196 protein-coding genes and 1 tRNA gene (2 of these 197 only partly in view) are annotated in these 230686 nt (G+C 58.9%); 122 read left to right on the forward strand and 75 right to left on the reverse strand.

Annotated features, from left to right (window positions below; translation table 11 throughout):
* Positions 1 to 205 carry the final stretch of a DUF6301 family protein gene (locus BKA12_RS01170; protein ID WP_183640051.1) on the forward strand. It extends 275 nt beyond the left edge of the window, so only the last 205 of its 480 coding nucleotides appear in the window; its start codon lies off the left edge, out of view; it ends in the stop codon at positions 203 to 205.
* A gap of 9 nt (positions 206 to 214) precedes the next feature.
* Entirely contained in the window at positions 215 to 781 is a 567-nt protein-coding gene (locus tag BKA12_RS12665; protein WP_420826500.1) for a TY-Chap domain-containing protein, read from the forward strand.
* 32 nt (positions 782 to 813) lie between these two features.
* On the opposite strand, the gene arfB is transcribed toward BKA12_RS12665, so the two are convergent.
* Complete coding sequence (gene arfB, locus BKA12_RS01180; protein WP_183640055.1) at positions 814 to 1254, reverse strand: alternative ribosome rescue aminoacyl-tRNA hydrolase ArfB; 441 nt, start codon at positions 1252 to 1254, stop codon at positions 814 to 816.
* Positions 1255 to 1336: 82 nt separating this feature from the next.
* On the opposite strand from arfB, the gene BKA12_RS12670 reads away from it, so the two are divergent.
* The 4 genes from BKA12_RS12670 to BKA12_RS01200 all read left to right on the forward strand — a co-directional run bounded on the left by BKA12_RS12670 (position 1337) and on the right by BKA12_RS01200 (position 3126).
* Complete coding sequence (locus BKA12_RS12670) at positions 1337 to 1495, forward strand: aldo/keto reductase (protein ID WP_420826501.1); 159 nt, start codon at positions 1337 to 1339, stop codon at positions 1493 to 1495.
* A 337-nt stretch (positions 1496 to 1832) separates the two neighbouring features.
* Positions 1833 to 1946: a hypothetical protein gene (locus BKA12_RS01190; RefSeq protein WP_183640057.1), complete on the forward strand. Its 114-nt coding sequence runs from the start codon at positions 1833 to 1835 to the stop codon at positions 1944 to 1946.
* 1 nt (position 1947) lies between these two features.
* Positions 1948 to 2484: a P-loop nucleotide/nucleoside kinase family protein gene (locus BKA12_RS01195; RefSeq protein WP_183640059.1), complete on the forward strand. Its 537-nt coding sequence runs from the start codon at positions 1948 to 1950 to the stop codon at positions 2482 to 2484.
* 63 nt (positions 2485 to 2547) lie between these two features.
* On the forward strand, positions 2548 to 3126 hold the full coding sequence (locus BKA12_RS01200) for a dihydrofolate reductase family protein (protein ID WP_183640061.1): 579 nt from the start codon (positions 2548 to 2550) through the stop codon (positions 3124 to 3126).
* Here the strand turns inward: BKA12_RS01200 and BKA12_RS01205 are convergent.
* Both BKA12_RS01205 and BKA12_RS01210 read right to left on the reverse strand, forming a co-directional pair.
* Entirely contained in the window at positions 3096 to 3485 is a 390-nt protein-coding gene (locus BKA12_RS01205; protein ID WP_183640063.1) for a barstar family protein, read from the reverse strand. The genes BKA12_RS01200 and BKA12_RS01205 overlap by 31 nt on opposite strands.
* A gap of 135 nt (positions 3486 to 3620) precedes the next feature.
* Positions 3621 to 4364 (reverse strand): hypothetical protein, encoded by a 744-nt coding sequence (locus tag BKA12_RS01210; protein ID WP_183640065.1) that lies wholly within the window; start codon positions 4362 to 4364, stop codon positions 3621 to 3623.
* 660 nt (positions 4365 to 5024) lie between these two features.
* Between BKA12_RS01210 and BKA12_RS01215 the strand changes: the two genes are divergently transcribed.
* From BKA12_RS01215 to BKA12_RS01225, 3 genes are all read left to right on the forward strand, one after another.
* Positions 5025 to 6830, forward strand: a complete 1806-nt coding sequence (locus BKA12_RS01215; RefSeq protein WP_183640067.1) for an ABC transporter family substrate-binding protein — start codon at positions 5025 to 5027, stop codon at positions 6828 to 6830.
* A 115-nt stretch (positions 6831 to 6945) separates the two neighbouring features.
* Positions 6946 to 8490, forward strand: coding sequence for an ABC transporter permease (locus tag BKA12_RS01220; RefSeq protein ID WP_183640069.1), 1545 nt, complete (start codon positions 6946 to 6948; stop codon positions 8488 to 8490).
* Positions 8487 to 9704, forward strand: coding sequence for an ABC transporter permease (locus tag BKA12_RS01225; RefSeq protein WP_183640071.1), 1218 nt, complete (start codon positions 8487 to 8489; stop codon positions 9702 to 9704). Before BKA12_RS01220 ends, BKA12_RS01225 begins: the two co-directional genes overlap by 4 nt.
* A 14-nt stretch (positions 9705 to 9718) precedes the next feature.
* Here the strand turns inward: BKA12_RS01225 and BKA12_RS01230 are convergent, their stop codons facing one another.
* The gene (locus tag BKA12_RS01230; protein WP_183640073.1) at positions 9719 to 10354 is read right to left on the reverse strand and encodes a PH domain-containing protein; all 636 of its coding nucleotides are present in this window, start codon (positions 10352 to 10354) and stop codon (positions 9719 to 9721) included.
* 83 nt (positions 10355 to 10437) lie between these two features.
* Here BKA12_RS01230 and BKA12_RS01235 point away from each other — a divergent pair, with 83 nt between their 5' ends.
* The 3 genes from BKA12_RS01235 to BKA12_RS01245 all read left to right on the forward strand — a co-directional run bounded on the left by BKA12_RS01235 (position 10438) and on the right by BKA12_RS01245 (position 14884).
* Positions 10438 to 12288, forward strand: coding sequence for an ABC transporter ATP-binding protein (locus tag BKA12_RS01235; RefSeq protein ID WP_183640074.1), 1851 nt, complete (start codon positions 10438 to 10440; stop codon positions 12286 to 12288).
* A gap of 214 nt (positions 12289 to 12502) precedes the next feature.
* On the forward strand, positions 12503 to 14425 hold the full coding sequence (gene typA / locus BKA12_RS01240) for a translational GTPase TypA (RefSeq protein ID WP_183640076.1): 1923 nt from the start codon (positions 12503 to 12505) through the stop codon (positions 14423 to 14425).
* Positions 14426 to 14455: 30 nt separating this feature from the next.
* Positions 14456 to 14884: a hypothetical protein gene (locus BKA12_RS01245; protein WP_183640078.1), complete on the forward strand. Its 429-nt coding sequence runs from the start codon at positions 14456 to 14458 to the stop codon at positions 14882 to 14884.
* On the opposite strand, the gene BKA12_RS01250 is transcribed toward BKA12_RS01245, so the two are convergent.
* Positions 14881 to 15375 carry an ArsR/SmtB family transcription factor gene (locus tag BKA12_RS01250; RefSeq protein WP_183640081.1) on the reverse strand — a complete coding sequence of 165 codons (495 nt, stop codon included), beginning with the start codon at positions 15373 to 15375 and terminating at the stop codon, positions 14881 to 14883. The genes BKA12_RS01245 and BKA12_RS01250 overlap by 4 nt on opposite strands.
* A gap of 50 nt (positions 15376 to 15425) precedes the next feature.
* The gene (locus tag BKA12_RS01255) at positions 15426 to 15695 is read right to left on the reverse strand and encodes an acetyltransferase (protein ID WP_338087384.1); all 270 of its coding nucleotides are present in this window, start codon (positions 15693 to 15695) and stop codon (positions 15426 to 15428) included.
* Positions 15696 to 15773: 78 nt separating this feature from the next.
* On the opposite strand from BKA12_RS01255, the gene fdxA reads away from it, so the two are divergent.
* The 3 genes from fdxA to BKA12_RS01270 all read left to right on the forward strand — a co-directional run bounded on the left by fdxA (position 15774) and on the right by BKA12_RS01270 (position 18565).
* On the forward strand, positions 15774 to 16094 hold the full coding sequence (fdxA, locus tag BKA12_RS01260) for a ferredoxin (protein WP_183640083.1): 321 nt from the start codon (positions 15774 to 15776) through the stop codon (positions 16092 to 16094).
* Entirely contained in the window at positions 16094 to 17203 is a 1110-nt protein-coding gene (gene dapC, locus BKA12_RS01265; RefSeq protein ID WP_183640085.1) for a succinyldiaminopimelate transaminase, read from the forward strand. The genes fdxA and dapC overlap by 1 nt, the downstream gene beginning before the upstream one ends.
* 81 nt (positions 17204 to 17284) lie before the next feature.
* Positions 17285 to 18565: a citrate synthase gene (locus BKA12_RS01270; RefSeq protein ID WP_183640087.1), complete on the forward strand. Its 1281-nt coding sequence runs from the start codon at positions 17285 to 17287 to the stop codon at positions 18563 to 18565.
* A gap of 333 nt (positions 18566 to 18898) precedes the next feature.
* Here BKA12_RS01270 and BKA12_RS01275 read toward each other — a convergent pair whose 3' ends face one another.
* Both BKA12_RS01275 and dapD read right to left on the reverse strand, forming a co-directional pair.
* Positions 18899 to 19750, reverse strand: a complete 852-nt coding sequence (locus tag BKA12_RS01275; RefSeq protein WP_183640089.1) for a hypothetical protein — start codon at positions 19748 to 19750, stop codon at positions 18899 to 18901.
* A 100-nt stretch (positions 19751 to 19850) separates the two neighbouring features.
* On the reverse strand, positions 19851 to 20810 hold the full coding sequence (dapD, locus tag BKA12_RS01280) for a 2,3,4,5-tetrahydropyridine-2,6-dicarboxylate N-succinyltransferase (protein WP_183640091.1): 960 nt from the start codon (positions 20808 to 20810) through the stop codon (positions 19851 to 19853).
* 59 nt (positions 20811 to 20869) lie between these two features.
* On the opposite strand from dapD, the gene dapE reads away from it, so the two are divergent.
* Positions 20870 to 21991, forward strand: coding sequence for a succinyl-diaminopimelate desuccinylase (gene dapE, locus BKA12_RS01285; protein ID WP_338087385.1), 1122 nt, complete (start codon positions 20870 to 20872; stop codon positions 21989 to 21991).
* A 4-nt stretch (positions 21992 to 21995) separates the two neighbouring features.
* On the opposite strand, the gene BKA12_RS01290 is transcribed toward dapE, so the two are convergent.
* The 4 genes from BKA12_RS01290 to BKA12_RS01305 form a co-directional block, all read right to left on the reverse strand.
* The gene (locus BKA12_RS01290; protein WP_183640093.1) at positions 21996 to 22847 is read right to left on the reverse strand and encodes an amino acid ABC transporter permease; all 852 of its coding nucleotides are present in this window, start codon (positions 22845 to 22847) and stop codon (positions 21996 to 21998) included.
* Entirely contained in the window at positions 22844 to 23518 is a 675-nt protein-coding gene (locus tag BKA12_RS01295; RefSeq protein WP_183640095.1) for an amino acid ABC transporter permease, read from the reverse strand. The genes BKA12_RS01290 and BKA12_RS01295 overlap by 4 nt, the downstream gene beginning before the upstream one ends.
* 133 nt (positions 23519 to 23651) lie before the next feature.
* The gene (locus tag BKA12_RS01300; protein WP_183640097.1) at positions 23652 to 24479 is read right to left on the reverse strand and encodes a glutamate ABC transporter substrate-binding protein; all 828 of its coding nucleotides are present in this window, start codon (positions 24477 to 24479) and stop codon (positions 23652 to 23654) included.
* Between the two features lie 58 nt (positions 24480 to 24537).
* Complete coding sequence (locus tag BKA12_RS01305) at positions 24538 to 25257, reverse strand: amino acid ABC transporter ATP-binding protein (protein WP_183644362.1); 720 nt, start codon at positions 25255 to 25257, stop codon at positions 24538 to 24540.
* A 293-nt stretch (positions 25258 to 25550) separates the two neighbouring features.
* Between BKA12_RS01305 and BKA12_RS01310 the strand changes: the two genes are divergently transcribed.
* The 3 genes from BKA12_RS01310 to BKA12_RS01320 all read left to right on the forward strand — a co-directional run bounded on the left by BKA12_RS01310 (position 25551) and on the right by BKA12_RS01320 (position 27066).
* The gene (locus BKA12_RS01310; protein WP_183640099.1) at positions 25551 to 26414 is read left to right on the forward strand and encodes an LOG family protein; all 864 of its coding nucleotides are present in this window, start codon (positions 25551 to 25553) and stop codon (positions 26412 to 26414) included.
* Positions 26415 to 26416: 2 nt separating this feature from the next.
* Positions 26417 to 26788 (forward strand): DivIVA domain-containing protein, encoded by a 372-nt coding sequence (locus BKA12_RS01315; RefSeq protein WP_183640101.1) that lies wholly within the window; start codon positions 26417 to 26419, stop codon positions 26786 to 26788.
* 110 nt (positions 26789 to 26898) lie between these two features.
* Entirely contained in the window at positions 26899 to 27066 is a 168-nt protein-coding gene (locus BKA12_RS01320; RefSeq protein WP_183640103.1) for a DUF3117 domain-containing protein, read from the forward strand.
* A gap of 67 nt (positions 27067 to 27133) precedes the next feature.
* On the opposite strand, the gene BKA12_RS01325 is transcribed toward BKA12_RS01320, so the two are convergent.
* Positions 27134 to 27769: an O-methyltransferase gene (locus tag BKA12_RS01325; protein ID WP_183640105.1), complete on the reverse strand. Its 636-nt coding sequence runs from the start codon at positions 27767 to 27769 to the stop codon at positions 27134 to 27136.
* An 84-nt stretch (positions 27770 to 27853) separates the two neighbouring features.
* Here BKA12_RS01325 and sigE point away from each other — a divergent pair, with 84 nt between their 5' ends.
* The 3 genes from sigE to BKA12_RS01340 are packed head-to-tail and all read left to right on the forward strand — an operon-like array spanning position 27854 to position 29885.
* Positions 27854 to 28510, forward strand: coding sequence for an RNA polymerase sigma factor SigE (sigE, locus tag BKA12_RS01330; RefSeq protein WP_420826517.1), 657 nt, complete (start codon positions 27854 to 27856; stop codon positions 28508 to 28510).
* Positions 28507 to 29442 carry an anti-sigma factor family protein gene (locus BKA12_RS01335; RefSeq protein ID WP_183640107.1) on the forward strand — a complete coding sequence of 312 codons (936 nt, stop codon included), beginning with the start codon at positions 28507 to 28509 and terminating at the stop codon, positions 29440 to 29442. Before sigE ends, BKA12_RS01335 begins: the two co-directional genes overlap by 4 nt.
* Positions 29443 to 29480: 38 nt before the next feature.
* A complete protein-coding gene (locus BKA12_RS01340) occupies positions 29481 to 29885 on the forward strand; it encodes a sec-independent translocase (RefSeq protein WP_183640108.1) in 405 nt (134 codons plus the stop codon).
* A gap of 34 nt (positions 29886 to 29919) precedes the next feature.
* Here BKA12_RS01340 and BKA12_RS01345 read toward each other — a convergent pair whose 3' ends face one another.
* Genes BKA12_RS01345 through BKA12_RS01355 form a run of 3 tightly spaced genes read right to left on the reverse strand, consistent with a single transcriptional unit; the run spans position 29920 to position 33074 of the window.
* A complete protein-coding gene (locus tag BKA12_RS01345) occupies positions 29920 to 31029 on the reverse strand; it encodes an Mrp/NBP35 family ATP-binding protein (RefSeq protein WP_338087387.1) in 1110 nt (369 codons plus the stop codon).
* Between the two features lies 1 nt (position 31030).
* Positions 31031 to 31693, reverse strand: coding sequence for a DUF1003 domain-containing protein (locus tag BKA12_RS01350; protein ID WP_246361732.1), 663 nt, complete (start codon positions 31691 to 31693; stop codon positions 31031 to 31033).
* A 46-nt stretch (positions 31694 to 31739) separates the two neighbouring features.
* Positions 31740 to 33074, reverse strand: a complete 1335-nt coding sequence (locus BKA12_RS01355) for a magnesium transporter MgtE N-terminal domain-containing protein (protein WP_183640112.1) — start codon at positions 33072 to 33074, stop codon at positions 31740 to 31742.
* A gap of 75 nt (positions 33075 to 33149) precedes the next feature.
* On the opposite strand from BKA12_RS01355, the gene BKA12_RS01360 reads away from it, so the two are divergent.
* Entirely contained in the window at positions 33150 to 34049 is a 900-nt protein-coding gene (locus tag BKA12_RS01360) for a YflT domain-containing protein (RefSeq protein ID WP_183640114.1), read from the forward strand.
* A gap of 112 nt (positions 34050 to 34161) precedes the next feature.
* On the opposite strand, the gene BKA12_RS01365 is transcribed toward BKA12_RS01360, so the two are convergent.
* The gene (locus tag BKA12_RS01365) at positions 34162 to 35730 is read right to left on the reverse strand and encodes an aminopeptidase P family protein (RefSeq protein ID WP_183640116.1); all 1569 of its coding nucleotides are present in this window, start codon (positions 35728 to 35730) and stop codon (positions 34162 to 34164) included.
* 98 nt (positions 35731 to 35828) lie between these two features.
* On the opposite strand from BKA12_RS01365, the gene BKA12_RS01370 reads away from it, so the two are divergent.
* Positions 35829 to 36680, forward strand: coding sequence for a PHP domain-containing protein (locus BKA12_RS01370; protein ID WP_183640117.1), 852 nt, complete (start codon positions 35829 to 35831; stop codon positions 36678 to 36680).
* Here the strand turns inward: BKA12_RS01370 and BKA12_RS01375 are convergent.
* From BKA12_RS01375 to BKA12_RS01385, 3 genes are all read right to left on the reverse strand, one after another.
* Positions 36639 to 37637, reverse strand: coding sequence for a DNA-methyltransferase (locus BKA12_RS01375; RefSeq protein WP_183640119.1), 999 nt, complete (start codon positions 37635 to 37637; stop codon positions 36639 to 36641). The genes BKA12_RS01370 and BKA12_RS01375 overlap by 42 nt on opposite strands.
* Before the next feature lie 11 nt (positions 37638 to 37648).
* Complete coding sequence (locus BKA12_RS01380; protein WP_246361734.1) at positions 37649 to 39397, reverse strand: DEAD/DEAH box helicase; 1749 nt, start codon at positions 39395 to 39397, stop codon at positions 37649 to 37651.
* A 281-nt stretch (positions 39398 to 39678) separates the two neighbouring features.
* On the reverse strand, positions 39679 to 41223 hold the full coding sequence (locus BKA12_RS01385; protein WP_183640123.1) for an RNB domain-containing ribonuclease: 1545 nt from the start codon (positions 41221 to 41223) through the stop codon (positions 39679 to 39681).
* A 45-nt stretch (positions 41224 to 41268) separates the two neighbouring features.
* On the opposite strand from BKA12_RS01385, the gene BKA12_RS01390 reads away from it, so the two are divergent.
* Entirely contained in the window at positions 41269 to 41625 is a 357-nt protein-coding gene (locus tag BKA12_RS01390; RefSeq protein WP_183640125.1) for a 4a-hydroxytetrahydrobiopterin dehydratase, read from the forward strand.
* A gap of 7 nt (positions 41626 to 41632) precedes the next feature.
* Here the strand turns inward: BKA12_RS01390 and BKA12_RS01395 are convergent, their stop codons facing one another.
* Entirely contained in the window at positions 41633 to 41854 is a 222-nt protein-coding gene (locus BKA12_RS01395) for a DUF3107 domain-containing protein (RefSeq protein ID WP_183640126.1), read from the reverse strand.
* A 51-nt stretch (positions 41855 to 41905) separates the two neighbouring features.
* The gene (locus tag BKA12_RS01400; protein ID WP_246361581.1) at positions 41906 to 42550 is read right to left on the reverse strand and encodes a TetR/AcrR family transcriptional regulator; all 645 of its coding nucleotides are present in this window, start codon (positions 42548 to 42550) and stop codon (positions 41906 to 41908) included.
* Positions 42551 to 42685: 135 nt separating this feature from the next.
* Between BKA12_RS01400 and moeB the strand changes: the two genes are divergently transcribed.
* Positions 42686 to 43855, forward strand: a complete 1170-nt coding sequence (gene moeB, locus BKA12_RS01405; protein WP_183640129.1) for a molybdopterin-synthase adenylyltransferase MoeB — start codon at positions 42686 to 42688, stop codon at positions 43853 to 43855.
* Here moeB and BKA12_RS01410 read toward each other — a convergent pair.
* Positions 43852 to 45174: a glutamyl-tRNA reductase gene (locus BKA12_RS01410; RefSeq protein WP_183640131.1), complete on the reverse strand. Its 1323-nt coding sequence runs from the start codon at positions 45172 to 45174 to the stop codon at positions 43852 to 43854. The two genes, moeB and BKA12_RS01410, sit on opposite strands and share 4 nt — an antisense overlap.
* A gap of 140 nt (positions 45175 to 45314) precedes the next feature.
* Here BKA12_RS01410 and hemE point away from each other — a divergent pair, with 140 nt between their 5' ends.
* The 8 genes from hemE (at position 45315) to hemL (ending at position 54178) form a co-directional block, all read left to right on the forward strand.
* Entirely contained in the window at positions 45315 to 46385 is a 1071-nt protein-coding gene (gene hemE / locus BKA12_RS01415) for a uroporphyrinogen decarboxylase (RefSeq protein WP_183640133.1), read from the forward strand.
* Between the two features lies 1 nt (position 46386).
* On the forward strand, positions 46387 to 47802 hold the full coding sequence (hemG, locus tag BKA12_RS01420; protein ID WP_338087388.1) for a protoporphyrinogen oxidase: 1416 nt from the start codon (positions 46387 to 46389) through the stop codon (positions 47800 to 47802).
* Positions 47803 to 47859: 57 nt separating this feature from the next.
* Positions 47860 to 48639 carry a hydrogen peroxide-dependent heme synthase gene (gene hemQ / locus BKA12_RS01425; RefSeq protein WP_420826502.1) on the forward strand — a complete coding sequence of 260 codons (780 nt, stop codon included), beginning with the start codon at positions 47860 to 47862 and terminating at the stop codon, positions 48637 to 48639.
* Between the two features lie 93 nt (positions 48640 to 48732).
* Positions 48733 to 49932 carry a ferrochelatase gene (locus BKA12_RS01430; protein ID WP_183640136.1) on the forward strand — a complete coding sequence of 400 codons (1200 nt, stop codon included), beginning with the start codon at positions 48733 to 48735 and terminating at the stop codon, positions 49930 to 49932.
* A 23-nt stretch (positions 49933 to 49955) separates the two neighbouring features.
* Positions 49956 to 50969, forward strand: a complete 1014-nt coding sequence (gene hemC, locus BKA12_RS01435; RefSeq protein WP_183644371.1) for a hydroxymethylbilane synthase — start codon at positions 49956 to 49958, stop codon at positions 50967 to 50969.
* Between the two features lie 58 nt (positions 50970 to 51027).
* Entirely contained in the window at positions 51028 to 51864 is an 837-nt protein-coding gene (locus tag BKA12_RS01440) for a uroporphyrinogen-III synthase (RefSeq protein WP_183640138.1), read from the forward strand.
* Positions 51865 to 51880: 16 nt separating this feature from the next.
* Entirely contained in the window at positions 51881 to 52864 is a 984-nt protein-coding gene (gene hemB, locus BKA12_RS01445) for a porphobilinogen synthase (RefSeq protein WP_183640139.1), read from the forward strand.
* Positions 52865 to 54178 (forward strand): glutamate-1-semialdehyde 2,1-aminomutase, encoded by a 1314-nt coding sequence (gene hemL / locus BKA12_RS01450; RefSeq protein ID WP_183640141.1) that lies wholly within the window; start codon positions 52865 to 52867, stop codon positions 54176 to 54178.
* Between the two features lie 98 nt (positions 54179 to 54276).
* Here hemL and BKA12_RS01455 read toward each other — a convergent pair whose 3' ends face one another.
* From BKA12_RS01455 to BKA12_RS01470, 4 genes are all read right to left on the reverse strand, one after another.
* Entirely contained in the window at positions 54277 to 55125 is an 849-nt protein-coding gene (locus BKA12_RS01455) for a MetQ/NlpA family ABC transporter substrate-binding protein (RefSeq protein ID WP_183640143.1), read from the reverse strand.
* A gap of 61 nt (positions 55126 to 55186) precedes the next feature.
* Positions 55187 to 55867, reverse strand: coding sequence for a methionine ABC transporter permease (locus BKA12_RS01460; protein WP_183640144.1), 681 nt, complete (start codon positions 55865 to 55867; stop codon positions 55187 to 55189).
* A gap of 1 nt (position 55868) precedes the next feature.
* The gene (locus BKA12_RS01465) at positions 55869 to 56852 is read right to left on the reverse strand and encodes a methionine ABC transporter ATP-binding protein (protein WP_183640146.1); all 984 of its coding nucleotides are present in this window, start codon (positions 56850 to 56852) and stop codon (positions 55869 to 55871) included.
* Between the two features lie 251 nt (positions 56853 to 57103).
* Positions 57104 to 57793, reverse strand: coding sequence for a 3'-5' exonuclease (locus BKA12_RS01470; RefSeq protein ID WP_183640148.1), 690 nt, complete (start codon positions 57791 to 57793; stop codon positions 57104 to 57106).
* 128 nt (positions 57794 to 57921) lie between these two features.
* On the opposite strand from BKA12_RS01470, the gene BKA12_RS01475 reads away from it, so the two are divergent.
* From BKA12_RS01475 to BKA12_RS01485, 3 genes are all read left to right on the forward strand, one after another.
* Entirely contained in the window at positions 57922 to 58266 is a 345-nt protein-coding gene (locus tag BKA12_RS01475) for an MGMT family protein (RefSeq protein ID WP_183640149.1), read from the forward strand.
* 62 nt (positions 58267 to 58328) lie between these two features.
* Positions 58329 to 61547, forward strand: a complete 3219-nt coding sequence (locus BKA12_RS01480; RefSeq protein ID WP_183640151.1) for an ATP-dependent helicase — start codon at positions 58329 to 58331, stop codon at positions 61545 to 61547.
* On the forward strand, positions 61544 to 64951 hold the full coding sequence (locus BKA12_RS01485; protein ID WP_183640152.1) for an ATP-dependent helicase: 3408 nt from the start codon (positions 61544 to 61546) through the stop codon (positions 64949 to 64951). The genes BKA12_RS01480 and BKA12_RS01485 overlap by 4 nt, the downstream gene beginning before the upstream one ends.
* 16 nt (positions 64952 to 64967) lie before the next feature.
* Here the strand turns inward: BKA12_RS01485 and BKA12_RS01490 are convergent, their stop codons facing one another.
* Positions 64968 to 66254 carry a phosphotransferase gene (locus tag BKA12_RS01490; protein WP_183640154.1) on the reverse strand — a complete coding sequence of 429 codons (1287 nt, stop codon included), beginning with the start codon at positions 66252 to 66254 and terminating at the stop codon, positions 64968 to 64970.
* A gap of 121 nt (positions 66255 to 66375) precedes the next feature.
* Between BKA12_RS01490 and nudC the strand changes: the two genes are divergently transcribed.
* Both nudC and BKA12_RS01500 read left to right on the forward strand, forming a co-directional pair.
* Positions 66376 to 67356, forward strand: coding sequence for an NAD(+) diphosphatase (gene nudC / locus BKA12_RS01495; RefSeq protein ID WP_183640156.1), 981 nt, complete (start codon positions 66376 to 66378; stop codon positions 67354 to 67356).
* A 36-nt stretch (positions 67357 to 67392) separates the two neighbouring features.
* Entirely contained in the window at positions 67393 to 69531 is a 2139-nt protein-coding gene (locus BKA12_RS01500; protein WP_338087389.1) for an ATP-dependent DNA helicase UvrD2, read from the forward strand.
* Between the two features lie 21 nt (positions 69532 to 69552).
* On the opposite strand, the gene BKA12_RS01505 is transcribed toward BKA12_RS01500, so the two are convergent.
* Positions 69553 to 70587: a ThiF family adenylyltransferase gene (locus tag BKA12_RS01505; protein WP_183640157.1), complete on the reverse strand. Its 1035-nt coding sequence runs from the start codon at positions 70585 to 70587 to the stop codon at positions 69553 to 69555.
* A 93-nt stretch (positions 70588 to 70680) separates the two neighbouring features.
* Between BKA12_RS01505 and BKA12_RS01510 the strand changes: the two genes are divergently transcribed.
* Positions 70681 to 71418 (forward strand): M48 metallopeptidase family protein, encoded by a 738-nt coding sequence (locus BKA12_RS01510; protein ID WP_221228033.1) that lies wholly within the window; start codon positions 70681 to 70683, stop codon positions 71416 to 71418.
* A gap of 16 nt (positions 71419 to 71434) precedes the next feature.
* Here BKA12_RS01510 and BKA12_RS01515 read toward each other — a convergent pair whose 3' ends face one another.
* A complete protein-coding gene (locus BKA12_RS01515) occupies positions 71435 to 72901 on the reverse strand; it encodes a zinc-dependent metalloprotease (RefSeq protein WP_183640159.1) in 1467 nt (488 codons plus the stop codon).
* 63 nt (positions 72902 to 72964) lie between these two features.
* Between BKA12_RS01515 and BKA12_RS01520 the strand changes: the two genes are divergently transcribed.
* From BKA12_RS01520 to BKA12_RS01530, 3 genes are all read left to right on the forward strand, one after another.
* Positions 72965 to 74092, forward strand: coding sequence for a YlbL family protein (locus BKA12_RS01520; RefSeq protein WP_183640160.1), 1128 nt, complete (start codon positions 72965 to 72967; stop codon positions 74090 to 74092).
* Positions 74093 to 74402: 310 nt separating this feature from the next.
* Complete coding sequence (locus BKA12_RS01525; RefSeq protein ID WP_183644380.1) at positions 74403 to 77381, forward strand: UPF0182 family membrane protein; 2979 nt, start codon at positions 74403 to 74405, stop codon at positions 77379 to 77381.
* A 180-nt stretch (positions 77382 to 77561) separates the two neighbouring features.
* Positions 77562 to 77635: transfer RNA gene (locus BKA12_RS01530), tRNA-Met, on the forward strand.
* 122 nt (positions 77636 to 77757) lie between these two features.
* On the opposite strand, the gene BKA12_RS01535 is transcribed toward BKA12_RS01530, so the two are convergent.
* The 3 genes from BKA12_RS01535 to BKA12_RS01545 all read right to left on the reverse strand — a co-directional run bounded on the left by BKA12_RS01535 (position 77758) and on the right by BKA12_RS01545 (position 82123).
* Entirely contained in the window at positions 77758 to 78936 is a 1179-nt protein-coding gene (locus tag BKA12_RS01535; RefSeq protein WP_183639794.1) for an IS1249 family transposase, read from the reverse strand.
* Between the two features lie 190 nt (positions 78937 to 79126).
* Complete coding sequence (locus tag BKA12_RS01540) at positions 79127 to 79936, reverse strand: PspA/IM30 family protein (protein ID WP_183640162.1); 810 nt, start codon at positions 79934 to 79936, stop codon at positions 79127 to 79129.
* A gap of 84 nt (positions 79937 to 80020) precedes the next feature.
* Positions 80021 to 82123 (reverse strand): TPM domain-containing protein, encoded by a 2103-nt coding sequence (locus tag BKA12_RS01545; RefSeq protein ID WP_183640164.1) that lies wholly within the window; start codon positions 82121 to 82123, stop codon positions 80021 to 80023.
* A 242-nt stretch (positions 82124 to 82365) separates the two neighbouring features.
* On the opposite strand from BKA12_RS01545, the gene BKA12_RS01550 reads away from it, so the two are divergent.
* The 4 genes from BKA12_RS01550 to BKA12_RS01565 all read left to right on the forward strand — a co-directional run bounded on the left by BKA12_RS01550 (position 82366) and on the right by BKA12_RS01565 (position 86784).
* Positions 82366 to 84120, forward strand: coding sequence for a S1C family serine protease (locus tag BKA12_RS01550; protein ID WP_183640165.1), 1755 nt, complete (start codon positions 82366 to 82368; stop codon positions 84118 to 84120).
* 134 nt (positions 84121 to 84254) lie between these two features.
* Positions 84255 to 85037, forward strand: coding sequence for an electron transfer flavoprotein subunit beta/FixA family protein (locus tag BKA12_RS01555; protein WP_183644383.1), 783 nt, complete (start codon positions 84255 to 84257; stop codon positions 85035 to 85037).
* A 14-nt stretch (positions 85038 to 85051) separates the two neighbouring features.
* Complete coding sequence (locus BKA12_RS01560; protein ID WP_183640167.1) at positions 85052 to 86002, forward strand: electron transfer flavoprotein subunit alpha/FixB family protein; 951 nt, start codon at positions 85052 to 85054, stop codon at positions 86000 to 86002.
* Complete coding sequence (locus BKA12_RS01565) at positions 86002 to 86784, forward strand: PIG-L deacetylase family protein (protein WP_338087390.1); 783 nt, start codon at positions 86002 to 86004, stop codon at positions 86782 to 86784. Before BKA12_RS01560 ends, BKA12_RS01565 begins: the two co-directional genes overlap by 1 nt.
* Positions 86785 to 86841: 57 nt before the next feature.
* Here BKA12_RS01565 and BKA12_RS01570 read toward each other — a convergent pair whose 3' ends face one another.
* From BKA12_RS01570 to BKA12_RS01580, 3 genes are all read right to left on the reverse strand, one after another.
* Positions 86842 to 87426 (reverse strand): anti-sigma factor, encoded by a 585-nt coding sequence (locus BKA12_RS01570; RefSeq protein ID WP_183640168.1) that lies wholly within the window; start codon positions 87424 to 87426, stop codon positions 86842 to 86844.
* Between the two features lie 91 nt (positions 87427 to 87517).
* Complete coding sequence (locus BKA12_RS01575) at positions 87518 to 87982, reverse strand: TrmH family RNA methyltransferase (protein ID WP_183640170.1); 465 nt, start codon at positions 87980 to 87982, stop codon at positions 87518 to 87520.
* Positions 87983 to 87991: 9 nt separating this feature from the next.
* Positions 87992 to 88966, reverse strand: a complete 975-nt coding sequence (locus tag BKA12_RS01580) for a J domain-containing protein (RefSeq protein WP_183640172.1) — start codon at positions 88964 to 88966, stop codon at positions 87992 to 87994.
* Positions 88967 to 89064: 98 nt separating this feature from the next.
* Here BKA12_RS01580 and BKA12_RS01585 point away from each other — a divergent pair, with 98 nt between their 5' ends.
* Complete coding sequence (locus BKA12_RS01585) at positions 89065 to 90021, forward strand: diacylglycerol/lipid kinase family protein (RefSeq protein ID WP_183640173.1); 957 nt, start codon at positions 89065 to 89067, stop codon at positions 90019 to 90021.
* A gap of 59 nt (positions 90022 to 90080) precedes the next feature.
* Here the strand turns inward: BKA12_RS01585 and BKA12_RS01590 are convergent, their stop codons facing one another.
* Both BKA12_RS01590 and folP read right to left on the reverse strand, forming a co-directional pair.
* Positions 90081 to 90836, reverse strand: a complete 756-nt coding sequence (locus BKA12_RS01590; protein WP_183640175.1) for a dihydrofolate reductase family protein — start codon at positions 90834 to 90836, stop codon at positions 90081 to 90083.
* Positions 90837 to 90892: 56 nt separating this feature from the next.
* Positions 90893 to 91855, reverse strand: coding sequence for a dihydropteroate synthase (folP, locus tag BKA12_RS01595; protein WP_183640177.1), 963 nt, complete (start codon positions 91853 to 91855; stop codon positions 90893 to 90895).
* A 73-nt stretch (positions 91856 to 91928) separates the two neighbouring features.
* Between folP and BKA12_RS01600 the strand changes: the two genes are divergently transcribed.
* From BKA12_RS01600 to BKA12_RS01615, 4 genes are all read left to right on the forward strand, one after another.
* Positions 91929 to 93143, forward strand: a complete 1215-nt coding sequence (locus BKA12_RS01600; RefSeq protein WP_420826503.1) for a cysteine desulfurase family protein — start codon at positions 91929 to 91931, stop codon at positions 93141 to 93143.
* A gap of 73 nt (positions 93144 to 93216) precedes the next feature.
* Positions 93217 to 94338, forward strand: a complete 1122-nt coding sequence (gene mnmA / locus BKA12_RS01605) for a tRNA 2-thiouridine(34) synthase MnmA (RefSeq protein WP_183640178.1) — start codon at positions 93217 to 93219, stop codon at positions 94336 to 94338.
* Positions 94339 to 94419: 81 nt separating this feature from the next.
* The gene (locus tag BKA12_RS01610; protein ID WP_183640180.1) at positions 94420 to 94809 is read left to right on the forward strand and encodes a chorismate mutase; all 390 of its coding nucleotides are present in this window, start codon (positions 94420 to 94422) and stop codon (positions 94807 to 94809) included.
* Positions 94796 to 95869: a uroporphyrinogen decarboxylase/cobalamine-independent methonine synthase family protein gene (locus BKA12_RS01615; RefSeq protein ID WP_183640182.1), complete on the forward strand. Its 1074-nt coding sequence runs from the start codon at positions 94796 to 94798 to the stop codon at positions 95867 to 95869. The genes BKA12_RS01610 and BKA12_RS01615 overlap by 14 nt, the downstream gene beginning before the upstream one ends.
* Here the strand turns inward: BKA12_RS01615 and BKA12_RS01620 are convergent.
* On the reverse strand, positions 95848 to 97095 hold the full coding sequence (locus tag BKA12_RS01620) for a DUF7847 domain-containing protein (RefSeq protein ID WP_183640183.1): 1248 nt from the start codon (positions 97093 to 97095) through the stop codon (positions 95848 to 95850). The two genes, BKA12_RS01615 and BKA12_RS01620, sit on opposite strands and share 22 nt — an antisense overlap.
* Before the next feature lie 143 nt (positions 97096 to 97238).
* Here BKA12_RS01620 and mtrA point away from each other — a divergent pair, with 143 nt between their 5' ends.
* From mtrA to secA, 7 genes are all read left to right on the forward strand, one after another.
* Positions 97239 to 97916: an MtrAB system response regulator MtrA gene (gene mtrA, locus BKA12_RS01625; RefSeq protein ID WP_183640185.1), complete on the forward strand. Its 678-nt coding sequence runs from the start codon at positions 97239 to 97241 to the stop codon at positions 97914 to 97916.
* A 230-nt stretch (positions 97917 to 98146) separates the two neighbouring features.
* Positions 98147 to 99835 (forward strand): MtrAB system histidine kinase MtrB, encoded by a 1689-nt coding sequence (gene mtrB / locus BKA12_RS01630; protein WP_246361584.1) that lies wholly within the window; start codon positions 98147 to 98149, stop codon positions 99833 to 99835.
* On the forward strand, positions 99825 to 101525 hold the full coding sequence (locus tag BKA12_RS01635) for an LpqB family beta-propeller domain-containing protein (protein WP_183640188.1): 1701 nt from the start codon (positions 99825 to 99827) through the stop codon (positions 101523 to 101525). Before mtrB ends, BKA12_RS01635 begins: the two co-directional genes overlap by 11 nt.
* Before the next feature lie 100 nt (positions 101526 to 101625).
* Positions 101626 to 102435, forward strand: a complete 810-nt coding sequence (locus BKA12_RS01640; RefSeq protein ID WP_183640190.1) for a ComF family protein — start codon at positions 101626 to 101628, stop codon at positions 102433 to 102435.
* A 191-nt stretch (positions 102436 to 102626) separates the two neighbouring features.
* Complete coding sequence (gene hpf / locus BKA12_RS01645) at positions 102627 to 103316, forward strand: ribosome hibernation-promoting factor, HPF/YfiA family (protein ID WP_183644391.1); 690 nt, start codon at positions 102627 to 102629, stop codon at positions 103314 to 103316.
* 3 nt (positions 103317 to 103319) lie between these two features.
* Entirely contained in the window at positions 103320 to 104561 is a 1242-nt protein-coding gene (locus BKA12_RS01650) for a winged helix-turn-helix domain-containing protein (RefSeq protein ID WP_221228034.1), read from the forward strand.
* 85 nt (positions 104562 to 104646) lie between these two features.
* Positions 104647 to 107385: a preprotein translocase subunit SecA gene (gene secA, locus BKA12_RS01655; RefSeq protein ID WP_183640192.1), complete on the forward strand. Its 2739-nt coding sequence runs from the start codon at positions 104647 to 104649 to the stop codon at positions 107383 to 107385.
* Between the two features lie 54 nt (positions 107386 to 107439).
* On the opposite strand, the gene BKA12_RS01660 is transcribed toward secA, so the two are convergent.
* Together BKA12_RS01660 and BKA12_RS01665 are read right to left on the reverse strand one after the other, a co-directional pair.
* Positions 107440 to 108045 carry an Rv3235 family protein gene (locus tag BKA12_RS01660; RefSeq protein WP_183640193.1) on the reverse strand — a complete coding sequence of 202 codons (606 nt, stop codon included), beginning with the start codon at positions 108043 to 108045 and terminating at the stop codon, positions 107440 to 107442.
* A 28-nt stretch (positions 108046 to 108073) separates the two neighbouring features.
* Complete coding sequence (locus tag BKA12_RS01665; protein ID WP_183640195.1) at positions 108074 to 108898, reverse strand: LysM peptidoglycan-binding domain-containing protein; 825 nt, start codon at positions 108896 to 108898, stop codon at positions 108074 to 108076.
* Positions 108899 to 109038: 140 nt separating this feature from the next.
* Between BKA12_RS01665 and BKA12_RS01670 the strand changes: the two genes are divergently transcribed.
* The 5 genes from BKA12_RS01670 to BKA12_RS01690 all read left to right on the forward strand — a co-directional run bounded on the left by BKA12_RS01670 (position 109039) and on the right by BKA12_RS01690 (position 118107).
* A complete protein-coding gene (locus tag BKA12_RS01670; RefSeq protein ID WP_183640197.1) occupies positions 109039 to 109611 on the forward strand; it encodes a hypothetical protein in 573 nt (190 codons plus the stop codon).
* A gap of 137 nt (positions 109612 to 109748) precedes the next feature.
* Positions 109749 to 110399 (forward strand): CpaB family protein, encoded by a 651-nt coding sequence (locus BKA12_RS01675; RefSeq protein WP_183640199.1) that lies wholly within the window; start codon positions 109749 to 109751, stop codon positions 110397 to 110399.
* Positions 110396 to 111688 (forward strand): CpaE/TadZ family protein, encoded by a 1293-nt coding sequence (locus tag BKA12_RS01680; protein ID WP_183640200.1) that lies wholly within the window; start codon positions 110396 to 110398, stop codon positions 111686 to 111688. The genes BKA12_RS01675 and BKA12_RS01680 overlap by 4 nt, the downstream gene beginning before the upstream one ends.
* A 105-nt stretch (positions 111689 to 111793) precedes the next feature.
* Positions 111794 to 116626 carry an NAD-glutamate dehydrogenase domain-containing protein gene (locus BKA12_RS01685; protein WP_183640202.1) on the forward strand — a complete coding sequence of 1611 codons (4833 nt, stop codon included), beginning with the start codon at positions 111794 to 111796 and terminating at the stop codon, positions 116624 to 116626.
* A gap of 11 nt (positions 116627 to 116637) precedes the next feature.
* Positions 116638 to 118107, forward strand: coding sequence for a sensor histidine kinase (locus BKA12_RS01690; RefSeq protein ID WP_183640204.1), 1470 nt, complete (start codon positions 116638 to 116640; stop codon positions 118105 to 118107).
* 142 nt (positions 118108 to 118249) lie between these two features.
* Here the strand turns inward: BKA12_RS01690 and BKA12_RS01695 are convergent, their stop codons facing one another.
* Positions 118250 to 119491, reverse strand: a complete 1242-nt coding sequence (locus BKA12_RS01695) for a lytic transglycosylase domain-containing protein (RefSeq protein ID WP_183640205.1) — start codon at positions 119489 to 119491, stop codon at positions 118250 to 118252.
* A gap of 200 nt (positions 119492 to 119691) precedes the next feature.
* Here BKA12_RS01695 and BKA12_RS01700 point away from each other — a divergent pair, with 200 nt between their 5' ends.
* Positions 119692 to 120045: an Rv2175c family DNA-binding protein gene (locus tag BKA12_RS01700; RefSeq protein WP_183640207.1), complete on the forward strand. Its 354-nt coding sequence runs from the start codon at positions 119692 to 119694 to the stop codon at positions 120043 to 120045.
* Here the strand turns inward: BKA12_RS01700 and BKA12_RS01705 are convergent, their stop codons facing one another.
* Positions 120046 to 121119 (reverse strand): polyprenyl synthetase family protein, encoded by a 1074-nt coding sequence (locus BKA12_RS01705; RefSeq protein ID WP_183640208.1) that lies wholly within the window; start codon positions 121117 to 121119, stop codon positions 120046 to 120048.
* A gap of 102 nt (positions 121120 to 121221) precedes the next feature.
* Here BKA12_RS01705 and dinB point away from each other — a divergent pair, with 102 nt between their 5' ends.
* On the forward strand, positions 121222 to 122457 hold the full coding sequence (dinB, locus tag BKA12_RS01710) for a DNA polymerase IV (protein ID WP_246361585.1): 1236 nt from the start codon (positions 121222 to 121224) through the stop codon (positions 122455 to 122457).
* Between the two features lie 176 nt (positions 122458 to 122633).
* On the forward strand, positions 122634 to 123014 hold the full coding sequence (locus BKA12_RS01715) for a DUF3040 domain-containing protein (RefSeq protein WP_183640210.1): 381 nt from the start codon (positions 122634 to 122636) through the stop codon (positions 123012 to 123014).
* Positions 123015 to 123161: 147 nt separating this feature from the next.
* Here the strand turns inward: BKA12_RS01715 and BKA12_RS01720 are convergent, their stop codons facing one another.
* Positions 123162 to 124322 carry an IS1249 family transposase gene (locus BKA12_RS01720; RefSeq protein WP_183639812.1) on the reverse strand — a complete coding sequence of 387 codons (1161 nt, stop codon included), beginning with the start codon at positions 124320 to 124322 and terminating at the stop codon, positions 123162 to 123164.
* Between the two features lie 410 nt (positions 124323 to 124732).
* Here BKA12_RS01720 and mraZ point away from each other — a divergent pair, with 410 nt between their 5' ends.
* The 23 genes from mraZ (at position 124733) to nrdR (ending at position 151916) form a co-directional block, all read left to right on the forward strand.
* Positions 124733 to 125164 carry a division/cell wall cluster transcriptional repressor MraZ gene (gene mraZ, locus BKA12_RS01725; protein WP_183640212.1) on the forward strand — a complete coding sequence of 144 codons (432 nt, stop codon included), beginning with the start codon at positions 124733 to 124735 and terminating at the stop codon, positions 125162 to 125164.
* Between the two features lie 298 nt (positions 125165 to 125462).
* Entirely contained in the window at positions 125463 to 126449 is a 987-nt protein-coding gene (gene rsmH / locus BKA12_RS01730) for a 16S rRNA (cytosine(1402)-N(4))-methyltransferase RsmH (protein WP_183644400.1), read from the forward strand.
* Positions 126446 to 127258 (forward strand): cell division protein FtsL, encoded by an 813-nt coding sequence (ftsL, locus tag BKA12_RS01735; RefSeq protein ID WP_183640213.1) that lies wholly within the window; start codon positions 126446 to 126448, stop codon positions 127256 to 127258. The genes rsmH and ftsL overlap by 4 nt, the downstream gene beginning before the upstream one ends.
* An 83-nt stretch (positions 127259 to 127341) precedes the next feature.
* Positions 127342 to 129180, forward strand: coding sequence for a peptidoglycan D,D-transpeptidase FtsI family protein (locus BKA12_RS01740; protein ID WP_183640215.1), 1839 nt, complete (start codon positions 127342 to 127344; stop codon positions 129178 to 129180).
* Positions 129174 to 130838 (forward strand): UDP-N-acetylmuramoyl-L-alanyl-D-glutamate--2,6-diaminopimelate ligase, encoded by a 1665-nt coding sequence (locus tag BKA12_RS01745; protein ID WP_183640216.1) that lies wholly within the window; start codon positions 129174 to 129176, stop codon positions 130836 to 130838. The genes BKA12_RS01740 and BKA12_RS01745 overlap by 7 nt, the downstream gene beginning before the upstream one ends.
* A 13-nt stretch (positions 130839 to 130851) precedes the next feature.
* Positions 130852 to 132324, forward strand: a complete 1473-nt coding sequence (locus BKA12_RS01750) for a UDP-N-acetylmuramoyl-tripeptide--D-alanyl-D-alanine ligase (RefSeq protein WP_183640218.1) — start codon at positions 130852 to 130854, stop codon at positions 132322 to 132324.
* Positions 132321 to 133430: a phospho-N-acetylmuramoyl-pentapeptide-transferase gene (gene mraY, locus BKA12_RS01755; protein ID WP_183640220.1), complete on the forward strand. Its 1110-nt coding sequence runs from the start codon at positions 132321 to 132323 to the stop codon at positions 133428 to 133430. The genes BKA12_RS01750 and mraY overlap by 4 nt, the downstream gene beginning before the upstream one ends.
* On the forward strand, positions 133412 to 134932 hold the full coding sequence (gene murD, locus BKA12_RS01760; RefSeq protein WP_183640221.1) for a UDP-N-acetylmuramoyl-L-alanine--D-glutamate ligase: 1521 nt from the start codon (positions 133412 to 133414) through the stop codon (positions 134930 to 134932). The genes mraY and murD overlap by 19 nt, the downstream gene beginning before the upstream one ends.
* A 39-nt stretch (positions 134933 to 134971) precedes the next feature.
* Entirely contained in the window at positions 134972 to 136264 is a 1293-nt protein-coding gene (ftsW, locus tag BKA12_RS01765; protein WP_183640223.1) for a putative lipid II flippase FtsW, read from the forward strand.
* 21 nt (positions 136265 to 136285) lie between these two features.
* Positions 136286 to 137440 carry an undecaprenyldiphospho-muramoylpentapeptide beta-N-acetylglucosaminyltransferase gene (gene murG / locus BKA12_RS01770; RefSeq protein WP_183640225.1) on the forward strand — a complete coding sequence of 385 codons (1155 nt, stop codon included), beginning with the start codon at positions 136286 to 136288 and terminating at the stop codon, positions 137438 to 137440.
* A complete protein-coding gene (gene murC, locus BKA12_RS01775) occupies positions 137440 to 138828 on the forward strand; it encodes a UDP-N-acetylmuramate--L-alanine ligase (protein ID WP_183640227.1) in 1389 nt (462 codons plus the stop codon). Before murG ends, murC begins: the two co-directional genes overlap by 1 nt.
* Positions 138821 to 139597, forward strand: coding sequence for a cell division protein FtsQ/DivIB (locus tag BKA12_RS01780; protein WP_183640228.1), 777 nt, complete (start codon positions 138821 to 138823; stop codon positions 139595 to 139597). The genes murC and BKA12_RS01780 overlap by 8 nt, the downstream gene beginning before the upstream one ends.
* A 230-nt stretch (positions 139598 to 139827) precedes the next feature.
* The gene (ftsZ, locus tag BKA12_RS01785; protein ID WP_183640229.1) at positions 139828 to 141225 is read left to right on the forward strand and encodes a cell division protein FtsZ; all 1398 of its coding nucleotides are present in this window, start codon (positions 139828 to 139830) and stop codon (positions 141223 to 141225) included.
* Between the two features lie 40 nt (positions 141226 to 141265).
* On the forward strand, positions 141266 to 141985 hold the full coding sequence (locus BKA12_RS01790) for a purine nucleoside phosphorylase YfiH/LACC1 family protein (protein WP_183640230.1): 720 nt from the start codon (positions 141266 to 141268) through the stop codon (positions 141983 to 141985).
* On the forward strand, positions 141982 to 142758 hold the full coding sequence (locus BKA12_RS01795) for a YggS family pyridoxal phosphate-dependent enzyme (protein WP_183640231.1): 777 nt from the start codon (positions 141982 to 141984) through the stop codon (positions 142756 to 142758). Before BKA12_RS01790 ends, BKA12_RS01795 begins: the two co-directional genes overlap by 4 nt.
* A gap of 80 nt (positions 142759 to 142838) precedes the next feature.
* Positions 142839 to 143414: a cell division protein SepF gene (locus tag BKA12_RS01800; protein WP_183640233.1), complete on the forward strand. Its 576-nt coding sequence runs from the start codon at positions 142839 to 142841 to the stop codon at positions 143412 to 143414.
* An 18-nt stretch (positions 143415 to 143432) separates the two neighbouring features.
* Positions 143433 to 143732, forward strand: coding sequence for a YggT family protein (locus BKA12_RS01805; protein WP_183640234.1), 300 nt, complete (start codon positions 143433 to 143435; stop codon positions 143730 to 143732).
* Positions 143733 to 143951: 219 nt separating this feature from the next.
* On the forward strand, positions 143952 to 144743 hold the full coding sequence (locus tag BKA12_RS01810; protein WP_183640236.1) for a DivIVA domain-containing protein: 792 nt from the start codon (positions 143952 to 143954) through the stop codon (positions 144741 to 144743).
* 97 nt (positions 144744 to 144840) lie between these two features.
* Positions 144841 to 145434 carry a signal peptidase II gene (lspA, locus tag BKA12_RS01815; protein WP_183640238.1) on the forward strand — a complete coding sequence of 198 codons (594 nt, stop codon included), beginning with the start codon at positions 144841 to 144843 and terminating at the stop codon, positions 145432 to 145434.
* Between the two features lie 12 nt (positions 145435 to 145446).
* Complete coding sequence (locus BKA12_RS01820; RefSeq protein WP_183644403.1) at positions 145447 to 146373, forward strand: RluA family pseudouridine synthase; 927 nt, start codon at positions 145447 to 145449, stop codon at positions 146371 to 146373.
* 110 nt (positions 146374 to 146483) lie between these two features.
* Positions 146484 to 150014 carry a DNA polymerase III subunit alpha gene (gene dnaE / locus BKA12_RS01825; protein WP_221228134.1) on the forward strand — a complete coding sequence of 1177 codons (3531 nt, stop codon included), beginning with the start codon at positions 146484 to 146486 and terminating at the stop codon, positions 150012 to 150014.
* Positions 150015 to 150114: 100 nt separating this feature from the next.
* Entirely contained in the window at positions 150115 to 151473 is a 1359-nt protein-coding gene (gene hisD, locus BKA12_RS01830; RefSeq protein WP_183640241.1) for a histidinol dehydrogenase, read from the forward strand.
* A complete protein-coding gene (gene nrdR / locus BKA12_RS01835) occupies positions 151473 to 151916 on the forward strand; it encodes a transcriptional regulator NrdR (protein WP_183640243.1) in 444 nt (147 codons plus the stop codon). Before hisD ends, nrdR begins: the two co-directional genes overlap by 1 nt.
* Before the next feature lie 110 nt (positions 151917 to 152026).
* On the opposite strand, the gene ppgK is transcribed toward nrdR, so the two are convergent.
* Together ppgK and map are read right to left on the reverse strand one after the other, a co-directional pair.
* Positions 152027 to 152833: a polyphosphate--glucose phosphotransferase gene (gene ppgK / locus BKA12_RS01840; RefSeq protein ID WP_183640244.1), complete on the reverse strand. Its 807-nt coding sequence runs from the start codon at positions 152831 to 152833 to the stop codon at positions 152027 to 152029.
* 35 nt (positions 152834 to 152868) lie between these two features.
* Entirely contained in the window at positions 152869 to 153741 is an 873-nt protein-coding gene (map, locus tag BKA12_RS01845) for a type I methionyl aminopeptidase (RefSeq protein ID WP_183640246.1), read from the reverse strand.
* 78 nt (positions 153742 to 153819) lie between these two features.
* On the opposite strand from map, the gene BKA12_RS01850 reads away from it, so the two are divergent.
* Positions 153820 to 154035, forward strand: a complete 216-nt coding sequence (locus tag BKA12_RS01850; protein WP_183640247.1) for an SPOR domain-containing protein — start codon at positions 153820 to 153822, stop codon at positions 154033 to 154035.
* A gap of 9 nt (positions 154036 to 154044) precedes the next feature.
* Here the strand turns inward: BKA12_RS01850 and panB are convergent, their stop codons facing one another.
* Positions 154045 to 154887 (reverse strand): 3-methyl-2-oxobutanoate hydroxymethyltransferase, encoded by an 843-nt coding sequence (gene panB, locus BKA12_RS01855; RefSeq protein ID WP_183640249.1) that lies wholly within the window; start codon positions 154885 to 154887, stop codon positions 154045 to 154047.
* Between the two features lie 167 nt (positions 154888 to 155054).
* Here panB and glnA (BKA12_RS01860) point away from each other — a divergent pair, with 167 nt between their 5' ends.
* Genes glnA (BKA12_RS01860) through BKA12_RS01870 form a run of 3 tightly spaced genes read left to right on the forward strand, consistent with a single transcriptional unit; the run spans position 155055 to position 159825 of the window.
* The gene (gene glnA, locus BKA12_RS01860; protein WP_183640250.1) at positions 155055 to 156395 is read left to right on the forward strand and encodes a type I glutamate--ammonia ligase; all 1341 of its coding nucleotides are present in this window, start codon (positions 155055 to 155057) and stop codon (positions 156393 to 156395) included.
* Between the two features lie 3 nt (positions 156396 to 156398).
* Positions 156399 to 159443: a bifunctional [glutamine synthetase] adenylyltransferase/[glutamine synthetase]-adenylyl-L-tyrosine phosphorylase gene (locus BKA12_RS01865; RefSeq protein ID WP_183640252.1), complete on the forward strand. Its 3045-nt coding sequence runs from the start codon at positions 156399 to 156401 to the stop codon at positions 159441 to 159443.
* A gap of 34 nt (positions 159444 to 159477) precedes the next feature.
* Entirely contained in the window at positions 159478 to 159825 is a 348-nt protein-coding gene (locus BKA12_RS01870) for a cupin domain-containing protein (RefSeq protein WP_183640253.1), read from the forward strand.
* 170 nt (positions 159826 to 159995) lie between these two features.
* Here the strand turns inward: BKA12_RS01870 and glnA (BKA12_RS01875) are convergent, their stop codons facing one another.
* Positions 159996 to 161420, reverse strand: a complete 1425-nt coding sequence (gene glnA, locus BKA12_RS01875; RefSeq protein ID WP_183640255.1) for a type I glutamate--ammonia ligase — start codon at positions 161418 to 161420, stop codon at positions 159996 to 159998.
* 165 nt (positions 161421 to 161585) lie between these two features.
* Here glnA (BKA12_RS01875) and BKA12_RS01880 point away from each other — a divergent pair, with 165 nt between their 5' ends.
* Positions 161586 to 162062 (forward strand): RDD family protein, encoded by a 477-nt coding sequence (locus BKA12_RS01880; RefSeq protein WP_183640257.1) that lies wholly within the window; start codon positions 161586 to 161588, stop codon positions 162060 to 162062.
* A gap of 119 nt (positions 162063 to 162181) precedes the next feature.
* Here the strand turns inward: BKA12_RS01880 and BKA12_RS01885 are convergent, their stop codons facing one another.
* The 3 genes from BKA12_RS01885 to lipB all read right to left on the reverse strand — a co-directional run bounded on the left by BKA12_RS01885 (position 162182) and on the right by lipB (position 164745).
* Entirely contained in the window at positions 162182 to 162940 is a 759-nt protein-coding gene (locus BKA12_RS01885; RefSeq protein ID WP_183640258.1) for a DUF4191 domain-containing protein, read from the reverse strand.
* 105 nt (positions 162941 to 163045) lie between these two features.
* Positions 163046 to 164050: a lipoyl synthase gene (gene lipA, locus BKA12_RS01890; RefSeq protein WP_183640260.1), complete on the reverse strand. Its 1005-nt coding sequence runs from the start codon at positions 164048 to 164050 to the stop codon at positions 163046 to 163048.
* Positions 164047 to 164745, reverse strand: coding sequence for a lipoyl(octanoyl) transferase LipB (lipB, locus tag BKA12_RS01895; RefSeq protein WP_183640261.1), 699 nt, complete (start codon positions 164743 to 164745; stop codon positions 164047 to 164049). Before lipB ends, lipA begins: the two co-directional genes overlap by 4 nt.
* A 115-nt stretch (positions 164746 to 164860) precedes the next feature.
* On the opposite strand from lipB, the gene BKA12_RS01900 reads away from it, so the two are divergent.
* Positions 164861 to 166375 carry a serine/threonine protein kinase gene (locus BKA12_RS01900; protein WP_183640262.1) on the forward strand — a complete coding sequence of 505 codons (1515 nt, stop codon included), beginning with the start codon at positions 164861 to 164863 and terminating at the stop codon, positions 166373 to 166375.
* A 43-nt stretch (positions 166376 to 166418) separates the two neighbouring features.
* Positions 166419 to 170081 carry a S41 family peptidase gene (locus tag BKA12_RS01905; RefSeq protein ID WP_183640263.1) on the forward strand — a complete coding sequence of 1221 codons (3663 nt, stop codon included), beginning with the start codon at positions 166419 to 166421 and terminating at the stop codon, positions 170079 to 170081.
* A gap of 17 nt (positions 170082 to 170098) precedes the next feature.
* Here BKA12_RS01905 and BKA12_RS01910 read toward each other — a convergent pair whose 3' ends face one another.
* The 5 genes from BKA12_RS01910 to BKA12_RS01930 all read right to left on the reverse strand — a co-directional run bounded on the left by BKA12_RS01910 (position 170099) and on the right by BKA12_RS01930 (position 176320).
* A complete protein-coding gene (locus BKA12_RS01910; RefSeq protein WP_183640264.1) occupies positions 170099 to 170542 on the reverse strand; it encodes an OsmC family peroxiredoxin in 444 nt (147 codons plus the stop codon).
* A 126-nt stretch (positions 170543 to 170668) separates the two neighbouring features.
* A complete protein-coding gene (locus tag BKA12_RS01915) occupies positions 170669 to 171019 on the reverse strand; it encodes a hypothetical protein (protein ID WP_183640265.1) in 351 nt (116 codons plus the stop codon).
* A gap of 163 nt (positions 171020 to 171182) precedes the next feature.
* A complete protein-coding gene (sucB, locus tag BKA12_RS01920) occupies positions 171183 to 173054 on the reverse strand; it encodes a 2-oxoglutarate dehydrogenase, E2 component, dihydrolipoamide succinyltransferase (protein WP_183640266.1) in 1872 nt (623 codons plus the stop codon).
* A gap of 132 nt (positions 173055 to 173186) precedes the next feature.
* The gene (gene lpdA / locus BKA12_RS01925) at positions 173187 to 174566 is read right to left on the reverse strand and encodes a dihydrolipoyl dehydrogenase (protein WP_183640267.1); all 1380 of its coding nucleotides are present in this window, start codon (positions 174564 to 174566) and stop codon (positions 173187 to 173189) included.
* Positions 174567 to 174793: 227 nt separating this feature from the next.
* Positions 174794 to 176320: a leucyl aminopeptidase gene (locus BKA12_RS01930; RefSeq protein ID WP_183640268.1), complete on the reverse strand. Its 1527-nt coding sequence runs from the start codon at positions 176318 to 176320 to the stop codon at positions 174794 to 174796.
* A gap of 277 nt (positions 176321 to 176597) precedes the next feature.
* Here BKA12_RS01930 and BKA12_RS01935 point away from each other — a divergent pair, with 277 nt between their 5' ends.
* The 4 genes from BKA12_RS01935 to BKA12_RS01950 all read left to right on the forward strand — a co-directional run bounded on the left by BKA12_RS01935 (position 176598) and on the right by BKA12_RS01950 (position 181922).
* Positions 176598 to 177539: a proteasome assembly chaperone family protein gene (locus tag BKA12_RS01935; RefSeq protein ID WP_183640270.1), complete on the forward strand. Its 942-nt coding sequence runs from the start codon at positions 176598 to 176600 to the stop codon at positions 177537 to 177539.
* Between the two features lie 60 nt (positions 177540 to 177599).
* A complete protein-coding gene (locus BKA12_RS01940) occupies positions 177600 to 178973 on the forward strand; it encodes an MFS transporter (RefSeq protein ID WP_183640272.1) in 1374 nt (457 codons plus the stop codon).
* Between the two features lie 107 nt (positions 178974 to 179080).
* Positions 179081 to 180205, forward strand: coding sequence for a DUF4192 family protein (locus BKA12_RS01945; RefSeq protein WP_183640273.1), 1125 nt, complete (start codon positions 179081 to 179083; stop codon positions 180203 to 180205).
* A gap of 259 nt (positions 180206 to 180464) precedes the next feature.
* A complete protein-coding gene (locus BKA12_RS01950) occupies positions 180465 to 181922 on the forward strand; it encodes an RNA polymerase sigma factor (RefSeq protein WP_183640275.1) in 1458 nt (485 codons plus the stop codon).
* A 243-nt stretch (positions 181923 to 182165) separates the two neighbouring features.
* Here BKA12_RS01950 and BKA12_RS01955 read toward each other — a convergent pair whose 3' ends face one another.
* Entirely contained in the window at positions 182166 to 182390 is a 225-nt protein-coding gene (locus BKA12_RS01955) for a DUF7455 domain-containing protein (protein ID WP_183640277.1), read from the reverse strand.
* Positions 182391 to 182684: 294 nt separating this feature from the next.
* Between BKA12_RS01955 and BKA12_RS01960 the strand changes: the two genes are divergently transcribed.
* Entirely contained in the window at positions 182685 to 184781 is a 2097-nt protein-coding gene (locus tag BKA12_RS01960; RefSeq protein ID WP_183640279.1) for a DNA gyrase subunit B, read from the forward strand.
* A 19-nt stretch (positions 184782 to 184800) separates the two neighbouring features.
* Here BKA12_RS01960 and BKA12_RS01965 read toward each other — a convergent pair whose 3' ends face one another.
* Both BKA12_RS01965 and BKA12_RS01970 read right to left on the reverse strand, forming a co-directional pair.
* Positions 184801 to 185661 (reverse strand): M56 family metallopeptidase, encoded by an 861-nt coding sequence (locus BKA12_RS01965; RefSeq protein ID WP_183640280.1) that lies wholly within the window; start codon positions 185659 to 185661, stop codon positions 184801 to 184803.
* Between the two features lie 11 nt (positions 185662 to 185672).
* Entirely contained in the window at positions 185673 to 186044 is a 372-nt protein-coding gene (locus BKA12_RS01970) for a BlaI/MecI/CopY family transcriptional regulator (protein WP_183640282.1), read from the reverse strand.
* 194 nt (positions 186045 to 186238) lie between these two features.
* Here BKA12_RS01970 and BKA12_RS01975 point away from each other — a divergent pair, with 194 nt between their 5' ends.
* The 3 genes from BKA12_RS01975 to cydC are packed head-to-tail and all read left to right on the forward strand — an operon-like array spanning position 186239 to position 192458.
* A complete protein-coding gene (locus tag BKA12_RS01975; RefSeq protein ID WP_183640283.1) occupies positions 186239 to 187831 on the forward strand; it encodes a cytochrome ubiquinol oxidase subunit I in 1593 nt (530 codons plus the stop codon).
* 48 nt (positions 187832 to 187879) lie between these two features.
* A complete protein-coding gene (cydB, locus tag BKA12_RS01980; protein WP_183640284.1) occupies positions 187880 to 188923 on the forward strand; it encodes a cytochrome d ubiquinol oxidase subunit II in 1044 nt (347 codons plus the stop codon).
* A gap of 10 nt (positions 188924 to 188933) precedes the next feature.
* Positions 188934 to 192458 (forward strand): thiol reductant ABC exporter subunit CydC, encoded by a 3525-nt coding sequence (gene cydC / locus BKA12_RS01985; protein ID WP_183640285.1) that lies wholly within the window; start codon positions 188934 to 188936, stop codon positions 192456 to 192458.
* On the opposite strand, the gene BKA12_RS01990 is transcribed toward cydC, so the two are convergent.
* Positions 192451 to 193941: a TIGR01777 family oxidoreductase gene (locus BKA12_RS01990; RefSeq protein WP_183640286.1), complete on the reverse strand. Its 1491-nt coding sequence runs from the start codon at positions 193939 to 193941 to the stop codon at positions 192451 to 192453. The two genes, cydC and BKA12_RS01990, sit on opposite strands and share 8 nt — an antisense overlap.
* A 67-nt stretch (positions 193942 to 194008) precedes the next feature.
* Positions 194009 to 196696, reverse strand: coding sequence for a DNA gyrase/topoisomerase IV subunit A (locus tag BKA12_RS01995; RefSeq protein WP_183640287.1), 2688 nt, complete (start codon positions 196694 to 196696; stop codon positions 194009 to 194011).
* A 62-nt stretch (positions 196697 to 196758) separates the two neighbouring features.
* On the opposite strand from BKA12_RS01995, the gene BKA12_RS02000 reads away from it, so the two are divergent.
* From BKA12_RS02000 to BKA12_RS02010, 3 genes are read left to right on the forward strand one after another with little or no spacing between them, the layout of a single operon-like run.
* The gene (locus tag BKA12_RS02000) at positions 196759 to 199431 is read left to right on the forward strand and encodes a bifunctional acetate--CoA ligase family protein/GNAT family N-acetyltransferase (RefSeq protein ID WP_183640288.1); all 2673 of its coding nucleotides are present in this window, start codon (positions 196759 to 196761) and stop codon (positions 199429 to 199431) included.
* Between the two features lie 26 nt (positions 199432 to 199457).
* Positions 199458 to 200078: a DUF5998 family protein gene (locus tag BKA12_RS02005; protein WP_183640289.1), complete on the forward strand. Its 621-nt coding sequence runs from the start codon at positions 199458 to 199460 to the stop codon at positions 200076 to 200078.
* Between the two features lie 3 nt (positions 200079 to 200081).
* Positions 200082 to 201287 (forward strand): alkaline phosphatase family protein, encoded by a 1206-nt coding sequence (locus tag BKA12_RS02010; RefSeq protein ID WP_183640290.1) that lies wholly within the window; start codon positions 200082 to 200084, stop codon positions 201285 to 201287.
* 51 nt (positions 201288 to 201338) lie between these two features.
* Here BKA12_RS02010 and sepH read toward each other — a convergent pair whose 3' ends face one another.
* The gene (gene sepH, locus BKA12_RS02015) at positions 201339 to 202502 is read right to left on the reverse strand and encodes a septation protein SepH (RefSeq protein WP_183640292.1); all 1164 of its coding nucleotides are present in this window, start codon (positions 202500 to 202502) and stop codon (positions 201339 to 201341) included.
* Between the two features lie 251 nt (positions 202503 to 202753).
* On the opposite strand from sepH, the gene BKA12_RS02020 reads away from it, so the two are divergent.
* Complete coding sequence (locus BKA12_RS02020) at positions 202754 to 203053, forward strand: DUF4193 domain-containing protein (RefSeq protein WP_183640294.1); 300 nt, start codon at positions 202754 to 202756, stop codon at positions 203051 to 203053.
* Between the two features lie 114 nt (positions 203054 to 203167).
* On the opposite strand, the gene BKA12_RS02025 is transcribed toward BKA12_RS02020, so the two are convergent.
* On the reverse strand, positions 203168 to 203671 hold the full coding sequence (locus BKA12_RS02025) for a DUF3093 domain-containing protein (protein ID WP_183640295.1): 504 nt from the start codon (positions 203669 to 203671) through the stop codon (positions 203168 to 203170).
* A gap of 157 nt (positions 203672 to 203828) precedes the next feature.
* On the opposite strand from BKA12_RS02025, the gene dut reads away from it, so the two are divergent.
* The 4 genes from dut to BKA12_RS02045 are packed head-to-tail and all read left to right on the forward strand — an operon-like array spanning position 203829 to position 206107.
* On the forward strand, positions 203829 to 204299 hold the full coding sequence (gene dut / locus BKA12_RS02030; RefSeq protein WP_183640297.1) for a dUTP diphosphatase: 471 nt from the start codon (positions 203829 to 203831) through the stop codon (positions 204297 to 204299).
* 16 nt (positions 204300 to 204315) lie between these two features.
* Positions 204316 to 205044 (forward strand): DUF3710 domain-containing protein, encoded by a 729-nt coding sequence (locus BKA12_RS02035; RefSeq protein ID WP_183640299.1) that lies wholly within the window; start codon positions 204316 to 204318, stop codon positions 205042 to 205044.
* 19 nt (positions 205045 to 205063) lie between these two features.
* Positions 205064 to 205399 (forward strand): hypothetical protein, encoded by a 336-nt coding sequence (locus BKA12_RS02040; RefSeq protein ID WP_183640301.1) that lies wholly within the window; start codon positions 205064 to 205066, stop codon positions 205397 to 205399.
* A gap of 3 nt (positions 205400 to 205402) precedes the next feature.
* Positions 205403 to 206107: a DUF3159 domain-containing protein gene (locus BKA12_RS02045; RefSeq protein WP_183640302.1), complete on the forward strand. Its 705-nt coding sequence runs from the start codon at positions 205403 to 205405 to the stop codon at positions 206105 to 206107.
* Positions 206108 to 206147: 40 nt separating this feature from the next.
* On the opposite strand, the gene BKA12_RS02050 is transcribed toward BKA12_RS02045, so the two are convergent.
* Both BKA12_RS02050 and BKA12_RS02055 read right to left on the reverse strand, forming a co-directional pair.
* Positions 206148 to 206813: an FAD-dependent oxidoreductase gene (locus BKA12_RS02050; RefSeq protein ID WP_183640304.1), complete on the reverse strand. Its 666-nt coding sequence runs from the start codon at positions 206811 to 206813 to the stop codon at positions 206148 to 206150.
* Positions 206810 to 207493, reverse strand: a complete 684-nt coding sequence (locus BKA12_RS02055) for a potassium channel family protein (protein WP_183640306.1) — start codon at positions 207491 to 207493, stop codon at positions 206810 to 206812. Before BKA12_RS02055 ends, BKA12_RS02050 begins: the two co-directional genes overlap by 4 nt.
* Positions 207494 to 207591: 98 nt before the next feature.
* On the opposite strand from BKA12_RS02055, the gene BKA12_RS02060 reads away from it, so the two are divergent.
* From BKA12_RS02060 to BKA12_RS02075, 4 genes are all read left to right on the forward strand, one after another.
* Complete coding sequence (locus BKA12_RS02060; protein WP_183640307.1) at positions 207592 to 209637, forward strand: amino acid permease; 2046 nt, start codon at positions 207592 to 207594, stop codon at positions 209635 to 209637.
* Positions 209627 to 210988, forward strand: coding sequence for a class I SAM-dependent RNA methyltransferase (locus BKA12_RS02065; protein ID WP_183640308.1), 1362 nt, complete (start codon positions 209627 to 209629; stop codon positions 210986 to 210988). Before BKA12_RS02060 ends, BKA12_RS02065 begins: the two co-directional genes overlap by 11 nt.
* Before the next feature lie 171 nt (positions 210989 to 211159).
* On the forward strand, positions 211160 to 213865 hold the full coding sequence (acnA, locus tag BKA12_RS02070) for an aconitate hydratase AcnA (protein WP_183640310.1): 2706 nt from the start codon (positions 211160 to 211162) through the stop codon (positions 213863 to 213865).
* 359 nt (positions 213866 to 214224) lie between these two features.
* The gene (locus tag BKA12_RS02075) at positions 214225 to 214632 is read left to right on the forward strand and encodes a DUF6804 family protein (protein ID WP_183640312.1); all 408 of its coding nucleotides are present in this window, start codon (positions 214225 to 214227) and stop codon (positions 214630 to 214632) included.
* Positions 214633 to 214840: 208 nt separating this feature from the next.
* On the opposite strand, the gene BKA12_RS02080 is transcribed toward BKA12_RS02075, so the two are convergent.
* Genes BKA12_RS02080 through BKA12_RS02095 form a run of 4 tightly spaced genes read right to left on the reverse strand, consistent with a single transcriptional unit; the run spans position 214841 to position 219041 of the window.
* Positions 214841 to 216157, reverse strand: a complete 1317-nt coding sequence (locus tag BKA12_RS02080) for an MFS transporter (protein ID WP_183640313.1) — start codon at positions 216155 to 216157, stop codon at positions 214841 to 214843.
* Positions 216158 to 216162: 5 nt separating this feature from the next.
* Positions 216163 to 217311, reverse strand: coding sequence for a galactonate dehydratase (gene dgoD, locus BKA12_RS02085; protein ID WP_183640315.1), 1149 nt, complete (start codon positions 217309 to 217311; stop codon positions 216163 to 216165).
* Positions 217312 to 217359: 48 nt separating this feature from the next.
* Entirely contained in the window at positions 217360 to 217974 is a 615-nt protein-coding gene (locus BKA12_RS02090) for a 2-dehydro-3-deoxy-6-phosphogalactonate aldolase (protein ID WP_183640316.1), read from the reverse strand.
* On the reverse strand, positions 217971 to 219041 hold the full coding sequence (locus tag BKA12_RS02095; protein ID WP_183640317.1) for a 2-dehydro-3-deoxygalactonokinase: 1071 nt from the start codon (positions 219039 to 219041) through the stop codon (positions 217971 to 217973). The genes BKA12_RS02090 and BKA12_RS02095 overlap by 4 nt, the downstream gene beginning before the upstream one ends.
* An 86-nt stretch (positions 219042 to 219127) precedes the next feature.
* Between BKA12_RS02095 and BKA12_RS02100 the strand changes: the two genes are divergently transcribed.
* The 5 genes from BKA12_RS02100 (at position 219128) to BKA12_RS02120 (ending at position 224459) form a co-directional block, all read left to right on the forward strand.
* Entirely contained in the window at positions 219128 to 219922 is a 795-nt protein-coding gene (locus BKA12_RS02100; protein WP_183640318.1) for an IclR family transcriptional regulator, read from the forward strand.
* Positions 219923 to 220132: 210 nt separating this feature from the next.
* Positions 220133 to 222163, forward strand: a complete 2031-nt coding sequence (dxs, locus tag BKA12_RS02105; RefSeq protein ID WP_183640319.1) for a 1-deoxy-D-xylulose-5-phosphate synthase — start codon at positions 220133 to 220135, stop codon at positions 222161 to 222163.
* A 77-nt stretch (positions 222164 to 222240) separates the two neighbouring features.
* The gene (locus BKA12_RS02110; protein ID WP_183640320.1) at positions 222241 to 222777 is read left to right on the forward strand and encodes a DUF402 domain-containing protein; all 537 of its coding nucleotides are present in this window, start codon (positions 222241 to 222243) and stop codon (positions 222775 to 222777) included.
* Positions 222777 to 223394, forward strand: a complete 618-nt coding sequence (locus BKA12_RS02115) for a hypothetical protein (RefSeq protein ID WP_338087395.1) — start codon at positions 222777 to 222779, stop codon at positions 223392 to 223394. The genes BKA12_RS02110 and BKA12_RS02115 overlap by 1 nt, the downstream gene beginning before the upstream one ends.
* A 90-nt stretch (positions 223395 to 223484) precedes the next feature.
* The gene (locus BKA12_RS02120) at positions 223485 to 224459 is read left to right on the forward strand and encodes an aldo/keto reductase (protein ID WP_183640321.1); all 975 of its coding nucleotides are present in this window, start codon (positions 223485 to 223487) and stop codon (positions 224457 to 224459) included.
* A 38-nt stretch (positions 224460 to 224497) separates the two neighbouring features.
* Here BKA12_RS02120 and BKA12_RS12470 read toward each other — a convergent pair whose 3' ends face one another.
* The 6 genes from BKA12_RS12470 to BKA12_RS02150 all read right to left on the reverse strand — a co-directional run.
* Positions 224498 to 224998, reverse strand: a complete 501-nt coding sequence (locus BKA12_RS12470; protein WP_183640323.1) for a Rieske 2Fe-2S domain-containing protein — start codon at positions 224996 to 224998, stop codon at positions 224498 to 224500.
* 74 nt (positions 224999 to 225072) lie between these two features.
* A complete protein-coding gene (locus BKA12_RS02130; RefSeq protein ID WP_183640324.1) occupies positions 225073 to 227205 on the reverse strand; it encodes a 3-hydroxyacyl-CoA dehydrogenase NAD-binding domain-containing protein in 2133 nt (710 codons plus the stop codon).
* A gap of 71 nt (positions 227206 to 227276) precedes the next feature.
* Entirely contained in the window at positions 227277 to 228554 is a 1278-nt protein-coding gene (locus BKA12_RS02135) for an HRDC domain-containing protein (protein ID WP_183640325.1), read from the reverse strand.
* Positions 228555 to 228557: 3 nt separating this feature from the next.
* The gene (locus tag BKA12_RS02140) at positions 228558 to 229184 is read right to left on the reverse strand and encodes a DUF3000 domain-containing protein (protein ID WP_183640326.1); all 627 of its coding nucleotides are present in this window, start codon (positions 229182 to 229184) and stop codon (positions 228558 to 228560) included.
* A 38-nt stretch (positions 229185 to 229222) separates the two neighbouring features.
* Complete coding sequence (locus BKA12_RS02145) at positions 229223 to 230320, reverse strand: threonine aldolase family protein (protein WP_183640327.1); 1098 nt, start codon at positions 230318 to 230320, stop codon at positions 229223 to 229225.
* A 38-nt stretch (positions 230321 to 230358) separates the two neighbouring features.
* Positions 230359 to 230686: the 3' end of a DUF6421 family protein gene (locus tag BKA12_RS02150; RefSeq protein WP_183640328.1), read on the reverse strand. The gene runs 1067 nt beyond the window's last position; only the last 328 of its 1395 coding nucleotides appear in the window; its start codon lies beyond the right edge, outside the window; it ends in the stop codon at positions 230359 to 230361.

A 230686-nucleotide genomic window follows, 5' to 3' on the forward strand; every position in this document is an offset into this window, starting at 1 on the left:
CCAGCTGAAGGATGTTTTCGCTGAATTCGTGTCCGCAGGACGGGCCACCTGGGGTCCTGCGGCGTTGGTGAAAGATCCATCGCCGGGTGTTCGCTGGGACTTTGGCGACCACGGCGGAATCCGTATTGAACGGCGCAGAACCGTTTCCGCCGTCTACATGACACCCGAAGAAGTGGCCACGCTCAAGAATCTCAACGATTGGTAAAGCTCAAAAATGAACTGGCTGAAAAGATCCACAAGAAGAGAACCGTCAACTGAGTGGGCAGAATTTACCACTCGACTCACGCGAACCATCCGTGATCTTGATGATCGAGTGTTCCTGATTATTTCGGATGAAGCCTCCGGAGCATACGTCCAATTCGCTGCTGATATGGAGAGAGTCTCCGCAGAGTGTGTCGACAACCAGAGCGGGGCCTTGAAGACAAAGATAGACCAAGCTGGCGAAGTCCGTCTCCTGGAACTTGGCTGGAGCATGTATTCGGTCTCAGAACCCAACTGGAAGACGTCGCTTGGCCTCCCCGCGACGACGGCCCAGGCAAGACATATTGCAAACATGTGCGTGGCGGCCCTGCGCGAAATTTTCAACGTATCGTCTCCGGACCAGCTCGCCTACGCAGCGTGGCGCGATCCAGAACCAGCTTGGCCCGACTGGATGTATGAGGAGCTAGAGACCGCCGGGGATGACGATGACGAGTACGGCGAAAAGCCCTCTCCACCGGATCCAGGCGAGAACCCGTTGCTTCTTCCGCAGCTTGGTCTCAAAGCTGAAGAGCCAGCCTAAACTCCGCATTACTTAGGTCAAGACTAGGCGGACTAATCGGAGGCCGGGCGTTGGCGGTTGCGCTTAGTTTCTGAGCGCAACCGTTTCGCTTGAAGACGACGACGCCGCGAACCTTGCGTGGGCTTGCTTGGTCGCCGAATAATCGGGGGAGCAACCGCCTCGCGTAACATCGCAATGAGTCGTTCTCGCGCGGCCGTGCGATTGAACCGTTGAGAGCGATGCTCAGAAGCCCTAATAGTGATGACCGTGCCAGAGATTCTCTCGGCGAGCTGAGCGATAATTTGCGAACGCTGGGACTCGTTCAGCGCCGTCGTACTGGCTAAATCAAAACTGAGCTGAACCCGCGTGTCCGCTGTATTGACGCCTTGCCCGCCTGGACCGGAGGACCTCGAGAACTGCTCAACGAGTTCTCCAGACGGAATTCGGAGCCCCTCGGGCGCCCCGGGTGCCGGCGGCACATACAAATCCTTCACCAGACCATTGTGTCCCACGGTTACTGGCAGCGTCGAGGACGACACCAAGCGCGCTTTCGAGCGGTCACTGAAGCGGTTGGGAATGGACTACGTCGATTTGTATTTGATTCACCAGCCGTACGGTGACTACTACAGCGAGTGGCGAGCGACGCAGGAAATTAGCAAGGTCGGGCAAGCTCGTGCTATTGGCGTTTCCAACTTCTATCCGGACCGACTCGTGGACCTTATTGACCACAATTAGATTTTCCCGGCCGTCAACCAGATCGAGACTCACCTGTTCTTCCAGCGTGCTACGGATCATGCCCTCAAGCGTGAGTACGGTGTTCAGATCGAGTCTTGGGGACCGTTCGCTGAAGGACGGAACAACCTCTTTACTGATCCCGTGCTGAGCAAGATCGGTGAAGCTCACGGCAAGCCAGTTCTTTGATCACCGCGATCCTGCAAGGGTCAGCCGTCTGGGCGGACACCGGGACAGCTAGGCCGCTCCGGTATAGTGAAAATGACCGTTCGGGCGCGCTTGGGGCTGTCCAAGATTCGTTCGCTGACGCTTACCATAGCAACCCGCTGGAGGCTTCTTCATGTCTGATCAACTACGCGCATGCCCAGAGTGTGGAAGCGACCTCACCTACGAAGTTGGCGCTAGCTTGACATGCCCTATGTGCGGTCACGAGTGGTCCACTAAGGTCGGCTAATTTGCCTGCCCATCCTCGTTTAGTAGTGATTGCCGGTCTTCCCGGAGTGGGTAAGACCAGCGTGGCTGCGTTTTTGGCGACTCTCGTGGATGCCGTGCACCTCTCCATCGATGCCGTTGAGGAGTCACTCCTTGCGAGCGGATTCGCTCGAGGGTGGCAAACAGGGGTTGCCGCCTACGAAGCTGGACGCGCCATGGCGGAATTGAATCTGCATCTCGGCCGCGTCGTTGTCGTAGACGCTGTCAATGACAGCGAAGAAGCCCGCGAAACCTGGCGCCGCGCTGCCGTGGATACAGGTGCTTCCTTGGAATTTGTGCATTTGATACTTGCCGACGTGTCCGATCACCAGCGCCGCCTTGAGGGCCGAGACCGTGGGTTCGCCCATGTCACCGAACCGCTCTGGAGCGACGTTCAGAGGCGCCGCCACGAGTATGCGCCGTGGACGGATCCCGTTCTCGAAATTGATACGTCGAATCATTCTGCGGATCAGGTTGCAGCTCTCGTGGAAGAACGTTTGGCGCTGCGCTCGATCTCTTAGATCTCTTAGATCTCGCAGTGAAAATCTCTTGTAGTGCGATCCGTGCGGGCCTAGCCTTGGGGGATGGGCACACTCTGCTACACCACTAGCGTTTCGCTCGACGGCTACATTGCCGATGCAACAGGAGACTTCCAATGGGGTGCCCCCAACGAAGAGGTGTTTCAGTTTCACCTTGATCGGCTGGCCCGGCTCTCGGCAGAGGTGTTGGGGCGGAACACCTACGAACTCATGAAGTACTGGGATGAAGAGCCCGAAGGTGAAGACTGGGGCGAGCAGGAACGCGAATTTGCTCGCCGGTGGGGGCAGGTCAAACTCTTTGTAGCCTCATCCTCGATGACGGAGGCCGAAGTCACCTCGCCGAATGCCACGTTGTGTGGCCGTCTCACGTTGGACCGATTGCAAGAGATCGTGCGAGAGGCTCCCAACGAGGTAGACATCTTCGGTCCCACCGTGGCTCAAGAGGCCATCCTGGCGAACATCGTTGATGAATTCGAATTCTTTGTAGTCCCGAAGGTTGTTGGTGGGGGATTGAGGGCTCTTCCTGAAGGGGCCAATCTCGATCTGAAGCTCGTGGATCAACAAGCCTTTTCAAACGGGACAGTTTGCTTGCGTTACGCCAAGACAAGCTTGATGTGGGGATGATCAGCAAAGATCTCCAAGATGATCTCGAAGTAGGTCTTTCCCACTCCGTTCTTCAGGTCTGAGATCTGTTGGTTGATGAAGTTCTGGTTGAACGTTCCCGGCTGGTTGACTTTTTCTCGCAGCCACTCCAAGGTGGTTTTGTATCCAAGCGCTTCTCGACTCAACTCATGATCAATCCATTGGAACTCGACTGTCGAAGTGGCGGCTCCACGCGGTGAGAACTCGTACAGTGCATCGTTCAGGGCATCCAGACTTGGCGCGAGCAGGAACGTCTTGTCTCGATCCATGAGGATGTTCAACTGGTCGTAGAAGTCGGGTATCTGACGGATGAGGGATCCATCGAGGAGAAGCGTTTTCACTGTATCTGATCTGTCTTTTGTGGGTTATAGGCAGCTATGAGGAGCGTGTCGAAGTGAGCTTAACTCTTCCTCGTTAAAAGGTTCAGGTCCCGACCAATGGTCAGGACCTGAACTGTCTAGCGTAAAGCTAAAAGACTACTCGGAAGCGGATGCTGATGCAGGTGCCGAAGTAGCTGGTGCGGATGAAGCAGGAGCCTGCGCTACCTTGGTCTCAGTTGCTGGAGCGGATGTCGCAGGAGCCTGAGTCTTGGCAGTCTGAGTAGTCGGCGCCTGAGTCTTCGCAGCTTCTTTAGTCGGAGCTACGGAGGATTCCGTTGTGGCCTGTTTCGCGGCGGTGGTTGGAGCTGCGCCAGCTTTGTAAGCGCCGGGAGGGCACAACGGAGCCGGGTTGCAGCAAGTGTCCATGGAGTTGTAAGTAAGCTTGGCCGTGAAAGTATCGCCAAAGCCCACCACGGTGTAGTTCATGGTGAAGGACGTGTTGCCGGAATCATGGCCACTTCCGCGGATCAAGAATGTGGTCGTACCGCCATTAGGAACCGTGAACGTTGTAGATTTGCCGCTCCAGTCGGTGCTAGTGATTGGCATCACCTGAACATTGGTAAGAACCTGAGCGGCGGACAAGAACGACGTAATGGTGTAGGTAAGAGACGCGCCGGTATTGTTCGTCACGCTGAACTGGCCGTAGAAGCCCTTTGTGATGGTGCCGGAGTTACCGCCAGTCTTGCAGCTCTTGCCAGCCACAGAGACAGGTGGTGGTGGCTCGTGGTGCGAAGCGGCTGCAAATGGCGCGGCAGTTGCAACTGCAACCACGGGTGCTGCCCAGGCGACGCCTTTAGTGATGGAGCGGCGCGAGACGCCGCGTGAATTCTGTTCGGTCATTGTTTCCCCCAAATTGGTAACGGGCCAATCATTTTTTTGACCATGCTTTGGGATTCGAACGTCATCCGAGTCGTCGTGTGTGTTGCGACGGTGAGAGCTATTGGGTGCCCCAGAGTGCCGTTAACATGAAACCTTGGACAAGCTTCGACCGCGTATGCATGATCAGAGCTAAGAATAACATGTTGAACAACTCGAAGCACTAAATTCCATGAAAAAGCTAGTCAAGATCCTGTTGTCTCAGTTCACACCCGTGTTCGGGTTGAAATAAAAAAGTCTAAGAGGTTGAAGTCAGCAATTTCGAAGGCCGATGTCACGCGCCAGCGTGCCACGCCGAGCGATTGAAAAAGTTAAAAATTTTTTTGTGAACGCGCGTGACATTGGGGATGCACTGATTGGGAAATGCCACTCTGAAAGAAATCCTTGATTTCTCGCGGCATATGGGCATCTGAGTGATTACCGTGCGGTAGTGTGACGAGTGTCATCAATTATTAAGAGTGTGTAACAAGTGGGTATGAAACACACTTTTGACATTGCGCGATCTCAGAAAGCGTCTAAAGTTTTTGGAATGTGAGGCGCACCACTCAGTTTGGTAGCTCAGTGCGAGACACAATCCTCGAGTTGCTTCACAAACTCGTTTATCTCTCTCTACAAGGAGGCGGAATGCGTATCTCACGTATTTCCAAAGCTGTAGCCGTCGGCGCAGCAGCGGCCCTTGCCCTTAGCGCTTGCGCTGCAAACACGGGCTCCAGCACCACTTCAGCATCGGGCTCGGGAAGCGCCAGCGCTTCGCAGTCTGCAGCGACCGGTGGCGAAGTTCGCGTTGTTGAGGTGAACGGCTTCAGCTCGTTTAACCCAAACAGTGCCAAGGGCAACGTCGACATCAACTCGAAGATCGCGTACACCACGCAGTCCGGCTTCAACTACATTGACAACAACTTCAACGTGGTCAAGAACGACAAGTTCGGAACCTACGAGAAGGTTTCTGACGATCCGTTGACCATTAAGTACACCATCAATGAGGGTGTTAAGTGGTCCGACGGCAAGCAGATCGACGCCAATGACTTGATGCTCACCTGGGCTATCACTTCCGGTTACTTCGACGACGCTACGTTGGATGAAGAAGGCGCTGTCTCGAAGGGCACCCAGTACTTCCAGTACGCAGGTTCCACCGAGGGTCTGAACAACACCAAGGTGCCAGAAATTGGCGCTGACGGACGTTCCATCACCTTGACCTACGATCAGCCATACGCTGACTGGGAAATCGCTATCTCCACCCCGCTTTCGCCGGCTCACGTAGTTGCCGAAAAGGCTGGCATGAAGGTCGAAGACCTTACCAAGCTTTTCCAGACCCTTCCTAAGGGCGACGCCGCCAAGCCTGCAGCAGTCAACGCGCAGTTGAAGAAGGCTGCCGACTTCTGGAACACCGGATTCGACACCACCACGTTGCCAAAGGACAAGTCGCTGTACTTGTCTTCCGGCCCATTCATCGTTGACAGCATTGAAGCTGAAAAGTCCATGACTTTGAAGCGCAACCCAGACTACAACTGGGGACCAATGCCACAGGTTGACTCGATCGTGGTTCGCTACATCGGTGATGCTCAGGCACAGGTTGCTGCACTTAAGAATGGCGAAGTGGACATCATTGCTCCACAGGCTTCCGCTGACACCCTGGAGCAGCTGACCGCTCTTGGCGATGCAGTTAAGGTCGACACCTTCGACCAGCTATCCTACGACCACTTGGACTTGAACTTCAACGGACCATTCAAGGACGCCAACGTCCGCGAAGCGTTCATGAAGACGGTTCCACGTCAGCAAATCGTGGATTCCATCATCAAGAAGCTCAAGCCAGAGGCAAAGCCGCTCGACTCGCAGCTCTTCGTTCCTGCTAACGCAGCATACGAAGAGTCCGTCAAGAACAACGGCTCTTCCGCTTACAGTGCAGTAGACGTTGAAGGCGCTAAGAAGCTCCTCAACGGGGCGACTCCAACGGTTCGCATCATGTACAACAAGGACAATCCGAACCGCGTTGATGCCTACACCTTGATCGCTAAGTCGGCGACCGAGGCGGGCTTCAAGGTTGTTGACGGTGGCCTTGCAGGCAACGCATGGGGCTCCGCTCTTGGCGGCGGCACCTACGATGCAACGATCTTCGGATGGATCTCCTCCGGAATCGGTGTCTCGGGCGTTCCTCAGATCTTCGGTTCGGGATCATCCTCGAACTTCAACAAGTTCAGCTCTCCAGAAGCTGACAAGTTGATCGCGGATCTCATCAAGACCACGGACAAGGCTGAGCAGGACAAGCTTCAGGTCCAGATCGACAAGCTCATCTGGGACTCCAAGTACGGACTTCCGCTCTTCCAGTCGGTTGGTGTTGACGCTTACTCGTCCAACATCGACGGTGTGAAGCCAATGCCGAACCAGACCGGTGTTTGGTGGAACTTCTGGGAGTGGTCCGTTAAGGGCTAGTCATCACATGTTGACGTCTTAACGCGTCTCGAGAAGTGCCGGGACCTCACCGGGTCCCGGCACTTCTTCGTTCTCATTTCCTCAACTGCAATCCAGTCAAAGGTTCCTGACTCACATGTTGACTTACATTGTCCGGCGTCTTATAGCCGCCGTTCTGATCTTGCTTGGTGCATCGTTCATCGTGTACCAGTTGACCGCCATGTCGGGCGATCCTCTCGCCGACCTGCGCGAGAGCAACAACCCCAACAAAGAAGCGCTCATGGCAGCGCGTTCGCAACTGCTTGACCTCGGCACTCCAGCCCCTATTCGCTACTTTAAGTGGATCGGCGGCGCGGCGCAGTGCCTCATTCCCTTCGCCGGTAAGTGCGATCTCGGATTCAACTTGGTTGGCGCGCCCGTCACAGAGTCCCTGGGCCGCGCTATGGGTCAGACCATTCTCTTGGTGACCGCGGCAACTTTTCTCGCCATCTTCATTGGTATCGCGCTCGGTATCCTCTCCGCGCTTCGCCAGTACTCCGCTCTTGATTACAGCGTGACGTTTATGGCGTTCCTCTTCTTCTCATTGCCCATCTTCTGGCTTGCAGTCTTGCTCAAGGAATACGGAGCAATCGGGTTCAATAACTTCCTTAAAGATCCGGTCTTCTCACCTATGGCCATAATGATCACCGCCATTTTTATGGGTCTGGTTGTGATGCTGTTCATGCGGGGTACCTGGATCAAGCGCTCAATTGGCTTCACTATCGGTGCGGCCGTCACCGCCGGCTTGATGATTGCTCTGTCTGCCGTTGGTTGGTTCCGAACACCAGGTCTTGGGCCGATTCTCATTCTCTTGTTTGGCGTCGGCGCGGCATACCTCGTGACCCAGTTGGTCGCTGGTATCCGCAATAAGCGGGCGCTCTACTCCGCCCTCATCATGGTGGCGGTTGGCATCGTTTCCTACTACGTCCTGAACCCTCTCTTCCAGAACATGAACTGGTGGGGCATTGTTCTGGGCGCTATCGCCTGCATCGTTATCGGTTGCGTGGTTGGCTACTTCATGGGCGGTTATGACCGTGGCCAGTCGATGCGCGCCGCGAGCTTGACGGCTCTGCTAGTTGGCGGACTCGTGGTGCTGGACCGCTTCATGATCGAGTGGCCAAACTACTTCAACAACTCCCGCGTTCGCGGACGCCCGATTGCAACAATTGGATCGAACACTCCGAACCTTCAGGGTGACTGGTGGATTCAGACAACGGACACCTTCACCCACTTGTTGCTGCCAACGATCGCATTGATGCTCGTTTCCTTGGCTGGTTACTCGCGATACTCGCGCGCGTCGATGTTGGAAATCATGCAACAAGACTACATTCGTACCGCACGTGCCAAGGGTCTGCCAGAGCGCACCGTCGTGATGCGCCATGCTTTCCGTAACGCACTGATCCCTCTCGCCACGCTGGTCGCATTCGACATCGGCGGTTTGATCGGCGGTGCGGTGGTGACCGAGCGAGTCTTTGCCTTCACCGGTATGGGTGATCTGTTTGTGAGATCCCTGGTGCCGATTCCTGACCCGAACCCCGTCATGGGAACGTTCTTGGTCATCGGCATCGTCGCATTGGTATTCAACCTCGTTGCGGACCTTGTGTACTCGGTTCTCGACCCACGCGTAAGGGTGAAAGCATGACAACCACTCCTCGAGCTATTGATGAACGCGCTCAAGTCGGTGGCGAAACCAAGGGCTTGTCCCAGGGCGCTATTGTTCGCAAGCGCTTCTTTGGAAACACCGCAGCTGTGGTCTCCATATATGTCCTAGTGGCGATCGTGATCCTGGCGTTCTCCTCCATCGGTTTCCTGGGCATTCCTGGATGGTGGAAGTACAGCTACACGGACTTCCAAGGCACCGTGAACAACGGTGCACCCACCATCACGGGACCGTTCTCTTGGGGCGAGCACCCCTTCGGTCAGGACCGTATTGGTCGCGACTACTTCGCTATGACCATGCGTGGCGCGCAGCTGTCCATCATCATCATGTTGGTCATCGGCATCGTGGGTGGATTGATCGGCGTTGTCGTCGGCTCTGTCTCCGGCTACTTCCGTGGCTGGGTCGAATCCGTACTGATGCGTCTTGTTGACATCGTCATCATCATTCCGTTGATCATCCTCGCTGCTGTTTTGGGCCGCGTGGCTGGTGGAACGTTCCAGGGCACCGCTGCTGTGGTTGCGCTGGGTGTGTTCGTTGGTTTGGCGATCTGGACGGGTCTTGCTCGTCTGGTGCGCGGTGAATTCTTGTCACTTCGTGAACGTGAGTTCGTCGACGCCGCCCGCATCGCTGGCGCATCGAATGCTCGCATCATCTTCAAGCACATCTTGCCGAACGCCGTGGGCGTCATCATTGTGAACGTCACGCTCTTGATGTCCAGCGCCATCCTCTTGGAAACGGCACTGTCCTTCTTGGGCCTCGGCGTGAAGGCTCCTGACGTTTCGTTGGGATCCTTAATCTCGGAGAACCAGCAGGCCTTCACCACGCGTCCTTGGCTGTTCTGGTTCCCAGGTCTTTTCATTGTGGTGATCTGCTTGTGCATCAACTTCATTGGTGATGGCTTGCGTGACGCTTTTGACCCACGTCAGAAGAAGTTCAGCGCTAAGCGCGCCAAGGAACGCGTTGCAGCTGCAACGGCGGGCGCTGGCGATGCATCCGTGACCGCTCCGGCTTCTGCCGAGAACGCAGAAAAGGGATACTCACCTACCGCTTCCACCGTGATTGAGGACATGGGTACCAGTCCGACGACGCAGCTCGGCTCAGGCCCAGCCGTTTCCGGACCGGGGGCCGCACTTGAGGCGGACGGCGGACCTGACCGGCCAGACGACGAGCAGCCCGGCGGAAAACACCGCGCCTAGCTCACCAGAAATAATTACGGAAAAAGGTAACCGGCAACGACAGTTGCGGCGATCAAGACGAGGAGGGTAGCGACATGCAGAACATTGACACGACGAGTGACCACAGCGGTCTCCGTCTTATCGATGTCCAGCAGGCCGCGCTCGGCCTTGTCGGCCAGTCGGGCGCGAATTTGGTTCGCGACCAGGCCGGAATCTGTGGACGTCTGGTCGCCCGGACGCATGGTCGTGAACTTGGACTTGTCCTTACCTTCCGCCCGCTTGTACTCACGCTCGGTGCGGCTGGTTTCTCTCAAGGAACTGGTTGCACCGGGCGCTGGGGCAGCCCACGCTCCGTATTTCTGGGTTGGCGTTTGAACCGTCAACGAGTACTTCGTCTCCACATTGATAATGGCGTCCCACGGGATGTTCACGTCGGTGAAGGGATTGACGAATGCTACGGCGTCGTCCGTGAGAACAACTTTCGGATGCACCCACAACACGTATGCCAAGAACGCACCCGTGAGCCACAAAAGCACTCCAAACCAGTGCACGCCACCGACTACCGAAGCCACCACTCCAATCGCGCACAAGATGATTGCCACGATGGCAAGAATCCGCGCATTGCGGGGGCGAAAGGTGAAGTCCGGAAAACGGTTTGCGTTCGAAGCCATGCGCACCATGCTGACAAGGAATCGGCAAATGCGCGAATTAACAACTCTTTACCTCTACCGTCTCGCGAAGGACGATCAGACTCATGACTGAAAACAACGAAGCCGAATACACGGACAAGCCAACGCTTGAGCCGGCCGCCACGAAGGGCCCGGTGCTTGAAGTCACCAATCTTTCGGTGGACTTCGGCGTGGACCGTGAATGGGTCCCGGCTGCAATGGACGTGAGCTTCCATGTCAACGCCGGCGAAGTGCTCGCGCTCGTGGGCGAATCCGGATCCGGTAAGTCCGTGTCCACCATGGCAACCTTGGGCTTGCTCCCTTCCAACGCTCGAACCACCGGTTCGGTCAAGGTGAACGGACGCGAAGTCCTCAACGCTTCTCCTGCCAAGCTGCGCCAGATCCGCGGTCAGGAAGTGGCCGTGATCTTCCAGGAGCCTATGACGGCACTGAACCCGGTCTACACGGTGGGCTTCCAAATCGTTGAGACCTTGCGCTTGCACACCGAAATGAATCCGAAGCAGGCCGAAGCGCGTGCTCTCGAGATGCTTGAACTGGTGGAACTTCCGGACCCGGCGAAGGCCTTCCGTTCGTACCCTCACCAGCTCTCCGGCGGCCAGCGCCAGCGTGCCATGATCGCTCAGTCGCTCTCGACGGACCCTCGACTGCTGATTGCTGACGAGCCCACCACCGCACTTGACGTGACGGTTCAGGCAGAAATCTTGGACCTCATGCGCAACCTGCGCAACAAGCTCGACGCCGCCATCGTGCTGATTACACACGACATGGGCGTGGTGGCTGACTTGTCTGACCGAATCGCGGTCATGCGCCACGGACGCATCGTGGAAACCGGAACTTCTGCGGAGATCTTCGGCAACCCGAAGCACCCTTACACGCAGGACTTGTTGGCCGCTGTGCCGAAGCTTGGTCAGGGTAGCGAGCAGGACTCCACCGTAGACATCGTGGCAGCCGTTGCGGCAGCAACGAACGTTGAGCTGGACGAGAGCGCTAGCCCCGAAGAGTTCGCACGCCGCGAAGCTAGGGTCAAGGCGGAAGCTGAAGCAGCAATTGTTGCCGCGAATCAGCACCGTTTGTCTCACCGCCCAGTAGTTCTTGAGCTCAAGGACGTTGCCATCGAGTACCCGAAGCAGGGCCGTGTCCCCGCTTTCCGTGCCGTGGAAAACGCAGACCTCATTGTTCACCAAGGCGAGGTTGTTGGCCTCGTGGGTGAGTCCGGTTCCGGAAAGACCACGATTGGACGCGCTGCCGTGGGACTACTTCCGGTAGCTGAAGGCTCCTTGACGGTGAACGGCCGCGAGATTCGTGGCATGAAGTCCACCTCGAAAGAAATGCACCTCGTGCGTCGCGACGTCGGCATGGTGTTCCAGGATCCTTCGAGCTCCTTGAACCCACGCCTGCCGATCGGTGAATCCATTGGTGAGCCGATGTTCCTTGCTGGCATCGCGAAGGGCGCCGAACTTCAGAAGCGTATTGAGCGCTTGCTGGATCAGGTAGAACTTCCGCGTGCCTACCGCAACCGTTACCCACACGAGCTCTCCGGCGGTCAGAAGCAGCGCGTGGGTATTGCCCGCGCGTTGTCGCTCGAGCCAAAGCTCATGGTGGCGGATGAGCCGACCTCCGCATTGGACGTTTCCGTGCAGGCAAAAGTGCTGGAACTCTTCCAGGACTTGCAGCGCGAAATGGGCTTTGCATGCTTGTTCGTTACTCATGACCTCGCCGTGGTTGACGTGCTCGCCTCGCACATTGTGGTCATGCGTCACGGCAAGATCGTGGAGCAGGGCTCTCGCGATGCCATCTTGCGCAACCCACAGGATGCCTACACGCAGCGCCTCATGGCTGCAGTGCCCGTTCCGGATCCAGAAATCCAGCGTCAGCGCCGCGAATTGCGTGAAAAGCTGGAGAGCCAAGCCTCCTAATTTCCTGCTTGACCACTACGACGCCGCAGCTTCAGTTCTCGAATTCAGCTGCGGCGTCGTGCTGTCTTAATTGGGCGATCCCACGGTAATTCTGGACGGCTATTCCGCAGGGGATTCGGGTGTGGTAGGAGGAAGTGTCTCCGGGGGTTTAGAATTATTTGTTGGGCCGTCATTTGGGGCGGTGTCCGTTCCCCATCGAATTGAGTCTTTACGCATGTCTGATTTCTCCTCAGAAGCAAATACCGCAGTACGCGATGATTTGCGCAATGTCGCTATCGTCGCGCACGTTGACCACGGCAAAACCACCCTTGTGGACGCCATGCTTGGGCAGACTGGTGCTTTCTCTGATCACGGAGAAAAAGAAGAACGCGTCATGGACTCCGGTGAGTTGGAACGCGAAAAGGGCATCACCATCCTTGCGAAGAACACCACCGTGTTCTACTCCGGCCCTTCGGCTGAAGGCAAAGACATCACCATCAACGTGATCGACACCCCGGGCCACGCCGACTTCGGTGGCGAAGTGGAACGCGGTCTGTCCATGGTTGACGGCGTTGTTCTCCTCGTCGACTCCTCTGAAGGCCCATTGCCTCAGACCCGTTTCGTGTTGCGCAAGGCTCTTGCCGCGAAGCTCCCCGTGATCTTGGTTGTTAACAAGACCGACCGTCCCGACGCACGTATCGATGGCGTTGTCTCCGATTCCATGGACTTGCTCCTGGGCCTTGCTTCTGACTTGGCTGACGAAGTTCCAGATCTTGACCTCGACTCCGTGCTTGACGTCCCAGTTGTTTACGCTTCCGGTAAGGCCGGCCGTGCTTCCCTCGAGAAGCCAGCTGACGGAACCTTGCCGAAGGATGAAGACCTCGAGCCATTGTTCGCGGCCATCATGAAGCACATCCCAGCGCCTAAGTACAACCCTGAAGAAGTTCTCCAGGCACACGTCACCAACCTTGACGCTTCGCCATTCCTGGGCCGTTTGGCTCTCTTGCGTATCTTCAACGGCACCCTGAAGAAGGGCCAGCAGGTTGCTTGGGCCCGCCAGGACGGCAACATGAAGACCGTGAAGATCACCGAACTTCTTGCAACCCGTGGTCTTGACCGTGTTCCAGCCGAATCCGCTGGCCCCGGCGAAATCGTTGCTGTTGCTGGTATCGAAGACATCATGATTGGTGAAACCCTCACCGACATCGACAACCCGAAGCCACTTCCGCTGATCACCGTGGATGATCCTGCGATCTCCATGACCATCGGTATCAACACCTCTCCTTTGGCCGGCCGCGTCAAGGGCGCCAAGGTCACCGCTCGCCAAGTCAAGGACCGTTTGGACCGCGAGCTCGTGGGTAACGTGTCCCTCAAGGTTCTTCCAACCGAGCGTCCGGACGCTTGGGAAGTTCAGGGCCGTGGCGAATTGGCACTGGCCATCCTCGTGGAGCAGATGCGCCGCGAAAACTTTGAACTCACCGTGGGTAAGCCACAGGTTGTGACCAAGGTGATTGACGGCAAGGTCAACGAGCCAATGGAACACATGACCATTGACGTTCCTGAAGAGTTCTTGGGCGCTGTCACGCAGCTCATGGCCGCTCGTAAGGGCCGCATGACCTCCATGACCAACCACGGCACCGGCTGGGTCCGTATGGAATTCACCGTTCCTGCTCGTGGCTTGATCGGCTTCCGTACCAAGTTCTTGACGGAAACCCGCGGCGCTGGCATCGCATCGTCCTACTCCGGTGGCTACGAGCCATGGACCGGTGACATCGAATACCGCATCAACGGTTCTTTGATCGCTGACCGCGCCGGTGTGGCAACGCCGTTCGCCATGATCAACTTGCAGGAACGTGGCACGTTCTTCGTGGAGCCAACCTCTGAGGTGTACGAAGGCATGATCGTTGGCGAGAACTCTCGCGCGGATGACATGGACGTCAACATCACCAAGGAAAAGAAGCTCACCAACATGCGCTCTTCCACGGCTGATAACTTCGAAGGCTTGACGCCTCCTCGTAAGCTCACGCTGGAAGAGTCCCTCGAATTCGCTCGCGAAGACGAGTGCGTTGAGGTTACTCCGGAAGCTATCCGCATCCGTAAGGTCATCTTGGACGCTAACGGACGCAGCAAGGCTGCTCGTCAGCGCGCCCGTAACTAATTACGGACACCACTGACTACGCTGGTGTCTATGTCTTCTAAGCCGTCAACCGCCTTCGCCACAATCCTTTATTCGATTGTGTGCGGGGCGGTTGCCGCTTTAATTGGCACTATTTTGCACGCGCAGATTCTCTACGTGGGCGATTTTCCCATCACGTGGGGCACTGTTGTCTCCCTTGTAGCCGCAGGCATGCTGTTTACCTACGTGGGCCTCAAGAGCGGCCGCATTTGGGGCGCAGCCTTGACGGGCATCGTGACGTATGTGCTGGTGGCGTGGTCCGCTATGGACCCGAATAACCGGTTCATTGTCCCGACGGAATACATCAACAACTTCCCAGGCCCAGCTGTCGCTGGCGTCATCTGGATGTACGGCGTGGCCGTAGCTACTTTTGTTGCCCTCTTCGTGACGGCTCGAAAGTTGAAGAAAGAAAGCGCTGTGGCTGCCGGCGCAAACGCCTAGTTGGCGGTCTGGTCCACGTGGTGGGCCACAAACAAGGACGTGGCCAAGCCGTCCACTTCTGACGGACGCAAAGCGTATTCCGTCACCAAGTCAGACATGCGCTTGATGAACTCTTTCTGATTCTCTTCGCTGAGCTTCAGTCCCACGCGCATAACCTGAATTTCATCCGGAGACAGGCCATCAATTTCCTGCAAGAACGTCTCCACGAGAACGGGGGATGCGTCCGGAATTCGCGTGCCCCACGACTTCTTGGTGGCACGGTAGGGGACTTCCTTAGCGCCACGTTTGCCGCGACGTTCTTCTTCGGCCTCAATGAAACCATTGGCAAGAAGCGTCCGCACGTGATGCAGCGAGGTCGCTGGATTGATCCCCAAAAGGTCCGCGATCTCTTTGTTCGTGCGCGCTTTGTGCAAGCAGAGCCGCAGAATCCTGAGTCGAACAGGAGAGCTGAGAGCTCGGGCTCGTGCTTGGACTTCTTCGTCTGATGCCATGCACTCAATCATAGAGCAAAGCCAATCACTTCGCCCCAATCACTGAATCGTTACTTCTCCGCGCGAATTCGGCGTGGCGGTGGGGGAGGGACGGGTTTTGCCAATCGCACGGCGGAGAGCGGGACCGTGACGAGTCCCGAGCGGGTGGAGATCGAGACGAACTCGGACGTCAATTCCGTAATCGACCCCAGGGCATCCGTCAGTGAATGACCTTGGTGAGCTGCGGCGTCGTCCTCGGTTAATGCGTAACGCACCACCCAACGTTGGCCCGCGGCACCGTGCTGCAGGAGGCGGGAAGCGGCGGGAGTCGGCGAAGTCACCCGCCTAGCTTACTCACGAGGCCTCGATGAGGACTAAGATGGCTAGAAGTATTTGGCATTCAGAAAGGTTTGTGAACCGTGACGTACATCATCGCTCAGCCGTGTGTTGACGTAAAGGACAAGGCGTGTATTGATGAATGTCCCGTTGACTGTATCTATGAAGGCGAGCGTTCGCTCTACATTCACCCTGACGAGTGCGTAGACTGCGGCGCTTGCGAGCCCGTATGCCCCGTTGAGGCTATTTACTACGAGGACGACGTTCCAGAGCAGTGGGCTGATTACTACAAGGCCAACGTCGAGTTCTTCGACGAGATCGGTTCGCCCGGCGGAGCCGCTAAGCTGGGCAACACCGGTAAGGACCACGCGCTCATTGCCGCACTACCTCCGCAGAACGCCTAATGCTGACGCTGCCGGATTACCCCTGGGACACCCTTGCGCCTTACCGAAAGCTCGCTGCGGAGCACCCGGATGGCGTGGTTGATTTGTCAATCGGCACGCCGGTTGACCCCACCCCTGAGGTGATTCAGGAAGCATTGCGCGCCGCGTCTGACGCGCACGGCTACCCGGGAACTCACGGTACGCCGGAGCTACGGGAAGCTATTGCGCAGTGGTATGTACGACGCCGCCGCACCACAGATCTGCAACCTCAGGACATTCTGCCCACCATTGGTTCGAAAGAGCTCGTGGCATGGTTGCCGCTTTTCTTGGGCCTCAAGCCGGGCGACATCATGGTTCGTCCTTTAGTGGCGTATCCGACGTACGACATCGGCGCCCTGCTCGTGGGAGCCGAGTCCATCGCGGCTGATTCCCTCGAAGACCTCACCGCTGAGCAGCGCTCGCGCGTGAAGCTGGTATGGACCAATTCACCGGGTAACCCCACCGGAAAGGTCATGGACGTAGCTGCGATGCGTGCCCTCGTTGATGATGCTCGTTCACTTGGCGCCGTGGTGGCAGGGGACGAATGCTACGCGGAACTGGGCTGGGGCGATTGGGAAGAGCATGTTCCCGGAATCTTGGAACCGGAAGTTTCCGGGGGAGACCTCACGAACTTGTTGTCCGTATACTCCCTTTCTAAGCAGTCCAACTTGGCCGGCTACCGCGCATCCTTCGTGGCGGGTGCACCGAATTTGATGCCTGCTCTTATCAATTCGCGCAAGCACACCGGCATGATCATGCCGTACCCCGTGCAAGAAGCGCTGCGCGTGGCCATCGCAGATGATGCCCATGTGCATGCTCAAAAGGATCTCTACCGAGCAAGGCGCGAAGCGCTGAAACCAGCGCTGGAAGCCTTCGGTTTCGACGTTCACTTCTCCAATGCCGGACTGTACTTGTGGTGCACGGCCGGCAAGGACTCCTGGACCAGCATTCAAGATTTGGCTGAACTGGGAATCATTGCGGGACCTGGCGTCTTTTACGGAGAGGCGGGTGAAGGTTTTGTCCGCGTTTCATTGACTGCGAGTGACGAAAGAATAGCGTCCGCTGTGTCTCGTCTGACGAAACGTAATTAGTGGCAGAGACCACGCTCGCGGTAGGTTAGCAGGGAATAGCTTAAGGTTCGCCTTCCCTGATTTTTGCATGAAGGAGCTTGAATGACTGAGAACACTGCGCGACTCCAGTTCGCCGACAAGAGTGTTGACCTGAGTGTTGTAAACGCTGTCGAAGGAAACGACGGCTTTGCAATTGCTCCTTTGTTGAAGGAAACCGGGAACGTCACCTACGACCCCGGATACATGAACACTGCAGGCGTGAAGTCTGCCATCACCTACATCGACGGTGACCAGGGCATCCTGCGCTATCGCGGTTATCCGATCGAACAGCTTGCTGAGAAGTCCAGCTTCATTGAGGTCTCCTACCTGTTGATCTACGGCGAGTTGCCAACCGCAACGCAGCTCGAAGAGTTCGACACCAAGATTCGTCGTCACACCCTGCTGCACGAAGAGCTCAAGGGCTTCTTCGACGGCTTCCCACGCGACGCACACCCCATGCCAGTGCTGTCCTCTGCAGTGTCTGCATTGTCTACCTGGTACCAGGACTCGTTGAACCCGTTCGACCCAGAGCAGGTTGAACTCTCCACGATCCGTTTGCTCTCCAAGGTTCCTGTGATCGCGGCTTACGCTCACAAGAAGTCCATTGGTCAGGCTCTCCTGTACCCGGACAACTCCATGAACCTCGTGGAGAACTTCATGCGCTTGTGCTTCGGCCTTGCCGCGGAGCCATACGAGTTGGACCCAGAAATGGTCAAGATCCTTGACTTGCTCTTCGTTCTGCACGCTGACCACGAGCAGAACTGCTCCACCTCCACGGTGCGCTTGGTGGGCTCTTCTGACGCCAACCTCTTCGCTTCTGTTTCCGCAGGCGTCAACGCATTGTTCGGCCCAGCACACGGCGGCGCTAACGAAGCCGTTCTCAAGATGCTTCGCCAGATCCAGGCTGAGGGTATTTCCCCTGAGAAGTACATGGAGAAGGTTAAGAATAAGGAAGACGGCGTCCGCCTCATGGGCTTCGGACACCGCGTCTACAAGAACTACGACCCACGTGCCAAGATCATCAAGAAGGCCGCCGAGAGCGTCCTCGCGAAGTCTGCCGGTGGAGACGAGCTCCTCGAGATCGCCATGCGTCTTGAAGAGAAGGCGTTGGCGGATGATTACTTCATTCAGCGCAAGCTCTACCCGAACGTGGACTTCTACACGGGCATCATCTACAAGGCCATGGGCTTCCCAGAGAAGATGTTCACGGTCCTCTTCGCGATCGGCCGTCTGCCAGGCTGGATCGCTCAGTGGCGCGAAATGATGGAAGACCCAGAGCGTAAGATCGGCCGTCCGCGCCAGATCTACACGGGTTCTTCGCAGCGCGAATACCCACAGTCCTAGGCTGGACTAGCACCTCGTCCGTTGACGAGGTTGTGTGTTGGGGGTGGTGTGGTTCCCGGAAGAAATCGGGAACCACACCACCCCTTTTCACGTTCTGAGCTGTCCCAGCCTTCACGCCACGTCGATGTGAGGCCACTTCTCCACCGCCACGCCTATGTGAGGCCACTTCACCACCGCCACGCCAGTGTGAGTTCATTTTGAGACAACTTTTCGCGGTTTTCTTGTAGAAATCCGTCCACGCATCGAGGGGAATTGAAGGGTGGTTGTCGAGAAACGGCCTCACATGAGGTGCGGGCGGCTCGTGGGCCGTGGACATGGATCGGCGGAGGAGTCCTAACCGTCGCCGTTAGAGCGGGCGAGGGTAATGACCACGACGCCGTTGTCTGTGTTGGCATTGCGCCATCCTTGCGCGCGGCGATCCCATTGCAGGCCAGCATTGGAGACCGTGATGGTGGAATCGGCTTTGGCGTTGGCGACGGCCCATTGCGCTACGGACCAGCCAAGGTTGTTGGACGCTCTCACGTGGACTTCGTTTCCGAGCGCCTCAGCGTTGATGTTCTGCGAGCCATATTGCTCTTCCAAGTTCTTGATGACCTTTTGAGGATCTCCAGCGGTCTCTGTGCGCTTGAGAATGCAATTGAGAGCTGCGGGGGAGTTGCCCGTCAATGCAGAAGCGTACGCGCGGCCCTCTGGCTCGTGATCAGCGTAGGCGCGTGGATAGGCAGAGCGCTGAACCTTTTGCGCTGCTTCGGTCACGTCCATGGACTTGTAGTCGAACTTTTCGAGTTCTTGATAGAACCGGTTGGCGGCGTAGACGGGGTTCATGATTTGGGCTTCAGTACCCCACCCTTGGGAAGGTCGTTGCTGGAAGAGACCGCGAGAGTCCGGGCCGGCGTCGTCGCCGTAGTCGATATTGCGCAGCTTAGATTCCTGGACGGCCGTAGCGATGCCGATGGTGGCTGCGCGAGCCTGGAGGCCGCGGTCAATGGAGACAGCAGCGATGAGGGCGGCGTTGGATGACTGCTCAGGATCCAGGCGGTGTTCGTCTGGGCCAATGGCAACGGTGCATCGTTCCATCAGCAAGGTCTGTTGCTGTTCGAGGAAAGAGGAAGCGGCCCAGATTCCTCCCGCGATGATTCCTGCTGACAGCACGATGGCAGTCGCGGCTCGAGTTCTACGTTTCATAAGTGGCAGTCAAAGTAGCTTTCAAAACGGAGTCGGGGAGCGCCGTCGTACTCAAGAAAAGTACGGGACGCACCCCCACAGCGTATTCGGTTTGAGCGAATTAGTTGGCGTGCAAAGCCGAGTTCAACTCGACTTCCTGACCCTCGCGCGGGAGAGCCTCGATGGCGCCAGTGGTGGAATTGCGGCGGAACAAGAGGTTGGAGACGCCGGAGAGCTCGGCAGCCTTGACCGTCTTGCCCTGAACGGTGACGCGCGAACCTGCGGTCACGTAGAGGCCAGCCTCGACGACGCAATCGTTGCCGATGGAGATGCCAACGCCGGAGTTTGCGCCGAGCAACACGCGCTCGCCAATGATGATCTTTTCCTTGCCGCCACCGGAGAGGGTGCCCATGATGGATGCGCCGCCGCCAATGTCGGAGCCGTCGCCCACCACTACGGAAGCCGAAATGCGGCCCTCAACCATGGAGGTGCCCAAGGTACCCGCGTTGAAGTTCACGAAGCCTTCGTGCATGACCGTGGTGCCCTCGGCGAGGTGAGCGCCCAAGCGAACGCGGTCAGCGTCGCCGATGCGGACGCCAGAAGGGATCACGTAGTCCACCATGCGTGGGAACTTATCCACGCCGTACACGGTCAGCGTGCCGCGGCGCTTGAGGCGCAGACGCGTCATCTCGAAGTCCTGTACCGAGCATGGGCCAGCGCTGGTCCACACCACGTTGGTGAGGAGGCCGAAGATGCCGTCCAGGTTGATGGTGTTTGGATGAACCAAACGGTGGGAGAGTGCGTGGAGGCGCAACCAGGCGTCGGCGGTGTCGGCCGGGGCTACGTTGCCATCGACCTCCAACTTGATGACTTCTTGGCGCGTGCCGCGGTCTGGATCTTCGTCAGCGTTCGCACGCAATTCGCTCTCGAGGTTCTCAGCCTCTTCGAGTCCACCGAGCACCGGCGCTGGGAACCAGACGTCCAGTACAGAACCGTCTGCCGCGTAGGTGGCGAGGCCGTAGCCGGAAATGATCTTGAGCTCGTTCGTGGACACAGCGGAAGCAAGAGGCGTTGTAGTCATGGCTCTATTCTAAGTGAGCCACCTCTAAGCTAGAGATCTAGCCACCCTCGGAGGAACGTGTGAATAGCCACCCCAACAACGCTGCGCCGCTGTCTTTGGACCTCACTCAGGACGTTGCAGACCTCACCGCGCAGCTCATGGATATCGAATCAGTGAGCGGAAACGAGCGGGCGATCGCCGACGCAGTGGAAGCCAGTTTGCGAGCCTTGCCGCACCTTGAAGTAGTTCGAGACGGCGACACCGTCATGGCCCGAACCCAGCTGAATCGCGGTGAACGCGTCATTTTGGCGGGTCACCTGGACACCGTGCCTTTGCCAGAGCCTGCCCCCGAAGGTGCCGAGCCTCGTCGTGGCACCGTGCCCTCTCAGTGGGTAGGGGAGACGCTCTACGGTCGCGGCGCCACGGACATGAAGGGTGGCGTGGCAGTGCAGCTCGCCATCGCTGCGAGCATCACTGAACCTGTTCGGGACATTACGTTTATTTTTTACGATCATGAAGAAGTTGAAGCGTCGCTGTCCGGCTTGGGCCGTGTCGCGAAGAGCCTGCCGGAATGGCTCAAAGCGGATTTCGCGGTGCTTCTGGAACCAACCAACGGCGACGTCGAGGGCGGCTGCAACGGCACCACTCGTTTTGTCGCCCGCACCCACGGCCTACGCGCTCACTCGGCACGCGCCTGGCGCGGCAAGAACGCCATCCACGGTGCCGCTGAGATCCTCACTCGCTTGGCCGAGCACGAGCCGCTCACACGCACCGTTGAGGGCTTGGAGTTCCGTGAGTCCTTGAACGCCGTCCGCATCTCCGGCGGCGTGGCCGGCAACGTCATTCCAGACGCGTGCGAGATCGAGATTAACTACCGCTTCGCTCCATCGTTGACAGTGGACGACGCCGAAGCTTACGTTCGCGAGCTATTGTCCGGTTTCGATGTGGTGCGGACAGATGCGGCGCCGGGTGCGCGGCCAGGTTTGGACCGGCCGGCTGCGGCTGCGTTCGTGGCGGCGGTAGGGTCCGAGCCAAAGCCGAAGTACGGCTGGACGGACGTGGCACGCTTTTCCGAGCTGGGAATCCCGGCCGTGAACTTTGGGCCGGGCGATTCTTTGCTGGCTCACACTGACGATGAAAACGTCAAAGCCGCGGACATTCGGAAATGTCTCGCGGCTTTGACTCGTTGGTTGTCTAGCTAGGTTCTTACGCCTCGGCGTTGATGGCGGCCTTCGGGTTTCGTACCCGTTGGCCGCGCGAGGACAGGCTCTTGGAGACCCACTCAGCAAGCTTCGTAATGGAGAAGTTGAGGAGAATGAAGATCAGAGCCACAATCACGAGCGCCTGAAGAATGTTGCCATTCGGGGAAGCGTACGTGCGGCCGAAGAACAGCAACTCGTTGAAGCTGATCATGTAGCCGAGTGCGGAGTCCTTCAAGATCACCACGAACTGGCCAATCAAGGCTGGCAACATGGCGATGAGCGCTTGAGGGATTTCCACGAGGCGCAGCGACTGTCCGTTGGTCATACCGATGGCCGTTGCAGCTTCGCGCTGACCCTTAGGAAGACCGTAGACGCCCGAACGCACCAGCTCAGCCACCACAGCACCGTTGTAGAGCACCAAGGCGGCGACTACAGCGATCAGGGTGGAGTTCTGGGTGATGCCCAGAACTCGAGCAATGAAGATGTTGAAGAAGACGATCATCAACAGCACTGGAACGGCGCGGAAGAACTCAACGACGATCGAGGACAGCCAACGGACCACCTTGTTCTCTGACAGTCGGCCCACACCAAAGACGAGGCCGAAGATCAGCGAGCCGACAATGCCGAGGAACGCTGCCAAGAGCGTGTTCCGCAGACCTGGCAACAAGTAATCCATCCAGGTGCGTGCCTGTAAGAAGTCGTCCCACTGGCTCCAGGACATCTGTCCCTTAGCCGCCAGACCAATGACAATCCAGGCTATGAAGCCAGCGACAATCAAGAAGCCGATCACGTTGATCAGCACAATGTTGCGCTGACCCTTCGGGCCGGGGGTGTCGAATAGAACTGATGCGCTCATCGTGCCACCTTCAACTTCTTAGAGAGCCACGTTGTGAGTAGGCCAATCGGGATCACCAAGATGACGAAGCCAAGGGCGAAGGTCAAGAAGATGGGGATCACGACGTCGGCGCGGAACTCAATCATGGTCTTCATGACGGACGACGCTTCCGTAGCCACCGAGCCAGCAGCAGCAACCGTCGAGTTCTTGAGCAAAGCGATCAACGTGTTGCCCAGAGGAACAATTGCGCCGCGGAACGCCTGCGGGAGGATGACAAGCCGTGCCGAAGGCAAGAAGCTCAGTCCAATTGCACGGGCGGCCTCAGCCTGGCCCAACGGGACGGTGTTCACGCCGGAACGAATTGCCTCACACACGAACGCCGCGTGATAGACGGAGAGTCCGACGATCGCCATGCGGAAGAAGTTCTCTTGGAAACTGCCCAGCTGGACACCCAACTGGCCAATCAGCGCGAGCACACCAAACAGGATGATGATGGTCAGAGGCGTGTTTCGAATGATGTTGACGTACGCGGCGCCAATCCACTGGAAACTAGGAATAGGGGAAATGCGCATCATCGCAACGATGGTGCCGATGATGAGGGAGCCGATAGCGGCCCAGAAGGTCAACTGAATGTTTACCCAGAACGCTGCCGGAATGTTGTATTCCGTGAAGATGGAAAGGTAACTGTCCATCACTCTCCTTGGTGCGTCAGTCGGTGAAAATGCTGTGGGGGCAACCGTCGAGTTGGACGGCCACCCCCAACAGCTTGGACTTGGTGTCGGTGACGAATGGCGAGAACCTTATGAGGACCTCACCACGTCAACGTCACTTGGCGCAGGCATCCTGTGCTGGAGGATTGTCCTTGGAAGGGGTGTAGCCCGTTCCGGCAGTGTTAGCTTCGAGAGCCTTCTTCCATTCACCGGAGTCGATCATCTTCTTGATCGCGGTGTTGATGGCTGCACACTTGTCAGAATCCTTGTTGAGACCAACGCCGTACTTCTCGGTGGAGAATGGCTGGCCAACAACCTTGAACTTGCCCTTGTAGGCTTCCTGAGCGGCGAGGCCGGCCAAGATGATGTCATCCGTGGTCACGGCGTCAATGGAGCCGCCAGCCATGGTGGTGACACACTCGGCGTAGCCCGGAAGTTCCTGAAGGTTTACCTTTGCGGCGTAGTTGTCCTTAACCTTCTGAGCCGAGGTGGAGCCGGTTACGGAGCAGAGGTTCTTGCCGTTAAGGGCTTCAGGGCCCGAGATGTCAGAGTCTGACTTGACCAACAAGTCCTGGCCAGCTACGAAGTACGGTCCGGCGAATGCCACCGATTCCTTGCGCTTGTCAGTGATCGAGTAGGTCGCAAAGATCATGTCCACTTGCTTGTTCTGAAGCATGTTCTCGCGGTTGGCAGAAGGAGCAGAAACCCACTCGATCTTGTCCTCGGCGTAGCCGAGTTCCTTGGCAACGTAACGAGCTACGTCAACGTCGAAGCCCTTGTAGTTCTCGCCGTCCTTGAAACCGAGGCCTGGCTGATCAAACTTGATACCAATCTTGATCTTGTCACTCGAGCCATTTGCGCCCGTGCTTCCGCCGCCGCAAGCGGTGAGGGTGAGTGCGCCAACGGCTGCCATTGCGGCTACTGCTAGTCCAGTGCGTCGCATGTTGTTCTCCTTATGTTGTGCATGAGAGATGGTGCTGAGTGGGAAATGTAATAGAGGGTTAGTGCTTGATGAGCTTGCCGAGGAAATCCTTGGCACGGTCGGACTGTGGATTCGTAAAGAACTGTTCCGGCGTCGCCTGCTCCACAATCTGTCCGTCAGCCATGAAGATGACTCGGTCAGCTGCTCGGCGAGCGAAGCCCATCTCGTGGGTCACCACGATCATGGTCATGCCCTCTTTGGCAAGAGCGATCATGGTGTCCAAGACTTCTTGGATCATTTCGGGGTCCAAAGCGGAAGTCGGCTCGTCAAAAAGCATGACCTTTGGACGCATGGCCAACGCGCGGGCGATTGCCACACGCTGCTGCTGACCACCGGACAACTGGGCCGGGAGCTTGTCCTTCTGGTTTGCTACGCCAACGCGCTCGAGCAATTGAAGAGCGAGCTTGTCTGCTTCGCCCTTTTTCATGCCCTTGACCTTGATTGGACCCAAAGTCACATTCTCAAGAATGGATTTGTGGGCGAACAAGTTAAAGGACTGGAATACCATTCCCACGTCCGCGCGGAGGTTTGCGAGCTGCTTTCCTTCTTCAGGAAGCTTGACTCCGTCGATCAAAATCTCGCCAGAATCAATGGTCTCGAGGCGGTTGATAGTGCGGCAAAGCGTGGACTTTCCGGAGCCCGAAGGGCCCAAGACCACCACTACTTCACCGCGCTTGACCTCAAGGTTGATGTTTTGGAGAACGTGCAACGGCCCATAGTGCTTGTTGACGTCTCGCATCTGAACAACAGGTTGGCCAGCAGAGGCTGGAGAGCTTTGTGCCGCATCCGGTACCAGAACGTGGTCCGTACCAGCACTTTCGTCGGCGGGGTCGAGTTCTTGGGTCATGGCCAGAACACTACTGCATGTAATGCCCATCACGGGGAATTTTATGAGAATTAACCCCCAATTTAATCAAAACGAAATCTTCGGCACGTGAATCACGAATAGCTCAATGGATAGGCAGTTCGTATTAGTGGTCAATCGTGCCGGCGCTCAAGGGGCGCGCGGTGGTCATCACGTAAAGTGAAACCATGAGCGCTGGAAACTATGATCCGAAGTTTTTTGACAAGATGCCTCACAGTGCGCGCCACAAAGGATCGGTCACACTTCGGCGGAATCAAGCGAAAATTCGGCAGGCTGACAACTACTTGTTGGATACCAAGACGCCGCTAGATTTCACCCACACCGACCCATGGCGCGTCTTGCGCATCCAGAGTGAATTTGTAGAAGGCTTCGGCTCTCTTTCGGAGCTCGGCCCTGCCATCTCCATTTTTGGTTCGGCGAGGACCAAGCGCGGATCGAAGTATTACGTGGCAGCCGAGGAAATTGCGCGGCGCCTGGTGGGCGAAGGGCTATCAGTGATTACCGGTGGCGGTCCGGGAATCATGGAGGCCGGCAACAAGGGTGCTGTTGAAGCTGAGGGTGTCTCTGTAGGTCTGGGTATTGAACTGCCTTTCGAATCCAGCATGAACGAGTACGTGGATCTGGGTATCAACTTCCGCTACTTCTTTGCACGCAAGACCATGTTCGTGAAGTACTCGCAAGGCTTTGTGGTGATGCCGGGTGGATACGGCACGCTTGACGAGCTTTTCGAAGCCGTGACGCTTGTGCAGACCGAAAAGATCACCAACTTCCCCATTGTGCTTTACGGCGTGGAGTACTGGACACCGTTGCTCGAGTGGATTCGCACCAGGGTCCTGGAAGAAGGGATGATCTCGGAAGCGGACGTCAACCTCTTGCGCGTGACTGACGATCCCGCCGAAGCTGTTGAATGGGTAATTCAGGGCTACAAAGGTCTTGTTGGTCCAGAAGACGTTAAGCGCCCAAACGGACTCCATCCGGCCAAGCTTTATTCAAGCCGAACTGGCGCTGACGGCGACAAAGAAAAGATCTAACGATGCAAACAGTTCTCATTGTTCTCGCCGTACTAATCCTCGGTGTGGCCGCATTCTTCGCCGTGTCCTCGACTCGCCGCACGCGTGAGCGCACAGGAGCCATTGCTCGAGTCATTGATTCACCAGATGGGCAAACGCTGTTGGTGGGCCTGCATGAGCCCACTCCGATCTTGCCGCCCACGCTGTTGCCGGAGCATCCTCGTGCCGAGGACTTGAAGAATCTCAAACTGCCAGTAGGCCTTCGTGGTTACCGTGCAGACCATGTCGATACGGTGATTGACACCCTGTCGCAAGAAATTGAGCGACTTCATAGCCTCCTCGAAGATGCCGACCAGCAGCGTGTGATTAGCGCCACGAGCGATTCACAGGGATAATATGAAACGTAACTTGCGGATTTCGGCGTCTCTTTAGGGCGTAGGTTTCCGGCACTCGTGACAAAAAGTGGGCCCGACGTCATTATCGGCCCAGGAGGCAAGGAGTAGCTATGGCTGCAATGAAACCACGCACTGGCGATGGTCCAATGGAAGTCACCAAGGAGGGGCGCAGCCTCATCATGCGTGTGCCGATTGACGGCGGCGGCCGCTTGGTCCTCGAGCTCAACGCCGAGGAAGCTACCAACCTCAAGGAATGCCTGCTCAACGTTACTGAGTAACTTCAGCGGCGGCGTCGTACTTCAGCAATATCGCTAAAGTACGGCGCTACTTTCTTTTAAGCCCTGATTAAGCGCGCTTTGCGCCAATGAGTACGCCAGTGCCGGTCGGGACCGTCGACGTCACGAAATCGTCGCGATCACGCACGTAGCGCGTGGCCTGGCGGGTTGCCGTGGTGGATGTCTGGCGGATCGCTGGCTGTGGGACGCGGTCGTTATCGAGGGCGTCGTTTAAGATGAGTGTTCCGCCGCGGCGCAAGAGGCGGCACGCGTGCTCAACGTAGGCGAGCGAGTTCGCCTTGTCCGCGTCGATCAGCACCAAGTCATAGGCGTTATCAGTCAAGCGGTTCAAGACATCCTGTGCCTTGCCCGTGATGATGCGCGTGCGGTTCGGGCGGAATCCACCGTCCGCGAGCGTTTCGCGAGCCGCGCCGAGGTGCTCAATGTCCACATCGATCGTGGTGAGGATCGCGTCTTGGGGGAGTCCGCGCAAAAGGGCAAGCGTCGAAATGCCAGCGCCCGTGCCGACTTCCACCGCGTTACGGGCGCCGGAAACGGCGGCTACGGACGTAATCAACGCAGCAGTTCCGGGGGACACGGCGGCAACGCCCAACTCGTGAGCGCGCTCGCGAGCCCGAACCAAGACCTCATCCTCGAGTGGGAGGGCTTCGGTATAGGACCAGCTACTAAATTTTTCGGCGCTCATGTGGGCAATAGTTCCTTAAACGGCTCATAGGTTAATTGCGAGCTTATCCAGCTCTCGTACAGAATCCTTACAGAGTTGCACGGAATAATTGACTGCGTGAAAGCCCCCGTTGCCACCCAGAACCCTCCCGCCGCAGATGCAGCGGACATTCCCAGCTGGGAGGAAATCGTTGCAGAATATTCTGCCCAAGTCTACCGACTTGCGTTCCGATTGACGGGCAACCGCCAAGATGCCGAAGATCTCACTCAAGAGACCTTCTTCCGAGTCTTCCGCTCGCTCCATGCGTATGAGCCGGGAACGCTTGGTGGATGGTTGCACCGCATCACCACCAATCTTTTCTTGGATCAAACCCGCCGCAAGCAGCGCATTCGATTTGATGCCTTCGTTGACGGCAGTGAAGAGCGCGTTCCTGCCACCAATCCAGGCCCAGAGCGTGCTTTCGAAGAGATGAACCTCGATCTCGACGTGCAGAAGGCACTCGACGAACTGCCGGCTGAATTTCGTGCGGCAGTAGTGCTGTGCGACCTCGAAGGCCTGCCTTACAACGAAGTAGCCCGCATCTTGGACGTCAAACTCGGCACGGTGCGCTCGCGCATTCACCGTGGCCGCACCATGCTGCGCGCCAAACTGGCACACCGAGATCCCGCTTCTGTTCGTGCGACGAATGGCGTCACGAACGCCATTTCAGGATTGGTTCGCCGCACGTCGGCGATCCATTCGCCGGGGGTTACGGAAGTTTGACCGTCTTCGACCGCTACCGGCGGTGGATCGATGATTATGTGGACGGCGAACTAGATGCGGAACGCGCCGGTAATTTCACACGCCATCTTGAGTCCTGCGCCGAGTGCAAGCGCGAAGTCGCGCAAAAGCGGCAGCTCAAGCAGCTGCTGAAGCGCCAGCACGGTGATGCCTCAGTTCCGCAGTCGCTCCAGTCCAAACTGCTCTCCGCCAAAGTGGTAGCGCCGGAGTATCACTACGACGTGCCTGAGGAGCCGGCCCGCTCGCGAGCCTTCACCCCCATGATGGCGTGCATGACGGCCCTCGTGCTGCTCACGGGCGCGCTGTTTGCTGCGTGGAGCGTTGGCGGCAGTGCTGCCAACGCGAAGACAGAATTCCCGCAGCTCGCGAATTCGTGGAGCGAGACTCCGCAGCCGCTGTCAGCGACGGACGTCGCTGGGCTGCGCCGTGACGGTTGGAACCTCGCGAGCCTCGATTTTCTGGGTCTTCATTTTGATAAGGCTCAGGCCCGCAAGGCCAACGGCGTTTACGAAGTCACGATGAACTTCGTGAAAGAGGCAAGCGCCACGCGTCCCGCGGTGACGGTGAGCGTGGTGGAGCAACGAAGCCACGAGACGTCGTTGGAATCTGCGTCATTGCAAGCAGCGGAGCGGCCGGGTTCCCGCATGGCTAGCGCCGACAAGGACCCCAATCCGCATCGGATTGTCCGCAACCTTCAGGTATCCGCGGCTCAGTACACCGTGGACATCGAAACCGGGACACAAACAGCTAATAACGCCGTGACGCCTGTCAGCAATGACGTCGCCACACTGGCTGGACAAGTGCTCGATCGTTTGAAGACTACGGACCAAGGCCGGCTCCAGTTTGTAGAGCGTCAGACGGATCCGTGGAATCGCTTGGTGGACGGTCTGGGTCGCCTCGTGGGCGTTTCATAAGGTCAAAAATTGGGTCTGAGAACTAGTAGGCTTGAGTAGTGCTTGGAATTAATGGTGGCGAGTTTGTAGTCCTTGCCATTCTTGCTGTGCTCATTTTGGGTCCTGAAAAGTTGCCTGAGTATGCGCAGCAGCTTGGCCGTTTGGTGCGCGAATTGCGCCGCATGGCCACGGGCGCGAAGGAGCAGTTGCGCGAAGAAGTGGGCGATGAGATCGCTGACCTCGATTGGCGGAAGCTCGATCCCCGCCAATATGACCCTCGCAAAATCATCCGCGATGCGCTTCTTGATGACTTCGACGACGCCATCAATGCCGCGAAGGAGCCGCTGCCGGATCGCTCGCAGCGCGCTATTTCTGCCGGGGATTCTCCCAAGTACGACGCCGCAGCTCCAGTTGCGCAGTTAGCTGCCGGTGAGCGCGCGCCTTACGACTCAGAAGCTACCTAGAGGCGACTTAGCAGCTAGCTAACTTCAACGCGGCTCAGAGCGGCTGTACGCCGAGGCGCCGACCTGACAATCCGCGCGGGGCAACCGCAATCTTCTGCGAAATAGCCATCAAAGCCTGAGCTGCAGGGGATCCCGGATCGCCGATGACAACGGGCGTGCCTTCGTCTCCACCAGCGCGCAGGGCTGACTCCAAGGGGATGCTTCCCAATAGTTCGACGTTCAGTGCGTCGGCAACTTTCTGGCCACCGCCTTCGCCGAAGGGGGAGACGCGAGAGCCGTCCGGAAGCTCCATCCAGCTCATGTTTTCCACGACGCCGATGACCTTCTGTCCCGTCTGAGACGTCACTTCACCAGCGCGTTGGGCGACGTCTGCCGCGGCTGACTGCGGAGTGGTGACCACCAAGAGCTCGGAACCGGGCAAGAGCTGGGACGCCGAAATAGCGATGTCTCCAGTGCCTGGTGGGAGGTCGAGCAACAGGAAGTCCAAGTCGCCGAAGTGCACGTCAGTCAGGAACTGCTCGAGCGCACGGTGAAGCATGGGGCCGCGCCACATGATGGGCCGCGCTTCATCCAGGAACATGCCGATGGAGATGACCTTCACGCCAAAAGCCACCGGTGGCATGATGAGCTCGCCCACGCGAGTGGGCTTAGCCTGACCCAGCCCCATGAGGGCAGGCACAGAGAAGCCGTAGACATCGGCATCCACCACACCCACCTTCAAACCTTGGGCAGCCAGTGCCGTGGCGAGGTTGACGGTGACCGTGGACTTTCCTACGCCGCCCTTGCCTGAAGCCACGCCAATCACGCGAGTGAGCGACTGCGGATCCGCAAAGGGGATAGTGCGCCGTTTCAGGGAACTGATGAGCTCAGCGCGCTGTTCCGGCGACATGACGCCCACCTCGACGTCGACTCCGGTTACACCCGGAACGGCGCTAACGGCATTGGTCACGTCCCGCTCGATCGTGGTGCTCAAAGGGCATCCCACGATCGTGAGCAGGATCGAAACAGTGATGTGTCCCGGACGTTCCCCGGACTGGTCTTCCGTGATGGAAGGAACCATTCCGAGGTCCGTGATGGGCCGGCGAATCTCTGGGTCCTGAACGGTTGCAAGGGCCGCTTGAACGGCGCGTTCCAGCTCTGTCACGCTAGACAGTGTCTCCTTTTGGCTTACTCACAGAATCTTGCTGAACCGCAGGTGCCTCGTCGACCGAAGCGGAACCCGACTTTTCCTCCGTGACGGAAGCAGCGTCGTCGTCCTCTTGATCCTTCTTTTTGGGCTTGATCTGCTTGATCGTGGTGGTCTGCGGATCGCGGTCCTTCTTCTTGGACTTGCTGCGCAGGCGGATCTCTTCACCGTCGCTGGTCTCAATGAGTTCTTCGAGGACGCTACGGAGCTCCGAACGCACGTAGTCACGAGTCGCGACATCACGCAATGCGATGCGCAAGGCTGCGAGCTCGCGAGTCAAGTACTCGGTGTCAGACAGGTTGCGCTCTGCACGCTGGCGATCCTCCGCCACGGAGACGCGGTCGCGGTCATCCTGACGGTTTTGCGCCAACAACAACAGGGGCGCGGCGTAGGAAGCCTGCAACGACAACATGAGGGTCAGGGCGGTGAAGCCCAATGCTGCCGAGTCGAAACGAACCGGCTCCGGGGCTATCGTGTTCCACAGAATCCAGACGATGCAGAAGATGGTCATCCAGACCAAGAAGGACGGCGTGCCCATGAAGCGCGCGAATTTCTCTGTAGCGCTGCCAAAGGCATCCGGGTTCGGCGAGAACCGTGGAAGGAAACGTTCCTTCGCCTGCATCGGGGTATCGAGCCCCTTGGAATCTACGGGAATGATCGGTGTGCGCTCAGCCACGGCGTGCGCCTCCCTTCTTAGCATTGAGCGGATTCAAGCGGGGCAGTGACGTGACCTTCTTTTTGGGAGCGATTACGTTGTCATCCTCGTCCTTGCTGCGCCAGTCTTCGGGGAGAAGATGGTCCAGCACGTCATCGACGGTGACGGCGCCAACGAGGCGGCCGTCCTGGCTTACCACGGGAGCCGAGGTGAGGTTATAGGTAGCCAGCATGCGCGCTACTTCGCTGACGTCTGCTTGGTCGCTGATCGGCTCCAAGTCCTTGTCGACGATCTTGCCCAGGGCCTCTGGAGGCGGCCAGCGCAAGAGAGCTTGCATATGGACGACGCCGAGGTATTTGCCGGTGGGAGTTTCCAACGGCGGACGGCATACGAAGACAGATGAAGCGAGCGCAGGGCTGAGCTCTTCGCGACGGACATAGGCGAGAGCTTCGGCGACCGTTGCTTCCGGGGGCAAGATGATGGGCACTGGCGTCATCATGGAGCCAGCAGTGTTCTCTTCATACTCGAGAAGACGGCGGACGTCCTCGGCTTCCTCAGGCTCCATCAACTCAAGAAGTGCTTCCTGTTGATGTTCCGGGAGCTCTGCGAGGAGGTCGGCGGCGTCATCCGGGTCCATCTCTTCGAGGACGTCGGCAGCACGCTCAATCTCGAGGGACTCAAGAATCTGGACCTGCTCTTCATCAGGGAGCTCCTGAAGAATGTCAGCCAAGCGATCATCTTGAAGCTCTTGGGCAACCTCAACGCGTCGCTTGTCGCTCATCTCGTGGAGAGCGTCAGCGAAGTCTGCGGGCTTCATTTCTTCGTGAGCTTCAATGAAGTTGGAAGCACCCTGCGGGCTCGTCTGGCCGAGAGTCAGGATCTCTTCCCAACCCACCAGCAGGCGTTCACCGCGACGCAAGGCGCGGAAACCAAAGGACGCCGCTTCGCCGCGACGCACGTAGTAATCGGATAACGCCCAGTCGCCGCTCCGCTGGCGCTCGAGGCCGATGTCTTCAACAGTTCCCGTGCCGGAGCCGTCGCGGAAAGTGACCTTACGGTCAAAGAGTTCGGCAGCAACTAGTGTCTCCACGCCACGCTGTTGGAAGCGACGGAGATTCACCAGACCAGAACAAATGATTTGGCTTGAGTCAATGGACTGCACGCGAGTCATAGGTACGAAGACTCGCTTCTTACCTGGGACCTCAACCACAAGACCAACGCACTGCGAAGGTTTATTCAGGCCACGATCAACAACGACCGCGTCTCGCATGCGGCCCAGTCGATCTCCCAGGGGATCAAACACGTCGAGGCCAAGAAGGCGCGCGACGAAGACTTTGGGCATATTCATATGTCTAGCCTAGTTCGCGGTTCACCAGTGGCGATAAATGCCACGCATTCTAGTGAATGAGGGCACAATAAGAACATGTCGACACCATATGGCGCACCAGTATCCGCTCAGCTCGATTCCCTCTTGCCTAAGGGTGATCTCTTGGGCCGGTTCGATTCGTACCTTGATGCCCAGAAGCTAGTGGACTATCTAGCGGACAACAACTTTCCTGTGTCCAACGTCTCGATCGTGGGTAACGATTTGAAGATGGTGGAACGAGTCACCGCCAAGTTGTCTTACCCCAAGGTGGCACTCTCTGGTGCCGCTCAAGGTGCTCTCTTCGGCGCCTTTGTGGGCTTGATCCTGTCCCTCTTTGGGACCGGCGACATGATGCAGGTGCTCACTTCCGTAGTGCTCGGCATGGCCATCTGGATGATCTTCGGTGTCATCACGTATTCGATGCGCCGCGGAAAGCGTGACTTCGCCTCCTCGCAGCAAGTGTTGGCCACGTCGTACGACGTCGTCGTAGCGTTTGAACAAGCCCAAGCCGCACGAGCGCTCGCCGCGAAACTGCCGATGCGTGGAAACTTCGCTTCTCAAGGTAGCTACGCCACCCAGCAACAGACGCAGCAGGCAGCGACGGCAGGCCAGCAGCTGGGCCAGCCCACGGCTCAGTACGGAAGTAACTTCGGAACTCAGCAGGGCACCCCGCAAAATGCCCAGCAAGGAAACGTTGGAGCCTCTCAGCAATCGGGCACAGAAGATGCTCCGCTGAGCTCTAGCTACAACGACCTTCCCGACGGCCGCCCTCAGTATGGTGTTCGCATCGATAATCGGTCGGCGCCACGCACCCCTGCCGTGCCAGCTGAGCCAGCTGCTCCCGAGACAGGTGCTGAAACGGTCGAGTCAGGCAAGCATGTAGACGCAGAACCTTCTGCATCGGCGGAACCACAGCGCGATGAATCGAACGAAAACCGCGATTCTGATCAGCGCTAAAGCAATCCACTTTCGGTGGTTTGAGGGATAGAAGTTCTGTCCTTGCACTACCAATGTAGAGCGGCGCCTTTCCCTTGCGGGAGAGGCGCCGTTTTCGTGAGTGCGTGAGGGCTTAGGCCTTGGTAAGGCGAGCCATCAACTCCTCAATCTCATCCGGGCGACGTGGCAGGTTGGCGGAGAGGTTGACATTGCCGTCTTCGGTGATGAGTACGTCATCTTCAATGCGCACGCCGATTCCACGGTATTCCTCAGGCACGGCGAGGTCGTCGGCCTTGAAGTACAGACCAGGCTCAATGGTGAAGACCATGCCTGGCTCGATGACACCGTCGAGGTACAGCTCCTTCTTGGCCTGAGCGCAGTCGTGCACGTCGAGGCCCAAGTGGTGGCTGGTGCCGTGAGGCATCCAGCGGCGGTGGTGCTGGCCTTCTTCAGACAGAGCAACGTCGAGGGACACAGGAAGCAAGCCCCACTTGTCCAAGTTCTCAGCCAAGACCTTGATAGCGGCAGCATGCACGTCGCGGAACTTAGCGCCAGGCTTGGCTACCTCAAATGCGGCATCCGCAGCGTCCAACACTGCCTGGTACACGCGGCGTTGCACCTCAGAGTACTCACCGTTGACCGGCAACGTGCGGGTGACGTCCGCCGTGTAGAGCGAATCCACTTCCACACCGGCGTCCACGAGGATCAGGTCGCCCGTATTCACCTGGCCGTTGTTGCGGATCCAGTGGAGAACGGTGGCGTTGTTTCCCGAGGCGGCGATGGTGTCGTAGCCGAGGTCGTTGCCTTCCTCGCGAGCGGTAGCGAAGAACGTGGTCTCAACTACGCGTTCGCCACGCTTGTGGTCTACGGCGCGGGGGAGTGACTGAATGACGGAATGGAATCCGTTGATGGTGGCATCGACGGCGGCGCGCATTTGCTCAATTTCCCACTCATCCTTGATGAGTCGAAGCTCGGAGACTGCCTCAGCCAATTCGGCGTCGTAGCCGTCAGATTCTTCCAAGTCCACATTGGTGTTGACGCGCGAAGTGTCCACGAGAGCATCGCAATTCAAGTCAACGTCGCGCATCAAACGGATGCGCTTGCCGCCGAACTCCTTGGGGCCCGCGTTGATGGTGATGGCGTCTTCAAGGTGCTGATCCATGTGCGCGGTGGGCAAGCCCAAACGTGCTTCGAATTCCTCGAGAGTGGGGCGACGGCCAATCCAGAATTCGCCCGTGCGCGCGTTGGAGTAGAACTCTTCGCTGTCACGGCCGGCCATGGGGCGGAAGTACAAGGTAGCGATGTGGTTGCTACCGTTGTCGCCCGTTCCAGATGCCACGGGATCCAACACCAAGACGGCGTCCGGCTCGTGGTCCAGGCCAAGGCCCGTGAGGTGCGCAAACGCAGAATGCGGGCGGAAACGGTAGTCCGTGTCGTTCGAACGAACCTTCAAGGGACCGGCCGGAATTACCAGACGGTCATCGGGGAACTTCTTCGACAGCGCGGCGCGGCGTTGGGCAGCAAACGGTGCTGAAGCATCGAGTCCGGCAACTTCGTCAGTTGAAGGCGCCCACTGGGAAGCCATGAATTCTTTGAACGCTTCCGAGGATGGTCGCTGGCTGCGATTTTCTACTCGTTCGGCCAGTGGCTGAGGTTCTTCAGCGGACGCATTAGGGGAGGTCAAATCAGCAGCATTGTTCATCCTGCAAGTCTGTCAAAAAGTTGCCAGCTCGGCCAACCGGCGGCTATGAGCACGTGCGCCGATCCATGTCGCGTCAGCGGACTCGGTAATGTGGGTACATGCTGATTGACCTGCACACTCACTCTTATGTTTCGGATGGCACGGAATCCCCGGGCGATCTGGTGCGCGCTGCAGCTCAGCAAGGACTCTCGGTGGTCGCGCTGACGGATCACGATCAGACTTCCGGGTGGGAAGAAGCCGCACAGACGGCGCTGGAAACGGGAATTGGCTTGGTGCCGGGCATGGAAATCTCCTGCCGCACTGACAACCACATCAGCGTTCACTTGCTCGCCTACCTGCATGATCCGCTGAACGAGGACCTGCTCGCCGAGATCAACCGCGCTCGCAGTTCTCGCGTCACCCGCGCACAACGCATGGTGGAGCTCTTGTCCGAAGACTTCCCAATCACGTGGGATACGGTGCAAGAACAGACTCACGAAGACGCGACCATTGGCCGCCCACACATCGCGGACGCGCTGGTAGCAGCAGGTGTTGTGGGGGATCGCAGCGAAGCGTTCGCCCGCATCTTGGTTCCGGGTTCGCGGTACTACGTGGGTCACTATGCGGTGGATCCCGTAGAGGCTGTTGAATTGGTCAAGCGAGCAAACGGTGTCCCAGTTTTCGCGCACCCGCTCGCCTCAGCGCGCGGACGCGTGGTGGCAGAAAACGTCTTTCACGACATGATCGATGCCGGACTGGCTGGCGTGGAAGTCTTCCATCGCGATAATCCTGAGCACGCGCGCACCCAGCTCCTCAAACTTGCGACGCAAGAAGACCTGATCGTCACCGGTTCAAGCGATTACCACGGCACCGGCAAACCCAACCGCCTTGCGGAAAACACCACCGCAAGAGATCAATTGGAGCGCATCCTAGAGCTCGGTACTGGAAGCCACAGCGTCGGCATCAGCTGACACAGCTTCAACATCGGACGCAACATCGTAGCTGTCAGCAGGCGAGTCCAACAGTTCCGCGACGGCGGCACGCAAGCCAGCGTCGTCGTACTCTGAGGCAACCATGACCGAAGCGGATGGAATGCGCGAGGTCATGACGGAAACCGCCGCGGGATTCTGATCCAGCAGCGCGAAACTGCGCCCCAATTCGGCGGCGGCCGCGCCCGTGGTCCCGGAGCCGGCGAAGAAATCCAGCACTAGATCGCCTGGTCGCGATGACGCGGCGATGATGCGGCGCAGCACGCCCAGCGGTTTCTGGGTGGGGTATCCGGTCTTTTCCTTGCCGGTGGGGGAGACGATCGTGTGCCACCAGACGTCCGTGGGGAGCTTGCCCAGCGCAGCCTTTTCGGGCGTGACGAGGCCGGGAGCCATGTACGGCTCGCGATCCACAGCGCTCGCGTCGAAGTGATAGTTCTTTGGATCCTTGACGTACACCAGGATCGTGTCGTGCTTCGTAGGCCAGCGAGACTTCGACCGTGCGCCGTAGTCATAGGCCCAAATAATCTCGTTGAGGAAGCACTCGCGCCCAAAAATCATGTCCAGCATGACCTTGACGTAGTGCGCCTCGCGGTAGTCCAAATGCACGTAGAGCGTGCCGGTGGGCGCGAGTAGGCGCCAAGCCTCGCGCATGCGCGGCTCGAGGAACTCCCAATAATCGGCGAAAGAGTCATCGTAGCGATGCAGCGCGCCGAGGACGGTGGCATATTCCTTGCCTTTGAAGCCGCGGCGATCGCCTTCGCCTGGCTTGGTGCGCACTGTTTTGACCTCTTGCCGAACTTGCGCTCGGCCCGTATTAAACGGCGGATCCACGTAAATAACTTGGGCTACTTCGTCCGGGAAGAGAGGCAAAACGTCCGCGTTATCACCGTGGATAATCAGCTGGACGGGCGTCCCCTCAGTGGGGGACGCCAGATCCATGTGTGGCATAACTACTCGTTGCTGCCCTGATTTTCGGAGTGCTGCGAGCCTTCGCCTTCGCCAACTACGCGGCGCGTGCGACGGCGGCGGGGCGCCTTGTGCTCGTCCTGTGGGCGGTCCGCGCGGCCGTGGCTGTGGCCGTGCTTGCCTTCGCCGTCTTCGCGAGACGCAGTGGTTGCCGCGGTGCCGTCAGTATTCTTGACAGTACGACGACGCCGGCGCGCGCGAGTGCCTTCGTCTACGGTTTCATCCGCTGACGTTGCGCTGGAATTTTCGGTGCTGTTTTCGCCACGGTTTCCGCCGCGCTCGCCTGAACGGCTGGAGCCGCCGCGAGTTCCGCCGGAGCGCGAACCACCGGAACGGGAACCGCCACTGCGGCCGCCGGAGGTGCGGGAGCCAGCGCCTCGTCCGCCATCGCGGGAGGCTGGACGATCCTTCTTGGCGTCAAGGGTTTCGAGCTCTTCAGCTTCGAGTCCTTCGCGCACGCGCTTGTGGCGTGGCAAGCGGCCCTTGGTGCCAGCAGGAATGTTGAGCTCTTCAAAGAAGTGCGCAGACGAAGAGTAGGTCTCAGCTGGGTTCGCGTAGTCCAGGCCAAGAGCCTTGTTGATGAGACCCCAGCGAGGAATGTCTTCCCAATCCACGAAAGTCACGGCGGTGCCCAAGTTGCCGGCACGGCCCGTACGTCCCACGCGGTGGAGGTAGGTCTTTTCATCTTCAGGGCACTGGAAGTTGATCACGTGGGTCACGTCATCGACATCGATACCGCGAGCGGCCACGTCCGTAGCCACGAGGACATCGACCTTGCCGTTGCGGAAGGCACGAAGAGCCTGTTCGCGGGCGCCCTGGCCGAGGTCGCCGTGGATGGCGCCTGCAGCGAAGCCGCGGTCAATGAGTTCTTCGGTGACCTTCGCAGCGCTGCGCTTGGTCTTGGTGAAGATGATGGTGCGTCCGCGGCCTTCAGCCTGAAGGATGCGAGCCACCATTTCTTCCTTGTCCAACTGGTGAACGCGGTAAACGAGCTGGCGGATGCTCTTCTTGGTGATGGACTCATCGAAAGGATCCGAAGCGCGAATGTGCATGGGGCGCGTCATGTAGCGACGGGCCATGGCGATGACCGGGCCAGGCATGGTTGCAGAGAACAGCATGGTCTGGCGGATCGCCGTGGTGCTCGCGAGGATCTTCTCAACGTCCGGCAAGAAGCCGAGGTCCAACATTTCGTCAGCCTCGTCAAGGATCACGATGTTAACGTTCTTCAGGCTCAAGTACTTCTGGCGCTGAAGGTCCATCAAACGGCCGGGCGTGCCAACCACGATCTCCACACCGCGCTTGAGTTCCTCGATCTGGGAATCGTACGAACGGCCGCCGTAAATCACGGCGACGCGAGCGTTGCGGAACTTCGAAGCGGTGTTCAAGTCAGCACCGACCTGAACAGCGAGTTCGCGCGTAGGAACCACGATCAGGGCCTGTGGGGCGCCTGGATCGGGAAGCTTGTCATAGCCCTCATCATCCGGGCCAACAACCAACTGGAGAGCCGGGATGCCGAAGCCGAGGGTCTTACCGGTACCCGTCTTGGCCTGACCGATGATGTCATTGCCGCCCAAAGCGACAGGCAACGTCATGGCCTGAATAGGGAAGGGGTGCAAGATGCCGTCAGCGGCGAGGGAATCGACGATGTCCTGACGAACGCCGTAATCGGCAAAAGTCTTCTCTTCGATGGCCTCTCGCGTGGCCTCAACTTCGATGTCACCTGCAACTGGCAAGTTTTCGAGGGATTCGTCCTCGATCAATTCTGGATTGTTTAAATCATTATTCACGTGCAATATTCACATTCGTTCGTGCGCCTCAACCCGTGGGGTGAGTGAATTAGCCGCGCCCAGTGGGGCGGTTCTACTCACAGGGGAGCGCTGTCCAGCGGAGCCGATCGCGGGCTAACGTGCAAAGAGACTGAGCATCTTCGCGGACAGGTTCGCTGGGTGATCCTGTCAAGGAAAAATTGAAAGATACGACCGGGCATCCTTAACTACAAAGGTCAGTCTACCGTCTAGGACGCAGAATGCTCGTTTCCCGCTACTTTCTCGCCCGAGTTCTCGCCAGTGTTATCACCCGTGGTTTCGGGTGAGTTGCTACCAGCCACTTCGAAACTGACTTTGGATGCCTCGATATCGGCTTCCTTGAGTACCACGCGAACGTGTTCGCCAGCAGCTACGTTTCCTTCATACTTTGCCGTGACGGGCGGGTTGGTGAGCTGAACCGTGCCATACGGCTTGCGTCCGCTCTGTTGCGCCTTTTCGAGGTGCTGCGCAGTAGGGGCTTCAATGCTTACGCCCTCGAACACCTCGCCTACATGGCTTGCGAGAATGGCTGCTTCAATCGTGTCTAGAGCAGCGCGTTCTGTCTTGGACGCGAGCTGGCCGGCAGCCTGCATCAAATCGGGAAGCTCGGGGAGAGCTGCGCGCAGAGTGTCGGGAATCGGCCGGCCGTTGACCAGACAATCGCACAGTTCCAAGACGAAACGGTCGATCAAGCGGCGCAGGGGAGCGGTAGTGTGCGCATAGGGCGCTGCGATGGCGGACTGCGCCGGTTCCTCCGGTGCTTCTCCATCGAACGCCGTGTAGCCGGCGCCGCGGAACAGGCTTGACGCTTGATGCATGAGGGCCAGCTGCTTGGGATCGCTGAGGTCCAAGGATCGCAAGAACTCGCCGTACTTCACATCCTGTGACCACGGTGCCCCCAGAGCTTTCGCTTGAGCGCGGAATTTCGCGATGCTTGGCTCATCCGGAGCAGGCATAGTGCGCAAGATGCCCACCTTGTGCTCCAGCATGATCTCTGCAGCGGCCATGCCGGTCATGAGCGAAATCTGGGCGTTCCAATCCTCAACAGGCAGCGGTGCGCGCTGAACCAGCTTGAAGTGCTCGCCGTCTGCTTCAACTTCCTGCTCAGGGATGCGCAAGCTCGCGCCGCCGCGGGCACGTTCCAAGGCAATGCGCTTCTCGCCGACTTCGCGCAAGAGCTGCAAAGACTCGGACGCCGTGCCGGCGTCGAGGTCCTTCTGTACGCCGTCGTAGGAGAGCTTTGCGCGGCTCTTGACCTGCGCACGACCCAAGCTGACCGACGTGACGTTAGCTGCGTCGTCGAGCTCAAAATTCCAGATGTAAGCGCTGCGCAATTGATCGGGAAGCAAGCTACCAGCGTCTTCGCTAATGACTTCAGGATGCAGCGGGATCCGGCCTTGCGGGAGGTAGATGGTCATGCCGCGTTTGCGCGTTTCAGCGTCCAGGGCGCCGCCGTGTTGGACAAAGGAGGGTACGTCAGCGATCGCGTAGAAGACGCGATAACCGGAGCCTTCACGTTGGATGAAGACCGCCTGATCCAGATCAGTAGAAGAGGCAGGATCAATGGTCACGAAATCGATGTCAGTGCGATCTTCCTCCGGCAGATCATGCTGCGTAACGGCGGCTTGCGCCTCCGCCAGCACGTCCGCAGGGAACTCGGTGGGTAGCTCAAACTTCTGCACAAGTGCCGCGAGGGCAGCCTCGAGGCGTGTGCTGTGAGCGCTACTGCTGAGGTCAATATGCTGATGCACCATGTGGCTACCCTACCCAGTGGTATGGGTCACCCGTACGCTGAAGGCATGAGCGAGTCTGAACAAAAGCTAGAAATTCTGTCCGGCGAAGCCCTCCGCGCCGCGCTTGCCGAGCTACCGGATTGGCGTGAAAGAGACTCTCATGTGGTCTCGGCATTCAAGTTCAAGAAGTCCGCGACGGCCGTGGAGTTTATGGGCAAAGCGGGTGCTGCCGCGGAATCCGCACAGCACCACCCGGATCTAGAGTGGCGATGGAACACCGTGTTCCTGGCGATCTCTACGCACTCTGAAGGCACGAAAGTGACCCGAAAAGACACCGATTTAGCAGAAAAGCTCTCCGTAGCAGCTGCTGAGTTGGGCGGAACCGCCGAACCAGAGCGCTACGGAGAGCAATTCAAAAAGTAAGAACTCGTTACTGAGCGAAGCCCACGCGACGCTGCTGCTCTGCGCCAACTTCTACGTAGCCGATGCGAGCGCCAGGAATCATGATGACTCGACCGTTGCTGTCTTCGAGGCGAAGCTCCGTGCCCTCGTTCGTGGCGCGGGAAGCGGCGTCGATAATGTCTTCCGCAGACTGGTTAGATTCCAGCACGATTTCGCGGTTGACATGCTGAATTCCGATGCGAATTTCCATGACTACTCCTAGAGCAAAAAGACCAACAGGGGGTTGTGTACTTACGCTACGTTATTCGGCGGGCTGTTCTTGATCCACGCGACCAATTCCGCGCCAAGCTAAACGAGAGACCAAGTAGATTGCCTCTTCCAAATCCACGGACGTGGACTGATCCAGCCAGGCTCGAGCGGCGACCTGCGACATGCCAATGAGTGCGTTGCCCAGAAGAATGGACTGCGCTTCAGGAAGGCTGGTCTGCTCGTTCACTACCTTGGAAACGGCCTGGGCAAAAGTGTCGTTGAACTTCTCTAGGCGCTCGGCCACGTCCGGATCGCGAGCCACATCAGACTCAAACACCAAACGGTGCGCCTTTGAATCAGAAGCGACGAACTCGAAGTACGCGCGGATGGTGGCGCCCACGCGCTCTTTGTTGTTGTCCGTGGAGCTGATGGCCGTGAGCAATTGCTCAAGCAGAGATTCAAGGTGGGTATCAAGGATCGCGAGGTACAGATCCCGCTTGCCGGGGAAGTGCTGGTACAGCACCGGCTTGGATACTTGAGCGAGTTCGGCGATCTCATCCATGGATGCGCCGTGGTAGCCGTTGTCTACAAAAACATGATGAGCGGCGCTCAACAACTGGCGTCGACGTTCATCACGAGGCATGCGAACGGTGCGACTAGTTGGACCTACATCAGAAGGCACAGTGCACCTCTCCATTGGACTACAAAACCTACCCAGCATCGTATCCCGATCCACCCACTCTTGGCGTTACCCGAGAAGCACTCAAGCCCATAAATTGCCGTCGATTGCGCGCCAGATATTTGGCGAATCGGGAGGGCTAAGCTGGACACCATGACTGGATTTTCACCGCTCGTGTCACCCGCCGCAGACCTGAGTCAGGCTGAGATTGAACGGTATTCGCGGCAGATCATCCTGCCCGGAGTGGGCCTCGAGGGCCAAAAGCGCCTGAAGAACGCGAGGGTGCTCATCGTGGGCGCTGGCGGCTTGGGTGCGCCGACCATCATGTATCTTGCGGCAGCGGGCGTAGGAACATTGGGAATCATTGACGATGACACCGTGGATTCTTCGAACCTGCAACGCCAAGTCATTCACCGCGAAGATGCTGTGGGCACGTTGAAGGTGGAATCGGCTGAGAGCTTCGTCGCCGGACTGAACCCGCACGTGAAGACGGTGACGCACGCAGTACGGCTCGATGCCTCCAATATTTTGGAGATTTTCCGGGGCTACGACGTCGTGCTGGATGGCACGGACAATTTCGCCACCAGATATTTAGTGAACGACGCCGCCGCGATCGTTGGGATTCCCCTCATCTGGGGATCTATTCTCCGGTTCGACGGCCAAGTGTCGGTCTTCTGGAACGGAGTGGGGCCAACGTATCGGGACTTGTATCCCGAAGCGCCGCCAGCTGGATTGGTGCCGTCCTGTGCAGAGGCCGGAGTGTTTGGCGTGCTGTGTGCCCAAATCGGGAGTGTCATGGCGTCAGAAGCCATCAAGCTCATTACGGGTATTGGCAAGCCGCTGATTGGTCGTGTGCTCATTCTGGATGCTCTCGAGACATCGTGGACTGAGGTCACGCTCGAAAAAGATCCTGAAACTGTTCAGCCCGCAGAGCTGCTGGAGGACTACCCGGCCTTCTGTGGGATGCCGGCCAAGGGCGAAGAACACGTGACTGTGTCCGAAATTGATGTTCACGAACTCAAAGAGCTCCTCAAAGCGAGAGAAGCGAACAACGAACACTTTGAGCTCATCGACGTACGAGAAGTCGGAGAGGCAGGTATCGCACGCATTCCCGGAGCCACACTCATTCCGCGAGCCGACATCTTGTCAGGGGACGTGACGTTGCCTCAAGACAAGCGAATCATCCTGCACTGCAAGTCAGGCGGACGTTCAGCTGAGGTGGGGCGTTACCTTCTCGCCAACGGCTACGAGAATATCCAGCACGTGCGCGGGGGAGTGAACGCGTGGATCGACTCCGGCCAGCCTGGCGGATCGAAGTATTAGCCGAGGAGTCGGTGATCCACGGGGCACTCGGCTCCTGTGGAAGATGATGCAGGCGATGACGCAACAGAAGACTTGTCTTCCACGGTGATGCCGTACAGCGTCTCGATGGCCTGCGCATATTCATCCGCACGGCCCTGAGCTGCCAGCTCGCGTCCACGAACAGTCGGCACGTGCAATAGCTGCTTGACCATGCGGCGCATCGCGAACTCAACTTCTTCAGCAGCAGCAGTACAACCGTGCTGCGCGCGCACCTTGTTGAGCTCTTCTTCGAGCACGCTCATGGTGTGCTTGCGAAGGGCCACAATGGCAGAGTCTGCGGAGCGCTCGCGAAGGCTCACGGCGAATTCTTGCGTTGCCTCATCCACAATTTGGCGAGCAGAGCGGACAGCGTCAGCCGTCTCAGCAGGAGCGGCCATGCGGACGGACTCGAGGGAAATCAAGTGAACGCCATCGAGAGCGTCGATGTTTGGATCAAAGTCGTGAGACAAGGCCAAGTCCACCACCACGAGTGGGTGGGTGCGTTCATTATTGGCCAGATCGGCGCCGGAAATCTGCTGACCGCCGCCGGAGCAACCCACCAACACATCCGCGTTCAAAAGTGCCGGGCCCAAAGACATAGCGTCCAACGCCACGCCTCCACGGGTTTCCACGAAGGTTTCCGCGCGGCCGGTCTGGGAGAAAACAGAGATGTTCGTGACACCAAGCTCTTTGAGCAGCGCCATCGTTGCGCCGGCGTAAGCACCGGTGCCGAAGACCACTACGTTCTTTTCGCGCCACTCGCGCTCGTCGAGATCGGCAGCCAAATCCAGAGCCACGGACACAACGGACAGTCCGCGAGAACCAAGAGACGTCTTCGTTCCCACGTCCTTAGCGGTGCGGGAGGCCGTCTGGAACAAACGAATGAGCGAACCGGAAGCCGTGCCGCCTGCTTGCGCTTCGATCAGCGCGCGGCGCACTTGGCCCGCAATTTCGCGTTCACCAATGACCGCAGAATCGAGTCCGGCACCCACGGAGAAAAGGTGAGCTACGGCGTCGTCGTTCACCTTTGTCTGGAGTGCGGAAGTGACTTCGGAAATGTCCAAACCGGTCGCGGAAGCAACGTGAGAAACCACGGCGTCACGCGCGATGTGAACGTCTTGATGGGATTCCGCCTCAACGTAAATTTCGTAGCGGTTGCAGGTGGAGAGCACTACAGCACCCTTGACCGGGACCTCATCTTCGAGGACACGAGAAGCGACCTGGGACGCGCCCTCGCTTAAGCGGGCGACCGTTTCCAGGTCCAAATTTGAGTGTGAGGCAACAAGTGAAAGTAAAACCACAGTGCTTCCAGAATAGCCCTCAAGGGGGCTTCAAAAGCATTAGGGATGCCTTAGTGACACGTTCGTGAACAATCCCACAGGTTTGCGGCTAATAGATGAACGGATTATTGAACTGAGGTTAAATTGGTGAGAATTGAAGTATGAGTCTTTCTGCAAACCACCCGTTGGTTGATGGTCGCACCGCTAATTCGCCGCTAGTGACAGCCCTGCGAGGTGGAAAACCGTCGCGCCGCCCGGTCTGGTTTATGCGTCAGGCTGGCCGATCCTTGCCGGAATACCGCAAGGTGCGCGAGGGAATCACCATGCTGGATTCGTGCTTGAAGCCGGAGCTCGCTTCCGAGATTACGCTGCAGCCGGTCCGTCGCCACGACGTTGACGCTGGCATCTTCTTCTCTGACATTGTCATTCCGCTCAAGCTCGCGGGCGTTGACGTGGAGATCGTTCCCGGCGTGGGGCCAGTGCTGGGCTCGCCGGTGCGCACCGCCGCGGACGTCGCCAAGCTGCCGACCCTGACGGATGAGGCTCTTGATCCCATCCGCGAGGCCGTTGCGCTCACGGTTGCGGAATTGGGTACGACGCCGCTGATCGGCTTCGCAGGGGCACCGTTCACCTTGGCTGCCTACATGGTTGAGGGAAAGCCGTCGCGCGATCATTTGGGCCCTCGCACCATGATGCATGCGGACCCAGAGACTTGGGCAGCTCTCGCGGAATGGACCGCGGATGCTTCTGGCAAGTTCCTCCGTGCACAGCTTGAAGCCGGCGCTTCCGCCGCTCAGCTCTTTGATTCATGGGCAGGCTCTTTGGGCCTCGCCGACTACACGAAGTTCGCCGCTCCGGCCTCGAAGCGTGCGCTCGATCATGTGCGCGATCTCGGTGCGCCCCTGATCCACTTCGGCACGGGCACCTCTGAACTGTTGGTTGCCATGCGCGATGTCGGCGTTGACGTGGTGGGCGTTGATTACCGCTTGCCCCTCGACGAAGCCAACCGTCGCCTCGGTGGAAACGTTCCGCTGCAAGGAAACATCGACCCAGCGCTGCTTTCTGCACCGTGGGAGGTCCTCGAAGCCCACGTGCGCGATGTGCTTGCCGCAGGCGAATCTGCACCGGCTCACGTGGTCAACCTGGGCCATGGCGTCCCGCCGGAGACGGATCCAGAAGTGCTCACCCGACTGGTGGAACTCATTCACTCGGAGCCGGTCGCTGGAGCATAAGGTGACTCAAGTTCTCCCTACCGCAATCGTCATTGGCGGCGGAATCGCAGGTCTGGTGGCCGCGCGTGAACTCGCGATTTCCGGTTTCGGCGTCACGGTCCTTGAAGCGGCCGATCACTTCGGCGGCAGCGTGTATTCGCACGAGCTGGCCGGACTGACGCTCGACGCCGGAGCCGAGTCCTTCGCGACGCGTTCCACCGCTGTCGCCGATCTCCTCAAAGATTTGGGCATCGAGCAGAGCATCGTGCCGCCGTTGCCCGGCGGCTCGTACCTCTACACCACGAATGCCCACGGCGAACCGGAAGCGTTCCCGTCGCCGCAATCCGGAATTATGGGGATTCCCGGCGATCCGCAAGCCGAGGACGTCGTCGTCGTCATTGGTGAAGAAGCGGCCCGCGAGGCCGCCCGCGATCTCGATACCCCGGTGGATCCAGCGCTGCTCGAAGGACCGATCAGCTTTGGTGATTTGGTGCGAGCGCGCCTGGGCGAGACGATGCTGGAACGGCTTGTCACCCCTGTGGTTGCAGGTGTGCTTTCGGCGCATCCGGACGTTCTCGATGCGGATGCGGTCTCTCCTGGACTGCGCAAAGCCATGGCACGCGAGGGTTCTCTGTCGCGCGCTGCGGCGTCATTGCGCAAGGCGGCTCCGGCAGGTTCTGCGGTCGCTGGTATTCACGGTGGCATGCGCATGCTGCCGGAAATCTTGGTGTCTGATCTGCGCGATCGCGGCGCCGAGTTGTTGCTCTCCGCGCCGGTGCAGTCCGTGACTCGTGGCGATGATGGTTCGTGGCGGATTGAAACTGCCGAGGATTCCTTTGCTACCGAAAAGCTAGTGGTAGCAACGGACGGTACGACGGCGGCCGGGTTGCTTTCGGCTGAATTTGCGGCTGCTGAGGCGGTGGTCCCGCAAGAGACGGGCGCTCCGATCGCGCTTGTCACGCTCATGGTGGACGCTCCTGAATTGGATAGTCATCCTCGTGGAACGGGATTGCTGGTGGCACCTGGAACGAAGGGTGTGACCGCAAAGGCTCTGACGCATGCGAGTGCCAAGTGGAAGTGGCTGGCTGAAGCGGCCGGTCCGGGAACGCACGTGGTGCGTTTGTCCTACGGGCGTTTGGATGATGCTGTCCCAGCAAACTTTGAGGATGAACGACTCATTGAAACCGGCATCAAGGATGCGAGTATTCTACTTGGTGTAGAACTTGCGTCCGCTGATGTGGTTGACGCCGATGTGGTGCGGTTTACCGGGGGATTGCCGTTCGCTACTCCGGGGCACCGTGCTGCAATGCAGGATCTGCGTGCGGCCGTCGAAGGCAACAACGAAGGCCTGCAATTGGTAGGCGCGTGGCTGGCTGGAACCGGTTTGGCGGCGGTAGTGGCGGACACTCGAGGACGAGTTTCCGTGAACTCTCGCTGAACTTTCAGCATCTGACCGCGCACTCGCGATCGATACACCAGAATTGAGAGTACTGACATGGGTACCAAGAAAGAGGAAGAACAGATGAGCGATCAGGACCAGCGTCCCGCAGCGAGCACGGGGTCCGACTACCGCCCAGAGCACTCCAGCCCAGTGATGGGCGAGCGGGCGCGTGAGAATGACACGTTCTACTACACGTTGTGGACTGTCTTCCGTCGTGGCGAGACCGATGGGGACCGTTCCGAAGGCGTCGATGCTTTCGACACCTTGGTCAATGAACTCAAGAAGCAGGACGTGATTGTTCGCGGCGCGTACGATGTATCCGCGATGCGTGAAGACGCTGACGTCATGGTGTGGCTGCACGGAGCATCGTTTGAAAGCCTGCAGTCTGCTGTCCGCCAGATTCGCCGCTCCTACTTGTTCGACGGCACGGAAATTTCGTGGTCTTCCTTCGGTGTGCACCGCGAGGCCGAGTTCGCTAAGGATCACAGCCCGGCATTTGCTCGTGGCTTGGAGCCTCTCGAATGGCTTTGCGTGTACCCGTTCGTGCGCTCGCACGACTGGTACCTCTTGGATCCGAAGGAACGCGGCAAGATGCTGCGCGATCACGGCATCTTAGGCCGCGACTTCCCCATGGTCCAGGCCAATACCGTGGCAGCCTTCGCTTTGGGCGACTACGAGTGGATGATTGCTCTGGAAGCTCCGGATGTCATTGACCTCGTGGATATGATGCGTCACTTGCGTTACACGGACGCTCGCAACCACGTCCGTGAAGAAACCCCGTTCTACACGGGTAAGCGAATCTCTACTGCAGAGATCGCAGAAGTTTTGCGCTAATTAACCATTCGGCGGCTCGTCCCATGCGTGGGATAAGCCCCGTTTGCAGATGGCTGGACGAACGAATTTCAAGTAGATCTGGAGAGCACTCAAATGAGCACTGCTGAAGTTAACGAACGAGGAGTCATGTCTCCTAAGCCGTACGACGCGATCCTGTTGGCATCCTTTGGCGGCCCCGAGGGCCAGGACGACGTCATCCCGTTTTTGCGTAACGTGACCAGAGGCCGCGGCATCCCGGACGAGCGTCTTGAGGAAGTCGCCACGCACTACCGTGCCAACGGAGGCGTGAGCCCCATCAACGCGCAGAACCGTGCTCTCAAGGCAGCGCTCGAAGCAGAGCTTGCTGTCCAGAGCATCGACATTCCCGTGTACTGGGGCAACCGCAACTGGGATCCGTTCATCCAGTCAACTCTTGAAGAGATGTATGAAAAGGGACATCGCCGTGTCCTCATGCTCTCCACGAGCGCTTACTCCGGCTACTCCAGCTGCCGCCAGTACCGTGAGGACGCTGGCGTTGCCCTTCGTGCTTCCGGCCTTGAAGGCAAGCTCGAAGTGGACAAAGTTCGCCAGTACTTCAACACACCCGGCTTCATCGAGCCTTCTGTCGACGGTCTGAAGGCTGCGATCGCCGATGTCCGTCAGCAACTTGCCGAAACCGGTAACCCAGATGGCCGCATCACCGTAGTCTTCGCGACGCACTCGATTCCTACCTCTGACGCCGAAGCCGCTGGACCCAAGGACAAGTCTTACCTTGACGGTGTCTTCCCAGTCAGCGAGTGGAAGGCAACAGACCTCTACAGCGCTCAGCACTTGGCTGTCGCTGAAGAAATCATGTCTCGCGTTCCGGAAGCCGCAGGCCTCGAGCACACGCTCGTGTTCCAGTCCCGCTCCGGCGCGCCACATGTTCCATGGCTTGAGCCGGACATCAACGATGCCTTCGAGGAATACAAGAAGGACGGCGTGGCAGGAGTGATCGTCATGCCGATCGGCTTTGTTTCGGATCACATGGAAGTGGTCTGGGACTTGGACACTGAGGCCAAGGACACGGCTGCTGAGCTGGGACTCGCATTCCACCGCGCACCGACCGCTGGCACCCACCCGGCCTTCGTCTCCGGACTTGTAGAACTGATCAAGGAACGCCTCGGTACCTCCACCGAACGCGTTGCCGCCACCACGTGTGGCGCTTGGTTCGACGTCTGCCGTCCAGAGTGCTGCGTCAAGGTCATGCGCGACGGCACCACGAAGCCAACCATCGCTGCCGTGGACGCCGAAGTGAAGGCGCCTGCGCTGTGACCACATCTTCAACCGACCCCGGCATGCCACGTACCCAGTTCAGGGTAGGCACGCGAGGTTCCGCGCTCGCAGTCACGCAGTCCACGGCCACGGCCGAGCTCATCTCGGGCGCAAGTAGTCTGGGCTTTGAGCTGGTGCAAGTCAAGACCGAAGGTGACATCGTCATCGGTCCGCTGGCCCAGCTGGGCGGCACCGGCGTCTTCGCGGCGGCTCTCCGTGTGTCCTTGCTCGAGGGCAAGTGCGACCTCGCCGTCCACTCCCTCAAGGACTTGCCCACGGCACAGCCCGAGGGCTTGGTCATCGCGACGGTTCCGGCTCGCGCCGACGTGCGCGACGCCTTGTGCGCTCGCGACGGACTCACGCTCGATAACCTCCCCACCAACGCCAAGGTCGGCACGGGTTCGCCTCGTCGCGCGGCGCAGTTGTTGGTGGCTCGGCCAGATCTGCAGATCGTGGATATTCGCGGCAACGTTCCGACGCGCCTCGCTCGCGTCTTCGGTGAGGACCAGAGCCTAGTCGACGTCGGTGTCGGCGGAGAGCTCCGCTCCGACCTGGACGCTGTGGTGTTGGCAACCGCTGGCCTAGAACGCTTGGGACTCGAACGCTTCATCACCGAGCGCCTCGATCCATCGATCGTCTTGCCTGCACCGGGTCAGGGGGCCCTCGCGATCGAGTGCTGCCCCGAGACGGCCATGAGCGGAGACACGCTCAGCGGCGCGCTCTCGACCGTCGAAGACCAAGCCGCCCGCTGGGAAGTCACCGCCGAACGTGCCCTCTTGGGTTACCTCGAGGCAGGTTGCGCAGCCCCCATCGGTGCACTCGGCCGATTCAGCCTCGGTTCGGAGGAAAGCTCAGTCTCCGTGGCCGGCGTCCTCACACTTGAAGCTGTTGCCTGCGCGCCGGACGGGTCCAAGATGATGCGCCGTCGTACTCAGAAAACCGTCACCTCGCTCGCCGACGCACGGGCGCTCGGCGTGGCACTCGCGGAAGAGTTGCTGGCCAACGGGGCCGCGGAACTCGCCGGACTGAAGAAGTAGGCCGGCTCAGGACATGCGCGTTGCGGTATTGCGAAGTGTGGACCGAGCGGGTGCCTTCGTGACGGAAATTCGGAACGCGGGCCACACGCCCGTGGTCTGCCCACTGATTGATTTCGAATTTCCGGCCAGCACGACGGCGATCGACGGCTCACTTTCGCGATGGCTTGCGGGAGAGTTTGATGCGGCGATCTTCACGTCCATCACCACGGTCCGCGCGCTCAAGCAACGAGCCTTTGCTCTTGATGGCCTCGATTCGTCGGGGGAGAGCAGCTTGTGGAAGCGGCCAGCGGGGCAGCTCGTGGCTGTGGGTGATCCCACGCGTCGGGCGCTTGAGGCCGAAGGTTTTACGGTGGACCGGATGCCCGCCGAAGAGCAATCAGCGCAAGGAATTCTGGCGCTCTTGGCGCAAGAACCGTTGCGCTCTGCAGATGGATCCGCGGCTCGCGTGTTCTTGCCGCACGCCAACTTGGCCGATCCGGCTCTCGAGCGTGGACTGCAAGAACTTGGCTATGAGGTGGAAGCAGTTGACGCCTATCTGACCGTGGACGCGCCAGCAGATCATGCCCGCCGCGTCACAGCGCCACTGAAGGTAGCGAGTGCCGGGGCGGGCGGCGTCGTACTGGAGGAAAGTACTCAGCTGGAACCGCAAGAATTAGCGCAACTGGCACGCGAGGGAGGCCTCGATGCGGTGTTGCTGACGTCGCCGTCCATCGCGCGAAAGTTCGCGGAGCTGGTGGGGGAGATTCCTGCTTCGATGCAACTCGTGGCGATCGGTAAGAGTACCGGTGCCGAAATTGAGCGGCTAGGCCTACGGCTGGCTGGCATTGCGGAACGGCCGGACGCCGCGTCCATGATGGCCGCGCTGACCAAAGATTTGAAGACCAAGAATTCGTGAACTGAAAGGGATCATCATGAATTTTCCTGCGGTACGCCCGCGTCGCTTGCGTGCGACCCCGGCCATGCGCCGACTCGTGGCCGAAGTGAAGATGCAGCCACAAGAGCTGATTCTGCCTGCGTTCATTCGCGAAGGCATTACCGAGCCGAACCCGATCACCTCCATGCCGGGCGTCGTCCAGCACACTGAGGACACGCTGCGCCGTGCGGCCGTGGAAGCTGTCGAGAATGGACTCGGCGGCATCATGCTGTTCGGTATTCCCACCGAGCGTGACGCTCGCGGAACCGCGGGCATCGATCCAAACGGCATTTTGAACCGTGGCATAAAGGCTGTGCGTGAAGAGGTCGGCGATGACCTGGTCATCATGTCTGACGTTTGCCTCGACGAGTTCACCGATCACGGACACTGCGGCGTACTGGCCGCTGACGGTTCCGTGGATAACGACGCCACCCTGGAAATCTATGGCGAAATGGCCGTCGTGCAGGCCCAGGCCGGCGCTCACGTGCTGGGCCCGTCCGGAATGATGGACGGCCAGATCGCCGTCATGCGTCAGGCCTTGGACGAGGCAGGACTGCAGAACACCACGATTCTTGCCTACGCCGCGAAGTACGCGTCCGCGTTCTACGGACCGTTCCGCGAGGCCGTGGATTCGCAGCTCCAGGGCGACCGCCGCACCTACCAGATGGATCCGTCCAACCGCCGGGAAGCCATCCGCGAAGTCGAGCTGGACCTTGCTGAAGGAGCGGACATGGTGATGGTGAAGCCGGCCATGAGCTACTTGGACATCCTCTCCGATGTGGCCGAGATGTCTCCGGTTCCTGTCTCCGCTTACCAAATCTCTGGCGAATACGCGATGATCGAGGCTGCCTCGGCGAACGGCTGGATTGATCGCCGTGCCTCCATCATGGAATCCGTGCTCAGCATCCGCCGGGCTGGAGCCGATACTGTTTTGACATACTGGGCGAACGAAGTCGCTCAATGGCTACGTGAAGGACGATAAATGACGAAGTCTTCTGAATACTTCGAGACCGCGCTCCACCTCATGCCAGGCGGCGTGAATTCGCCCGTCCGCGCTTTCGGCTCCGTGGGCGGTGTGCCGCCGTTCATGTACTCCGCACGCGGCCCGTACCTCACGGACGTTGACGGCAAAGAGTACGTAGATCTCGTGTGCTCGTGGGGTCCTGCGCTGTTGGGCCACTCGCATCCTGAGGTCATCGCTGCGGTTCAGGAAGCTGTGTCTCGCGGCCTGTCCTTCGGCGCCTCGACGCCGGATGAGTCTCGTTTGGCCGAGCACATCATGAAGCGCGTTCCCGGCGTGGAGCGCGTGCGCATGGTGTCTACCGGCACCGAGGCCACCATGACGGCCGTGCGCTTGGCACGTGGCTACACGGGCCGCGATCTCATCATCAAGTTCGCTGGCTGCTACCACGGTCACTTGGACGCGTTGTTGGCTCAGGCCGGTTCCGGCGTTGCGACGTTGGCCTTGCCGGGATCTGCCGGTGTCACGGCAGCGACGGCCGCTGAGACCTTGGTGCTCCCATACAACGACCTCGAGGCTGTCCGCGCGGCATTCGCCGAGCACGGTGACCGCATCGCCGCCGTTATTACCGAGGCCGCTCCGGCCAACATGGGCGTGGTGACTCCGGGCGATGGCTTCAACGCTGGTCTGGCTCGCATCACGTCTGAAAATGGCGCCCTGCTCATCGTCGACGAAGTCTTGACGGGCTTCCGTACTGGTCCTTCCGGTTACTGGGGCCTCACGGGTGCAGCCGAGGGCTGGACGCCTGACCTCTTCACTTTCGGCAAGGTTATTGGTGGCGGCATGCCTGCCGCTGCCGTGGGTGGCCGCGCCGAGGTCATGGACAAGCTCGCACCGGTGGGCCCGGTTTACCAGGCTGGCACGTTGTCCGGTAACCCTGTGGCGATGGCTGCTGGCGTTGCCACCATGACCCTCGCCGATGACCGCGTGTACCAGACGGTGGACGCTCGCTCCTTGCAGCTCTCCACCGCTTTGTCCGAGGCCCTGAACGCCGCTGGTGTGGATCACTCCATCCAGCACGCCGGCAACTTGTTCTCGGTAGCGTTCGGTACCTCCGAGAGCGGAGTGCACAACTACGCCGACGCGTTGGCCCAAGAGGGCTTCCGCTACGCGCCGTTCTTCCACTCCATGCTGGATTCGGGCGTCTACTTGCCACCAAGCGTGTTCGAGGCATGGTTCTTGTCTTCCGCGCACGACGACGCCGCGATGGATCGCATTATCAGCGCACTTCCCGCAGCTGCAGAAGCAGCTGCTCGTGCCACTCCGGCTGCGTAACGTCTGAGGGTTGTGCCTTCCTACAACCCTCAGAAGTACGAGAAGGGCCCCGAGCGATGCGCTCGGGGCCCTTCTCTATGTGGTGCGTTATGCACCGATTAGGAAGCTGGAATAACGTCGCCGGATGGCCACGTGTCTTCGATGTACTTCTTGACCTCGTCAGAGTGCAAGAGCTCGTCGAGCTTCTTTACACCTTCAGACTGTTCACCGGTGCGCCAAGCCAGGAAGTTGGCGTATGGGTTGTTCTCGGTGGACTCAACGATCAGCGCGTCCTTCGTGGACATGCCGGCCTGAAGGATGTAGTTGCCGTTGATGATGGCAAGGTCGATCTTTGGATCCTTAGCGACCTGAACCAAGATTTCTGGCTGGTTCTCTTCGAACTTGAGCTTCTTAGGGTTCTGAGCGTCCGTCAAGGTCAGGGCTGCGGAGTCATCTGCGATGTCCTTGAGCAAGCCAGCAGCTTCGAGCATCTTCAATGCGCGTGGCTGGTTACCTGGGTCATTGGTGATGCCGATGGTTGCGCCATCAGGAATCTCTTCGACCGTCTTGTACTTCTCGGAGAAGCCTGCGTAAGGCTCGATGTGAACGCCGGTGCCGTGCTCAAACTTGTAGCCCTTGGTCTTCACCTGATCGTTGAAGAACGGCTCGTGCATGAAGTAGTTGGCGTCAACGCTGCCTTCGCTCAAGGCGATGTTTGGCGTCTGGTAGTCATCAAATTCCTTGATGTCCAAGTCGATGCCAGCTTCCTTAGCAAGGTTCTGGTCTACGAATTCGAGGATCTTGGCGTGTGGAACTGGGTTTGCTCCAACCTTGACTACCGTGACTCCGCCAGAGCTTGCCGAACCGGCTGCCGTGGAGGAGTTTGAAGGGGTGCCGGAAGCGCCGCAAGCGGTCAAAGAGACAGCTGCCGCGATCGAGGCGAGGGACAAAATGAGCTTGTTGCGCATTGAGCTTCCTTTGTGATGAGAGATAAATAAATTAGTGATGTGTGTGATGCGAGAAAAGTGTTTAGCGGTGATCCACGGCGCGAGCGATGCGGTCGCCGATGATCTGAATCAGCTGTACCAAGACCACCATGATTACGATTGTCACGATCATGACGGTGGTGTCGAAGCGCTGGTAACCGTAGTTGTAGGCGAGACGGCCGAGACCGCCACCACCGATGAGGCCAGCCATCGCTGAGTAACCAACAAGCATGACCAGCGTGGTGGTGATGCCGGAGATGATTCCGGGTAAGGACTCGGGAAGCAGAACCTTCTTGATGATCTGCATTCGAGTTGAACCCATGACCTGTGCGGCGTCGATCTTTCCTGCGTTGACTTCGCGCAGAGCGACCTCAACCAAACGGGAGAAGAACGGAACCGTTGCAATCGTCAAGGACACCGTGGCCGCAATAGGACCAATGGCCGTTCCCACCAATAGCTGGGTGAACGGAATCAAGGCCACCATGAGGATTGCGTAGGGGATCGATCGCGTGATGTTCACGATGATGTTGGACAGAATCGCGTGAAGCCACGGTACGGGAGCAAGCCCGCCGGGACGAGACGTGAAGAGCAGGATGCCAAGAGGCAGACCAATAAGGATCGTCAAAACACCCGAGATGGAAATCATCTGCAAGGTTTCGCCGAGTGCAGGTAAGAGAGCCCGCGAAATTCCAGGATTAGCAAAGAATGCGTTCAACCAGTCCACGTTAGGCCCCCTTCACGGTTGCTTTGATGCCACGATCTGACAGGAATTGCACTACGGCATCGACATCCGCGGACGGATCAAGCTGCAGTCGCAAGTGAGCGAAGCGCGAGCTTCCTAGCTCCTCGATGGAGCCTGCCAGCACGTTGACGTCAATATCGAACGTGCGGGTGATGGCCGAGATGACCGGCGTGTAGGCCTGATCACCCGAGTACAAGAGTTCAACGATGGGTCCATCGGCGATGCTGGTTGCGGCACCCGGCAACGGAAGCACAGCCTCAGAGAGACGGCCGGACGCTGCAACGACCTCAGAGAGGTTGCCGCTTTCCACGATCTTGCCGCCTTCGAGCAAGGAGACGGAATCGCAAATGCGCTTCACAACGTGCATCTCGTGGGTAATGATCAGCACCGTGATGTTCAAGCGATCGCGCAAGGAACGGATCAGGTCAAGAATTTCTTCGGTGGTGCGGGGGTCCAACGCGGATGTTGGTTCGTCGCACAGCAGCACATCGGGGTCTGCGGCCAAGGCGCGGGCGATGCCCACGCGCTGACGCTGACCACCGGAAAGCTGAGAAGGGTAGGCCTTCGCGAAGTCCGCAAGTCCGGTCAAGCGCAAGAGGTCTTGGACCTTCTTTTCTCGAACGTCCTTCGGGGTTCCCGTCAGCTCAAGAGGGAACGCAACGTTCTCTTCCGTGGTGCGGGAGTCCATGAGGTTGGCGTGCTGGAACACCATGCCGATACGACGGCGAGCGGTCAGCAAGTCCTTATCACTCACGTTGGTGAGGTCTTTGCCGTTGATCGCAACAGTGCCAGACGTTGGCCTGTCTAGAAGCGTCAAGCATCGCACCAGCGTGGACTTGCCAGCGCCGGAGTGGCCGATGATGCCGTGAATGTTGCCCTGAGGAACGTCCAAAGAGACGCCGTCGAGCGCAACAACATCACGGCTACCTTGGCGGTAGACCTTGCGGAGATCGGTAATGGAGATCAAGTAAGCCTCTCGAAAAACTGCTGATCCGGAGAATGTCAGTAGAAACTACGGACGTTCCATTACAGCACCTTCGAACAAAACTTAACCAATCGATCGAAATTGCCCCACAAAGTTCGCAACATCCCTATCAATAGGCTTTTTATCAAATATTGATGAGGAGTCGGCTGGCGATTGTCGAACAATCGCGAGTTCAAGGTCTCCGCGAAGTCAAGCTCTTCTTACCCAGTGTTACGGCAATCACGCTGGAATGTTTAACTTTCTTGTTTGACCGGCCAATCGCCTTCGACGACAGCCGAGGGATCGCGGCGTCGCAAGTAGTCCTGGAAGCTAGCGGCTTGGGTAGCCGCCCACTCGATCTGGTTGGAGTGCAACAAGAGTGGATCGATCTGCAACTGAGACGCGTACTTCTCCGCGAGGCGGTCGGCAACAGCGATGGTCGCGGCGGCATCCGCCACGGAGGTATGGGCGTTGATGAGCGGCACTTGGTAGAACTCACACATGGCTACGAGCGTGCGCTTACCGCGACGGTACTTATCCACTTGCTTATCAATGATGTAGGGATCGATGACCGGACGTGGATCGATCTGATCGATGCCATAGCGCTTGGCTTCTTCGCGGAGCACAGTGAAGTCGTAAGCGGCGTTGAAGACCATCACTGGCATGGTCTGGAAAAGCGCGTCCAAGAACACGGAGATCTCTGCGACGGCCGTCGCTGGATCCATGCCATCGCGCTCGGCCACCTCGGTGGTGATGCCGTGAATATCGCTGGCTTCCTCCGGAATGCGAACGCCAGGATTGACCAGCCATTCGCGGTGCTGCAAGATCTCAGCCTTCGCGTTCACTACCAGAATCGAGGCCGTGACAATGCGAGCGGTGCGTGGGTCCCGCCCGGTAGTTTCGAGGTCAAATGCTGCACGGGGAAGTTCATGCCAGTTAGTCATGCCTACAAGCTATCGAAGCATGCTCAAATTTCCGAAAGCATCGGGCATTTTGTGGATAACGCAACAGCCGATTAAAGCGATCCGCAACGGAGGCACTGAGTGGAGCGGCGGCGTCGTACTCTCTAAGAATGCAAGAAAACTACCGTGACGCGGTGTACGCGCTGGTGCGGCTCATTCCGCCCGGAACCGTGCTCGCATACGGCGATATCGCGGAAATTCTGAGCGAATGGCCAAATTACCGCGGTGGTCCACGGCAAGTCGCCAAAATCATGGCAACGAGCGACGGACAGCTGCCGTGGTGGCGCGTGGTGCGCGCGAACGGCACTCTTCCGCCGGATCTTGCAGAACAAGCGCTGCCGCATTGGGAAGCAGAGCAAACGCCTGTGCGTGACGAAGGAGTCCGCATGAAAGTGGCTCGCTGGGCGCCTGATGATGCGGACTTTGAAAACATCGAACGCACCTTGATGTCCTAAGTGTCGGGAGGTGCTGATTGAATGATGATCAGGTTTAGTGGTCTACGTCGGGGGAGTGAAGCATGAGTCAATCTGCGCACCGTTTGGTGCTGGGAGCGCCCGGATCCGGGAAGACGACGACGCTGCTTCAGTTAGCAGGGGAGCGCTTCAGCGAGGGGATGGATCCGTCGCGACTGCTGATTTTGACGCCGTCTCGCGTTTCCGCCGGCGCGTTGCGTGACGCTTTGAGCGCGAGCGGCGGCGCTCGCTTTGCGGAGACCCCTGTGCGTTCGTGGCAGTCCTACTCCTTCGACGTAATCCGACGCGAGCGAAACTTCTTTGACGAGAACCGCTTTGGATCCCGCGAGCGATTGCTGACCGGCGCCGAGCAGGACCGGCTGATCGGGCAAATCTTGGAAGGCCACGCGCGCGGATTGGGCCGTGACCCGAAGTGGTCAGAGGACCTGGCCGTTGCCGTGCAGACGCGAGGGTTCCGCTCGGAACTGCGCGAAGTCTTTGACCGACTCTCCGAACGCGGGCTCTCGCCCGAGGCCCTCGTCAAGATGGGCAAAGCAGCCGGCCGGCCTGACTGGGTTTCGACATCATCCGTGTATCAGGAGTACCTGGAGCTACTGGGCCTTTCCAATGAGAATGCCTATGACCCCGCTGAGCTGATTTCTGCCGCGGCATACATATTGCTGGCGCGGCCCGAGTTCTTGGCCGAGGAACAGAACCGTTTGGAGTTCATCTTGGTGGATGATGCTCAAGAAATGACGCCTTCGCAGTGGCAACTGCTGGCAGCTTTGGCGGGCAGTGATTCGGGACCGCGCGTGGTGATGTTCGCTAGCCCGGAGTCTGCCGTCCAGGGATTCCGTGGTGCTCGCCCGGATATGTTGTCTCGGTTTGAGACGATCTTTAGTGGTACTTCTCGTGGTGCGGTGACCGAGGAACTTTCTGGCTCGTACCGTCTTCCGCAGTTTATTGCCGAGGCGTGGGAGCGGATGTCTCAGTCCATTCCCGTGGCGGTCGGCGGTAAGGGCCGTGTGGCTGTGCGGGACGGGCAAGAGCCTGGGATCGCCAAGGTCGCGCTCGTGGACACGCCGCTGCACGAAGAGCGACTGGTGGCGAACCGGTTGTTGGAAGCCTTCGTGGATGAAGGGCTCTCGTGGGACCGCATGGTGGTGATCGCTCGCCACGGCCAGCGTTTGCGCTCGCTCTCTCGGCATTTGAGTATCCAAGGAATCCCCGTGGCCGTCCCGCCATCTGAGGTTCCACTGAAAGAAGCACCTGCTGTGCGGCCGCTTCTGGATCTGATGCTGCTGGCGCCTACCGCGTTGCTTTCCATGGATGACACTGAGATGGACGTGGTGCGTCGTCAAGGTCTTGAAGACCGCGTGGCTCTGATCAGCTCTCTGCTGTCCTCCCGCTACGGCGAGGCAACCGTCATGGACGTGCGGCGTATTCGCCGCGGACTGCTGACCCGTGAGCGTAGTGCCAACGGATTGCGCGGTTCTACTGAACTTTTGGCGGACTACTTCGAGGAGCAAGTCTTCGGAGACTCCGGTGACGAAGAGCTGTGGAAACTCGCGGGCCGTAGCTCGCGTGGCATCCTTCGCGTACTCAGTATGGCGCGCTCGGGACAAGCAGAAGCCGCCAAGCCGGGTGCCACTCCGCAGACGGTGCTGTGGGCCATTTGGGAAGCAGCTCGAGTAGCCGACGAATGGCAAGATCGGGTTCTCGCCGGCGAAGGTAATGGTGTCTCCGCTGAAGATATTGACCGGGCGAACGCTGACCTCGACGCCGTCATGTCCTTGATGCAAGCGGCCGAACGCTTCAGTTCGCAGAACCCGGGCGCGAGCGCCCGCCAGTTTGCTGAGTTCTTGCTAGAGCAGGAGGTCCCCATGGACACCTTGGCGCGGCCTTCGCACGTTGCTACGGGCGTTGAAATTTTGACCCCAGCCAATGCTGCTGGTCGCGAGTGGGATCTTGTCATTGTGGTGGGGCTGCAAGAGGGAATGTGGCCGAATACGCGTTTGCGCGGTGCCCTTCTTGGAGCGGACGCTATTGCCGACATTGCCGATTACGGCATCGAGGTCTTGCAGCAACGAAACTACGCGACGCTCCTCAACGCCGTCCGGGCTGACGAGCTGCGGCTATTCTCCGTGGCCTGCTCACGCGCACGCAAAGAATTGCTGTGCATCGGTGTGAGCAGCGAGGAAGCGGCGCCTTCCAGCTTTTTGGAATACGTGGATCCGTGGACAGACCCCGAGACAGCCCGGCCCATCACTGCGGTCAGGCGCGCAAAGACGTTGCCAGCGCTTGTTGGGTATCTGCGTCGCACGGCCGAAGAATCCTTGGCGAATGGGGGCGGAGATGATCCCTACGTTCGCGACCTTGCTTTGTTGCTTGCTCTGCTGTCCGTGGCTTCGCCGGCTGTGCGCGGTGCTCACCCAGACGAATGGTGGGGACTCTTGCCGCTGTCCACGGAGGAGAACGTGACTCCTATGGATCATCCGGTCACCGTCTCTCCATCCCGCGTAGAAGCGGCGCTCAAGAGCCCGTTTGCATGGTTCGTCTCGGCTTCCGGCGGCGACGAAGTGCGTGAGTTTGAAGCTGCAGCGATCGGAACCTTGGTGCACAAGATCGCCGAGGCCAACCCCACGGCGCCTCGCGACGTGTTGCTCGAGGAGCTGGACAAGCAGTGGCCAAGTCTGGGCCTCGACGACTCGTGGATTTCTCATGGCCTACGCGTTCGTGCCGAAGGCATGGTTGATCTCTTGGCACAGTACTTCTCCATCACCATTCGAGAAGGCCGGACTGTGACGAAGCAGGAACTGGGGTTCAACGTGGCCCTAGAAAGTGAAAACCACCCGAGGTCGGCTCATATTGTTGGGTCGATTGACCGAGTGGAAGTGGACCAAGACGGCAAGCCACTCATCGTGGACATCAAAACTGGAAAGCAGGCGTTGTCCGCAGAAGAGGCCTCTCAGAACCCGCAAATGGCGACCTACCAGGCAGCCATCGTGGCCGGTGCGGTTCCGGAAGTCGGGTTGGAAACTGCGGGGGCGCAATTGGTTTATGTGGGTGTGGCCAACAAGAAACCCACTATGCGCAAACAAGATGGCTTGCGGCCCGATGACACGTGGGCCAACGAACTTGTGCTGACCGCAGCGGACATCATGGGCGCCGCCCACTTTGAATCGAGGCATGGAGACGGCGAATTTGGAAAGTGTCCAGTGGGGCTCATGTGTCCGCTCTGCGCTAGTGGAAGGCAAGTGACGCAACCGTGGATGAGGCAATGAACGCAAAGTACTCACCGCGTGATCTAGCAGCGGTGCTGAACCAGTTCCGTGGCAAGGACATGTTCCCGACGGCGGATCAAGAGCGCATTATTGAAGCGCCGCTCACCCCGCTCTTGGTTGTCGCTGGCGCGGGATCGGGTAAGACAGCCACGATGGCCGACCGCGTGGTGTGGCTTGTAGCCAACGGCTTTGCCAAGCCGGAAGAAGTCTTGGGCGTCACGTTCACCCGAAAAGCTGCGGGGGAGTTGACCGCACGAATCAACGCGCAGCTCGAGATGCTGCGCCGTGGCGGGATCGGAGATGAGACCGAGGCCGTTGTTCCTCCAACCATCTCTACCTACCACTCCTATGCCAACGAACTGGTGAAGGATTACGGGCTGCGCCTTGGCGTCGAGCCAGATGCGCGACTGCTCGGCGAAGCAGAGGCCTGGCAGATCGCACACCGTATTGTGCGCAACTACTCGGGGGATCCCACGTCGCTCAACGGAGTGGCAGCCAGCACCATCACGAAAGCAGTTCTCACCTTTTCCGGTGAAATGGCTGAACACCGCATTTCTCTGGAACAGGCCTCGGGCTACTTGCGCGAACTCCGCGAAAAGTTGGAAGAGTTGCCTACTGGGCGACGCGGCGGGGCACAGACGCTCGACGACAAGAAGCTCCTGACGATGTTGCGGCATCGCGAGCTCGTCACGTCGTTCGTAGGTGAGTATCAGCGTTACAAGCACGAGCACGAACTGCTGGACTACGGCGACCTCATTGCTATCGCAGCTGAAATTGCCGAAAAGGTCCCGGTGGCCCGTGCCACGGAACGCGAACGTTTCAAAGTGGTGTTGTTGGACGAATTCCAAGACACCTCGCACGCTCAAATGGTGCTGTTCTCCAAGATCTTCGGCGACGGCCATCCCGTCACGGCTGTGGGTGACCCCAACCAGTCCATTTATGGTTTCCGCGGTGCATCAGCGGGTCAGCTCAACGAGTTCCCTCATCAATTCCCCATCGTGGAAGCAGATGGAAACCGGCGCCTCGCGGATGTTGCGTACCTGACCACGGCCTGGCGTAACTCGAAAATCGTTTTGGGCAGCGCCAACAAGGTGGCTGCACCGTTGCTCATCGCTTCCGAGCAGAATGAGCGTGGTGTGCCATTGAAGCGTCTCACCGAGAGCCCTATGGCAACCAACGGTCGCGTGCACTTGGCGTTTGTAGAGTCTGAAGCAAAAGAAGCCGCGCTGATCGCAGAAGCTCTGGACTCGGAAATTCGCCCAGGGCTGGACGGCAAAGAACCTCTCAAATCCGCCGCCGTGCTGAGCCGTACACGAGCTGGTTTCACTGCAATCGCGCAAGCGTTGGAAGAGCGCGGGCTGCCGTATGAGATCACCGGACTCGGTGGACTTTTGGACGCGCCTGAAGTTGGTGTCATTGTGAGCACGTTGCACGTGATTTCCAATCCACACCGACCAGATCACCTATGGCGACTGCTCGCGGGAGCACGCTGGCGGCTTGGGGCTGCGGACCTTATGGCGCTTTCAGAGTGGTCCAAAGAGCTAGAACGACGACGCACCCCGGCTCGCAAGCAAAGCGCTGATCCAGATGAACCGCCGTTCGCCACAGAACTCTTGGAGTCCGCAACCCTTATCGAAGCGATCGAGGAGCTTCCTCCCGTTGACTGGGCGGCATACCGAAGCGGCCGACAGCTGAGCGAAGCCGCTCGGGAACGTCTGACCCGGCTCTCGACCGAGCTAAAGGCTCTCCGGCAGCACGCGCATGATGATTTGGGAGACCTCGTTCGGCTCATCGAACGCACCACTCAGCTGGACATCGAACTCGATGCTCGGCCGTGGGTTGACCATCATTCGGGACGCAAACAACTCGACGTCTTTTTCGATGTGGTCGACGACTTCGTGCGGTCTGCAGAACGGCCACGTCTTCAGGAGTTCCTCGACTGGCTGGATGCTGCCGCGGACCACGAAGACGGTCTCGAGCTTGCACCGGACGAACCCAAGCCGGGCACTATTCAAATCCTGACCGTTCACGCCTCCAAGGGTCTGGAATGGGACATCGTCGCAGTGCCATCCATGACGGAGAAGAAATTCCCGTCCATGTCGAAGTCCTCCCGCTGGACCTCGGGTTCGTCGGCGTTGCCGTGGGAGCTTCGCGGCGATCGTCATTCACTTCCGCAGTGGCGCACCGATGGCGAGACACTCAAAGAAGTAGTGGACGCCGAAAAGGAATATGCCGACGACGAGAAGCACCACAGGGAGAACGAAGAGCGTCGCCTGGCGTACGTCGCGCTCACGCGAGCGAAGGACTTCTTGCTCTGCACCACGGCGGCCTACTACGGCTCAGCGGTCAAACCTCAAGCTCCTTCTCCATTCATCTTGGACGTTAAGGAATTGTCTGAATCTTCGGAGGTCGATGGGCAGACGTCTTCGATCTCGGTGCTCACCTGGCTGAGCGAAGAAGAGATTCCAGAAGAGAATCCTGAAAAGGGCCGTGACTTCTCTGCCGTTTGGCCGTTTGATCCGCTCTCCGGTCCAACGGTGACGATGCGCAAAGCTGACAGCAGCGCGCCACTGGTGACTCCACCGCCAGCGTCTCGTCGTCCAGCACTCGAAGCGCTTGCGGAAGAGGTCCAGCAAGGTGTCGGACAGTGGAACAATTTGCGTGAGCAAAGTGGTGAGCTGCAGGAAGGCACCGAACCTGCAAGTCTCATCCAGACGAAACAAGGTCGAGAGCTACTGGATGAAGTCTTGTCCGTCTTGACGCGGCGCATGGAGCTCTCTGGATCCCGCGCAGTGCATGCCGTGGGCGATCCGAAGCACTTGAGCCCATCGATGATGGTGGAAGCTGCTAATGACCCTGCGGGAGCACGAAAGCAGTACTTGCGCCCAGTTCCTACTCGACCCTCCAAGGAAGCGCACTTGGGCAACCTCTTCCACGAATGGGTGGAACGGTTCTACAAGACTCCGGTCTTGCTGGACATCGAAGACGTCATGCCAGCGACTGACGAGGACGTCCTGCAACAGCTCGAAGTGCTCAAGGACAAGTTCCGAGACTCTGAATGGTCCTCACTTCAGGCTGAAGAAGTCGAGGTCCCGTTCGACCAGCTCGTGGCGGGCGTCCCCGTACGTGGGCGCATCGACGCTGTCTTCAAGCACGGCGATGCCTACGAAATCGTCGACTGGAAGACGGGTCACGTTCCATCAGGGCAGGACCGCGAAAACAAGAAGGTCCAGCTCTCGATGTACCGGCTGGCGTTTGCCCGAGCACGAGGCGTGGATCCGGAACGAGTCTCAGCAGCGTTCTACTACGTGAACCACGGAAAGACGCTTCGCTTCGACACCTTCCACAGCGAGGAAGAGCTCGAAGCGCTGATTGAGACTTACCGTCTGGCAGGAACGAACTAGAACGTACTAGGCCGAACTAGCGCTTGGTCGAGTCCTCGGTGGAGTCGGTGTTGTTTTCCGGCTCCACAATAGGGTGCGCCGAAGTTTCGTCGGAAACGTCCGTCAAGACCACTCCAGGATTTTCGTCCCAGTCGTCTTCGGAAACTTCGGAATCATCGGACTCTTCGTCAGATTCCTCGCTGGAGTTAACGTCTTCTTCGTCGCTATCGCTCGCAGAAGCGTCGGCGCCCTCGTTAGCGGAATCTACTGATTCAACCGATTCGGAAGAATCTGAGGCCTTGGCACCCGGGCGAGCTGCGTCGTCGTCCTCAGAAAGAGGCGACTCCTCGGCAACCGCAGGCGAATGCATTGGCATTTGTGGCTGCTCAATGACGCTAATCGGCTGGCCGCCGAACTCGCGGATGTCCTTGTCCAGGTCCTCGAGCATCTGGTGTGCCTCGGCAATGGCCTCTTCGTCGCCGGAAGCCAGTGAGCGTGACAGCCACTGAGCGAGGGCGAATTCGGCGGCCAAAGCGGCACGGCGGGAAATGTGTGGGTCGGCGTGCTCTCCGCGAGCGGCGACGTAAGCATCCATCACGGCGGTGACAAACGCGGGATCGTCGCTGGCCTGAAGCCACGCGAAATCGTCGGCGGGATCGCCCACGTGAACATCGGTCCAGCCGGAAATCGCCACCACACGTGAATCGTTGATGAGGAAGCTTTCCTCGTGCAGATCACCGTGTACCAAGGTGGGATTGAATCGCCACAGGTTCACGTCTTCCAGCGCGTGCTCCCATCGGCGCAGAAGCGTCACGGGAATCTTGCCGGTCATCGCGGCTTGATCCAGCTCATTTAGGCGGCGCTGACGGAATTCTTCAGCGGTGTAGGCCGGGAAGTCGCCGCGCTCGGCGATCTCGTCCGGAATGTCATGAATTGCCGCAAGAGCCTTGCCAATTTGGATGGCGGTTGCTTCGCCCAAGCGGGACATGCCCTCGAGGTCATAGTTGGCGCCGTGCACGTGGTTGTACACAAAAGAACGCAGTGCGCCCTGGCGAATGGTGCCGGCGACTGACGGAATGAGGAACGGCAACTCGGCGCGGACAGCAGGCGTGAAGGCGTGCAGAACTGTGAGTTCTCGCTCAAGTCGCATGCTCGCTTCTTCGTGCCGTGGTGCACGTACACGCCAGCGCTGCTTGGACTCATCCACGATCATCGCCGAGTCAAAATCCTCGGGTTCATCGGGGATTGAGGCCACGCCGGACGGGGTGAGACCGGGCACGGCGGCAGTTGCAAGGGCCGCGAGTTCCATAGCTGTCCGTTTCACACAGTCCACCGTAGACGTTTTATGGGCCTTGATGCGCGCGCGGGCGGGGTGAGTCGCAGTTACTCACAGTGTTCTGCCACGCAGTGTAAGTGTCGGTGGAGATGGGTACGGTAGAGGGGTGATGGAAAATTTCGCAGAACGTCTGCCCCTTTCTCGCCATGGACTCGACCGCGCGTGCGCGCAACGAGCCGATACCGAATTCCTTCCTACGCTGTTGACGGACCCCGCTACGCGAGTGCTGTGGTTGCACGGTGGCAACGCTCCCGTGCGCCAAGGCCGGTTGCAGTTCGCGAGCTTTGACTCTGTTCAGTACGACGACGCCGCTCAAGAAGGTGCCGAACCGCGCGTTTTGGTGTACTTGGGTAAGTCGAAAGAAGCGCACGTGGTGCTCGCCATTGCGCGGCGCGACGAAGACGTCGAGCGCCTCGGCGAGTTCATATCCGGTGGATCTTCCGTCACACAAGGCGAAAAATTGCAGTGGCTGGGGTTGCGTGATGTTGCCGCGACCCTGTCCGCCGAAGACGCCGGCACGTTCGTTGAAGCTATTGCGATCGCGAACTGGCACTCAGTGCACCAGTTCTGCCCACGCTGTGGTGCCAAGACGGTTGTCAGCCAGAGCGGATGGGTTCGCGAATGCCCTGAGGACAAGTCGCAGCACTTCCCACGTACAGATCCTGCGGTGATCGTGGCCATCACGGATGATCAGGACCGGATTTTGCTTGGTGCCAACGCAGCGTGGGGTGGGAAGCGATTCTCCGTTCTTGCTGGGTTCGTGGAACCAGGTGAATCTCTTGAAGCCGCCGTCGTGCGTGAAATTCAAGAAGAAGCCGGGGTCTTGGTCACGGACGTCACCTATATGGGTTCTCAGCCATGGCCGTTCCCTGCCTCGCTCATGCTGGGCTTCACGGCGAAGGCCACCACCAGCACCGTTCAAGCGGACGGGGAAGAAATCCTGTCCGTGAAATGGTTTAGCCGAGAAGAGCTTGCCGAAGCAGTGGAGAAGGGTGAGATGAACATCCCCGCATCTGTCTCGATTGCGCGAGCACTTATTGATCATTGGTACGGGGGACCGGTACCAGAGCCACGAGTTCTGGAAAACTAGTCCCTTCGTTCACGCCACCATTCCAAAGAAGACGTAGTGACCCTTTCTGTAGATATCACCGAGGAACGTATCCTCGCCGGCCTCGACGATGAACAGCGCGAGGTGGCGAGTAACCTCACTGGCCCCATGTGCGTGCTCGCGGGCGCCGGTACTGGCAAGACGCGCGCCATCACCCACCGCATCGCGCTGGGTGTGCACACGGGCGTCTATGTGCAGCAACAACTCCTCGCCGTGACGTTTACGGCTCGAGCAGCGGGCGAAATGCGGACACGACTTCGCGAGCTTGGTGCTCCGAACGTTCAGGCCCGCACCTTCCACTCGGCGGCTCTTCGGCAGCTGCAGTACTTCTGGCCGCAAGCCATTGGTGGTTCCATTCCGCAGCTCGTGGATCACAAGGCTCCGCATATTGCGGAAGCTGCGCGGCGCTTGAGGCTCACAGCTGACCGGGCACTGATTCGCGACATCGCGTCCGAGATCGAATGGGCCAAGGTCTCCATGCTCACGGCGGATAGCTATGTGAAGGCCGCCGCCGACCGCACGCGAGTGGGAGACCTCGAACCGCAGACGGTCGCTCGACTCTTTGCAATGTATGAGGACGTCAAGAAGGACCGCGTTCTCATTGACTTCGAGGATGTGCTGCTGTTGACGGTGGCCATTCTTGAGGACGATCCGCGGATTCTCGCCGAGATTCACCGTCAGTACCGCCACTTCACCGTGGACGAGTATCAGGACGTTTCGCCGCTCCAAGAGCGGCTGTTGAAGCTCTGGGTGGGCGACCGCAACGAGCTGTGTGTGGTGGGCGACGCGAGCCAGACCATCTACTCTTTCACCGGCGCTACACCGCGCCACCTTTTGGAGTTCCCGAAGACCTATCCGGACGCCAAAGTGGTTCGGTTGATTCGCGATTACCGCTCCACGCCGCAGGTCGTGAATCTCGCCAACAAGCTGCTCGAATCGCGCCGCATTGAGCGGAACATGCCGGATCCCACGGTGCGCTGGCCAGAACCTTTGCACTTGATATCGCAGCGCGAGACCGGCAAGAACGTCGAGTTCAAAGAGTTTGCCGATGACGAGGCGGAGGCCTCGAGCATCGCCAAGCGCATTAAAGAGATGGTGGATGCCGGTCAAGATCCACGCAGCGTCGCCATCCTGTTGCGCACGAACGGACAGACCGAAGCCTACGAACGCGCCCTGAGTTCGGCTGGCCTGAGTTACCAATTGCGCGGCGGTGAGCGCTTCTTCCAGCGCAACGAGATCCGCGAAGCCATGATGCTCCTGCGTGCAGCTTCCAAGACGCGCTCCGGTGAGCCCGCTAGCGGAACCGTGGCAGAACTGCTCATGAGCATCGGTTACTCCGCAAAGTCGCCGGAATCTGGCGGTGCGACGCGTGAGCGTTGGGAATCTCTGTCAGCACTCGTGACTCTTTCCGAGGAGCTGGGCAGCGGCTCTTCCGAAGGACCAGCTGCGTCCTTGGGCCAATTCGTCGCCGAGATGGAAGCGCGTGCCGCCACGCAGCATGCGCCGCAAGTCTCCGGCGTGACGGTCGCCAGCTTGCACTCGGCCAAGGGCCTTGAATGGGACGTCGTCTTCCTCGCAGGACTCAGCGAAGGGCTCTTGCCGATTTCCTTCGCGAAGGATCAGGCCGGTTATGACGAAGAGCGTCGCTTGCTGTACGTGGGCATCACTCGAGCGCGCGACTTCCTGCACTTGAGCTGGTCTCTCGCGCGTACGCCCGGCGGCCGCGCGCACCGCACGCCGTCGCGCTTCTTGGATGGCTTGCGTCCTCAGTCGCTGGGCACCTCTCGCCATTACGACGCCGCTAGCTCACCTCGCGCTGAGCGTTCCGCATCGCGAGCCAAGACTCGCGGTCCTGTGCGTTGCCGTTCGTGCGGCAAGGTGCTGGACACGCCTGCGGAGCGCAAGCTCAAGCGATGCTTGGATTGCCCAGCTACCTATGACGAGGCCATGTTGGAAGCGCTGAAAGCCTGGCGCCTTGAGACGGCTCGGGAAGCTGAAGTTCCTGCTTACGTGGTCTTTACCGATGCAACCTTGATGGCCATCGCCGAAGACCGCCCGAAGGATATGAATGCTTTGGCAGGAATCTCCGGGGTGGGGGAGTCCAAGCTCGAGCGCTTCGGCGAACAAGTGCTAAAAATCGTCAACGAGTATGCCTAAGTGCTCCGAAAACTCAGCGCGTTAGGCAGCGGCGAGGTGGCAAGCACAAGCGAAGTTCGGTGCCAACGATCTTGTGACCAAAGCTCCGGTGTCTAGGTGAAACGTCATCACGGCGCCGACCGTCGCTGGCAAGAGCTGGCCGTCCAACACCATGAGAACGTGTTGAGCGGCCAGACCCGCGATGACCGCGGCGCTCGCAGCATCCGGAATCAGCTGGCCTGGAGGAACAGCGAAGGTCTCGCTGGCTCCTTCTTCGTCTGTGGCTCGACCCAACAAGGGCGACTGCGCGCAATCGAAGCATCCAGGCATGCCGTCCAAGACCATCGGTCCGACGGTGGCCGTGGTGTCTTGGAAAATCACTTGGGTGTGAGGCACCCCGGACATCATCAAGGTCTCGCGAACGCACGGAAGAAGCGCATCTCGCCCCATGGCTACTGCTACCGCGGGTCGCTTTCCAAAATCCGGAAGCTGCGAATCCGGATGGAGTGCGTCCAGAGAGTATTGAGTGATCTTGGTCTTGGGGTATTGGCGGGCCAATCGTTTAGTGAGCTGCGTGGTCTTGGGGAGTCCCAAGTCGGACAACGCAAAGAGCGGGCCACCCAGATCTGGCAGTTCCACCTCGGCGTCGTCGAAGACGTGGAAGTTGCCAACGCCGGCCATCGCGAGTGTGGCGATCAACTGTACGGATGCGCGATCAAGCCCAAAGATGACCACGTGCGCCGAGTGGCGGGCTTCGATGAGCGGGCCCGCATGAACTCCGTACGCGGCAGAGCTGCGCCAGACTTCAGGCTGGAGAATGTTGAACATGGTTCCCGAAATCCTAAACTTAGGGGTTCCCACAATGACGCGCTTCAACTGCGAAAGCAGCCATGAGCGCCGAGGCTCGGGCACATCGCGGCCGGGATAGCCAACGTGCGGGGACTGCTCGGATAAGGAACCAATGAAGGCACGTTCTATGGGTGTGAGGTCGCTGAACAGTACCGATTGCTCCTCGGTGCCTATTGAGAGACGTCCGTCTTCAAAGTCAACAATGCGCAGTCCCGGATTGATTTGCACGTTATCCCCAATTCATCAAACTTCATCAAATAACAACAAGTTTTATGATTCCATCGAATCGTCACAGACCAATCGTTATCCACAGGAGCGCCAATGAGTGCTAAAGAAACCACCATGCATTTGGCCACCGAAACCGGGGTACCCATCAAAGTCATCAAGTCGTCGCGCCGCACTCGGTCGTCGCAAGGGCGCTGGGTCAATGACCACATTGAAATCCGCGTGCCGGCTTATATGAGTCATGAAGCGATCGTCACCGTGGCGCATTCGCTTGCCAACAAGGTGCTGCAGAAGCGAGATGTGAAATACGGTCCGCAGGGTCATGAGGATCTCGCGGAGCGCGCCGACAGGCTGAGCCGCGCCTACTTCAACCATCAAGTGCGCCCTAAGAGCGTGCGATGGGTAACGAACCAAGGTCGCCGCTGGGGCTCAGCGAACTATTCGAAGCAGACCATCAATTTGTCGCATCGATTGTGGGGAATGCCGGACTGGGTGATCGACGCAGTCTTGGTTCACGAGCTCGCCCACTTGATCGCCCCGGACGGTCACGGACCTGCGTTCAAGGCCCGCATCGCTCGTTATCCGCGTACGTCAGAAGCGGACATCTTCTTGCTTGGGTTTAGCCATGGTCGAGCTTTTGCGGAGCGGGAAGCGCAGCTGGGCGGAAATCATCGTCCAGGAGATCCGAACGCCAACGACTTCCCAGGGAATGATCTCGGGCAAATGGCGGGACTCTTCGATGATGATGAAAGAGACGATGGTCTCGACATCGAGGATGTCGAGGCCACTCAAGGGTCATTCGATGATGACTTTGGTCGTCTACGGATGCTCTAACGAGCCAACCGCGCGGTTAGCCCTTCGGGGAATCCTGAGGATTTTCGGGATCTTCAGGATTCTCAGGATCAGCCTTTGGGGCATCATCCTTCGGCGCGTCTTCCGTTGGCGCTTCTTCATCGGTTGGAGCCGATTCGTCATAGCCTCCGGAGAGCAAGCGATCGAGTGCAGCGTCTAGATCTTCATCAGATGCGTTGACGAGGGCACGGCGCGATGAATAGCCCACTGGATCATCGAGGTCTTCGCCGGTAGGCATGAGATCTTCGGCTTCCCACGCAGCGTCACGACCTTCGAGGCCTCGCTCTTCTTTCAAGTGAGCCCAGAACTGCGAAGCTTCGCGAAGGCGGCGCGGACGAAGTTCCAGACCGACGATCGATGCAAAAGCTTGCTCCGCCGGTCCGCCTGACGCACGACGACGACGCATTGTCTCGCGCAAGGCCGCGGCGGAAGGAAGATTGACGGCTGCATCGGCGACAACTTCATCAACCCAGCCCTCGATGAGCGCTAGAGCATTCTCAAGCTTCGCCAAGGCTGCGGTCTGTGCCGGGCTACGGTGTGGCGTGAAGAGGCCTTCGTTGAAGACGTCCTGCATGGATTCAGGCCGAGCTGGATCGAAGTCTCGCATTGCTTCGTCAATGTGGGAGGTATCGATCGTAATGCCACGTGCGTAGTCCTCGATGGCACCGATGACGTGGTCCTTGAGCCACGGAACGGCGCGGTAGAGGCGCATGTGGGCAAGTTCGCGCAGTGCGACGAACAAGAGGATCTCGTTGTCGGGAAGATCTAGACCTTCACCGAAATCAGCGATGTTCGCCGGAATGAGGGCTGGACGATCGCCGGACAAGGGGAGTCCGATGTCCGTGGAGCCGAGTACTTCCTTCGCCAACGCACCAACTGCGGCACCCAGCTGGGAGCCGAACAGTGCGCCGCCGAGAGACTGCATCATTCCGGAGGTGCCACCCATGAGTCCGCGCATCTCTTCAGGAATCTGCTCTTGCAAGGCCGCAGTCATGGCTTGAGAAACCGAAATCGCTACGGGTTCAGTCAGGCGCTTCCACGAGTCCATGGTCTTATCAACCCACTCGGAGCTGGTCAGTGCCTGGGGATCCTGTGGCGTGGGATCGAAGCTCGTCGCTTGCGATAACCACAAATCCGCGAGCTTCGCGGCGTTCTCCACGGCACCCTTCGAATTTGCGGTCAGCGAAGGATCGGCTCCGGCGGTGGCTTCGCGTGCCGACTGCTTCGCCAAGGTCCAGTTGACCGGTCCTGACTCGCCGGAAGCCATGGCCCCGAAGAGTCCCTGGAGCTGGCGGAAAATCGCCTGCATCTGGGCTGGATCTGCGCCTTGACCGGGAGTCAAGCCAAGAGAAGCGGGGTCTAAGCCTGGAGGCATCTGGCCCCCAAACATGCGTTTGAACATCTCCTGCATCGGATCATTGTCGTCAGGATCATTCGGGTTGTTGTTCGGGGGAATTTCTGCCATGCCTCAACGGTACCCGCACGGACTGGCAGTACCCTAGAGACGAGGCACAATCGGAGGAAAACCTTGCCAAGAGCGAACAAAAAGCATCCTGATCCGTTACTGGAATCGGAATTTGGTGCGTCGGATACTCCGTCGTTGCAGGAACAAAAGCCTTCACGAAGCACCCGCTCGAGGTTGCTCTGGATCCCAGCCATGATCGGCGCGGTCGCACTCGTATTGCCTTCCCCATATGTCATTGAGTCTCCCGGTCCAGCCCTCAACACGATTGGCCAGTACCAAGGAAAAGACCTTTTCACCATCGATGGCCACGAAACGTACCCCACTGACGGCAACCTAGACATGACCACCGTCTATGTCGCCGGTGGAACGGACCGGTCAGCAACGACGGCCGAGGTCGTCAATGCGTGGTTGAACCCGCAGGCCGATGTGCAGCCGGAGGACTACGTGTATCCACGCGGTACTTCTCAGGACGCGGTCAACGAAGAGAACGCCACTCAGATGACGGACTCTCAACAGGACTCGATTGCGGCTGCCCTCTCCGCGCTCAAGATTTCTTTTGACCAGGAAATCAAGGTGGGCGGATTTGCTAGCGATCTCAACAAGAGCACCGTCAAGAAAAACGATGTTCTGTTGGCCATCAACAGCGTTCCCATCACCGGCACTGAGCAGTTCCGTCAAGAGCTACAGAAGCGTGGCGATCAACCCAGCGAGCTCACCGTGCGCCGCGATGGCAAGGAAACCAGGGTCACCATCAAGACCCAAGAGTCTCCCGAGAATGGTCGGGTCATGGGCATTTACTTGGGCACCAGCTACACCTTCCCTTTCAAAGTGAACTTCATCCTCGATAACGTGGGCGGCCCCAGCGCCGGCATGATGTTCGCGTTGGGTATCTACGACAAGCTCACGCCCGGCAGCATGACCGGCGGCCAGCACATCGCCGGAACGGGAACTATCGACGCCGGTGGCCACGTGGGTCCTATTGGTGGAATTGCCCAGAAGCTCGTAGGTGCCAAAAACGCGGGCGCAAAGTATTTCTTGGCCCCTGCCGAAAACTGCGAAGACGTGGTGGGCCGCATTCCTGATGGCCTGCAAGTCGTCAAGGTCGCAACCTTGACCGAGTCCATTGCGGCGGTAGAAACCATCGCCAAGGGCGGCGATACCTCCGGCCTCGCTCAGTGCACGGCTCCCTAAACGCTCCAAAACCGCAAGGTAGCGACAACAACAACGCAGGGTGCTGGCAACTAAGCCGGAGTGCGTGAGCCGAGCGGCGGCGTCGTACTTAAAGTGAAACCAAGGGTTTCAAATTGGTATCGATTTTCCACTGCGTTGAGACTTAATGCCCCACGCCACCGCGCAACAAGGCAGAATGGAGTTATCCCCTTTCCACAGTCAGGTGGGGGTGGCCGTATTTTCGACCATGTTGAGGTAACTTGTGAGCTTTGGACCTGATTTTCCAGCCCCCGGAGGCCCGGACGGGCCCCGCCGGCCGGACCGCCCTGCGATGCACGAGGGGAGGGTCGGAACTGGCAAGCCCTCGCCACTGCTGATTACCATCATTGTGGTCGCCCTATTGGTGGCGGCATTTGTTTTCTTTGCAAACTTTTACACGGACATCCTCTGGTATTCACAGCTGGGCTTCGCAGAAGTTTTCTGGACTGAAATCCTGACGAAAGCAGCGATCTTCGTGGTCGGCTTTATCCTCATGGCAGTGCCCGTGTGGTTCAGCCTCCACTCCGCGTACAAGCACCGCCCGGTCTACGCGCCGGACACCACCACGGATAGCTTGTACCGCTACCAACGGCAGCTGGAACCAGTTCGCCGCTTGATGATGATCGGTGTTCCGGTTGCCCTCGGAATCTTCTCCGCCTCCGCGCTTGCTTCGCAGTGGAAGGAAGTGTTGCTCTTTCTGAACCAGGTGGAATTCGGAAAGACTGATCCGGAATTCGGGCTTGACCTGAGCTTCTACATCAACACCCTGCCTGTGCTTTCGCTGGCCGTGGGTTACCTCATCTCCGTGGTGCTGATTGCCGGTATCGCTGGCATTCTCACGCATTACCTCTACGGAGGAGTCCGCGTTGAAGAACGCGGCGGCATCAAGTTCTCTCGCGCCGTCCAGGTGCATGCTGGAATTGCCGCTGCGCTGTTCCTCATCCTGCAGGGCGTGACGTTCTTCTTGGACCGCTACGCGACCCTCACGAACCAGACTGGCCGTGTGGCTGGTGCGCTGTATACGGACGTTCATGCGGTCATTCCAACAAAGACCATCTTGGCGATCGCCGCCATCATCGTGGCAATCCTCTTCATTGTGGGCGCTGCGATGGGCCGCTGGAAGCTGCCAGCCGTTGGCGCGGCCATGATGGTGGTCACCGCGATTGTGGCCGGTGGTTTGTACCCGTACATCGTTCAGGAATACAACGTTCGTCCGTCGGAAAAGACTCTTGAAAAGGAGTACATCGAGCGCAACATCAACATGACGCGCGATGCCTACGGACTGAAGGATGTCCAGATGCAGCCCTACCGCGCTGAAGTGAACACGAAGCAGAACGCGCTCGCGAAGGACTCTGCAACTACCACCAACATTCGTTTGTTGGACCCTAACCTCGTTTCTGACGCCTTCTCGCAGCTGCAGCAGTTCCGCCCGTACTACAGCTTCGCAAGCACCCTCAACGTGGACCGCTACGAAGTTGACGGAAACGTTCAGGACACGGTGATCGCGGTTCGCGAAGTGAGCGTTGACCCGAATGATTCGTGGATCAACCAGCACGTGACCTACACCCACGGCTACGGTGTGGTAGCAGCGTACGGCGCCAAGGTGGGCGAAGGTGGACGACCAGACTTCATGCTTGAAGGCATCCCTTCAACTGGCGTCTTGGGCGATGACAGCACCTACGAACCGCGCATTTACTTCGGCGAATCTTCGCCACGCTACTCCGTTGTCGGTGGGCCAAGCGAAGGCTGGGAACCACGTGAATTGGACCGTCCGCAGGACCAGTCCGATGGCGCCGGAGACGCAAAGACTACCTTCCAGGGTGACGGTGGACCTAAGGTAGGAGACTTCTTCAACCGCTTGGTCTACTCGATCAAGTTCGGTTCTACGGACCTGTTGCTCTCGGGCGATGTGAACTCTGAATCGCAGATTCTTTACGACCGCACTCCTCGTGAGCGCGTCGAGAAGGTCGCCCCGTACTTGACGGTGGATTCCAACGCTTACCCAGCGATCATCGACGGCCGCGTGAAGTGGATCGTTGACGCTTACACCACCAGCAATGAGTACCCGTACTCCCAGTCGCAGCGACTGGACTCGGCAGTTACTGACTCCTTGACGGGTCAGCAGACGGCGGCAGCGCTCTCGGGCCAGGTCAACTACTTGCGCAACTCCGTCAAGGCGACGGTTGATGCGTACGACGGTTCCGTAGACCTATATGCCTGGGAGCCTGATGAGCCGATCTTGAAGGCTTGGCAGAAGGTCTTCCCGACCTCCATCAAGCCGTACTCGGAAATGAGCGCCCAGCTCATGGATCACGTTCGCTACCCGGAGGATCAGTTCAAGGTTCAGCGTGAGCTCTTGAGCCATTACCACGTCACCAACCCGATCGACTTCTACGAATCCAACGATGCGTGGTCTGTTCCGAACGACCCAACGGTTGCCAACGCTAACGTCAAGCAGCCCCCGTACTACTTGTCGCTTCGCATGCCGGATCAGAAGGAAGAAACGTTCTCGTTGACGTCGACCTTCATCCCGGCGTCGGCCGCGAGCGGTGCCCAGCGCAACGTGCTGTATGGCTTCTTGTCTGCTGAGGCGGATGCAGGAACCGGTAAGGCGGGGGAGAAGGCCCCGGGCTACGGAAAGCTGCGCTTGCTCGAATTGCCGCGTTCCACCTCGGTGCCTGGCCCTGGTCAAGCACAGCAGAACTTTGACTCGAACACCACGGTGTCTCGAGAGCTCAACTTGCTCCGTACCGGTGCTTCGACCGTGTTGAACGGTAACTTGCTCTCGCTTCCTGTGGGTGGCGGTATCTTGTACGTCCAGCCGGTCTACGTGAAGTCCACGGGCCAGACGTCCTACCCGACGCTCCGGAAGGTGTTGGTCTCCTTCGGTGACCGTGTTGGCTTCGCCGGCACGTTGTCTGAGGCTCTTGACGATCTCTTCCAGGGATCTTCGGGCGCAGTTACTACCGAGGGTGACGGTACGCCGGGGGATGGCGGGACTACGACGCCGCCAGCTGAAGCGGATGCCGCAACTCGCCTCAAGCAGGCGCTTGCGGAAGCCGACGCAGCTATCAAGGCGGGCCAGACCGCACTGGCGGCTGGGGACTTCGCGAAGTATGGCGAAGAGCAGAAGAAGCTTCAGGCTGCTTTGTCGAAGGCTATTGCTGCTGACGATGAAATCTCCGGTGCTGCGGCAACGCCAAGCGATGCAGCTCAACCATCTGAGTCAGCGCCGGCTAGCGAATCGGCTGCACCGGCAAGCAACGGCTAAGGCCGGCTGACAACAGTCAACGACGAGGGGCGTGGCAGACCAGTAGCAGTACTGGTTCGCCACGCCCCTTCGTTGTCTCCTGTGGTTGTTCCTCCAGCCAGCCTGAAGTGTGATCCCAGCCTCACAGGGCCTATCCGATTTGAATCGGCCTATGAATCCCTGTATAGTTGAACAGGTCGCCGCGGGGTGGAGCAGTTCGGTAGCTCGCCGGGCTCATAACCCGGAGGTCATAGGTTCAAATCCTATCCCCGCAACGAAGAAGGACTCCTGACTAGTGGAAACACGAAGTCAGGGGTCCTTTTGCTTTGCCCACATTCAGGCACGATTGCCGCGTTTTCGGGTTATAGGCACAAATGTGTGTACAGGTTTCGGCGTGTCATGGTTGGTTTCTGCCGGCCCAGCCGGTTTGGATGCCGTTTCCGTCTTCCCAGCTGAAGTGGTTGCTGTAGGTTTCTGGGGCTTGCGATTCATCGCTTTCCATTGATGCGTTTTTGGTCCGTTGGGCCGGGTTGAGGTGTTCTGGTTTCACGAGGCTCCAGGGTTGTCTGGGGTGTTCGGTGAGGGATTCGAGGAGCCAGTCCACAGCGGTTCTGGCGTGCTCTTCGGGGAGTCCTCGATGCAGCCGTAAGAGCTCTTTGATCGCTTTGTTCGGTCCGCCTTCTAACGGGGATGTGGTCCGGTGAATTTTCTCGCCGGTGTCTGGTTGCAGGTCAGTGTCTAACCACGTGAATAAGCAGTGTTCTTGGATGAGGCGTCGATACACGTTCCGGGCTCGGCGTAAGCGTTGATGCGTGTACCACCAGTGACTGTTTCTCGAGACGCTTGAGGGGCGTTCCTGACCGGTTTTCGCTTTGGTTCGGTGCTTGAGGAACTCGTCCCATTTCGCCTCCCACGCGGCGTATTCACGCAACCACGCAATGGCTTCGTCTTGGGTGCTGACCTTCATCAAGACCCTCGTCAGGGCTGCGAGTTCTTTACCGGCTGGTAGCCGTGGCTGGAAGGTGAGCTCGCGACGGATGTTCTGGAACACATGAAAATAGCAGCGTTGAACTTTCGACTCCGGCCACGTTTCCTTCAACGCGGCACGTAGCCCGGTACCACCATCAATGATCGCCACCGCCGGTGCCGGGATCCGCTCGAGTAGGACTTGCCAGGCGATCTTTTTCTCTCGATCGCACCATTGCCAATCCACCACGTACTTGCCGTTATAGGCGATCAGCACGCACCACCCGTTGAAATAGGTGCCATCAAGCATGAGCTGATGATGCACTACGCCGGTGGGCACAGGCGGTGGAACCTCAACGCGCCAGCACCACTGAATACGCTTCCGGAAACCACGCGCTGAACCTGCCATGGCTGCCTGCGACTGAGTACCCAGGATCCATGTCAAGAACTGAGTCAGTTCGCTCTTACGAGTGACATCAGATCGTGAACGAACCTGCGAAGCACCACACGACTTGCACCGCCACCGAGCACGACCAGCCGAGGTCTTACCGTTCTTGACCAGAACACAATCACATACACCACAACGTGGCCGATGAGAAGCAACAGGCACCCCATATGCTTTCAAAGCATAAGCAGGACCCTACACGCCTACTCCCACAAGGCAAGCAAGCCTAATCTGTACACACATTCGTGCCTATAACCCGCGTTTTCTGCATGAAAACGGCGGGCCCGGAGTTGTGTTTTCCGAGCCCGCCGTCGGGTAAAGCTATGGAGTTGTTACTCGCGTAACGCCCACGGGTTTATTCGTAGGTGTTCTGCTTGGTTGCTGCGTCCGCGCCAACGCTGTAGTCGACTGGGGAGTCGTCAGTGTCAGCTTCAATGGCTGCAGGTGCTGGCTTGCTGCCGCCCTTGAGAGCTGCAAGGCGAGCTTCAATTTCGGTCTGCTCGCCAAGGTCCTCCAACGAGTTGAACTGAGCATCCAAGCTGGAAGCTGCAAGTTCGCTCGCACCGCGAACTCGTGCTTCTTCGCGACGGATCTTCTCTTCGAAGCGGCTGACTTCGCTGGAGGGGTCCAGGATGTCGATGCTCTTGATTGCGTCCTGAACCTGTGACTGAGCAGAAGCGGACTTCTGGCGGGCCACGAGTTCGTCGCGCTTGGACACGAGTTCCTGGCGCTTACTCTTCATGGCGTCGAGGCCGGACTTGAGCTTTGCAACGATCTCTTCCTGAGAAGCGATGGTTGGCTCTGCAGCCTTGGCTTCGCGTTCCGACTGCATCTGGCGCTGCAGGGCAACCTTCGCAAGGTTGTCGAACTTGTCAGCGTTTGCGGCGTCGTTGGCTGCACGGTATTCGTCAGCCTTCTTCGACGCGGCAAGAGCCTTGTTGCCCCATTCCTTGGCAGCGTCGATGTCCTCGCGGTAGTCCTCCTGGGACATGCGCAAGTTACCGATGGTCTGAGCCACTGCGGTCTCAGCTTCGGCGATGTTGTTCGTGTAGTCGCGAACCATCTGATCCAGCATCTTCTGTGGATCCTCAGCCTGATCAAGGATGGCGTTGATGTTTGCTCGCGCGAGTTGCGTGATACGTCCAAAAATTGACTGCTTTACCACGGTGTCACCTTTCAGTGGGTTTCCTTGGATGAATGCTGGCCGAGCCCGCGGTGCGGTGTGGCCGTCTTGGGGGTGTGGCCCCGGCTAGAAGCTTCCGCCTCCACCATCGCCGCCGAATCCTCCGCCTCCGCCGAAACCGCCGAAGCCCCCGCCTCCGCCGAAGCCGCCAAAGCCGCCACCGCCAAAGGAGTCGCCACCGGAGGAATGTCCTCCACCGGTGCCGCCACGGAGAATTGAGTCAATGAGGATGCCGCCCAAAATGGCGCCACCTAGACCATTGTTTCCAAATGGTCCGCCGTAGCCACCTCGACGACCGCCACCATAGCCGCCGCCGTCAAAATGGTCCACGTCGCTTTCTGCATCGCGTGCAGCCTCGTCTGCCAAGAAGGACGCCTGCTGGGCGTACGTCAAGGCTTGAACAGGGTCCACGCTGGAGAGCCGAACGGCTTCGTCGAGGTTTCGCTTCGCTTCCGCAAGACGAGTACGTGCGCTAGAGCCCACAGCCCCGCGGCGTGCCTTGACGAAGTCTTCCGTTCCGGAAATCTTTGATTGCGCTTGACGAATCGCGGTCTGCAATTGCGACGCCGCACGGGACGCCTGCTCTTGCTGGTTGCGGATTGAGGTCAGCGGTCCATCGAGTTCGGCATGAGCCTTTTCGATGGTGTCGAGTATGCCGACAGGATCAGTCTTGCCCGAGGCGTACTGTGCCTTCACTTGCTGCAGGGCTTGCTCAACGCGTGCCACGGGGCCAGCAAGCTCAGGGCTCTGCCCGTTATTCACGAGAGCCTTAGCCTGCGCCAAATCCTGCGCGGTGGACGAAATGGCTGCCTCAACATCTTGCTGTGCCTTATCCAGGTCACTGCCAGTGTGCTCGATGGCATCCAACAAAACGCCTGTCTGGTGAAGAGCTTCTTCTCCAGCACGGACGGCCAGAGCTGCTTCGCTTTGCGATCCTTCTGCGATCTTGCGTTCAGCCGTTTCAGCGGCATTCTCCACGAAGTCCAAGCGTTCCTTCGCTTGCGTGACGTTGTCCGTTACTTGAACCAGTGCAGACGGCGCATACTTCGCCGCAAGAGCGGACAGCGATGCTTCCGCGGTGGTGAGACGCTGCCGGTACGACGGCGCCTCGGCCTTCAGCGCCGCGATGGCTTCCGGAGCCTTATCCTCAAGTCTCCGGAGCGCTTCAAAGTCCGTGCGGTGCTCTTCGAGGGAAGCGTTGACGGCTTCGCAACGACGAATGATGTCGCCAAGCCAGGTGCGCTGCTGTTCCTCGGTGTCCGGGATGTGGTCATCGAGTTGCTGTTGCAGCTTGAAGGACTCGTTCATGTGCTGCTTGGCCGTGGCGATGTCCTCGGCGAAGACCTTGACGGAATCCTTGCCGTAGGAAGCTTCGGCAAATCCAAGCTCTTGTTCGCTCGAACGGATGGCATCGTCAGCTGCAATGAGCAGGCTGCCTGCCTTGGTCCGAAGTTCTTCAACAGACATTGCAGCGAGCGGATCAACGGGCTGTCCATCCTGCCCAGCCATTGGACCTTGCTGATTTTGAGCGTTTGGAAGCTTCTTGCGGCGAGAGAACATCACGGCGGCAATCACTCCAACGCCACCGGCGCCGATCAGCCACGGCAGCATTGAGCCGCCACTAGAAGAGTTGCTAGACGAGGAGCCTGAAGAACCCGTGGTACCGGAACCAGTGGAGGTACCACCGCTCTTGTCCGCATCGATGTATCCCTCGGTCGCGGCAACGGCTGCGCCGGACCAATCCAAAGTGCGTAGTCTTGGCTGCACGTTGTCGCGGTACACGGACTGGTCATAGGCCGAGAACGTTGAAGAGGAGTTGGAAACAAGACGCGCAACTCGCGACGTCACGGCGACAGCCAGGACGGAGTCCGAGGTTCCCATGCTCTTCTTCGTGGCGAGTTCTTCAACCCAGCCCTTGGCATCGGAGGGGGACGTGAACTCGTCGACATAGACCACAAAGAGGTTCTGTCCGGTTTCGTCCTGCATCTTCTTGATGGCTGAGCTGACCTCTGCCTCTTCGGAAGAGCTCAACACGTCAGCGGCGTCCACAACATACTTGCCAGGAGGAATCGTCACCGGAGGTTCTGCAAACGCAGCGGGCGCGGTGATGGCGCCGGCGATGAACAAGACACCGGCAACTCCTGCGGCACGGGAGGCTTTCAAACGCATGTGGAACCCTTCGTTGTGCTGAAGACACAAGCTTCTCGACTACAGTCTGCAAGCTCGTCTGATTAGAGTCTATGTTTTGAAAAACTCCTGAGTCCACCGCAACGCATGCGCCCAGAGCGAACTACAGAGCACCCCCATGTAACACTCAGAAAACACTCAGGACTCGCATGTGAGAGCCACAGACAGGGGTGGCAAAGTTGCACTCAGTTGAAAGCAGTTTGACGGTTTGAAAGGAACGGGACATGAACGAGTCCACGCCGCGAGATTCCAGCGGTTCACCCATCCCAGAAGTGCCGAATCGCGCACCAGGAGCAGGCTCTGCCTCTAACGATCAGTCCCTATCTGCTGATCGCTCGCAGGCCACGGAATCGATCCCGACCGCCGGACAGAGCGCTAGCGGAAATCCGACGTCTCCGATTCCTACTCAGGCTCCGAACTCTTCGCAGTACGGACAGCCTCAGTACGGTCAGCCGCAGTCTGCGCAGACTCAGTACGGTCAGCCGCAGTCTGCGCAGACTCAGTACGGTCAGCCGCAGTCTGCGCAGACTCAGTACGGTCAGCCGCAGTCTGCGCAGACTCAGTACGGTCAGACGCGGTACGGACAGAACTACTCTCAGGATGATCGTCCGAAGTATGGAGAGTACGGAGCGCAGCAGCCTTATGGCACGCAGCCGGATAACTCGAATGCAGCGTTCGTCCGTGAAGAGCAGCCACTCGTGGACTCCAAGGACTCGAAGGCCCGCCGTTTCACCGGTAAGTCGCTAGTCGGCGGCATGGTGCTGGCAGGTCTGTTGGGTGGCCTCGTAGGTGGCGGCGCCGTGGTTGGTGCTAACGCTCTATCCGGCAATTCCTTGCTATCTCCCGCGGCATCGCAGGTGTCGTCGACGGGTGGCAACGAGGCCGTCGTGATCAACAACCCGGAAAATGTCACGGCAGTGAGTGCAGCAGCCGCGAAGGCAAGCCCGAGCGTCGTGACGATTGACGTCGCGGGTGGTTCGTCCGGCGGCTCTGGTTCTGGCGTCATCCTTGACAAGGAAGGCCACATCCTCACCAACACCCACGTGGTGACACTTGGTGGCGAAGTATCTGACCCGCAGGTTAGCGTCCAGCTCTCCAACGGAAAGGTCTACGAGGCCAAGGTCGTTGGTACGGATCCACTTTCTGACCTAGCCGTCGTCAAGATTGATGCGCCTGACCTGACGCCTATTTCGATTGGCAAGTCGTCCGAACTGAACGTGGGCGATACCGCGGTGGCCATTGGCGCACCGCTGGGATTGAGCGGAACGGTCACGGACGGCATCGTCTCAACGATCAACCGCACCATTAGCGTGCAGTCCTCGGCGGTTCCCGAAACCACGGATTCCTCTTCGCAGGACAACAACGGTAATAGCCAGGACAACGGCAACGGCGATCAGTTCAACTTCAACATTCCTGGCGTCCCACAGCAGCAGACGCAGTCTCAGGGTTCTATTTACCTCAACGTGATCCAGACGGACGCCGCCATTAACCACGGCAACTCCGGCGGTGCCTTGGTGGACGTGAATGGCAACCTGATCGGTATCAACGTCGCCATCGCGTCCTCGAGCGGAAGCTCCTCAACCAGCAGCGACTCCGGCAGCATCGGCGTGGGCTTCGCCATCCCTGTTGACTACGCGAAGCGCGTGGCTGATGACATCATCGCCAACGGCTCGGCTACGCACGCGTTGATGGGCGTATCCGTCCAGGCCAAGTCTTCTGACGTAAATGAGAGCAACAACTCGTTCAGCGTTGGAGCCGAGGTCAAGGAAGTCACGAGCGGATCCGCTGCTGAAAAGGCAGGACTCAAGACTGGCGACGTGATCGTTGGCGTGGGGGACCGCGTGGTGAGTGACTCCCAGTCGCTGACCGCCGCCGTTCGCGAATACGCCAAGGGCGATTCTGCCGACGTGAAATTCACTCGCAACGGTCAAGAACAGACCGTCAAGGTGACGTTCGAGCAGACCACCGAAGCTAACTAATAACTGATTCGAGCGGGCTCGGGGATTCCCCGGGCCCGCTTTGTGGTGCTAGGGCTCTGCTGGGGCTACTAGCATTGATGGGAAGCTAATTTCATTTCATCTACCGAGAGGCAATCGTGGGTTCACCCAATCCCGTGCGCGTTCTTGCGCTCGTCAAGTATGTTCCGGACGCACAGTTTGATCGGCACATCGACCCCGCAACGCACCGTATGATTCGCGACGAAAGCATTCTGTCTGAGCTGGATGAATACGCGGTGGAAGCCGCCCTTCAGATGAAGGAATCCAGCGCGAGCGGTAGCACCGTCGTCGCTTTGACCGTTGGGCCGGAGCAGGCAGCGAACGCGGTCAAGAAGGCCCTCCAAATGGGTGCCGACGAAGGCATCCACATCACCGATTCCGCGATCCAGGGTTCTGACGCCTTGGCTACCTCGCGCGTTCTTGCCGCGGCCATCGAGAAGGCTGGCCCGTTCGACGCAGTGGTGACGGGACTTTCCTCCACGGACGCTGAAACTTCTTTGGTTCCTGCGCAACTCGCCGAGCGCCTCGGCTTGCCGTTGTTGTCCTTCGCGACGAGCGTCGAACTCAACGAATCCACCGTGCGCATTACCCGCGATGCAGATGCCGCAAGCTATGTGCTTGAAGCTGATTTCCCGCTGGTTCTCTCCGTGACTGATCAGGCCAACGAGCCGCGCTACCCGAACTTCAAGGGCATCATGGCTGCGAAGCGGAAGTCCATCGAGACCCTCACCCTGGCTGATCTTGGCCTGACTCCGGAGCAAGTGGGCGCGGCTGGTTCCAAGACCGTAGTGGTCGAGTCCGCAGAGCGTCCAGCTCGCGTGGGCGGCAACGTTATTACGGACGACGGCGAAGCCGGGTTGCGCTTGGCTGAATTCATTCTGGCCCAGAAAGTTCTCTAGGGGGTTTCTCACTCATGGCATTCTCATTGGTTTATCTCGAAGCTGTTGAAGTTCCACTTTCTGCCACCGCGTTGGAACTCATCGCTGGCGCAGCGCGCTTGGGTGATCCTGTGGCAGTCACCAATCATGCGGTAACGCCGGACGTTGTTGCGGCTCTTGGCGCAGCGGGCGTCTCCGGCGTCGTCGTTCCGGAAGGCGGAAACGAAGCCGCTCAACAGAACTTCCTCTCTTTCGAAACCGAACTCCTAGCGATTGCGCTCAGCGAGACGGAAGCCAGCGGCGTCGTACTTCCTAATTCCGTTAACGGTAAGGAAATTGCGGCCCGACTCGGCGCGAAACTCGAAGCCGGCGTCATCACCGACGCTATTGATATTGCAGCCGACGGCACGGTCACGAAGTCCGTTCTTGCCGGCGCGTACACCACGCAGGCACACGTCACGGAGGGTCCGCTGATCGTGACTCTCAAGGGCAATAGCGTGGAATTCGTGGCTCCTGCCACGGCCGAGGATCCAGACCTGCTGGAAATTCCTGTCGAGGACGTCAAGCCCGGTGCACGCATCGTAGAAGTTCGCGAAAAGGCCGAGAGCGGCCGCCCAGATCTCACCGCAGCGCGCATTGTGGTCTCCGGTGGACGCGGTGTGGATGGCGACTTCAGCCAGGTTGAAGAGCTGGCCGACGCCCTCGGTGCTGCCGTGGCTGCATCGCGCGCTGCCGTTGACGCTGGCTGGATTGGCCACGATCTTCAAGTGGGACAGACCGGTAAGACTGTCTCGCCACAGCTGTATGTGGCTGCAGGTATCTCGGGAGCCATTCAGCACAAGGCCGGAATGCAGACCTCAAAGGTGATTGTTGCCATCAACGATGACCCAGATTCGCCGATCTTTGAGATTGCCGATTTGGGCATTGTGGGAGACCTCAAGAACGTCTTGCCGCAGGCTGCTGCCGCACTCCGGGAACGCTCCTAGTGGCCGATCTTGATGTGCAGCTAGCGCCGCGTTTCGCCGACGGTGATGATTTTGGACTGACGACTGTTGTTGCTTTCGCCGCTCACCCTGACGACCTCGATTTTGGGGCCGCAGGAACCGTAGCGTTGCTGACGGCAGCCGGTATTCGCGTCGAGTATTGCATCGTCACCAACGGCGACGCCGGCGGGTTCGATGAGAGCCATCGTCCGGACATCGAGCAGATGCGCCAGGGCGAGCAGCGCGCGGCTGCCGCTCGTGTTGGCGTGGCGGATGTTCATTTCTTGGGGGAGCGCGACGGCTATGTGGCGCCCACCCTCGAGCTACAGCAGAAGATCGTTGCGCTATTGCGTAAGGTCCGTCCGCAGTTGGTGCTAGCGCACCATCCTGAACGCAACTGGTCCAACATTCAGAGCCAGCACCCGGATCACTTGTCCGTGGGTGAGGCTGTGGTGCGGGCTATCTATCCGGCACTCGAGAATCCTTTTGCGTTCCCCGAACTGCAAGCCGCAGGCCTCGAAGCGTACCGCTTGCGGGAGATGTGGCTCTTCGGTGGACCAGTAGAGCGAGAGAACCACTTCGTGGATGTCTCAAGCGTGCTCGACCTCAAGCGCGAAGCGTTGTTGGCACACTTGAGTCAGCATCCGGACCCGCAGCGCATGATGCAGTACGTCGAGGAAAAGCTTGCCGCCGTTGCTCAGCGCGGGAAGCAGCCCGAAGGCGCACTTTGCGAGTCATTCCATGCGGTGACGGTCAACGGAAATCAGACGATCGCCGGCTTCTAAGTTGGCTCTCTAGTTCGTCTGTCTGTTGCTGATGCTATTTCGGTGGTGGGAGGCGCCTTATGGGGCGTCGACCACCACGAGTGGCTCGCCTTCGGGAACGTCGAGTCCGCCGTCGGTCTCAAGCGAGAGCGAGAGATCATCAAGGGTGGAGAGGCTAAATACGCCAACCCACTGATCTGTCTTGTCATCCTTGAGCGCTGCGAGGCGTCGAATGGAGCCGTCCTTGTTGGACGCAGACCACTGGTAATCAAAACCTTCAGGAGCTGGCGGCAAGTCCGTCGCCTGAACAGCGATGCCGTCCTTAGACTGCGAGATCACCACGTTGACGTTGCCGCCGTTGGTGACGGTCTGGTTGGACTTTTGCGCGTCGTTCGCGTTGACGATTGCGCTCGAGTTGTCCTTGGGAGCCGTGACGGAGAACAGCACAAGGGCGCCCACAATGAGGATCGCCAACATGCCAGCAACGAGCATCCACTTTTTGACGGGACGCACGGCGGGCTGATCAGGGTGTTCGCTGAGCTCGTCTACAAGGTCCAAACCGAAGTCATCTTGCGAATTGTCCGTCTCTTCTTCCCCCTGATGGAAGTCATCTAGGCTCCGACCTTTAGGAAGGTTGGAAGAAGAGGAAGAATCGAAACTCATGTGAAAATCCTTGGCGAAATTCCGGCGAACGGACGTCTTTAGATGCACGCTGGGAACGGCGCTGGGTTGAGAGGCAACTAACGGGTTCAGCCTACCCCGCGGCCGTGAACCCTGCCTGCCGCCACGCTTCGTAGACCACAAGTGACGCACAATTCGCGAGGTTCAGCGAGCGCCGTCCTGGAAGCATGGGGATGTTCACGCGAGACGTGACGCGTGGATCCATGAGGTGCTCTTCATCCAGTCCCGTGGACTCCTTGCCGAACATCAAGATGTCGCTCGGCTTGTACTCGATGTCCGAATACCGCACGTCGCCTCGAGAAGAGAACGCGAAAAGTCGACCTTCTCCCAGTGCCTCCAGAGCCGCATCAAAGTTTGGGTGCACGGTCATGACGGCGAGGTCGTGGTAATCCAGACCGGCACGGCGCAACTTGCTGTCCTCAAAGTCGAAGCCCACTGGCTCAACGAGGTGTAGCTCGGCACCTGTCACGGCTGCCAAACGAATGGCGTTGCCTGTGTTGCCGGGAATTTCTGGGTTGACGAAGAGAATACGAAACACCCAGTCATCTTAGTCATGCATCGCGCGAATCAATCGTGCATACAGTCCCACATCCACCACATTGGGCTGAGGTCCGGAACCCAAGAACATCTTGAGTTCGCGGATGGCGTTCGCAGAGTTCGTGACTTCAAGCGGCGACGTGAACTCAGAATTACCGCGCCGCACTTCGTCGATCACCGGCTCGAACGGGGAATTGTTGGGCGTCAACACGATCGCGAAGCCCATCACGTTGAGTTCGGGAAAGACTGACTGCATGAGACGCACCGAGTCAATCAATCTCGGCGGCTCAATCACGCGTCCGTCGCGACGCAGCGTCTGCCCGTCCCATTGATAGACGCCCTCTGGCAACATCATGGAGTCGATGAGCGCCAAGCGGTATCCCGCCAAGACAGCGTGATCAATGTAGCCACGACCGTGAGGAGTGTGCAGCCCGTTCACGAGTCGCGCCGAGGGGAAGCCTTCCAAGATATTGCTCATGAGCATCTTGATGACCCGCGCTTCGCGTTCAAGCCGCTGCCGCTGTGAGAACAGACCGCGCTTGCGAGGTACCCCGTAGACGCGCTGCATCGCTTGGGCCTTCGTCAGCTCCGAATACTGGCCGTCCACAAAGGGCGGCACGAAAATAGCCGGATCGCTCGCGCGGGCTTTGCCGTGTCCAGAGCCAGTGGAGCCGCTACCGTCCGTCTGCCAAAACCGCGTGGAACCGTTCGAGGAAGCGTTAGCCGAGCCCGCGGCGTCGTACGGGGAAGAAGTACGAGGCTGTCCCGCAGGCCGCGTGGATCCGAAGCTGCGGTCATAGCTGGCGCGCGCGGAAGAATCAGAAAGTACCTCGAAAGCGCGGCGGACTTGATCAAATTCGGCTGAGTTTCCGCCGAGATCAGGGTGGGTCTCGCGGACCTTGCGGCGATAGGCGCTCTTGATTTCGGAGTCCGAAGCCGTCACGGACACACCCAGAACGCGATAGTGGCTGAGGGCTTCACTCATCGATCGGCCTCCTTAAAGTCCAAGTCACGAGGCGTCTTCTCGCGGCGCGAGCGCGTGAAAATCATATCGATACCGCCCGAATATCGTACGCTCTGGTCATGAACTCGCCCTCCACGCCGCCGCAAACGCGCCCGCACGTGATCGTGACGGGGAATCGGCCGCACTTCGTGAACAGTTTTGTGGAGCATTTGAGCGGTGAGCTGCCGGACCATGACGTCGTGTGTTTGATGGCGGGATCCGCCGCTGAGGTGGAGCGCGCCTTGCTGGTCGCCGTCCCGAAGGAACACAACATTTCTGCGTTGGTGGTCATTGGTGGCGACGGAATGGTCCATATTGGTGCCAACGTTTTGGCAGGCGGTGCGGTTCCGCTGAACATTCCGCTCGCGATTGTGCCGGCCGGTAGCGGCAACGACTTTGTGCGGTCCGCGGGGACGCACGCCCCCAAGCGCGAGCGGCTTCAGATGGGTGCCATGGCTGCCCGCATCGCTGCAAGTATTCGCGAATCGCGGGTGCGGCACGTGGATGCGATTCGCGTGACCGGCGACTGGGGGAGCCGAATTGTCATGGGGATCGCGAGCGTGGGGGTCGACGCGGTCATCAATCGGCATGCAAATTCGCTGAGGTTTCCGCCCGGGCAATCGAAGTATCTGGCCGCGCTCGCTCGCGAATGGCGCAGCCTGAAGCCGCATGCGTATCGCTTCGACGTAACGGACGCGAACGGTTCAGTCCGTTCAGGGCGTACGACGGCGTGGCTCGCCTCGGTGGCGAACAGCCAGTATCTTGGGGGTGGGATGAAGATTGTCCCCGATGCCGCACTCGATGATGGGCTGCTGGACTTTTGCATCATCCGACCACTCAGCTGGCTGGAATTCGCGCGGCTCTTTCCGCTGATCTTCTCCGGAAAGCACGCGTGTCATGGGGCCGTGACGATTGAGCGCGTGACCAAGGTGGTTCTCGAAACCGCGGACATCACGGCGTACGGTGACGGCGAAGAACTGGGTCCTACGCCCGTGAGAGTGGAAGTGCTTCCGGGCGCGGTCTCGCTGCTGTACTAGTGCTGCCGCTCTCGGAATCGGCTTTTGCGGTTCTGGCCTTGCGGTTCTGGCCTTGCGGTTCAGGCCTTGCGGTATTCGGCGAGTAGTTCGCCGTGATGCTCCAGAAGGTTGTGGAGCGTCATTTGACGCAGGGCGTTGCCTTCGGTTGGTCCCTCTCCGCCGATTCGCTTCTCGCCGGGACCGGCAGTCTTGGGTGCGATGGTGACGCAGAGAGAGTCCACGAGATTGGCGCGCTGGAAGTCGCCGAAAACGGTGGGTCCACCTTCGGAATGGATGTTGCGGTACCCGCGCGCCACGAGGTCTTTGACGACGAGCGCTGGTTCCACACTGTCACGACCAGCAATCACGACCTCCGCGACGGCGGAGAGCTTTTCACGTGCCTCAGGCGAGGACGTTTCCGCCGTGTAGACGATAGGGGTGGTGGGCGCTTGGGCGAAGAATTGGTCGCTCGGTTCCAGATGAAGTCCACCGGAAATAAGCGCTACGGGAAGTACTTGCGAGAGCCCGTTCTGCTCGCGCCAAGTCTTGTCTTCGGCGCTGAGGAGATCGCCCTCGTAGCCTTCGGCGCGAACCGTTCCAGCTCCCATCACTAGCACATGGGCATGCAGACGCAGCAGTTGGAACATGCGCTTATCGCCCTCGCCGCCGATCTCTCCGGACACTCCGCGGTGGGTGGCTCCGCCGTCAGCAGTCATGACGAAGTTGAAGCGAACGAAGGCTTGCGACTCGTCGCTCGGGGGAGCGTAGAGCCCCAGGATGTCCTCATCGGTGAGTTCGGGCTGATGAGTCGCCGAAGGCGTCAAAAGATTCCGCATGGCTGAGTCCTATCTGTCGATGCAACTGGTTGCTTTTGCTACTAACTGTTGAAGTCTTACAGTTCTTGCTCGGCGGCGTCGTCGGTTTTGGGGGTGAGATCGGCGGGATCGTTCAGATCGCCCATGTTGTGTTTGAGCATGACGGGTTCACGCCAGCCCATGGCGACTTCGAGCAAGCGCATGGCTTTGACCGATTCTTTGGCGTCATGCATGCGCACCACGCGGGCGCCGTTCATGGCGCTCATGGTGGCGGCCGCAATGGAAGCGGACTGCCGCTCGAACTTCGGCACGCCAATCGCTTCGCCAATGAAGTCTTTGTTGCTCACCGCGGCAAGGCCCGGGAATCCCAGCTTCGCGATATCGGCGTAGCGGCGCGTGATCTCGAGAGAATGCAAGGTGTTCTTATTCAGGTCGTGGCCTGGATCGATCAAGATCTTGTCAGCCGCTACGCCCTCGTTGAGCGCCCACTCGATTCGCACCGCAAGGAAATCGCGAACGGAAGCGACGACGTCGTCGTACTGAGGTTTCGGGAAAACAGTCCGCGGCGCGGCAAGGGAGTGAGTGATCACAATGTGCGCGCCATGCTCGGCGACAACGGATAGCAAGTCAGGGTCGCTCAGGCCCGTGGTGTCATTCACGACGTTCGCGCCCGCACGAAGGGCCGCATCTGCGACCTTGGCGCTGAAAGTATCCGCCGACAGGATCACGTCCGAGGCTTCGCGTACCGCCTGGATGACTGGAACCACGCGATCGGCTTCCTCTTGCCACGGCAGCTCGGGGCCGGGGGAGAAAGGAACGCCGCCGATGTCCACCCAGTCCGCCCCGTGCGAAGCAGCCGCGAGTGACGCCTCCACGGCACGATCCAATGCAAACGTGGCCCCGGAATCGAAGAAGGAATCCTTCGTCCTATTGACCACGGCCATGACCGCGATGCGGCGCGAAAAGTCGATGCTGCGGGCGCTGTTGGTGTGCAGATTTGTGAACGTATGAAGGGGCGCCCGGAACTCTGGCTCGAACATGAAAGGCTTACTCTCGCTCTCTGGAGGGGACCACCCGCAGTTTACTTTGGCAACCCGCGTAAAATGGTCAGAAATGATGTCTTCTTCCTTTAATCCCCCCATTTACCTCGACCACGCGGCGACCACCACCATGACGCCGGCTGCGCTCGAGGCGATGACGCGCGAATTGGCCGTGACCGGCAACCCGTCCTCGCTGCACACGTCGGGCCGTCGCGGACACCGAGTGGTGGAAGAAGCTCGTGAGAAGTTGGCACGAGCCGTCGGCGCGCACGCCACCGAAATCATCTTCACCTCAGGGGGAACGGAAGCGGACAACCTCGCACTCAAGGGCCTGTACTGGACCCGGCTTGCCGAGGATCCGCAGCGCAACCGCATCTTGCTGACCGGCGTGGAGCATCATGCCGTACTGGATACGGCCGAGTGGCTCGAAGCGCACGAAGGCGCAGAGCTCAACGTCATTCCCGTGGACGCGGACGGCAAGATTGACCTTGCTGCACTGGAAGCGGCATTGGCTGAGTCGCCAGAAACTATTTCGCTCGTGACGCTCATGTGGGCGAACAACGAGGTGGGCACCGTGGAACCCGTTGCTGAGGTGGCGGCGCTCGCAGCAAAGTACGGAATCCCTATGCACACGGATGCTGTGCAGGCCTTTGGTTCTGTGCCAGTGTCCTTCGCGGATTCTGGCGTGGCCACGATGGCCATTTCCGCGCACAAGATCGGTGGGCCGGTGGGCATCGGTGCGCTCGTAGTGCGCCGCGATGTGAAACTCACTCCCGTCCAGCATGGCGGCGGGCATGAACGGTCTTTGCGTTCCGGCACCCTCAATGCGGCAGCCGCTGTGAGCTTTTCCGTGGCGGCAGAGGAAGCTGTCAAGCAACTCGACGCCGAGTATGGGCGCATCGCCACTCTGCGTGACGCTTTGATCACAGGCATCGAGGAACGCGTTCCCGAAGCTACCCTCAACGGTCCTCGCGATGCCGAGCACACGGGGGAGCGGCTTCCCGGCAACGTCCACTTCACCTTCCCAGGGTGCGAAGGTGACACGCTCTTGTTCTTGCTGGACACCTTGGGTCTGCAGACGTCAACGGGCTCTGCGTGCACTGCGGGCGTGGCACGGGCGAGCCACGTTTTGGTGGCCATGGGGCGCAGTGATGACGATGCACGCAGCGTGCAACGCATCACGTTGGGGCATACTTCTGGCCCGCAAGACGTTGAAGCAGTGTTGAGCGTCATTAATGACGTGTACACGCGCTCGAAAGCGGCCGGGATGGCCGCCGGTAATCGGTAATCGATAACAAAGAATTTCAACAGGTAGGTAGTGCGGTTCCTGAATCAGAACGGGACGCACTAGAGAGGTTTTCATGAAGGTATTGGCAGCGATGAGCGGTGGAGTGGACTCCGCCGTTGCAGCAGCACGCGCCGTGGAGGCTGGCCACGAAGTGGTGGGCGTTCACTTGGCGCTCTCACGTATGCCTGGCACCTTGAGAACCGGTAGCCGTGGTTGTTGCACTATTGAGGACTCCAACGACGCTTGGCGCGCTTGCGACAAGCTCGGGATCCCGTTCTACGTTTGGGACTTCTCGGAGCGATTCGCGGAGGAAGTCGTCGATGACTTTGTCTCCGAATACGCGGCCGGACGCACCCCAAACCCCTGCATGCGCTGCAACGAGCGCATCAAGTTTGCTGCCCTTTTGGACCGTGCTCTCGCGCTCGGTTTCGACGCCGTGGTTACCGGCCACTACGCCAAGGTCGTCGATGACGCAGACGGCAACAAGGAACTGCACCGCGCCGCTGACTGGGCGAAGGACCAGTCCTACGTGCTGGGCGTTTTGACCCACGAACAGCTCAAGCACGCGTTCTTCCCGCTCGCAGACACGCCATCCAAGGCTGAGGTCCGTGCGGAGGCAGAGCGACGGGGACTCTCGGTGGCCCAAAAGCCTGATAGCCACGACATTTGCTTCATCCCGGATGGCGATACTCGCGGCTGGCTCGCCGAGCGCATCGACATGAACCCGGGCCGGATTGTGGATCACGAAGGCAACGACCTCGGCGAACACCCTGGCTTCGAAGCTTTCACTGTGGGCCAGCGCAAGGGTCTCGCCATTTCGCGCCCAGCCCCAGACGGACGTCCGCGCTTTGTGCTTCAGGTTCGCCCGAAGGAAAACAAGGTTGTGGTGGGACCTAAGGATCTCTTGAAGGTAGACCGACTCGAAGGCATCAAGGTGTCTTGGGCCGGCGTTCCCATCAAGGAAGTTGCCGCGGGCGAAGACTTTGAGTGTACGGTTCAGGTGCGCGCGCACGCTGATCCAGTGGCTGCCACCGCTCGCATCGCCGAGGACGGCAAGTTGCTTGCTGACCTCAACGAGGCGTTGGGCGGCGTAGCGCCGGGCCAGACCATGGTGTTGTACCAAGGCACGCGCGTTCTAGGCCAGGCAACCATCGACGCTGCTTACTCTCACGCGTGGGATCCGTCGAAGGTCTAACCCTCGTTCCACGGGTACCTTTCGTTACGAAGCGGTGCAGAAAGTCGAAGACTGCCAGCTCGTGTCTATAAACTGCAACGCATGAGTATTGAGGACCAGACCACAATTCCTAGCGAGCAATTCGATCCTCACGCATCGTCGTTGAATGGCTCGGTTGATCCGGCCGTGCTTGATGAGTTGTTTGCGATCCGCGGAAGCATCGACAATTTCGATGCCACGCTCGTGTATTTGTTGGCAGAACGTTTCAAGGCCACGCAGCGCGTGGGCTACCTCAAGGCTCGTCACCAGCTCCCAGCGAGCGATCCAAACCGTGAAAAAGCGCAGATTGAGCGCCTTCGCCGACTCGCTATCGAGGCGCACCTGGATCCGGTATTCGCTGAAAAGTTCTTGAACTTCATCATCAGCGAGGTCATTCACCACCACCAGGTGATCTCGGAAGAGCACGCGCAGGAGCCTGATGCCCGAGCGTGAGCTCAAAGCCAGCATTCTTGGCTCCATGCCAGGTACGGATCCGTTGGAAACAGCGCGAACCGTTCTGGGTGAACTAGGGGATCCGCACCTGCCCGCGCTGACGGAGTTGCCGCAACGCGGTGCTACCTATGAAACGCTCGGCCGCACGGTGTCCCTTTTGGATGGCCTCTCCGCTGACATGCAGTCGTTCGGGTGGCGACTCACGGATACTCCGGGCAAGGATTTCCGTGCCGCCGTCTCCGGCCGGAACTCTGACGTAGGCATTTTTGCCGACGTCATCGGCACCATGGAAGAGCGCCCTTCGACGCTCAAAATCCAATTGCTCGGTCCGCTGACCCTTGCCGCGAACCTTCACTTGCATTTGGGCGAGAAGGCTATTTCGGACCCCGGCGCGCTCCGCGACATCTCGCAATCCCTCGCATTGGGCACCGCTGAATTTGTGCGCAACGTGCGCCGCGCGACGGGCGTGAGCAGCGTCGTCGTCATGGTGTCAGAACCGCAAGCGGACGCGGCTCTCGCCGGCGCCATCCCCACCGTGAGCGGCTACCGCACGCTGCGCGCCGTCAAGCCCGCGGATGCGTTGCGGCTGTGGACGGACCTCGTTGGTGAGATTAAGGACGACGACGCAGCTTCCGTCGTTCTGAATCTTGCGGACCACGAGGGTCGCTTGGGCCAAGCCCATTCCGAAGCGATGGGACGAGTCAAGGAAATTGACGCTGACGGCTGGTACGTCAACGCTGTCAAACATCAGTCCAGCATGCGCGCGTGGGAGAGCGTTGCGGCGCTCATTGAAGCGGATCGCGACGTGTGGCTGGGTGCTTTTGATGAGGCCTCTGTTGCCAGCCAGGTTGCTGGGCAGAAGCCGGAATCGGTAGCTGTGACTTTTGATCGCATCGTCAGCCCGTGGCGCAGCGTTGGACTTTCGTTTGAGCAATTGCACCAGACCGTCTTGGTGCCCACTTCGGGGCTAGAACGACTATCGCCCGAGCACGCTAGGCGCGCACTCGGGCGATTGACGGATCTGGTGGACGCCGGGCGTCAGCGCATCGTCGACGCTTGAGCCGTGGAACCGGGGATCTCAGGTTGCTGACCTGAAGCGCTCTCGTTGGCGATGGTGACATGCAATTGTTCGTGACGAAACCGCAAGTCCAGGTACAACAGGGACGCCACGATGGCCATCACGATCGCGGACAGCGCACTCGTTATTCCTGACATGATGCCAAGACCCCATGACGCGCCCATGAGGCTTTGCCGCAGTTGCTCAAATTCAACGGGCGTGCCCTGCTCGCCGACACCTAGGCTGTCGGCAGTGCCCATGGGAGTGAAGGTCTGAAATGGCGCTGAGACAATGCTGACGGCGATCGACGTAATGATCCCCATGAGCAAGAGGATGCCAAGCACGCGCCAAAAGTTGAATCGCGTCAGTTCCCAAGACCGGCCCAAAGCGCGGAGTGGTCCAACGCTTTCAATCGCAGCTGCTTGAGGAGCGGCGAACAGCTTGACGGTGATCAAAGCCCCGGCAATCGCGACGATCGGAATCAAGAAGAAGAACGGCACAAACATCGAGACCAGCAGACTCGAGCCGGTGAGTACGGAGTTGAACATGGCGACGGCCGTGGCTGCGAAGACCACGATGACTGCAACGTAGAGCAGGGAGACAATGCCTGCCAGTCCCATCAATCCGCCCAACTTGCGGCTAGCCAAACGGACGGCCTGAGTAAAGGACGTCTTCTGGCCTGCTATGCCGCGGGCAACGCTGACAGAGACCATGCCGTAGCAAAAAACTGTCAGGAATGTCCCCACGACGGTGATGAGAGACAACACCAAGCCTAGAGACCAAAACGAGTTGATGAAGGCCGGCGGGAACAGCTGCTGAAGATCGCTGGGGGAGTCGATCGTGTAGGAGTCTGCAGTGTTGATTCCTTCAAGGATCGGTAAGACGTTGTGCGTCATCCAATAAAAGAAATAGCGCACGCCTGCTACGGACATAATGACGTTGACAATCAACAGCGGGATGACCAGCGCTAACGGCGCGTACTTGAAGGACTTGAACGTGCCTTCGAAAATGTCGCCCAGGCTTAACGGTCGCAGTCCGACGGACCCTGGTTTCGCTACGGGGGCCGAAGGTTGGTAATACGGGGCGCCGGGGATGTTCCCGGGAGGGCCGTACTGACCATAGTTCTGGGCGTTGCCGGACGCGGACTGTCCCCACCCTTGCTGTGGCGGATGACGCCATCCCTCGGCGGGCTGTTGTGGATCATTAGGATCATTCGGTGTTTGCGACATCCTGCATTCCTCTCGTGACTAATCTCAGACTAGGGGAGAATCACGCGGGGTTCTTCATCATTGATGATGATCTGACTCCTATACTGGATGGGATGCAGTCATTGACTGCTGTGCGGGAGAAAATTAACTCATCGAGGGGAACAATGAAAGCGCGTGTGCTGGTCGTCGACGATGACGAAGCTCTCTCAGAAATGATCGGTATCGTTCTGCGGAACGACGATTTTGAGCCGGTGTTTTGCCATCACGGTGGGGAAGCGCTGAACGCTTTCCGAGTCAGCAAGCCAGATCTTGTTCTGCTTGACCTGATGCTTCCCGGAATGGACGGCATTGAGATTTGCCGCCAGATCCGTGCAGAGTCGGACGTTCCCATTGTCATGTTGACCGCGAAGTCTGATACGGCCGACGTGGTGCGCGGACTTGAATCCGGCGCTGATGATTACGTCCCGAAGCCTTTCAAACCAGCCGAACTCGTGGCTCGCGTTCGCGCTCGCTTGCGCGACAATGACACGCGCACTCCAGAAGTTCTTCGCGTTGCCGATGTCGAAATCGACGTCGCAGGTCACCAAGTACGCCGCGCTGGTCAAGCGATTCCGCTGACGCCGCTCGAGTTTGAACTCCTGGTGACGTTGGCACGCAAGCCATGGCAGGTCTTCACTCGTGACATGTTGTTGGAAGCTGTGTGGGGATATCAGCACCCAGCTGACACCCGTTTGGTAAACGTGCACATTCAGCGATTGCGTTCGAAGTTGGAACTTGACCCGGATTCGCCAGAGGTTGTCCTCACGGTCCGTGGCGTGGGATACCGGGCCGGTAAGTCCTGACCACCGCACCTCAAGATCAGCCCAGCCCAGCGGATGCGTCCGCTCCTGAAGACGTCGCGCTTGAAACATCGAGCGACGCCGCTACTGCCGATGCCTCAGCCGTAGCGGCACGCCCATCTCGTATGAGGCGGCTGCTGTTCTTTCACCCGAGTAATGGTGAAGTCGTTGACTTCTCGTGGCGTCAGCCGCGCACGTGGATTCCTGCTGCCCACCGTCGTTGGTCTCGCTCGATGCAGCTGCGCACGGTGGTCATCACCGTGCTGCTGTCCACCCTTGCCTTGCTGGGCACGGGCGGTTTTCTATCTCAGCAGATCGCTACAGGCTTGTTCCAAGAGCGCTTGCGCCAGGTGGAGTCTGAGGCGTACCGAGGCCTGAGCCAGGTCAAGGGAACGTTGGAAGCGGTGAGCTCCACCGACCGAACGAGAACGGTAGCGTTCGTTCGCGACACCCTGCGCACCCTTGAGAGCGACGGCGCGACGGTGCAACGTGACTTCATCCTTCAGCCGCTTCCCGGCGAGGGAAATATCTACGTCTCGGCTCAAGCCTCCGGCGGTATGACCTCAGCGGTGATCCCCGAAGAGCTGGCAACGGCTGTGCGCGAGAACCAAGGACAGTACTGGCAGTCCATCGGGATCCCGCAGGCCAGCGGCGTTTCCCCAGGACTCGCTTTTGGTACCAAGGTGGCGTTGCCGCCTGGACGCGAATACGCCTTGTATCTGGTTTATGACCTCGAAAGTGTGCAGGAGACCCTGAACTACATTCACCGCGTGCTCGGCATTGCTGGTGTCTTGTTGCTGATCGTGATCGGCGGCATCGCGTGGTACGTGACGCGTCAGTCACTGCAGCCGGTGGCTCACGCCGCTGCCGTCTCCGAAAAGCTGGCGGCCGGCCAGCTCGAAGAGCGCATGAACGTCCACGGCGAAGACGAAGTCGCCCGTTTGGCGCAGAGCTTCAACCGCATGGCGGACAATCTTCAAGAGCAGATTCGTCAGCTCGAGACGCTCTCGCACATGCAACAGCGCTTCGTTTCTGACGTTTCCCATGAACTTCGCACGCCGCTCACCACCGTACGCATGGCGGCCGAAGTCCTCCATGATGCGCGCGAAGAATTTGACCCCATCAACCGCCGTTCCGCCGAGCTGCTCTACAACCAAGTGGAGCGTTTCCAGAGTCTTTTGAATGACCTGTTGGAAATCTCGCGCTTCGATGCGGGCGTGGTGGATCTGGACTCCGATAACTGGGATCTCAAGCCGATCGTCCAGCGCGCCGTGGACATGGCCCAAATCCATGCCGACCGCATTGGCTCACCGCTACGCACCCACTACCCGCAAGGCCCCGTGGTGGCAGCCATGGACCCACGCCGCATTGAACGCGTGGTCCGAAACCTGGTGCTTAACGCTGTTGAGCACTCTGAGGGTCAGCCGATCGACATTTTCATTGGCGACAACGAGAACGCTGTCGCCGTGAGCGTCCGTGACCACGGCATTGGCCTTTCTGAAGAAGCAGCCAGCCGAGTCTTCGACCGCTTCTGGCGTGCTGACCCTGCCCGTGCTCGCACCACGGGTGGCTCCGGCCTGGGCTTGTCCATTGCCACGGAAGACACTCGACTCCACGGCGGACGCCTGGAAGCGTGGGGTCAAGTGGGGGATGGCTCCAACTTCTTGCTCACCCTTCCTAAGTCCCGAGACATCGAACTGACGGACTCGCCGCTTCCTTTGATTCCAGCTGATGCTCCATCCTTGGAAGAGGAAGAAGAAGTTCTCGAAGAACTCGGGGACGGCGTGACGGATGGACCAAACGAGGAATCGCTCGAGGCGACGCTTGCGGAACCGGAAGAGAATTCCGGGACCGCAGCTGCGTCGTCGTCCGTGAAGGAAGAACCCACCGCGACGGAACAGGAGCGGCGCCGTGAAGGCTAAGCAACTACTCGCGATCGTGACCTTAGTGCTCTTGGCGTTTCTGACGGCATGCGCGAACATCCCGACGTCCGGTTCGCTCGGCGTCAGCACCACGGCACCCACTCAAGGCACGGACGGCAGCTTGTCCTTCAGCGCAGCGGGACCGCGGGACGGGATGTCGCCTGAAGAAGTGATCGAAGGCTTCTACAAGGCCGGCGTCGACACCAACGACGACTACAAAACCGCTCGCGAATACCTGACCACCGAGTTTGCCGGAATCTGGAATCCGTCATCCAAAGCCACGGTCTATGACGCGGACCCAGCCGTGGTGGAGAACGTCCAAGAAGGCAGCTACGGCGTCTCAGTGGAAGTTTCATCCACCGTGGATGACAAGGGCATTCGGACCACGTTGCCGGAACACTCTTCGCAATTGCTGACGCTGCAATTGGCTCAGGTCAACGGCCAGTGGCGCATTAGCCAGGCACCGGACGGACTCTTGATTGAAGCGGGAAACTTCGAGTCTTTGTTCTCGCCTCACACGCTGTACTTCTACGATTCCACGTTCGCTTACGCGGTCCCTGACGTGCGCTGGTTCGCCAACAAGCAGGGCCTCGCGGCAACCGTGGTTTCGGCACTCCTCAATGGCGCTGCTCCGTACCTCAACAACGCCGTGTTTAGCGCTTTCCCACCGGGCACCAAGCTCGCACAGCCCTCGGTTCCGATCGAGTCTGGCGAAGCGCGCGTTGATTTCGCATCCTCCGTCTTCGCCGAAGCGTCCGACCTCCGACGCAAGCAAATGCGCCAGCAGCTGTCCTTGACGTTGACGTCCTTGGGCAATGTCAGCTCCGTGACCATGACGGTGGAGCAGCGCCCAGTTGATCTTGGGCCAACAGATCCAGAATTCAAGGCGGCGCAAGTCAACGCTTCGGTGCCGAATACGCAGATTGCTATTGCGGATAAGAAGCTCGTCTATTTCCAAGGAAACGGGCACACTCCGATCGGAAACATCCCCGATATTTCTGCCTACAACCCGGTAGATCCTGCGATGTCTCCCGTGGGCAGCCGGTACGCGTTCTTGAGCGGTGATCGCAAGAAGCTCATCACCGTGGATGACGCAGGTCGAGTACGGGTTGCTGGCACTGGGGTTCGGCTCAAGCAGCCGAGCGTGGACTACCTGGGCTGGACGTGGACCGCGAGCCATACCGGCGGCGCACACGTGCAGGCGGTTCCGCCGAATCCTGCCGTCGACGGGGAGATGCGAGACATCGCTGCGGAATGGCTACAAAATGCCGAAGTCACGAGCCTTCGCGTCTCTCGTGATGGAGCGAGACTTCTGGTCGCAGCGACCATCGACGGCGTTTCTGGAATCTACGTGGCCGGACTGATCCGCGACTCGGAAGGCGTGCCGCGCGGCGTCCAGAACCCGGTGAAGATTGAGATTCCGCAGCACGTCACTCGGGCGGTCTGGGAACACGATGACAGCATCATTGCTTGGAATCCGGCAACCGAAGCGCCGGTTGCTCCCGTGCGTGTCACCCTCGCGAGCGTGGCTGAAGAGTTCTCGCCGCTTTTGGGCCTGACGAATCTGTCCGCCGGCGCGGGCGACCGCCGCAACATTTACGCGGAGAACCCGGAAGGCATCTACGTGCGTTCGGGTAACTCGTGGCGCAAGCTCGAAGGCAAGGCTACGGGGCTGTCCTACCCGGGATAGCGTCACGCACAATTTTCGGTAGCCGGCTGCGGTGCGGCGGTTATCCACTTTTGAGTACGACGACGCCGGCTCGCCTGAACGCTTTAGGCATGCTGTGTGTATGGAGCGGCAAATAGCAGGAGGCGTCCCCGATTCGGCGGCGCGGTGGGTTGATTCAGTCTTGCGTTCGGCGTGGGTTTCAGCAGTGTGCGCGGCGTTCGCCGACTTGATGTGGGTCCTGATGCCCTCCGACTGTGTGGTGTGCGGAGCGCGCGATGCCGTGCTGTGTTCGGCCTGCACCAAGAATCTTCATCGCTCAACCCTCAAGCCGTTTCGAGCCGAGGAAGCTGCCGAAGCGCTCCCGCTGGATCTAGAAACGAATGTGGTGCTTCCCGTGGTGGCGGCAGGACTCTACAAGGACGGAGTCTCCGCAACGGTCTTGGCGTTCAAGAACCATCAACGGTTCACCTTGAAGAAGGAGCTGGGCCGATCGCTGGCCCGGGCTGTGCGAACGGCTCTCGAGGAGCTGGACGTTGGTTCCCAGAGAACGAGTTCGCCTGTATGGGTAGTGCCCATTCCTGCCAGCCCAGCGAGCTTGAAAAAGCGTGGCTATTGGCCCGTGGGCGAACTACTGAAAGTGGCGTCCAAGAGCATGAGTCACAGTGGCGGACTCAACGTGCGCTCCATTTTGCGAGTCACTTCGGCTGCTCAGAGTTCGCACCGAGGTGCCTCGGCGCGGGAACGAAGATCGCGACGGGGAACTATGACCCTCGCGCCTGGACTGACGGTGCTGAAAGGACAGCGGGTTCTCTTGGTGGACGACGTCCTCACGACGGGCGCAACGCTCGCCCAAGCGCACCAAGTGTTACGTACTGCGGGCTTTGAAGTGATCGGCGCGGCGGTTCTGGCGGCGACACAAAATCCTAGATGACTAGGTTAAACAAGGGTGAATTCTGGAAACTTCAGATTAATTTGCGAGAAAGCTTCGCTTAACGTAGAAAGCGGACTACGGTGAAGTATGGGTACCCGAAAAGGGGATAAAAACTCCCATCTTCAGCGGCTTCAGGGCGACTTGGACGCCGCTGTTGTGTCACCCGAACTCCCAAGGAGGACACCGTGGAGATGAACATCAGCGCAAGGAACGGCGCCGTTTCGGACCGATTCCGCGAGTACGCTACCGAGAAGATCGAGAAAGTTTCTCAGCTGGCGAAGAAAGTCCAGCGGCTCGATCTGAAGGTCACCAAACAACCACACGCACGCAATGCCGACAATCAGGTCAGTGTTGAAATTGCAGTAGTGGGAACCGGACCCGCAATTCGCGCTGAAGCTCACGCCGCTGACAAGTTCGCGGCCTTCGATCTTGCTTTTGGAAAGTTACTTGAGCAGTTGCGGCGCGCAAGAGATCGCCGGAAAGTTCACCACGGGCGCCATGCGCCAGTCGCCGTTCACGAAGCAACGGCCTCGCTCCCGCCAGCAGCCTCCAACATCACGCTTGCTGACGCCTTGCTCAACGCTGAACCAACACCCGAGTCTCAGCGCTCCGAAGATTTTGAAGCACTTGAAGCAAGCCCCGTGGAAATTCGCCGCAAGGTATTCCCTGCAGAACAGATGAGCGCTGATGACGCCGTTGACCGCATGGAACTTGTGGGACACCCGTTCTACCTCTACATCGATGAGGAGACGGGCTGCCATTCCGTCGTGTATCGCCGACGCGGTTGGTCCTACGGCATCATTTCCCTCGAAAACGGCGGCGAACCTGTTGAAGGAACGCGGTCATACCGAGATTCCGAACGCGAGTCAGAGAAAGTCTAGTTTTTGACTCTTCGAACCATCCCTGCGCCGCAAGCACGCCGTATAGCACTTGCGGCGCAGGGGCTTCATCAAGAACGAATTAGCGCCCCGGCCTCCACCAGGAGTCTGGGGCGCGAATTTCGTCGCCTGCACTTGCTCCAGATTGACTCTGTCAATGTGCTCACGCGGTCACACTATTTGCCGCTCTTTTCACGGCTCGGCAACTATGACATCGCCGCGTTCGAGGCCATGGCGCACACCGCCCCACGCAGCATGATCGAATATTGGGCTCACGAAGCAAGCTACATTCGGCCCGATCACTTCCATGATCTGCGGCGCTTGCAGTCCAGGAAATGGGTGGGCAGTCATCAGTTCGACCCCGTTGATGTTGCGGCAGCGGAGGACGCGATTCTCCAACTGCTGGCCCACTCGGGACCTCAAACGAACCGGCAGATCGAGGTTGAACTCTCGCATCTCATCCCGCCACGAGACCCGGACGCTCCCAAAGACTGGGGCTGGAATTGGTCCAACGTCAAGCGAGCTCTGGAAATTCTTTTTGAGCGCGGGCTTGTCTCCAGCGCAGGCCGGAACTCGAGCTTCGAGCGTCGCTACGCGCTGACAGAAAAGGTCTTGCCGCCCGCGGTCCGTGCCGCATTCTCACCCGAGGTGAGTCCTAATTCGGAGGACGACGACGCCGCGCGGCGCCGGCTTCTCACCGCTGCGTCGGAAGCGCTCGGCATTGGGACGGCCCGACATTTGGCAGATTACTTCCGTATCAAACCCAGCAAGGCGCAACCCGTTCTGGACCTCATGGTGGCAGACGGAACGCTAGAAAGCGTCGTCGTACCGGTATGGAAAGAGCCCGCCTATCTGAACCCGGCAGCGAAAAGTCCGCGCACCGCAAAGGGGCGCGCTGTGCTGAGCCCGTTCGATTCGATGGTGTTTGAGCGTCACCGCTTGGAGACGCTCTTTGGGATGCGCTATCGGCTGGAAATCTATACGCCAGCCCCCAAACGACAGTTTGGCTACTACGTTTTGCCGTTCCTGTTGCGGGACGGGATGGTGGCGCGAGTGGATCTGAAATCGGACCGGGCCGCACGGAAGCTCCTGGTTCACGCGGCACACGCCGAAGAGGGCGCGCCGGGGGACACTGCCGCGGAATTAGCCGCTGAACTGGAATTGTTAGCACAATGGTTAGGTCTGGACGGCGTCGTCGTCACCGATTCGGGGGACCTTGCACCATCCTTGATCAAAGCTCTCGGCTAACGTTGAGGAAGTATGCACGGGTTCAATCAGTTGCTCCCGTAGACTAGAACAGCCGAAAACACCCATCCTGAACAGGAGTTGCCCCGTGGCATCACTGCTAGAACGCGTCTTGCGGACCGGCGACAAGAAAACTCTTCGCACGTTGCGGGGGTACGCTGACGCCATTAACGTCCTCGAAGATGAGTTCAAGTCATTGACTGACGCTGAGCTTCGCGCCGAAACGGACAAGTTCAAGCAACGGTACAAGGACGGCGAATCGCTGGACATCATGTTGCCTGAAGCGTTCGCCGCTGTTCGCGAAGCAGCCGACCGTACCTTGGGTATGCGTCACTTCGACGTGCAGATGATGGGTGGCGCCGCGCTTCACCTCGGCAACATTGCCGAAATGAAGACCGGTGAAGGCAAGACCCTCGTGGCAACGAGCCCGTCCTACCTCAACGCCATCACTGGCAAGGGCGTTCATGTGGTTACCACGAACGACTACCTGGCGCAGTACCAGTCTGACCTGATGGGCCGTGTGCACCGCTTCCTGGGCATTGAAACCGGCTGCATCTTGGCGCACATGGATCCAGCTCAGCGCCGCGAGCAGTACAACGCCGACATCACGTACGGCACCAACAACGAATTCGGCTTCGACTACTTGCGCGACAACATGGCATGGACGCGCGAGGAACTAGTTCAGCACGGTCACTACTTCGCGATCGTTGACGAAGTTGACTCAATCCTCATTGACGAAGCGCGTACGCCATTGATCATTTCTGGTCAGGCCTCCGGTGACGTCCAGCGCTGGTTCGCGGAATTCGCTCGAGTGGTCCAGAAGATGACCCTCGGCAAGGACTACGAAGTTGATGAGAAGAAGCGCACTGTCGGCATCTTGGAGCCAGGCATCGAGCGCGTCGAGGACCACCTCGGCATTGAAAACCTCTACGAATCGCAGAACACCCCACTCATTGGCTTCTTGAACAACGCCATCAAGGCGAAGGAATTGTTCAAGAAGGACAAGGACTACGTGGTGATGAACGGCGAAGTCATGATCGTTGACGAGCACACGGGCCGTACGCTGTCCGGCCGTCGCTACAACGAGGGCGTTCACCAGGCGATCGAAGCGAAAGAACACGTGGAGATCAAGCCGGAGAACCAGACTCTGGCAACTGTCACGTTGCAGAACTACTTCCGTCTCTACGAGAAGCTGTCCGGCATGACCGGTACCGCTCAGACCGAAGCCGCTGAATTCATGAGCACTTACCAGCTCGGCGTGGTGGAGATTCCTACCAACCGCGGTATGCAGCGCGTGGATAAAGCTGATCTCATTTACAAGAATGAGATCGCGAAGTTTGACGCCGTGGTCAAGGACATCGTGGAGCGCCACAAGGCCGGTCAGCCGGTCCTCGTGGGTACCACGTCCGTGGAAAAGAGCGAGTACTTGTCCCGGAAGCTGGCTCAGTCCGGCGTCCGTCACGAGGTACTCAACGCGAAGCAGCACGCCCGTGAAGCCGCCATTGTGGCGCAGGCTGGAAAGCGTGCGGCCGTCACGGTTGCAACCAACATGGCAGGCCGCGGTACTGACATCATGCTCGGTGGAAACGCCGAGTTCATGGCTGTTGCCGAAATGGAACGCCGTGGTCTTGACTCACACGACAACCCAGAAGAGTACGAACGCGTCTGGGACGAAGTGTACGAAGCCGCGAAGGCAGAAGTTGATCGCGAAGGCGATGCCATCCGTGAACTGGGCGGTCTTTACGTCCTCGGCACCGAACGCCACGAATCCCGCCGTATCGATAACCAGCTGCGCGGCCGTTCCGGACGTCAGGGTGACCCAGGTGAGTCTCGTTTCTACTTGTCCATGACGGACGATCTGATGCGTCGCTTCAACGCGAAGCCAGCTCAGGCCATCATGAACAACCCATCGATGCCAGATGACATGGCGCTGGAATCCAAGATGGTTTCTCGCGTGATCGAGTCGGCACAGGCTCAGGTTGAAGCGGTCAACGCCGAACAGCGTAAGAACGTTTTGAAGTACGACGACGTCATGAACCGTCAGCGTGAAGCAATTTACGGTGACCGCCGTCAGATCCTCGAAGGAACGGATCTTCGTTCGCGCGTCATGGAGTTCATCGAAGACGCCATCGGCGCCATCGTTCGTGAACACACGGCAACCGGACACGGTGACTCGTGGGATCTCGACAAGTTGTGGACCGAGCTCAAGAACCTCTACCCGGTGGCCATTACCGTGGATGACGTGGTTGAAGAGGCCGGTAGCCGTGCACGCTTGACCCCGGAGTTCTTGATCGAGGAACTGTCCTCTGACGCTAAGGTTCAGTACGAACAGCGTGAGGCAGCACTCGGCGCGGAGAGCATGCGCGAGCTGGAACGCCGTGTCATCCTCTCCACGATTGGAACCAAGTGGCAAGAGCACTTGTACGAAATGGACTACCTGAAGGAAGGCATCGGCCTTCGTGCCATGGCTCAGCGCGATCCGCTCGTTGAATATCAGCGTGAAGGATTCGTCCTGTTCCAGGCGATGATGGAGTCCATCCGCGAAGAGACTGTGAACTACTTGTTCAACCTCAAGGTGGAGCGTCAGCAGCCAGCTCCGGTCAACCTTCCGGGCATCAAGGACGCTCGTTCGCTGACCGAGTCCGCACCGCTCTCAACTCCGGGGCTCAACGCTCCAGAACGTCCGGCGACGTTGCGCTACAGCGCGCCGGCCGAAGACGGAGAAGCGGAAGAAACCGAGGAAGAGAACCCACTCGAGGGTGCTGAAGAAGCATTCGACGAGGCCCACTCTGATTCGGAAGCAGACCGTTCCGGCCGCACTTCCTAAAGGCTGCAAGGCTCTCTTGAATGAGAGTCGTCTAGCTAGCTAACAATTGGCGCGTTATCCCACTTCGTAGTGGGTGACGCGCCAATTGTTTCGTTGGCACTCAATGCGCATAGCGATGGGACGAACTCGTTCCAGGTCCTTCACTACAGCGACAGCTTCAAAGACCTTGTCATTGACGTGGCAAACGCGGACGGAAAGTACGTGAGCGATCCGCGATGGCATCACGTTTGAGGGACGCTTCATGGCCTGAACTCGAGAGCCCATCGGTGAACTTGTGTGGGCGAGTAAGTCCGCTCGCCTTTTGAGCTTGTCCAAGACCTGAAGCGAAACGAAGCGCTGCAATTGGGACACACTGCGCAAACCGGCAACGGCTTCGATCGACGCAACGCTGACGAACGTGACGAGATGGTGCACGTGCTGTATTGCTGGCGAGGGCACGGGGCGTGGTGCAACAGGTGGTTTCTCCTCCGGGGCTGGCGGGAGACCCTGCGGGAATTCGTCTAAGTCCGCAGGTCCTGTCGCTTTGTTGGTTGGCGCGTAGTCCACGAATTTCCGCTTTTGAGGGAAGCGAATGACGTTGTCAGGAAGTTCGTTCGTGGGTGGGTGAACGAGTTCTAGTGGTTCTGCCGAGAAGTATGCGTGGTGCGGTTGAACAGACATTGCGAATCCTTTGAGTTGAATCTGAGCGTTAGAAGTTAGGGTTGATCAGGACGGTTCCAGGGATGATCAAATCTGGATCCTGTCCAATGCGGTCTTTGTTGCGCTCGTACCATTTCGGCCATTCGGCCCGAATCTCCGTGTTGGAAGCGTGCGGTCCCAATTGCCGGGCGACGATGCTCCACAAAGAATCACCACTTGTCACCGTGACTTCGCGGTGTCCTTCCGTGGACTGTCTTTGGCCAGCTGCCATGACGCTTGAAAGATGTTGTGCTGGGACTCCGTGCATCGTTTCGCGTTCTTTCTTCTCGTGGGATGACTGTGGCTTCTTTGATGCCGAGGACTCGGCGGCTACTGAAGGTGTTGTGGGTGAACTTGGTGCTGTGGGTGACGCTGAGGCTGTCGGTGAAGGCGAAGGAGTCGCCTCAATGGTCAATGAATTGCTCACGAATGCTGGGCTAGGAACATCCACTGTCTGTTGAGCCTGGTCTGCGAAAGCACCGGGAGCGGCGAGCACGCTTACGCCGAGCACTAAACCAACCAGAGATCGCATGAAGCGTGGTGAGCAAGAGCTTGTCGCGCGAGCTACGCGTGGCATCCCGCTTTGTGTCGCGACGACCGAGACCACACTCAGAACCATGCTGACTGCGAGCCACAAAAGGACACCTAGGCCAATCGTTCCGCTCGCCAACCCCAGCGCGAACTCAACGTCTCTAGACGAAAAGTAAGCTGCGGCGTCGTCATTTCCCCAGAGTGATTCCGAACGGAGAAGCACCGTGGAGAGTTGCGTGACGCCAGCGGCCAGAAAGAGTCCGCCGAACGACAAGAAGAGGGCAAGGGTCCCAAGATCTTTCACATATGTGTGTCTCATTGCGTTCCAATCATGTCATTTGATGTAATTTGATGATCTTGACTCGACATTAGCAACTTTGAATGAGTTTTATCAAGAGTGTGTTCATTAAGTGGATTCAGCATCCTGCCGCTACGCTGTGGTGCATGAGGTGGGAATCGCTCTTTGTGGACTTGGAAGCTCAGCTGGACAGCGAGGTGCGGCGCGGTCGGGCCGCCGAAATTCAGGACATGATTCGCGTTCAGCGCTCGCAAATTCGCCTTGCAGATCGCTTTGAGGGCCAACTCGGTCGGGACATCGCCCTGCGCCTGACCAACGGCGCTCAAGAGCGCGGCGAGCTGCGAGTAGTGGGCGAGGACTGGCTGAATCTGCGGCAAGCGCACCGAGAATTGTTGGTGCCGATGTGGTCCATCGTGATGATTTCGGGGCTGTCGCATCGCGCTCAGTTGGTCGCGGATCCTGCCCAGCCGAAACGGCGCGTAACTTTGGGCAGTGCATTTCGAGCCATCGCGAGAGACAGATCATCGGTGGTGGCGAGGCTCAGCAGTACCGCTTCCGACCCCGTAGAAATCACCGGCACCTTGAGTGTTCCCGGCAAAGATTTTCTAGAGATTCTGACGCATCCGGGCGACGAATTTTCGAGGGAAGAGAGTATTCATGGCTCTGTTGTGGTGCCGTGGAGCGCACTGATCAGCCTGCGTCGAGAGGCGCGGGACTAGCGAAGTTGTTGTGGAAAACAAGAAACTTCACCAAGTTTTCCACAATCATTTACCGAAAAGTCGCCTGAGGGCCGCTCGCACTTAAGCTCGTGTTGATGGATTGAGACAACGTCACGTGCAGAGGTCAGGGGGACCATTTGAGCGAAACAGTGGAAGTGCCAACGGTAGGCAGATTCAAGCGACCAGGATGGAAGGACGGCCGGCTCATCTTTGGGCTGTTGCTCATCTTGGCATCCGTCGCCGGAATCGTAGCGCTGGTCACCGCGCTAGAACGCACGGAGCCCATGCTCGTTCCCACCGCCAACATCACTGTGGGTGAAGAGCTTGATGCGAGCAAGTTCAAAGTGGTGGAGGCGCGGCTGGACGATCTGAGCGGCGCGTACCTGATGTCTAACCATTCGTTTGAAGACGGAGCGCGCGCTGGAACCTTGTTGCGCGCGGGGGAGTTGGTGCCGGTTCATGCAGTCATGAAGACGGATGGAAGCGGCGCGAAACCAGTCACTATCGACCTCGACCACACGCTTCCGCAGGCAGTGACGCCCGGTAGCCGCGTGGACGTGTGGGGCGCCGCCAAGAATGGCCCGGGAAACACCTACGAGGTTCCGGAATTGCTTCTCGATAGTTCCGAGGTCACCGCCGTGCGGGCTGCCGATGGAAACTTCTCCAGTAGCACGCAGGCGACGCTTGAAGTCATGGTGCCGGATTCTGTTCTGCAGGATTTGTTGGAAGCGCTCGCAAATGACTCTCGACTGACCGTCATTCACGACACCACGGGCGCGAACTCATGAGAGTGGCACTAGCCGTCTGGGGTGACGGTGACGATTGGACGCAGCGCATTGAGCAATTGCATGGCGATGTCACGGTGGTGCGTCAGTGTGAGGACTTGCCGGAAGCGGTTTCCTTGGCCGAGTCGGGGCTCATTGACGCCACATTGATCACCGGTTCATTGAGCGACGTTGACGCTGAACTGATTGACGCCTTGTTGGCAGCTGGCACCGCCGTTGTTGCCCTTGTGGGCGACCCTGACATTGCCGCGCGATTGCGTGCGCTCGGCGTTGCCGTGGAGAATCCGCTCTCGGATCCGCAATCGGTGGCGGACCTCATTGAGTTGCAGACCATGGCTGCTAGCCCGCGGGCGCGCCAGTCCTCGCCGACTCCTCGCCCCACGAGGACCACGGAAGTACCTGGAAATCGCGGCACCGCACGTCACGCCGCTAGCGCTTTTGAGCAGGATATTGAGGACGACGACGCAGCTCCCGCAGGTGGGGACGTCATCGTAGTGTGGGGTCCTTTGGGCGCGCCGGGTAAGACCACGGTTGCGGTGAATATCGCGGCTGAGGCTGCCGCAGCGGGGAAACGCGTCGCCCTGATCGACGCGGATACTTACGGCGCTGCCGTGTCAGCTCACCTGGGATTGTTCGATGAAGCGGCTGGCGTAGGTATCTTGTGCCGTTTGGCGGACGAAGCGGCGCCCGCCGCGCGCCTCATGGAACGCGCACTCGTCCGAGTCAATATTGCCGGAAACAGTCTCTTCGTCGCAACGGGCTTGCCGCGATCGTCCCGGTGGCCGGAAATTCGGCCCCAGTCACTCTTGCGAGCGCTTCGCGAGTTGCGGCACGAGCTAGATCTGATCGTGGTTGATGCTTCTTCGCCGTTAGAGCTGGATGAGGATCTCACCTTTGATACCACCGCGCCGCAACGAAACGTCATCACGCTTTCCATGCTGGAGTTTGCGACGCGAAGCATTGCCGTGGGGCGAAGCGATGCGGTGGGCATTCCTCGCATGGTCAAAGCCGTTGATGAGGTTTTGACGCGAGTGCCGGATGCTCGGCTGGAGGTCATCTTCAACATGGTGCGAGCTTCCGCCGTAGGTCCTTCGCCAGAAGCGCAAGTTTTGGAAAGTTGGGCGCGATTCGGCCCGAAGATTGAGATCTCTGGGTTCCTTCCATTCGACGCAAACGCGGCAGATGCGGCGCTATTGTCGGGAACAGCACTCATGGAGTCCGCACCGAAGAGTTCCTTAAGAAAAGCGATTCTGCGGTTGTCTGGTGTGCAGGTTCTGCGGCGAGGCTCGTAGATTGTTAAACAATCTACGTGAATGGCCGATTTTTCTGCTCAAAAAGGCTAGGCTGGTGTGAACTGGGCCGCAACGACGCGGCAAACCAATTACCGGAGGAATACTGTGTCCGAATACGGCACGTCATCAGTTGATTCGATTGTTTCTAAGTTCCATACTCCGGAGCTTGAAACGGCCTATTTCTTACATGTCCCAGAGGTCGCGGATGGTGAGATCACTCCCAATCTTCGCGAGAATCTCGACGCTCATCTGGCCTTGGGCCATTATCGAACCCCGAAGACTCCGCAAATTGGCGTGATGAGTAAGGGCAATTCCACCTTGGTGCAGGTCGTCACGGATGACATGCCATTCTTGGTTGACTCGGTCACTGGTGCTTTGACCGCATTGAAGCTCGGTATCGAGCGCGTCATTCACCCCACCTTCGCTGTGCGTCGAGACAAGCAGACCCACGAATTGATGGGTATCAACACCGTCCGCACCACGGCGCCACTCTCCAGCGGAGACACAGCAGCACTCCCAGTCATTTCAGGTTTGGTCTCCAACCCCGCTGAAGCAATCGGCGTGGAATCGTGGATTTCGATCGAAGTTGAAGGCACTCTCTCGGAAGAGAAGCAGGCAGAAATTCGGGAAAACCTCGAGCGTTCTTTGGGCGATGTTCGTGCATCCGTCGAGGACTGGGGCGCAATGCGTGACCGCATGCGCAGCATCACCGAAGAAATCTCTTGGTACCCTTTCGCTTCGGAAATTGATGACCTCGAAGTCTCTACGGACTTGTTGAAATGGCTCGTTGATGACAACTTCACGTTCTTGGGATATCGCGAATACGAGCTGGTCACCGAAGACGGCGTAGACGCTTTGCGCCCGGTTGCCGAATCCGGTTTGGGACTGCTGCGCAGACTGCCGGACCAGAAGGTTCAGCACCTCACGGAGTCGGGCCGTAAGAAGGCTCGCGAACTTAAGACTCTGGTCATTACGAAGGCCAACTCCCGTTCAACCGTTCACCGTTCCGTGTACTTGGACTACATCGGCGTGAAGTCCTTTGATGCTGACGGCCGCGTGGTCGGTGAGCGTCGTTTCATCGGCTTGTTTGCCTCGAGCGCGTACATCAGCTCCGTCATGAACATTCCGCTGGTGCGCGACAAGGTCAAGCGCGTCCTGCAGAGTTCCGGCTTCGCCCGAAACTCGCACTCCGGCAAGGACTTGCTCACCATCCTGGAGACGTACCCACGTGACGAACTCTTCCAGATGAGCGAAGAGGAATTGAAGGCTACGGCCAATAGGATTTTGGCTCTTCAGGAACGCCGCAGGACCAGCCTGATCCTGCGCAAGGACGTCTACGGACGCTTTGTCTCGGCCGTCATCTTCTTCCCGCGTGACCGCTACACCACCTCGGTGCGACTGCGTGTCGAGGAAGAACTTCAGAAGGCGTTCGGCGGCGAGTCCATGGACTTCGAAGCCCGCCTGACCGAATCCGCGTTGGTGCGTCTGTTCTACCGCATCCGCATGCCACGCGGTGCCAAGATCCCGCCAATCGATGAGCGCGAATTGGAAGTCAAGATCTCACGCGCAGTACGTTCTTGGCAGGACGGCGTGAGCCAAGTGATCGTTGAGAATCTTCCAGGAGAAGTAGCCCCTCACACGGCCCAGTTGTGGCGCGATGCGTTCCCAACTGCGTACAAGGTGGACTTTGAAGTTGAAGATGCACTCACCGATATTGTTCGGTTCGAGAAGCTGGAATCCCCAGATAACACCGGTCCTATCTTGTCCGTTTATCACACGGATGCTAACGAAAAGGGCGGAGAGCCATCTGTCCGATTGAAGCTGTACTTGGACAAGCCGTCATCATTGACGGACCTGTTGCCGATCTTCCAGAACCTGGGCATCGACGTTATCGACGAACGTCCTTTCGAGGTAAGCCGCGCGGACGACACCACGTTCTACATTTACGATCTGGGCGTTCGCGTACCGGAATCAATTGACTTGGATTCAGTCACCGCTTTGCTCGAGGAAGCCTACGTGGCTGTCAGCACCGGGCAAGCGGAATCGGACCGGCTGAACCGACTCATCTTGCCGCACCAGATCGGATGGCGTGATGTCACGATCCTGCGTGCCTACGCGAAGTACTTCCGCCAGTTGGGTGTCACGAACACGTACGGCTTCATTGCCTCCGCGTTTGACTCTAATCCCACCGTGACCAAGGCGCTCATTCAGCTCTTCCACGCGCTGTTTGATCCGAACCTTGCCGAGACGGAACGCGAGAGTGCAGTGACGAACGCACGGGAAGAGCTGTCCACGGCTCTTCAGGGTGTACCGACACTCGACGCGGACCGACTCCTGCGCCGCTTTGCAAACGTCATCGAGGCGACGAAGCGAACCAACTTCTACCAGGGCCACGCGAGCCTGTCCTTCAAGATCGCTCCACATGAGCTTGAAGAAGCACCATTCCCACGGCCGAAGCATGAAATCTGGGTCTACGCACCAAGCGTTGAAGGTACTCACCTTCGCTTCGGCGACGTCGCACGTGGCGGATTGCGTTGGTCGGACCGTGCTGAAGATTTCCGTACCGAAGTCTTGGGCCTTGTGAAGGCACAGCTCGTCAAGAACGCGGTGATTGTTCCTACGGGTGCAAAGGGCGGCTTCTTCGCGAAGCAGCTTCCTAACCCAGCGGTGGATCGCAACGCGTGGATGGAAGCTGGCAAGGCTGCCTACCGCATCTTTATCCGCTCCTTGCTGGACATCACTGACAACCTCGTGACCGAAGACGGCAAGGAAGTCGTAGCCGCTCCGAAAAACGTGGTGCGCCGCGATGGCGACGACACGTACTTGGTGGTTGCTGCCGATAAGGGCACCGCGTCCTTCTCTGACATTGCCAACGCAATTTCTCTCGAGGTGGGCCACTGGCTCGGCGACGCTTTTGCATCCGGCGGATCTGTTGGATACGACCACAAGGCCATGGGCATCACCGCTCGCGGTGCTTGGGAATCAGTCAAGCGTCACTTCTTCGAGCTCGGTCTTGATACTCAGACTGAAGAGTTCTCGGTTGCCGGTATTGGCGATATGAGTGGCGACGTCTTCGGCAATGGCATGTTGCGCTCGCAGACCATGAAGTTGGTTGCTGCGTTTGACCACCGCCATATTTTCCTTGACCCCAACCCGGATCCTGCAGCCAGCTTCGCTGAGCGTGAGCGACTCTTCAACCTGCCTCGCTCGAGCTGGGATGACTACAACAAGGAACTGATCAGCCAAGGCGGTGGCGTCTTTGCTCGCGACGTTAAGTCCGTCCCGATCAGCGACGAAGTCCGTCAGGTTCTTGGCCTGGACGAGTCCGTTCAGCGTATGTCTCCGCCGGATCTCTTGAGCGCGATCTTGAAGGCTCCCGTTGACTTGCTCTACAACGGCGGCGTCGGCACGTACATCAAGTCCAGCAGCGAAACGCACACCAACGTGGGCGACCGCTCCAATGACGCCATCCGTGTTGACGGGCGCGAAATTCGCGCACGCGTCATCGGCGAAGGTGGCAACTTGGGTATGACGCAGCTAGGCCGTATTGAAGCAGCCCTTAACGGGGTCATCCTCAACACGGACGCCATCGATAATTCGGCTGGTGTGGACTGCTCTGACCACGAGGTCAATATCAAGATCCTTGTGGACCGCATGGTCAACGTCGGCGAACTCTCTGCCGACGAACGCGCTGACTTCTTGATGTCCATGACGGACAACGTGGGTGATCTGGTCCTTGAAAACAACAAGGCCCAGAACGTCGCCCTGTTGAATGATCGTTTCCGTCTCAAGAGCTGGAGCCCGAGCTTCGAGCGCTTCCTCGACTTCCTCGAGCAGCACGCCGAACTCGACCGTGACTTGGAATTCCTCCCGAGCAACCAAGAACTCGAAGCTCGACTGCTCGAAAACAAGACGCTGACCTCTCCAGAGCTGTCTGTCTTGTTGGCTTACTCGAAGATTCAGCTGACCAAGGAGATCGCGGAATCGCAGCTCTCTGCGGATCCGTACTTCGAAGACACGCTAATGGAGTACTTCCCAGCAGCCATTGGTGAGCGGTTCGGCGACAAGGTGCAGACTCACCCGTTGCGCAACGAGATCATCTCTACGGTGGTTTCCAACGAAATCATCAACACCGGCGGCATTACCTTTGCCTTCCGTGCTCAAGAAGAGACGGGTGTCTCGGCCGCAATCGTGGCTCGTAGCCACTTGGCCATCATGGACATCTTCGATCTGCGTGGACTTGTCCAGGCGCTCAACGAGTTGCCCGCCGGCTTCCCGCTCGAGGGATGGTGGCAAATGCACCTGACGGTTCGTCGTCTGCTGGACCGTTCCACCCGTTGGTTCATCAACAACCTGGGTAGCGGCACGGATATTGCCTCTGACGTCGCGCAGTTCCAAAGCACGGCCTCTGAGCTTCGTGCCATCCTTCCTGAACTCTTGCAGGATCAGGACTTGGAGCGAGTCAATGCTTTTGCGGCGACCGCGCGCGAGTGGGGAGCTCCGGAAGAGGTGGCTGTTCGCTTCGGCCAGCTCTTCGAAGAGTACCCACTCTTGGATATTGCACGCTTGGCTAGCAGCTCCGGAACTCCGGCACGCTTGGTGGCCGAGGTGTATTTCCGGTTCTACTCGAAGTTCGAAGCCGATGGCATGTTGGATCGCATTACTGCGTTGCCACGTGAGGACCGCTGGCAGGCCCTGGCTCGTGCCGCAATGCGTGATGATCTCTACTCCACGGTGATCGATATGACTCGCTCGACTTTGGACCGAGAGGACACCCCGGAAAGCGCCGAAGCTGCAATAAACGAGTGGTTGGCCGATCATGAGGAACAATTGGCTCGAGCAAAGCAGGTATTTGACGAGGTCAATTCTCTTGAACATGACGACATGGCCTCGCTGTCCGTAGCTTTGCGAGTATTGCGGTCAATATCTCGAAAGTAGGGTTCTCCCGGATGGCCATATTCGCAAATATCGATGACTATGGGTCCGCCAACCCAGAAGACCAGGAATGGATTCATCTTCTGGTGGGGGACTGGCAGATGATTGCCGACCTAGCCTTTGCGGATTTGGTGCTCTGGTATCCAACGGAAGATCAGAGCTACCTGGCCATCGCGCATGTGCGCCCCTCGACGACAGCCACCGTGTTCTACACGGACTTCGTCGGGGAGCGCATCCGGCGCGAAATGCGTGGTCTCGTTGACCAAGCCTTTGACGCCATAGACGTTCAGCGTGCCAGCGAAGATCACTGGACCACCGACTCCGCAATGCGAGTCGAAGCAATTCCCGTGACGCGCAACGGTCGACCCATTGCCGTCATCACCATGCACATGGACTTGGGCAGTTCACGGATGCCGTCTCGTCTTGAGCTGGTGTACCGGCAATGTGCTCAGGACCTGTTGCGCATGATTTCCAGAGGACTGTGGCCAGACTTCGCCACCCCTACTGGTGCGCGTCGCGGCGCTCCACGCGTCGGAGACGGCCTGGTGCGCCTGAACGCCGAAGGCATTGTCGAGTACGCGAGCCCCAACGCTGTCTCGGCGTACCGTCGTCTTGGGGGAGTGGACCGTCTGGAAGGCCGGTCGCTCGCCGAAGTGACGGCGGCGTCCATGAAGGACCGTCGACTCGTCGATGAATCTTTGCCGCTCGTGGTCACGGGAAAAATGCCGTGGCGCACTGAAGTGGAATCCGGCGGCGTCATCCTCTCGCTCCGTGCCATCCCGCTCAGGGATCACGATCGGCGATATGGCGCCCTCGTCTTGGTTCGAGATGTCAGCGAGCTGCGGCGTCGTGATCTTGAATTGATGTCTAAAGACGCAACCATCAGAGAAATCCACCACCGCGTCAAAAATAATCTCCAAACCGTTGCCGCACTCTTGCGGCTTCAATCGCGGCGTATGAACTCTGAAGAAGGCAAGCAGGGACTGCAGGAAGCGATGCGACGCGTTTCGGCCATCGCGCTCGTTCACGAGACCCTCTCCCAGGGACTGACGCAGAACGTGGTTTTCGACGAGCTCATCGATCGTCAATTCCGTCTCGCTGCCGAAGTTGCTACTCCGGACCGGAAGATCACCACGGAACGTTCCGGAACCTTTGGGTCCCTCTCGAGCGAGCTGGCTACGCCGCTTTCCCTTGTCATCATCGAACTGGTGGCAAATGCGGTGGAGCACGGTCTGGCGACCGAAGGCGGCACCGTGTGGCTCGATGCCCAGCGTAGCCTCGAAGACGGCACGCAGTTCGTCACCGTGAAGGTGAGCGATAACGGCGCAGGACTTGGCGGCGTCCAGCCGAATCCGGGACTGGGACTGCAAATTGTCCGCACCCTCGTCACGAGCGATCTTAGAGGCACCATTACGTGGAGTGACAGGGAACCGAACGGGACTACCGTCACGCTGAAGTTCCCGGTGCGCTCGGTTGGCAAGTAAGCGATCCATCATGGTGCTTGAGGTCCGGCGAAAAGTCGGCTCAACAGCTCTCTCTTAGAAACTGAAGAAGCGGTGTCGAAGCATCAGTTACCTGAAGCCTCGACACCGCTTCCTTCGTGAAAGAACCTGCCGCTACGAGTTCTTAGAAGAACTGCGCGCGGTACTTCAAAACCTTGTTGACGTAGGACCGGGTGTCAGAGTAGAAACCGTTCTTCTTCACCGATCCAGCGCCCTGGTAGTAAGCGCCGATGCCGTGCTGCATGGATGGCATGGTGCGCTGCAAGGAACGGATGATGGCGATGCCCGCCACCACGTTGTCCTCTGGCTTCAGCAAATCAAGCTTGCGTCCCACCAAGTCCGAAGCCCATGCACCGGATGATGGAATGACCTGCATGACGCCGATGGCATTGGCCGGTGAAACGGACGCGTGATTGAGTCCGGACTCCTGCATCGCGTGGCCGAGAGCCAACTGCGGCTCCACACCCATCTGACGCGCGGTGCGGATGATGAGGGCCTTCATCTCTGCCTTGGATGGGACGCCGCGAGCCAAGAGGATCTGCTTGTTGCGGTTTGCCGAGTTCACGGTGGAGCTTGAGTAGGAGTAACCCAAGAACTGGCCGCCGACAAGCTGCTTTCCACCGGAGGCGCTGATGGTTGGTACGTTCAAACGCTGACCGACACGCAAGAAGGTCGAAGAGAGGTTGCTGGCCTCCATGATGGCGTCAACCTGGCTATTCATGCGGCGCGCAATCGAATCCAGGGAATCGCCACGGACCACGGTGTAAACCTTGGACGTTGCCTTCGCCGGGGTGGAAGGCTTCGTGGTGGTGCTCTTGGAAGGCGAGGTCTTAGAAGGCGTGCTCTTCGACGGAGCAGGTACGGTTGCACCGGCAGGAGCAACAATCTTCTGACCGGGGCGGATCACGGACGATACCTTGAGATTGTTAGCCGCAAGCAGCTGCTTGAGGGTAACGCCCAAGTGGCGTGCGATGTGGGAAAGCGTATCGCCACGCTCCACAACATAGATGCGAGCAGGAGCAGCCTTAGCTGGCTTTGCTGCCGTTGCCTTAGATGGCGACTTGGAAGAGGTGCTTGAGGCGGCTGGCTTCACGGAAGAGGTGCCGCGTACCACGAGCTTCTGGCCCGGGAAGATGTAGTCCTTGCCGCTGAGGCCGTTGAGCTTCAACACGGAAGAAACCGAAACATTATTTTCAGCTGCAATATGAGAGATGGTGTCGCCACGCTTGACGGTCAAGACATCGTCGGCCATGGCGCCGGTAGCGCCAACAGTTGCTAGGACGAGTGCGGAAACGGTAGTTCCCGAGGCAACGGCCAAGCGCAGGGGCTGGCGCGCCGGGTTCTTTACGGAAGTAACGGCAGACATAAGTTCCTCAAATTTGTCGCGGCAATTCATATGAACGGTTGAATTGTTGGGACCGCGTGCGAGTGTTTCGACTATCCACAAGGATGAAGCTTGTGGTTAGCCACTAAAAATGTACCCGAAAATCGCCTAACACAAAACCCTTTTAATCTTAGGTATTCGTTGATATCGCGTGTCGGATATTCTTGTGACACTCTAGATGCGTGCAAGAACTAGAAAATCTCGTCGGCGAATGGCTTCCACTTCCCGACGTTGCAGAACTCCTCAACCTTCAACTACGCAAAGTTCACGGACTTCTGAATGAGCGCCAAATTCTTGAAGCGCGCGTAGGCGAAAACAATATTCGTGCTGTGCCGGCAGCCTTCATCCGCGACGGCGAGATTGTTGATTCCCTCGGTGGAACCATCTCCGTGCTCACGGATTCGGGCTTCAGTGACGTGGAAATCATCCGTTGGTTGTTTACCCCGGATGATTCCTTGCCCGGAACGCCAATGGACGCACTCTTGGCGGGACGCAAGACCGAAATACGACGCCGCGCGCAAGCGTTGGCCTGGTAGCTAAGCGTTCCGGTTGACCGCGGCTTCACCGAGGCCGCGCAATGCCGTGTGTGCGCGCTCGGGGATATCCAAGTCCTCGAGCGCAGCAAACGCTCTCGTGGAGAGCTGTTGAATGGAATTTTCGGTGGCTTCTTGAGCCCCCGATTCGATAAGAATTCGCGTCATATCCGCGATTTCCGCGTCCGTGAGATCAGATGCACCCAAGCGATTCTGAATGAATTCCCGGTCTGCATCGCCTGAAAGCTGCACGCCGTGAGCAATTAACTCAGTACGCTTGCCTTCCCTGAGATCGTCACCGCTCGGCTTGCCCGTGGTGGCGGGATCGCCAAAGACGCCCAGGAGGTCGTCGCGGAGCTGGAATGCTTCGCCGAGCGGAAGTGCGAACCGCGAATAACCTTCAAGCAGTTGTTCGTTTGCTCCGGCCAAAGAACCTCCCAAAAGAACGGGATTCTCTGCGGAGTATTTAGCCGATTTGTAGCGAAGAATTGAGCGGGCTCGATCAAGCGCGGCGTCCGCCTCCCATACTGGACCGGCGTTTTCCTCGAGCACATCCAAGTACTGTCCGGCCATGACTTGGAGTCGCATCTCATCGAAGATCGCGCGAGTGCGCGGTGGAACCTGAGAGATAGTGGCAAAGAGCTGTTCGCTCAAGGACAAGCACAAGTCACCGGCCAAAATTGCTGCTGATCCTCCGAAGCGTGCGGGATCCTTGTGCCACTGCTCGCGTGAATGCATCGCCTCAAAGCGACGGTGAACGCTGGGGTTTCCGCGTCGGGTATCAGATGCATCAATGAGATCGTCGTGAATCAATGCGGCGGTCTGGAACAACTCGAGCGAACCACCCAAGGTGAGAATTGCGGCGTCGTCGTCCTCTCCGCCCGCGCCAACGAATCCCCAGAAAGCCAGGGAAGCGCGCAACCGCTTACCGCCCGTGGCCAACTGAATGAGCGCATCCATGAGCTCAGTTGCATGTGGCGAGATGGCGTCGACGGTGGCACGCTGTTGCCCCAAGAACGCAGAAATGTGGTCATTGAGGGCGGCAATGTAGCGGGCATTGGGTGAAGAATCAGGCACCCATCCACTCTAGCTGTTTGCGCCAAGAGGACGCCCTTCTTGTCATCCACAGAATTAGAATGAATGTTCTATTGGGCCCAATTTTGAGCTACCATTCAACATATGACTGAAGGGAATCACGGGAACGCTCACAGGAGGCAATCCGTGATCATGCACGTGGACATGGATGCGTTCTTCGTGTCCGTGGAAATCCTTCACGACCCGAGCCTTGCGGGGCGCCCCGTCATTGTGGGGCATGATTCCATGCGCTCCGTGGTCCTGTCAGCGTCCTATGACTGCCGCGCGGTGGGAGTGCGTTCCGCTATGCCCGTCTCACGCGCGAAGCAACTGGCCCCGCATGCGCTCATTGTGGAGCCGAAGCATTGGTTATATGCAGAGGCCTCTGAGCAAGTGATGGCACTGCTTCGCGAGATCACCCCACTCGTTGAACAAGTCAGCGTGGATGAAGCATTCCTGGATGTCACGGGTTCCATGCGCCGCCTTGGTAGACCGCGGGAAATTGGTCAGCGAATCAGGGACGAGATTCAGCACCGCCTCAACCTTCCGTCCTCGGTGGGAATTGGACCCAATAAGTTTGTTGCCAAAATGGCGTCCACTCACGCAAAGCCCAATGGTTTGCTCGAAGTGCCGCCGCGGGATGTCGTAGCTTTCTTGCAGAAGAAGCCCGTCCGTGCGCTTTGGGGAGTAGGCCCGAAAACCGCAGAGACCCTCGAGCGTGTGGGAATCAAGACCGTTGAAGACCTTGCCCATACGCCGCGCGCCACCCTCACTAAGCTCTTGGGATCCTCGGGCGCTCATCTTCATGACCTCTCCTGGGGAATTGACCATCGCACCATTCAGACGGGTCGCGAAGAGAAAAGTATTGGTGCTGAAGAGACCTTCGCGAAAGACGTGTGGGATTTCGATTTCCTCGAAGCGGAAGTGCTGAAGCTGTCCTACAAAGTGGCTCGTCGTCTCAGAAACGCGTCACTTGTTGCCCGAGGAGTGACGCTCAAGCTCAAATATGCGGACTTTGTCACCGTTAGTCGGAGCGTCACCCTGGGCTCCGCCTCGAACTCGGCCACCGTTTTCGCTCAAGCGATCAATCAGCTGCTGATCAATGAGCGCCCCAAAATGCGGGCGGTCAGGCTCATTGGGGTGCGCTGCGATCACTTGTCTGATGACAGTGGAGAACGGCAATTCACCTTTGAGAGGTCTGACAGTAATTGGCCGGCCATCGACGCCGTGGCGGATGCGATCGCTCAGAAATTCTCAGACGCCGTTCCTCTACCGGCAACTCTCTTGAAATCACCAGCCAAAGCACAGTCTCCGAGACTTCCACAAGACCCCTTGACATGACTAAAGTGGAAGTCCAAGAAGTTTTCATTTCGGGGAAGAAATGGAAGCTAACTTGGGAACAAAAAGCAGCTCTAAGTCGTTAGTAGTTACAAGGGTTGCCGCCATGATTGTCGTCAATCGATATTGACAAAATAGACTTACATTTAAAGATTTCAGATTTAGAACGGGGGATGGCAATGCCGCTGTCGGAACATGAGCAGAAACTGCTCGAACAGCTCGAGAAGCAGCTAAATGCCGACCACGAGTTCACTTCCTCCTTTGAGTCCGCTTCGACAACTGGCGGATTCTCACCCCGGAACCTAGTACTCGGTGCAATTGGCGCTGTGGTGAGCATTGTGATCTTGCTACTTGGTATCAATCTGCAGTTGATCATTGTTGGCGTGCTGGGCTTCTTGCTCATGTGCGCCTCTGTATATTTCGCAGTATCGAAGCCTAAGAACGCCACCACGGTGTCTGCAGTGAAGCAGCCTGCCACGGCCGGCGGCAAGGTTAAGCGTCAAGGATCCTTCTTGCAGGACCTTGAGAAGAAGTGGGACGAACGAGGTCGCGACCTCTAAGCGCTTATCGCCGCAGCATCCTGATCCTGCGGCCCAGACGGAAGAACCGAGTCATTGACTCGGTTCTTCTTCGTTAAAGGACGGTGGAGGAAGGTGGGGGATTAGGGTTATAGGACATAAATGTGTGTCTGGGTCGGGCGTGTCTTTTTAGGAGGCGCGGCCGGCCCATCCTTTTCGGTGCCAGAGTCCTTCGTTTGCGTTGAGTCCTGTTCCGAGTTCTGCGGGTCCGATGTGTTCCTCGATTTCTTGCGTGTAGGCGACGGGCTCGTAGTGTTCTTTTTTGATGAGTTGGTGGGCTGGTGCTGGGTTCTGGGAGTGCTTGTAGAGGAACCATTCCACGGCTCGTTTAGCGTGCTCAGGGGTCAGTCCGCGATGGTTGCGTAGAAGATTGCGTAGCTGCGCGTTGATGCCTCCTTCGATCCTGTTCGTTGTTGATGAGGCGTTCCGTGAGCGGTGCTCGTCTTTGAGATAGGTGAACAGGACTTCTTGTTGGCTGGCGCGCTCGAGGAGTTGGTAGGCCTTGCGTAGCCGGTCGTGTGTGAACCACCAGCGCTGGTGCGGCCTCACGCTTTGCGGCAGCGAACCACGGTGGTGCGAACGGTAGGTTTTCTCGTTCAGCATCTGGTGATGTTTTCCGTGCCACTGGTTGAGTGCAAGTAGCCATGCACGCGCTTGATCCTGGCTCGTGATCCGTGTCAGGGCAAGGGAAATAGCCCGTAGTTCGCGGCCCGCGGTCGTGCGGGGGCGCATCGTGATCAGCACGCGCACGTTGCGTTGAATATGCACCAGGCAGCGTTGAACAGGGGTCTCGGGCCAGCAATGTTTCAGCGCGGATGCCAGCCCGGAACCACCATCAATCACGACCAAATCTGGTGCGGGGAAACGAGTTAGGAGCTGTTCCCACGCCACGCGTTTTTCCGTGTCACACCATTGATAACCGATGACGTGTTCGCCAGCGATCGCGATCAAGCAACACCAGGAACCGAGATAGATGCCGTCGAGCTGGACTTCCGGATAGATCTCTCCGGTGACCTCGATCGCGGGAGTAATGTTCCAGCACCAGTGTGTGGAGCGACGAAACGAGCGTGGATCCACGCCCTGAGCGACTTGGGATTGAGTCTTGTTTCCCAGCAGCCATTCCAGGAATCGGGAGAGCTCGTGGCGTCGACGCACGTCGACGCGTTGTATCCGTTCAGAACTACTCGCGCCACACGATTTACAGCGATACCTGGTAGCTCCAGCACTCGTGGAACCGTTCCTTTTCAGCCCGCCACCACACAGGACGCATAAACGCTCGTTGTCAACCACGCTTCCCGAATAAACAACGAAAAGTATGCCAACACCCGTTTAGCCGCGCCGATAAAGGCAACCAAGCCCCATCAGACACACTTTAATGTCCTATAACCCGGGGATTAGCCCATCCCAGGACACTCCACTTTCCTCCACCGCCCTGTGCTCGGGCCAGGTTCGGCCCGTTGAAGAGGCAAAATCAGCATTTCTGCGGCTCGCCAGGCGCCAAAGTCGCCAAAATCCCTCCACTTTGCCCCCACCCTGCATCCACCGCGTGATTCCGCGGATGTTCAGGAACTTGCCAGAAAAAAACGGTGTTTCGCATCTCGTTTCGCGTTGACAGGGGAGTGATGTGGAGTAAAGTGGAGGACGTAGGAGGAACTAGGAGCCAAGAAGAGAAAACCCTCTCCCGAGCGAAGGCGGTGCATATGTTCTTAGGGACGTATACCCCGCGCCTTGACGAGAAAGGGCGGCTCATCCTTCCGGCGAAGTATCGGGACGAGCTTGAAGCTGGACTGGTGCTAACACGAGGGCAAGAACGGTGCATCTACGTGTTTAGCGCTTCCGAGTTTGAGCGAGTACATGAGCAAATGCGCGCAGCGCCTTTGTCTTCACGTCAGGCCCGCGACTACATCCGCGTCTTCCTATCTGGTGCTTCTGACGAAGTTCCAGACAAGCAAGGCCGAATCACTATCCCCCCGGCACTGCGTACTTACGCAGGACTGGACCGCGACGTGACCGTAATTGGGGCGGGCACTCGCGTTGAGATTTGGGATTCGGCTTCGTGGGACAAGTACTTGGAGGATCAGGAGAATTCGTTCTCCGAAACTGACGAGGACGTGCTCCCAGGCATTTTTTAGATCGCTGTTGAGAAACACCGATCCTCAGGGCCGATCGGTGCAGCTGGGTCTCCAGCCGCTCTGCTACAGCCTGACCTCACTTCCCCGGGGCCAGGAATATGCACTGCGGAGGGGGACCCAGTTGCATCGAAAGACCAAATCTTTAATCTTCACGTAAATCAAATCTTTAGCAGTAATCCACAACTTCAGCAGTACAAGCAACGCTTAGCGGACACGCATTCAGGGAACGGGGGCCGCCTTGACGAACGACAACGCCGAGAACGGTTTCTTAGCTGACCGTGCGGACGCAGCGGATGCGTTGACGCCGAAGAAGACTGCTGATCGCCACTTTCCAGTTCTCCTTGAACGCTGCGTCTCACTTTTTGCTGAGTCGGTAGAAAACGCTCGCGCGCAGAAGCGCCAACCAATCCTCGTGGACTGCACGTTGGGAATGGGCGGTCACTCGGAAGCGATGCTTGAGCGCTACCCGGACGCAATGCTCATTGGTATTGATCGCGACACCATGGCGCTTTCCTTGGCGGGGGAGCGGCTCAAGAAGTTCGAAGACCGCACCCACCTTGTCCATGCCGTGTACAACGAGATCGCAGACGTCGTTCGCGACCTCGGATTGCCCGGCGTCGATGGCGTGCTCTTTGACCTCGGCGTTTCCAGCCTTCAGCTTGATGAGCGCGAGCGCGGCTTCGCGTACTCCTTTGACGCTCCTTTGGACATGCGCATGGACCGCACTGAGGGAACTACCGCAGCTGACCTCGTCAACACGCTGGATGAGTCAGAGCTCGTTCGCATTCTGCGTGTCTACGGCGAAGAGAAGTTTGCGGGACGCATCGCTAAGTCCATCGTGACTGATCGGGCAACGAAGCCCTTCACCACTACGGGCGAACTCGTGGAATCCATCCGCAAGGTGGTTCCTGCTGGCGCTGCCCGTACCGCCGGTCACCCGGCGAAGCGCACCTTCCAAGCGCTACGGATCGCTGTCAATGAAGAACTCGATGTTCTCGAGGAAGCCATCCCGGCATCCATGGACGTGCTGAACGTCGGCGGACGCGTGGTGGTCATGAGCTACCACTCGCTCGAAGACAAGATCACCAAGAAGTTCTTCGCAGCTGCCGCCAAGTCTTCCGCCCCCGCCGGCTTCCCTGTGGAGCTTGAGGAACACAAAGCCCGGTTCAAGACCATCACTCGTGGAACTGAACAACCCACCGAACTCGAAATCGCCGAAAACCCTCGCGCGGCATCTGCCCGACTCCGCGCAACCGAGCGCACACTTCCCAGGAGCTCGTCATGAGTGCATCAGCATTGGCCCAAGAATTTCTCGCAACCAAACCGGATACCGCGCGGGTCAAGCGCCCCGTCACCGAGCGTCGTCGTATTCCGCTATCGGTGGTTCCGAACGTATCTCCGCAGCGCCGTGGGCGCATTGCCATGTTCCTGGGGTTGATTCTTGCTGCCGCTTTGGCTGCGGTGTTGGTGCTGAACATTACGGTGTCGAACGGCCAGTACGACGTCGTCAAGTTGCGTGGCGAGGAAACCATCCTGTCCCAGCAGAATGAGTCCCTCCGCCAGCAGGTTGATTACTTGCAGGCTCCTCAGAATCTTGCGGCTTCCGCGGCGAAGCTTGGCATGGTTTCTCCTGGTACGACGGCGACCATCGATTTGACGCAGGGCAAGGTCTTCGGATCCACCACTGCTGCCACGTCGGAGACGCAAGTGGGCCAGCTCGTCGCTTTGCCGGAGAACCCGGTCACGGTTGCTCCTGGCACGATAGATCCTGCGAAGGCCGCTCCTGCTGATGCAGCAGAGCCAGAGCAGGACGTCACTCCTGAGCAGGCTGCTGAACCAGAAATGCCAGTTCCGGCTCAGGCTGAAGCAGGCGACGCTGGCGAGGCATCGGCTTCGGAATTCAACTCGGCTGACAATGCTCCAGAAGCTGGCACGGAAACGAACCAGCAGGCAACGGAGCAGTCCACCACGGAAGAATCTGCAACGGCCAAGTCCGAAACGGACTCTGCCAAGCAGGCAACCGCGCGCCCAAAGTTTGACAAGAAGTCGCTCAACGGCGGGTCAATTCCGGCCCCTTCCGTCACTGAACCGTAAAGTCGACTACGTGCGGTAGCCATCCACGACACTCGCCCCTGGAGTGGTACCACATCCACGAAAATCACTACTAGGAGCACTCCATGTCTGGCCACACAACAAGCGCGGCACGCAAAAAGGCGGCCAACGCAAAGTGGACCGCATCTGGCGCGCGGCGACTCCGTATTGGAATTGGCATCGCGCTTGTCATGCTGATGCTGTTGACGGGTCGGCTCTTCCTGGTTCAGGGCATTGACCCTGAGGGTTTTGCTCAGGCTGCCGTCGATAACCGACTTCGCACACAGACCATCGAGCCTGTCCGAGGCTCCATTTTGGACGATCAAGGCCGAACCTTAGCGTCCACCATTGTGCGTTTTGACTTGGCAACTGATCAGCGTCACGTCCCGGAGTCTTACCGTCGTAAGAACCAAGAGACGAATCAGACGGAGACCATCACCAAGGATCAAGCGGTCTCGGAGATCGCCCAAATCTTGGGGCGTGACGTCACCGAAATCAAGGACATTGTTGTAGGCAAGGATGGCGAGAAAAAGAAGGGCTACTCGCTGCTAGCCAAGGGTGTCAGCGCTGACGTGAAGAACGCCATCCTCAACGTGAAGCTTCCGGGCTTGGGCGCCACCGCTAAGAGCGAGCGTCACTACCCATCGGGTTCCGTTGCTGGACCGATCTTGGGCTTCACGAACGTGGACGGCTCCGGTGTCGCTGGCATTGAACAGTCCCAGAACTCTGCCCTCGCCGGTACGCCTGGCGAGCGTTCATACGAAGTTGGCGCCGATGGCGTCCGTATTCCGATGGCTACAAACAAGGAAGTTCCTGCCAAGGACGGTCAGAGCGTCAAGCTGACGATCAATCAAGACATTCAGTGGGCTGCGCAAGAGGCCGTGATGGCCAAGCAGCAGCAGTTCAACGCCCAGTGGGTGTCCGCGATTGTGATGGAAGTGAAGACCGGAAAGATTCGCGCTATCGCAGACTCACATTCGGTTGATCCACAGAACCCTGGTGCTACGGATGCGGAGTTTCGCTCTTCGGCTTCGGTGACGCAGGCTCTCGAGCCAGGTTCCACGGGCAAGGTTGCCACGTACGCCACGGCCATTGAGACCGGAGTCATGGATCCGGAAGAAGCACTGTCTGTCCCGAACAAGGTCACGCTGAACAAGGAAACCATCAACGACTCCTTGCCTCACGCCACGTATGACATGACGGCAGCAGGCGTCTTTGCTCGTTCGTACAACACGGGCACGGTGATGATTGGCGACCGCGTTCCTGCGGAGACTCGCTATGACTACATGCGCAAGCTTGGCATCGGCGACGCTTTGGACATTGGACTGCCTGGCGCGAATAAGGGCATCTTCCTTCCTCCAGAACAGTGGGATCGCCGCCAGAACTACACCACCATGTTTGGTCAGGGCTACTCGCTGACCCCGCTCAACACGGCCTCGATCTTCCAGACCATCGGTAACAGCGGTGTGCAGATCAAGCCTCAGCTCATTGAGTCCTACGTGGATCCCGATGGCGAAGAACATCCAGTGGAGCAGCCTGAGCAGACACGAATCTACTCGGATGACACCTCCGCGAAGACGCGCCGCATGATGGAAACCGTGGTTACGGACGGCACGAGCACCAAGATGCAGATCGATGGCTACCGCGTAGGCGGCAAGTCGGGTACCGGTCAGGCCGCTGGCGCCACCGGTAAGTACGATGGTCACACGAGCTCCTTCGGCGGCATGGTTCCTATCGAAGACCCTCAGTACTTGGTCCTCGTCACGATGTACCGTCCGCAAGGATACTGGCGCGACTGGTCCGTGGGCGATACCTTCAAGACCATCATGAGTGCCACACTTAACCACTACAACGTGGCCCCAGATACCACTCAGCCTGACCCTTACAAGGTCTTCATCGGAGAGAACCAAAAGTACCCATGGTAGAAAACTCCCTCGCGGACACAGAACGTGAGCTACGCCCGCGGACGGCACCCCAGATCGCGCTGAACGAGATTGCGCAGGCTATTGGTGCGCAGTCCTCGCGAGATGTGGATGGTGTTGTTGCGAGCGGCATCTGTTTGAACTCGCGCGCGATTCAGCCTGGGGACCTCTACGCGGCTTTGCCAGGCGCCAAGCGTCATGGCGCGGACTTCGCGTCTCAGGCTGTGGCCGCGGGTGCGGTAGCTATCTTGACGGACCACGACGCCGCAGCTCGCCTTGAGAACGAAGGCTCACTCCCAGCGGGCACTCCGGTGCTCGTGGCTCAGGATCCTCGTTACGCGGCGGGTATTGCCGCTAAATTCCTCTATGGCACCACGCCGGACGCTCCGGCAATGTTTGGTGTGACCGGAACGAACGGCAAGACCACCACTACATACTTCTTGCGTTCCTTGTTGGGCGCGATGGGCCACAAGACGGGCTTGATCGGCACCATTGAGATTGTGGCTGATGAGGAAGTCATTCCCAGCGTGCTCACCACGCCTGAAGCTACTCAGCTGCACGGCATCTTGGCTCGAATGCGCGAGTCTGGCGTGACGGCTGCGGCGATGGAAGTGTCTAGCCACGCGATTGAGTACCGTCGCATTGAAGGACTGAACTTCAAGGTCGCTGGTTTCACGAACCTGACGCAGGACCATTTGGATCTGCACGGCACAATGGAGGACTATTTCGCTACCAAAGCGAGACTGTTCACGCCTGAGTTCGCAAGCCGCGGCGTCGTACTCATTGATAGCGAGTGGGGCGAGCGCCTCGCGCAAGTGGCACGCGATGCCGGCTTGCCGGTGGTAACCCTCTCGACCGCAAGTGCCGCAGGAGCTGTGACCGCGGACTGGACCGTCACGGCTGTTGAGCGATCTGGGTTGGGGCATGATTTCACGCTGACCCACCGCGACGGCGAAACCGTCCGTGCGCATACCGGTCTGCCCGGCGACTTCAACGTCGCCAACGCGGCCCTCGCGCTGACCATGATCATCGCGGCTGACGTGATGCCTCTCGAGAAACTCCAGCAGTTGCTCGACGCCCATGATCCGCTGAGCGCAAACGTGCCCGGACGCATGGAAGTTGTGGGTCATGCACCGGCCGCCATCGTGGACTTCGCGCACAACCCGGACGCCATGGTGCGTGCACTCGAAGCCGTGCGCCCAGGAACCGAAGGCCGCGTCATTGTGGTGTTTGGAGCCACGGGTGAACGTGACCAAGCCAAGCGACCCATCATGGGCGCCATCGCCGCTCGCGGTGCTGACGTGGTCATTATTACCGACGACGATCCGCACGACGAAGACGAACAAACCATCCGCACTGCAGTGCTCGAAGGCACCACCAATGAAGCGCTCAGCATGGGTGCGGCCGCGCCGGAAGTGTTCGAAATTTTCCCGCGCGCTCAAGCCATCAAGGAAGCCGTTCGCCTTGCAACCCCCGCTGACACCATCTTGGTGGCCGGTCGCGGTCATGAAGTGTGGCAAGAAGTGAAGGGCGTCAACCTTCCTTTGGACGATCGTGTGGAATTGCGAGAAGCATTGGCAGCCCGTCATGATGGCGGAATAGATCACACTTCGGTTGGAGAAACCGCGCCAGAGTCCCCGGACAACGGCACGGCAGAGTAAAGTCCAGAGGGTCATGATTGAACTAACTGCCGCGGACATCGCGGAAATAACAGGGGGAACCCTCACAGCGAACGTCGATCCGACGCTCGTCATCAAGGGTGTTGATACTGACTCTCGTGAGTGCCAGCCCGGGTGGCTGTTTGTCGCGAAGCCAGGGGAGGCCACTGACGGTCACCTCTTCATTCGCGCCGCTCGTGCCAATGGTGCTGTGCTCTCTCTTTCCGAACGCGAAACGCAGGACGACGCCGGAGCTACAGATCCAGCGGTCATCGTGGAAGACGCTGTGCTGGCGATGGGCAAAATTGCCGCTCACATCGTGAACTACTTGCGTGAACGCGGCACGCGCGTGGTGGGCATTACCGGTTCTGCCGGAAAGACCACCACCAAGGATCTGCTCGCTGCGCTCTTGAGCACGGCGGGACCAACGATTGCGCCGATCGGTTCTTACAACGGTGAAGTGGGCCTGCCCCTTACCGTTTTTCGTGCCACGGAAGACACCAAGTACTTGGTGCTGGAAATGGGCGCAACCGGTCTGGGACACATCACGTACTTGACTGACATGGTGCACCCAGAGATCGGCATTGAGCTCTTCGTGGGCTCGGCACACGCCGGCGAATTTGGTGGCGTGCAGAATATTGCCATCGCGAAGCGCGAGCTGGTGGAGGCGCTTCCCGCGTCAGGAACCGCCATCTTGAACCGCGACGACGCCAACGTCATCGCCATGAAGGAGCACACTGCTGCTCAGGTGATGACTTTCGGCGTGGGCAATCCGCACGACGCCCCTGAGAACTCCCTCACCGCGTCCGAACTTGAGATCACCAGCGACGGCCACCCGTCGTTTGAGCTGACTTTCCCGGACGCTACGAGCTACCACGTCACGTCAGGCCTCATGGGTCGGCATCACGTGGGAAACATTTTGGCCGCCGCTTCCGGCGCTTACGCACTGGGTGTTGAGCCTTCCTTGATCGCTGAGACTCTCGACGGGCTGGGGGCTGCGAGCCGCTGGCGTATGGAGCGAATCGAGCGTGCCGATGGTGTCTCCATCATCAACGACGCGTACAACGCTAATCCTGAGTCCATGCGTGCTGCACTGCGTACGCTCGCTGAACTCGGCGTTGCGGATGAGAACGGTAACGCGCGCCGCACGTGGGCCGTGCTGGGCGAAATGCTGGAGCTTGGCGAAGACAGCGTCCTGGAACATGACATGTTGGGCCGCCTCGTGGTCCGCATGAACATCAAGAAGTTGGTGGTTATTGGCGCTGGCGCCAAGGCTGCCTTCAACTCCGCAGTCCTGGAGGGCTCGTGGGGAGATGAAGCGTACTTTGTCAACGACGTCGTGGAAGCCGAGGCGTTGCTAGCTGAGAAGCTCGAACCAGGGGATATCGTGTTATTCAAGTCGTCTAATGGCGCCGGTTTGCGCTATTTGGGTGACCGGATTGCGTCCCTCAAGAACGAGACGAATGATTCGGAGGAAGCCCGCTCATGATTTCCTTGATCCTCGGCGCTGGCATAGCGTTGCTCATTTCCTTCCTCGGAACGCCCCTGTTCATCAAGCTCTTGGTGAAGCGTTCTTACGGTCAGTTCGTTCGTGAAGACGGACCAACGTCGCACCACACCAAGCGCGGTACGCCCACCATGGGCGGTGCCGTCATTGTGGTTGCCGTACTGGTTGCCTACTTCTTGACACACCTCTTCGCGAGCCTCGTCCGCCAAGAACCAAGCGGTCCCACCGCCTCCGGTCTGTTGTTGCTGTTCTTGATGACCGGCATGGGTTTTGTGGGCTTCTTGGATGACTTCCGGAAGATCCGCCAGAAGCAATCGCTGGGCCTGACCGCGTGGCAGAAGATTGTTCTGCAGGCCATCGTGGGCATTACCTTCGCCGTGCTCGCCTTGCAATTTGCGAACGAAAAGGGCCTGACCCCTGCATCGACGCAGATCTCCTTCATCCGCGATATTCCATGGTTGGACTTCGCATTCTTTGGTCCCGTGGTGGGTGCCATCCTCTTCGTCTTGTGGGCGAATTTGATTGTCACGGCGGGAACCAACGGTGTGAACCTGACGGACGGACTCGACGGTCTGGCCACGGGTGCATCGATCCTCGTTTCTTCCGCCTATGTCCTCATGGGCATTTGGCAGACCAACCAAGCTTGTGGATCCTCTCGTGCTATCGGCAACGTTTGCTACGAAGTGCGCGACCCCATGGACTTGGCGCTCTTGGCGGCAATACTCTGTGGCGCGCTGGTGGGCTTCTTGTGGTGGAACACCTCGCCAGCTCGAATCTTCATGGGCGACACGGGCTCGCTGGCCTTGGGCGGAGCAATTGCTGCATTCGCCATCCTGTCCCGCACGGAACTCTTGCTGGTGATCCTCGCCGGCCTCTTCGTCATCATCTCAGCATCGGTGATCATCCAGGTGGTCTACTTCAAGCTGAGCGGCGGAAAGCGCGTCTTCTTGATGGCGCCATTGCAGCACCACTTTGAACTTAAGGGCTGGCAAGAAGTCACGGTGGTGGTGCGCTTCTGGATCATCGCCGGACTGTGTGTCGCGGTGGCACTTGGAATCTTCTACGCAGAATGGCTTGTTGGACTGTGACCAACCTTGATGAATTGACCTCGTGGGACGCCGACTGGAAAGGCTTGCGAGTTCTCGTCACGGGCCTCGGTGTCACCGGATTTTCCGTGGCGGACACGCTCATTGAACTCGGTGCCAAGGTGGTTGTCGTTGACGGCCAGACCAGCGAGATTTTGGAACAGCGTGCCGACACGCTCAAGATCGTGGGAGCCCACGCGGTATATCTCGGTCCTGAGCACATCGAATCGCTGACGGAGATCGACGGCGCGCTACCCGACGTCGTCGTCACCTCCCCGGGTTGGAACCCGCGCCATCCGGTGCTCGATGCAGCAACCCAAGCGGGAATTCCGATTTGGGGCGACGTCGAACTCGCGTGGCGCGTGCGCGAACGAGCTGGCCGCAAGCCGGCCGAGTGGCTCGTGCTGACCGGCACCAACGGCAAGACGACCACCGTCGAAATGACGGCTTCCATCTTGCGTGCGGCCGACCTGCGAGCTATCGCAGTGGGCAACGTGGGAACGCCGATCCTTGATGCCATCCGCGAACCCAATGGTTACGACGTCTTCGCGATCGAGCTTTCGAGCTTCCAGCTCCACTACACGCACAGCATGTCTCCGCTGGCCTCCGTGGTGTTGAACCTGGCCGAAGACCACGTTGACTGGCACGGCAGCCTCGAAGAATACTTCGCGGCGAAAGCCAAGATCTACGAGCGCACTCGTGTTGCCGCCATTTACAACGTGGAGCAGCGCGAAACGGAAAAGATGGTGGAAGAGGCGGACGTCGTTGACGGTTGCCGCGCCATCGGCTTCACCACGAACGTTCCCGGTCTCAGCATGCTGGGCATTGTGGACGGACTGCTCGTGGACCGTGCGTACATTGAAGAACGCCGTTCCTCTGCCGCTGAACTGGCGTCCCTGAGCGATCTCGGCGATGTGGTGCCTCAGCACACCGCTGCAAACGCTTTGGCGGCTGCTGCACTATGCCGTGCCGCTGGCGTGAGCGTTGCCGCGGTCAAGCAGGGACTCATTGACTTTGAGCCCGGAGAACACCGCATTCAGGTGGTGGCCAATAAGGAAGGTGTCTTGTGGGTCAATGACTCCAAGGCGACGAACCCCCATGCGGCGAGTGCTTCCTTGTCAGCCTTTAAACCGGTGGTCTGGATCGCTGGCGGTCTGCCCAAGGGCGTTGAATATGACGAGATTGTCCAACAGCATGCTCAGCGTTTGAAGGCCGTGGTGCTCATCGGCGCCGATTCCTCAAAGCTTGCTGAGTCATTGGCAAGACACGCGCCAGACGTCCCGGTGATCGGTCCCGGTGTGCAGGAAACTGGAACTGAGACGACAACGCGAGAAGCATTGTCTGGCGAAGACGTCATGAAGCAAGCGGTCGCCGCAGCTGCGAGTGTTGCCCGCGAAGGCGATACCGTTCTGATGGCGCCAGCCGCCGCATCCATGGACCAATTCCAGTCATACGCGCATCGCGGCAACGCCTTCATTCAAGCAGTGCAGGATCTTCTGAACTAGGGGTTTCTGCTTCAGAAACAACTTAGTTAGGAGTTCTTCGTGGCCATCGACGCAACCCACCGCGCGAGCTTCGAATCGAACCCTGCCCGTACCCCGAAGAATTCCACTCACCCGGGATTCATGAAGCGATTTTGGAATCGCATCGATGGTGATGCGGCGCAAGGTTCAGGACCCCTGTACTTTGTGATTCTTGGTGTCTCCCTGGCCCTGACCGTCATTGGTCTGGTCATGGTGCTTTCGTCTTCCTCCGTTGAAGCGATTACTCAAGAAGGCTCGTCTTACGCGCTGTTCTTGCGACAGGGCACTTTCGCTCTCATCGGCATTGTTGGAATGCTCATCCTTTCTCGACTGCCGGTCGCGGTGTTTAGGAAGCTTGCATGGGGCATCCTTATCCTTGGTATCGCCCTGCTGTTGTTGGTGTTCACACCACTGGGCATTGAGGTTTACGGCAACCGAAACTGGATCAAGATCGGTACCTTCACCGGTCAGCCCTCGGAAGCTGCGAAGCTGGCTCTCGCCGTGTGGGGCGCCCATATTCTTGCGATGAAGGGTGCCTTGACTCATCGCACCATGCACGCCATTGTGCCCGTGGTTTTTCCCGGCGGATTGATCCTTATTGGATTGGTGCTCGCCGGCCATGACCTCGGCACCTCGATCATCATGGGCCTCATCCTGACCACCGTATTGTTCTTGGGCGGCGCCAACATGAAGCTCTTTGCCGTCACGGCTGGCCTTGCTGCCGCTGGTGCGATCGTGCTGGCGATCTTGAGCGGTAACCGTATGAACCGCATCAACGCGTGGTTGCGCATTGACTGCGATACCAACTCTGCGTGTGACCAGCCTTTGGCCGGTATGCAGGCTCTCGCTTCAGGTTCCTGGTTTGGCGTTGGACTGGGCCAGTCCCGTCAGAAGTGGAAGTACATTCCTGAAGCGCACAACGACTTCATCTTCAGCATCTTGGGCGAAGAGCTTGGGCTCTTTGGTTCCCTCGTGATCATTGCACTCTTCGGAGTCTTGGCTATTGCGATGTACCGCGTGGCCGCGCGCGCTAATGATCCGTTTGTGCGCATTGCCACCGGTGGCATCATGGCGTGGGTTGTTGGTCAGGCGTTTGTGAACATGGCCATGGTGACGGGATTGCTTCCCGTGATCGGTGTCCCGCTGCCATTCATTAGTTATGGTGGTACTGCCTTGTTCATGGTGCTTCTGGCGTCCGGAGTGGTGATGGCATTTGCGAGGGACTCGCATAATGGATCTGTCACCGGGAAACAGAAGTCCCGGAGTAACTCGATCGCCTCAAAGAAGACGACACCAAAGACTCACCTCGCTTAGCGCACTAAACCGAAGGACACTGTGGAGAACTCGCACAACAAGCCGCTGTCGATTGTCCTTGCTGGGGGAGGCACCGCCGGACACATTTCTCCCATGCTTGCGATTGCCGACGCTCTCAAAGCTGACGATCAAGCAACGAACATCACCGTGGTCGGTACGCCTTCAGGCATGGAAACCCGAATTGTTCCGCTTGCTGGATACGAGCTCAAGACCATCAATCGTGTCCCAATGCCGCGTCGTCCGTCTGCGGACCTTTTCAAATTCCCAGCTCGCTTCCGCGCTGCCATTCGCCAAGCAGGCGAGATTCTTGATGCGGCAGACGCTGACGTCGCCGTTGGCGTAGGCGGTTACGTGTGCACGCCGGTCTATTTGGCAGCACGACGACGCCGCATCCCCGTAGTACTCCATGAGGCGAATGCCAAGGCAGGCTTGGCCAACAAACTTGGCGCACGCTTTGCTGCTCGCGTGGCTGCCGCTTTCCCCGGCACCGGATTGGAGCGCGTGGAGATCGTGGGCATGCCCATGAAGTCTGCGATCGCCACCATTGACCGTGCCGAGCGCAAGCGGGCAGCTCGTGATTTCTTTGGCTTGGACGCGGACCGTCCCACGATCGTGGTGACTGGCGGATCCTTGGGCGCAGCTTCGCTCAACCAGACCATCGAGGCTGTCCTTCCGAAGCTTCCAGAGTCCAATCTTCAGATTTTGCACATCACTGGCAAGGGCAAGGCCATTCTTAATACCACCGGTGCGCCGCTACAGCGCCCCGGCTACGTGCAGACCGAATTCGTGGACGGCATGGAGAACGCATATGCCGCCGCGGACTTGTTCATTTCTCGCTCTGGAGCCGGCACAGTTTGCGAACTAGCTGCCGTGGGCGTTCCCGCCATCTTGGTGCCGCTGCCGATCGGCAACGGCGAGCAGCGACTCAACGCGCAACCATTGGTCGAAGCAGGCGGCGCTCACATGGTGGACGATTCCGGGTTCACTCCGGAGTGGTTCCTGTCCACCGTGGTTCCGCTTGCTCTTAACGAAGAACGTCTTGAAGCGATGAGCGCGGCATCGTTGCGAGTGGGTCGGCGCGATGCTGCCCAACGCATGGCCCAGATCATTCGAGAAGAAGCTTTCACCCACCGCGCGGCCGAGACCGGCGCTAGCTCCACCGCGAAAGAGGACTAATGCAACAGCAACTACACGTCAACGATTTGGGACGCACGCACTTGCTGGGTATCGGCGGTGTGGGCGTTTCAGCTGTCGCCCGCTTGCTGGTAGCTCGCGGAGTGAAAGTGTCCGGCTCTGACGCCAAGGATCTTCCCGTGCTTCGCGAATTGAACTCCCTCGGTGCGACGACGCATGTGGGCTACGCGGCAGAGAACTTGGGCGATGCTGACACCGTGGTGATCTCCTCGATCATCAAGCCAGGCAACCCAGAGTACGACGAAGCAGTGCGCCGTGGACTGCGCATTGTCCACCGCTCCGAAGCTCTTTCCGCGGTCATGAACGGCTACTTCACCGTGACCGTTGCCGGTACCCATGGCAAGACCACCACGTCTTCGATGATCGCTGTGATGTTCCGTGAAGCGGGGCTGTCGCCGAGCTTTGCCATCGGCGCGAACGTCGCAGGTATCGGCAAGAACGCCGAGCTGGGCGAAGGCAGGGTCTTCGTCGCTGAAGCGGATGAATCCGACGCATCGTTCTTGAATTACCGGCCCGACGTCGTCGTCATCACCAATATCGAAGCCGACCATTTGGACCACTATGGAACCAAAGAGGCCGTCTACGAGGCATTCCACCTCTTTGCGTCCTTGCTCCCTGAAGATGGCCTGCTGGTGTGCTGCGCAGACGATCCAGGATCTATGGCTTTGGCTCGACGCATCCGCAAGGAGCGCGAGGACATTCGCGTCCAGACCTACGGGTTCGACGACGCAGCCGACCGCCGCATCACGGACGTGCGCACTGAAGGCAGCACCGTCACGGCAACCCTTGAATGGGGGAGTGGCGAGTCTGTAGAGCTGCGCTTGCCCGTTCCTGGCAACCACAATCTCCTCAACGCCACGGCTGCCTTCGCAGTAGGTGTGGACGCCGGACTCGAAGCTGACGTCGCTGCCCGCTCACTGGGGCAGTTCCACGGCTCGGCTCGTCGCTTTGAATCCAAGGGTGACGCCCGTGGCGTGCGCGTGTTCGACGACTACGCGCACCACCCCACTGAAGTCTTGGCAGCGCTCAAGGCTGCACGCACAGTTGCCGGCGAGGGCAAGGTCCACGTGGTGTTCCAGCCGCACTTGTTCTCACGCACTCGTGAATTCTCACAAGAATTCGCTGAGGCTCTGTCGCTTGCTGATACCGCCTATGTCTTGGATATTTACCCGGCGCGTGAAGAGCCCATCCCGGGTGTGACCAGCGAGCTCATCGTCAACGCCCTGGAAACCTCTGGCGGAGCTGTTGCCTTTGACGACGCAGCCAAGCAGGTCGCGAGTGTCGCTCAAGAGGGTGACATCATCATGACGGTTGGAGCCGGCGACGTCACGGAGCTGGGCGCCAAAATCGTGGAAGCGCTGAATGTCTAAGATCAGCGACAAGACGCCAAACTTCAAGCTCGGTGAAGGCGCCGAGAATGAAACCAACGTCATTGGCCTGCCCGTACTAGAGACGCTGCGCCGTAAGCGACGCACTGTGATGTGGGTCGGCGGGGTGATCGCGGCGGTCGTCGTCGTGATGCTCGTGCTCTGGTTCTCTCCATTGCTTGCAGTCAAGAACATCAATGTGCATGGCACCAAACTCTCGAACGCGGAGACGTTGACGTCCAAGCTCGATTCCTTCAAGGGGACGCCGCTTCCTCAAGTGAGCTCGGAGCGAGTGCTCAAGTTGCTCCAGGAGGATCCGACTGTTCAGGACGTCGTGGTGCAAGCTCAGACTCCTGCGACGCTTGATGTGCAAGTGATCGAGTACGTTCCTGTTGCTATTCGGCGTGATGAGAACGGCGAAAACCTCGTTGCTGCTGATGGGCATGTGCTGGTCCCAGCGACTAAAGAACATGCACAGTCTCTTCCGCTGATCGAGCTTCCTGCGGGGAATCAAGATCAAGCGGTCTTCTCCGCAGTGACCACCGTACTGGGTGAATTGAGGGCCGATGTTCGAAGCCAGCTCACGTCGGCGACGGCATCCACGATTGATTCGGTACAGTTGAAGCTCAGCGATGGAAGAACCATCGTGTGGGGATCTGCGGCCGATGGTGCCAAGAAAGCGGCGGTGCTTGAGGCACTGCTAACCGTAGATCCGAAGGAATCTGGACAGACAATTGATGTGTCCAGCCCAGACCATCCGGTGACGAAATAGCGTCTTTGTCTACCTGATCGTAGGCAGGCAAAAGTAGGCGATTTTGCGACACGCAACGGATGTCATTGAAACGCCATGGTGCACCCCATAGCGTTTTAGCAGTAGAACTTGACATAACTCTAACCCTGAAGTTAAGGGTTAAGGTTGCGGATGTTGCGCGTGTCGCCATTCGTGTCTTGGCAGACTGAAGACAAGCAAGACCAACACCACAAGAAAAAGGGACAAACGCTGTGGCAGCTCCTCAAAATTACTTGGCCGTTATTAAGGTCGTCGGCATTGGCGGCGGTGGCGTTAACGCTGTGAACCGAATGATTGAGGTCGGTTTGCGTGGCGTCGAATTCATCGCAATCAACACCGACGCTCAGGCCCTCTTGATGAGTGACGCTGACGTCAAGCTTGACGTGGGACGCGAACTCACGCGCGGCTTGGGCGCGGGCGCAAACCCAGATGTGGGACGACAGGCAGCTGAAGATCACGCAGAAGAGATCGAAGAAGTCCTGCGTGGCGCCGACATGGTCTTCGTGACCGCCGGCGAAGGTGGCGGCACCGGTACCGGTGGCGCGCCCGTCGTTGCTCGCATCGCCCGTTCCCTCGGTGCATTGACGATTGGTGTTGTTACCCGTCCATTCACGTTCGAAGGTCGCCGTCGTGCGAACTCGGCAGAGTCCGGCATCGACGCCTTACGCGACGAAGTCGACACCTTGATCGTGATCCCGAATGACCGTTTGCTCTCCATCAGCGATCGCAACGTTTCCGTCTTGGACGCGTTCCGCTCCGCTGACCAGGTGCTGTTGTCCGGTGTTCAGGGCATCACCGACCTCATCACCACCCCAGGCTTGATCAACCTCGACTTCGCAGACGTCAAGTCCGTGATGCAGGGTGCAGGTTCCGCATTGATGGGTATCGGCTCCGCTCGCGGTGAAGACCGCGCGGTCAAGGCAGCCGAGCTCGCTATCGCGTCTCCTTTGCTCGAAGCTTCCATCGACGGCGCGTATGGCGTGCTCTTGTCCATCCAGGGCGGCTCCGACCTCGGCCTCTTCGAGATCAACGAAGCTGCACGTTTGGTGCAGGAAGTTGCTCACCCAGAAGCAAACATCATCTTCGGTGCTGTCATCGACGATGCTTTGGGCGACGAAGCTCGAGTCACGGTTATTGCTGCAGGCTTCGATCAGGTGGACGCCACGAGCTCCAACCCGAACGCTCAGCAGCGCCAGATGGCACAATCTGCTCCGCAGAACAACCAGCAGGCACCTGTTCAGCAGAATGCACCACAGCAGAACGTTGGCCAGCAGAACGCTCCGCAGCACTACAACGCTTCGCAGAACAACGCGCCTCAGCAGAGCGCTCCACAGCAGAACCGTCAGGCACCCTCTCCACAGCAGGCACCTTCGGTTCCGGGCACCATGCCACTCAAGCCAGGCGAGAGCGGCGGCTGGGGATCCGTTCCAACCCGTCCTTCGCAGCCAGCTACGGCAGGCGCTCAGGCTAACAACCAGCAGGGTTCTCAGAACCACGGTTCGCAGCAGAACAACAACCAGCAGCAGTTCGAAGAATTGCCTGCAGTTGTTGAGCCGGACTTGAACTCCAGAAGCGGCGACGACCTCGACGTTCCTGACTTCCTGAAGTAAAACCCGAGCGGTTAGCGTTCGAAGAAAAGTTGCATAACGAATGAAGATCTATTCCTCCACGTTGGTCCCACAAGCCAAAGTTGCCTTCACCTCCACAGTGGAAGGCAACTTGGCAGGCCACGTGGGGGATGATCCGTTTAAGGTGGCGGAGAATCGCCAAGCACTTGAACGTCAACTCGGTATTGAAGCGACTCCTGTCGCCTACATGAACCAAGTACACTCGGCCATCGTGGTGGACGCCGTCGCCCCTAATGTGGGTGAAGCCCCCACGGCTGACGGATTGCTGAGCCGTGACGCGCGCCAGCCCCTCGCTGTCATGGTGGCCGACTGCGTTCCGCTCGTCTTTGTAGGGCGGCGCGGTGATGACCAAGATCCAGTGAGCGCGGTAGCTCATGCCGGGCGCAAGGGTCTGCTCGATGGCGTCATTGAAAACACCATGGCTGCCATGAAAGACGCGGGTGCCCAGGAGATTGAAGCGTGGATTGGTCCTGCGATCTGTGGCAAGTGCTACGAAGTGCCCGAAGACATGCAGCAGGAATCCGAAGCCTCGCGTCCCGGAATTTCCAGCACCACCTCATGGGGAACGCCTGCTCTTGACCTCCCCAAGACTGCAGCGAGCATCGTTCGCGAAGCTGGTGGAACGGTTCACGAGACCGGGATCTGCACCCTCGAGAATGACACGTATTTTTCTTACCGTCGCAACGCAAAGACAGGCCGACTAGCCGGCGTTGTGTGGATAGCACCCGAAGGGCAACAGTGACAAACGCTTTGGAGAATCGCGCCGACGAACTACGCGAGCGGCTCCACAAAGTTCAACAGCGCATTACCGATGCAACCGCCAAAGCTGGACTCGCCGAAGAGCCCACGTTGGTAGTTGTCTCGAAATTCTTCCCCGCGAGCGATGTCCGCATTCTTCACGAACTTGGCATGACCGAGTTCGGCGAAAACAAGGACCAGGAAGCGGCTGCGAAAGCTGAAGAGCTCGCGGAAGCTGATCTGCACTGGCACTTCATTGGCCAGTTGCAATCGAATAAAGCGAAGAACGTGGTCAAGTACGCCACCATGGTTCACTCGGTGGACCGCGCGTCACTCGTGAAAGCTCTTGATAAGGCAATGGCCCGAGAGATCGAAGCCGCCGAGGAAGCTGGAAAGCCAGCCAGAGCGGACCTCGACGTCCTGATCCAAGTGGACTTCGGCGAGGAATTTTCGAGCGAGCAAAAGACTGCGGAAAGCCGCAGCGGCGCGCAACGCGGCGGCGTCGTACCTCAAGAAATTTCAGACCTAGCACGCCAGATTTCTGAAGCCCAACACTTGCGATTGCGGGGCCTCATGACGGTAGCTCCGCTGGGTGCGGAGCCCGGCAAAGTCTTCGACCGTCTGCGCGAGGAACTGACCACGCTGTCCGAAACCTACCCGGACGCAACCATCATGTCTGCGGGCATGAGTCACGATCTTGAGGCCGCCGTAGCGTCAGGTGCGACACACCTGCGAATTGGCTCGGATGTCCTCGGGTCGCGCCCTGCTGTGCGGTAGCGTCGAACCAGCGAAGAGAATTTGTGCGCACACGGCTTACCATGCGCGCACGGTTGACGAAACAGCACGAAGGAGAAGCCATGTCCGGCGCCTTGCGGAAGACCATGATTTACTTGGGCCTCGCTGATAGCGACGAGCAGGAATACAGCGACAAGATCGAGCACGAAACGCGCCACTCGGCACCCGAAGAGCGCGAGATTGTTCGTGAAGAAGCTCGTGCCGACGTGCGCCCAGTGCGCCGCGAAGACGAAGTCGTCCGTCAGCTCCGCGAGGAACCAGCTCCGCGCCCTGCAACCGTAGGACGTGTTGAGGAGTACCGCGCACCTGTCACCCCTATCAAGCGCGCTAGCTCAACTCGTGAAGAGGAATTCTCCGTGCGTCAAATCACCACCGTGCACCCACGTTCTTACAACGACGCAAAGCTCATCGGCGAAGCATTCCGCGATGGCATCCCTGTGATCATGAACGTCACGGATATGGGCGAGTCTGACGCTAAGCGTCTCGTAGATTTCTCCGCAGGCCTGGTCTTCGCGATGCGCGGTACCATTGACCGCATCACCAACAAGGTGTTCTTGCTTTCTCCAGCGACCGTTGAGGTCATTGGGGAAGACAAGAAGGCAGCCGAAGGTCAGACGACCTTTTTCAACCAAAGCTAGTCGAGGTTTCCTCACCCCGTGGGTCTTCTATTTGGGTTGCTGTACGCAGCGCTGACCGTCATCCAGGCGCTGCTCATCATTCGCATTGTGCTGGATATCACGCAGTCCTTCGCGCGCTCATGGAAGCCGAAGGGGATCGCCCTCATGACGGCCATGGCCGTTTACACCGTGACGGATCCGCCGATGAAGTGGATCCGTTCTAAGGTTCCTTCGCTGGATTTGGGCGGCATGCGTTTCGACTTGGCCTTCATCTTGTTGTTCTTCGCAGTCATTATTTTGAAGTTCATTGTGTTGCAATTGGGAATGGCCGCCTCCTAAAACCCTCTGCTCGGGGAATAGTTTTGTTCGAAAGTTATTAGTCTGGCCTGCATAGCGATACTATGAACAACGAGTAGTTCGCGGGCTAAAACCTGCAATCGGCAAGTTTTCAAGGGTCGGATGTACTCTAGATTTACTACTTTTGCTGAGTTCTAGTCCCGGTAAAGTCCGCGCGTTCACACGAAGTGCGGGCGCACACACGAGTATCAGAGGTGAATTATGGCGCTCACGCCTGAAGACGTTGTCAACAAGCGGTTCCAGCCCACCAAGTTCCGCGAAGGTTATGACCAGATCGAGGTTGACGATTTCCTTGACGAAATCGTGACCGAGCTCCGCCGCCTGAACAAGGAAAACGACGAACTTCGCAAGCGCGTTGCAGACCTGCAGGCTGGCAAGGGTGCAGCTGCATCCACCACGGCTTCCACGGAAGACGTCAAGGTTCCTGCTCCAGTCCCAGCCGTCAAGGATGGTGCTGCAGCTGAAGCGCAGGGCGCAAACAACACCGTGGCCGCTGCCAACTTGGCATCGACTCAGTCCGCAGCCACCGCAAGCACCGCTGCCGCAGGTGGCGAACAGCACCGCGTGACCGCCGAATCCGCCACTGGCGTTTTGGCAATGGCACAGCGTCTCCACGACGAGTACGTCAGCGCTGGTATCGAACAGCGTGACAAGCTCCTCGCCGAGGCAAAGTCCAAGGCTGAGGCATTGGTCTCTGACGCTACCGCGAAGTCGCAGAAGCTCGTTTCTGATGCTGACGCTCAGTCCAAGAAGCTCGTCTCTGACGCTGATTCCCGCTCTAAGAAGTTGGTTGGCGACGCCGAAGAGAAGACTCGCGTGACCCTCACGGATCTTGAGCAGAAGAAGTCTGTTCTTGAGAACAAGATCGATCAGTTGCGTGGCTTCGAGCGCGACTACCGTGGACGCCTCAAGACCTTCATCGAGGGTCAGTTGCGCGATCTTGAGTCCAAGGGCTCTGTAGAGACTGCTTCGACGGAAAGCGCGCAGCGCTAAGCCATCCAGGCGCAATACGTGATTTAGAGACAATGTCGGTGGCCCTGCATGGGTCGCCGACATTGTCATTTGTATGTCTTTGAGAAAAAGGTTTGTGATGAATGACGCCGCATCTGCCGCTGAGGCAGTGAAGCCGGAGCGCAAGTACTCGCGGGGACGCTTGGTGACGCTGGCGCTAAGCCTTGCTGTGATCGCGTATGCGGCGGATCAGCTCACCAAGTGGTGGGTGGAGACCAACATGTATGAGGGCGAAGTGATCCCTGTGATCCCGCCGATTCTGAACTGGTACTTCATTCGTAACCCTGGGGCCGCGTTCTCTATTGGAACCGAGTTCACGTGGGTCTTTTCCTTGTTGATGGCGTTCGTGTTTGTGCTGGTGCTCTTCTTGCTCCGCAAACTGGGCTCGTTGTGGTGGGCTGTTGCTCTTGGCGGTCTGCTGGGTGGCGTTGCTGGCAACCTCACGGACCGTCTCTTCCGCCCGCCGTCGTTCCTCAACGGTCACGTAGTGGACTTCATTTCCGTCCCGAACTTCGCCATTTTCAATATTGCTGACTCTTTCATTGTGTGTTCCATGATCGGCGTGTGCTTGCTGATGTTCGTGGGGCGCAAGATTGATGGGTCAAAAGAATCTGAGCACGACGACGCCGCCTCGGCTTCCGTCGAGGGTTCCGGCGAGGCAGGGCGCGACTAAGTGAAGCCCGCGATTCGTGAAGATTTCGTCGCCGATGACGACGCCGTAGGGTTGCGCGCCGACGCCTTCCTTTCGTCGCAGCTCGGTGTTTCTCGCGGCGAGGCCGCGCAGTGGTGCACTGAAGGATGGGTGACCGTCTCGGGGCACCCGATCGCGAAGTCCCGCAAGGTTCGCCGCGGTGACGTGATTCAGGTGAATGCACCCGAACGAATTGACCCAATGGCAGTGAAAGTGGAGACCGTGCAGGAACTCAAGATCTTGGGCGAAGACCCGGACTTCGTTGTCATCGATAAGCCAGTTGGCGTCGCCGCTCATCCCAGCCCAGGCTGGGTTGGGCCTACCGTGGTGGGTGCGCTGGCTGGTGCTGGATACCGCATCTCCACTTCGGGTAGCCCGGAGCGTCAGGGGATTGTGCACCGTCTGGATGTCGGCACGTCTGGCGTCATGGTGGTTGCTCAAACCGAACGTGGATACACCGCGTTGAAGCGCGCGTTCAAGGAACGAACGCCGACCAAGATTTACCACGCCGTCGTACAGGGATTGCCCGAGCCGCTCAAGGGAACCATCGATGCCCCGATCGGCCGCCATCCCAATCATTCGTGGAAGTTCGCCGTCTTGGAAGACGGCCGGAATGCGGTGACGCACTATGAGGTCCTCGAGGCTTTTGGGGCCGCCTCCCTCGTGGAAGTGCATTTGGAGACGGGGCGTACTCACCAAATCCGCGTGCACTTTTCCGCGCTCAAGCACCCGTGTGCCGGAGATCAGACTTATGGGGCGGACCCTCGTTTGGCGGCCGAGCTTGGCCTGGTGCGGCAGTGGCTGCACGCGCACAAGCTCGGCTTCCCGCACCCGGTGACGGGGGAGTTCGTGGAGTTCGTCAGCGAGTATCCGGCTGATCTGCGACACGCCCTGGAGCTCTTGCGAGACGGCGCTCACTAGCCTCTTTTTCTTGGCTCAAGCTATCTGTCAGCCAGCCTCATTAGACTGGATGGGTGGCTAGCAGCAATGAGAAAAACTTCGTCCATCTTCATACTCACACCGAGTACTCCATGCTGGACGGTGCTGCCCGACTCAAGGAGCTTTTTGCGGAGGCGCAGCGGCTAGAGATGCCGGCCATGGCCATCACGGACCACGGTTATCTCTTCGGTGCCTTCGACTTCTGGCGGCAAGCGACGGATGCTGGCGTGAAGCCCATCATCGGCGTGGAAGCCTACGTGGCGCCAGGAACTGCCCGCAATGACAAGACCCGTGTCCGGTGGGGCGATCAGTCTCAGCGTGCGGATGACCTTTCCGGTGGCGGTTCCTACACGCACATGACCTTGCTGGCCCGAAACAACACTGGCATGCACAATCTCTTTGAGGCGTCCTCGATTGCTTCTTTGGACTCGGTGTTCGCCAAGTGGCCGCGCTGGGACCGCGAGCTGCTGAACAAGTATTCGGAAGGCCTGATTGCCACTACCGGATGTCCGTCCGGTGAGATCCAGACTCGACTCCGTCTTGGTCAGTACGAAGAGGCTCGTGCAGCTGCATCTGAGTTCCGGGACATCTTCGGTGCGGAGAACTATTACTGCGAGCTTATGGATCATGGGCTCGACATTGAACGCCGCACTCGCGAGGATCTCTTGCGCTTGGCAAAAGAACTCAACCTGCCGCTTGTTGCCACCAATGACTTGCACTACACCCACGAGCATGACGCCAAGGCACACGAAGCGCTCTTGGCAATCCAGTCTGGTTCAAAGCTGGACGAGCCTACCTACGATGAGGGTGGATCGCGATTCGCGTTCTCCGGTTCCGGCTATTACTTGAAGTCCTCTCAAGAGATGCGCCATGTCTTCAAGGAACTTCCTGAGGCGTGTGACAACACGCTGCTCATCGCCGAGCGCTGTGAAGTGTCCTTTGATACGGACGCTAACTACATGCCTCGCTTCCCCTGCCCGGAAGGCGAGAACGAGGAATCGTGGCTCATTAAGGAAGTCACGAAGGGTCTTGCCTACCGCTACCCGGATGGCGTCCCGGACGAGGTTCGCGCGCAAGCTGACTACGAACTCGACGTCATCATCAAGATGGGCTTCCCGGGATATTTCTTGGTGGTGGCCGACTTCATCAACTGGTCCAAAGACAACGGCATCCGTGTTGGTCCCGGACGTGGTTCCGGTGCAGGTTCCATGGTGGCTTATGCGCTGCGTATTACGGACCTGGATCCGCTCAAGCACGGCCTCATCTTCGAACGTTTCTTGAACCCAGACCGTGTGTCCATGCCCGACTTCGACGTCGACTTTGACGATCGTCGCCGCCCCGAAGTTATCGAGTACGTGACCAAGAAGTACGGTGACGAACGCGTCGCCATGATCGTCACGTACGGCACCATCAAGACCAAGCAGGCGCTTAAGGACTCCGCCCGCGTGCTGGGCCACCCGTTCAGCATGGGTGACAACCTGACGAAGGCGCTGCCGCCTGCCGTCATGGCCAAGGACATCCCGCTGGCCGACATCGAGAATCCGGAAGCAAAGCGTTACGGCGAGGCTGGCGATTTCCGCGAGCTCATCGCTACGGACCCTGAAGCGAAGACCGTGTTTGAAACGGCCAAGGGCCTCGAAGGTCTAAAGCGTCAGTGGGGCGTTCACGCGGCCGGCGTGATCATGTCCTCTGAGCCGATCATCAACGTCATTCCCATCATGCGACGCCTCCAAGACGGCCAGGTCATTACCCAGTTTGATTACCCCACGTGTGAAGGCCTGGGCCTGATCAAGATGGACTTCTTGGGCCTGCGAAACCTGACGATCATCTCGGACGCCATCGCGAACATCAAGCAAAACCGGGACATCGATCTTGATCTCGAACGCCTCGAGTTGGATGACAAAGAGTCCTACGAGCTCATGGCTCGAGGTGACACGCTGGGCGTCTTCCAGCTCGATGGTGGTCCCATGCGTGCGCTGCTCAAGCTCATGCGCCCGGACAACTTCGAAGACATCTCGGCAGTGCTCGCGCTCTACCGCCCGGGTCCAATGGGCGCTAACGCGCACAACAACTACGCGCTGCGTAAGAACAAGCTCCAGGAAGTCACTCCGATTCACCCAGAGCTCGAAGAGCCGCTCAAGGACATTCTGGGCGGTACCTTCGGCCTGATCGTGTATCAGGAGCAAGTTATGGCTATCGCTCAGAAGTTGGCCGGCTACACGCTTGGTCAAGCAGATATTCTGCGTCGAGCCATGGGTAAGAAGAAGAAGTCCGAGCTGGATAAGCAGTTCGCTGGCTTCTCCCAAGGCATGGTGGATCGCGGCTACTCGATGGAAGCCGTCAACATGCTCTGGGCCATCCTGCTTCCGTTCTCTGACTACGCATTCAACAAAGCGCACTCGGCAGCCTACGGCGTGGTGTCCTATTGGACGGCTTACCTCAAGGCTCACTACCCGGCCGAGTACATGGCCGCACTGCTCACGTCCGTGGGCGATGACAAGGACAAGCTCGCGCTCTACCTCAACGAATGCCGCCGCATGGGCATCACGGTGCTCCCACCGGACGTCAATGAATCAGCGCTCACCTTCACCCCGGTGGGCGAGGACATCCGCTTCGGCATGGGCGCTATTCGTAACGTTGGCTCCAACGTGGTGGACGCCCTTGTGGCGTCCCGCGAGGAAAAGGGCAGCTTCCAGGACTTCTCGGACTTCCTCAGCAAGGTCCCTGCGGTGGTCTGCAACAAGCGCACCATTGAATCGCTCATCAAGTCCGGTGCGTTTGACTCGATGGGTCACCACCGTCGTTCGCTCTTGGTGATTCACGAAGAAGCCATCGACTCGGTGATTGCTCTCAAGCGCAATGAGGCGGCCAACCAGTTTGACCTCTTCAGTGCCTTTGATGATCCAAGCGCCGGATCTAGCCTCGCTGTTTCCATCCCGGATCTTCCCGAATGGGAGAAGAAAGACAAGCTCTCCTTCGAGCGCGAAATGTTGGGTCTATACGTTTCCGACCACCCGTTGCAGGGCCTCGGAGATGTGCTCAATGACAACTCTGATCACCAGATTTCACAGGTCCTCGCTGACGACGGTCCGGCTGACAATACGTTCGTCACGATCTCGGGCATGATTACGTCCCTTCAGCGTCGCATTGCGAAGAACAGCGGCAATCCGTATGCGCGTTGCGAGCTCGAGGACTTGAGCGGCTCGATGGAGGTCATGTTCTTCGGCAAGGTCTATGGGCCGATCGCTCCGTTGCTCGTGGAAGATTTGATCGTCTCCATCAAGGGCCGCGTGCAGCGCCGCGACGATGGAAGCATCACGCTGAGCGCTCAAGAGATGACCATTCCGGAGATCCACGAGGATGGCTTGGGCGGTCCTATCGTCATCAGCCTCCCGCACTACCGGGCCAACGAGCAGTTGTTGACCCAGCTCGGCGAGGTCTTGCGCATGTACCCCGGCAAGACTGAGGTGCGGCTCAAGCTCACGGGCGACCGTGCGGTGGAATTGATGCGCTTGGGATCGAAGTATCGCGTGAACCCTAGCTCGTCGATGTTCGGCGATCTCAAGGTGCTGCTGGGCCCAGACGCGCTCGAGTCCAAACCGAGCTCCTCAACCATCGGATAATCGGACGGCGATCGGGTAATTTCTCGATAGATTCCTCAGAGTTTCGTCATGCGAGCGCTCGATCGACGCGCGCACTCGCGCGGATCCGTAGACTAGAGAGGTGAATTCTGAGCTCTACCCTTCCCTCGCCACTCTTGACCTTCGCGGCTCGTCGCTGAGCCGCGCCGAACTGCTGGCTGCCCTTCCGCGCTCGTCGAGCAGCGTCGAGTACGCTACGGCGGCGGTTGAGGACATTGTCGCTTCGGTGCGTGCCGAGGGTTTCGGTGCGTTGCGCTCATTGGCTGAGAAGTACGACGGCGGAGCTCCAGAACACTTCCGGGTCACCGAGGCGCAGCTTGCGCAGGCGCTCGAGAGCTTGGATCCGAAGGTTCGCGAAGCACTTGAAGAATCGATTAGTCGGGCTCGCAAGTTCGCGGAAGCATCCGTTCCACGCGATGTTGATGTTGACTTCGGCAACGGGGGAGTAGTCCGCCAGAAGTGGGTCCCGGTTCGCCGCGTGGGTCTCTATGTTCCCGGTGGCCTCGCGGTTTACCCGTCAAGCGTTGTCATGAACGTGGTTCCCGCGCAGGCTGCTGGCGTTGGCTCCATTGCTCTCGTGTCCCCGCCGCAAAAAGAATTCAACAGCTTGCCGCACCCCACCATTTTGGCTGCCGCGCACTTGCTGGGTGTCACTGAGGTGTACGCACTCGGCGGCGCTCAAGCCATCGCTTCGCTCGCGTATGGCGTGCCCGCGGATGTAGCTTCGGGAGATGCCGAAATTGATCCCGTGGACGTCATCACCGGCCCAGGAAACATCTTTGTTGCGACCGCCAAGCGCCTCGTGAAGGGCCGCGTGGGCATCGACGCCGAGGCCGGTCCTACCGAGATCGCCATCCTCGCTGACGCTTCCGCCAACCCGGACTTTGTTGCGGCGGACATGATTTCTCAGGCCGAGCACGATCCCAACGCGGCGTCCGTTTTGATCACCCCAAGCGTCGACCTGGCTGAAAAAGTTCGCGCGTCGCTCGAAGAGCAAGTCGCGTCCACGAAGCACCGCGAACGCGTGCAAACGGCGCTCTCCGGCACGCAGTCGGCCATTGTGCTGGTGGATTCGCTCGATGAAGGCGTAAAGGTGTGCGACGCTTACGCTGCCGAGCACCTCGAAATTCAGACCGAGAACGCTGAAGAGGTGGCCAGCCGCATCACGGCTGCCGGAGCGATCTTCGTGGGCTCCCACAGCCCCGTGTCCTTGGGCGACTACTCAGCCGGTTCCAACCACGTCTTGCCGACGATGGGAACCGCCGCTCATTCTTCGGCCCTGAACCCCACGGTGTTCTTGAAGGCTATCCAGTTCATCTCTTACAGCGAGTCGGCCCTGAATGACGTGGCCCGCCACGTGGTGGAGCTGTCTCGTGCAGAAGATCTTCCCGCGCACGGCGACGCCGTGCTGGTGCGTACTCAACAGCGAGGACAACGCTAATGCAGTGCCCATTCTGTAGACATCCAGATTCTCGAGTAGTCGATTCGCGCGTCACTGACGACGGCGCGGCCATTAGGCGTCGTCGCCAGTGCGCTAACTGCTCGAAGCGCTTCACCACGCTTGAAACCACTGCTCTGAACGTCGTGAAGCGTTCAGGCGTGGTGGAGCCGTTTAGCCGTTCAAAGGTCATTAGCGGCGTGCGTAAGGCGTGTCAGGGACGCCCCGTTACGGACGATGACCTTGCGGTCCTCGCGCAGGACGTCGAAGAAGCTGTACGTGCTTCTGGCGCCGCTGAGATCAAGGCACACGAAGTGGGCCTAGCCATTCTGGAGCCACTCCAGAAGCTGGACCAGATCGCGTACCTTCGCTTTGCGAGCGTGTACCAAGGCTTTGACTCCCTCGAAGACTTCGAGAAAGCCATCGCCGAGCTTCGCACCAAATAGCCCAGACACGAAGGAGCGCCTCCACGATTCTGTTCGTGGAGGCGCTCCTTCTGCGTTTAGTTTCTGAGTTGGGTGCTGACGCTGACTCAGATCTGAAGCTGGTTCAGCTCTTAGGAGTTTTCGGAGGACAGCGTGGACTGCAATGCAGCACCGGCGATGCCTGCGTTGTTGATCAGCTGAGCCGGAACAATCTTGGTGCGCAAATCGAGGTTCGGCAAGAACTTCTCAGACTTCTTCGAGATGCCTCCGCCCACAATGAAGAGGTTGGGGGAGAAGAGGAACTCGACGTGGCTGAAGTAGCGCTGCAGACGCTTGGAGTATTCATTCCAACCGATGTCATCGCGCTCGCGAGCCGTGGCACTAGCCTTCGATTCGGCGTTGTGCCCGTCGATCTCCAAGTGGCCGAGCTCGAGGTTCGGCACGAGCTGGCCGTTGAAGACCAATCCGGATCCAATACCCGTGCCCAGGGTGATCGTGAGGACCGTGCCCGGCACGTCCTTGCCAGCGCCGTAGCGAGCTTCGGCCAGGCCAGCGGCGTCGGCATCGTTGATCACCGTCACCGGCCGTCCTAGGACCTTCGTGAAGAGTGAGTCCACGTCCGTGCCGATCCAGGACTCGTCCACGTTGGCGGCAGACATAGCCACGCCGTTGGCGATGATCGCTGGGAAGGTGACGCCCACAGCGGTATCCGCTTCAGGCGCCTCAGGACGGCTCATGAGCTCGTCCACAATCTGCTTCAAGACTTCGGCAACTGCCTCAGGGGTGGCGGGCTTGGGCGTGTCAATACGGAAGCGTTCGCCAAGTAGCTCACCGGTGGTGAGGTTGACGATGCCACCCTTGATGCCGGTTCCGCCGATATCAACGCCGATGCCGCGCTCGTGGTGCGGCTTGATGCCGGATGCTGGTGCTAAAGCCATGAGAAGTAGATCCTCTCGTAGAAGGGGTGAAGCTATTAAGGAAGCGTGAGGATTTCGGCGCCGGACTCAGTGACAAGGAGCGTGTGCTCGAACTGAGCGGTGCGCTTCTTATCCTTGGTGGTGGCAGTCCATCCGTCTTCCCACATGTCCCAATCGGCCGTGCCCAGCGTGAGCATCGGTTCAATGGTGAAGGTCATTCCGGGTTCGATGAGATCCGAAAAACGCGGTGCGGCGTCGTAATGGGGAACAATCAAACCGGTGTGAAAAGCGGGACCTACGCCGTGGCCAGTGAAATCCCGGACCACTCCGTAACCGAAGCGCTTCGCGTAGGACTGAATGGTGCGGCCCAGCACGTTGAACTGGCGTCCCGGCATGACAGCCTTGATGGCGCGGCGCAAGGACTCTTCGGTGCGCTCCACGAGCAAGCGTGATTCTTCGTCGACGTCGCCGGCTAGGAACGTAGCGTTCGTGTCACCGTGAACGCCATCGATGTAGGCGGTGATGTCAATGTTGATGATGTCGCCGTCCTGAACCACGGTGGTGTCCGGGATGCCGTGGCAAATGACTTCGTTCAGCGAAGTGCAAATGGACTTCGGGAAGCCGCGGTAGCTCAGAGTGGACGGGTACGCGTTGTGGTCCAACAAGAACTCGTGACCAATGCGGTCCAACTCATCAGTGGTGACACCAGGCTGCACTGCCTTGCCGATCTCCTGCAGGCCTTGGGCCGCGATCTTCGACGCGAAGCGGATCTTCTCAATCACTTCTGGAGAATGAACATCGCCACCGGTCCACGGCGTTGGCGCTTTTTTGCCAACGTATTCCGGGCGCGCAATGTTCGCGGGAACCGTGCGGATGGGCGTGGGGGTGCCGGGCTTGAGAGACCCGACTGGTGCAACTGAAACTGACATACCTTGATCCTAACCACTCAACGACCGAGTACTCTGAGAAACATCTACCGTGGTTCAACACACGTCAAGGAGGAATCCATGAGTGAAGAAACAACGCAACCTGACAACGCAGGCACCGGAGCCGCCCCGAAGGGCGACTACTGGTACAACGTGGAAACGGGTGGGGTAGAGGTGGGTGCCCAGTCTGACTGGACCAAACTTCTTGGACCCTACGCTAGCCGTGAAGAGGCAATGAAGGCGATGGACAAGGTCCATCAGAACAACGAAGCCTGGGACAGCGAAGACGAGTCCTAAGCGAAAACCTTAGTCGAAGTTGTGCTCCGGTGCCGGGAAGGCGCCGGAGGCAACATCGGCCTTGTACGCCTTGGCGGCCTCTTCGATGATGGGGCGCAACTGAGCGTATTGCTTGACGAACTTCGGGAGGCGACCCGTGCGCAATCCCAACATGTCCTGCCACACCAGCACCTGACCCGTGGTGCCGTTTCCGGCGCCAATACCGATGGTCGGCACGGTGACTGCTTCATCAACCTTCTTCGCGACTTCGGCCGGGACCATTTCTAGCAGGATGCAGAAACTGCCTGCAGCTTCGAGCATCTTCGCAGTTTTGACGAGCTTGGCGGCGGCTTCTTCGCCGCGACCCTGCACGCGATATCCACCGAGTGAGTGTTCGGCTTGCGGGGTGAAACCAATGTGGGCGAGAACAGGAATGCCCGCTGCTGCAATCGCAGCCACGGTGTCTGTCTGGCGCTCATCACATTCAATCTTTACGGCGTGAACGCCGGTTTCCTTCATGATGCGAATGCTGGTCTCCACGGCTTGCTGCGGGGAGACTTCGTAGGAGCCGAAGGGCAAATCGCACACCAAGAAGGAGTGCTTCGCGCCGGCTGCCACGCTTTTGGCGAACACGATCATTTCATCAACGGTGATGGGGAGCGTGGTGTCATAGCCCATGACGTTATTGGCGGCGGAGTCTCCAATGAGGATCGTTTCGATTCCTGCGGCATCGAAGATCTCAGCCATGTGCTGGTCGTAAGCGGTCAGCATGGAGAAGTGTTGGCCGTTCTTCTTGAACTCGGCCAAGTGAACGGTACGGATCTTTTTGAGTGGGGTCGGCGCTGCGTAAGGAGCTGATTCTTGAGCCGTCATGCGCTCAGTTTACGCCGCTACGGGTTGTTGCCTTGAAGTAACAGCCTTGCGCGAGCTTCGTTGAGGGTTGCTTTTGAGTAAAGTGGAGGACATAACTGCTGGGACAGGAAGATTTGCTTACCTGACTAGTGCCCACACCGTCAGGTGCCGTGCGAGAGGAGTCCTTCATGGATCGTCAACAAGAGTTCGTGCTGCGAACCATTGAAGAACGCGATGTTCGTTTTGTGCGCTTGTGGTTTACAGACGTAGTGGGTTCGCTCAAGTCAGTGGCCCTAGCTCCCGCAGAAGTTGAAGGCGCATTCGAAGAAGGCCTCGGTTTTGATGGTTCCTCGATTGAGGGTCTGTCCCGCATCTTCGAATCCGACATGCTCGCGCAGCCGGATCCTTCCACCTTCCAGATCTTGCCGTGGCGCAGCGAAATTGAACCCACCAGCCGTATGTTCTGCGATATCCAGAACCCAGACGGCACTCCGTCCTCCGCGGATCCGCGCTACGTTCTCAAGCGCCAGCTCAAGATCGCCGGCGACATGGGCTTCACGTGCTACACGCACCCTGAAATTGAGTTCTACCTTTTGCGTTCGGACGAGATCGGCCAGAATGGCATGCCAGTGCCGGTTGATTACGGTGGGTACTTTGACCACGTTCCGGGCGGCGTTGCTCAGGACTTCCGCCGCACCGCAGTGAACATGCTTGAGGCTGTGGGCATTTCGGTGGAGTTCTCCCACCACGAAGGCGGCCCAGGCCAGAACGAAATCGACTTGCGGTACGCGGACGCTTTGCAGACCGCGGACAACATCATGACGTTCCGCACGGTCATCAAGGAAGTTGCCTTGATGCAGGGCAGCTACGCAACCTTCATGCCGAAGCCGTTCAAGGAGCACCCGGGCTCTGGCATGCACACCCACTTCTCCCTCTTCGAAGGCGACTCCAACGCGTTCTTCGAAGCAGGCCGTGAGTTCCAGCTCTCCAAGACCGCTCGTCACTTCATCGCGGGCATCTTGAAGCACGCCCCAGAATTCACCGCCATCACCAACCAGTTCGTGAACTCCTACAAGCGCTTGTGGGGCGGCGGCGAAGCACCGAGCCACTTGTCATGGGGACACAACAACCGTTCCGCTCTGGTCCGCATCCCGCTGTACAAGCCACACAAGGGTCAGTCCGCTCGTATCGAGTACCGCGGCATTGACTCGGCCGCGAACCCGTACCTCGCTTTCGCGTGCCTCTTGGGCGCTGGCCTGAAGGGCATCGAGGAAGAGTACGAACTCATGCCAATCGCCGAGGATGACATCTGGAGTCTCTCCACGGCTGAGCGCCGCGCTTCCGGCCACAAGCCGTTGCCAGGCAGCTTGCATGACGCCATACGCGCGATGGAAGACTCCGAGCTCGTTGCTGACATTCTGGGCGAGCAGGTCTTCCAGTCCTTTTTGCGCAACAAGCAGGACGAGTGGGATGAGTACCGTCACGACGTGAGCCCGTTCGAGCTGAACCGGTACCTCGGGATTCTCTAAGCCGTGCGTGTCGCGACACAGCGAGATCTCATCGCGGTTGGCTTCGCCGATATTGAGCGCGCCGAGCGCTTTCTCAAGGCGCGCGAACTCGAATCCGTCTCTCGCGAGGACTTGCTAGAGGCTCTTTCGTATTGCGCCGATCCGGACAGTGCGCTGTTGCTGTTGGTGCGCATTGCGGAGCGTGAACCGAAGGTTCTCAAGCTCATTGCTCAAGGCGATCGCAGCATTCCGCTCTTCCGCGTGCTGGGCGCCAGCGAGGCGCTCGGCGAATTCTTAGTGCGACAGCCACGGTATTTGAGCATCGTAGACACGGATCCTCAAGCGACATTCCGTGCCCGCGAAGCGGCTGAGCTGACGCGCGAACTACTCGAATCCGTCGGCGCCGATCCAGACGCTGAACGTCCGGTTGCCACGATTGTTGGCACCGAGGGCATTGTTGCTTTGCGCGTGAAGTACCGCGCGCTGCTGTTGGATCTGGCCATGCGCGATCTGTGCTGTGCGGATCCCGAAGTCGCGTTCCCGCTGGTCGCGGCCGAACTTGCAGACCTCGCCGGCGCCGCGATTTCCGCCGGCCTTGCGCTCGCTCGCGCTGAGGTCATCACTAAAACCTCGCCCGAGGCCGTGGACGCGTTGCGCCTCGCGGTGATCGGCATGGGCAAATGCGGTGCGCGCGAGCTCAATTACATTTCAGACGTTGACGTCATTTACGTTCACGCGGTGCGTGACGGCCTGAAGGACGACGGCGCAGCTCACCTTGATGCCGACGCGGCGGCAAAGATGGCGGCACAGTTGGCGACGCTGACTGCTCGTGCCATGAATGCGTCCGCTCCGGAACCCGGGTTGTGGGAGCTTGACGCGAACCTCCGTCCAGAGGGTAAAGACGGCGCGCTCTCACGCACCCTCGATTCTCACGTGGCCTACTACAAGCGCTGGGCGGAGACGTGGGAATTCCAGGCACTACTCAAGGCTCGGTACTTGGCAGGAGACGCGGAGCTCGGCGCAGCGTACGAAGAAGCTGTTGCCCCCATGATTTGGGTAAGCTCCGAACGCGACGGGTTCGTGGAATCCACTCAAGCGATGCGTCGACGCGTCACGGATAACATTCCTGCCGCTGAGGTCAACCGTCAGATCAAGCTGGGACCCGGCGGATTGCGCGACGTCGAGTTCACCGTGCAGCTCTTGCAGTTGGTGCACGGACGCACGGAAGAGTCTCTGCGTGTCCGCAATACGCTGACCGCCATTGATGAGCTGGCTGAAGCCGGATACATGAGCCGGGCCGATGCCGCAAATTTTGGTGGCGCGTACCGCTTCCTGCGAGTTCTGGAACATCGTATTCAGCTCACGCGTTTGCGCCGCACGCACTTGATGCCTACCAAGCCTGACGCGATGCGTACGATCGCCCGAGCTTCGCAGGGGCTCGGTATTCCGGGATGGATCTCGACGGACGAAATGCTCACGCGTTGGCAGGCGACCAAGCGCGAAGTGCGTGGCTTGCACGAGAAGATCTTCTACCGACCGCTCTTGGCGACGGCCGCGAACTTGTCTGCCGACGAGATTCGCTTGACCCCTGAAGCTGCTCAGGCGCGCTTGAAGGCACTCGGTTACGCAGATCCTAAGGGCGCCATGCGCCACATTGAGTCGCTGACCTCTGGCGTTAGTCGCCGCTCGGCGCTCCAACGGCAGTTGCTCCCCATCCTGCTGGGATGGATCGCCGAAGGCGTGGATCCCGATGCCGGACTCTTGGGCTTCCGTCGATTGTCCGAGGCCCTCGGTGACTCTCACTGGTTCTTGGGCATGCTGCGAGATTCGCCAGCCGGTGCTCAGCGATTGTGCACCATCCTGTCCTCGAGCCGCTTCATCACGGACCTCCTCGAGGTTTCGCCCGAGTCCGCAGCGTGGCTCGGCAACGACGCGGACCTCGAACCGCAGCCGTTCGACAAGCTGTGGTCAGAGATTTCCTCCAAGCTGGGACGCCACAAAGATCACGAAAAGCGTCTGCGCCTCATTCGCCTGATCCGCCGCCGTGAACTCTTGCGCATCGCGCTTGCAGACTCTGCGCGGCTCATCGATCAAGATGAAGTGGGCAAGGCTCTCTCGGATGTTGACCGTGCCGCCGTTCTGGGCATTCTGCGAGTTGCAGAGCAAGAGGAATACTCGCAGTCTGAGAAGATCACCGAGCTTTTGATCGTCGCGATGGGTCGCCAAGGCGGACGCGAAATTGGCTACGGTTCTGACGTAGACGTCATGTATGTGCACCGGCCGTTGCCAGATGTCGACGAGCAAGAAGCTCAGCAACAAGCACTGCGCATCGTGGGCAACGTCCAGCATTACGTCAACATTCCGCTCAAGCCAGCCATTCTGGCAGAACCGAAACTCGAAGTGGACGCGGACCTGCGCCCCGAAGGCCGTCAAGGACCGCTCGTGCGTACTCTCGACGCTTACCGTGAGTACTACTCGCGCTGGTCCAGAGTCTGGGAAACTCAAGCACTCTTGCGCGCCCGCCCGCTCGGTGGCTCGGATAAGGTCGCGAACGAATTCTTTGAACTCGTGGACAGCGTTCGGTATGCCTCGGCAATAACGCCGAGCGACGTCGTCGAAATCCGAAGAATCAAAGCGCGCGTGGAAGCTGAACGCATGCCACGCGGCGCCGATCCATCGCGGCAGCTCAAGCTGGGCCGCGGCGGTTTGAGTGACGTCGAGTGGCTAGTGCAGTCTCTGCAGCTCATTCACACCAAGGCCTACCCGGCGCTGCGCACCACGTCCACGCGTGCCGCGCTGAAGGCGCTCAAGGACGCCGAGTTGCTACCAGCGGCGGATGTCGAGGTGCTGGACCATGCTTGGGTGCTTGCCACGCGCATTCGTTGCGCCAACATCATCGTGTCTGGACGCGCATCGGACCAGTTGCCGCGCAACATCCGCGACATGGAGGCTGCGGCACGCTGGTGCGGTTATGCCTCCGGAAACGCAGCCAAGCTCGAGGACGACTACTTGAAGTCAGCCCGCCGTGCGCGAGTCGTCTTCGAGAAGCACTTCTACGCCGACGAATAAACGCCATTCATCAAACACTCAAAGGGGAGTCACCGTGAAGCAGACGCGTGAACAGATCGACCGATTCATCGCCACCATGGAGCGCCAGACAGTCGAGGGCGAGACGAAGTTTGCCGTGCACGAAGTGATTCGTGACGGAAACCTCTCACAAATGCTCGTTTACCTGGCTGAGGGTGGCGCGCTCTCTGATCACCCGAAGCCACCGGCGGCAGCGCTCCAAGTGCTTCGTGGTGCCATCACAGTGTCCTGGACTGATGAACAGGGCCAGAGCCAGCATGAAGGCGTTGCCGAAGGAGGGCTGTTCGTGCTGCCCAACGCGGTACACAACGTCACGGGTGACGGGGGAGCGGCGTGCTTCCTGTTGACCCGTGTTCGCGGCTAGGCCGCACGAGGTGGGGCGGCGGCATGGTACTTCATAACTGACATCTCAGTTGCCTACAGCGCGGCACTGACGACATCAACAAAAAAGTCCGCCCGCCAAGCCCAGCGTGAAAGCTGGAAATGGCGGGCGGATTTTTTGCAATCAGTGCGAGAGTGAATTTCGCGGGCTAATTAGCAGCCGTAGTACAGCTCGAACTCGTAAGGGTTCGGACGGATGGAGAGCGGGAGGATTTCGTTCTCGCGCTTGTACTCGATCCAGGTGCGGATGAGGTCTTCGGTGAAGACGTCGCCTGCAAGCAAGAACTCGTAGTCGTTCTCGAGTGCTTCAAGAGCTTCTTCGAGGGAACCTGGAGCCTTCTGGATGTCCTTGGCCTCTTCTGGTGGAAGCTCGTAGAGGTCCTTGTCGATCGGATCTGCAGGCTCGATGCGGTTCTTGATGCCGTCGAGGCCAGCCATGAGCTGAGCAGCGAACGCCAAGTAGGGGTTGCACGATGGGTCCGGCGCACGGAATTCGATGCGCTTTGCCTTCGGGTTGGAGCCCGTGATCGGGATACGGATACCGGCGGACCGGTTACCCTGCGAGTACACCATGTTGACCGGAGCTTCGAAGCCCTTGACCAAACGGCGGTAGGAGTTCACGGTTGGGTTCGTGAAAGCCAAGACAGCGGAAGCGTGCTTGAGCAAGCCGCCGATGTACCAGCGAGCGATGTCAGAGAGGCCTGCGTAGCCCTTCTCGTCGTAGAACAAAGGCTCACCGTTTGCCCAGAGCGACTGGTGGCAGTGCATGCCGGAACCGTTGTCACCGAAGACTGGCTTTGGCATGAAGGTTGCGGTCTTGCCCCACTGATCAGCAACGTTCTTGACGATGTACTTGAACTTCAAGATGTCGTCAGCAGCGTGCGTGAGGGTGTCGAACTTGTAGTTGATTTCTGCCTGGCCGGCGGATCCAACTTCGTGGTGAGCGCGCTCAACCTCAAGGCCTGCAGCTGCAAGCTCAAGGGAGATGGCGTCACGGAGGTCAGCCTGCTTGTCGACTGGCGAAACTGGGAAGTAGCCACCCTTCTTGGGCGTCTTGTAGCCCAAGTTGCCGCCTTCTTCTTCGCGGCCGGTGTTCCAGTAAGCCTCTTCGGAATCCAGCTTGTAGAAAGAACCCTGTGGGCTGGACTCGTACTGGATGTTGTCGAAGACGAAGAATTCGGCTTCAGGAGCGAAGAACGCGGTGTCGGCGATGCCGGTGGAAGCCAAGTAAGCTTCAGCGCGCTCTGCGACGCCACGTGGGTCGCGGTGGTACGGATCGCCCGTACGTGGGTTCACGATCGAGAAGTTCAATGCAAGGGTCTTCTCGACACGGAACGTGTCGATGAATGCAGTGGTTGGATCTGGGATCAACTGCATATCGGATTCGGCGATGCCCTGGAATCCGCGAATCGAGGAACCGTCAAAGAGCTGACCATTCTCGAAGAATTCAGCGTCAACCGTGCTGGCCGGAACGTTGAAGTGCTGCTGCACACCGGGAAGGTCAGTGAATCGAATATCGACAAACTTGACGTCCTCGTCCTTGATGAACTTGAGGACTTCGTCCGCGTTTTTGAACATCTACTTGCTCCTGTTGTTACAGAGAATGTGGACCTGTCGGCCCCCGTGAGGAAGCATACTTTCTCGCCCCTTCATTGCATACCACCGTACTAACAACCAGTTAAGTGTGTGTATCGCGATTGTTTCCGGGAGGTTACAAGACTCAAATTCGATAAGCTCGTTCTCATGGCAAGAAACGGTGGCTCCAATGAAAAAAATAATGAACCAATTAATCGTCAGGATGTTGGTTCGTGGTTGGACGGTCCGCCGCAGCTGAATCAGCAAGAATACCCAGGTCAGCGCCTTGGACGGCCGGCCGATGGTCCCGGCAGCATCGCAAGATTCCCACGACGCGTCGGCGCGATTGTGATCGACTGGGGCTTAGCGATGGCCATTTCCGCATTGTTCTTCAACTATGACTCCATAGTGACGTTGCTCATATTCGTGGCCATGCAGATCCTTTTTGTCGGCGTAACCGGACATTCTGTTGGTCATCGTGCCTTCGGGATGCAGGTACAAAAGCTGGACGGCACAGGCTCCTATTTCCTGGCAGGCGCCATCCGCTCGCTGCTGCTAGCGCTCGTGGTGCCGGCGTTCATTATTGATGCCGACCAGCGTGGAATGCATGACCGTGCAGTGAACACGGTGTTGGTCCGGATCTAGATTTCATAATATGACGGCGGTCTCGGCACAAACGTTCTTGAGGAAACAAACGCCTGACACAAAAAAGTGGCGGGGTGCACCATCAACTGGTGCACCCCGCTACGTATATGTTCGAAAGTTTAGCGGCCTCGCATCGCACGGCGGTCCGGGCGAGCCTTCATTGGGTCAATGCCCTTAGGGATTGGCAGACGAGCGCTTGGCAACGTAGAGATACGCATATCCACTGCGTGCACTTCGTCCTTCGTGATGGACTTCGGAAGCTTCTTCATGACCTTTGCAACGTCAGCCAAAGGCGTCTGTCCCTCGAGGGAACCTGCATTGATGACATGGATAGGCACGTTAGGCAACACGCGGCTCATACGGCGCTTTTCGCCATCTACTAGCGGACGGACACGGTTGGTAGGACCTTCGGTCACAAGAACAACACCCGGGCGGCCAATTCCTAAGAACACCAAGTCCTGCGTGCGTGGGTTGATGGCAACAGGCTGTTCCTTTAAGATCCAGCCCCGACGCAATACAGACATGGCTGCACCTGCGGCACCCTGGCGTCCCTCCAACTGAGAAAAGGCGGCACGCTCAGCGCGGCGGGACATGATCCACACAGCGGCCAGAAGACCCAGCGGGATACCTATCAAGAGGCCGGTGATCCAGTTGTTGAGCAACAAGCCAACGAGCAATCCCACGGCAACTACGGCGAGGAATGCCAGCAGCATGATCCACACAACCGTGGGGTCTTCGCGGCGCGTCATTTGGAAGACTTGGCCAAACTGACGGAAGCGGCCGGGCTGTTTTTCAGCCTTTTCCGCCTTGGGTTTGCGATTGAACAAACTGCGGCGTGGTTCTGCCGCGGAAGTATCTTGGGGATTGCGAGAAGCCATAATGGCTTATTCTACGGTAGCGCGAGCCGAAAGTGCGCTAGTCGTTAAGCAAGAATGGGACCGGCTGCTTCAAGCGACCGATCCCATCCATAAACTCACGAAGCGTTAGCTGCTAGCCACCAACGTTGCAGCTTCCTGCCGCGTGCTTCCTGAATCCTCAATATGTGCCAGCTCAGCGGGAATTTCGCGTCCCTTGCTACGCATAGCGCGGGCCCACAAACGGCCGGCGCGGTAGGAAGAACGCACCAACGGTCCGGACATGACGCCCAAGAAACCAATCTCTTCGGCTTCATCAGAGATGTCCACGAATTCCTGTGGCTTGACCCAACGCTCCACTGGGTGGTGACGCTCGGTAGGACGCAAGTACTGCGTGATCGTGATCAAGTCGCAGCCAGCGTCGTGGAGATCGCGCAAAGCCTCAGAAACTTCTTCGCGCGTTTCACCCATGCCCAGAATCAGGTTGGACTTGGTGATCATGCCCAGTTCGCGGCCAATGCTCAAGACCTCGAGTGAACGTTCGTAGCGGAACGCCGGACGGATGGACTTGAACAACCGCGGAACGGTCTCGAGGTTGTGTGCGTACACCTCAGGGGCAGATGCGCAGATCTCTTCGAGGTACTCGCGCTTGCCGGAGAAGTCCGGGATCAAGAGCTCTACACCGGTGTTCGGGTTGAGTTCGTGAATCTTGCGAACGGTCTCGGCATAGAGCCAGGTTCCTTCGTCGGCGAGATCGTCGCGTGCAACACCGGTGACGGTGGCGTAGCGAAGTCCCATCTGGCGGACGGACTCTGCCACGCGAAGCGGCTCCGTGGCGTCCAGCGGGGAAGGCTTGCCGGTGTGAATCTGGCAGAAGTCGCAACGACGCGTGCACTCGGAACCGCCGATGAGGAAGGTTGCTTCCTTGTCTTCCCAGCATTCAAAGATGTTGGGGCAGCCAGCTTCTTCACACACGGTGTGCAAGTTCTCGCCCTGCACCAGCTTCTTGAGGCCCACATACTCGGGACCGATGTTTACCTTCGCCTTGATCCACTCAGGCTTACGTTCAACGGGCGTCTGTGCGTTGCGCGCTTCGATGCGCAGCATGCGACGTCCTTCGGGTGCCGGGCTCATGCGTTGATTCCTTCCGTCTGAGGTACGTCGGTCTCGATAGCTGACTGGTTCTTCATCAGCGGAGTAAGTAGTTTGACCAATTCTTCGGCGACGCGATCCACCACGTCAGACGGTGTGACCGTCTTGCCCGCTTCGAGGGAAATGGTGGTGACGCCGGCGTCCGTGATGCCGCACGGAACAATGATGTTGTACGGGTCGATGCTGTGGGAGCAATTGAGAGCAAAACCGTGCATCGTGACACCATGATCCACGCGGATTCCAATGGCTGCAATCTTGCGGTCTGGAGTGATTCCGTCACCCACAATCCAGACGCCGGAGCGGCCCTTGACGCGCTCACCCTTCACTCCGTAGTCGGCGATGACATTGATGAGGGCCTGTTCGAGCGTCTCAACGTACGGGCGGATTCCGGCTTTGTCGGCCAGTTCAATAATCGGATAACCCACGAGCTGCCCCGGGCCATGCCACGTCAGCAGGCCGCCACGGTCCACGTCGATCACCGGCGTGCCATCGGTAGGGCGGTCTTGCTCTTCCGTGCGTTTGCCTGCCGTATAGACGGCATCATGCTCGAGAAGGAAGATTTCTGGCGATTGGGAGTGATTCGCCACGGCTTCATGGGTCTTCTTTTGGAGATCCCAAGCCTCTTGATAAGGAACGAAGTTCGGATCAAGTCCCAACACCGTTGTCGTTGGATTCATGCGCTCCAGCCTAGTCGTGTGTGCCCCAAAGGCTTAATTCCTTACGACGTTTGGGGCGTGGTGGTGCCTGTGGATAACTTCTGCAGGGTTCTCAATTCTGGGCAAGACTAGTGCCATGCCGAGCCACGAACCGGAACCTAAATTCACCGTCACCCCGCTAGCAACCGCAACGAACCCCGCGAGGCGAGCTGCGTCGTCGTCCTCCTTGCCGCTGGTTCCGGGCTACCGGCTGTCCGAACTAATTGGCACGGGAAGCGTGAGCAGGGTCTATCTTGCGGAGGATGTGCGGACCGCGGCACCGCTGGCTCTGAAAATTTTTGAGGACGACGACGCTGGCGAGCGTTTCGCTGCCCTCGAACGGGAGTCGTTGCGTGGCGTTGAGCATCCGCATGTGGTGCGGTTACTGGGTACCGCTACGGCAGAGACGGTCGACTCCAGCGATCTGCCGGTGAATATTCTGGAGTACTTGCCGGGCGGAAGCGCGCTCGGCGTGGTGCGGTCGCTGGGGCCGCAAAGTGTGGGGCAGACGAGTGCGATCGTGGTACCCATTGCTGCGGCCGTCGCACATCTTCATGGAATGGGGCGAGTGCACGGCGATATTTCGCCGGACAATGTGCTCTTCGGTGCGGACGGCACGCCGAAGCTCATCGACGGTTCCGCTTCCCAACGGACGGGGTATCGGCAATTCGATGCAGGAACGGCCGGTTTTCATGCTCCCGAGGCGGTGACGCCACAAGTACTCCAACCCGAGCGCGATGTGTATTCGTTAGGTGCCTTGATCTGGTTTCTCTTGACGGGACGTGTTCCTAGCCTGACCTCGCATCGACCCGCGCTGAGCGTCTTTATTCGCGGCGTAAACACAGATCTCGTGAACCTCGTGGAAGCGTGCTTGGACGAAGATCCCGCGGCCCGGCCCAACGCAGGAGATGTCGCCAGACGCCTACTCAAAATCGCTGAGCCTGAGCCGGTAGACATCACTGTCACCGCGGATCATCATGCCGTTCCCTATGTGAAGACACGTCATCACTTTGATCGGGAGCTCATCCGGCGCCGCGCTCGCCGTAGGACCATCAAGATGTGGGCATCGGTTGGAGTTTCCGCAGTCCTGACGGGAGCGGGAGTGATGATGATGTTGGCCGCTCCGGCGAACAGTGCGCCACAGCCGTCGGTAGATCAGCCTGCAGCAGCGCAGACCGAGCCACACCAGCCCGTCGCGGCGGCAGGATCGCAAGACGGACTCGTGGATCAACTATTCGCGCTGGCTGCCGCACGCGACCAGGCGCTCATGGACCAAGACGATGCCGCGCTTGAGGCAATTCACGCGGATGATTCGCGGTCCTTGCGTCAGGACCGCACCACCGTGGCAACTCTGGTGGAGGGCAAGCTACGCTATGAAGAACTTTCCACCTCGTTGCAAAACGTAGAGGTCACCACGCTCGCGCCTGCAGGGAAGGCGACCGTTCGTGCGGAGTCCGTCACCAAGCCGTTTACGGTGAGGAATCTCGGCGACAATTCGCAGTACCACATCGAGACGTTGCCTGTTCAAGAGGTGGAATTTACGCTCGTGAAAGAGGGTGAACGGTGGCAACTTTCTGACGTTGCGCTGCTTCACGAACGTTCGGGAACTTGATGCCTTGCGCGAGGGGAATGCGGGCTCCGACTAGGATCAAAATATGGCGAGCAAAACCGGTCCTAGCAGCAGCTATTTGCGTTACCCACACCTCCACAATGATCAGGTCACGTTCGTGGCCGAAGACGATGTGTGGATCGCCTCGCTGGATGGAGGGCGTGCCACGCGCATTTCCACCATGCACCTGCCTGCACGAAACCCTCAGTTCACCCCTGATGGAGAGTCTCTGGTGTGGAGCGTCGTGCAGCGACGTTCACCAGAAGTAGTCACCGCTCACATAGACGGAGGTGGCTTCAAACAGCTGTCCTACTGGGGTAGCTCCACCACGCGCATGCGCGGCTTCACCCCGGACGGCAACGTCCTCGCCATTACGGCCTACCGCCAGTCGGATTACCGGCACACGTGGGCTCGCTCGGTTCCTTTGGATGGAGGCCCGACCACGCTGCTACAGTACGGTCCCGTCGACTCGGTGATCTGGGGCCAGGAGAGCGACGGCGTTCGCCCCGTCGTCTTAGGTTCTGCCTTGACGCGCGAACCGGCCTATTGGAAGCGCTACCGTGGTGGCGCAGCTGGAAAGTTGTGGATTGACCGCCATGGTTCCGGACAGTTCGAGCGGCTGGTTCCCGAAATCACCTCAAATTTGTGCTTGCCTCAGTGGATCGGCGGCCGCATCGCCTTCCTGTCAGATCACGAAGGATACGGAAACGTCTACTCCGTGCTTCCAGACGGCTCCGATATCCGCCGTCACACGGATCACGTGCAGTTCTATGCGCGCCACCTCGCGAGCGACGGCGAACGGCTCATCTACGAACACCGCGGCAAGCTTTTTGTGCTCGATTCTTTGGATTCCGAGTCGCGTCGCTTGGATATCCAGCTCGCTTCTTCGGGCAACAACCGTCGGCGCACCATGCTGGTCCCCACCAAGAACCTCAAGGCCGCGACGCCGGATGTCTCTGGTTCAACCTCCGTGGTCGAAACCCATGGCACGTTGCACTTGCTGTTGCACAAGGACGGCCCGAGCCACATGGTGGAAGCCACGCCTGGCGTTCGTGCCCGGTTGGGACGTGTGTTGGACCCGCAGCATGTTGCTTATGTCGCCGACCACGGGGGAGAGGAAGCACTCTACATCCGCGACCTCACCGTGGACGGCCCTTTCGCGTCGACGGCAGCCATCGGACTGCCGGCGAGCGACGATGATGCGTTCCACGACTGGTTCCACGAACCGTACGGCGAAGCTGATGAGAACACCAGCACTGACATCGCCACATCACGGGCCTCGGGCAACTCTGCCGATAAAGCTGATGCAGTCGCTTCAGCGAGTGACCCGCGCACGGTAGCTCTGGATGCGAAACCGGACCAGGAACTCACCGCTCGCGCCGATGGTGTGATGCCGGATTCGCCCGTTGAGAATGAAGCAGAAAAGCCGGATCTCAGCACGGCACATCCCCATAGCTCTACCCGAGACGTGCGTGAAACCGTAGGTGTTGACGGCACTGATGCTCGTGAAACCTCGGAAACGGATTCCGGCCAGGCCGGGCTAACGCGCATTGAGCTGCCGGTCCGCGGCCGCCCGCGTGTGCTCGAAGTCAGTCCCGATGGCCGCTGGATTGGCTTGGGCACCGAGTACGGCGAGGCCTACTTGCTCAATGTCCGCGAAGCTAAGTGGCGGCTGCTGGGCTCCACGGACTACGGCGCTATTTCTCACTTGAGCTTCTCACCGGACTCCGGGTGGGTCGCGTGGATTGAACCCGTCACGGCGCATGAGGGCCGTAGCCGCCTGCTCTTGGCGTCCACCACTCAGGCGGCTCGAGAACCGATCCTCGTCACCGACGGTCGATTCCACGACCACTCGCCGTCCTTCACGCTCGATGGCCAGTATTTGGCGTTCTTGTCTGAACGCTCCTTCGATCCCGTCTATGACACGCATAGCTTTGACTTGAGTTTCCCTGCGTCCACGAAGCCGTTCATGGTCTCGCTCGCGGACAACACACCGAGCCCGTTCGGTCCGAGCGCTTACTCAGCGACTGGCCACAACCGCAGCGTATTACCGAGCGGCCAAACGCCATCTACTACCAATGTCGACGGGGAAGGAATCGCACAGCGACTCTTCGCCGTCCCGGTATCTCAAGGCCGCTACAGCCGCCTGGTGGCCGTCAACAATGCACTGTTGTGGCTCGTTGACGAATCCGTGGGCGTGACCGGTGACGGAACCACAGACAGCGGCGGCAGTAGCCTTCGTCTGCAACGTTTCGATCTGGAGCAGAAGAAGACCACCACGCTTGTTAACCGACTCAGCCAATTCCGTGTTTCGGGCGACAAGAAGAAGCTTGTCTACATCAATGGCATCGAAGTGCGGTGCGTTCCAACCGATCGCAGTGTGGAAGTTTCATCGGCGGACGCACTTCGCTTGGACTTGAACCGCATTCGCGTGGAGCTTGAACCCGCCAAGGTGTGGGGACAGATGTTCAACGAGACGTGGCGCTTGCAGCGTGACTTCTTCTGGACCGAAGATATGGCAGGCCTTGACTGGGAGAACATTGCCAAAAAGTACCGGCCGCTCATCGAGCGTTTGGGCAGCCATGACGACCTCGTGGACATTCTCTTGGAACTCCACGGCGAGCTGGGCACGTCTCACGCGTACGTTTCGCCGTTCGCGGCGATGGAATCCGGTGCCGGGTATCAGGGCCTTTTCGGCGCCGACTTGGCGCGTCAAGGGGACGGCAAATGGGTCATCTCCCGCCTGCTTGAAGGCGACTCTTCTGACCCGCAGGCTTATCCGCCACTGCGCGCCCCGGGCGTGGGTGTCCGCGAAGGCGATGCGGTGCTGGGCGTTGACGGGCAGATCGTGCCCACCGATGTGGGACCGGAGGCGCTCTTGACGAGCGCAGCTGGAAAGACCGTGGAACTCACGATCGAAGAGGGACCCAATGGACGCGATCCGGGCTCGATCCGCCGCGTCGCCTTCGTGCCGCTGCAGAACGAAGAGCGCCTTCGCTATCAGGACTGGGTTGCCACCAACCGGCAACGCGTCCGCGACGCGAGCGATGGAAACTTCGGTTACCTCCACGTCCCGGACATGTCTGCTCAAGGCTGGGCGCAGTTGCACCGTGACCTAGATGTGGAAACCAGCAAGGATGCGCTGATCGTCGATGTGCGTCGCAACCGTGGCGGTCACACGTCCCAGTTGGTGGCGGAACTCATCGGCCGCAAGGTGACGGCCTGGACCATGGCACGCGAGATGCGCACGGGAACGTACCCATCGAGCGCTCCACGTGGCCCGCTCGTTCTACTCACTGACGAGTGGGCAGGATCTGACGGCGACATCATTACGCAGGTGACGAAACTGAGGAACCTCGGACCCGTAGTCGGAATGCGAACTTGGGGCGGCGTCGTCGGAATCGATAATCTCTTTGACCTCGCCGACGGCACCAAGGTGACCCAGCCGCGTTATGCCACGTGGTTCACGCAAGGTGTGGGCTGGGGGATTGAAAACCGTGGCGTGAGCCCGGATGTGGAAGTTCCGTATCCGCCGCACGCTTACACGGAAAATAGAGATCCCCAGCTCGAACGCGCGTTGGAGGTCCTTGCGGAACTCCATGCGGAGCACGGGACGGCGCGGCCGCCGCTGCGAAGTGGTTATTCCTCGCTTCAGCCGGGGCCGCTACCGCCGCGTCCGCAGTATGCGCGTCGAGCTGGGGAGCAGTAGGCCGGGGAGCCTCAGAGTTAGTTGCTGCCGCCGAGCTGAGCATCCAAAGTGATGCTCTCGACGCCGGCAAGGGCCTTGGACACTGGGCAGCCTTCCTTGGCTTCTTGAGCGGCCTTGGCGAAGTCCTCTTCGCTGATGCCCGGAACGTCTGCGCGGACGATCAAACGAATCTCAGAGATCTGTGCGCCGCCGTCCGTGGAGAAATCCACCTCAGCGCGCGTATCAATGCGCTCTGGTGCGTGGCCGGCGGTCTTCAGGATGTTGGAGAAGGCCATCGAGTAGCACGTTGCGTGTGCAGCGGCGATGAGTTCTTCGGGGGAGGTCTTGCCTTCGGCAGCCTCGGCGCGAGCGCGCCAGGTGACGTCGAAGGTGCCAAGCTTGGAGGTCTCGAACGTCGTCTGGCCGCTACCGGAAACCAGATCCCCATTCCATTCGGTACGAGCTGAACGTGTCACTGCCATGATGTCTCCTCAAGAAAATACTTCTCAGCACAACAAAAAGTGGAGCTGCCTTGTTGGCAACTCCACTCAGACTAGCCCAGCACTTTTCGGTAAACCACCGTTAAAACGCTGAGGACTAAAACCCTCTTACTGCCAGAGGACAGCAACAGCCATAGCGATCAGACCGGTACCACCGGTTCCGTGTGCCAAGCCGGTGCTGACTGGCTGACCTGCGCGAGCCTTGCGCCATCCGATGAGAGCGGCAACAAAGACACCAATCGCGAGGAGGACCTTCACGCCGATCTTGAAGTTGTTGACCTGACCGTCGCCCATTTCGGCGAGTCCCACCAGCAAGAGACCGGTGACAAGCTGACCGATTGCACCGTAGAACTGCCAGTTGGTCACGGTTGGGGTCTTGAAGTTAGAAAGCCATCCACCCACGATGGCGGCTGCACCGATGAGGTGCAAAAGAACGAGAACAAGCTTGAGAAAATCCATAATTCAAAGCCTAAGTCATTCTTCGACGCAGTGTCGAAAATCGTGGGCGATGACACCCGGCCGAGGTCAGGCAACGGGGGAGAGCGCACAAAAAAGGATGGACCCGGTAGAAACCGAGTCCATCCTTTAGTGCTTCGAAACGTGATCCGAAAGCGAGTGTGGCTTAGAGGCCAAGCTCAGCTTCGAATGCGCCTTCCTCAAGACGGGTGCGCAAGGTCTGCAAGAAGCGGCCTGCGTCGGCGCCGTCCACCAAACGGTGATCGTAGGTGAGGGAGAGGTACATCATGTGGCGGATCGCGATGACGTCGTTTCCGTCGGCGTCTTGAATGACCATTGGACGCTTGACGATTGCACCGGTGCCGAGGATCGCAACCTGGGGCTGGTTGATGATCGGCGTATCGAAGAGCGCTCCCACAGAACCAATGTTGGTGATGGAGAACGTTCCGCCGGACAACTCATCAGGCTGGATCTTGTTGGTGCGCGTACGCTCTGCAACGTCTGCAATCTTGGAAGCGATGCCAGCAAGGTTGAGGTCGCCAGCGTTGGCAATCACTGGTACCAAGAGACCACGGTCGGTGTCCACTGCGATCGCCAAGTGCTCGGCGTCGTGGTAGGTGATTTCCTGCTTCTCTTCGTCGTAAGCGCCGTTGACCTTCGGGTGCTGCTTGAGAGCCTCAGCAACAGCCTTTGCGATAAACGGAAGGAAGGTGAGCTTCGTGCCGTTGGTGGCCTGGAAGCCAGCCTTCGCCTTGTTGCGGAGGTTCGCGATGCGGGTCATATCCACTTCGTGAACCTGCGTGAGCTGCGTGGAGGTGTCCAGCGACTCGCGCATGCGGCGGGCGATGACCTGACGGATGCGAGGTGCCTTCTCCGTGGTTCCGCGGAGCTTGGAAGCTGCTGCGGATGGCTGCGCGCTGGCTGCAGGTGCTGCAGAGGACGACGCCGCAGCTGCGGGAGCGCTCTGAGCGGCAGCTGCCGCTTCGATTGCCTGCTCGACGTCCTGCTTGCGGATGCGGCCACCAACGCCGGTGCCCTTGACCGTGGAGAGGTCAATGTTGTTCTTGGACGCAAGCTTGCGAACCAATGGCGTGACGTATCCGGAGTCGTTGTTGTCAGCGGAAGCCACAGGAGCTGCGGCCGGTGGAGCCGGTGCTGCTGGAGCTGCGGCCGGTGGAGCCGGTGCTGCTGGAGCTGCCTCTGCTGCAGGCTCGCTGGATGGGCCGGTTGGCTCAGCTGGAGCCTTCTCGGTGGAAGGTGCATCTGCAACTGGAGCCTCAGCCTTGGGAGCTGGAGCAGCTGCAGGAGCTTCTTCCTTCGGAGCGGCTGGAGCTGCTGGTGCTGCACCGGAACCGATGACGGCAAGCACAGCGCCGACCTCGACGGTCTCATCTTCGTTCACGCGGATCTCGAGGAGCTTGCCGGCGACTGGGGATGGGATTTCGGTGTCAACCTTGTCCGTGGACACTTCGAGAAGAGCCTCGTCCATCTCGACGTCGTCGCCAACGGCCTTGAGCCAGCGGGTAACGGTGCCTTCGGTGACGGACTCGCCAAGAGCGGGGAGCTTTACTTCTTCAGAAGCGCCGCCAGCGTTGTCGGAAGACTCAGCAGCAGGAGCCTCGGCAGGAGCCGCTTCCTCTGCAGGTGCTTCTTCAGCTGGTGCTTCAGCGGCGGGAGCCTCTTCAGCTGGTGCTTCAGCGGCGGGAGCCTCTTCAGCTGGTGCTTCAGCGGCGGGAGCCTCTTCAGCAGGAGCTTCTTCGGCAGCTGGGGCTTCGGCTGAAGGAGCGGCGCCAGCGCCGGATCCATCGCCGATGCGTACGAGCGCAGCGCCAACTTCTACCGTCTCATCTTCCTGGACAAGGATCTCTTCGATCACGCCAGCTACAGGCGACGGGATCTCCGTGTCAACTTTGTCGGTGGAAACTTCAACGAGCGCTTCGTCAACAGCGACTTCGTCGCCTACTTGCTTGAGCCAGCGCGTAACGGTTCCTTCGGTGACGCTTTCACCGAGGGCGGGCAAATTAACGGTCTCAGACATGTCGTCCCCGTTCTCCTCTTGCGGTACCTAGAGCGGAAGTGATGGTCCGCTCGAATTTTTTATAAAAACTTGAGTTCGAGCTTAGTCCACTGGGGTGCGACCTTGTAGGTGCACCCCAGTGTTTTCTAGGTTTTAGCCGTGAAGTGGCGTTCCCGCCAAGGCAAGAGCGGCTTCGCCCAACGATTCGTTCTGCGTTGGGTGTGCGTGGATGAGCTTGGCAACGTCCTCTGGGTATGCTTCCCAGTTGACGATGAGCTGCGATTCACCGATCTGCTCTCCAATGCGGCCGCCAATACCGTGAACACCAATGATCGGGCCGTCAACGAGACGGACCATCTTGATCAAACCGGTGGTTCCCAAGATGGAGGATTTGCCGTTACCAGCCAAGTTGTATTCCTGGGTGACGATCTTGTCGTCGCCGAACTTTTCCTTCGCCTTTGGCTCGGAGTATCCAACGGACATGATCTCTGGCTCGCAGTACGTCACCTTAGGGATGTTGATGTCTTCGACGATGGTTGGCTTTAGGCCGGCGATTTCTTCAGCAACAAAGAAGCCTTGCTGGTAACCGCGGTGTGCCAACTGGACGCCTGGGACGATGTCGCCGATGGCGTAGATGTTGCCAACGCCGGTGTGGAGGCGCTCGTTAGCAAGAACGAATCCGCGATCCATTGGGATGCCCTGCTCTTCGAAGCCCATGCCTTCAGTAACCGGGCCACGGCCAACAGCAACGAGGACGATGTCAGCTTCGAAAACCTTGCCGTCGGCCAACGTGACCTTGGCGCCGTTTTCGTTCTGCTCGACTTTCTCGAAGAAGGTGCCGGTGTTGAAGTTGATGCCGCGCTTCTTGAAGGAGCGCTCGAGGACCTTGATGATGGCTGGGTCCTCGTTGGGAACCAAGCTTGGCAAGCCTTCGATGATCGTGACGTCAACGCCGAAGGACTTCCACACGGAAGCGAACTCGACGCCAATCACGCCGCCGCCCAAGACGATGGCGGAGGAAGGAAGCGTGTCCATGTTCAAAGCTTCGGTGGAGGTCAAGATACGACCGCCGATTTCGAGGCCCAGAGTACGGGAAGTGGAACCCGTTGCAAGGACGATGTTCTTGCCCTTGTACTGCTTGCCGTCTACGTCGATGGTGTCCTGGGAAACCAACTTGCCGTAGCCGTCGATGGCGGTAACGCCCTTCATCTTCAAAAGTCCGGTCAGACCCTTGAACTTACCAGCAACAATGCTGTCCTTGAAAGAACGGACGCCAGCCAAGTCGATGGAATCGAGGGTGGTGTGGATGCCGTACTTGGCGCCTTCGCGAGCGTTGTCAGCGAGCTCGGCGGAATGCAAGTAAGCCTTCGTTGGGATACATCCGGTGTGCAAGCACGTGCCGCCCAACTTGTCCTTTTCGATGAGTCCAACAGTCATACCCAACTGGATGCCGCGAAGAGCTGCTGAATAGCCAGCGCTACCTCCACCCAGGATGAGTAGATCAAATTCCTGCTCTGCTGCCGATTCGGCCACGAGAACGCTCCCTTGAGATATTCGGGCGCCCCGCGCCCTGCCGTATTGCGACTTCTGGGTAAGAATCGCAAATTTGCGTAGTACTTCGTGCTTTACCTTAGTCCTGACTACCCGGCAGTTTCAAAGCATTCAGCCAAAAGTTGCCACTCAATAATCCGGAATTGTGTGTGTTAATCAACACGCTTTTCTGTCATGAGTGGCAACTTTTGTACTTGCTTATTAACGAATTAGTTCTTTGAGCCGAGGTTTCGGGCGTATGCCACGAGCGTACGGAGCAAAGCACCGGTTCCGTTTTTGCCGGTGTAACCGTACGGAGCGGCGTCGTTGTATGACGGACCAGCGATGTCGATGTGTGCCCAAGGAATCTTGGATCCACGAGCTTCACCAACGAATTCCTCGAGGAATACTGCAGCCGTCATCATGCCGCCGTTGCGCTCGCCAATGTTGGCCAAATCGGCAACCTGAGACGCAATGCTTGCGCGCAGTTCTTCGGGAAGCGGCATAGGCCACGCGGTTTCGCCCAGTGCTTCAGCGGTGTGGAAGAGACCATCGCGAACCGTGGGGTCGCCCATGATGCCGGCCGTGCGGCGGCCCAAAGCCACGAGCTGTGCACCGGTCAAGGTAGCGATGTCCAAGAGCACGTCTGGTTCTTCGAGGGACGCCACCGCGAGGCCGTCGGCCATGACCAGGCGACCTTCAGCGTCCGTGTTCAACACTTCTACGGTCTTGCCGCCAAACATCGTGATGACGTCGCCGGGGCGAGTGGCGTTTCCGCCAGGCATGTTTTCTGCGAGGCACAACCACGCGGTCGCGCGGACCGGCGCCTTGAGCTCAGCCAGAGCCAAAACCGTGTGCAGTGCCGTTGCAGCACCAGCCATATCCGACTTCATCTGGTCCATGTTCAACGCAGGCTTCAACGAGATGCCGCCGGTATCAAAGGTGATGCCCTTGCCCACAATGGCAATGTGCTGGTGTTTGCCGCGCGGGTTGTAGCTGACCTTGACGAGACGTGGCGGACGAGCGGAGCCTCGCCCAACCCCCATCAAACCGCCGAAGCCTTCTTTGGTGAGGCGGGCGTCGTCGTACACCTCAACGGAAACCGAAAGCGACCCGCTCGCGTCACCAGCGTGCTGTGCAAACGTTTCCGGGTATAGATCGTTAGAGGGGGTGTTCACGAGATCGCGGACTTCGTGAACGTGGCGAGCCACAACCGCGACCTCTTGGAGAGCGGTCTTGAGGGCCTTGTCCGTGGAAGCGCTCGTGGCAACAACAACTTCGCGAAGCGTCGTTTCGTTCGCAGCTTCGGCGCGCTTCGCTTCGGAACGGTACTTATCAAAGGAGTACGCGCCGAGGGCGGCACCTTCAGCAATGGCAGCCGCCGCGGAGACAGTGTCAGCAGGGAAAGCGAAAGTGATCTTTTCAACGCCGGTGACCTGACGAGTGACCGAGCCTGCAGCGCGACGCAAGAGTTCGTCGTCGTGCTCGCCATTGATACGGCCTACGCCCGCGACAATCAGGATGTCGGCGTCCATGCTTTCGAGGCTTGGCAAGCGGTGCACATCGTCAGCCTTGCCGGCGACGCCGAGGGAGCGGAAAGAAGCTTCCAAAGCCTGCGCGTCGACAGCTGACAAGGGGGAACCCAGAAGCTGTGGGCCCTCGGCGGTCTGGCGAGCCGCAACCACCAAAGCATCCGTGCGGTGCTTCTTCAGATCGGCGGAAATCGCGGAAAGTGTGAGGTCTGAATTCTTTTTCACGAAGTGTGAACCTTCTATCTACATCTCGGAAAGTGCGTGGCCTAGCCACGACGTCCATTAATTGCCTGCATCACAGTTAAGTCGACCTTACATTTATTCAGCACTTCTTGCGGAAATGCGCGCCGATTGCGGGACGGAAACCATCGTGAATGAGCAACGCCACAGGCGGGGGGAGACGTCAGCCAACTAGAATGGAATGTATTTCGAATTCCAGACGTTGAACTACTACTGGAATGCGCGCACGCGAGTATCGACAAGGAGGTGCCTTATGGATCCGATGGATCTTGTAAAAGTGGATGAGCAGGTGGCGAAGACCCTTCGCGGTCAAAACCTCGACATGTTGGTGCTTCTTGATGGGCACATGGATGCCGGTCACGCGCTCTCTCAGATTCGCGAAACTCTCTTGGACGAATTGCCGGCTCGAAATGTAGCTATTTTTGACGCGGACTCGCTGATTGACCATACGTCTCGGCGACCTCGTATTACGTTCGACAACGGCCAGTTCGTTGATTACGCACCCCACCGCATTGCTATTGACGCATTGACGGATGGTTTGGGCCGTGACTTCTTGGTCCTTTCCGGACCGGAGCCAAGCCTGCACTGGGAGCGCGTTAGTGCGGCCATGTCTTGGTTGCACAACAACTTGGGCATCAACCGTACGGCGTTCTTGGGTGCTGTCCCGATGCCGGTTCCGCACACGCGTCCTATCACGGGAACCGTTCACGGCAACTCTGCTGCTCCGGACGGTGGCGCCCCACAGTGGCCAACGCCCATCGTGGTCCCGGCATCCTTGTCTCAAGTGATCCAGGTGTCGCTCGAATCTGACGGTAAAAAGACCATCGGCTTCACAATGCATGTGCCGCACTACTTATCAGATAACCAGTATCCGAAAGCCGCATTGGGCGGTCTAGAGTACATGGGGGCGGCGCTTGGTTTGGCGTTGCCTACCGATGAATTGCGTGAACAGGGGCGGGACGTTGAATCAAAGATCGCGGAGCAGGTTGCAGCCAGCCCCGAGATTCAAGCAATGGTCCAAAACATTGAAGAGCAATTCGATTCGCATCGCGAAGGCATGCGTACTCAGTCGTTGCTCCTCGAAGGCGGCGAAGTTCCAGACGGCGAGTCCATCGCAGCTGCGGCTTCAGAGTTCCTTCGGCTCGAATTGGAAGAGCGGAAGAGCGATCCGTCTCCAGAGCACGACGGCGATCACACGGCCTAGCGCTATCAGCCAGAGCTTCGTATGGCTTCCGTTGGTTTCCTCCTTGAGTGGGAGTGCCGCATGAGCATCGAGAGTTCGGGCCCCAAAAAATACTTAGATACCCGCGTCTCCTGGATTGTCTGGAGCGCGGGCGTTTTTGCGTACCTCGTGGCTGTCACGCAGCGCACCAGCTTTGGCGTGGCGGGTCTTGACGCCACCGAGCGCTTCCACGCGAGCGCCGCGATTCTTTCCGTCTTCACGGTGCTTCAATATCTGGTCTATGCCGGAATGCAGATCCCGGTGGGAATTCTCGTGGACCGTTTTGGGCCACGCTTCATGGTCACTGCTGGCGCGACGTTGATGTGCGCCGGTCAGACCGTATTGGCCGTCGCTGATCATGTGAGCTTGGGCTATGTGGGCCGCGCTTTGGTAGGCGCCGGCGATGCCATGACGTTTATTTCCGTGCTGCGTTTGCTGCCGGCCTGGTTCTCCAACAAACGCATTCCCGTGTTGAACCAAGTCACCGGCATGGTGGGCCAAATTGGCCAGCTCTTGTCCTTGGTTCCTTTTGCTGCCTTCCTGCATGTGGCGGGATGGACGTCGTCGTTCTTGTCGCTCGCTGCGTTGTCGCTACTGGCCGTCATTCTGTCGTTCTCCTTGATTCGAGACATGCCGCCGGAAGTGCGCGCCGCTCGAGGGATCTCGGGTCCTCGACTCAAGGTCCGCACCATGCTGTCCGGCGCGGTGAGGGAACCTGCCACCCGCTTGGGATTCTGGACGCACTGGACCACAAGCTTTGGTCTGCACGTGGTGTTGATGGCGTGGGGCTATCCGTTTTTGGTCGCCGGGCAAGGCTTGGATCCGGCCGCGGCTTCTGGGCTGCTGTCCATCTTTGTGGTCATGGGTTTCATTGCCGGTCCCGTCGTTGGATCGCTGACGGCGCGCTATCCGATCCGCCGCTCCACCATGGCGCTTGGCAGCGCGTGGTTCTCGATCCTTTCGTGGACTGCCGTCATCTTGTGGCCGGGTAAGGCGCCGTTGGCATTGCTCATCATCTTGTTCGTGGCTCTGGCCGTGGGTGGCCCAATGTCCATGATCGGCTTCGACTTCGCGCGCAGCTTCAACTCTCCACGCATCATTGGCACCGCCACGGGCGTGGTGAACGTTGGCGGCTTCTTGGGTGCACTGCTCAGCATTGGTGCGATTGGCGTGGTGCTCGACCTCGTTCGGGCGGCCTCCGGTCCGGACGCTCCGCTCTACACGCTGGACAGCTTCCGCATGGCGTTCGCCTTCCTCTACATTCCCTATTTCATGGGTCTGTTCTTCATGTGGCGCCTGCGCAAACGCGTGCGATCCCGCATGGTGGAAGAAGACGGCGTCGCCATTAAGCCGTTGCATCGCCTGATCTACGCTGGCTACCTCCAGCGTCGCCAGCGCAAGCGCCGCCATATGTAGGCTGCGGCGTCACCCACAATTAGATTTTTTGAGGACGACGCCGCAGCTCGTCCACATTTCTTGTCTTTCCGAAATCTGTGGTCCAGTGATGCGGGAATTCTGGAGTCATGACTACTCCATCAGATGTTCTTCGCATTACTGACGCGGCAGGAATTCTTGCCGCCATTCCACATCAGCTTCGTTTTCAACCCGCCGAGTCACTCGTGGTGGTCCTTGCTACGGACGACCACTGGCTCGCCACCGCCCGAGTCGACTTGCCTGCTCCTGACGCGGGAGGCGTGACAGAGTTCGACTATTTTGAGGCGGTCGCGGACAAGGTCACGGCGGTCTCTTCTATGACCCGAGTGTTTTTGGCTGCCTACTCCGAGCGCTCGGACGCGGCCCGTCTCGTTGCCGCCGCGGCCCACAGTTTTGTGGATCATGATGTGCGGGTGGTGGACACCTGGCTCGTTACTGCTGAAGCGTGGTTCACGCTGACGTGTTTCCACGGTGAATGCCAGCGTGGATATTGCGAATTCGCCGAGGCCCAAAAACTTGAATTGATCAATCTCCATGAAGCTCACCTGCACAACATCGTGCGGGGTAGCGCGCCAACAGAAGGGCCAGTGGTGCCAAGCTCGCGAGTGATCTGGCAACGCCGTGATGCGGTACGGCGTCACGTGGCAGAGTTCGTGCAACAAGGGGTCTTTGACTTCGAGCGGGCAGAGATCTTGCTGCTGTGGCTCGAATATCAAGAACTGCCGCTTATGACCTCGCTCGTCCGTTTGCAAGAACGGCCCGAAGTGTTGGGGCGACTGCTGGCTTCTCTGCATGATATTCACGTGAGAGATGCCGTCATGACCTCCTTCTTGGTCTCTGATGGTGACGTGCGGCACTTCGCATCCCTCATGCCGTATGACCTCGCCGAAGATTGCACGTATCTGGATGCCATGGCCACCACGAGCGCACTCGGAAGCGGAACTCCGCGTTGGGATCGAGTGGACCGCTGCGCGGAGCTGGCACAAGAGATGCTGTCCGCGGCTGAAGGGCGGGAGCTGACAGCCTTGCTATCGATTCTCAGCTGGGTGGACTGGATGCGGGGCCGGGGTAGCAGCGCTCTTGCCATTGCCCAACAAGCTCTCAAGAATGATGAGAACTATTCCTTGGCGAGCCTCATGGAGGACATTGTTGCTTCCGGTTATCAACCGCACTGGGTGACAGAGCCTGGCCAAGCGTGGCGCGGAAATAAGTAACTAGCGTTACGTGTCTTCAGTTCACGTAATCTCGTAGTTTCGTGAGAGACTTTAAGCCGCAGACCCGGTTGGGTTCGTGCTTGTCAAGGAATTTTCTGAAAATCTTTCGTGAATTCGGGAACATTCCTTGCGACTGAGGCGTTGCAATATGTCAGACCCTTCAGTCGGTAGTTGCCATGTGCAACGGCGCGGACTTGACAGGGTCATAGTGGTGTTACCCCTATTGTGACGCCACGCACGCTCGCGAGAAAGGTTATTCGTGCCAACTAAGACCCGGCAGACAGTCGCTGAACAGGTCGACGAATCGCAACTGACGCCTCAACAAAAGTCGGCAATCACGCGACGTAAGAACAAGGAAGCTGCAGCTTCAGCTGCGGGTACCGCGGCAACGGATGAAGGTGCCGCACAGAAGCCTGCTGCGAAGACCACCACTCGTAAGACGGCCGCTAAGTCGACGACTGCCAAGGCAGCGACGGCGGATGCTGCTGAAAAGCCAGCTGCTAAGCGTGGTCGTAAGTCCACGAAGGCTGAAGCTCCAGCTGTTGCGGACGACGTCGAAGTAACTGAAACTGTAGAGGACGTCCACGAAGACGCCGAGCCAGAAGTCATCGATGATGCCGACGTCCCAGATGTAGAGGACGTTGCTGCCGACGACGACTCCGCTGACGATGAGGATTCTGACAAGAAGGACGACGAAGACGAAGAGTCTTCGGAAGTTCAGGCTTCTCGCGCTGAAGAGCGTGGCGGCTTTGTCATCTCCAACGTTGACGACGATGCTCCCGTAGCTCAGGTCACGGTGTCCGGCGCAACTGCCGACCCCGTCAAGGACTACTTGAAGTTGATCGGCAAGGTTGCCTTGTTGAACGCAGAGCAAGAAGTTGATCTTGCCTTGCGCATCGAGGCGGGCCTTTATGCAGAGCACAAGCTTGCTGAATTGCCAGACGACGCCGAGAAGCGTCATCGCTGGGATCTTGAACAGATCATCCACGACGGCAAGATCGCTAAGAACCACTTGCTTGAAGCAAACCTTCGCCTCGTTGTGTCGCTCGCAAAGCGTTACACCGGTCGCGGCATGCTCTTCTTGGACTTGATCCAGGAAGGCAACCTCGGTTTGATCCGTGCAGTTGAGAAGTTCGACTACACCAAGGGCTTCAAGTTCTCCACGTACGCAACGTGGTGGATCCGTCAGGCGATCACCCGCGCGATGGCTGACCAGGCTCGTACCATTCGTATTCCGGTCCACATGGTGGAAGTCATCAACAAGCTTGCCCGCGTGCAGCGCCAGATGCTTCAGGACTTGGGTCGCGAACCAACCCCAGAAGAGTTGGCAAAGGAACTGGACATGACGCCTGAAAAGGTTGTCGAGGTTCAGAAGTATGGTCGCGAGCCAATTTCCTTGCACACGCCTCTGGGCGAAGATGGCGACTCCGAGTTCGGTGACCTCATTGAGGACTCCGAAGCCGTTGTCCCAGCTGATGCTGTGTCCTTCACCTTGCTGCAGGAGCAGTTGCACTCCGTGCTTGACACGCTTTCTGAGCGTGAAGCAGGCGTAGTCGCAATGCGCTTCGGCCTCACCGACGGACAGCCTAAGACTTTAGACGAAATCGGAAAGGTCTACGGCGTCACCCGTGAGCGCATAAGGCAGATCGAGTCGAAGACGATGTCCAAGTTGCGTCACCCTTCGCGGTCGCAAGTACTTCGCGACTACCTTGACTAAGAAACTGTCTGTGCCACGGCACTGAGACTCAAGTAAAACAACCGGTCCTCCCATACAGGGGACCGGTTGTTTTTGTATTCAAGTCGTTCACGTCTAGATGACTTCGAATCTGGAGTCAGCACTCGTTTCTCGCGTGAAAGGTGCGCTTTGTGCGCGAGGGCGGTTAAAAGTGAAGGGGTTGCCCTACCTTGCCGGTAGGACAACCCCGAAAGTCTCAGTCACTCAGAAGAGCGGTGCTACTTCTTACTCTGCGTCGACGAGAGCTGGCTTTTCGTGAAGACGCTGTGTCTCGTCTTGCCACTCGATGGTCAATGGGCGAAGCTTCGCTTCAACAGCCCGTGCGTGATGTCCGCAGAAGAGTAGCTCTCCGCCGGAAGACTCCAACACGGCCCGAACGTAAGCCTGCGCACCGCATCGATCGCAGCGATCCAAACCAGTCAGTTCTCGGTGTGCAATTGTTGCCGTCATGGCGACCTCCTTTTCGATGTACCCATGTAACCAGTCTTCTGTCCGCTTTATTCGCATTTCGGGCAAAAGTTCGCTGAATGCGTACGAAACTGCAATCAAAGGTGACTCATAGCACCTCAAAGTGTTCATCTTGCAACAAAATGGAGACTCAAATGCAATGGGGCGGCGAGCCAACAAGGCCCGAATTTGGGGCAACGATAGACTGACGGGCGCGGAGTTTTCCGGATCGCACAGCCAAAACCCGGCGTGTGAATTCGTTTCATGGAAGTTCCCGGTCAGTGAAGGAGCGTAAACGTGGCATCGAACTCGGACTACACGGCGAGACATCTCTCCGTACTCGAGGGGCTCGAAGCCGTCCGTAAGCGGCCCGGTATGTATATCGGCTCCACGGACTCTCGCGGCCTCATGCACTGTCTCTGGGAAATCATCGACAACGCTGTTGATGAGGCCCTCGGCGGATACTGCCAGTCCATTAACATCATCTTGCACGCGGATGGATCCGTTGAAGTTCATGATGATGGCCGTGGCATCCCGATCGACATTGAACCCAAGACCGGACTGAGCGGCGTTGAAGTGGTCTTCACGAAGCTCCACGCCGGCGGCAAGTTCGGCGGCGGCTCCTACACCGCTTCCGGCGGTCTTCACGGTGTTGGCGCCAGCGTGGTCAACGCCCTGTCCACGCGCCTCGACGTGCAGGTGGATCGCGGCGGTAAGACCTACGGAATGTCCTTCCGCCGTGGCGAGCCAGGTCGCTTCAAGGATTCCGGCAAAGCGCGCCCAGACGCTCCGTTTGAGCCGTTTGAGAACCAGAGCGAACTCGATGTGGTGGGTCGTGCCAAGCGCGGCGTCACTGGTACTCGGGTGCGCTATTGGGCAGACCGCGACATCTTCACCAAGGACGCGGCGTTCATCCTCGCTGACCTCCAGGCCCGCGCTCGCCAGACGTCCTTCTTGGTTCCTGGCCTGCGCATCACCATTGATGATCAGCGCGCCAACGCGCCTGCAGATTTGCCGCGCCACGAGGAATTCCACCACGACGGGGGCATCTCAGAATTCGTCGAGTACTTAGCATCGGACACGCCAGTCACCGATACGTGGCGTTTCCACGGCTCGGGGACCTTCCACGAATCCGTGCCTGTCATGGACGAACATGGCCGCAGCAAGATCACGGACGTGGAACGAGTCTGCGAAGTAGACCTCGCGATGCGTTGGGGCATTGGCTACGACACCAACGTCAAGACGTTCGTCAACATCATCTCTACCCCTAAGGGTGGAACACACCAAGCTGGCTTCGAACAAGGTCTGCTCAAGATCATGCGTAAGGTCATCGAGCAAAACGCTCGGCGACTCAAAGCCGGCAATGACAAGATCGAAAAAGACGACGCGCTAGCCGGTCTGACCGCCGTGCTCACCGTTCGTCTTGCTGAGCCTCAGTTCGAGGGTCAGACCAAGGAAATTCTTGGCACCTCTGCCGTGCGAGCAATCGTTTCGCGCGTCGTGGAGCAAGAGCTCGGCGCCAAGCTCACCTCGAACAGCAAACACGACAAGACTCAAAGCGCTGTCCTGCTGGAAAAGGTCGTCAACGAAATGAAGTCGCGCATTTCAGCGCGCGTTCATAAGGAGACGCAGCGCCGAAAGACGGCTCTTGAATCGTCCACGCTTCCTAGCAAGTTGGCCGATTGCCGTTCCAACGATGTGGACCATTCCGAGCTGTTCATCGTGGAGGGTGACTCCGCGCTGGGTACCGCGAAGCTCGCGCGTTCTTCAGACTTCCAGGCGCTTTTGCCCATCCGCGGCAAGATCCTGAATGTTCAGAAGGCGTCCATTGGCGACATGCTCTCCAACGCCGAGTGTGCAGCGCTGATCCAGGTGGTCGGTGCAGGTTCAGGCCGTAGCTTTGACATCAGCCAAGCGCGCTACGGAAAGGTCATCTTGATGACGGACGCCGACGTCGACGGCGCTCACATCCGCACCCTGCTGCTGACCTTGTTCTTCCGGTACATGCGACCGATGGTGGAAGCTGGCCGCGTGTACGCAGCCGTGCCGCCGTTGCATCGCGTTGAAGTGATCAACCATGGCTCAACCGCCAACGAGATGGTCTACACCTACAGTGAGAAGGAACTTCACGTGGTGTTGGCGGATCTTGAAAAGCGGGGCAAGAAGTACAAGGAGCCTATCCAGCGCTACAAGGGTCTGGGCGAGATGGATGCGCAGCAGCTTGCTGAAACCACGATGGATCCGCGACACCGCACGTTGCGTCGCGTGAACATTGCGGATGCGCAGTCAGCTGAGCGAATCTTTGAACTGCTCATGGGCTCGGACGTAGCGCCTCGTAAGGACTTCATCATCACGGGTGCAGACCGAGTGGATCGCGACAGCATCGACGCCTAGGCGGCATTGGCCAATCGAGTCAGGAGGCGTTGAGCAAACGCGTCAAACGGCGCGAGTTGACCACTTCTTGAGGCATACCGGCGTCATCGCGCTCGGCCGAATTGGGGTGTCCGGCAATGGATCGCTCGAGGCGAGCTGCGTCGTCGTCCTCCGGGGAAATCTGACCGTCAGAGTACTGAATGGTTGCCGCCAGCGCGCGCAGCAAATCCGTGCGCGAGACTTCGCGAAGCGCGGCATCGTCGGCCAGCATTTCCATCAGTTCGCTCACCGCGGTACGCGCGAGGCGGGCGGTAGGGAGCCATGGCAACGAGCGATGCCAGGATTCAAAAGCCAAGATCAGCAGATCGTGGCGTTGGGTCAAGTGAGCGCGCTCGTGGGCTACGACGGCGGCAATCTCGTTGGAGCTGAGCGTGGAAATCAAACCGCGTGAGAGCACCGTGAGGGAGCGGCTGGAGCCTGGGACGCAATATGCAACGGGGGAGTCGTGGGGGATGACGAGTGCGTTAGGGGCGATGTCGCTCGGTTCGCTCAGGAGCGCCAGTAGATTGCGGTGACGCACACGCTTGCGAGAAATGCGGAACCACGTCATGACCAAGGTCAAAATCAAATGCAGGCCCAAGAAAACGCTGAACGCTAGAGCGAAGTGGCTCAGCGTCACCAACCAGACATTTGATTGAAGGCTACGGTTGACAAACGGCCATGCGCCGAACGTTAGACCCGCGCCGATCATGGTGATGCCACCGATCAAACCGACGGCTTGCCACGCCACCATTGCCAGTGCGGGAAAGCGGGACGGCCATTTCGCTCGAGAAAGTAGCACGGGAACAGGCCATGCAAGAGCGACAGCGATGGCGCCCATGATCGAGGCTGCGAGCAGCATAAGTGACTACGCTATGCGGATTCTTGGTTCAAGAGTCGACGGAGAGCTTCCGCGTCATCCGAAGACATGGTTCCCAAGAAGCGAGCAAGCACGGCTTCGCGGTCAACGGCCCGGTCAAAAGCCTGGCTCATGAGATCAGCGGTGTGCTCTTCGCGGGACTGAATGGCGCGGTAGCGGTGTGGTCGAACGTGGCGTTCGCGCGAGACGAATCCCTTTTTCTCCAGACGAGAGAGCACGGTCAGTACCGTGGTGACGGCCAACTCTTTGCCGTCAACGCCGGAAGACTGAGCGAGCGCGTCGCGAGCATCATTGGCTGTGAGAGAGCCGGAAGTAGCCCATAACAGGTCCATGATTGAGCGCTCGAGTTCACCGAGATTAGTCACACAAGTTCCTTAATGACATTCGATGGATGGCAGCGATTGGTGTAGCTGCCGCAATGTCTTCATCCATTTTAGCGTTATTTCGCCAATTGTTCTACAGTGGGTAGAAGTTGAGTTCTACGGGCTGTAGAACAACGACGTTCCCATTTTTTTCGCGAACTTTTGCCTGCGAATCGTTTCCTTGGAAAGGTCTGTTGATGGACCCCTTAGAGATTGCACGGTGGCAATTCGGTATCACCACCGTCTACCACTTCTTGATGGTGCCGCTCACCATTGGCCTCGGATTTGTGGTGGCTTGCCTGCAGACCGCGTGGGTGGTGAAGAAGAAGCCTGAATACCTCAGGATGACCAAATTCTGGGGCAAGCTTTTCCTCATCAACTTCATCATGGGTGTGGCCACCGGCATTGTGCAGGAGTTCCAGTTCGGCATGGCCTGGAGCGAATATTCGCGATTCGTGGGCGACGTCTTTGGTGCACCGCTTGCTATGGAAGCACTGTTGGCCTTCTTTGTGGAGTCCACGTTCTTGGGCCTCTGGATCTTCGGATGGAACCGACTCCCGAAGCTGGTTCACCTCGCGTGCATTTGGGCAGCCTCACTGGCAACCATCTTGTCCGCGTACTTCATCCTGGTTGCGAACTCATGGATGCAGCACCCGGTAGGTGTTGAGATTCAGGACGGACGCGCCGTCATGACCGATGCATGGGCGGTCTTCACCAACAACACGGCGCTCGTGACTTTCCCTCACACGATCTTTGGCGCCTTCGCTGTGGCCGGTGGCTTCCTCTTGGGTATCTCCTGGTACCACTTGTACCGTCGCCGCGCGGAGGGCATCGACACTGTGGACGCCGAAGGCCGCGTAGTAGTGGGTGAAGCCCCTAAACTCGGTGCAGCCCGCGACAAGACGGATTACAAAGTGTGGATCAAGTCCTTGCGGATCGGCGCAGTGGTGGCGATGGTCGCGTTCACGGGGGTTGCCTTCAGCGGTCACGCTCAAGCCCAGCTTATGATTCAGCAACAGCCGATGAAGATGGCCGCGGCTGAGGCCGCCTGTCACGATGGCACCGGCTTCTCTGTCCTCGCTGTGGGCGATCTCTCGGCTAAGGGCCAAACGGATTGCTCCAACATCGTGGCGGTCTTCGAGTTGCCTGGCTTGCTTTCCTTCTTGGCGCATGAAGACTTCACGACTCCTGTCCGCGGCGTGAACTCGCTCCTTCCTGAGTACCAGGAAAAGTACGGCACTCACTTGCCGAACGACCCCATCTACGGCGAGCGCGCTGGCGAAGAGATCAACTACTTGCCGGTCATGGAAGTGACGTACTGGGGCTTCCGCCTCATGATCACTTTTGGTGGCATGGCAGCTGTGGCCGCCGCGATCGCTCTGTGGACCACCCGCAAGGGCACGGTCTACAACAACAAGTGGATCTCCCGCCTCGCAGTGTTCGGCATCTTGGCGCCGTTCGCCGCCAACTCGGCCGGCTGGGTCTTTACCGAAATGGGTCGCCAGCCGTTCGTGGTAGCGCCGAACCCATCGATGTCCGGCGTGGATCAGGTGTTCATGTACACGGCCGCTGCTGTGTCACCCGGTGTGACAGCTGGAGAACTGCTGTTCTCGCTGATCGGGTTGGGTCTGATCTATCTGGTGCTCTTGGTAGTGGAGGTCAAGCTGTTGTTCCGCTACGTCCGCGGTGGCATTCCGTCCGCTATGCCTGAGCTGGCCCAGAAGTCTGGCTCGGAAGGCACGAAGAACAATGACGAACAGGACAACGATGTGCTGGCTTTCGCGTACTAATCGCGGCGCACAAGACACATCGGTTCAGGATTAGTTGAGGAATCAGTTATGGAATTTCTACCTACTCTGTGGTTCGTTGTTATCGCCGTGCTCTGGATTGGGTACCTCTTCCTTGAGGGGTTCGATCTCGGCGTAGGCATGTTGATGAGTACCTTTGCGAAGGATGAGCGTCAGCGCCGCGTCTTGCTGAACACCATTGGGCCGGTCTGGGACGGCAACGAAGTTTGGTTGTTGACCGCAGGTGGTGCCACCTTCGCCGCGTTCCCACATTGGTACGCATCCTTGTTCTCGGCGCTCTACATCCCGCTCACGCTCGTGTTGATGGGTCTCATCTTCCGAGCCGTCGCGATCGAGTACCGCGGTAAGGCTCACCGCGAAGCGACTCGGCGCTTGTGGACGGTGGCGCTTTCGGGTGGCTCCTTCGTGGCAGCGTTCGGTGTCGGCGCGATGTTGGCACTGACCACTACCGGCTTGCCCTTGAACGAGAACGGCGACCGCGTGGGCGGACCATTCGTATGGCTGAATGGTTACGCGGTCATGGGAGGAATTGCCGTAGTGGCGTTCTGCCTCATCCACGCGCTGGCGTTCGTCATGCTCAAGACGGACGGCGATCTTCGAGTGCGCGCTCGTAAGGTCTTGAGCGTCTGGTTGCCACTTGGACTATTGCCACTCGCCGCGTGGGCCATCCTCGTGGTGGTTCAGAACCAGAAGCTGCTCCCGTGGCTGGCTCTGGCCGTCGCCGTAGTGGCGCTGGTGGCAGCCTGGCTGCTGGTTCGCCGTAGCAAGGAAGGGCTGGCGTTCGTTTCCTTGGCCCTGTTCCTGGTGGCCGGTGCAGCCGCCATCTTCTGGGCTGCCTACCCTGTGGTGCTGCCGTCCACGCTGGACGCAGCATTCGATCTGACCATCGACAACGCATCTTCCAGCCCCTACACCCTGCAACTCATGAGCATCGTGGCTGCATTCGGTGTGCCACTCGTGCTGGCCTATCAGGGCTGGACCTACTGGGTGTTCCGCAAGCGCGTGAGCGAGCGGCACATTCCTGAGGCCCACGCCGTAGAACCCATTGTCGAAGTGCTTCAGAAAGCGAAGTGACTCCCACCCCGTGGCGGATGTAAAAGCGGACCAACTAGCGGACCTCGAAAAGGATCAGACTGCTGACGCGGCTAGCGCACAAATCGCACAAGAAGACGCCATCCGCGCTCGCGGCCGGTCAGTACAACGAGAACTCATGGCAAGACCCGATGTTCGTCGGGCAGCCGTAGCCCTCGGAGTGCTGGCCGTCCTCAAGGCGGCCGGACTGATTGGGCTGATGAGCGCATTGGCGCACGTGGTGGCCACGTTCGCTCGGCAGGAAATCCTCGACGTCACACCGACCCTGCTGATCGCCGCATGTGCAATTGCGGCGCAAGCGGTGTCGGCATTCGCGAGCCCTATTGTTGCCCGTCGCGCATCCACCACGGTGGCACAGGATCTTCGTACCCGCGTGCTCCAACGCCGCCTCAACTCCGGCCGCGTGAGTGAACCACAGTCGAACGCCGCCAACGTTGAGGGCAGCGAGACATCCGAACTTCCGCGCTCGGAAGGCGCCGAAATTGCTCTTGCCACCCGCGGCGTAGACGCACTCGATAAGTACTTCACTGACTACGTCCCAGCGTTCGTCTTCGCGCTGATCGTCCCCGCATTCGTCGGCGCGTGGATTCTGATCCAAGACTGGGTGAGCGCGCTCATCATTGCGCTGACCATTCCGTTGGTGCCGCTGTTCATGATCCTGATCGGCCGGCACACGGCGCAGCGCGTCGCTGAATCCGCCGAAGGACTCGCGCGCCTCTCGCACCACTTGATTGAGCTGGCTCGCGGCCTACCGGTGTTGGTCGGTATTCGACGCGCCGACACTCAGCGTGCCGCGCTCGAGGATGTGTCTCGGCAGTACCGCAAGACCACGATGGGCACGCTGCGCGCTGCTTTCACCTCGAGCTTCGCACTGGAACTGATCGCCACAATTTCGGTGGCCATCGTTGCGGTCTTCATCGGCGTCCGGTTGGTTCACGGTCAGATGACCCTTGAAGCCGGACTCGTCGCTCTCATGCTTGCCCCCGAATGCTTCGCCGCCTTCCGCAACGTCGGCGCCGCTTTTCACGCGAGCGAAGACGGAGCAGAAGCCTATGCTCGCGCCACGAGCCTTGCGGATCGTCCCATCGCTAATCGTTACCCCACTGTCGGCGAGCAGGGCACTATGCCGAGCGGCGTCGTCGTACGGGTCAAGAATCTGAGAATCCGCTACGCGCAACGATCCGCGCTTGCAGTGGGTCCCGTGAGCTTTGAAGTGCGAGCGGGGGAGTCGCTGGCGCTGTGGGGTGGCAGCGGCAGTGGAAAATCCTCGATCCTGCATGTGCTCGCCGGGCTCATTCGTGCAGACGGCGAGACGGACCTGGCCGGCGATGTCGAGATGGGGAACGCACACGTGCACTTCGCGGGGCAGTCCCCGCGGTTCGCGTTCACGAGGGTGCGAGAGGAGCTGGAGTTCTACGCGCAGCGCTCGCTGACCACACCAGAAATGACGACGGCCCTCCGACGTGCGGCCCTTGTCATTGACCCTGAACAAGCCATCAGCGAGTTGAGCCCAGGAGAGCAGCGTCGGGTGGCCATTGCCCGGTTGCTGGTACTTCACAACCAGCAGGGGAAGCCCGCGATGTATCTCTTGGATGAGCCCACCGCGCACCTCGATAAAAAGAGCGCGCACATTATTCGCGAACTCGTGGTGGAGCTGGCTTCTCAGGGCACCGTGGTTGCTGCGACCCACGACGCCCAGCTCGCCACAGCCCTCGGTGCCCAGTTCAACGTCGCCAACGGGGAGTTCATTGCGTTGCACGCTGCGGAGCTGCCAGCTTCTGAAGTAACCGCCGTAGACATCCCGAACCAACCCGCTCAGCAGCACTACGAGCCAGCCACAGAAAAAGGCGATGCCACCCCGAAGTTCCCGTGGCGCTCCCTGATGTCCACGCGATTCCTCCTTGGTTCCCTTTACGGCGCGCTCGCCGTCCTCGCAGCCGCTGCGCTGTCGGCAGTCTCCGGCTGGCTCATTGTGTACGCGTCCCAGCAGCCGCCGGTCATGTACCTGCTCGTGGCGATTGTGGGTGTGCGCTTCTTCGGCCTGTCCCGCTCGGTCCTCAAGTACCTCGAACGCTTGGCCATTCATGATGAGATCTTGCGATGGAGCGCCAACCTGCGCGTGAAGCTGTGGGACGCCCTCGCGAACAACATCGTCAACTGGAAGCGCCTGACTCATTCCGGCGCCGCAGCCGAACGGCTCATTGGCGACGTCGACGAGCTGCGGGACGTGCTCCCGCGTGCGGTCACGCCCGTGGCGTCGGCAGCCATCGCCGCCCTCGCGATGCTCATTGCCGTCGGCGTGCTGACGCCAAGCGCGCTACCAGCGGTGATCGGCTTTGTGGTTCTGGGCTTCATGGTCTTGCCGCTCGTGGTGTACCGCTCCGAGAAGAATTCGACCGCACAAGTCACCGCGTTCCGTACCCAGCTGATGGGTCGTTACGCCGCGATTCAGTCGGCCACACCGGAAATTTCGGCGAACGGTCTGGAGCGTCCCGCGACGGCCTACGTCGCCGGCGACCCGGACCGGGATTACCAAAATCAGCGCACTGCGGCGCGAGCTGACGGCGTGACGCAAGCTGGCGTCGTCGTACTTTCTGGACTGTTTGCCCTTGTCACCGCACTGTTGTGTGCCACGGCCAACGTGGATCCGCGGCTTGCGGCGCTCTCCACCCTCGTAGTGCTGGCGCTGGCCGAACCGCTCCAGCTTGCCGTCGATGCCATCCGGCATTGGCCAACCGTGCAATCCGTATGGTCCCGGACCGCGCCATTGCTGGCAGATTCCGCCCGAACCGTCGTCGCTGAAAGTGCCACCGCCGAGCGACCACGCGTGGACGGACTCACCGTCAACCGCCTCTCGGCGCGCTATCCCGGCATGAACCACTCCGTCTTCGCACCCGTCTCCGCGACGCTCGCACCGGGCGAATGGTGGACCGTGACCGGCCCGTCTGGCTCCGGAAAATCGACGCTCATTGCAGTGCTCCTCGGATTTTTGAAGTACGACGGCGGCCGCTACCTTCTGCAATCAAACGGCACGTGGGGCGAGCCTTACGCGGGAGACGCGAGTGGCTTGACGTCACTCGCGTGGTGTCCTCAAGAGGCCCACGTGTTCGATTCGACGCTGGCTGGAAACCTTGCCTTGGCACGGGAACGCGACGATGCACCAACGGAAGATGAGATGACCAGCGCGTTGGAGCGTGTGGGGCTGGGGCCGTGGCTCGCCGAGTTGCCTGCGGGGCTTCGGACGCGGACCGGCGCGCAGGGCAATCAGCTCTCCGGCGGGCAGCGGCAACGGTTGGCTGTGGCGCGTGCTTTGTTGGCGCACTCCAGCGTGGTGATCCTCGATGAGCCCACGGCGCACCTAGGGCACAACGAAGGACATCAGATGATCGCGAACCTGCGCGAACTCGACGAGAACCAGTTGTGGATCATGGTGACCCATGACGAATCACTGGCCGCAGCAGGGGACAAGCGCTCCGTACTCGGTGCGCCCGTTGCTGAACGTGTGAGCGCTAGTTAACAGCACCCAATACGTGTTCGAGGGCGAACTCCACCGTGGGGTGGCGGAACTGGAATCCGGTGTCCACGATCTTCGCGGCGGAGACTCGTTGGCTCGCGAACGCTAGCTCGTCCGCACCTTCGGCGCCCAGCAATAGTCGTGGACCGAACGACGGGGTGGGGATCTTCGCGGGACGGTGCAAGACCTTGCCCAATGTCTGAGCGAACTCATCACTCGTGACAGGTTCCGGGGCCACTGCGTTGAAGACGCCAAGGAGATCCGGCGTGAGCGCTGCGTGCGCGTACATGGAAATGAGATCGTCACGGCTGATCCAGGAGTACCAGGCGCCTTTCGACGTCGGTCCGCCGACTCCCGCCGCAAACAAAGGTAAGAGACGCGAGAGCAAGCCGCCATCGGGGGAGAGCACTAGGCCGGTTCGAAGGACCGTGACGCGGACAGTGTCAGAGGCTGCAGCGAGAGCCTCGGCCTCCCACTGAGCGCAGACCTCAGCCAAGAAGTCGTGGCCCGCTCCATGGGATTCGGTCAGCAACGCGGGATCAGTTTCGGCGCTCGAGATTTCGCCGTCGGGCTGTTCTTGATGCGGGTGCGCGCCATAGAAGCCAATAGCGGACGAAGCGATGAGCGCGCGTTTCTTGCCATCTGCCGAGGCCGCTTCGAGTGCACGAGCCACTGTGCGGGTTCCCTTGACGCGGGAATCCAGAATTTCTTGCTTGGCCTCGGCCGTGAAGCGCCCGCCGATTGGGTGCCCAGCGAGATGGATGATCACATCCACAGAGCGCACCACATCCAGATCCATGAATTCACGTTCCGGATCCCAATCGATGCCGCGTTTGAACTCATGGACGGTATGCCCGCCGCTTGTCAGGAGCGCCTTCAGCGGTGCACCCACGAAGCCGCTCGCGCCGGTGATGCCGATGCGCAATCGCGGCGAGTTCGCGTAACGTGCGTGGAACGCGAGGTCGTCGCACACCTGCCGCGTTCGGTAGGCAAACGTGCGGCGCAGCTCCTTTTCGAGAACGCCTTCAGGGAAGGACTTCAGCGCGGAAGGGAGGACCTCAGGAAGCTCGAAATCCACTACGTCCAGCAGCTGAGTCCCGCCATCTTGAGCGGTGAATCTGTGCGTGTGCACCCAAGACTTCATCGGACCGGACGTCATCTCATCTCGGAACATGCGCGGAGCATCCAGCGCCGTGTGCCGAGCAGTCCATGAGACCTCGGGACGCGTCCACCGCTTCGGCAAGCCAAAGCGCTTACCAATCGCTGCGACGGATTCACCCACAGCGCTCGCAGCCGTGCCGGTGATTCCAGGTGCCGCAATAAGCAGACGAGCCTCAGAACCTACCGCCAGGCCCGCCGGAGGTGCGGAGACAACGTGACCTCCAAACGGCGGAAACAGGCGCTGAAGTGCGCCTTCGCGCGCAAACCACGCGAAGACAGTTTCGGGATCTTGCTGGACAAAGGCACGGTGTTCAAAGTGAACCATGCCCTAACTCTCTCAGATTAAGCTCCGGTTCAACAGCGAGCCGCCTGAGTAAATCAGCGATCACTGCTTAGAACAGCGTGGATCCGTCCTCTTCTACTTCCGGGGTTCCTGAGAATGGCTTAGAGGACAACGGCGCTGCTCGCCCAACGCGGGCCTTGCTCGCTGTCGTGGGGCTTTCTTCGGAGCTCGGGCTCACAGTGGCTGCGCTGGCCGCTGAAGGCGCGACGGCGCTGGTTCCCGTGGCGTTCGCATCCTCGGTGTCCTCGCCGGGAGCGGCGAAGTCGGGGACGGCGGCGTCGTACGGGGGACCCACGATGTCAACCTTCTGGTTCAGCGGGACGCCAGAGCCGTCGCGCTTGCCAAATTCGGTGGGGAGCACGCGTGCCACGCCGGCTTCGCTCGACGCGAGAGCCGGACCGGGGCCCGCCCACGCGAGGCCGAGCTCGGTTTCGTTCTTGACGAAGCGATGCGAGCGGACGCCTGCCGTGGCGCGACCCTTGGCAGGGAAGTCAGCGAGCGGCGTGATCTTGGCGGAGGTAGCGCCGCCGGTGCCTTGAGCGATCGTGACGACTACCGACTCATCGCTCAGCGCATTGACGGCGCCGAAGAAGATGACCTGATCGCCGTCGCCAAGCTTGATGCCGGCCATGCCGCCTGCGGTGCGACCCTGCGGGCGAACCAAGCTCGCGGAGTAGTGCAGGAGCTGTGCGTTCTTCGTGACGAAGAGCAGCGAAGCGCTGTCCGGGGCGGGAGCCGCGTTGACGACTTCGTCGTTGTCCTTGAGGGTAATGGCCTCGAAGTCGTCGCGGTTGAGCGGGTAGTCAGGGATGACTCGCTTGACGACACCGTTCTTGGTGCCGATCGCGAAGACCTCTGTCAGGCTCACTAGAGCCACGATGCGTTCCGTTTTCGGTAGGGCCGCGAACTCGCTTGCCGTAACGCCGCTCGCGAGCGACGCGGACGAGGACGTGGGCGGCAGAACCGGCATGTCCACCACTTGGAGGCGAATAAGGCGACCCGTATTGGTGAGGGCGCCGATCTCTCCGCGAGCGCTCGTGGGGACGGCCGAGAGGATGACGTCATGGCGACCGCGCGGACCGTTGGACTGCAGCTCAGTGCGGTCCGGCGTGCGGGCGAGCAAGCCCGTGGCGGAGAGCAACGCGAAGCACGGGGTGTCCTCGACTTCGAGGGTCAACGGAGCCTTGGAACTGGTGCTGACCGGGTCCGGCATGATGGTGCCCTTGAGCGGCTTCGATTCCGCGCTCTTGAGCAGGACCGTGCGGCGTGGGGTCGCGAACTGGTTGGCGATCTCGGCGAGCTCGTTGGAGACCACTTCGCGAAGGAGCACGTCCGAAGCCAAGATTGACTCGAGCTCTTCGATGGCCTTCGTGAGTTCTTCTTGCTCTTTCTCCAGCTCAATGCGCGAGAACTTGGTGAGCTGGCGCAAGCGCAATTCGAGGATGTGGTTAGCCTGGACCTCCGTGAGGTCGAAGACCTGCATCAACCGTGCGCGGGCTGCTGCGGAGTCGTCCGAAGCACGAATGATCTGGATGACCTCGTCGATATCGACGATTGCGAGCAACAAACCTTCCACTAAGTGGAGGCGGTCCTTCTTCTTGCCCAAGCGGTAGCTGGTGCGGCGGCGGACCACCGTGATGCGGTGCTCCACATAGACCGTGAGCAGCTGAAGTAAGCCGAGGGTCTGGGGCTGGCCGTCCACGAGGGCCACGTTGTTGATGCCGAAGGAATCCTCGAGCGGCGTGAGCTTATAGAGCTGCTGGAGGACGGCGTTGGGGTTGAAACCGTTCTTGATCTCGATGACCAAGCGGAGGCCGTTCTTGCGGTCCGTTAGGTCGATGACGTCAGAAACGCCGGTCAGCTTCTTGGCGTTCGCCGCGTCCTTGATCTTCTCGATGACCTTTTCAGGACCCACGTTGTACGGAAGCTCAGTGACTACTAGGCCGGACTTGCGAGCGCTGATTTGCTCGAGTTCCACCTTGGCTCGCGTTTTGAAAGAGCCGCGGCCAGTCTCGTACGCATCCTTGATGCCGTCCAGCCCCACGATGATGCCGCCGGACGGAAGGTCCGGGCCGGGGATGAACTTCATGATGTCCGCCAACGTGGCGTCCGGGTGATCGATCAGGTGACGAGCCGCAGAAATCACTTCGCCCAAGTTGTGGGGCGCCATGTTGGTGGCCATACCCACGGCAATACCGGTGGTGCCGTTGACCAAGAGGTTCGGGAAGGCAGCCGGCAAGACCTCTGGCTGGGTCAGCTGGTTGTCATAGTTCGGTACGAAATCCACCACGTCTTCGTCGAGGAAGTCCGTCATCGCCATCGCGGCGGGGGCAAGCCTGGTCTCGGTGTAACGCGGTGCAGCCGGGCCGTCGTCGAGGGAACCGAAGTTTCCGTGGCCGTCGATGAGTGGCAAGCGAAGTGCGAAGGGCTGGGCCATGCGCACCATGGCGTCGTAAATGGCGGCATCGCCGTGAGGGTGCAACTTACCCATCACTTCGCCTACCACGCGGGCACTCTTGACGTGACCGCGGTCGGGACGAAGCCCCATGTCAGACATCATGTAGAGGATGCGGCGCTGTACTGGTTTGAGGCCGTCGCGAGCGTCTGGGAGCGCTCGCGAGTAGATCACCGAGTAGGCGTATTCGAGGAAGGACTCTTCCATTTCGGAAGTGACATCGATGTCAACAATGTGCTCGTCAAAGTCTTCCAGGGGAGTTTGGTTCTTGCCTCGAGGCATAAACTGCGTCAGTCCTTAGTGTTTCTAGCGCGCTCACCGAGCGTTTGGCTTAGGGTAAGAATATGGTGGATCGACAGAAAAGCCCCGGATATCCGGCGCATTGGGAAGCTGACGTCGTCCTTAAGGACGGTTCAACGGCACATATCCGCCCTATTGCACCCCAAGACGCCCCGGGACTTGAGGCTCTGCATGCGGGACAATCCGAGACTTCTATCTATCTACGCTTCTTTACTTACAAAGCGCGTTTGACAGATAAAGAGCTTAAGCGATTCACCGAAGTTGATCACAAAAGCCGAGTGGCACTGATCGTTGAGCGCTCGAACGCCATCATTGGCGTGGGTCGCTATGACCGTCTCGATGATCCCGAAGAAGCTGAAGTCGCTTTCAATATTTCTGACTCTTTCCAAGGCCAAGGTCTGGGTTCCATTCTCATTGAGCACCTGGCCGCGGCCGCTCGCGAAAATGGCATTGAACGCTTCACCGCTGAAGTCCTTCCTGAGAACCGGAAGATGATCACCGTTTTCAACGAGACCGGCTTTGACGTCAAGCGTCACTTCGATGACGGCGTGGTCATGGTGGAATTCCCGATTGACCCCACGGAGAAGTCCCGCGCCGTGATGGAATCGCGCGAACACCGTGCCGAGGCGAAGAGCCTCGTTGACCTGTTGAATCCGCGAAGCGTTGCCGTAATCGGCGCCAGTCGCGACTGGGGGACCGTGGGGTACTCCCTCATGGAACACATTGTGGACGGCGGCTTCCAAGGCCCCGTCTATGCCGTGAACCCTGAAGCGCTCGAGCTCGCCGGTACCTTCAGCTACTCCAAACTTTCCGAAGTCCCGGGTCCCGTGGACCTCGCAGTGGTCTCGGTTCCTCGCGATCAGATCCTGGGCGTTGCCGCAGATTGCGCCGCTGCGGGCGTGCGCGGTCTGCTGGTTGCCACTGCGGGCTTTGACGACGGCGGCTCCGGACTCGAAGTGCAGCGCGAGCTGGTGCGCGTGGCACGCGCCAACGGCATGCGCGTCATTGGCCCAGCCTCTTTGGGCATCATCAACACGGATCCCAAGGTTCGCCTCAATGCATCGATGGCACCCGGTCTGCCGCGCGAAGGCGGACTCGGTCTCTTCAGCCAGTCGGCTGCTATCGGCGCGATTCTGTACGCGGCCGCTAGCCGCACCGGCGTGGGCGTGTCCTCGATTGTGTCTGCAGGCAACCGAGCAGACCTCTCCGGTAACGACGCGATGCAGTACTGGGAGGATGACGAGCGCACCAAAGTGGTGGGCCTCTACCTCGAGTCCTTCGGTAACCCTCGTAAGTTCTCCCGCATCGCACGTCGCCTCTCGCAGAAGAAGCCCGTCATCGTGGCCAAGAGCGACGTCATGGGCCTGCGCTTGCCGCCAGGACACGAAGTGCGCACCACTCAGGCGCCGATCGGCGCGGTGGACGCGATGCTCGAGCAGTCCGGCGTCATCCGCGTGGGCACCTACGAACAACTGATGGACGTCGCTCAGATTATTGAGTCCCAGCCTCTGCCCGCCGGAAACGGCCTCGGCGTGCTCTCCAATTCGAGGGCTCTGGGACGCGTGGTTGCTGACAACGCGGAGACCAAGGGCTTCAACGTTCCTGTTCATGATCACGGCCTCACCATGACGGACGGCCTCACCCGATCCGTTCCGCGCCTCAAGCATCATCTGGACACGATTCTGGAACGCGAGGACGTGCACTCCGTCATCGTGACGCTGCTGCCAAGCCCCGGCATCACGGAGCACGCTGTTGCGGACGTTATTTCGAAGGCCGGCGAAGAGACCGGAAAGACCGTCATCGCGGTTTTCGCCGGAATCACTGACCCCACCATCCCCGTGGACGGACTCTTCGGAAACCTGCCCTCCTTCTCAAGCCCAGGCCGCGCCACCAACGCGCTCGCGCAAGTGGTCCACTATGTGGAGTGGCGTCGTCGTGATTTTGGAAGCTTCGCGGAACCAGACGACATCAACCTCAACAAAGCTGAGGACCTCGTGGATGAGTGGTCCCAGCGCGCGAATGACACCGAACTTGTCCAGCTCAGCGATGAAGCCGCGGCAGAGTTGTTGGCGTGCTACGGCATTCCGATGGTGCCTTCGGTCAAGTTTGAAAGTGAGGACGACGGCATAGCCGCCGCAAGCCAGCTCGGGTGGCCGGTAGTCCTCAAGACCCAGGATCCGTACTTGCGGCACCGCCTTGACCTCGGTGGCGTGCAATTGAATATTGCTGATGAAGGCTCCTTGCGCCACAGCATCCAGCGCATGAAGGAGCTCATGGAGCCCTATGGCGCCACGAACCTCGAAGTGCAGCGCATGGTGGACGCTGGTCAGGGCACCATCCTGCGCGCTATCGAGGACCCTCTCATGGGCCCTCTCGTGTCCTTCGGCCTCGCGGGAGACGCTGTGTTGCTCTTGGACGACTGGGCCCACGGCATCCCGCCGTTGTCTACAACGGATGTGTCTGAGTTTGTCCGCTCGCCGCAATCGGCACGGAAGCTCTTTGGTTATCAGGGACTGCCACCGGTCAATATTGATGAGCTCGAGAACATTGTGCGACGCGTGGCGATTTTGAAGGACAACCACCCTGAAGTGGCGCTCTTGGAAATCAACCCGCTCGTGGCGAGCGATCGCAGCATTAGCGTGCTCGCCGTAGACATTCGGGTGGCCGACGCGGGACGTCGCACAGACAGTGCGCGACGTGCAGTTTCGTTTAGCTAAGCGACTGTAGATCGTAGACTGGATAAATGACTTCTCGGCACTCTCAATCCAACCCGGTAGTGGACAGCGACTTGCACGCCTCACTGGTGAAGGCAGGCTTCTACCCGCAACTGGTGGCGGATGTTTTAGAAGATGTGCTGACCGGATACAGCGTGGTTTCCCACATGGTGCACCTTGAGACGCACATTGATAACGCCGAGGTGCACCGTCACGTCACGGTCTTGATCCTGACGGAGGAAACTTTCGTCATCCTTCACGTCGACGACGAAATGTTGGATGAGCAAGGCTCCCACGTGTCCGCCACGGTGTCCACGGAGACCGTCCCGTTGTCACGACTGGGCTCTGTCATCCTGTCCTACAGCTACTACCAGCCGCAGCATTACAAGACGGGGGACCAGCTCATGGACCTCACCGTCACGGCTTCCTGGTCTGGAAGCCAGCGCGCGGACTTGGCACCTGCATCCTGCGGCGATCCGCAGTGCGATGCCGACCACGGCTACCAAGGTACGCTTCCGAAGGAAGACATGGTTCTTCGGGTGTCAGTAGAAGCCGACGGCGCAGCGAAGGTTGAAGAGGCACGCCGATTTGCGCGGGCCTTGCGGGTCGCAGCCGTGCGTTCCGCCGTTACCCCCACGGTGGCGCGATAACACGTGACGGTCATTCATGAATCCGTCTGGCCCGCTGCGTTCGGTCCAGAACGCCGCGGCACGCTTCCTCCTGTCGAAGGCCACACTGAGCCAAAGCTGACACCAACGATCGCCGATGTCCTTTCGAGCGCCGTCGCCGTCTTGGGCGTCCCCGGCGTTGAGAACACTTTGGGCCTCCCGGAAGCCCGGCGCGTCTGCGTCATCTTGGTTGATGGCCTTGGCCTGCGCTTGCTCAAGAAGCGGGCCGCGTACGCACCCTTCTTGAAGTCCGTCATTGACTCCAACCGGCCCCTCGAAGCTGCGTTCCCGTCCACGACTGCAACCTCGCTGGCGAGCTTCGGCACCGGCCTCCCGCCAGGACAGCATGGGCTCGCCGGCTATGACGCCGTAGATCCCGTTAAACGCCGCACCGTGAACCAGCTCAGCGGTTGGCCAGATGATCTAATCCCTGACGAGTGGCAGCCCCACCGCACGCTCTTCGAACGCGCCAGTGAGGTCGTCAACGTTACGACGGTCAGCAAGAGCAAGTTTGAAGAGAGCTCGCTGACTCGCGCTGCACTTCGGGGCGGAAACTTTGTGGCCGCCGGATCCCTGACGGCACGTGCCGGGGCGGCTCTCGAAGCGCTCAAGGCTCCCGAGAGTCTCGTGTATTTCTACTGGGACGAGATCGATAAAGCCGGGCACCGGTTCGGCTCTGAATCGGATAAGTGGACCTACCAGCTCGAAGAACTGGACTCGGGTCTCAAGCGCTTCATCGCGCGCGTTCCCGCGAACACGTTGGTATTGCTCACCGCCGATCACGGCATGGTGGACATCCCGGCGTCCCAGCGGATTGATTTTTCGGAGTTCCCCGAGCTGCTTAAGGGCATCGAGCTCACGTCGGGGGAGCCGCGTTGCGTCCAGTTGCACTTCGAGCAGGACGCGACGGCTGAGGTGCGCCAGCAAACTATTACGGCTTGGCGCGAGCGCTTCACCAAGCAAGCCGTGGTCATGGAGCGCCACGAGGTCATCGCGCGCGGTCTGCTGGGCGAAAACCCGGATCCTCGCGTACTGGGCCGCTTCGGTGATGTTTTCGTGCTCTGCCACGCGCAGATCGCCCTCTATGACGGTCGCCGCGTCGCACCGCATGCCTTCGACGTGATCGGCCAGCACGGTAGCCTGACGGCCGCCGAGCGGCTCATCCCGCTACTGACCTTGAAAAAGCCGTAGCCGCGGTCCCACTATTTAGCGGGGCGCGGCTACGGTAGAGAAATTCGGGACTTAGCGGTCCTTTTTGCCGAAGACGATCTCGTCCCAGCTAGGCACCGAAGAACGACGGCGCTTTGGTTTCGCCGCATTCTCGTCCTGCGTTTCAGCGGAGTCATCTCGCGAGGACGACGACGCAGCTGGCGTCTCGCTGTCCTTTGCGGTTTCCTTCGACGAACGTGAGGAACGATCCAAGCGGGTCACCGGAGCGAGGCGCTCGTTACGTGCCGGAGTGGACGCTTCCTGGCCGCGATCCTCGGAAGCCGAGCTGGCGTCGTCGTAATCATTGTTCTCATCTTCATCAATGAGCGCAGGATTGCGCGGGTGCGCGGCAGGAATGGAGCCCTTGGTCAGCATCAACGCTAGTGCGTCATCAGCATCTTCATCCGAGCCCAAGCGCTGCCCACGGCGCTGGCGCAAGACCTCGAGGAGTTCCTCCTGGTCAGACTGAGCTTCCGGGCTCTGACCCGAGCGACGCTGTTGCGGCTGCTCAGATGCTTCCACGTCAAAGACGTTGTCCTGCACGGCGCTCAAGCGACGAACTGGACTTGGGAAATCCACGGACTCCAGCTCGCTCAGGACCTGAGCCCAACGGTTCTTGTTGGTCAGCGTGCGGTGTGCGGCATGGAAAATCCAGCGTGCTGGCGGCTCCTCGCCAATGACCCGGGACTCGAGAGAGGCGGTGTCGAAGTCGCAATTGACCTCCCACGTGCCATCATCCAAGCGCCACGCATCCCAGCGCGCGTCATTCGCGTCAATACCGAACTGGCGCAAACGCACGTTCACCATGGCGCCCAAAGACGCTGCCTCGTCGCCAAACGAACTGCGGTACAAGTCAGCGTGGGACGGCGCAGAAACCTCGACTGCTTGTGCCAGACGGGCGATGTGTTCGCGCTCGGCGCGGACAGGGCCTTCGTACTTGAGAATGTGCTCGAGAGGCAGGCCGGACTCGGCTGCTACTTCTTCTGCTGACATTCCGGAGCGAATACGGCCCTGAATTTCGCGTGGCGTCAATTGGATAGGTGCCTCGTCTTCGCCTCGATGAGCACGGAAATGCGCGCGCGAAATAGCGGCACGCAGTGCTTCATCGATGGGTAGCTCGAAGGTCGTGCCGTCTTCAGCACTCAAGAGCAATTGGTTGCCCTCTTCGTGAATACCGACAAGCCTCAGCTGAGTCATAACGTTTTTGCCTCCCCGGCGGACATTTCTTGGGTTTCACAATGCCACCAAGTGGCCTATTATCCCAAGCTTTTCCGCGGTGTGGCGATGCATTCATTGCGCCGTGGGCGAATCAGATTTGGTTTTTCGGCGTTCATGATGAACAATCTTCGCGTCGAGCACAGTACGGGGAGTGCTGAGCCGATGATGAGACGCCGTAACAACGAAGAGACTCTTGCACGTGCTGGAGTGCTTGAGCGAATGAGGGAGCAATGGCTACAGACTACGATGCACCGCGGAAAACAGATGAGGATCTGAACGAGGATTCCATTGAGGAACTCAAGGGACGCCGGTCAGATAAGCAGTCCGCAGTCGTAGACGAGGATGAGGCGGAAACCGCCGATAGTTACGAACTGCCTGGCGCCGACCTGTCCAACGAAGAACTCCAAGTACGCGTTCTTCCTGCTCAGGCAGACGAATTTACGTGTGCTTCGTGCTTCTTGGTCCGTCACCGCTCGCAAATTGCGAAGGAAAAAGACGGCTTGATGTACTGCAATGACTGCGAAGGCTAAAGACGTCACAGCGACGCGATGTGAGCCGTAGGGTGTGAATACGAAGGAGGGCCGGGAGAAATCCCGGCCTTCCTCTTTTGTATCTATAGCTTTGTGGAGAACGAAACGCCGTTCTTAGAGCGTCTGCTCTGCAGCGCGCTGCGCGGTGGGCTTGGTTGCCTCGAGCGCTGCGACGAACTTCTCGGGGTGGCGCGTGGACACCAACCAGTACGGGGTGGCGTCGCGCTCGTCGGTGATTTCCATCTTCACCACGGGATCAATCCAGCCGCGGAAGCACATGAACGCCGTGCCATTGAGGCCGCGGCCGCGTTCGAAGAACGCATCGTCCTTGCGGTGGCTGCTGAACTCGCCAATGAATTCGCGCTCAATCGACGCACGGCCCACCGAAACTCGCTCCGGAGTGACCTCGATCTTCGCGATGGCCATGACGGTCAGAATGGTCATGATGAGGATGAAAACGGCGCCAACTACTGAGCTCCACAAGACGGAGATGGGTGCGAATGCGAGCGCCAAGGCGCCACCGCCGGCAATGATCACTGCCCAGATCCACCACGCTGGCCACAGTGTCTCGGTATAGGTGGTTGCGGGCGCGGAAGCAGAAGGCGTAGTAGAGGACATGTCTCTAGGATATTGCACCTGCCTGAGAGCTCGTGCCGAAGAAGTTCCGTCAGGCGAAGTCTCAGACAATTTACTGAACGTTGACTGAAAGCGGCAGGGACGGTCCACACGCCGCGCTAAAGTGGACTCGCAGACGCTAGATACTACTGAGGGATTTATGACGAACGCCCCTGAGCCATTGAGCATCCAGATGGTCATGCTGGACCCAGACCTCGAGCCGCCGAGCTACGCCCATCCTGGCGATGCTGGCGCTGACTTGCGTGCGCGTGAGTCTGTGACGTTGGGGCCGGGGGAGCGAGTCTTGGTGCCGACTGGCGTAGCGCTGGCGCTGCCGTTTGGATACGTGGGTTTGGTTCACCCGCGCTCGGGCTTGGCCACCAAGCACGGCATCACGGTAGTGAATGCTCCCGGAACGGTTGACGCTGGCTACCGCGGTGAAATCAAGGTCACGTTGCTCAACACGGATTTGCACGAGTCCATGACCTTTGAACGCGGGGACCGCATTGCGCAGTTGGTCATTCAGCGCGTAGAGCAAGCAGTTTTTGTACAGGTGGATTCTTTGGAAGATTCGGTGCGAGGTACCGGTGGATTTGGTTCAACGGGCGGATTCTCCGCGGCGAACCAGTAAGAGTGAGGAAATAAAGATGTTTGGTCGCAAGAAGAACGCAGCCGCAGCGGTAGCTCCTGAAACCGAAATCGAGGCCGAGACGGTTGAGTCGGCCGAGGCTGAAGAGGCGCGCCCGACAAAGAAGAGCGGTCCCACCACGGGCCCATACGACGTCGCCGATCGGCCGAAGACGGACGATTACGTTGATCTCGGCTCACTTCTGGTGAAGCCAGTTGAAGGCGTGAACTTGCGATTGGAACTGGAAGAAGCGACTCAGCGCGTCATCGCGGTGGGCCTGCAGGACGAGCAGTCCAGCGTGCAGCTTCAGGCGTTCTCTGCCTCGAAATCCGACGGCTTGTGGGACGGCATCAGCGCGCAGATCGAAGAGAGCGTGACCCAACAGGGTGGCATCGTTGATCGTGTTGATGGACGCTTCGGCGAAGAAGTGCTTGCTCGTGTTCCGGCTACCGGAGCAGACGGCACGAAGGGCCACATGGTGGCTCGCTTCATCGGTATCGACGGACCGCGCTGGTTCCTCCGTGGCGTCATCGGCGGAGAAGCCGCGCTCAACAAGCAGCTCGCCCAGAAGATCGAGGACTGCATTTCCGAGATCATCGTGGTTCGCGGTAGCAACCCGATGCCTCCCGCTGAGTTGTTGCCACTGAACATGCCTGCTGAGGTTGTGGAGGCCGCTGCCGAGCAGTCGAATGCTTCTGAGCTTCGCAGCGCTCCAGAACGCGGTCCTGAAATCACCGAGATTCGTTAGTCGCGAGGATTCTCGAAACATGCCACAGCTTCCAGCCGTCACTATTAACGATTTTTCGCAGCTGCCTGACCGCGGCGCCATTGAGGCCCGGGGTCACGTTGACTCGGTGCTGATCTTGCCGTCGAACCAGGCGCCCGAATACGCGGTCTTGGTGGCGGCTCAGCCGGCCCCTCCGGGCGGTCGCCGAGGAACGGTACCCCGAATTCGTCTGGTCTTTATTGGCCAGCGACGGGTGCCAGGAATTGACGCAGGAACCATGTTGGCGTTTCGGGGAACTGTGGGAGTGGTGGACAACATTCACACCATTTACAACCCGAGCTACGAAATTTTGCCAGCCATTGAGGACAACGAGTAATACATGAGCGAAAACCCCACCCCGGAATCATTGGCGAAACAGATCGCTCAGTCAGCTGGCGTGCATCGCACCGAGGACGGTCAGGTTGACGTCTTGCGTACCGTCGGCGGTTGGCGCGGCATTCTGGAGAGTTTGGTTCCCGGGCTGGTGTTCTTGGTGGTCTTCACCGTGACTCAACAGCTCAACCCGTCGCTCATTGCTTCTTTGGCGATCGCCGCGGTTTTCACCGTGGCCCGTCTGGTGCAAAAGACGCCGGTAACGCAGGCTGTCGCAGGTCTGGCTGGTGTGGTGGTGTGTGCTTTGGTAGCGCGCACCACAGGTGAGGCTCGCGATTACTACGTACCTGGTTTCTTCACGAACGTCGGCTACGCGGTAGCGCTCATCATTTCCATCCTCGCCAAGTGGCCCATCATGGGCGTGGTGCTGGGATTCATTCGCGGCGAAGGCACCCACTGGCGTCAAGACCCCCAGCGGATGCGCTCCTACAAGGCCGCAACCTGGATTGTGGTGGGCCTGTTCGTGGCACGCTTGGCCGTTCAGGTTCCGTTGTACTTCGCCAACATGATTGAAGCCCTAGGGGCGGCTCGCTTGATCATGGGCATTCCGCTCTATGCGGTAGCGCTGTGGCTTGCGTGGCTCATTTCCCGTCCGGTTCCTGAATCTGAGAACGACGACGAAGCTATCGATTTGATTCACCCCAAGTCCTAGGACTGGAGCTCCGCGGAGGCGGTTAGCTGGGGAGCTCTCGCTAACCGTGCTTGGACTGCAGCACCTCGCGCAGCGCACGTTCGGCCTCGATCGTCGTGACCAAGAAGATCTCGTCATTGGCTTCGATGAGGTCATCCGGGCTCGGCGTGATCGGGCGCTCGTCGCGCAGAATGGCCACGACAGTTGCGTCTTGAGGCCAAGGCACTCGACCCAACGCTTTGCCGATGAGGCGTGAGTCTTCGGGCACCGTGAATTCCACGAGTGATGACACGCCAGTCTGCAGGGTCAGCAGGCGCACCACGTCGCCAACTTCCACGGCTTCTTCAACGAGCGCGGTCATGAGTCGTGGCGTGGAGACGGCGACGTCGACGCCCCACGAGTCATCAAACATCCAGTCATTCTTCGGGTTGTTGACGCGACCTACGGTGCGCTTGACGCCGAATTCGGTCTTGGCCAGAAGCGACACCACGAGGTTGACCTTGTCATCACCAGTGGCGGAAACGGCCACGTCCATGTCTTCGAGGTGTGCCTCGCGCAAGACGGAAATTTCGCACGCGTCACCGAAGAGCCACTGAGCGCCCTTGAGCCCGGAACGGCCCACGACTTCTGGCTTCTGATCGATCATGAGCACTTGGTGCCCGTGGGACAGCAGTTCGCGACCGATGCTGGATCCCACAGATCCGGCGCCAATAATGACTACTTTCACAGTTCTTCCTCAACACTGGTGGCTGGCGCGTTAGAGACCACTCGGTCAATCTCAGACTCTTTCGCAAGAGGCATCATCGCGTGCAAGACGTCGCCTTGCTGGTACCGCATCTTGGGTGTGGGGAGAATTCCTTGGCCGAAGCGCGTGACGTAGGCAATGCGGACGCCGGCTGCCTCTTCGATGTCGGTAAGCGCATGCCCATACCAATCCTCGTGGACGGTTATTTCTCCAAGCACCAGGCGACCGGATGCTTCGCGGAAATCACCAATGCGTGCGTGGTCAGGCAAGATCAGTCTCAAGACTTGATCGGCGCTCCAGCGCACAGCTGCCACCGTAGGGATTCCCAGGCGCTGGTAGATTTCGGCGCGTCCTGGGTCATAGATTCGAGCGACAACGTGTTCAACGTGATACTGCTCGCGAGCCACACGGGTGGCCAGAATGTTTGAGTTATCGCCACTCGATACGGCGGCGAACGCGTAGGCCTCTTCAATGCCGGCGCGTTCTAGCGTGTCCCGGTCAAAACCGACGCCGGTGACCTTGCGGCCGGAGAAATCGCGGCGCAATCGCCGGAACGCGCGGTCGTCTTGATCGATGATGGCCACGAAATGGCCACTGTCTTCAAGGGTGTGCGCGAGCGTGACTCCTACACGTCCACAACCCATGATTACAAAATGCGCCATCTTCCACAGCCTCTCATGCATGCGTGATCTGTGGAGATTTTTCCACAAGTTCAGCTCAGAATAAGTTTTGCACGGATAGAAGGGACTACCGTGGTTCCGTGCTGTCTTTTCTTGATGCTCTCAAACGAGCCGTGGTGGGTCAGCCGTTCAAAACGCGGCGCATCCCCGATAAGCCCATGTCCAAAAGACTGGCGTTGCCGCTTTTGTCGGCGAACCCACTCTCTTCCGTGGCGTACGCCCCGGACGAAATCATCCTGACGCTTGCCGTCGCTGGACTCGCCGCGATGCACCTTGCGCCGTGGGTGGGGGTCGCTGTTGCGGTCATCATGTTCGTGATCATTTTGTCCTACCGGGAGTCCGTCAAGGCCTACCCATCAGGCGGTGGTGACTACGAAATCGCCAAGACGAACATCGGTCCGCGAGCCGGAGTCATCGTGGCAGCCGCCCTCCTGGTGGACTTCGTGCTCACCGTGGCGGTGTCCATGTCCTCGGCAGCGCACTATGTCATCGCAATGTTCCCCGGGCTCGCCGGAAGCCAAGGCCTCATCGCGGGCTGCGGCGTCGTCATCCTGACCCTTCTGAATTTGCGGGGCCGCGCCAAGAACCGCCTGCTCGCCACCCTTCCGGTAGTCCTTTTCGTGACAGCGCTATTGGCCCTCATCATCGTGGGCAGTATTCGGGCCGCGACCGGAACGCTAGCGCACGTCGCCTCGGCGGACTTTGAGATTGTTCCTGAAGCAAACCTCGAGTCCGGGTTGACTGGGTTCCTCGGCGTACTCGTCGTGCTGAGAGCCTTCTCCACTGGCGCCGCTGCGATGACGGGCATCGAAGGACCGATCTCCAACGTTCAAGCGCTCAAGCCGCCGCGTGCTCGCAACGCAGGCATCATTCTCTTGCTCCTGGGCGTCACCGCTGCCGTGCTCTCTATCGGGCTAATGTTTTTGGCACGGGCCGCAAACATCCAAGTGGCCGAGGATCCTCACGAGAACTTGCGACTCAACGGGGGAGAGATCCCGGCGAACTACGTTCAGGACCCCGTTCTTGGGCAGCTTGCGCACGCGGTCTTCGGACTCAAGTCGCCGCTGTTCTATGTGTTGGGCGTGCTGACCATCCTGGTCCTGATCACGGCCGGCCACATGGCGTTCCGTTCCTTCCCGAACCTCGCATCGCTTCTGGCACACGATGGCTACTTGCCCCGCCAGCTACGTCGCCGCGGCGATCGGCTCGGGTACAGCAACGGCATTTTTGCCCTGGGCCTCGCCGCGTTGTTGCTCGTGATTGTCTTCCAAGCACACCTCACCTCGCTCATCCAGCTGTACGTGGTGGGCGTGTTCGTATCCTTCACACTCAGCCAGCTCGGCATGTTGCGTCACTGGGGTCGCAAGGCTCGCCACACGGCCGACAAGCACATCCGCCTTCGCATCGCCCGCTCGCGGGTGCTAAACCTCGTGGGCTTGGTGATCACGGCGATGGTGCTCTTTATTGTCCTGCTGACGCGTCTGACGCTCGGTGCATGGCTTGCCATCGCGGCTATCGGCATCCTGTACCTGATCATGCATTCCATCCATGCGCACTACGAGCAAGTGGAACGCGAACTCAAGATCGAGAACGTTCAGAACTCGCGCACGCTGCCTTCGCGCGTGCATGCGCTCATCCTGGTCTCATCCATCCGCAAACCAGTTCTCCGGGCCGTGGCCTTCGCTCGTGCGTCCCGTCCAAGCCGCCTTGAAGCGCTCGTGGTGGATGTCGAGTCTGAGGCTACCGAGCGCACGCTGAAAGCCTGGGATGCCCTGGAGCTTCCGGTCCCGATCCGCGTGCTGGCCTCGCCGTATCGAGAAACCACCGCGCCGATCACCGATTACATCCGCTCCATCCGTGCGCGGTACCCTCGAGACCTCGTGGTGGTCTATATCCCCGAATACGTGGTGGGCCACTGGTGGGAGCAACTGGTTCACAACCAGACGGCGCTCCGCATCAAAACCCGCCTCCACTTTGAGCCCGGTGTGGTGGTGGCTTCCGTTCCGTGGCAGCTCCAGTCCTCGCGCGAGCTGATTGCCCAGTACGACGCCGCAGCTGAAGACAGTGCCGAAAATATCGTCTCGCAGGGCTCGGCAGAAACAACGAAGGAATCCCATGGATCTTGAACTCACCCTTGACCGTGTAGCCCACGGCGGACACTGCGTGGCACGCCACGATGGGCGAGTGATCTTTGTTCGTCACGGCATCCCGGGGGAGCGCGTGATCGCTCGCGTGGATCGCGGCGACGAAAAGAAGCGATTCTGGAACGCCTCCGTGGTGAAGGTGCTCGACGCCTCACCAGATCGTGTCCCGCACTTCTGGGAACAGGCGGATGCACTCAAAGCCGAACAGCGCGAAACGCTGCCTATCGGCGGCGCCGAGTTCGGCCACATTTCCTTGGCGCGTCAGCGGGCGCTCAAAGGCGAAGTCTTCCGTGAACAGCTCTCTCGCCTCGGCGGCCTAGATGCTGACGCTGTGGGCTTCGACGCCGTCGAGGCTGTACCTGTGGCTGGCTGGAATGACGACGCTTCCAACCTTGCAGACGATGGCCTTGGGTGGCGTTCACGCGTGTCCTTCTCCGTCACCTCTGATGGTCAGCTCGCTATGCACCCGTTCCACTCCAACGAGCTCGTCACGGTCGGCGAGATGCCGCTCGCGGCACAAGCCATCAACGACCTCAAGTTGTGGGAGACCAACTTCCGCGGCTACGAGCGCGTCGAGGTAGCGGCACCTTCTAGCGGGCAAGCACCGCTCGTGGTGCTCATCCCGCGCTCGAGCAACAAGAACCCGAAACTGCCGCAAGGTAGCGCTATCACGCAAGCCAGCGGCGTCGTCGTCATTCAGCAGACCCGAGGTAGTGCCGGTGACGGCCGCGGATCGCTGCACACGCTGAGGGGCCGCTCAGACGTCACCGAGCTGGCCGGTGAGCGTGAACTGCAAGTCACGGGTGAAGGCTTCTGGCAGATTCACCGCGGCGCGCCGCGTGCCCTCACCGAGGCGATGCTTGAGTATGCGGACCCTCAGCAAGGCGATAGCGTGGCAGACCTCTACGCGGGAGCCGGATTGTTTACGGCGGCGCTCGCAGATCGAGTGGGGCTGACCGGGCACGTGTTGTCGATGGAAGGCGCACCAGGCACGAGCGCAGACGCGGCACACAACTTCGCGAATGATCCCCAAGTGATCGTGACGCGCGGGCGTGTAGAGCGTGCGTTGACACATGCGATGCGCGGCGGAAGCCTCGACGCCGTCGTCCTCGATCCACCGCGGACCGGTGCCGGCAAGGAATCTGTGGCGGCAATTGCGGACACTCGAGCGAGCCGCGTTGCCTATGTGAGCTGTGATCCCGCGAGTTTTGCGCGCGACGTCTCCTATTTCGCCGCTCACGGTTATGAATTACGCAAGGCGCGAGTATTCGATTTGTACCCTCACACGCATCACATGGAAGTTGTGGGCCTACTCGCAAAGAATGAGGCTTAGTGCGCAATGAACGCGGATTGTTGACAATTTTGGGGGTAGACTGCAGGTAGCTCGGCCGCAGGAGAAGTCATCCATTTAGAGCACAATTTCTTTTCGTATTCGAATGAGGATTGTCTAACTGGAATATTGACCCTCGTGCACAAAGTATTAGAACCGGCGAGAGGAGTCCCAATGAGCAATGTGGACAGCTTCGGCGCCAAGGGCGTGCTAGACGTCAATGGCAAAGAATATGAAATTTTCCGGCTGAACGCAGTTGAAGGTATCGACCGCCTTCCGTACAGCCTCAAGGTGCTTTTGGAAAACTTGTTGCGCACCGAAGACGGTGCCAACATCACGGCAGATCACATCAACGCTCTTGCGAACTGGGATGCTAGCGCGGAACCAAGCGTTGAAATTCAGTTCACGCCAGCACGCGTGATCATGCAGGACTTCACGGGTGTGCCTTGCATCGTTGACTTGGCAACCATGCGTGAAGCAGTCAAGGATTTGGGCGGCGATCCAACGCGCGTCAACCCATTGGCTCCGGCCGAAATGGTGATTGACCACTCTGTTCAGATCGACGTTTTCGGTAACTCCGGCGCTCTCGAGCGCAACATGGAAATCGAATACGAGCGCAACGGCGAGCGTTACCAGTTCCTTCGCTGGGGCCAGACCGCATTCGATGACTTCAAGGTTGTTCCTCCGGGAACCGGCATCGTGCACCAGGTCAACATCGAGTACTTGGCACGCACGGTCATGACCCGCGAGGTCAACGGCAAGCTCCGCGCTTACCCAGACACCTGCGTTGGTACCGACTCCCACACCACCATGGTCAACGGCCTTGGCGTATTGGGCTGGGGCGTTGGCGGCATCGAAGCCGAGGCAGCCATGCTTGGCCAGCCAGTTTCCATGCTGATCCCACGCGTTGTTGGCTTCAAGCTCACCGGATCCATTCCGGCTGGCGCTACGGCAACTGACGTTGTTTTGACCATCACCGAAATGCTTCGTAAGCACGGCGTGGTTGGCAAGTTCGTGGAGTTCTACGGCGAAGGTGTGGCTGAAGTTCCACTCGCAAACCGTGCCACCATCGGCAACATGAGCCCAGAATTCGGCTCTACCGCTGCCATGTTCCCGATCGACGATGTCACCATCGACTACTTGCGCCTCACCGGCCGTTCCGATGAGAACTTGGCACTTGTTGAGGCTTACGCCAAGGAACAGGGCCTCTGGCACGATTCCTCGCGTGAACTCGACTTCTCCGAGAAGCTCGAATTGGATCTCTCCACGGTGGTTCCTTCCATCGCTGGCCCGAAGCGTCCTCAGGACCGCATCGAGCTCACCGACGCAAAGGAACAGTTCCGCAAGGACATCCACAACTACACCGGTAGCGATGAAGACACCGCTGCTATGGGCCGTCCGTCCAAGCAGATCCCTGTCTCCATGGCTGACGGCCGTCAGTTCGAGCTGGACCACGGCGCAGTGTCGATCGCATCGATCACCTCTTGCACCAACACGTCCAACCCATCGGTCATGCTTGCCGCAGCATTGTTGGCACGCAACGCCGTCAAGGCCGGTCTGAAGACCAAGCCATGGGTCAAGACCTCGATTGCACCAGGCTCCAAGGTTGTTACCGACTACTACGAGAAGTCCGGCCTCACGCCGTTCCTCGAAGAGCTCGGCTTCTACATCGTTGGCTACGGCTGCGCTACCTGCATCGGTAACTCCGGCCCACTCGAGACCGAGATCTCCGAAGCTGTTCAGGCTAACGATCTCTCCGTGACGGCTGTCCTTTCCGGTAACCGTAACTTCGAGGGTCGTATCAACCCTGACGTCAAGATGAACTACTTGGCTTCTCCTCCTCTCGTTATTGCTTACGCTCTCGCAGGTTCGATGGACTTCGATTTCGAGAACGACGCTTTGGGCAAGAACGAAGCTGGCGAAGACATCTTCTTGAAGGACATCTGGCCGAACCCAACCGAGGTTCAGCAGGTCATCGATTCCTCGATCGACAAAGCGATGTTCACGAAGGGCTACGAGGGCGTCTTCGAAGGCGACGACCGCTGGAAGTCTTTGAACACCCCAGCAGGCAACACCTTCGAGTGGGACGAAAAGTCCACCTACGTTCGTAAGCCTCCTTACTTCGAGGGCATGAAGGCTCAGCCGGATCCAGTTCAGGACATCTCCGGTGCACGCGTTCTGCTCAAGCTCGGCGATTCCGTCACCACGGACCACATCTCCCCAGCAGGCTCCTTCAAGTCGGACACCCCGGCTGGTAAGTACCTCTTGGAGAACGGTGTTGACCGCAAGGACTTCAACTCCTACGGCTCCCGCCGTGGTAACCATGAAGTCATGATCCGCGGTACATTCGCCAACATCCGTATCAAGAACGAGCTTCTTGACGGTGTAGAAGGTGGCTTCACTCGCGACTTCACTCAGGAAGGCGCTCCGCAGGCTTACGTTTACGACGCTGCTCAGAACTACCAGGCTGCTGGCACCCCGCTGGTTGTCTTGGCTGGTCTGGAATACGGCACGGGTTCGTCCCGCGACTGGGCTGCTAAGGGCACCGCGCTCTTGGGCGTCAAGGCCGTTATTGCACGTAGCTACGAGCGTATCCACCGCTCCAACCTGATCGGCATGGGCGTTCTCCCGCTGCAGTTCCCAGAAGGCGAATCTGCAGAGACCTTGGGCTTGACCGGCACGGAGACCTTCGCGGTTTCTGGCGTCACCGAGCTCAACAACGGAACCACCCCCAAGACCGTCAAGGTCACCGCGGTTGCTGAAGACGGCTCGGAGAAGTCCTTCGACGCCGTAGTCCGCATCGACACCCCGGGTGAAGCTGACTACTACCGTAACGGTGGCATCTTGCAGTACGTCCTTCGCCAGATCTCCGCTGCCTAGTTCTAAGAGCTAGCTAGCGATCATCTGATCGAAGAAGAAAGGGCGAAACTCCTGTTGAGGGGTTTCGCCCTTTCGGCGTTTGCTGTGCTTGTTTAGATGTCGGTGAATTTCACTCACTCTGGCAAGGCGATTAGTGAAGACTAGGTCAATGCGGCGGTGTCCTAATAGCCGATTTGGATCAAGCTTGGTCGACTGCGTGTGGCTGGGGAAATTTCGGGACAGAGAAATCCATGCGCGATCATCGGACACCTATTACGTGCGGGCAACGCATAGTGATTTCCAGTATTCAAAAGTCATCTGCGGGACTAACGTTTCTCTCTAAAAGAAGCTCGGGCGACCTAAGACTTGATAGAGGCTAAATGAGAAATTCACCCCATGGCTCAGCGGAGCAGTTGCCACCAGCGCCAGGATTCATTGAGAAGGATCTAACGGGCGTTCCGCTCAGGACAGTCCATCCGGCCGCGATTCCGGCTGCTATCGGTGGAACATTCATGCTGATTGCATGGATAGGAGCGCCGAACGATTTCTACGCTCTTTTGAGATGGGTAATCACGGCAATGGCAATATGGACCAGCGTGATCGCAAGTAGACTGAATCGACCGATCTGGATGGCGTTGTTCATCTTCGTCGCGATACTGTTCAATCCCATCAGTCCCGTATATGCAACGCGTGAATTCTGGGCTCCAATTGATTTTATTGTGATGGTTCTCTTCTGCTTCTCAGGATTTAAGTTCGTAGCTACTAGACCTGCTGAGCAAACTTCATGAATGACCTCGTCTTTCGTCCTTGCACTTGAAGGAGCCAGATATGGTCCGAGATTTGTAGGTCCCGTTGTTTATTGGGAGTCGCTTAATTAACTTGCGGTAGAGAGCATTTTGGCCGCCCACGTACCTCTGTACATGGGCGGCCAAAACGTTTAACTTGATATTCCCGGTCGGAAGTAATGCGAACTGCCGTTCCTTCAGGTAGGCATTGCTACTCGGTGACGCGCTCCACCTTGCCCACGAGAAGCACGTAGGAGAGTACGCCCAGAATGGTAATTACCGTCATGTAGACGAAGGCTGGAGCAAAGCTCGTCTTCGAAACCAGAAGCCCTATTGCGATGGGCGTGGCAATCGAGGAGAGGTTACCGATGAAGTTGAACATTCCACCCGTGAGGCCGATCAAACGCTGAGGTGCCAAGGCAGATACCAAGGACCACGTGATCGACGCCAAGCCGTTGCCGAAGAACGCGATGGACATGAACATGATGACCAAAGCGGTGTTGTCCGTAAAGTTTGCACCGATCATTGCGGTGGAGAGAAGCAACCCGATGATAATTGGTGACTTCCGAGCCACACCGAGGCTCTTGCCGCGTCGGACCATCCAGTCAGAGACCAGGCCGCTGATCAAGACACCGATCAACGCTGCGATAAACGGTAGTGAGGCGAGGAAACCGGACTTGATGTAGTCCATCCCGCGATAGCTCACCAAGTAGGTGGGGAACCAGGTCAGGAAGAACCAAAGAGTGGACGTCAAGCAGAACTGGCCCAGATAAATGCCCCAGAGCTTGCGCTTTGAAAGCACGGTACGGGCGTCAGACCAAGAGAACTTGCGCTTCTCCGTGGAGGTATTCTCCAGGTCTACAAGACCACCGCCGTTTCGAATCAATTCAATCTCAGCCTCGTTGGCGAGCTTCATTTGTTTCGGTGCGCGGTAGGTGAAGTACCAGAAGATGCCCCATAGGATGCCGACTGCTCCGGTGACGATGAAAACCCAGTGCCAGCTCAGGACGGTCTGAAGCCATGAGAGCACAGGAGTGAGCAAGGCAAGACCAATGAACTGTCCCGAAGTGTAGAAGGCGATGGCTGTCGCTCGTTCGCGTTCAGGGAACCACGAGGTGGCAACCTTGTTATTAATGGGGTAGGCGGGAGCTTCGAAGCCACCGACCAGCAAGCGCAACACAATCAATGCCACAAAGCCGCCAGCCATGCCCATGAAAACGGTCGCCAAGGACCACAGAATGAGGCAAGACGCATACAGCACTTGAGGGCGGACTCGGTCAACTAGCCAGCCGCCCGGCAACTGTAGGGCCGCATAGGTCCAGCCGAAGGCCGAAAGCAAGAGCCCTTGCTCGGCGGGACTGAGGCTGAATTCCTGAGTGATGGACGGGACCGCGATGGATAGGTTGGCGCGGTCCATATAGTTGATAACCACGGTGACGAAGAGCATCACCGCAATGAGTACGCGTGCTTTAGAAGCTTTTGGAGCAGCCGTCTGTGCTGGCTTGATGCTCTGATTTACAGTGGTCATTTTTCTCACCATTCCGCGAAGGAGCCGTCAGCGTGGCGCCATACTGGGTTGCGCCAGCGGTGGCCCGTTGCAGCTCGTTCTTTGACGTAGTCTTCGTTGACTTCAATGCCCAGTCCGGGACCGTTCGGGATTTTGACCATGCCGGACTCGTAAGAAAACACGGATGGGTCCTGAATGTAGTCCAGTAGGTCGTTGGACTCGTTGTAGTGAATGCCCAAGCTCTGTTCCTGAATGAAGGCGTTGTAGCATCCGGCGTCAATCTGGAGGCAGCTTGCGAGGGCAATCGGACCAAGCGGGCAGTGGAGAGCCAGTGCGACGTCGTAGGCCTCTGCCATATGGGCGATCTTGCGTGCTTCGGTGATTCCACCGCAGTGCGACGGGTCGGGCTGGATGATATCAACGGCGCCGCTGGCAATGAAGTCTTTGAAGTCCCATCGCGAGTACAGCCGCTCGCCAAGAGCGATTGGCGTCGGCGTATTTCGCATGACATCGAGCAAGGAGCTTGCGTGCTCGGAAAGCACGGGTTCCTCGATGAACATCAACTTGTAGGGTTCCAGTTCTTTAATGAGAACCTTGGCCATTGGCTTGTGGACGCGGCCATGGAAATCTACGCCGATGCCAATATTGGGACCTACAGCGTCGCGAACCGCTTGGACGTTAGCCAAGCAGCGCTCCACCTTGTCCCATGAATCGACGTACTGCAATTCCTCAGTGCCGTTCATTTTGACGGCGCTGAAGCCTCGCTCAACGGCATCTTTCGCTGCCGCTGCGGTCTCAGACGGACGGTCGCCACCGATCCAGGAGTACACACGGATGCTGTCGCGAACTCTGCCACCTAGTAGTTCGTGCACTGGCACGTTCAAGGCTTTGCCCTTGATATCCCACAGAGCCTGATCGATACCAGCGATGGCACTCATGGTGATTGGGCCACCACGGTAAAAGCCAGCGCGATACATGACGGTCCAAAGGTCTTCGATGTTCCTTGGATCTTGACCAATGAGGTAATCCGATAGTTCTTCGACGGCTGCGGCCACCGTTGCCGCACGGCCTTCGATCACCGGCTCGCCCCAACCGGTGATACCTTCGTCGGTTTCGATCTTGAGAAAGAGCCAGCGAGGGGGAACTTCGTACGTCGTCAATGACGTAATCTTCATGGTTTCTCCTTGTAATTGCCTCAGCACTGAAGCAGAGGACAGTTCAGATCAGCTGGTGGCGACTTGCCATGCAGCAATGAGTTCTTTGGCGCGTTCTGTGACGTCTTTGACGCTGCGTCCGGGCTTGTAAAGGGTTGATCCAATGCCAGCTCCTGAGGCACCTGCAGATGCCCAGGTGCCAAGATTGGCACTGTCGATGCCACCCACCGGAAGTATTTCCACGTTGGCTGGGATCACTGCGAGCCAAGCTTTCATGCCGGCTACGCCGACAACGTCGGAAGGGAAGATCTTGAGGCTTGTTGCCCCGGCTTCGATGGCACTGAAGGCCTCGGTCGCTGTTGCGACGCCTGGGTAGCTTCGCATCCCGGCTGCCACAGTGGCACGGATGACGTCAGTATTCGCGTTGGGGGAGACGATGATGTCTGATCCGGCTTGTTGCGATCGAACTACGTCGTCCAAGGTCAATACCGTTCCTGCGCCGACTGCGCAGTCGGCAGGAAGGAAATTGCGCATGCGTCGAATGGAGTCGAAAGGTTCCGGTGAATTCAAGGGGACCTCGATGGAGCGGAATCCAGCGCCGTAAAGAGCTTCTCCGATCGGTTCTGACTCTTCAGGGGTTATGCCTCGCAAGATTGCGATCAAGCCAGTGGGCGATGTACTCATATGTTTTCCTTTGTGGTGAGTCCGGTGGCCAAAGCTGCAAGCCAAAGACCGCGTGCTGCAGCGTTCCGGTGGGCAAATGACGGAGTAATTCCGGCATGGTTCAGGGCTACGCCGTACCGGCGGGTAAGGGCCGTGTTCGCGCAAATGCTGACGGGCGTAGGCCCTTGAACGCCTTCGTTTCCGTCGTTCATCCAGCGCCGACTGAAGTTGACAATTTCAGCGCCGATCAGCAGTCCGGAAATGTAGTCATGGACTTCTAATGCATCGAGGTTTCCGGTCATGACCAGTGTTCGCGCTGAGAAGAGGGTTGCCAGAATGCCTTCACCCCCAGGCGAAGCGCGTGGTTCCTGAGTACCGAACGCGACGTCCAGACCACGCAGGAATGCCGCCTCATTTGGTTGCTCCGGTGTTTCGGCAAGGCGACCCAGAATGCTATGCCGCACCAATAGGTCGTACAGCTCGCCCGTCATGGAGGTGCCGAAATCCGTGACGACGCTGCCGGATAGCCGCACCCATTTAGTGTGAGTTCCGGGCAGGACCACGATGTACGGGTCGTCGCCGGCATCCGCTTGCGGCAGTGCACCTAGAAGCTGGGTTTCCTCCCCGCGCATGACGTCTGGTAAGTCCACGATGGAGCCAGGCTGTCCCTCCTTGAGCAACCCAGGAATGATCCACAGTGGACCGTAAGGGGTGGAGACGGAGGTGAGGCTTGCGGAGCTCTCCAGCAGATTCGAAGGGATCGTCCGGTAGTCAACCTCGGTCCAGCCTTGATTGCTGCCCACCATGCCGCAAGCAATCATGGGCAAACCAGGGTTGTCCTGTAGCCAGTCACCGCACATTGTCTCGAGCTCGCGGACGAACGCCACGGTCCGATCCTTTTGATTTAGAACGTCAGTGGTGACGGCAAGGACGCCGCGTCCGCCACTGCGGGTTTCTAACACTTGGCCCTCAGAGCCGAGCAGGTAGGCGCGGAACGACGACGTTCCCCAATCCAAAGCGATGAGCTGAGGAGGATTTGCTCGGGACTCTACTTGAGGTTCCAGCGTTGTGGTTGAGAAGTAGGTCACATGGAAAAGTATGGAATCACCGTCCCATATTGTCGAATCACGTCCCACATATAGGGATACATGAGAACAGTCGATAATATGAGTTCATGTCCGCCAAGAATTCAGGTGCCAATGATGTACACCTTGATCCTCGTCAACCTCCAGGAACCCAGACGCTCGCCCGCGGTCTCGACGTGCTCAGGGCGGTCGCTCAAGGCGCCGACGACTTACGGGCGGTTGCTGAAGCAACGGGGCTTGGTCGAAGCACTGCGCACAGACTGGTGCAATTGCTAGAGCTGTACGGATATCTCAGAGTCGCAAATGGACGCAACTACTCACTCGGCCCCACATTGATCGAGTACGGCTTTCAAGCCCTGCATCAAAACCCGCTCCCCGTAGTTGCTAGACCAGTAATTGAGGAATTGGCGGCAAAAGTCCAGGACACCGTGCACTTGGCGATAGAAGAGACTGGTCAGGTTCTTTACCTTGACAAGATTCCTGGCCTACGCGGTGCCGAAATGCGTTCTCGGATTGGTCACCGTATGCCGTTGACGACTACTGGCATCGGCAAAGCGCTCATTATTGACCGAAAGAATGACTGGCAGCGATTGTTTGAGACTGAACACCAAGCTGAGGTTGGTTCGGAGGACGCTGGCTCACAAGACTTCTTGAATCGCATGCGAGACTACGCAAAAGCCGGTGCCTCGATGGATCTGGAGGAAAATGAGCCGGGCATTCGCTGCGTTGCGGCGCCAATACGAGACGCCAGCGGTGGTGTGCTGGCAGCCGTTAGTGTCTCAGCGACACGGCCTTTCATGCCGATGCAACGCATGCGGGCGCTAGTTCCCGTCATGCAGAAAGCTGCACTGCAGATCTCCCAATCGTTGGGCTACGCGGGATAAGAATTCCAGATCATCGAAATATAGGTGCTCCATCGGTCTAGTGCTGACGCTGCAGATAATGACAACTAGGGCAGTGATTTCAGTTCACCCCACGTTCTAGGTACTTAGCGGTAAAATTGACGAACGCCTGCGTGCCGCACATGGACGTTGACTGTTTTTCAGAAGTATTAGGTTGTCCGCGCGCAGGAGCGCCCGAAAGGAATTACACCGGTGGGTCTACTCCCCAATATTCACGAACCCAAAGATCTTCGTTCCCTGACGTTGCCCGAACTCGAGCAGTTGGCGGCAGAAATTCGCCAGTTCCTCATTGAGAAGGTTTCCAAAGTAGGCGGTCACTTGGGTCCAAATTTGGGCGTAGTGGAGCTGACCTTGGCGATGCACCGGATTTTCGATTCGCCTAAAGACACCATCATTTTTGATACCGGGCACCAGTCGTACGTGCACAAGTTGGTTACTGGCCGCCAGAATTTTGAGACCTTGCGTCAGGAGGGTGGGCTTTCGGGCTACCCGGAACGCGCGGAGTCGGTGCACGACGTCGTGGAGTCCTCTCACGCTTCCAGCTCGCTCTCGTGGGCCGAGGGTATTTCGCGGGCTCGCCAACTCAATGGTGAGAACGACCGCTGGACGGTAGTGGTCATTGGCGACGGCGCGCTCACAGGCGGTATGGCGTGGGAAGCAATCAACAATATTGCTGCAGACCGGAACCGCAAGGTGGTCATCATTGTCAATGACAATGGCCGCTCTTACGCGCCCACCATCGGCGGTCTCGCGGATCACTTGGCCAGCTTGCGTCAAACTATCGACAAGGTCCGGACGCACCGCGCGTACGAAGGAACCTTGGACTGGTGGAAGGGCCGCCTGCAAAACGGTGGGATGCCCGGCCAGATGGTCTACAAGGGTCTGCACGCCGCGAAGAAGGGCATCAAGGACTGGTGGGCTCCCCAAGGCCTCTTCGAAGACTTGGGTATGAAGTACATTGGCCCACTCGACGGTCACTCGTTGCAGCACCTCGAAGAGGGCTTGCTGCAGGCAAAGAACTTTGAAGGTCCCGTGATCGTGCATGCGATGACGGAAAAGGGCCGCGGTTACGCGCCGGCTCGGGCCAACGAAGAAGACCAATTCCACGCGGTCGGAGTCATCAACCCAGAGACGGGCTTGCCTCGCGACGAACCCGGCGCCCAGTCCTGGACCAGCGTCTTCGGCGAGGAGATCGCGAAGATCGCCGACGAACGCCCGGACATCGTGGGTATAACTGGTGCCATGCTGATTCCCGTGGGTCTCAAGGAGATGGCCACTCGCCACCCGGATCGCGTGATCGATGTCGGAATTGCCGAACAGCACGCTCTGACCTCGGCAGCTGGCCTTGCCTTTGGCGGCTTGCACCCAGTCGTGGCTCTTTACGCGACGTTCCTCAACCGCGCCTTTGACCAGCTGCTCATGGACGTCGCTTTGCATAAAGCAGGCGTGACCATTGTGCTCGACCGTGCGGGCGTGACTGGCCCGGATGGCGCGAGCCACCACGGCATGTGGGACATGGCGCTTGTGCAGTCCATCCCTGGCGTTCATGTTGCCGCGCCTCGTGACGCTGATCGTCTGCGCGAAGAGTTGCGTGAAGCAGTCAACGTCAACGATGCACCTACCGTGGTCCGCTATTCAAAGGGCTCCGTCGGTAAAGAGATCGAAGCGATCCGCCGTCTCCATGACGGTGTTGATGTGCTCTCCGAGACGAATCTCGACGGCGCAGACGCTAAGGACACTCCCTTTACCGAAGAGACCGACAAGAACGGTCAGAACCCGTCCCACGAGCGCGATGTGCTGCTGGTCGCCGTCGGCTCCTTCGCTGAACTGGCGCTTGATGTGGCCGAACGCTTACGTGCGCAAGGAATCACCTCAACCGTCGTGGATCCTCGTTGGGTCCTGCCCGTGCCTCGCTCCATCGTTGCGCTGGCCGCGCGGCACCGCATTGTGGTCGTCCTGGAGGACGGCGTGCGCGCCGGTGGCGTGGGTTCTCGGATCCGCCAAGAGATGCGCAGCGCAGGCGTGGACACGGCCTTGAATGAAGTTGGTCTGCCTACCGAGTTCTTGGCTCACGGCACGCGTTCGCAGGTTCTTGAGAAGGCAGGACTGACGCCTCAGAAGATCGCGCAGGACACGCTCGCTCAGGTTCTGGGCACCAAGGTTCCCTTCGCCCGTCCGCTTCCTGGTCACGGCATCCCTACCGGCCAGATTCCGCAGCTGTGACGCGCCCGTCGGTCATGCCGAGTGGGCTGCCACAAGATCTCCGTGGGGGAGAGGACTCACCCGCCGTAGGTGAGTTGGTGGTTGCGCGCGCTTGGAAGTACGACGGCGGCGCGCACTGGGTAGTCCAAGGAGAATACGTCGGCGCTGACAGTCACGGGCACTGGATTTACCAGCCGTCGGGGACGCTCGTGGCTCGTCCTAGCCTCGCGTTTATTGCCGATGGGGACGCTATGTGCTTGATCCCACATGAGGGCAGCTGGGTAGCAACCTTTTACGACGAGCAATATCCGCGCGACTTTCGGGTCTACGTTGATATGAGCACGGAGATTGGGTGGCTCAGGATGCGTCACGGCTGGGAAGTGAATTCCGTGGACATGGATTTAGACGTGATTAGGTCTATCAAGCACGGTGTCTTCATTGATGATGAAGATGAGTTCGAAGAGCACATCGTGAAATTTGAGTACCCCACCGCGCTGACCGCAGAGATGCGCGAGACAGCCCAACAGGTTTATCAGCAAGTACGCGACGGGATCGAACCCTTCGGTACTGTTTCAACTACATGGTTTGAGCGTGGCAGAACGCTGCACGCCACCAATCGAGAGGAACACAGCTAGTGCCTATTGTGAGAATGTACAAGACCGACAACAAGGGCAACAAGCTGTTCCGCGAAGCTTGGTACGAAGACCCCATCGAAGATCTCGCTGACGCTACAGACGCCGAGAGCTCCGAAGAAGAGGTCGATGCTCAGCGTCAGTTCGTCGTCAACCACGGCACCGTGGGACATGTCTCCAAGACGTCTCAAGAAGAGAACGTCAGCGCTGAACGTGCCAAGGAACTTTTCGCTGGGTTCATAGAGCAGAGCACCGAAGACGGATACCGCGAACTCGCCGACGATGAGCAGTTCTGGGTTATCGCTCAGTTTGCGTTGAAGACCAAGGAAGGTACTGACCGCGACATCTCGCTGCAGACCAACGCTCGCCGCGAGTTCTCGAACCACTTGGCATGGCGTGGGTTGGGCACCGTTGAGTCCAGCGACTTTGCCCCATGGAAGCTCAACCTCCGGATTCTGACCCCGGATGCAAAGACCACCATCAATGCTTTGAAGACGATCTCTCGCGACGCAAAGTTGGATCCCACAAAGTTGCGCATCGCCGTCGCACCTTTCAACGCTCTTGACCAGCTCAAGCAGCGTCACCCGCTCCCAGCCACCGAGCCTTTCACGCTTGACTAAACCCCGCCTAGTGCTCGTTGGGGCATCACTCTCTACCGCCTCTACATCTCACTTCGGACTCTAAAGTTCACGACAGACTGGAGAACAGCCATGGAATATCGCCGTCTTGGACGCTCGGGCCTCACCGTTTCGGTAGTTGGTCTCGGCTGCAATAACCTTGGCCGTGCTGGCACTGTCACGGAGTCCCAAGAGGGCACGAACGCTGTCATTCATGCAGCGCTCGATGCTGGTGTGACGCTCTTCGACTCGGCGGATGTCTATGGCAAGACGCCAGGTCTCTCCGAGGAACGACTGGGCGCTGCGCTCAAGGGGCGTCGCGAGGAAGCCATCGTTGCCACGAAGTTTGGCATGGACATGCAGGGTGCTAACGGGCCAGATTTTGGTGCACGCGGCTCCCGGAAGTACATCCGGACTGCTGTTGAGGCTTCGTTGCGTCGGCTCGATATGGACTACATCGACCTCTACCAGTTCCACACGCCGGACAATTCCACCCCGATAGACGAGACCATCGCCGCCCTGGACGACCTCATCCGCGCTGGAAAGATTCGGTATGTTGGACACTCGAACCGTGCTGGCTGGCAGATCGCTCAGGCTGAATACGTTGCTCGTGAACTGGGCGCAACTCGATTCGTCTCCTCGCAGAACCACTACAACTTGCTCGATCGCCGGGCTGAACTTGAAGTGATTCCTGCCGCCGACGAGTTCGGGCTCGGAGTTCTGCCGTACTTCCCACTGGCCAATGGCTTGTTGACTGGTAAGTACTCCGAAGGTAAGGCTCCAGAAGGTAGCCGCCTCACGCATTCGCGTACTAATTTGTTGACCGATGCGGACTTTGAACAATTGAAGAAGTTCGGCGAATTTGCTGCTGCTCGCGGCAAGACGGAACTTGAGATTGCGTTCTCTTGGCTTGCCGCGCAGCCAGCCGTGGCCAGCGTTATCGCCGGTGCCACGAAGCCTGAGCAGATCCAGCAGAACGCTCAGGCCGTCTCGTGGGTGCCATCAGCTGAGGATCTTTTCGAGCTCGACGAGATCTTCCCTAAGGTGCAAAAGATCGCGCTGTTCTAGCGGTCACTTCTCCTGCTAGCGGTGGCCGTGAGCTACCGCTAGCCCTCGAGATAGATCACGACGTTTGACCCCTCAACGCCCGCAGGATAGGCCGCGAGCGCGGAAGGCGCTGGCCCAGCTGTCGGTGCTCCGGTGGCAGGGTCAAACATTGAGCCATGGCACGGGCAAGCGAAGTCCTTGTCCGCGCCTACTTCTACCAAGCATCCCGCGTGGGTGCAGACGGCTCGGTATGCCTTGATGTCGGTTTCAGACACACGGTAAAACAAGTAGGATCGACCGCCGTCGAGTTTGGCTGTGCCTTTGGCACCCACAGCAAGGTCTGAGAGAGGTATAGCCACGGTGGCCTCTCCTGTGGGGGACGCTGGTGCTGCTGCCGTCGATGACTGGCTGGCGGCGTTTGAGGACCCGCAAGCTGCCAGTCCCAGAGTGGTAACTCCAGCGAGGGAAGAGACCGTCAATAGGTGGCGGCGAGAGGTGCAGCCCTCACAGGTTCCGTCGTTCTCTTTTGCATCATGCGGTTCTTGGTTCGTTAAGCTCACAAGGCCCTCCTCGGTTTTACTGGAGCCAGCGTACCGGGAGGACCTTGTGAAAACACTCAGGACGAACTTCGAAATTAACGGTTCGGGTGGAACTTCTTTCCGTTAACACGTTCAGAGGCGCCAACGCGGTCCAGGTACGGCGTGATGCCACCCATGTGCATCGGCCATCCGGCGCCGAGAATCATGCACAAGTCCACGTCCTCAGGCCCTGCGACAACGCCCTCATCCAGCAGCATTCCGATCTCTTGCGCGAGCGCATCCTGCGTGCGGGTGAGGAGCCCCTCAGAAGTGCTAGGCGTGTTGCCGAACGTCAACAGATCCAACGTGGACTGCGGCACGTGCTGGCCACCGTTTTCATCCTTGGCCCACAGCGCCTTCACGCCGTTATCGATGAGCGTCTGTTGGTTCGCTGACACGCGGAAGCGATCGCCGAAGGCGGCATGCAAGGACTCGGTGACGTGCTGTGCAACCGGCAGTCCCACCACTCCTGCGAGGGTAAACGGCGTCATGGGAAGGCCCATAGGATCCAAAGCTTGATCGGCGACGGCGGCGTCCGTGCCGTCATCAAAAGCGTTGGACACTTCGCCCATCAAGCGCAATAGCACACGGTTGACCACGAAGGCTGCAGAGTCCTTGACCAGAACCGCGGTCTTGCGGAGATTCTTGGCCAACGCAAAGGCGGTAGCAATGACTTCATCCGTGGAGTGAGGCGCACGAACCACCTCAACCAATGGCATGACAGCAACAGGGTTGAAGAAGTGGAAGCCCACCAAACGCTCTGGGTGCTTCAAGTCCTCGGCCATGGCCGTCACGGAAAGGCTTGACGTGTTGGTGGCTAGGATCGCGTCTGGACGCGCTACAGCCTCCACCTCGGCGAAGACCTGCTTCTTGACCGCCAACTCTTCAAACACGGCCTCGATGATGAAGTCCGCGTCAGCGTAGACGTCCTTGCTGACAGAACCGGAAACCAGGGACTTCAGCTGCTCGGCAGCCTCACCGTGAAGGCGGCCCTTGGCAACGGACTTGTCCAACTCGCCACGGATGTAGGAGAGGCCCTTGTCCACGCGCTCTTGATCCATGTCGGTGATGACCACAGGGACGCGGAGATTGGTAACGAACAACAGTGCAAGCTGCGAAGCCATCAGGCCGGCTCCCACCACGCCTACCTTGTTGATCGGCAGGGCCAGCGAGGCGTCAGGAGCGCCCGCAGGGCGCTTGCCGCGCTTCTGCACGAGATCCACGAAGGAGTAGACCGTGTCCTTGAACTGCGGCGTCTGCATGAGCTCAGCAAGCGCGGCTACCTCGAGGTCCGCTGACTCCTTCTGAGTCTTTCCGATGCCAGCTTCCCAGACTTCCAGCACCTTCGAAGGGGCGGGTGCCATGCCCCAGTTTTTCTGGGCAATGAAGGAGTGCCCGGCCGCAATGGCCTCACGGAAGCGAGCGGCGTCGTCGTTATTGGATTCAGGATCCGCAGCGTTCGCGCGCTTCACCGTCACGGAACCGGAGAGCACACCAGCGGCCCATTCAATGGAGTCGTTTACGAAATCTTCGGCAGGGAAGATCGCGTCCGCAATACCCAGCTCGAAAGCCTTCGGGCCGTTGATAGAACGGTTGTTGTTGAGCGGATTCTTGATCATGATCTCAAGCGCAGCGTCGGCGCCGATGAGGCGAGGCAAGCGGTAGACGCCGCCCCAGCCAGGGACTAGACCGATGAACGCTTCTGGCAAACCGAGGCCGGCGGCGCGCTGAGACACCGTGCGGTAGTTAGCGGCCAGAGCAATTTCCAAGCCGCCACCGAGTGCAATGCCATTGATGAAAGCGAAAGTTGGGACGCCGAGGTCATTCAGGATCGCGTACGCATCGTGGCCCACCTGCGCAATATCGCGGCCGTCCTGCTCAGTCTTCAACGCAGCCACGGAGGTGAGATCAGCGCCGGCTACCAAGAAGCCGGGCTTGCCAGTAACCGCCAAAGCTACGATTTCGCCAGCGGCTGCGCGCTCGCGCTGAGCCTCGAGAGTCTTACCCAGCTCAATCAGCGTGGCCGGTCCCAAGGTAGTGGGCTTCTTGGCATCCAAGCCGTTGTCCAGAGTCAACAGCGCCAAGACCCCACCGTTGGGAAGAGTGACGTCGGTGATGATCGAGTGGGTGACGATTTCGTTGGGTACCAGAGCAGTGAGGTGCTGGTACTGATCAAACGCTGAAGACAAGGTTGCTCCCAAGCTATAGGTATGTGCTCCACATCATGTTACTCATTAGTAACAAGTGGGGCAAGACACACCTAGTCTTTCTCAGGAAGAGGCTCCGGGTCGAGGAAAGCAACCGTAATAATCGGCGATGTGACGCGAATTTGCCACTCTCGAGCCCCGCGCTCGCGCAAGGCTGCTTCGATGGACTCCGGAGTGATGGGCTCCGGGGGAGTCCATGCGAGTCGGCGCAGTGTGTCCGGCTGCAGAAGATTCTCGGTAGGCATGTTCAACTTCTCTGCTGCCAAGCCCACTCGAGCCCTGGCAGTGTTGAGGCGACGTGCAGCTTCCGGATTGCGATCAGCCCAGAAGCGTGGCGGTGGCGGAGCAGTGTTAGGCACCGTCAACGGTGGCAAGGAACGTAGCTTCTTAGCGGACTGGATTGCAGTGACCCAGCGCGGCGCCTCGGTCTTGGCGGCGCGGCCAGCAAAGCCGTGCGTCTTGAGCAGTTCCGGAACAGAAGAAGGCATCGCCTTTGCAGCGGCAACAATCGCGGCATCCGGCAGCAACTTTCCGGGGGCGGTGTCACGCCGCTGCGCCAGATTCTCGCGCTCTTCCCACAAAGCCCGTACGGTGGCAAGCTGTCGGCGGTCGCGAATCGAATGAATTCCAGAAGTGCGGCGCCACGGATCCTCGCGGGGTCCGGGAAGAGGCGACGTGCGAATCGCTTCAAATTCTTCGAGCGCAAAATCCAGCTTTCCCTGCTGATCCAACAACTCGGTCAAGCCGTCACGCAGCTCGTCCAACACTTCGACGTCCAGCGCGGCATAGCGCAACCACGGCTCGGGGAGAGGGCGCTTGGACCAGTCCGCGGCGGAGTGTTCCTTAGCAAGCCGCAGCCCCAGGAAATGCTCCACGACGGCCGCAAGCCCCACCTTCGGCAAACCAGCTAGGCGTGCCGCGAGCTCGGTATCAAACAACGCATCCGGGCGCATGCCTTGCTCGGCCAAGCACGGAAGGTCCTGCATCGCGGCATGAAGAATCCACTCCACACCGCTCAAAGACTCGTTGATGATTTCCAGCCCGGAAAAAGCCTCGGGATCGATGAGCCACGTACCTGCGCCTTCGCGCCGAATCTGGACCAAGAAGGCTCGCTGCCCGTAGCGGAAACCGGAGGCTCGCTCGGCGTCCACGCCCGCGGGACCGGTGCCGGCGGCCAAAGCCTCGGCCGCACGGTCCAATCCGCGCTGCGTGTCAATAACAAAAGGAACCCCGTCGCGGGGTTCAGTCAGGTCAACGAGGGTTCGCTCAACGGAACCGTCGGCACTTTCGGGGGCGGCGTCGTCGTACTTAAAATCTGAAGTGGAAGTCACGGGTCAGGTCAGGCGCCGGCGGGGAAGCGCAGTTACTCCTTCGGGAAGCGGCGGCAACCCGCCAAAGCTGCAGACCATGTGGGTCCATGCTTCGAGATGCCTACCAAAATCGTCTGAAGTGGGCGTCCAAGACGCACGCAATTCAATATCGATATTGTCTTCCCGATCCTCCAAAGAACCAAAATTCTCCGAAAGAACGCGCGTCGCAGTGCCTCCTGCGCGGGAGTAGGAAGCGCCGTTTTCTTCCAGAGCTTCCACGAGCCACGTCCACGCGACAGAGCCCAAGAGGGCGTCCTGTCCCATTTCCGGCTCAAGCCGAGCGCGGATATAAGTGACGACGCGGAAATCCCCGCCCCATACAGGAGATCCGGCGGGGTCATGCAACAAGATGAAGCGGCCCGTGGCTAGTTCTTCAGGCATGATGTCCGGCTGATCGCCGCCGGCAAAAGCCTGATGCGCGTGCGGGGGGAGAGGAGACTCAAAAAGATCGGCGGCGAGGGCTACCGAGAAGGGTGCAAGACGTGCCGGCGCGGGAATTTCAGTCAGCACAAGTTCCGGCCGGCACTGCGCCGTTTTAAGGGCTCGTAATGCGGACCGAAACACTGAAGAAGCAGGGGAAACGCCACTCATCGCCGTCACTCTTGCCACTTTAGATCCGCACTATGACACTAAGAACGAGGCGCGCCGCCGAGCGCGGACTTCAAGCACTCCACGAAGCCGTTGATGTCTTCTTCCGTGGTATCGAAAGAGCACATCCAGCGCACTTCTTCGTTCTGCAGATCCCAGTCGTAGAACGCGTAGTTCTCGCGCACCTTGTCTGCGACTGCAGGATTGATCTTCGCGAAGACGGCGTTGGCTTCCGTTTTCTGCGTCAGTTCAATGCCATCAAGCTGTACGACGGCGTTGCTCAATTTTTGTGCCATAGCATTCGCTTGCTGCGCATTGCGAAGCCATAGATCCGTGCCAAACATTTCAATGAGCTGGGCCGACGCGAAGCGAAGCTTCGAGGCGAGCTGCATGTTGAACTTGCGTCCGTACGCGAGTCCCGGTGCGGCGTCAGGGGTGAGGACCACAATGGACTCGCCAAACATGAGGCCGTTCTTGGTGCCGCCGAGGGAGATGGCATCCAGGCCCACGTCCGTGGTGAACTCCTTGAAGCCCAGTCCAAGCGCTGCGGCGGCGTTGGAGAGACGCGCGCCGTCGGCGTAGACCTTCATGCCCTTAGAGTGTGCGTGATCGGTGATCGCCTTGATCTCATCCGGCGTGTACAGCGTGCCGACTTCGGTGGACTGCGTCAGCTCCACCACGAGCGGCTGAGAACGATGCTCGTCGCCCCAACCCCACGCTTCTTTGTCAATGAACTCGGGAGTGAGCTTTCCATCCGGCGTTTCGATCGGCAGGAGCTTGAAGCCGCCGACCTTCTCCGGAGCGCCACCCTCATCCACGTGGATGTGGGAGTTGGTGGTGCAAATGACTGCTCCCCAACGAGGCAACATGGCCTGAAGTGCGGTGACATTGGCTCCCGTGCCGTTGAAGACGGTGAAGACCTCGGCCTGCTCGCCGAAGTGACCCTTGATGATCTCTTCAAAGCGATGCGTGTACGGGTCGGCGCCGTAAGCGGACACGTGACCGCCATTCGCTCGGGACAATGCCTCGAGGATTTGTGGGTGCACGCCTGAATAGTTGTCAGAAGCGAACGAACGGTAATTTACGTCGTGGAGCACAGATTCAATCACAGTTTCAGAGTGTGTCATATTCCCAGTCATGGTTGGAAAGCGAAGCGTGGGGTGGGGACGGCAGGAGCTTAGAGCGCGTGCTCTACCGAGCTAGCGCCCGTCATGCCTTCCGTGGACTCGATGACGTCAACGAGCTTCTTGCTCAATGCTTCGTAGAACATCGAGAGCGGGAATTCGTCGTCGAGAACCTGGTCCGTCATGAGGCCTGGAGCGCCCGTGGTCTCGAGTGCGTCAGCGCCCTTGGCCCAGACAGATGCTGGGTGTGGAGCCAACGTTGCCGAGATGAGCTCGTAGGCAGCAAGCCAGTGCACAATCTTCGGACGGTCAATCGAGCGCCAGTAAAGATCGTGAATGCGCTCGCCCAGAGCGTTGATGACCTCAGGAACACGTGCCCAC

The organism is Neomicrococcus lactis (assembly GCF_014200305.1).
GTDB lineage: Bacteria > Actinomycetota > Actinomycetes > Actinomycetales > Micrococcaceae > Neomicrococcus > Neomicrococcus lactis.

Bases quoted from the DNA above. Each gene is read 5' to 3' on its own strand.
- murC (WP_183640227.1), top strand. From the start codon at position 137,440: ATGCAACAGCAACTACACGTCAACGATTTGGGACGCACGCACTTGCTG.
- BKA12_RS01620 (WP_183640183.1), bottom strand. From the start codon at position 97,095: ATGTCGCAAACACCGAATGATCCTAATGATCCACAACAGCCCGCCGAG.
- ftsL (WP_183640213.1), top strand. From the start codon at position 126,446: ATGAGTGCATCAGCATTGGCCCAAGAATTTCTCGCAACCAAACCGGAT.
- BKA12_RS01210 (WP_183640065.1), bottom strand. From the start codon at position 4,364: ATGACCGAACAGAATTCACGCGGCGTCTCGCGCCGCTCCATCACTAAA.
- BKA12_RS01295 (WP_183640095.1), bottom strand. From the start codon at position 23,518: ATGGACAGTTACCTTTCCATCTTCACGGAATACAACATTCCGGCAGCG.
- BKA12_RS01945 (WP_183640273.1), top strand. From the start codon at position 179,081: ATGACTACTCCATCAGATGTTCTTCGCATTACTGACGCGGCAGGAATT.
- lipB (WP_183640261.1), bottom strand. From the start codon at position 164,745: ATGAATCCAACGACAACGGTGTTGGGACTTGATCCGAACTTCGTTCCT.
- BKA12_RS01880 (WP_183640257.1), top strand. From the start codon at position 161,586: ATGGCAAGAAACGGTGGCTCCAATGAAAAAAATAATGAACCAATTAAT.
- dnaE (WP_221228134.1), top strand. From the start codon at position 146,484: ATGCTGGACGGTGCTGCCCGACTCAAGGAGCTTTTTGCGGAGGCGCAG.
- mtrB (WP_246361584.1), top strand. From the start codon at position 98,147: ATGCAGCTGCGCACGGTGGTCATCACCGTGCTGCTGTCCACCCTTGCC.
- BKA12_RS02100 (WP_183640318.1), top strand. From the start codon at position 219,128: ATGTCCGCCAAGAATTCAGGTGCCAATGATGTACACCTTGATCCTCGT.
- BKA12_RS02145 (WP_183640327.1), bottom strand. From the start codon at position 230,320: ATGACTGGGAATATGACACACTCTGAAACTGTGATTGAATCTGTGCTC.
- BKA12_RS02140 (WP_183640326.1), bottom strand. From the start codon at position 229,184: ATGAGTGGCGTTTCCCCTGCTTCTTCAGTGTTTCGGTCCGCATTACGA.
- sepH (WP_183640292.1), bottom strand. From the start codon at position 202,502: ATGACTCAGCTGAGGCTTGTCGGTATTCACGAAGAGGGCAACCAATTG.
- map (WP_183640246.1), bottom strand. From the start codon at position 153,741: ATGTCAGTTTCAGTTGCACCAGTCGGGTCTCTCAAGCCCGGCACCCCC.
- hemL (WP_183640141.1), top strand. From the start codon at position 52,865: ATGACGAAGTCTTCTGAATACTTCGAGACCGCGCTCCACCTCATGCCA.
- BKA12_RS01550 (WP_183640165.1), top strand. From the start codon at position 82,366: ATGAACGAGTCCACGCCGCGAGATTCCAGCGGTTCACCCATCCCAGAA.
- BKA12_RS01300 (WP_183640097.1), bottom strand. From the start codon at position 24,479: ATGCGACGCACTGGACTAGCAGTAGCCGCAATGGCAGCCGTTGGCGCA.
- BKA12_RS01905 (WP_183640263.1), top strand. From the start codon at position 166,419: ATGGCGAGCAAAACCGGTCCTAGCAGCAGCTATTTGCGTTACCCACAC.
- BKA12_RS01590 (WP_183640175.1), bottom strand. From the start codon at position 90,836: ATGCGGAATCTTTTGACGCCTTCGGCGACTCATCAGCCCGAACTCACC.
- dapD (WP_183640091.1), bottom strand. From the start codon at position 20,810: ATGACTACAACGCCTCTTGCTTCCGCTGTGTCCACGAACGAGCTCAAG.
- BKA12_RS02035 (WP_183640299.1), top strand. From the start codon at position 204,316: ATGTTTGGTCGCAAGAAGAACGCAGCCGCAGCGGTAGCTCCTGAAACC.
- BKA12_RS02075 (WP_183640312.1), top strand. From the start codon at position 214,225: ATGAGAAATTCACCCCATGGCTCAGCGGAGCAGTTGCCACCAGCGCCA.
- sucB (WP_183640266.1), bottom strand. From the start codon at position 173,054: ATGTCTGAGACCGTTAATTTGCCCGCCCTCGGTGAAAGCGTCACCGAA.
- hemC (WP_183644371.1), top strand. From the start codon at position 49,956: ATGCCACGTACCCAGTTCAGGGTAGGCACGCGAGGTTCCGCGCTCGCA.
- BKA12_RS01365 (WP_183640116.1), bottom strand. From the start codon at position 35,730: ATGAACAATGCTGCTGATTTGACCTCCCCTAATGCGTCCGCTGAAGAA.
- folP (WP_183640177.1), bottom strand. From the start codon at position 91,855: ATGTTCGAGCCAGAGTTCCGGGCGCCCCTTCATACGTTCACAAATCTG.
- BKA12_RS12670 (WP_420826501.1), top strand. From the start codon at position 1,337: ATGGACTACGTCGATTTGTATTTGATTCACCAGCCGTACGGTGACTAC.
- glnA (WP_183640250.1), top strand. From the start codon at position 155,055: ATGGATCGTCAACAAGAGTTCGTGCTGCGAACCATTGAAGAACGCGAT.
- dinB (WP_246361585.1), top strand. From the start codon at position 121,222: ATGACTGAAGGGAATCACGGGAACGCTCACAGGAGGCAATCCGTGATC.
- BKA12_RS01315 (WP_183640101.1), top strand. From the start codon at position 26,417: ATGCAAACAGTTCTCATTGTTCTCGCCGTACTAATCCTCGGTGTGGCC.
- BKA12_RS01525 (WP_183644380.1), top strand. From the start codon at position 74,403: ATGCACGAGGGGAGGGTCGGAACTGGCAAGCCCTCGCCACTGCTGATT.
- mnmA (WP_183640178.1), top strand. From the start codon at position 93,217: ATGAAGGTATTGGCAGCGATGAGCGGTGGAGTGGACTCCGCCGTTGCA.
- BKA12_RS01515 (WP_183640159.1), bottom strand. From the start codon at position 72,901: ATGGCAGAAATTCCCCCGAACAACAACCCGAATGATCCTGACGACAAT.
- BKA12_RS02025 (WP_183640295.1), bottom strand. From the start codon at position 203,671: ATGTCCTCTACTACGCCTTCTGCTTCCGCGCCCGCAACCACCTATACC.
- BKA12_RS01885 (WP_183640258.1), bottom strand. From the start codon at position 162,940: ATGGCTTCTCGCAATCCCCAAGATACTTCCGCGGCAGAACCACGCCGC.
- lspA (WP_183640238.1), top strand. From the start codon at position 144,841: ATGAATGACGCCGCATCTGCCGCTGAGGCAGTGAAGCCGGAGCGCAAG.
- BKA12_RS02040 (WP_183640301.1), top strand. From the start codon at position 205,064: ATGCCACAGCTTCCAGCCGTCACTATTAACGATTTTTCGCAGCTGCCT.
- BKA12_RS01545 (WP_183640164.1), bottom strand. From the start codon at position 82,123: ATGCGTTTGAAAGCCTCCCGTGCCGCAGGAGTTGCCGGTGTCTTGTTC.
- BKA12_RS01310 (WP_183640099.1), top strand. From the start codon at position 25,551: ATGAGCGCTGGAAACTATGATCCGAAGTTTTTTGACAAGATGCCTCAC.
- BKA12_RS01200 (WP_183640061.1), top strand. From the start codon at position 2,548: ATGGGCACACTCTGCTACACCACTAGCGTTTCGCTCGACGGCTACATT.
- BKA12_RS01235 (WP_183640074.1), top strand. From the start codon at position 10,438: ATGACTGAAAACAACGAAGCCGAATACACGGACAAGCCAACGCTTGAG.
- BKA12_RS01935 (WP_183640270.1), top strand. From the start codon at position 176,598: ATGGATCTTGTAAAAGTGGATGAGCAGGTGGCGAAGACCCTTCGCGGT.
- BKA12_RS01780 (WP_183640228.1), top strand. From the start codon at position 138,821: ATGTCTAAGATCAGCGACAAGACGCCAAACTTCAAGCTCGGTGAAGGC.
- BKA12_RS01570 (WP_183640168.1), bottom strand. From the start codon at position 87,426: ATGAGTTTCGATTCTTCCTCTTCTTCCAACCTTCCTAAAGGTCGGAGC.
- hemE (WP_183640133.1), top strand. From the start codon at position 45,315: ATGAGTCTTTCTGCAAACCACCCGTTGGTTGATGGTCGCACCGCTAAT.
- BKA12_RS01245 (WP_183640078.1), top strand. From the start codon at position 14,456: ATGTCTTCTAAGCCGTCAACCGCCTTCGCCACAATCCTTTATTCGATT.
- BKA12_RS01320 (WP_183640103.1), top strand. From the start codon at position 26,899: ATGGCTGCAATGAAACCACGCACTGGCGATGGTCCAATGGAAGTCACC.
- mraZ (WP_183640212.1), top strand. From the start codon at position 124,733: ATGTTCTTAGGGACGTATACCCCGCGCCTTGACGAGAAAGGGCGGCTC.
- BKA12_RS01810 (WP_183640236.1), top strand. From the start codon at position 143,952: ATGGCGCTCACGCCTGAAGACGTTGTCAACAAGCGGTTCCAGCCCACC.
- BKA12_RS01585 (WP_183640173.1), top strand. From the start codon at position 89,065: ATGAACTCGCCCTCCACGCCGCCGCAAACGCGCCCGCACGTGATCGTG.
- BKA12_RS01400 (WP_246361581.1), bottom strand. From the start codon at position 42,550: ATGGAGAGGTGCACTGTGCCTTCTGATGTAGGTCCAACTAGTCGCACC.
- mraY (WP_183640220.1), top strand. From the start codon at position 132,321: ATGATTTCCTTGATCCTCGGCGCTGGCATAGCGTTGCTCATTTCCTTC.
- BKA12_RS01385 (WP_183640123.1), bottom strand. From the start codon at position 41,223: ATGGTGCATCAGCATATTGACCTCAGCAGTAGCGCTCACAGCACACGC.
- BKA12_RS01355 (WP_183640112.1), bottom strand. From the start codon at position 33,074: ATGAATATGCCCAAAGTCTTCGTCGCGCGCCTTCTTGGCCTCGACGTG.
- BKA12_RS01940 (WP_183640272.1), top strand. From the start codon at position 177,600: ATGAGCATCGAGAGTTCGGGCCCCAAAAAATACTTAGATACCCGCGTC.
- BKA12_RS01680 (WP_183640200.1), top strand. From the start codon at position 110,396: ATGAGAGTGGCACTAGCCGTCTGGGGTGACGGTGACGATTGGACGCAG.
- BKA12_RS01325 (WP_183640105.1), bottom strand. From the start codon at position 27,769: ATGAGCGCCGAAAAATTTAGTAGCTGGTCCTATACCGAAGCCCTCCCA.
- panB (WP_183640249.1), bottom strand. From the start codon at position 154,887: ATGACGGCTCAAGAATCAGCTCCTTACGCAGCGCCGACCCCACTCAAA.
- BKA12_RS01990 (WP_183640286.1), bottom strand. From the start codon at position 193,941: ATGGTTCACTTTGAACACCGTGCCTTTGTCCAGCAAGATCCCGAAACT.
- BKA12_RS02120 (WP_183640321.1), top strand. From the start codon at position 223,485: ATGGAATATCGCCGTCTTGGACGCTCGGGCCTCACCGTTTCGGTAGTT.
- ppgK (WP_183640244.1), bottom strand. From the start codon at position 152,833: ATGGCTTTAGCACCAGCATCCGGCATCAAGCCGCACCACGAGCGCGGC.
- BKA12_RS01790 (WP_183640230.1), top strand. From the start codon at position 141,266: ATGAAGATCTATTCCTCCACGTTGGTCCCACAAGCCAAAGTTGCCTTC.
- BKA12_RS01230 (WP_183640073.1), bottom strand. From the start codon at position 10,354: ATGGCTTCGAACGCAAACCGTTTTCCGGACTTCACCTTTCGCCCCCGC.
- mtrA (WP_183640185.1), top strand. From the start codon at position 97,239: ATGAAAGCGCGTGTGCTGGTCGTCGACGATGACGAAGCTCTCTCAGAA.
- BKA12_RS01455 (WP_183640143.1), bottom strand. From the start codon at position 55,125: ATGCGCAACAAGCTCATTTTGTCCCTCGCCTCGATCGCGGCAGCTGTC.
- BKA12_RS01955 (WP_183640277.1), bottom strand. From the start codon at position 182,390: ATGACGGCAACAATTGCACACCGAGAACTGACTGGTTTGGATCGCTGC.
- BKA12_RS02005 (WP_183640289.1), top strand. From the start codon at position 199,458: ATGACTTCTCGGCACTCTCAATCCAACCCGGTAGTGGACAGCGACTTG.
- BKA12_RS01715 (WP_183640210.1), top strand. From the start codon at position 122,634: ATGCCGCTGTCGGAACATGAGCAGAAACTGCTCGAACAGCTCGAGAAG.
- cydB (WP_183640284.1), top strand. From the start codon at position 187,880: ATGGAATTTCTACCTACTCTGTGGTTCGTTGTTATCGCCGTGCTCTGG.
- BKA12_RS02000 (WP_183640288.1), top strand. From the start codon at position 196,759: ATGGTGGATCGACAGAAAAGCCCCGGATATCCGGCGCATTGGGAAGCT.
- BKA12_RS01510 (WP_221228033.1), top strand. From the start codon at position 70,681: ATGAGTGCTAAAGAAACCACCATGCATTTGGCCACCGAAACCGGGGTA.
- BKA12_RS01375 (WP_183640119.1), bottom strand. From the start codon at position 37,637: ATGGATCTGGCGTCCCCCACTGAGGGGACGCCCGTCCAGCTGATTATC.
- BKA12_RS01270 (WP_183640087.1), top strand. From the start codon at position 17,285: ATGACTGAGAACACTGCGCGACTCCAGTTCGCCGACAAGAGTGTTGAC.
- BKA12_RS01395 (WP_183640126.1), bottom strand. From the start codon at position 41,854: ATGGAAATTCGCATCGGAATTCAGCATGTCAACCGCGAAATCGTGCTG.
- BKA12_RS01480 (WP_183640151.1), top strand. From the start codon at position 58,329: ATGAGTCAATCTGCGCACCGTTTGGTGCTGGGAGCGCCCGGATCCGGG.
- BKA12_RS01215 (WP_183640067.1), top strand. From the start codon at position 5,025: ATGCGTATCTCACGTATTTCCAAAGCTGTAGCCGTCGGCGCAGCAGCG.
- BKA12_RS01600 (WP_420826503.1), top strand. From the start codon at position 91,929: ATGATGTCTTCTTCCTTTAATCCCCCCATTTACCTCGACCACGCGGCG.
- BKA12_RS01275 (WP_183640089.1), bottom strand. From the start codon at position 19,750: ATGAAACGTAGAACTCGAGCCGCGACTGCCATCGTGCTGTCAGCAGGA.
- BKA12_RS01640 (WP_183640190.1), top strand. From the start codon at position 101,626: ATGGAGCGGCAAATAGCAGGAGGCGTCCCCGATTCGGCGGCGCGGTGG.
- BKA12_RS01430 (WP_183640136.1), top strand. From the start codon at position 48,733: ATGAGCACTGCTGAAGTTAACGAACGAGGAGTCATGTCTCCTAAGCCG.
- BKA12_RS02065 (WP_183640308.1), top strand. From the start codon at position 209,627: ATGGATCTTGAACTCACCCTTGACCGTGTAGCCCACGGCGGACACTGC.
- dut (WP_183640297.1), top strand. From the start codon at position 203,829: ATGACGAACGCCCCTGAGCCATTGAGCATCCAGATGGTCATGCTGGAC.
- lipA (WP_183640260.1), bottom strand. From the start codon at position 164,050: ATGAGCCCGGCACCCGAAGGACGTCGCATGCTGCGCATCGAAGCGCGC.
- BKA12_RS01910 (WP_183640264.1), bottom strand. From the start codon at position 170,542: ATGGCAGTGACACGTTCAGCTCGTACCGAATGGAATGGGGATCTGGTT.
- BKA12_RS01225 (WP_183640071.1), top strand. From the start codon at position 8,487: ATGACAACCACTCCTCGAGCTATTGATGAACGCGCTCAAGTCGGTGGC.
- BKA12_RS01740 (WP_183640215.1), top strand. From the start codon at position 127,342: ATGTCTGGCCACACAACAAGCGCGGCACGCAAAAAGGCGGCCAACGCA.
- hemQ (WP_420826502.1), top strand. From the start codon at position 47,860: ATGGGTACCAAGAAAGAGGAAGAACAGATGAGCGATCAGGACCAGCGT.
- dgoD (WP_183640315.1), bottom strand. From the start codon at position 217,311: ATGAAGATTACGTCATTGACGACGTACGAAGTTCCCCCTCGCTGGCTC.
- BKA12_RS01900 (WP_183640262.1), top strand. From the start codon at position 164,861: ATGCCGAGCCACGAACCGGAACCTAAATTCACCGTCACCCCGCTAGCA.
- BKA12_RS01580 (WP_183640172.1), bottom strand. From the start codon at position 88,966: ATGAGTGAAGCCCTCAGCCACTATCGCGTTCTGGGTGTGTCCGTGACG.
- hpf (WP_183644391.1), top strand. From the start codon at position 102,627: ATGAACATCAGCGCAAGGAACGGCGCCGTTTCGGACCGATTCCGCGAG.
- BKA12_RS12665 (WP_420826500.1), top strand. From the start codon at position 215: ATGAACTGGCTGAAAAGATCCACAAGAAGAGAACCGTCAACTGAGTGG.
- BKA12_RS02045 (WP_183640302.1), top strand. From the start codon at position 205,403: ATGAGCGAAAACCCCACCCCGGAATCATTGGCGAAACAGATCGCTCAG.
- glnA (WP_183640255.1), bottom strand. From the start codon at position 161,420: ATGTTCAAAAACGCGGACGAAGTCCTCAAGTTCATCAAGGACGAGGAC.
- BKA12_RS01475 (WP_183640149.1), top strand. From the start codon at position 57,922: ATGCAAGAAAACTACCGTGACGCGGTGTACGCGCTGGTGCGGCTCATT.
- BKA12_RS01370 (WP_183640117.1), top strand. From the start codon at position 35,829: ATGCTGATTGACCTGCACACTCACTCTTATGTTTCGGATGGCACGGAA.
- dapC (WP_183640085.1), top strand. From the start codon at position 16,094: ATGCTGACGCTGCCGGATTACCCCTGGGACACCCTTGCGCCTTACCGA.
- BKA12_RS01800 (WP_183640233.1), top strand. From the start codon at position 142,839: ATGTCCGGCGCCTTGCGGAAGACCATGATTTACTTGGGCCTCGCTGAT.
- BKA12_RS01610 (WP_183640180.1), top strand. From the start codon at position 94,420: ATGAGTATTGAGGACCAGACCACAATTCCTAGCGAGCAATTCGATCCT.
- BKA12_RS02080 (WP_183640313.1), bottom strand. From the start codon at position 216,157: ATGACCACTGTAAATCAGAGCATCAAGCCAGCACAGACGGCTGCTCCA.
- BKA12_RS01745 (WP_183640216.1), top strand. From the start codon at position 129,174: ATGGTAGAAAACTCCCTCGCGGACACAGAACGTGAGCTACGCCCGCGG.
- BKA12_RS02090 (WP_183640316.1), bottom strand. From the start codon at position 217,974: ATGAGTACATCGCCCACTGGCTTGATCGCAATCTTGCGAGGCATAACC.
- hemB (WP_183640139.1), top strand. From the start codon at position 51,881: ATGAATTTTCCTGCGGTACGCCCGCGTCGCTTGCGTGCGACCCCGGCC.
- BKA12_RS01695 (WP_183640205.1), bottom strand. From the start codon at position 119,491: ATGTCTGCCGTTACTTCCGTAAAGAACCCGGCGCGCCAGCCCCTGCGC.
- BKA12_RS01615 (WP_183640182.1), top strand. From the start codon at position 94,796: ATGCCCGAGCGTGAGCTCAAAGCCAGCATTCTTGGCTCCATGCCAGGT.
- BKA12_RS01485 (WP_183640152.1), top strand. From the start codon at position 61,544: ATGAACGCAAAGTACTCACCGCGTGATCTAGCAGCGGTGCTGAACCAG.
- BKA12_RS01965 (WP_183640280.1), bottom strand. From the start codon at position 185,661: ATGCTGCTCGCAGCCTCGATCATGGGCGCCATCGCTGTCGCTCTTGCA.
- nudC (WP_183640156.1), top strand. From the start codon at position 66,376: ATGGAAAATTTCGCAGAACGTCTGCCCCTTTCTCGCCATGGACTCGAC.
- BKA12_RS01305 (WP_183644362.1), bottom strand. From the start codon at position 25,257: ATGCGAGACGTCAACAAGCACTATGGGCCGTTGCACGTTCTCCAAAAC.
- BKA12_RS02020 (WP_183640294.1), top strand. From the start codon at position 202,754: ATGGCTACAGACTACGATGCACCGCGGAAAACAGATGAGGATCTGAAC.
- BKA12_RS01690 (WP_183640204.1), top strand. From the start codon at position 116,638: ATGGCCATATTCGCAAATATCGATGACTATGGGTCCGCCAACCCAGAA.
- moeB (WP_183640129.1), top strand. From the start codon at position 42,686: ATGACTGGATTTTCACCGCTCGTGTCACCCGCCGCAGACCTGAGTCAG.
- BKA12_RS01360 (WP_183640114.1), top strand. From the start codon at position 33,150: ATGTCGACACCATATGGCGCACCAGTATCCGCTCAGCTCGATTCCCTC.
- BKA12_RS01660 (WP_183640193.1), bottom strand. From the start codon at position 108,045: ATGTCTGTTCAACCGCACCACGCATACTTCTCGGCAGAACCACTAGAA.
- BKA12_RS01290 (WP_183640093.1), bottom strand. From the start codon at position 22,847: ATGAGCGCATCAGTTCTATTCGACACCCCCGGCCCGAAGGGTCAGCGC.
- BKA12_RS01995 (WP_183640287.1), bottom strand. From the start codon at position 196,696: ATGCCTCGAGGCAAGAACCAAACTCCCCTGGAAGACTTTGACGAGCAC.
- BKA12_RS01915 (WP_183640265.1), bottom strand. From the start codon at position 171,019: ATGGATTTTCTCAAGCTTGTTCTCGTTCTTTTGCACCTCATCGGTGCA.
- BKA12_RS01975 (WP_183640283.1), top strand. From the start codon at position 186,239: ATGGACCCCTTAGAGATTGCACGGTGGCAATTCGGTATCACCACCGTC.
- nrdR (WP_183640243.1), top strand. From the start codon at position 151,473: ATGCAGTGCCCATTCTGTAGACATCCAGATTCTCGAGTAGTCGATTCG.
- acnA (WP_183640310.1), top strand. From the start codon at position 211,160: ATGAGCAATGTGGACAGCTTCGGCGCCAAGGGCGTGCTAGACGTCAAT.
- BKA12_RS01850 (WP_183640247.1), top strand. From the start codon at position 153,820: ATGAGTGAAGAAACAACGCAACCTGACAACGCAGGCACCGGAGCCGCC.
- BKA12_RS01390 (WP_183640125.1), top strand. From the start codon at position 41,269: ATGAGCGAGTCTGAACAAAAGCTAGAAATTCTGTCCGGCGAAGCCCTC.
- BKA12_RS01190 (WP_183640057.1), top strand. From the start codon at position 1,833: ATGTCTGATCAACTACGCGCATGCCCAGAGTGTGGAAGCGACCTCACC.
- murD (WP_183640221.1), top strand. From the start codon at position 133,412: ATGGCTTGTTGGACTGTGACCAACCTTGATGAATTGACCTCGTGGGAC.
- BKA12_RS01750 (WP_183640218.1), top strand. From the start codon at position 130,852: ATGATTGAACTAACTGCCGCGGACATCGCGGAAATAACAGGGGGAACC.
- BKA12_RS01670 (WP_183640197.1), top strand. From the start codon at position 109,039: ATGAGGTGGGAATCGCTCTTTGTGGACTTGGAAGCTCAGCTGGACAGC.
- BKA12_RS01350 (WP_246361732.1), bottom strand. From the start codon at position 31,693: ATGCAGGCGAAGGAACGTTTCCTTCCACGGTTCTCGCCGAACCCGGAT.
- BKA12_RS01560 (WP_183640167.1), top strand. From the start codon at position 85,052: ATGGCATTCTCATTGGTTTATCTCGAAGCTGTTGAAGTTCCACTTTCT.
- typA (WP_183640076.1), top strand. From the start codon at position 12,503: ATGTCTGATTTCTCCTCAGAAGCAAATACCGCAGTACGCGATGATTTG.
- BKA12_RS01220 (WP_183640069.1), top strand. From the start codon at position 6,946: ATGTTGACTTACATTGTCCGGCGTCTTATAGCCGCCGTTCTGATCTTG.
- BKA12_RS02055 (WP_183640306.1), bottom strand. From the start codon at position 207,493: ATGGCGCATTTTGTAATCATGGGTTGTGGACGTGTAGGAGTCACGCTC.
- BKA12_RS01470 (WP_183640148.1), bottom strand. From the start codon at position 57,793: ATGACTAACTGGCATGAACTTCCCCGTGCAGCATTTGACCTCGAAACT.
- BKA12_RS01250 (WP_183640081.1), bottom strand. From the start codon at position 15,375: ATGGCATCAGACGAAGAAGTCCAAGCACGAGCCCGAGCTCTCAGCTCT.